The organism is Microbacterium azadirachtae, from assembly GCF_000956545.1.
GTDB lineage: Bacteria > Actinomycetota > Actinomycetes > Actinomycetales > Microbacteriaceae > Microbacterium > Microbacterium azadirachtae.
Map to the genome: position 1 here is coordinate 1 of NZ_JYIT01000085.1, position 224,947 is coordinate 224,947.

The window sequence follows — 224,947 nt, forward strand, 5'->3', positions numbered from 1 at the left end:
GCCCACGCCGGTGACGGCGACGGATGCGAGGTCGACACCGGGTCCGACTCGCTGTACGTGACGCCGCTGGTGCGTCGCCTCGCCGCCGAGAAGGGCGTCGACCTCGCATCCGTCGCCGGCACCGGCGTGGGCGGCCGCATCCGCAAGGAGGACGTGCTGAACGCTGCCGCCGCTCCGGCTGCGACCGCTGCGCCCGCCGCCGTTGCGGCTGCGCCGAAGGAGCGCGTGATCTCGCCGCTGCGCGGGACCACGCAGCCGATGTCGCGTCTGCGCAAGGTTCTGGCCGAGCGGGCCGTCGCCTCGATGCAGCAGACCGCGCAGCTGACCACGGTCGTCGAGGTCGATGTCACGAAGCTCGCCGCCTACCGCGATGAGGTCAAGGGCTCGTTCCAGCAGAAGACCGGCGACAAGCTGTCCTTCCTGCCGTTCTTCGCCCTGGCCGCTGCCGATGCGTGCGAGCACGGCACCGACGGCGATGGTCTCGTCCTCGGCGGCCACGATCTCCTGCAGGGTGCCCGCAACGGGCGAGGGGATCTCGGTGTCGACCTTGTCGGTGGAGATCTCGAGCAGCGGCTCGTCGACGGCCACGTCATCGCCGACCTGCTTCAGCCAGCGGGTGACCGTGCCCTCCGTCACGCTCTCGCCCAGCTCGGGCAGGCGCACGTCGGTCGCGTCGGACGAGGCGGAGGCGGGCGCGGGGGCTGCGGCCTCGGCGGCGGGCGCCTCGGCAGCGGGAGCCTCCGCGGCCGGAGCAGCGGCGGGCTCAGCGGCCTCGGCGGCCGGAGCGGCAGGCGCGGACGTGCCGGAGCCGTCGCCGATGCGTGCGAGGATCGCGCCGATCTCGACCGTGTCGTCCTCGGCGACGAGGATCTCCTCGATCACGCCGCTGACGGGGGACGGGATCTCGGTGTCGACCTTGTCGGTCGAGATCTCGAGCAGTCCCTCGTCGGCCTGAACGGTGTCGCCGACCTGCTTGAGCCAACGGGTCACCGTGCCCTCGGTGACGCTCTCTCCGAGGGCGGGAAGGACCACGGGTGTGCTCATGACGGAGTCTCCTTAAGGAAGTACGTGATGGTGATCAGCTTAGTGGGCAACACGGGGTTCAGCCCAGCCTTGATTTCCACGATGTGCAAGAAAGTTTTCACAATGCGTGAAGTGGTTTGCCCGCAAGAGCGAGGAAGGCCTCGCCCAGCGCCTCGCTCTGCGTCGGGTGCGCGTGGATCAACGGGGCGATGTCCTCGGGGTGGGCCTCCCAGCTCACGGCGAGCTGGCCCTCGGTGATGAGCTCTCCGACGCGGTCGCCGAGAAGATGAACACCGAGCACCGGGCCGTCCTTGAGGCGGACGACCTTCACGAGTCCACCCGTGCCGATGATCTCGCTCTTGCCGTTGCCGGCGAGGTTGTACTCGTAGGAGACGACGCTGTCGGCGCCGTGCTCCGCGACGGCCGCGGCCTCGGTGACGCCGACCGAGGCGACCTCCGGGCTGCAGTACGTGACGCGGGGGACCTGCGCATCCGGGATCACCGCCGGAGCGAGACCCGCGATGCGCTCGGCCGCGGCGATGCCCTGCAGGAAGCCGCGATGGGCGAGCTGGAGCCCCGGGACGATGTCGCCCACGGCCCAGACGTGCGCGACGTTCGTGCGCAGCTCGGGATCCGTCAGCACGAATCCGCGCTCCATCTGCACTCCGGCCTCCTCGAATCCGAGGCCGGCCGTGGCGGGGCCGCGGCCGACGGCCACGAGCAGGTAATCGGCCTCGTACGAGGTGCCGTTCTCCAGCGTGACGGTGACGGCATCGGCGGTCTGGGTCGCACTCGCGAACCGCACCCCGAGCGAATACGCGATGCCGCGGCGGCGGAACGCGCGCTCGAGGCCCTTGCTGAGAGCGATGTCCTCGTTCGGTGCGAGATGGTCGAGCGCCTCGACGATCGTGACCTCGGCGCCGAACGAGCGCCAGACGCTCGCGAACTCCACGCCGATCACGCCGCCGCCGAGGATCACCACGCGCTGCGGCACCTCCTCGAGCGCCAGAGCCTGCTCGCTCGTGAGGATCCGCCCGCCGATCTCGAGCCCGGGAAGGCTGCGGCTGTACGAGCCGGTCGCCAGGACCACGTCGGCGCCGGCGTAGACGTCCTCGCCGACGGCCACCGTGCGGTCGGCGAGGAGCGTGCCCTCGCCGTGGACGACCGTGATGCCGCGGGCCTTGATGAGCCCCTCGAGGCCCTTGTACTTCTTCGCGACGATCCCCTCGCGATAGGCGCGGACGCCGGCGGGGTCGATGCCGTCGAACGAAGCGCCCACGCCGTACTTCGCGGCGTCGCGCACGTTCTCCGCGATCTCGGCGGAGTGCAGCAGCGCCTTGGTGGGGATGCAGCCGCGGTGCAGGCAGGTCCCGCCCACCTTGTCCTTCTCGATCAGGACGACGGACTTCCCGAGCTCGGCGGAGCGCAGCGCCGCGGCGTAGCCGCCGCTGCCGCCGCCCAGGATCACGACGTCGGCGCTGTGCGCGGTCATGCGCGGCCTCCCTTCGCGCGGGTCTCGGCGAAGGCGATCAGAGTGCGGACGATCGCACCCGTCGCGCCCTTGTCGGTGAAGCCATAGGGGGCGCCCTTGTGCTCGGACGAGCCGGCGATGTCCAGATGCGCCCACGGGATCCGCGGGGCGTCGTCCTCGTCCGACACGCGCCCGACCATCCGCCGCAGGAACAGGCCGGCGAAGAGCGAGCCGCCGGCCGGGTCGCCGATCTTCGCGTTCACCATGTCGGCGATCGGCGACTTCAGCTCCTCCTCCATGTGCTCGGGCAGCGGCATCGGCCACGCGGCCTCGCCGGTCGCGGCGGCCGCGGCCAGCACCTCCTGGACGGTGTCGTCGTCGCCGAACACACCCGTGTGGCGCATGCCGAGCGCGACGATGATGGCGCCGGTGAGCGTCGCGACGTCGAGGATCACGTCCGGGTGCTCCCGGCTGGCCGCGACGAGTCCGTCCGCGAGGACGAGGCGGCCCTCCGCATCGGTGTTGAGCACCTCCACGGTCTGCCCGTCGGCGAAGCGCAGCACGTCGCCCGGCCGGATCGCCGTGCCGGACGGCATGTTGTCCGCGATGCACAGCCAGGCCGTGACGCGGATCGGCAGGCCGAGCGCGGCGACGGCCTTGGTCGCGGCGAGGATGCTCGCGGCGCCCGCCATGTCGGTCTTCATGCCGACCATGCTGGCCGGCGGCTTGAGCGAGAGACCGCCGGTGTCGAACGTGATGCCCTTGCCGACGAGGGCGATGTGCCCGGTCGCGTCGGCGGGGGAGTAGTCCAGGCGCACCAGACGCGGCGGTCGGGCGGAGCCCTGACCGACTCCGAGGATGCCTCCGAACCCCCCGGCGGCGAGCGCCTGCTCGTCCAGCACCTCGACGGAGACGTCCAGGCCGGCCACCGCATCGCCGGCGCGCGCGGCGAGGTCGGCGGGTCCCAGCCATTCGGCGGGCGTGGTGACCAGGTCGCGGGTGAGCGCCACGGCCTCGGCGAGGGCCGTGGCGTGCGCGACGTCCTCTGCGGAGAGCTCGGCGTGCAGGACGACGGCGCTCGCGCGCTTCTGCTTCTCGCCCGAGCGGTAGTCGTCGAAGCGGTAGCCGCCGAGCAGCGCGCCCTCCGCAGCCGCGCTCGCGAATCCGGCGACGGCGTCGGCGAGGAGGACGGACACCCGGTCGAACCCGGTCAGCGTGCGCAGCGCGGCTCCCGCGGCCTCGCGGACGCTGCTCGCATCGGGAGCGGCGCCGGCGCTCACCACGGCGACCGGGACGCCGGCGATCTCGGGAGCCGGGATGCGCGCATATGCGCCCGCCTTTCCCGTGAAGCCCACCGCGGTCAGCGCCGCGTGCGTGGAGGAGAACGGGGACAGGTCTTCCGGGGTGTCCGTGAGACCGGCGACGACGAGCACGACCGCATCTGCGTTCGTGTCCGCCGGAGCGCCTGTGAAGAGCTCGAGCGCAGGTGACGTCATGATCTCCATCCTAGATTCGGACGGCGCACGGCGGAGCGGACGCGGCGCGCGCGTGTTCGCTCTCAGCGCTCTGCGGATCCTCGGCGCGGAGCGGCTCGTAGCATGGAGTCATGCCCATCTCCGGAGAGATCCACGAACGCGTCGCCCGTGCCGGCGGCGTGCCGTCCGGCCTGCCTCTGGTCATCCTGCTGACCGGGTTCACCGACGCCGGATCCGCGGTGTCGGGGCTCATCGACCATCTCGGCGAGACCACCGCGCCCGAGCCGGTGCTCGTCTTCGACAACGACGTGCTGCTGGACTACCGTGCGCGGCGGCCGGTGCTGACGTTCGACCAGGACCACATCGCGGATCTCAAGCCCGCGCGGCTGGAGCTCTCGCTCGCGCACGACGCGCTGGCCCGCCCGTTCCTGCTGCTGGCGGGCTACGAACCCGACTTCGCCTGGAACGCCTTCGCGGACGTCGTGCTCGACTTCGCGGCGGAGTTCGAGGTGTCGACCGTGACCTGGGTGCACTCGATCGCGATGCCGGTGCCGCACACGCGCCCGATCGGCGTGACCGTCAGCGGCAACCGCGCGGAGCTCATCGCGGCGCACTCGGTATGGCGTCCGCGGACCCAGGTCCCGGGCACGGTCGGGCACCTCCTGGAGTACCGCTTCGTGCGGGCGGAGCGGAGCGTCGCGAGTTTCGTGCTGCTGATTCCGCACTACCTCGCCGACACGGAGTACCCCGATGCGGTGCTGACCGCCGCAGAGAAGGTCATGGCGGCGACGGGCCTTGTACTGCTGACCGACGACCTGCGAGACCGGCGCGCGTCGTACCTCGAGCGCGTGGACGACCAGGTGCGCGACAACGAGGAGCTCGGCCAGATGGTGAGCACGCTCGAGCATCGCTACGACGCGTACATGGCGGGCCTCGACGTCGAGGACGACGGGCCGGCGGAGTTCGACGAGCGCTCGCTGCCCAGTGCCGATGAGCTCGCTGCGGAGCTGGAGCGGTTCCTGGCGTCGCGTCCCAGCGGCGACGAGGACAAGAACGGCCGCATCTGACCTTCTGCGGGAAGGTTCCCACGAGGAACCGGCGAGGATCGGCGCGGATCTGCGGATCCGGCCTCGTCGGCGGCAGAGTGTGCGATACTTATCTGACGACCCGTTGTCAAGACCCTCTGCACCGTTGAGGACTTGACAAGGGTCTTACTAGTGCCCGAAACGGCACAGGCCGATCAAGCCGACAGGCTGAAGGAACACAGGGCGCCCGCGCAGCGCCCCGTTGAGAGGCGAGACGTGACGACTGCCACGAAGAAGAACACCCGCACGAAGACCGAGGCCACCGAGCCCGAGGAGGTCGCGGCGAACGCCGACGGCACCGCGGAGCAGGCCGCCCCGACGAAGGCGGCGGCGAAGAAGCCGGCTGCGAAGAAGTCGACCAGGGCGAAGAAGGACGCCGTCGAGGAGACCGCGTCCGAGGACGCGCCCGCCGAGGTCGCCGACGACAGCGACGAGGAGGAGGGCGCCAAGCCCGCCTTCGCCGAGCCGCTGCCCACCGGAGCCATCCGCATCAGTTCGACGGACGAGGACGATGTCCCCGTCTACTCGACCCAGATCACCGGCGCCACCGCCGACCCGGTCAAGGACTACCTCAAGCAGATCGGAAAGGTCGCGCTGCTGAACGCGGCCGAAGAGGTCGAGCTCGCGATGCGGATCGAGGCCGGTCTGTTCGCCGAGGAGAAGCTGTCGGCGATGTCCGCGGCGGAGAAGACCAGCCAGCTCGGGCTCGACCTGCAGTGGGTCGCCCGTGACGGCCAGCGTGCGAAGAGCCACCTGCTGGGCGCGAACCTGCGCCTCGTGGTCTCGCTCGCCAAGCGCTACACGGGCCGCGGCATGCAGTTCCTGGATCTGATCCAGGAGGGCAACCTCGGTCTCATCCGTGCGGTGGAGAAGTTCGACTACACCAAGGGCTTCAAGTTCTCGACCTATGCGACGTGGTGGATCCGTCAGGCGATCACCCGCGCGATGGCCGACCAGGCCCGCACGATCCGCATCCCGGTGCACATGGTCGAGGTCATCAACAAGCTCGCCCGCGTGCAGCGTCAGATGCTGCAGGACCTGGGCCGCGAGCCCACGCCGGAAGAGCTGAGCCGCGAGCTCGACATGACGCCGGAGAAGGTCATCGAGGTGCAGAAGTACGGGCGTGAGCCCATCTCGCTGCACACGCCTCTGGGTGAGGACGGAGACAGCGAGTTCGGAGACCTCATCGAGGACACCGAGGCCGTGGTCCCGGCCGACGCGGTCGGCTTCACGATGCTGCAGCGTCAGCTCGAGCAGCTGCTCGACTCGCTGTCGGAGCGCGAGGCGGGCGTCATCCGCATGCGCTTCGGCCTCGGTGACGGGCAGCCCAAGACGCTCGACCAGATCGGCGACACGTTCGGCGTGACCCGCGAGCGGATCCGGCAGATCGAGTCCAAGACGATGGCGAAGCTGCGCCACCCGAGCCGTTCGCAGTCGCTGCGGGACTACCTCGAGTGAGCGCGGAGGCGAAGCCGAACGACGGCAAGAACCTCGACATCTCCGTCGAGGGCACACGCTGGCTGCGGATCCCGATCCGGACGAAGGTCGTCATGCCGGGCGACGTGCTCGCCGACGTCGTGAGCGAGTACGCCGCGGGTGAGGTGAAGGAGGGCGACCTTCTCTTCATCACCGAGAAGATCGTCGGCATCACGCAGGGGCGCTCGTTCCTGCTCGAGGAGATCCATCCGCGCCGGCTCGCGCACTTCCTGTCGAAGTACGTGACGCGCACGCCCTACGGCATCGGGCTCGGCATGCCCGAGACCATGGAGATGGCGCTGCGCGAGTGCGGCACCCCGCGCATCCTGCTGGCCGCAGCGGTGTCCGCCGTGACCAAGGCCTTCGGCCGTCGCGGCGACTTCTACCGGATCGCCGGCGAGAAGGCGCGCGCGATCGACGGGCCGACCGAAGGCACCATGCCGCCCTACGACCGGTCGGTGGTGCTCGGGCCCGCGCGTCCGCGCGAGGTCGCCCACGAGATGCAGGCGCTGCTCGGCGGCGTCTGCGACGTGGCCGTGGTGGACATCAACGACCTCGGCGGCAACATCCTCGGATCCACGCTCGACAAAGCCGAGGAGAAGCGGCTCGTCGCGATCCTCAAGGACAATCCGCTCGGCCAGGGCACGGAGTCCACGCCCATGGGCATCATCCGCCCGGCCTGACCGTGTGAACACGAAGAAGCCCGCCCCGTCACGACGACGGGGCGGGCTTCTTCCTGCGCCCGGCGCTCAGAACTTGATCGCGGCCTGGTAGCGCGGCTTGTGCCCGGTGCGGATGCCCGACACGCTCGGCTTGTTCTCGTAGACGCCGGCGCCCCAGTTGCCCTCCACGAGCACCGGTCCGTCGGGACCCACCACGATGTCCCAGCCGACGTACTGGACCTGCGGCACGACGCGGGCCACCTGGTCGACGAACGCCTTGACCTCGTCGATCAGCGGGAGCTGGAAGTCGGCGATGCGGAAGCCCGAGTCGGGGTGCAGCTCGTGGACGTGTCCGTGCGAGTCGTAGCCGGCGCTCACCGCGTGGCCGTCGTCGTCGAGCATCGTGTAGAAGCCGCCGAACGACATCTGGTCGCTGACCTCGCCGCGCCCGAACTTCTGCGCCATCGCGAGGATGTGCGTCTTCTCCCCGTCGAAGAACGCGGTCACGCGCGTGGTGTTGACCGTGCCGGGGCAGACGGCGGCGAGGTCCGGGTGCTGCCGGATGACCTCCTCGACGAGGAGGCGTCCCTTCCCGAGGAGCTCGGCGTGGAACGCCTCCCAGTCCGTGATGTCGGCGGCGTGGTAGCGGAACACGCCCGATCCGGCCTGGCCCATCGGGGTCTTCACGATCACCGTGCCCTGACGCTGGACGAAGTCGCGCAGCTCGTCGGCGTTGCCGGGCTTCACGACCATCCACTCACGGCGCAGGAACTCGCTGAACTTCTCGTCGAACTCGATCTTGTCGTGGAACAGGTGCCGGAAGTCGGGGTGCGCATAGCGCTCCGAGATCTGGTTCGACACCGGGTGCGTCATGTACGTCGCACGCTCCGCGCGGTTCAGGATCGCGAAGTCGTAGTCGATGTAGTCCTGGAAGCCGACGTTGTGCCGGCCGGCCGACCAGAGCATGTCCACCACGACGGCCGGGACGGCCTTTCCGTGCTGCGCCGAGGCCTTCTTCGCGCGCTCGATCACCGAGCCGACGTTGATGCGACGGGCGCGCTCGGCGAGATAGCCGAGACGGGACTTGAGGCCGAGGCCGTTCGAGGGCATGCGTACTCCGGGTCGAGGGTCGTGGAACCGGTCCATTCTAGGCGGCGATGCTCCGAGCCTCCCGGGACGGCCGGTCCCGAAGGGGGTTCGCGCGTCGCGCCGGTAGGGTGAGACGGTGACCGCCCCGCCTCCTGCCTCCCCCTCGCGGAGCGCGATGCTCCGGGCTTTCGTCTCGCGCTCGGCCCTCGCGTCCGGGGCGGTCCGTGCCGTCGCCGCCGGGGGAGCGGGCATCGCCGACCTCCGCCGCGACGCCTGGGGGCACGGCCTGATCGAGGCCGCCCGTGTCGCGACCGCCGCGGGTGCGCGCGCCGTGCGGGTGGACGGCGAACCCGAGGTGGCGCTGCTCGCCGCCGAGGGCATCACGGCGACGTGCGACGAGGCCGCGGACCTGGATCCGCGGCTCCTCTACGGTCTCCCCGATGTGGAGGGCGCGCTCACGGGTGCTCCCGCGATGCGGGTCGTGGGCCGGGTGCTGTCCACGAAGGACATCGCCGCCGGGGCCGGCGTGTCCTACGGCTACATCCATCGGGCGCCGGTCGACTCACGACTCGCCCTGGTCACGGGCGGCTACGCCCAGGGCGTCGTCCGAGCGCTCGGGAGCAGCGCGTCGGTCGAGATCGACGGCGTCGTGCACCCGATCGTCGGCCGGATCGCGATGGACGTGTGCGTGGTCGACATCGGCGATGCCGACGTGGAGCCGTCCGCCGAGGTCACCTACTTCGGGGGCACAGGGCCGCTCGCCGCGGGGCTCGCGCACTGGTCGCAGGTCACGGGAATGACTGCGGGCGAGCTCGTCGCGGTCGTGGGACAGCGGACGGAGCGCACATGGGTGGCGTGACGGGACCGGTGCTGCGGGCCGATGCCACGGTGCTGCGGGCGAACATCGCGGCGGTGACCGCGCGGGTCGCGCCGGCTGAGCTGATGATCGTCGTGAAGGACGACGGCTACGGCCTCGGCGCCGCCTGGGCTGCGCGGGTCGCTGTCGATGCGGGCGTGCGCTGGATCGGCAGCTACGACATCCCGACCGCGATCCAGCTGCGCGCCGAGATCGGCGACGGTCCTCGTCTGTTCGCCTGGGTGACGTCGACCGACGACGAGATCGCCGCCGCGCTGCACGCCCATGTCGACCTCGGCGTCGGCAGCCTCGACTACCTCGAGCGCGTGATCGTGCAGGCGGACGCCAGCGGATTCCGCGCCCGGATCCACCTCAAGATCGACACCGGGCTGCACCGCAACGGCCTGTCGGCCGCGGAGTGGGACGAGGGCGTGCGCATCGCGCTCGATGCCCAGCACCGCGGCATGATCGACCTGGTCGGCGCCTGGAGCCATCTCGCCGAGGCCAGCGACGCGGAGGACGACGCTGCGCAGGCGCGCTTCCTCGCCGCCGTCGCGCGTGCAGAGGAGCTCGGCGCGGTGCTCCCGCACCAGCACCTGACCGCCTCGGCCGCTACCTGGGAGCGCCCCGAGCTGCGCGGAACGCTCGTACGCGTGGGAGCCTTCTGCTTCGGCGTGCGCTCTGCGGGCGGTCCGGATCTGCCGGGGATCGCCCCGGCAGCCGAGCTGCTCGCGCCGGTGACGCGCATCGAGGGCGACGTCGCGGTGATCGCCGTCGGATCGTTCGACGGACTGCCCAGCACCCTCGCCGGGCGAATCAGGGTCGGCACGCCGGCCGGCCCCCGGCCACTGCGCGACATCGGCATCGACGAGATGCGGCTCGAGGCCTGGGACAGTGCAGCACCGGGGGACGAGGTGCTGCTTTTCGGGCGCGGCCGCTGCGGCGAGGAGACGCCCACGACCCTCGCCGAGGCGATCGGCACGGTCGGCGAGGAGATCCTCTGCCGGCTGACGCCCCACGTGCACCGCGAGTACCGCTGACGCGACTGGTCCAGACGACGAAAGCGCCCGATGCCGCAGGGCATCGGGCGCTCCAGTCTGTGTGCGGTCGGCGGCCGGCAGGCTGCTGACGGTCCGGCTCGGACGGCTCAGCGCCGTCGTCCGGATCTTGGGGGCTACTCGCTGAGACGCGACGTCTCGTCGTGCCAGCTCGTGGCCACCGGTCGCAGCTTCTCCTCGTACTTGCGTGCGTGATGCGCGCAGTACAGGAGCTCCGAGCCATTCACCTCGACGGCGACGTATGCCTGCGCGCCGCAGGCGTCGCATCTGTCCATCGCCGTGAGGCGGGGGATGACCGTACCGGCGTCTCTTTCCGTGGTCGCGTTCATCTCGGTGCCTCCTTGGTGTTTCGGGTCCGCTTGAGGTGTGCTCAATACAACCACGCAGAGCTGGGAGTCATGCCCGAGAGACGGCGTGTTTCGCTCAGCGCGTACGCAGAGGGTCGCAAGCCCGTCACGACAAGGAGTGTCGCCGGATCCGTGTCGGGTCCTCTCGATACGATGGGGGATTGTGACAGCCGAGTACTCCGCCCATCACCTCCAGGTCCTCGAGGGTCTCGAAGCCGTCCGCAAGCGGCCCGGGATGTACATCGGCTCGAACGGCTCTCCGGGCCTCATGCACTGCCTGTGGGAGATCATCGACAACGCGGTCGACGAGGCCGTGGCCGGCAACGGCACGCGCATCGATGTCCTGCTCCACGAGGACGGCAGCGTCGAGGTGCGCGACCGCGGTCGAGGTGTCCCGGTCGACGTCGAGCCCCGCACGGGACTCACCGGCGTGGAGGTCGTCTACACCAAGCTGCACGCCGGCGGGAAGTTCGGCGGCGGCTCCTACGCCGCCTCCGGCGGTCTGCACGGCGTCGGCGCTTCCGTCGTCAACGCCCTCTCGGAGCGCCTCGACGTCGAGGTCGACCGCAACGGCAAGACCTATGCGATGTCGTTCCACCGCGGCGAGCCCGGCACGTTCGCCGACGACGGCGCGCCGCGGGCGGACGCCCCCTTCACGCCGTTCGAGGACCGCAGCGAGCTGCGCGTGATCGGGAAGGTCGCGAAGGGCGTCACGGGAACCCGCGTGCGCTACTGGGCCGACCGTCAGATCTTCACCAAGGACGCCGCGTTCCAGCTCCCCGAGCTCGAGACGCGGGCGCGGCAGACCGCCTTCCTGGTGCCGGGGCTGGAGATCGTCGTGCGCGACGAGCGCGGCGCGGCGGGAACCGCCGAGGACGGCGCCGCGCCGGCGGCGAACGAGACCAGCTACCACTACGAGGGCGGGATCAGCGAGTTCGTCGAGTACCTCGCCACCGATGCGCCGGTCACCGACACCTGGCGGCTGCAGGGATCGGGCGGATTCACCGAGACGGTGCCGGTGCTGCAGGCCGACGGGTCGATGAAGGCCACCGAGGTGCACCGCGAGTGCGCGGTCGACATCGCGCTGCGGTGGGGCACCGGGTACGAGACGGCACTGCGCTCCTTCGTGAACATCATCTCGACCCCCAAGGGCGGCACGCACCAGCAGGGATTCGAGCAGGAGCTCCTGAAGACCCTCCGCGCGCAGGTCGAGCAGAACGCCCGCCGTCTCAAGGTCGGCAATGACAAGCTCGAGAAGGACGACGTGCTGGCCGGCCTGACCGCCGTGCTCACCGTGACGGTGCCCGAGCCGCAGTTCGAGGGGCAGACCAAGGAGGTGCTCGGCACGCCCGCGGTGCGCACGATCGTCGCCCAGGTGGTGCGCAAGGCGCTCGGCGAACGGTTCTCGTCGACCAAGCGCGACGACAAGAACCAGGCGTCGATGCTTCTGGACAAGATCGTCGCCGAGATGAAGGCCCGCGTCTCGGCGCGCGCCCACAAGGAGACCCAGCGCCGCAAGAACGCGCTGGAGTCCTCGTCCCTCCCGGCCAAGCTCGTCGACTGCCGCTCCACGGACGTCGCGCAGACCGAGCTGTTCATCGTGGAGGGCGACTCCGCGCTCGGCACCGCCAAGCACGCCCGCACCAGCGAGTACCAGGCGCTTCTGCCGATCCGGGGCAAGATCCTCAACGTGCAGAAGGCGTCCGTCAGCGACATGCTGTCGAACGTCGAATGCGCCTCGATCATCCAGGTGATCGGCGCCGGATCCGGCCGCTCGTTCGACCTCTCGACGGCGCGCTACGGCAAGATCATCCTGATGAGCGACGCCGACGTCGACGGCGCGCACATCCGCACGCTGCTGCTCACCCTGTTCTACCGCTACATGCGGCCGCTCATCGAGGACGGACGGGTCTTCGCCGCCGTGCCGCCCCTGCATCGCGTGATCGTGATGAACCCCGGATCCAAGCCCAACGAGACGATCTACACCTACAGCGAGGGCGAGCTGCACGCGCTGCTGGCCAAGCTGCGCAAGCAGAACAAGCGCTGGCACGAGCCGATCCAGCGGTACAAGGGTCTCGGTGAGATGGATGCGGAGCAGCTGGCGTCGACCACGATGGACCGCTCGGGTCGTCTCCTGCGCCGTGTGCGCATGGAGGACGTGGAGGCCGCAGGGCGCGTCTTCGAGCTGCTGATGGGCAATGAGGTCGCGCCGCGTCGCGAGTTCATCATCGACTCCTCGGACCGGCTGGCCCGCGAGGCCATCGACGCCTGATGAGCCCGGTGTCGGAGGGCTTCGCGCTGCGGGCCGCGATGCCCGAGGACGTCGATCTCGTCGCCGCGCTCAAGGAGCGAGTGCTGCGCCGCGACCTGGAACCGCTGGTCGGGTGGGATCCCGACCGCTCCCGCGCCCGCGTCGTCGAGCACTTCTCGACCGCGCACACGCGCATGATCCTCGTCGACGACGCGGTCGCCGGCACGATCACGCTGCGTCCGGAACGGGAGGCGGTGTGGCTGGAGATGTTCTACCTCGACGCCGCGTACCAGGGACGGGGGATCGGCACCGCGGTGCTCCGCGCTGTGCTGGCCGAGACGCGCGAGCGCGAGCTGCGGCTGCAGGTGCTCGTCGGATCCGCCGCGCGGCGGCTCTACGAACGTCACGGCTTCGCCTGCGAGCACGAGGACGGCGTCGACGTCTGGATGCGTCGCGCTCCGGGCGGGTCGGGCGCGGCGGCGACGCCGGCTTGACAGACTGAGACGATGGTCGCCGTCGTCTCCGCCCCCACGAACCTCGGTCTCCGCCCGCCCGTGCCGGGCGGCGTGCCGGGAGCCGCCAAGGCACCCGAAGCGCTCCGCGAGGCGGGACTGCACCGTCTGCTGCACGCGCGTGGCGCGGTCGACGGCGGTGTCGTGCTGCCGGGCCGATACGTGGACGACGACGGACGCCGAGCGGCCGGAACGGTGCGCAATCAGGCGGCCATCATCGACCATGCCCGTCGCCTCGCGCATCGTCTGTTCGAGATCCGGGAATCGGGGCAGGCGCCGCTGGTGCTCGGCGGCGACTGCAGCCTTCTGATCGGCGCCGGACTCGCGACTCGCGTGAGCGGCGGCGGGGGCCTCGTGCACATCGACGGTCATACGGACTTCCGCCACCCGGGCAACAGCGACGGCGTCGGGAGCGTGGCGGGGGAGGACCTCGCCGCCGCGGTGGGTGCGCACTCGCCTGCGCTCAGCGACATCGACGGGCTCTCCCCGTATTTCGCTCCGGCGCGCACCGCGCACATCGGCTGCCGCTACGGCGACCCGCACGAGGAGGAGCTGCGCCGGACCATCGCGCTCGTCGCGCCCGCCGACGAGGTCATCCTGCACGGCGGCGTGCGGGCGGCGTCCCGCGTCCGCGCGGTGGACGGCCTCGAGAGCGGCTACTGGATCCAGGTCGACGTGGACGTGCTGGATCCGTCGCACATGCCGGCCGTGGACAGCCCCGACCCGGGTGGGCTCTCGCCGGGGGAGCTCATCGGCCTGCTCGCCGCGCTCGCACCGCACGCCTGGGGTGCGTCGGTGACGGTGTTCGATCCGGACCTGGACCCGGATGGCGTGCACGCGCGCACGGTCGCGGGGATCGTCGCGGAAGGGCTCGCGGATCTCGGGGCGGAGATCGGAGACGACGCCCCGATCAGCGCACCCGGCGCGCGCTGATGGCCGCGTCGTAGACGGCGAGCAGCCGGTCCCGGTGCGTGCTCTGGGCGACCTGCGGCCGATGCGCGATCGCTGCGGCGCTCATCCGGGCGACGTGTTCCGGTGCTCCCGCCAGCGCGGTCAGAGCGGCGGACAGTCCTTCGGCATCCGGGCTCGCGGCGACGAGGTATCCGTCCGGAGGCAGCGCCTCGGCGAGGTCCGGATCGGCGAGGATCACCGGCAGACCCGCGGCGACGGCCTCCAGCAGCACCATGGGCTGGTTGTCGAAGTCCCACGAGGAGGAGACGAGCACGTGCGCGTCCTGCATCGCGGACAGCACCTCGTGCTGGGGGACCGAGCCGCGGACGTCCACGCGGCCCTTTCCGATCGCGGCCGCACGCCGTGCGACGGCGGCGCGCGAGATCCCGTCGCCGAGCATGACGGCCGTCGAACCCGGGGTGCGGGCCATCGCATCGAGGAACACCTCGGGGCGCTTCTCGGGGGACAGCCGACCGCACCACAGCACCCGCAGCGGCTCCCCGGCGGAGAGGTGTCGCGGAGGCGGCTGTCCGATCGCCGCGAGCACGGAACTCTCGAGTCCGTTCGACAGCACGGTCAGCGGCGTCCGCACGCCCTGGGCGCGGAGCTTGCCCGCGAAGTGCTCAGACGGCACGATGACGTGATCGGCCTGCTGCGCCTGGCCGACCATGAGCCGCCACATGCGTTGCGCCGTGCGAGTGCGCGCGTAGTGCGCCGTCGGGTCGATGCGGGCGTCGGCAGCCCCGAGACCACGCCGGTGCATCGCGGCGAGCACCGCCGTGGTCACGGCCGGAAGCGGGAGCACCGAGCGCGTGTACACGTCGATGCGCCCGTGCATGGTCTGGACGAGGGGGATGCCCCGTGCGCGGGCGGCGCGGTATGCCGCGAGCGCCGCGAACATCTCGGTGTGCACATGCACGACGTCGAAGCCGACGAGCTCCTGCTCGAGCACCGCGGTCGCGGCGCGCAGCGTCCACGTGAACGGATACCCGTCGGGGGCGAAGCGCCGGGCCGTCGGCAGCCGCACGGTCGCCGCATCCGGCGACGGGGCGGCGAGGGGAGCGAACACCGTGACGTGGTGCCCGGCCCGCACGAGCTCTTCGCGATGCGCCTTGATGGCCGTCTGCACCCCGCCGAGCGTCGGCAGGTAGTAATCGGTGACCATCGCGATGCGCACGCTCCCACTGTAGGGCGGGGTCAGCGCGGGTCGTCGCGGGAGCCGCGCACGGGCGTGCCCTAGCATCGGGACATGCCCTCGACCGACGCTCCCGTGCTCGTGACGGGGGCGAGCGGCTTCCTCGGCGGACACGTCGTGCGTGAGCTGCGGGCCCACGGGATCCCGGTCCTGGCCTCGGGGCGGAACGTCACCGCGCTCGCGCGGATCTCCGCTGCGGAGGATCGACTCGTCCTGCCGCTCGCGGAGCTCCCCGCCGTGCGTCGCGACGTCGATGCGGTGGTGCACTGCGCGGCCCTCTCCTCGCCCTGGGGGCGCCGGCGCGACTTCGAGGAGGCCAACGTCGCGGGCACGGCCGCGGCGCTCGCCTTCGCGGAGCGCAACGGGGCGCGGCGGTTCGTCTTCGTCTCGTCGCCGAGTGTGTACGCCGCGGGACGGGACCGCACGGGGATCCGCGAGGACGAGGTCGACGTCGGCAACCGGCTGAACGAGTACATCCGCTCGAAGATCGCCGCCGAGGCCCTCTTGCAGGAGGCGCTGCGCGCGGGCCGGATCCGCGAGCTCGTCATCCTGCGGCCTCGGGGGCTCATCGGCGCCGGCGATCCGAGCCTCGTGCCGCGGCTCGTCGCGGTGCACCGCCGGATCGGCGTGCCGCTCTTCGACGGCGGACGCAACCTCGTCGACGTCACCGCCGTCGAGAACGCGGCGAGCGCGCTGCGCCTCGCACTCCGCAGCGGTGACCCGCGCGGCGGCGTCTACAACATCAGCAACGGCGATCCGCGTCCGTTCCGGGTGCTGCTCGAGGAGCTGCTCGTGCGGCTGGGGGAGACGCCGCGGTACCGGCACGTCTCCCGCCGGGCGGCGTGGGCGATGGCCGCGGCGATGGAGGCGGTGTGCGGGGTGCTCCCCGGTCGTCCGGAACCTCCGCTGACCCGCTACACGTTGTCCACCATCGCCTTCTCCCAGACGCTCGACATCTCGCGCGCCAGGGCGGAGCTCGGCTACCGGCCCGTGGTGTCGATCGATGAGGCGCTCGACCGTGCGGTGGACGCCCTGTCCCCGGAGGTGCGATGACCGGCCGACTGCGGCACTTCGTCTGCGGCAGCACCGCGCATGACCTGGGTGCGCTCTTCCGCGGAGGCGAGCGGGGGGTGCGCGCGTTCCCCGCGGGTGTCTTCCTCTACGAGCCCGGCGACGGCCGCCGGATCCTGTTCGACACCGGGTACGCACCCGAGCCGTGGGACGCCGGGTGGCGCGGTCGGGTGTACCGGCGGATCCTGCCTCCGACGGTGGATCCCCAGGAGGCGGTGGACGTGCAGCTCGCCGCGCACGGCGTCGCGCCGGAGAGCATCACGCATCTCGTGCTGTCCCACCTCCACCCCGATCACATCGGCGGCGTGGGACGGTTCCCCGGCGCGCGGCTGATCCTGACCTCCGGGATGCTCGCGTCCTACCGACGTGCGCGGCTTCGTGACGCGATCCTGGTCGGCCTGCTCCCTCCGGACTTCCCGGGGCGGGATCCGCTCGTCCTCGCACCGGACCGGTTCTCGGCCGTGCCCGTCGCGGGTGAGACCGTGCGCGTCGCGGATCCGTTCGGCGATGGCCTGCTGCGGCTCGTGGATCTGCCCGGTCATGCGAACGGGCATCTCGGAGCGCTGATCGAGGACAGGGTGCTGATCGCCGGCGACGCCGCATGGGGCTCGGATCTGCTCGCCGCGGCGCCGCGCATGCGCGCGCTGCCACGGCGGCTGCAGAACGACCCCGAGGCGTACGGGAAGACCGCGCGCATGCTCGTGGCGCTGTCGCGTGCGGGCATCCGCGTCGTCTGCAGTCATGACCCCCTGACCGACCGGGAGCTGCTCGGCTGATGTCCCGCCTGCGCATCCTGGGCGAGTTCGCCTCCACACGCTGGCTGCGTCCGCTGCGGAGCCGCGCCGCCGTCGAACGGCGTCAGCGTCGGCTGCTGCGCCGTCATCTCGACTTCCTGCGGCGGCGGTCCCCGTACTTCCGCGATCTGATCCCGCGGGGTGCGGACGATCTCGGATCACTACCCCTGATGGACAAGGCGATCATGATGGCCCGCTTCGACGAGCTCAACACGGTCGGCGTGCGCCGCGACGAGGCCCTGAACCTGGCCCTGGCGAGCGAGCGGTCCCGCGACTTCAGCGCTGATATCGACGGATGCTCCGTGGGTCTCTCGAGCGGGACGAGCGGCCATCGCGGGCTCTTCCTGGTCAGCGCCGCGGAGCGGGACGCCTGGGCCGGATACATGCTGGCGCGGACGCTCCCGCGCGGGCGGATCCTCGGGCATCGCATCGCGCTGTTCCTTCGCGCCGGGAACACGCTGTACGGATCGGTGGCGTCCCGCGCGGTGTCGTTCTCCTACTTCGACGTGTTCGCCGACCGTGCCGCGAATCTCCAGCGGCTGGCGCGGTTCGCACCGACGATCCTGGTCGCTCCGCCGTCGGTGCTCCTCGCGATCGCCCGGGAGGTCGAGCGGGGCGCCGTGTCCGTGCGGCCGGAGAAGGTGTACGCGGTCGCGGAGGTGCTGGAGATCGCGGACGGACGCCGGATCGCCGCGGCCCTCGGACAGCGCATGATCCACCAGCTGTACCAGTGCACCGAGGGCTTCCTCGCGCACACCTGCGAGCACGGCACGCTGCATCTCAACGAGGACGGGATCGTGATCGAGCGGGAGCCGCTCGGCGACGGTCGTTTCGTGCCGATCGTGACGGATCTGCGCCGCCGAGCGCAGCCCATCGTGCGCTACCGGTTGGGCGACGTGCTGCGCGCCCGCGTCGATGCCTGCCCCTGCGGGAGCGCTCTGGCCGCGCTGGAGCGGATCGAGGGTCGGGAGGGCGACACGCTTCTGCTGCCGGGACGCGACGGCGGCACCGTGGACGTGTTCGCCGACCTGGTGTCGCGGACGATGCTCTACGCCGACGGCGTGTCGGAGTACCGCGTCGTGCAGGTGGACCGCGCCAGGCTCGAGGTGCAGCTGCGGGTGGCGGACGACGCGCGAGAGGACGCGGTGCGCGCCGACGTCGCCGCGGAACTGGCATCATTGGCCGACCGCCTCGGTGCGGTGCGACCGGAGCTTGGGTTCGCACCCTATGCGCCGGACGACGGCCGCAAGCTGCGCCGGGTAGAACGGCGCTGGAGGGGGGACGGGAATGCGGAACTGTGAGATCGCAGGCTGGGGCACGACGCTGCCCGAGCGCGTCGTGCGCTTCGGGGACGCCGTCCGCTATCGCGTCGAGGATGACGTCTCGCATCTGGACATGCTCGCCGGCGCCGCACGGCGAGCCCTGGACCACGCGGGTCTCTCGGTCGACGACGTGGATCTGGTGCTCGGCGCATCGGCGGCGGGCATCCAGCCGATCCCGTGCACCGCGGCGCTGGTGTGGGAGCGGCTGACGCGGGCGGGGCACGCGGCCGCGTTCGATGTGAACTCCACCTGCACGAGCTTCGTGACCGCGCTCGACGTCGCCTCGCGCTACCTGGACGACGGCGAGTACGGCACGGTGCTGATCGTCGCGGGAGACGTGGGGAGCCGCTTCCTCAACCCGGGGCAGCGGGAGAGCTACGAGCTCTTCAGCGACGCCGCGGCCGCGGTGGTGCTGCGGCGCCCGGCGGCCGGCGGAGGCGGCGTGGTCTCGAGCCTGCAGCAGACCTGGCCCGCGCACGCGCACGACACGGAGATCCGCGGCGGGCTCTCGCATTCCCCGGCGCAGCGGTACGCGGAGGCGGATCCGGCCGACTACCTGTTCGACATGGACGGGCGTCGCGCGCTGCTGGCGATGATGCGCGTCCTCCCGGAGTTCTTCAGCCGTTTCCTGGCGCGCGCCCGGCTCTCGCACGACGACATCGCGCTGTGGATCCCGCATCAGGCCTCCGCGGCGCTCGGCCCGATGCTGGACCGGATCGGTGTGCCGGCGGACCGTCGTGTGGACGAGGTCGCGGCGTTCGGCAACATGGTCTCCGCGTCGGTGCCGTTCATGCTCGTCCGGTCCCTCGAGTCGGGCCGGATCCGCCGCGGAGACACCGTCGTGCTCTGCGGAACCGCCGCGGGTCTCACCGCGAACGCGCTGGCCCTGCGGATCTAGCCCCGGCGCACCTGCCGTCGAGCGTCAGATCAGCGCGTCGTCCCACCGGGTGCGGATCGCGTCGAGCGTGTCGTCGAGCGTCAGGCCGGTGGTGTCGAGGCGGAGTCCCGGTGCGCGGAAGCGGTCCTGATCGTCGCGCAGATGACTCCACTGATCCGCGACGTGCTTCTCGCGCGCCGCATCGCGGCCGTCGATCGTGTCCGGGGACGCCGTCAGAAGCACGAAGCGCAGCGGCAGAGCGATCCCCCGGCGGTACTCGTCGAGCAGTTCGGGCCACAGCACCACATCCGAGATCGACACGTCGAAGTCGGACTCGGCGAAGTTGCGGGCCAGTGCCACGATGTTGCGCCGACGCAGGTCCAGCTGGCGCTCCGCCTCCTCAGCGGGCTCCTGCCCGGGCGCGACCAGTCCGGAGAGGATCAGGGACTCGCCGATCTGATCGGTGTCGAGGTGTGCTCCTCGGGTGGCTCGCGCCGCGAGCTGCCGGGCCACGGTCGTCTTGCCGACGCCGGGCAGACCCGACACGAGCACCACCGAGCCGGTCATGCGCCCAGGGCGCTGCCGATCGAGCCGATCACACCGTCGATCGGCTGACCCGACGCGTCGCGCTTGGCCCCCGTCTCGGGCAGCACCCGCGCGGAGCCGTCGGGGCCGACCGCGAGCGCCGGCTCTGAGCCGACCCAGGCGAGGGTCAGGCGGTCCTCGCCCTTCAGGAACGCATGCGCCCGCACTCCGCCGGTCGCCCGGCCCTTGCCGGGGAACTCCGCGAAGCGGGACGCCTTGGCGCGGCCGGGGTCGGTGCCGGCGATCATGCCCGTGGCGCCGGAGACCGTCACCACGATGGCGTCCTCGTCGCCGGCGGCCAGCACCGAGAAGGCGATGACCTCGGCCTTGGCGCCGAGCTTGATGCCCGCCATGCCTCCCGCCGGTGCGCCCTGCGGCCGCACGCCCGAGGCGGGGAAGTGCAGCAGCTGCGCGTCGCTCGTGACGAACACGAGCTCCGTGTCGTCCGGGGCAGTGCCCGCGCCGACGACCGCGTCGCCCGGCTTCATGCCGATGATCTCGAGCTCGGGCTTCACCGCGAGCGAGGACGGCACGACCCGCTTCACGACGCCCGCGCGCGTGCCGAGCGCCAGCGGGGTGTCGTCGTCGAAGCGGACGAGCGCGAGGATCCGCTCGCTCTTGTCGAGCAGCCCGATGTAGTCGCGCAGCGGCACGCCCGCGGCGAGATGCACCGAGGCGGGCGGCACGGACGGCAGATCCATCGCGGTGAACCGCAGCACCCGTCCCGCGGTGGTGACCGCACCGATCTCGGTGCGCGTGGTGGTCGACAGCGTCGTGAGGATCGCGTCGTGCTTGCTGCGTCGCGTGGCGGGGGAGAGCTCCTGGCCGGGCTCGAGGTCCACGCGCACCGCGCGACCGGTGGTCGAGAGCACGACCGTCGTCGGAGCGTCGGCGATCTGCGTGTCCACCGGGCCCTTGGCGGCGCGCGTCTTGGGCGGCGCCGCGTTGAGCAGCATGGTGCGCCGCGGCGTGCCGTACGCCTCGGCCGCGGCGTCGAGCTCGGTCGCGACCTGTGCGCGCAGCAGCGCGTCGCTCGCGAGCAGCTCCTGCAGCGCCGCGATCTCGGCGAGCAGCTGGTCGCGCTCGGTCTCGAGCTCGATGCGGGAGAACTTGGTGAGGCGGCGCAGCCGCAGCTCGAGGATGTACTCCGCCTGCCGCTCGCTGAGGTCGAAGACGCTCTGCAGCCGGGTGCGGGCCTGCTCGGAGTCGTCCGAGGAGCGGATGACCTGGATGACCTCGTCGATGTCGAGGATCGCGATGAGCAGTCCCTCGATCAGGTGCAGGCGCTCCTCGCGGCGGGCGAGACGGAAACGGCTGCGGCGCGTGACCACCTCGAGGCGGTGCCGGACGTAGACGCTCAGCAGCTCCTTGAGCCCGAGGGTGCGCGGCTGGCCGTCGACGAGGGCGACGTTGTTGATGCTGAAGGAGTCCTCGAGCGGGGTGAGCCGGTACAGCTGCTCCAGCACCGCGTTCGGGTCGAAGCCGTTCTTGACGCCGATCTGGATCCGCAGGCCGTGGTTGCGGTCGGTGAGGTCGTTGACGTCGCTGATGCCCTGCAGCTTCTTCGCCTGCACGGCGTCGCGGATCTTCTCAATCACGCGCTCCGGTCCGACCATGTACGGCAGCTCGGTGACGACGATGCCGGTGCGACGGGGGCCGAGCGGCTCGACCGACGCCTTGCCGCGCACCTTGAACGCACCGCGGCCGTTCGCGTACGCATCGCGCACGCCGTCCAGGCCCATCACGATCCCGCCGGAGGGGAAGTCCGGTCCCGGCACGAACTCCATGAGCTCTTCGGTGGTGGCCTCGGGGTGCTCGAGCAGATGCACCGCCGCGGCCACGACCTCGATGAGGTTGTGCGGCGCCATGTTGGTGGCCATGCCGACCGCGATGCCGCTTGCGCCGTTGACGAGGAGGTTGGGGAACGCGGCGGGCAGCACGGAGGGCTGCTGGAACTGGCCGTCGTAGTTCGGCACGAAGTCGACGACGTCCTCGTCGAGGCTCTCGGTGAGCGCGAGGGCCGCGGGAGCGAGGCGCGCCTCGGTGTACCGCGAGGCGGCCGGGCCGTCGTCCAGGGATCCGAAGTTCCCGTGCCCGTCGACGAGCGGCAGACGCAGCGAGAACGGCTGGGCGAGACGCACGAGCGCGTCGTAGATCGCGGAGTCGCCGTGCGGGTGCAGCTTGCCCATCACGTCGCCGACGACGCGCGCGCTCTTGACGTGGCCTCGGTCGGGGCGCAGGCCCATCTCGGCCATCTGGAACAGGATGCGCCGCTGCACGGGCTTGAGCCCGTCGCGGGCGTCGGGGAGCGCGCGGGAGTAGATGACGGAGTACGCGTACTCCAGGAACGAGCCCTGCATCTCGCTCGACAGATCGATGTCCTGGATGCGCTCTTCGATCGGCTCGGGCGGCGTGGTGCGGGGCATGGGCTTCCTGCGGTCTTCGGGAGGCGGCGGAGCGTTTCTCGACGCCGGTCCGGGCCGGGCTCTGTGCGAGACTGACTCGGATGACCCTCATGCTACCGGCGATCCCGCCGTCCACCCGGAGCATCACCGGGGTGGCGCGCGACCTTTTCGGTGCGCTCGACGGCGTCGGGGACTCGCTGCCGAGGGCTCGATCGGTCGTCCTGGTCGTGATGGACGGGCTCGGCGCGATCCCGCTGCGGGCGCACGCCGGGCACGCTCGACGGCTCACGGGCGCCATGTCGAAGAAGGACGTGCTCTCGAGCGTGTTCCCCTCCACGACGGCCGCCGCGCTGACGAGCCTGCTCACGGGCGTCGATCCCGGCCGGCACGGACTCGTCGGCTACGAGGTCCGGGATCCGCAGACCGGCGTCATCGTCAACCAGCTCGCCGGCTGGGAGAAGGCCAAGGTCGACCCGCTCGCCTGGCAGCGCACGCCGACCGTGTTCGAGACCGCGACGGAGGGCGGCCGTCCGGCGTTCGCCGTCGGACTCGCCGAGTACGCGCGGAGCGGATTCTCCGCGGCGACGCTCCGCGGCGCACAGTTCCGCTCCGCGACGTCCGCGGCGGAGCGGGTCGCCCTCGCTCTGAGCCTCGCCGAGGAGCACGAGGGTGCCCTGGTCTACTGCTATCTGCCCGAGGCGGACAAGGCGGGGCACAAGCACGGCATGGCATCCGGCGCGTGGGTCGCGGCGCTCGAAGAGCTCGACGCGGCGATCCCCGCTGCGGTGCCCGACGGCGTAGGCGTGCTCGTGACCGCCGATCACGGCATGGTCGACGTGCCGCGGAGCCGGCACCTCGTGATCGACGAGCGAAGCCCGCTTCAAGAGGGCGTCGTCGCGATCGCGGGGGAGCCCCGCATGCTCCATGTCTATCTCGACGACCCGGCGCGGGCGGTCGAGGCGGCCGCGCGCTGGGCGGCGGGGGTCGAGGGCGCGGCGGACGTGCTGACCCGCACCCAGGCGGTGGACGGCGGCCTGTTCGGCGCGGTTCCCACGGTGGAGGCGCAGAGTCGCGTCGGCGACCTCGTCGTTCCGGCGCGCGGACTGTGGGCGCTGTACGACGGAGCCGCGGCCGACCAGCGCGCGCAGGGCATGATCGGCCAGCATGGCTCGCTGAGCCCCGAGGAGCTCCGGGTGCCGTTGATCCGCTTCGGCGCGTTCGCCCGCTGACGGGGCGGGTCAGTCCTCGCTGCGCGCTCCGAACACGATCTCGTCCCAGGACGGCATTCCCCGCCGACGGCGGCGCGAGCCCGAGTCGCTGTCCATCGACGCGGGTGCGGCCTCCTCGGGCTCGGGCTCCGGTTCGTACCCGGGCTCGAGCGCGTCGAACAAGGCGAGCGGGCGGGAGTCGTCCGTCTCCTCCTCGACCGTGGGGCGAGCCTCGCGCTGTCCGCGACGGCGGCGCAGGGCCTCCAGCAGATCCGCCGTGTCGGAGGGGGTGGCCGGGGCGAAGGTCGCGCTCCGGGTGGCCGCCTCCTGCGCGTTCGAGGAGGACTGCGGGTGGCGGGCCGACCGCGGCTCGGGCGCCTCCGAGGCGGCGGGCTGCTCCGCGACGTCGGCAGGCTCTGCGGGCGACGGCACGAGGCGCGGTCCGAATGCGCCCGAGTCGAAGCGCGTCTCGTCCTTGTAGGGCGACGGGCGCTCCGTGTCCAGGGCGCGCAGTCGCGGGATCAGGCCCTCGGGCAGAGAGCCCTGCCGGGAGAGCTGCGTGGCGTCGGCGTTGAGCGGCGCGAGCGCGCTGCGGCGCGGGTCGAAGCTCCAGCGCGCGTCGTGGTCGACGTCGTTCGCCGAGAACTCGAGCTTGACGATCCAGCCGCTGTCGTCCTTCCAGCTCGCCCAGCGCTCGTCGGTCGCGGCGAGCTCGGCGAGCTTCGCCCGGATCGCCACGCCGAAAGTGGGCTGGGCGTCGGGCTCGACCTCGCTGCCGATCAGCACCGGGACCGCGAGGGCCTGGCCCACGATGTGCTCGCGCTCGGCGAGCACCGGGCTCTCGAATCGCTGCACGACGTCGAGGTCGACGCCGAGCACCTCGGCGACCTCGGCGGCCGACATCCCCGCGCGGATGTGCGCCTGGATCTCTCGAGGGCTCGCGGCGAGGGGAGCGGGCTTCTCCTCACGGCCGGCCTTGGCCCGGCGCAGTTCGGTGCGCAGCACCTCGTCGATGGGCAGCGCGAATCGCTCTCCCGACTCGGTGGCGAGGACGAGGACGTCGTCCTCTGCGCCGACGATCGTGACGTGTTCCATGGCTTCAGCCCCTCAGGATGAGTGTCGATTCATGGTGTCACGGCAGGGCGCCGCTGCAGGGAATATCGTGGGCGCGCCGTGAGTTCGGATGGGGTGGACCGAGTGGCATTTGCGATTTGAACGCGCGTCATGCAAACTATGGGCCGCCGAACACCCCCGGCTCCCGCCACTCGCAGGATGAAAGTGGAGATCCATGGCAACCGATTACGACGCCCCGCGCAAGAGCGAAGACGAGAGCGAGTCCATCGAGGCTCTCAAGGAGCGCGTCCCCGACAAGCTGTCGGGATCGATCGATGTCGAGGACTCGGACAACCCCGGTGGGTTCGACCTCCCCGGTGCAGACCTCTCCGACGTCGAGCTCGACGTCGTCGTGCTGCCCCCTCAGGAGGACGAGTTCACCTGTGTCAGCTGCTTCCTCGTGAAGCACCGTTCGCAGCTCGACCACGAGGACGCTGCAGGCCCCATCTGCAAGGAGTGCGCGGCCTGACATCTCGACGCTGCTCGCGCCCGGACCTGATCGGTTCCGGGCGCGTTCTGCGTTTCCGGGCCGCGTGCGTCGCCCGGGACGGCGGCGTCCGGTCAGGCAGACGTCGTGGCGGCAGCCCTGGCCGCGTCGATCGCCGCTGCGAGCCGGTCGGGAGTGCGCGTGGAGATCGTCCAGCTCGGCGCCGGATCCGCCGGGTCGATGTTCGGGACGACCACCACCCCGTCGATCCCTCCGCGGATGAGGTGCCAGCCGCGCGCCGGGAGCGCGGGGCCGCGCGCCTGGCGCGCCTCCTCGCCGGTGCGGATCTCGGGCTCGCCCAGCCAGGACGCGTCGATCCAGGCGCGACCGGCGCGGAGCAGCCGGCCGTCCACCTCGACGCGGGGGGAGCCGAGAATCATGAGCGCGATGATGGCGATCGTCGCGACGACGCCGATCACGAGCGCGACGGCGGATCCCGCCGGCACGAACACGAGGGCGAGCATCGGACCGCCGAGCGCCGCCGCCAGGAACAGCCACAGGCTCGGCGCGAGACGCTCGCGATAGCGGACGGCGACCGTTGCGGGGCGGGCTTCGCCCGGAGCGTTCTGCATTAGCCTCTTTCCGTGACCGAATCCGTGGACGTTCCCATTATCGCGCCCGAGCCTCCCGTCTACGCCCACCCCGGAGACGCCGGCGCCGACCTCGTGTCGACGGAGGCCGTGCGCCTCGAGCCCGGTCAGCGCGCTCTCGTCGGAACCGGCGTGAGCATCGCTCTGCCCGACGGGTTCGCCGCGTTCGTGGTGCCCCGCAGCGGGCTCGCGGCCAAGCACGGCATCACCGTGGTCAACGCGCCGGGCACGGTCGACGCCGGATACCGTGGCGAGATCAAGGTGAGTCTCCTGAACACGGACAGCGACGCGGCGTACGATGTCGCGGTCGGTGATCGCATCGCCCAGCTGATCGTCATGCCCGTCACGCGAGCCCGGTTCATCCCGGTCTCCACCCTCGACGAGTCTGCGCGCGGTGCGGGAGGGTTCGGATCCACCGGCTATCAGACGCAGAGCGCCGGCACCGTCGGCGCGGAGGAGAACGCATGACTGACGACAGCACGTCCCGCATCGAGCCCGTCGACGACGCCGCACCGGTGCCCGTCCGTGACCGCGCGGTGGACGGCCCGTTCGACGAGAGCGAGGCGAACCCGGTCCGCCCGTACATCGACCTCGGCGCGATCAAGATCCTGCCGCGCGAGGGCCTGAACCTGCGCCTCGAGGTGGAGGAGCAGACGCAGCGCATCGTCGCCGTCGGTCTGGACTACGCCGACTCCACGCTGCAGGTGCAGCCGTTCGCCGCGCCGCGCTCGAGCGGGCTGTGGGATGAGACCCGCGCCCAGATCCAGGAGCAGATCTCGCAGCAGGGCGGCACGGTCACCGAGCGCGAGGGTGCCCTGGGGGCCGAGCTGCTCGCGGAGATCCCTGCCGTCGCCGGCGACACCGCGGTCACCCGCCTGGCGCGCTTCGTGGGAGTCGACGGGCCGCGCTGGTTCCTGCGCGGGGTGATCGGCGGCGCGGCGACGTCGGACGACACGGCCGCCGCGGCCGTGGAAGACCTGTTCCGCTCGATCGTGGTCGTGCGCGGGGGCGCCCCGATGCCGCCGCGAGACCTGATCCCGCTGCGGATGCCCGCGGCCCCCGGCACCGCGTGAGCACCTCCGGGGAGCCGGAGCAGTCGTCCGAGCCGGCGTCGGAGCAGTACGCGCCGCCGCCTCCCGTCGACGCGGTGCAGAGCCTGGGGGCGGCGCTCGGCGGCGCGGCCCAGCGCCTCGGCATCGACCCGAACTCGGGAGCGAGCACCGGCCGCGTCGTGTGGAGTGCGATGGGCGGCTGGCGCGGAGTGCTGGAGTCGGTGCTGCCCAGCGCGGCGTTCCTCGTCATCTACACCCTGCGCCCGGATCCGCTCTGGCTCTCCCTCGTCGTCTCGGTCGGCCTGGCCGCCGTCTTCTCCGTGATCCGGCTGCTGCAGCGTTCGCCCGCCGCCTCCGCGATCGGCGGGCTCGTCGCCGTAGCCGTCGCCGCCGGGCTCGCCCTGTGGACCGGTCGCGGCCAGGACAACTTCGTCCCTGGGTTCTTCACGAACGCCGCATACGGCGCGGTGCTGCTGATCTCGGCGCTCGTCGGCTGGGCCCTCATCGGGCTCGCGGCCGGCTTCCTGATGGGCGACGTGCGCGGCTGGCGGCAGGACGTCCGCAAGCGTCGCGCCTTCTTCTGGCTCACGGTCGCGTGGGCGGCGCTCTTCTTCGCCCGCCTCGCGGTGCAGCTTCCTCTCTACTTCGCCGGCAACGTGCAGGCTCTGGGCACTCTGAAGCTCGTGATGGGGCTGCCGTTGTTCGCCCCCATGGTGGCGCTCACCTGGCTCGTGGTGAGGGCGCTCTATCCGCCGGAGGCGAAGGCCGACACGGTTGCCGAGAAGGCCGATCCGACCTCCTGAGACGTGTTAGATTTATCTCGACGTCAAGATAAATCGACACCTTTCGCTCACACGCACCGAAGCGCACACTGGTAAGGCCCGCCTTGCTAGCCGCGCGGGGGAGCGGGCGAGCAAGATGGAGTCGCCTGTCGCTTCCATCCGAACAGAAGGAGACGGATCCGTGTCCACGGTGAACAGCTTCGGTGCCAAGAGCACCCTGACGGTCGGCAGCACCGACTACGAGATCTTCCGGATCGACACGGTCCCGGGCTTCGAGAAGCTCCCGTTCAGCCTCAAGGTCCTCCTCGAGAACCTGCTTCGCACCGAAGACGGCGCGAACGTCACGAAGGCCCAGATCGAGGCGCTCGGCTCCTGGGATCCGGCCGCCCAGCCGGACACCGAGATCCAGTTCACGCCGGCCCGCGTGGTCATGCAGGACTTCACCGGCGTGCCCTGCATCGTCGACCTCGCCACCATGCGCGAGGCCGTCACGGCTCTCGGCGGCGACCCGAACAAGATCAACCCGCTCTCTCCGGCCGAGATGGTCATCGACCACTCCGTCATCGCCGACCTGTTCGGCCGTCCGGACGCGATCGAGCGCAACGTCGAGATCGAGTACGAGCGCAACGGCGAGCGCTACCAGTTCCTCCGCTGGGGCCAGACCGCGTTCGACGACTTCAAGGTCGTGCCGCCGGGCACCGGCATCGTCCACCAGGTGAACATCGAGCACCTCGCCAAGGTCATCTACGACCGCACGGTGAACGGCGTGCTCCGCGCATACCCCGACACCTGCGTCGGCACCGACTCGCACACCACCATGGTCAACGGCCTCGGCGTGCTGGGCTGGGGCGTCGGCGGCATCGAGGCCGAGGCCGCGATGCTCGGCCAGCCGGTCTCGATGCTCATCCCGCGCGTCGTCGGCTTCAAGCTCACCGGCGAGATCCCGGCGGGCGTCACCGCGACCGATGTCGTGCTGACGATCACCGACATGCTGCGCCAGCACGGCGTGGTCGGCAAGTTCGTCGAGTTCTACGGCGCCGGCGTCGCCTCGGTGCCGCTCGCCAACCGCGCCACGATCGGCAACATGTCGCCGGAGTTCGGCTCGACCGCGGCGATCTTCCCGATCGACGACGTCACGCTCGACTACCTGCGTCTCACCGGTCGCGACGAGCAGGCCGTCGCCCTCGTGGAGGCGTACGCGAAGGAGCAGTCGCTCTGGCACGATGCCGCGAACGAGCCCAGCTTCAGCGAGTACCTCGAGCTCGACCTCTCGACCGTGGTGCCGTCCATCGCGGGCCCGAAGCGCCCGCAGGACCGCATCCTGCTCTCGGAGTCGAAGGCGCAGTTCGAGAAGGACATCCTGAACTACGCGACCGGCCCCATCGACGTCGCGGACGCCGGATCCTTCCCGGCCTCCGACCCGGGCTCCGTGCCGGGCGAGGAGGTCGAGACCAACGAGATCCCGACGCTCTCCTCCGGCTCGCCGAAGGTCGCCTCCAAGCCGGTCAAGGTCACCACCCCGGACGGGCAGAAGTACATCCTCGACAACGGTGCGGTCACGCTCGCGGCCATCACGTCGTGCACCAACACGTCGAACCCGTCGGTCATGATCGCCGCCGGCCTGCTCGCGCGCAACGCCCTGGCCAAGGGCCTGAAGCAGAAGCCGTGGGTCAAGACCACGCTGGGCCCCGGATCCAAGGTCGTCACCGACTACTACGAGAAGTCGGGTCTCGACAAGGATCTGGAGGGCCTGGGCTTCTACACCGTCGGCTACGGCTGCACGATCTGCATCGGCAACTCCGGTCCGCTGATCGACGAGGTCTCGGCCGCGATCAACGAGAACGACCTCGCCGTCACCGCGGTGCTGTCGGGCAACCGCAACTTCGAGGGCCGGATCAGCCCCGACGTCAAGATGAACTACCTCGCCAGCCCGCCGCTGGTGGTGGCCTACGCCCTCGCCGGATCGATGAACTTCGACTTCGACACCCAGGCGCTCGGCACCGACGGCGAGGGCAACGAGGTGTTCCTGAAGGACGTCTGGCCCGACCCCGCCGAGGTGCAGCAGATCATCGACTCGTCGATCTCGCGCGACCAGTTCATCAAGCAGTACGCGACGGTCTTCGACGGCGACGAGCGCTGGACCAGCCTGCCCACCCCGACCGGACCGGTCTTCGAGTGGGACGCCGACTCGACCTACGTGCGCAAGGCGCCGTACTTCGACGGCATGGAGCGCACCCCGGCGCCCGTCACCGACATCGCCGGCGCCCGCGTGCTGGCGACCCTCGGCGACTCGGTCACCACCGACCACATCTCGCCGGCCGGCAACATCAAGGCGGGCACCCCCGCCGCGCAGTACCTCACGGAGCACGGCGTCGCGCAGAAGGACTTCAACTCCTACGGCTCGCGTCGTGGCAACCACGAGGTCATGATCCGCGGCACGTTCGCCAACATCCGTCTGAAGAACGCACTGGTCAAGGCCGTCAACGACGGCCAGCAGATCGAGGGCGGCTACACCCGCGACTTCACCCAGCCGGGCGGTCCGCAGGCGTACATCTTCGACGCCTCGCAGAACTACCAGGCGCAGGGCACTCCGCTGGTGATCTTCGGAGGCAAGGAGTACGGATCCGGTTCCTCCCGTGACTGGGCGGCGAAGGGCACCAACCTCCTCGGCGTGAAGGCTGTGATCACCGAGAGCTTCGAGCGCATCCACCGCTCGAACCTCATCGGCATGGGCGTCGTCCCGCTGCAGTTCCCCGCGGGCGAGTCCTGGGAGTCGCTGGGCCTGGACGGCACCGAGATCGTCTCGATCGCGGGCCTCGAGGAGCTCAACGAGGGCACCACGCCGAAGACGGTCCGCGTGACCGCCGCTCCGAGCGAGTTCTCGCCCGAGGGCAAGCAGACGGTCGAGTTCGACGCGGTCGTCCGCATCGACACCCCCGGAGAGGCCGACTACTACCGCAACGGCGGCATCCTGCAGTACGTGCTGCGCTCGCTGGTCTGATCCGCGAGCACGACGACGGGGCCGGTTCCTTCGGGAATCGGCCCCGTTCTCGTCCCTCGCTGCGTCTCCGGTGCGACGTCTGCAGGACGGTGCGACGGATGCAGGGCCCGAATCGGGATTCGCACCTGCAGACGTTGCGCGATGCTGCAGGCGTCGCGGCCCGTCGTACCGCGGGGATCAGCCGGCCGCCGGCCCCACGTAGCGGGACGACGGGCGCAGGATCTTGCCGTCCTGCACCTGCTCGCAGGCGTGTGCGCCCCACCCGATGAGGCGGGCGGACGCGAAGGTGGGCGTGAACAGCTCCCGGGGGATCCCGCATGCCTCCATCACGACCGCCGCATAGAGCTCGACGTTCGTGCGCAGCGATCGACCGGGCTTGAGCTCGTCGAGCACCCGGAGCACGGTCTGCTCGACGGTCACGGCGAGGTCGACGCGATCCGAGGCGAGCCCGTCCGAGCGCAGTCGCTGCGCGACGCCCCGGAGCAGCCGTGACCGCGGGTCCTCCGTGCGGTACACGGCGTGGCCGAACCCCATGATGCGGCCGCCGTGGTGCACCCTGTCGCGCACCCAGGCCTCGGCGCGATCGGGGGAGCCGATCTCGTCGAGCATGTCGAGGGTGCGCGCCGGCGCGCCGCCGTGCAGAGGTCCGGCGAGCGCCCCGAGCGCTCCGCCGACGCACGAGGCGAGATCGGCTCCGGTGGAGGCGATCACTCTCGCGGTGAACGTGGAGGCGTTGAATCCATGGTCGATCGCGGCCGTCAGGTAGGTGCCGAGAGCGGTGACCAGACGTGCGTCGGGCGTGCTGCCGAGGAGCATCCGCAGATAGTCGCCGATGGGATCGAGCACGGGATCGGGGGCGAGCGGATCCAGGCCCCGTCCCAGGCGGTGCAGTGCCGCGATGAGCGCCGGCGCCACGGCCGCGAGGCGGACCGCGTCGTCGACGCGCTCCGACTCGTCCTCGTCGTAGAGCGGGCGCCGCCCGTCGGCCGCGGAGACGAGAGCGAGCGCCGTGCGCAGCTGTGCCATGGCATCCAGGCCCGAGCGCGCGATCGACGGAAGTGTCTCCGACACGGGCGCGGGGATTCGGCGGGCCGCGGCCGTGCGCGTGCGCCACCGGCCTGCGCCCGAGTCGTCGGCGGGCAGGGCGCCGAGCGCGACCAGATGCCAGGCGTCCTCGAAGCGCGCGTCGGCGGCGAGCTCCACGCCGGAGACGCCACGGTAGTGGAAGAAGCCCTCGGCGCCGCGCACATCGCCGATGCGCGTCTCCGCGACGACGACGTTGGTGAGGCCTCGGGGGACGTCGATGAGCTGCGTGTCGTTGCGATCGATGGTGATGGCCATGTCGGCTCCTCTCTGGCGAGTCGCGGGTGGCGGCTCACTGCTCTGCGGGCCGCGTTGCGGCCCTGTGCTCACGATCCGACATGGATCCGGATATCGTCAATGTTGATCGGATCAACGAGGAGGACCGCCGTGGATCAGCTCACCGCCGCACAGGCCGCCGCCCGCCTCGGCGTGCGGACCGAGACGCTGTACGCGTATGTGTCCCGCGGGCTGATCTCCCGCGAGCGCGCGGCGCACGGCTCGCTCTTCGATCCCCTGGAGGTCGAGCGCTTCGCCCGCACCCGCCGGAGGACGACCTCGCCGTCGCACGGGGGCGCGCGAGCCGCGGGCGCGGACGGGAGTCCCCTCGCCGTGATCGATACGGACATCGCGCTGATCGAGGACGGCGAGCTGTGGATCCGGGGCGTGCCCATCGACGAGCTGATCGCCCCACCGGGGGAGGCGCCGCGATTCGACGGCGTGGTGCGCTGGCTGTTCGAACGCACCGCGCTCCCGCTGCCCGATCCGCGACCTCTCCGCTCGGCCGACCGCGACGCCGCTCGTGCGGTCGTCGCCGCACTGCCGCCGGAGTCGCCGGCGTTCAGTCGGCTGCTCGCGATCGTGGCGGCCCTCGCCGCGGGCGATCCGGAGCGATACGACCTGCGACCGGAGACGGTGGCGCGCGTCGCCCGGCGGCTCGTGGCGGGGCTCGTCGACGCCCTGCCGTCGGCGGCCCCCTCGGACGCCGTCGAGCGCGACGACGCGGGAGGAAGCACTCCGCTGGCCGCGCGACTCTGGCCGCGTCTGAGCGCCCTGCCGGCGACCGCCGAGCGCGTGCGAGTGCTGGATGCGGCACTCGTGCTGCTCGTGGACCACGACATGGCCGTCTCCACGCTCGCTGCACGTGCGGCCGCCTCGGCGCGCGCCCATCCCTACGCGGTGGTGACCGCCGGATTCGGAGCCCTCGACTCCGCCCTGCACGGTGCTGCCAGCGCGTCCGTGCACGCCCTCCTGAGCGCCGTGCGGGCGGGCGCCGACGTCACGGCGGCGATCGCGACGGCCACGCGGCTCGGCGGTGCGGGCGTCCCCGGCTTCGGACAGCCGCTCTACCCCGGCGGCGATCCCCGTGGCAGGCTCCTGCTCCGGGCTCTGCGGGAGACCGGGGATCCGCGCGCCGAATCGGCGTGGGAGGTCGCCGAGGAGGTCATCGACGTCGTGCGCACCCGCACCGGGCTGCTCCCGACCGTGGATCTGGCGCTCGCGACGATCGCGCTCGCATGGGACATGCCGCCCGACGCGGGGGAGATCGTGTTCGCGGTCGCTCGATCGGCGGGATGGTGCGTGCATGCGCAGGACGAGTACGGCCGAGCCCCTCTGCGTCTGCGGCCGATCGGCCACTACGTCGGCCCGGATGCGGCGGATCTCCAGCAGCCCGGCAACATAGCTCGGTAGGCTGGATCGGTGCGGCGGACCCTGGTCCGGTGCATCCGATTCGCTTCAGGAGGCAGATACGGTGGCGATCCTTCCCGGCATCTCCGGTCCCCGTGACCTCGACCGGCTGACCCCCGACCAGCTCACGGAGCTCGCGGCCGAGATCCGTTCCTTCCTGATCGAGAACGTCGCGCGCACCGGCGGGCACCTGGGTCCGAACCTGGGCGTCGTCGAGCTGACCATCGCGCTGCACCGCGTGTTCTCCTCGCCCGAGGACCCGATCATCTTCGACACGGGTCACCAGTCCTACGTGCATAAGCTGCTGACGGGTCGGCAGGACTTCTCCGCCCTGCGCTCGCGCGGCGGACTCGCTGGATACCCGCAGCGCTCGGAGAGCGCCCACGACGTGGTCGAGTCCTCCCACGCCTCCAGCTCGCTCAGCTGGGCGGACGGCATCTCCCGGGCGTTCACGGCGACCGGCCGGGCGGACCGCCACGTGGTCGCCGTCGTCGGTGACGGTGCGCTCACGGGCGGCATGACCTGGGAGGCGCTCAACAACATCTCCGACGACAACGAGCGCAACCTCGTGATCGTCGTGAACGACAACGGCCGCTCGTACGCGCCGACGATCGGCGGGATGGCGCGCTACATGAACCGCGTGCGCACCGCAGGGGTCTACCGCGATCTCCATCAGAAGTCGGATCGGTTCTTCCGCGCCTTCGGACCACTCGGGCGCGCGTTCTACCGCGGCGTGCGCGGCGGCACGCACGGCTTCCTCTCCCGCTTCTCGAACAACGAGGAGCTCTACTCGAACCTCGACATCAAGTACCTGGGGCCCGTCGACGGGCACGACATCCAGGCGCTCACCGAGACGCTGCAGCTCGCGAAGGACTTCGGCGCGCCGGTCATCGTGCACGTCATCACCGAGAAGGGCCGCGGCTATCAGCCGGCGCTCGACGACGAGGCCGACCAGTTCCACGCCGTCAACAAGATCGATCCGAAGACCGGCGCGCCGCTCGCCGCATCCGGGACGGGCTGGACCGACGTCTTCGCCGAGGCGCTGGTGGACGTCGGCGGGCGCACGCCGAACGTCATCGCGATGACTGCGGCGATGCTGCGCCCCACGGGGCTGGCCCCGTTCGCGGAGCGCTTCCCCGACCGCGTCTACGATGTCGGCATCGCCGAGCAGCACGCCGTCACGGCGGCGGCGGGACTCGCGTACGGCGGCCTGCATCCGGTCGTGGCCCTCTATGCGACCTTCATGGGGCGAGCGTTCGACCAGGTGCTCATGGATGTCGGCCTGCATCGCGCGGGCGTCACGTTCATCCTGGATCGCGCCGGCGTCACCGGCCCCGACGGGCCCAGCCACCACGGCCTGTGGGACCTGTCGATGCTGCAGATCGTCCCGGGCATCAGGATCGCGGCACCGCGGGACGGCGCGCGTCTGCGCGAGGAGCTCGAGGAGGCCGTCGCGGTCGACGATGCGCCGACCGTCATCCGATTCCCCAAGGGGGCGGTGACGCCGGAGATCCCCGCCCTGGAGCGCCTGCACGACGGGGTGGACGTGCTGTCCCGCGGCGAGGGCGAGGACGTGCTGCTCGTCGGCATCGGGCCGTTCGCGACGCTCGCGCTGGACGTGGCGGAGCGACTCAAAGCCCAGGGCATCGGCGCGACCGTGATCGACCCGCGCTGGGCGATCCCGGTGCAGCCGTCCGTGGTGGAGCTGGCGGCCCGGCACCGCCTGGTGATCACGCTCGAGGACGGGATCCGCGTCGGCGGCGTCGGCACGCGCGTGCGTCAGGTGCTGCGCGAGGCGGGCATCGACACGGCGGTCGACGAGCTGGGCCTTCCCGATGCGTACATCGATCACGCGAGCCGCGAGCAGATCCTCGAGGACGCCGGACTCACCGCGGGCAAGATCGCGCAGGACGTGGTCGCGCAGGTGCTCGGAACCCGTGTGCCCATCGCGCGGCCCACGGGAGAGGTGCCCCTGCACACCGGCACAGTCGAGATCGTCGCCGGCCGCACCGTTGACACCGAGGCCGAAGAGCCCAGGCGGCTCTGAGGCGGCTGCCGTCAGGCGCTCTCCGGGCTCACCGAACGGCAGACGTGGTTCGCCGCCGGCGGCGGAACCAGGGCCGCGTCGTGATTCCCTGGTCGGCGCGCAGCGCGATGGACGCGGTTCTCGCCCATGCGAGCGGGATGGCCGCGCTGCCGGAGAGGAAGCCGGTGACGAGGAACGCGCTCATCAGGCTGGGCTGGTCCCGGAACAGGAGATGCGAGACGGCGAGCGAGACGGCGCCCGAGAAGACGACGCCGAATGCGCACCAGACGAGCACGTGAGTGCGGAAAGTCCGGACCCGGACCATGACTTGCCCGAGCAGAAGCGCGGGGAGGATGCCGAGCACCGTGGCGATGAGGCTGATGGGGACGGCGTAGACGCCGACGAAGAGCACGAGCCCGATCGATCCGGAGAGCGCAGAGAGGAAGACCTCGATCGACGGCCCGTCGTGGAACATCCCCATGACGAGGCTCGCCAGCCCCGAGAGGATCAGGAAGAGGGCGAGGTGCAGGGCGACGGCCCGTGCCGCACCGGCGGCGAACTCGCCGGAGTCGAACGCCATGGGCTTCGTGGCCGTGCGCGGCGGAGCCGCCTCGTCGATGCTCATGGCCGCACGTCCGCGATCTGGTCGAGGAGGTCGCGGGTGACGCCGCGCACGCCCGGGACGCGCAGGAACGGGAGAGCGACGGCGAAGAGCCGCAGGCCCGTGTCCAGGAGGCGAGCGGTCTTCGCCTGGTCGGGGGACTCGTCATAGGTCCATCGCAGGATGAGCGCCAGGTACATGGGGAAGATGGCCGCGGGGAGGCGCTCCGCGATGTCGTCGGGGACGCGATGCGAGGCGCCCTCGACGACCTCCTTCAGGAGCCCGATCGTCATGTCGCGGGCGGGTGACGACTCCACGGACAGCGGGTTGATGGGGGAGTCGGGGGAGACCATCGCGCTGAGGAATCCGGGGGCGACGGCGCGGTAGGCGCTCACGGTCTCCAGGCCCGTCTCGAAGAACACGCGCAGGCGGTCCACGAGGCCCGTCGTGCCGGCGAGGCGCGGCCGTGCCGCGTCGCCGTGATCGCGCTGCTGCTGGTCGTACAGATCCTGGACCAGGTGCTCCTTGGAAGGGAAGTAGTAGTACGCGTTGCCGACCGAGACCCCGGCCTCCTTGGCGATGAGGCGGATGGTCGTGTCGGGGTAGCCGCGTTCGACGAAGGATGCCATCGCCGCGTCCCGGATCCGTGCCCGCGTCGCCTCCGCCTTGGGCGTCAGCGGCTTCTGGGGATTGTCCTTCTCAGAACTGAACATGTTCAAAGACTAGCGCCGGATGGCGGACACGTCCAACGGTGGGAACCGTGTACCGGGGCGGGAGCTCAGCCGAGGTCGGCGAGCGTCTCGGCGACGAGGGCGGCGACGGAGTCCTGCGCCCGCGCGCGGTCGTCGTCGACCAGCCCGATCCGGGTGCGGCGGTCGAGCACGTCATCGGCGGTGAGCGCGCCCTCCGCGCGCACCGCGAACTCGACCTCGGCCCGCGTGACGTCGATCCCCGGGGCGATGGGCGTGGCGGGCTCGAGACAGCGCGCTCGTGCGAGGACGCGTCCGGCTTCGGCGCCGTAGCGCCAGTCCAGGGCGCGGGCGGGCGCCGTCGGTGCGGCGATCGCGCCGACGAGAGGCAGCGAGGCGGTGCGGCAGGGGCCCGCCGAGAGGTCCGCCAGCCCGATGGCGCGATCGACCGCGTCCTGCGCCATGCGGCGGTAGGTGGTGAGCTTCCCGCCGAGCACGTTGACGAAACCGCCCTCCGAGACGGCGACGAGATGCCGCCGCGAGATGTCCGCGGTGGTCTCCGCTCCCGTGTCGACCAGTGGGCGGAGTCCGGCATAGGCGCCGCGTACCTGATCCCGCCGGATCGGCGCCCGTAGACCGCGGTTGAGCGTGTCGAGCAGGAAGCGGATCTCGGACTCGGTCGGCGCGGCGACGGCGGGCACCGGTCCCGGTGCGTCCTCGTCGGTAAGTCCGACGACGACGCGCCCGAGCTGCTGCGGGAGGGCGAACACGAAGCGGCTGATCGAGCCGGGATGCGGCAGCGTGAGCGCGGCCGTCGGGTCGCCGAGATCGGCGGCGTCGAGCACGATGTGGGTGCCGCGGCTCGGTCGCATCCGGATCGTGTCATCGAGCTCGCCGGCCCAGACGCCCGTGGCGTTCACGACCGCGCGTGCGCGGAGATCGAAGGTCTCCCCGGAGAGCGCATCCTCGACCCGTGCGCCGCGACCATGCAGCGAGAGCGCCCGCGTGCGGGTGAGGATCCGTGCGCCCCGCGCCGCCGCGGTGCGCGCGACCGCCACGACCAGCCGCGCGTCGTCGACGAGCTGACCGTCCGCCGCCAGCACGGCTCCGCGGAGCCGCGCCGGATCCAGCGCCGGCACCAGGCGCCGTGCGGTCCGGGCGCTGACCGGGTGCGGTGCCGGCAGGATCGAGCGTGCGGTGCCCGCCCGGAGCCGCAGGAGGTCGCCGAGCGCGAAGCCGACGGCGCCCGTGGCGCGCTGGCGGGCTGTCACGGCGGGGGAGAAGGGAAGCAGCTGAGCCAGGGGGCGGATCAGGTGAGGGGCGATCCGGGTCATGAGCAGATGCCGCTCGGTCGCGCTCTCGCGAGCCGTCGCGACGTCACCGGTCGCGAGATAGCGCAGGCCGCCGTGCACGAGCTTCGAACTGAACCGGCTCGTGCCGAAGGCGAGATCCTCGGCCTCGATGAGCACCACGCTCAGCCCGCGGGACGCGGCGTCGAGGGCCACGCCCACGCCGGTGATGCCCCCGCCGACCACGAGCAGATCGGCGGTCTGCTCGGCGGCGAGCGCGAGCTCGCGGCGGCGGCGCACGGCGTCGAGCATCGCAGACCCGGTCACGGCCGGAGCAGCCCTTCCAGCGCGGCCCGCAGTTCCCGCTCCCAGGAGGCCTCGTCGATGAGCTCGCTCACGGTGCTGTGCGAGAGCAGCGCCGACTGGGTGATGAGCAGCATCATCACGGCCATGGCCTGCGGGTCGTCGCGGCGCACGGAGCCGTCGTCCTGTGCGGCGTCGATCGCCGCGGCGAGCCAGGCGAGGATCGCGCGCTGGCTGGATCCCACGCGTTCGAGCGTGTAGCGGGTGAACGCCTCCGGCTCCTCCGCCAGCAGATGCCGGTAGACGGAGTCTGCGCGGAACCGCGCCGCGAAGCGGAAGACGTCGTCGACGATCGCGGTGCGCGTCGTCGCCGGCTCGTCGAATCCGGCGAGGATGCCGATCACGCGTCGCAGCAGGGCCGCGCGCACCACGTCGTCGGCGTCGGACCAGTTCCGGTAGATCGTGGGGCGGCTGACCCCGGCCCGGCGGGCGAGCTCGGCGATCGTCACGCCGCGCACGCCGCGCATCGCGATGAGTGCGTCGGCGGCATCCAGGATCCTGGTCTGCGTCGCGTCCCAGCTCGGCAGCGACGCGGCGAGAGTTGCTTGACGTTTTGTCATGATCTGTCACACTGTAACGCATGACCCCCGAGAACGGCACGGCGCCGAACGACAGGAACGTCGAGGTCGCGTCCGCTCCGGCCGCGCCCATGCGCTGGGACGGGTGGGGCGATCCCGCCCGGGCGGAGAGCCTGCCGTTCGCGGTGCGATCGCTGCTGCCGCTCGTGGTGGGCCGCGTGCGCCGCCCACCCGCGGGGCCTGTGCTCGAAGACGTGCACGTGGAGGCCACCGCGCTGACGCCGGACGACATCGCCGCCTTCACAGCTCTGCTCGGGGCGCAGCATGTGCGCACGGACGCAGAGAGCCGCATCCGGCATGCGGGCGGCAGATCCACGCCCGACCTTCTCCGACGCAGGCAGACCGCGCAGTCGGCGCCGGATGCGGTGCTGCAGCCGGCCGGGCACGACGAGGTGGCCGCGTGCCTGCGGATCGCGACCGAGCGCGGCCTCGCCGTCATCCCGTTCGGCGGCGGCACCAGCGTCGTCGGAGCGCTCGAGCCGGAGCGCGGCGCGCACCGGGGCGTCGTCAGCCTCGACCTCGGACGGATGAGCGGGCTTCTGCAGTACGACGCGGTGAGCGCGGAGGCGGTGCTCGCCGCCGGCACCTCTGGTCCTGAGGCCGAGCGGCTGCTGGCGGGGCACGGCATGGAGCTCGGGCACTACCCCCAGAGCTTCCGTTACGCGACGATCGGCGGCTTCGCCGCAGCGCGTTCCTCGGGCCAGAACTCGGCCGGATACGGGCGTTTCGACGCGATGGTCACGGGGATCAGGGTCGCGACGCCGACGGGAGACCTGGAGCTCGGCCGTGCGCCGGGGAGCGCCGCCGGCCCCGATCTGATCCGCCTGTTCCTGGGGTCGGAGGGGATCTTCGGCGTGATCACCGAGGTGCGCGTGCGGGTGCATCCCGTGCCCGCCGAACGGCTCATGGAGTCGTGGAGCTTCCCCGACTTCGCCACGGGCGCGGCGGCCCTGCGCGCGGTCGCCCAGCACGGCGGAGGGCCCACGGTGATCCGCCTCTCGGACGAGACCGAGACCGGCGTGAGCCTCGCGCAGGTGGGGAGGATCGGCCGGGCGCTCGCGAAGGGCGCGAGCGCGGTGACCGTGTTCGAGGGCGATGATGTCGCAGGCCGTCGTGCACGCACCGCGGAGCTCCTGCAGGGAGCCGGAGGCACGTCGCTCGGCGAAGGCGCCGCCGAGGATTGGCTGCGCACACGCTTCGACGGTCCCTATCTGCGCGACGCGCTGCTGGATGCCGGCGTCTTCTGCGAGACGCTGGAGACGGCGACGACGTGGTCACGGCTGCCGGCGCTGCGCGAGGCCGTGACCGCGGCGATCAAGGACGGCTTCTCGGAGGTCGGCCGCAAGGCGTTCGTGATGTGCCATGTCTCCCACGTCTATCCGACCGGCGCCTCGCTGTACTTCACCGTGCTGGCACCGCTCGGGAGCGATCCCCTCACCGCCTGGGCGGGTGTCAAGCACCGGGTCGGCGACGCCATCATGGCGGCAGGCGGGACGATCAGCCATCACCACGCGGTGGGCCGCGATCACGCCCCGTGGCTCTCCGAGGAGATCGGAGAGACTGGGATCCGGATCCTCGCCGCCGTCAAGCGCGAGCTCGACCCCCACGGCGTGATGAACCCCGGGGCGGTGCTCGGGCCGGCGACGCCCGCTCCCGTGAGCACGAAGGCATAGGCGAGTGCCGAAGATCGCGCTCGTCGCCAATCCACGCTCCGGGAAGGGGCGCGGCGCCGCCGCTGCCGACGCGGCCGTCGCCGCGCTGCGTGCCGCGGGCGCCGATGTCCAGCGGCACGCAGGGGCATCCGCCGCCGAGACGCGGGCCCTCGTCGCCGCCGTGCTGGCCGAGCAGCCGGACGTGCTCGTCGTCGTCGGAGGCGATGGGACCGTGTCGGGGATCCTGCCGGAGCTCGCCGGTGCGAGCGTGCCGCTCGCCGTGGTGCCGGCGGGGACCGGCAACGACCTGGCCCGAGCCTTGGCGCTGCCCCTGCAGGATGCGGCCGCGGCGGCAGGGATCGCCCTGCACGGAATCCCGCGTCGCATCGATGTGGGAGAGGTGGTGACCGCGGAGCGCACGGTACCGTTCCTCACCGTCGCCGCGCTCGGCTTCGATGCGAAGGTCAGCGACCGCACCAACCGGCTTCGGTGGCCACGCGGCGCCGCGCGCTACTACCTCGCGATCCTCATCGAGCTGGCCCGGCTGAGGCCCGTGCGGTTCCGGCTCGGGTGCGACGGCGAGGCGATGCACGATGCGCCGGGCACGCTCATCGCGGTCGGGAACACGACGAGCTACGGCGGCGGGATGCCGATCAGCCCTGCGGCCCGCCCGGACGACGGCCTGCTCGACGTGGTGCATGTGGCGCCGCTGCACCGCAGCACGCTGGTGCGCCTGTTCCCGCTGCTGCTCACCGGCCGGCACCTGCAGCGCAGGGAGGTCGCGCATCGCCGCGTGCGGGAGATCTCGGTCGAGGCCGACGATCTCGTGGTGTACGCGGACGGCGAGCGCATCGTCGAGGGCGCGTGCGCCATCCGCGTGCGTCCCGGCGCGCTGACGATGATGGTTCCGGAAGGGGAATGAGGCGATGACGGGCTTCGACGAGGATGTCGTGGTGGTCGGATCCGGGTTCGGCGGTTCCGTCGCCGCCCTGCGGCTGGCGGAGAAGGGCTACCGCGTGCGGGTCTACGAGGCGGGGCGGCGGTTCGCCGACGAGGACTTCGCAGCCACGAACTGGAACGTGCGCCGCTACCTGTGGGCCCCCGCGCTCGGATGCTTCGGGGTGCAGCGCATCCACCGCCTGCCGCACGTCATGATCCTCGCCGGCGCGGGCGTCGGCGGCGGCTCCCTGAACTACGCGAACACGCTCTACCAGCCGGGCGCGGCGTTCTTCGACGACCCGCAGTGGGCGCACATCGCCCCGTGGCAGGAGGAGCTCTCCCCGCACTACGCCACTGCCAAGCGCATGCTCGGCGTCGTGGAGCACTATCCGCACACCGGGCCGGTGGAGCGGATCATGGCGGGAGCGGCCGAAGACCTCGGCGTCGCGAAGACGTTCCGCCGCGCCCCGGTGGGCGTGTACTTCGGCACCCCGGGCGAGACCGTGCCGGATCCGTTCTTCGGCGGGGAAGGACCCGCGCGCACCGGCTGCACGCTCTGCGGCAACTGCATGGTCGGGTGCCGCGTGGGGGCCAAGAACACGCTCGTGAAGAACTATCTCGCCCTCGCCGAGCTCCGCGGCGTCGTCATCGAGGCGCTGCGCACGGTCGTGGAGGTGCGGGAGCTCGCCGAAGGCGGGTTCGCCGTCACGACCCGCCGCAGCGGAGCCTGGGGGCGGGGCCGCAGGCGTACCGTCACCGCAGAGCACGTCGTGCTCGCTGCGGGCACCTGGGGCACGCAGCAGCTGCTGCATCGCATGAAGGCGTCGGGCGCGCTGCCGCGGATCCCGGATGCGCTGGGCCGCCTCACCCGCACCAACTCCGAGGCGCTCGACGGCGCGGTCGCCACGTCCGTCCCGGAGAGTGCCGGCTTCGCCCACGGCGTGGCGATCACCACGTCGTTCCACGTGGACGAGCGCACCCACGTCGAGAACGTCCGCTACGGGCCCGGGTCCAACCTGATGGGTGCACTCGCCACGGTGCTGGTTCCGGGAGGGGCGCCCCTTCACCGGCGCCTGGCGGCTCTGGGGACGGCGATCGTGCGCCACCCGATCCGCCAGCTCCGCCTCGGCTCGCTGCGCCGGTGGAGCGAGCGCGGGATCATCGCGCTCGTCATGCAGAACGCCGACAACTCGCTGACGCTCTCGCTGCGTCGTCGATTCGGACGCGATGTCCTCACGAGCGCCCAGGGGCACGGCGCCCCGAACCCGAGCCATCTGCCCGAGGCGCACCGGGCGGCCGCCGCGATCGCGGCGCGGATGACCGCCGAGACCGGCGTGCCCGCCGCGGCGCGCGGATCCTGGCCCGAGGTCTTCGGGATCCCCTTGACCGCGCACTTCCTGGGCGGTGCGGTGCTCTCCGACGCGCCCGCGCACGGTGTCGTCGACCCGTACCACCGGGTGTGGGGGCATCCCGGGCTCTCGGTCGTCGACGGTGCCGCCGTGCCCGCGAACCCGGGCGTCAACCCGTCCCTCACGATCACGGCCCTCGCCGAGCGTGCGGTGTCCTATTGGCCGCGCCGCGGAGAGCCGGATCCGCGCCCGCCGCAGTCCTGACACGACGAGGGCCGCCTCCCTCCGGAGACGGCCCTCGTCTGCGACGCGAACGATCAGCTCTGGGCGATGCCCCGGATCGTCGGCGTGTGGAACGTGCCGCCGAAGACGCGCTCCGACGCGCCCTCGCGGTCCAGGTACGGCGAAGCACCGCCGTCGATGAACGGCCAGCCCGCACCGAGGATGAGGCAGAGGTCGATGTCCTCGACCTCGGGCACCACGCCCTCGTCGAGCATGAGCCGGATCTCCTGTGCGAGGCCGTCCTGCACGCGACGCAGGATCTCGGCCGCCGGAGTCGGGGTCGATCCTGCCGCCTGCTTGACGAGCTTCTCCGCGGCCTTCGTGAACCCGGTCACGCGACCGCCCTTGTCCTTCTCGACCACCTCGGGCAGATCGGCCAGGGCGTGGAAGTTCTCGTTGGCGTAGAACCGGTCCGGGAACGCGTGCACCATCGTGTCCTGCACGTGCGCGGCGACCTTCCAGCCGACCAGGTCGATGAGCTGGAACGGTCCCATGGGCAGACCGAGCGGAGCGAACGCCTTCTCGACGTCGGCTACCGGGGTGCCCTCGTAGACGGCCCGCGCGGCCTCGCCCATGACCTTGGCGAGGAGGCGGTTCACAACGAAGCCGGGGGCGTCCGCGGTCAGCACGGCGTTCTTGCCCAGGCCCTTCGCGACCACGAACGCGGTCGACAGGGCCGCCTCGGTCGTCGTCGGCGTCTTCACGATCTCGATGAGCGGCATGACGGCCACGGGGTTGAAGAAGTGGAAGCCGACCAGCCGCTCCGGGTGGGCGAGCTTCGCACCGATCTCCTCGACGGAGAGCGACGACGTGTTGGTCGCGAGGATCGCGTCCTCGGCGACGATCTTCTCGATCTCGCCGAACACGGCCTGCTTGACGCCGACCTCCTCGAACACGGCCTCGATCACGAAGTCGCAGTCCGCGTACAGGCTCTTGTCGGTCGTGCCGGTCACGAGGCCGCGCAGCTTGTTCGCGCTGTCCGCGTCCAGGCGACCCTTCGCCTCGAGCTTGCCGATCTCGTCGTGGATGTAGGCGACGCCCTTGTCGACGCGCGCCTGGTCGAGGTCGGTGATCAGCACGGGCACCTGCAGCTTGCGCACGAACAGCAGCGCGAACTGGCTGGCCATCAGGCCGGCGCCGATGATCCCGACCTTGGTGACCTTCTTGGCGAGGGCCTTGTCGGGCGCGCCGACGGGGCGCTTCGCACGCTTCTGCACGAGGTCGAACGCGTACATCGAGGCGGCGAACTGGTCGCCGGTGACGAGGTCTGCGAGGGCCTCGTCCTCGCGGGCGAAGCCTTCCTCCCTGGTTCCGCTCCTGGCCTTGTCGAGCAGGTCGAGGGCGACGTAGGGCGAACGGGGGACGGTGCCGATCTTGGACTCGAGCATGCCGCGGGCCATCTTGATCGCGATCGGCCACTTGGTGAGCCGCTCGATCTTGCCCGGCTCGTTCCTGCGCTCGACCTTCTTGCCGCCGAGGACCGCGTCGGCCCAGCGGAGCGAGTCCTCGAGGAAGTTCGCGGCGGGGAAGATCGCGTCCATCATGCCGAGCTCGAAGGCCTGCTGCGGCTTGAGCATGCGGTTCTGCTTCAGCGGGTTCGAGACGACGACCTCGAGCGCGTTCTCGATGCCGATGAGGTTCGGCAGCAGGTACGCGCCGCCCCAGCCCGGGATGATCCCGAGGAAGACCTCGGGAAGGGCGAGTGCCGCCGCGGAGGCGTCGACCGTGCGGTAGGTCGAGTTCAGGGCGATCTCGACGCCGCCGCCCAGGGCGAGCCCGTTGACGAAGGCGAACGACGGGACGCCCAGCGTGCTGAGCGAGCCCAGCACCTTGTGACCGAGCTGCGCGATGAGGCGGGCATTGTCGCGGGATCCGACCCGGCTGATGTCGGAGAGGTCGGCGCCCGCGGCGAGGATGTACTGCTTGCCGGTGATGCCGACGGCGTCGATCTCGCCGGCGCCGACGCGCGCCTTCAGCGCCGCGAGCGTCTCGCCGAGCTCCGTGAGGGTGGCCGGGCCGAGCGTGTTCGGGCGGGTGTGGTCGCGTCCGTTGTCGAGCGTGATGAGGGCGAGCACCTTGCCGGAGGGCAGACGCACGTCGCGCACGGGGGAGTGCGTGACGACCTCGCCCTCGGTGAGGGCCATGATGGGCGTGAAGTCGATGGCGTCGTAGTTCGTCATTCCTGCGCTCACTTCCGCTTCTTGCCGTCGAAGTAGGGGTTCTCCCAGATGACCGACCCGCCCTGGCCGAGACCCACGCACATCGCGGTGAGGCCGTAGCGGACGTCGGGACGCTCGGCGAACTGCGCGGCGAGCTGGATCATGAGTCGCACGCCGCTCGCGGCGAGCGGGTGGCCGAGGGCGATCGCGCCGCCCCAGGCGTTGACGCGCGGGTCGTCGTCCGCGATGCCGAAGTGGTCGAGCAGGGAGATGACCTGGATCGCGAACGCCTCGTTCAGCTCGAACAGGCCGATGTCGTCGATCGTGAGGCCGGCCTTCTTCAGCGCCTTCTCGGTGGACGGGATCGGGCCGATCCCCATGATCTCCGGCTGAACGCCGGCGAACGCGAACGACACCATGCGCATCTTCGGGGCGAGCCCGAACTCCTTGACGGCGCCCGATCCGGCGAGCAGCGACATGGTCGCGCCGTCGGTCAGGGGCGACGAGGTGCCGGCGGTGACGCGACCGTGCGGACGGAACGGCGTCTTGAGGTTCGCCAGATCCTCCATCGTGGTCTGCGGGCGGCGCCCCTCGTCCTCGGTCGCGAGGCCCCAGGCGCCGTCGGCGTCCTTGATCGCGACGGGCACGAGGTCGGGCTGGATCTTGCCCGCGTCATAGGCGGCCTGGACCTTGTGCTGGCTCAGCATGCCGAACCGGTCGGAGCGCTCCTTGGTCAGGTGCGGGAAGCGGTCGAAGATGCGCTCCGCGGTGACACCCATGTTGAGGGCGCCCGGGTCGACCATCTTCTCGGCGACGAACCGCGGGTTCGGGTCGGCGTTGCCGCCGATGGGGTGGTGCCCCATGTGCTCCACGCCGCCCGCGAGGGCGAGGTCGTACATGCCCACGCCGATCGATGCGCCCATCGTGGTGACGCTGGTCATGGCGCCGGCGCACATGCGCTCGACGGCGAGGCCGGGCACGGTCTGCGGGAGGCCGGCGAGGATCGCGACGGAGCGCCCGAGGGTCAGACCCTGGTCACCCGTCTGCGAGGTCGCGGCGATCGCGACGTCGTCGATCCGATCCAGGGGGACGTCGCCGTTGCGCTCCATCAGACCGATCGTGGCCTTGACGGCCAGGTCGTCCGCGCGGGTGTTCCAGTACATGCCCTTCTCGCCGGCGCGCCCGAAGGGGGTGCGCACTCCATCGACGAAGAAGACGTCCGAGATCTCGGCCACTCTGCCTCCACACATCCAGTTCGAAGACCGAGCGGCTGCCGGGCCTCCAGATTTCAGGGTTGACCTCAGCCTAGGAGCGGGGGTGGATACGCGGACGAATCGGTTGGGCTGAACCTACGAAGAGGATCCGGGCGCCTCGTCCGGCGTTTGAGCAGCTTCGACAAAAGCATCCGCGATCCGCTGTGCGGTTTCCTCAATCTGCCACCGTCGTGCGTCGCGTGCGGCGAGGGCCTCTCCGATCGTGCCGGCGTCGACCGGCACCGGCGGCTCCCACGCGATGCGGCGCAGCGTGTCGGGCGTGAGCAGGTTCTCGGTCGGCATGCCGAGCTCCTCGGCGTGCGCCTCCACGGCCGCGCGCGCGGCCTTCAGTCGCGCATCGGCCTCGGGGTTGCGGTCGGCCCACGCGCGCGGCGGCGGCGGCGCGTCGCTCGGCACGCGCTCGCGGGGCAGATCCGTCCGCTCCCGCCCGCGCTCGATCGCGGCCCACCATCGATCGATCTGGCTGCGGCTGGCGCGTCCGGTGAAGGCGGAGACCGCGGCGAGCGCGCCCTTGCTCTGCGGGTTCGCCTGCACGGCGGCGATGAGCGCACGATCCGGCACGAGCCGCCCGGGCGAGACGTCGGACTCGCGGGCGAGCTCCTCGCGCGCCTCCCAGAGCTCGCGGGCCACGGCGAGGTTCTTGGCGCCGCGCACCTGGTGCAGTCCGCTCAGGCGACGCCACGGCTCCTCCCTGGGCGGCTTGGGGCGGCGCACGCGGGCGGCTTCGAACTCCTCGTCCGCGAACCCGGTCTTGCCCGCGGCGTCGAGCTCGGCGGCGATGAAGTCGCGCACGTCGATGAGGTGCAGCACATCGAGCTCGGCGTACTCGAGCCACGCGTTCGGCAGGGGGCGCGTGGACCAGTCCGCCGCCGAGTGCTCCTTCGCGAGCACGATGCCGAGGGCGCGCTCCACGACGGCGGCCAGTCCGACGCGCTCGTAGCCGAGCAGACGCGCGGCGAGCTCGGTGTCGAACACGCGCGCGGGCTCGAGGCCCAGCTCGTGCAGCGAGGGCAGATCCTGGCTCGCGGCGTGGAAGACCCACTCCTCGGCGCCGATCGCCTCCTGCAGGGGAGCGAACGACGTGATCGCGATGGGGTCGAACAGGAACGCTCCCGCGTCGCGGCGGAACACCTGCACGAGGTAGGCGCGCTGCGAGTAGCGGAAGCCGGAGGCGCGTTCCACGTCGACGGCGACGGGTCCCTGTCCTGCGGCGAGCGCGTGTGCGGCGGACGCGAAGGCCTCATCGCTGTCGATGACGACGTAGTCAGTCACGGATGGTTCTCCTGGCGCCGAACACGGCGATGTCCTCTGAGCCTGGCGGCAGTCCCGCCAGCATTCCGACCAGTTCCGCCCACGCCTCGGCGTGCGGCGCGAGCCGGCCCGTCGGCGACCACGACGCACGGAGTTCGATCTGTGCGCCGTCGCCCTCCGCGGCCAGCCCGCCGAACCCCTTGGACAGGGTCTTCGTCGAGGTGCCGGACGCGGAGTGGTGCGTCGCGCCGCGGGAGGCCAGCGCGTCGATCAGCCAGGACCACGCTACATCGGCGAGCAGCGGATCCGTGCCGATCTCCGGCTCGAGGGGCGCTTGGGCGAACGCGACGATGCGCCACGGCCCGCCCCACGCGTCCGGCGCGGCGGGGTCGTGCAGCAGCACGAACCGGCCCGTGCCGTAGAGCGAGTCGCCGTTCTCGTCGGGGCGCACGTCGGCGGCGAACGCCAGGGCGTCGGGGGCGAGCCCCGAAGGCGCGGGGATCTCGCGCACGACGATGTCGGTGCGGAATCGCAGCGCCCGCAGCTGCTCGGCGGCGTGCGCGAAGGCGCCGTCAGGTCCGGGATGAGCGCTCACGCGGACAGACTAGAGTCAGGAGGCGATGAAGAGTCTCAGGCACGCCGCGACGGTCGGCGCGATCGCACTCGCGGGGGCCGCGGCTCTCGGCGCCGCGATCGGAGGAGCCCTCGTGCTACGGATCGCGCGCGAGGTGATCACCCCAGCGCCACGCAAGAACGACACCGAGGTCCTGGCGGTCGACACCGGGGCGCAGACGATCGAACTCGGACGCACACCCGACACGGAGCTCCCGGGGAGTTACGGCCTCTACGTGGACGGGACGCCGGGCTACGTCAAGCTCGGTGCGGTCCTGCACGCCGACGGCGGCACCGTGCGCCGCAAGCTCTTGACGCAGATCGAGCCCGGCGCCGAGATCGGCCGCCATGCGGCGTTCAGCGGCTACTACTACCTGGCTCCGAGCGAGCTGCACCTGCCGTACGAGTCCGTGCTGATCGGCACACCGGCGGGCCCCTGTCCGGCGTGGCTGTTCCCTGCGGCGTCGACCACCTGGGTGATCCAGGTGCACGGCCGCGGCGCGACGCGCTCGGAGTGCCTGCGGGCCGTCCCGGTCCTGCACGCCGCGGGTCTGCCCGTGCTCGTCACGTCGTACCGGAACGACGGCGAGGGCCCGCGCACGCGGCCGGGCTCGTACGGCCTCGGTGCGACGGAGTGGCGGGACGTGGACACCGCGATCGCGTATGCGCTGCGTCACGGAGCGGAGCGGATCCTCCTCATGGGCTGGTCGATGGGCGGCGCGATCGCGCTGCAGACCCTCGTGTCCTCCGACCACGGCGGCGCGGTCGTGGGCATGATCCTGGACTCGCCGGTGGTGGACTGGCGCACCGTGCTGCGGTACCAGGCGCGGGAGATGGGGCTGTGGGATCCGCTCCCGCAGCTCGCGATGGACGCTCTGGAGCAGCCCTGGTCGGCACGGCTCAGCGGCGCGGACCAGGCGATCGCCTTCGACGCGCTGGACATGGTCGCCCGCTCGGCCGAGCTGGACGTGCCGATCCTGCTGCTGCACAGCGACGACGACGGCTTCGTGCCGTCCGATGCTTCGCACGCTCTCGCGGCGGCGCGCCCCGATCTGGTGACGATGCCCGTGTTCACGGGCGCCCGTCACACCAAGCTCTGGAACTACGACCAGACCCGCTGGACACACGCGATCAGCGACTGGCTCGGAGAGCACGGATTCGCCGACTGAGCCCGGCGGTCCCGCGACGACGCGCTCAGGCGGCGAGGCGGGCGCGCACCTGACGCTTGGCGCGCATCAGCATTCCGGTCATCCCGGAGATGCGCAGCGGAGACACGACCCGGGTGAGTCCGATCGACTGCGGGAAGTCGTCCGGGATCGCCAGCACCTCGTCCGGGCTCAGCCCGGCGATGCCCTGCGCGAGGATGCTCGCGAACCCACGGGTCGTCGGCGCCTCCGCCGGCGCAGTGGCGTGCATCGTCACCGCGTCGTCGGCCACCTCGAGATAGATGTACACGGGCGACTGGCATTCGGCCACGCGCTCCGTCATCTCGGGATGCGCTGCGACCTCGTCCGAGACCGGCGGGAGCTCGTTCGAGAACTCCAGCAGCAGCTGCAGCCGATCCGGCTCGGGAAGCTCCAGGAACTCGTCCCTGATCTGCGCCAGCCGGTCGGGGAGGGCGTGCGGATCGGGCAGGGGAGAGGCGGGGAGATCGGTCATCCCCGCCATTCTCCCACGCTCAGATCGAACCGGGCTCCTCGCCGGTGACGATCGGCACGCGCACCGCGCTGCCCCACTCGGTCCACGATCCGTCGTAGTTGCGCACGTTCTCGAAGCCGAGGAGGTGCTTCAGCACGAACCAGGTGTGCGCGGAGCGTTCTCCGATGCGGCAATAGGCGACGACCTCGTCCCCGGGGGCGAGGCCCGCGCCGTCCAGGTAGATCGCCTCGAGCTCCGCGCGCGGCTTGAACCCGCCGTCCTCTGCGACGGCCTTCGCCCAGGGCACGTTCTGCGCCGTCGGGATGTGTCCGGCGCGCAGCGCGCCCTCCTCGGGGTACGCCGGGGCCGAGGTGCGCGAGCCGTTGTACTCCTCCGGCGAGCGCACGTCGATCAGCGGGTTGCCGAGGTGGGCCAGCACGTCGTCCTTGTACGCGCGCAGCACCGTGTCGTCGCGCTCGACGACCGGATACTCGGTCGCCGCGCGGTTCGGGAGGTCGGTCGTGATCTCGCGCCCCTCGGAGATCCAGCGGTCGCGGCCGCCGTCGAGCAGGCGGACGTCCTCGTGGCCGAAGAGCGAGAACACCCAGAGCGCGTACGCGGCCCACCAGTTGTTCTTGTCTCCGTAGATGACCACGGTGTCGTCCCGCGCGATGCCCTTGCGGCTCAGCAGCTCGGCGAAGCCGGCGCCGTCCACGTAGTCGCGCACGACCGGGTCGTTGAGCTCGGTGTGCCAGTCCACCTTCACCGCGCCCGGGATGTGGCCCGTCTCGTACAGCAGCACGTCCTCGTCGGACTCCACCACGACGAGGCCCTCCTCGCCGAGGTGCGCGGCGAGCCAGTCGGTGGTGACCAGACGGCCGGGCTCCGCGTAGTCGGCGAACGAAGCGGATGAGGTGTCGAACTCGACGGTCACAGGGGGCTCCCTCGGTGATGGTGTTGCAGGGCGATGTGCTCGTGAACGGTCCCGCCGCAGGCGATGACGCGCGGTGAAACCGGGGACGACGACGGCGTAGGGTTGATCCGTCACTTCGACACTAGAACCCCGTGCGCCCCTGCGCATCCGCAGGGTAAGACTTCGACACAGGATCCGTATGACCGATCAGGCCGCCTCCGCCGGCGTCGTCCATCTCATCGACCGCCAGCCGCAGATGACCGGCACCGAACTGCTGGGGGGTCTCGTCCCGCCGCCGCAGTTCGACGGCGCGACCTTCGAGAGCTATCGCTCCGATCCTGTCTACCCCTCGCAGGAGGAGGCGAAGCAGCAGCTCGTCGCCTTCTCGACCGGTGCACAGCCGGTCAAGCGCGGAGGGCTCTTCCGCCGCGCGCCCAAGGTCCCCGAGACCAAGCCCGGCGTCTATCTCGACGGCGGGTTCGGCGTGGGCAAGACCCACCTGCTCGCGTCGATCTATCACGCCATGCCGGCCCGCCGGAAGTACTTCGGATCCTTCATCGAGTACACCGCGCTCGTCGGAGCACTCGGCTACCGCAACACGGTCGACCTGCTGCGCGGATCGGACCTGCTGTGCATCGACGAGTTCGAGCTCGACGACCCGGGCGACACGATGGTGATGACGCGCCTGCTCGGGGAGCTGGTCGGCTCGGGCACCCGCCTCGCCGCCACCTCGAACACGCCGCCGAACGCCCTGGGCGAGGGCCGGTTCGCCGCGCAGGACTTCCTGCGCGAGATCCACGCGATGGCCGACAGCTTCGAGACGATCCGGATCGACGGGGTCGACTTCCGGCAGCGCGCCCTCGACGGCCACGCGGTCTCGCTCACGCCGGAGCAGTACAGCGCGGAGCTGGCCGCGCTGAGCGCCAGTCACCGGGTGTCGGACGACGCGTTCGACGAGATCGTCAAGCACCTCGCGCAGGTGCACCCCTCTCGGTACATCCGCCTCATCGACGGCCTCGCCGCGCTGGGCATCCGCGACGTGCGCCAGCTCACCGACCAGTCCGAGGCGCTGCGCTTCGTCGCCTTCGTGGATCGCGCCTACGACGCGCAGATCCCGATCCTCGCGACCGGACGCCCGCTGGACGAGGTGTTCAGCGAGGAGATGCTCGGCGGCGGCTACCGCAAGAAGTACCTGCGCGCGATCTCCCGTCTGAACGCGCTCTCGCACGCGGAGCGACCCGAGGCCGGCTGAGCCGCCGTCCGGGACCGCGCACTCTGCGAAACACGTTGTTCACACGGGAGCGCGTCCTGTAACACCGCCGCAACATCCACCGCGACCGCACGAAACACAGCGTCGACACACTGAAACGCACAACGCGATCAGGTGGAGGCGTAAGGCATGGAAGCGACAGGGAACATCTCCTGGGGAGTCACGGCGACGGCGCTCGTGCTGCTCATGACGCCGGGAGTGGCGTTCTTCTACGGCGGCCTGGTGAAGGCCAAGAGCGTCATCAGCATGATGATGATGAGCTTCGGCGCGATCGGGCTCGTCGCCGTGCTGTGGATCCTGTACGGCTCGTCCATGGCGAGCGTCTCGTCTCCCACCCAGTTCGCGGGCGACCCGTTCGCCGACTTCGGGCTCGCGTCGCTCGCCAGCGGCAAGGGCTCCAACGTCGCGCTGCTGACCGTGGGCTACGGCGCGACCTTCGCCATCATCACCGTGGCGCTCATCTCCGGCGCCATCGCCGACCGCGCCAAGTTCGGTCCGTGGCTCATCTTCGTGGGCGTCTTCGCCACCGTCGGGTACTTCCCGATCGCCGCGTGGGTGTGGGGCGGCGGCTGGATCATGCACCTGGGCGGGATGCTCTTCGGGGAGAAGAGCGGCATCGAGTTCATCGATTACGCGGGCGGCACCGCGGTGCACATCAACGCGGGCGCCGCCGCCTTCGCCCTCGCCCTCGTGCTCGGCAAGCGGATCGGATTCCAGAAGGGCATCCAGAAGCCGCACAACGTGCCGCTGACGCTTCTGGGCGCCGCGCTGCTGTGGTTCGGCTGGTTCGGCTTCAACGCCGGGGCGCAGTGGACCACCAAGGGGATGGACGGCGTCGGCCTCATCACGATCAACACCTTCGGCGCGGCCGCGGCCGGCATCCTCGGCTGGATCCTGATCGAGCGGATCCGCGGCGGCAAGGCGACCTCCATCGGCGCCGCCAGCGGCGCGGTCGCGGGCCTCGTGGCGATCACCCCCGCGTGCGCCAACCTGACGCCGGGCTGGGCGCTGCTGCTGGGCGCCATCACCGGAGCGGTGTGCGCGCTGGCCGTCGAGCTCAAGTTCCACCTCGGCTTCGACGACTCGCTCGACGTCGTCGGCCTGCACCTCGTCGGCGGCTTCATCGGCACGATCTACCTGGGCTTCTTCGCCACCGGGCAGGGCCTGTTCACGGGCGGCGACCTCCGTCTGCTCGTCGTCCAGGTGCTGGCATCGGGCGGGGTGCTCGTCTACTCCTTCGTCGTGGCGCTGATCATCGGCCTCGTCATCGACAAGACCATCGGCTTCCGTGTCACCAGCGAGGACGAGATCGCCGGCGTCGACCTCGTGGTGCACGGCGAGGAGGGCTACGCGCTCACCTCGTGAGACCCGCGGGGATGCGGGAACGCGCGGATAGGGTGTCGTTGTGACCACCAATGGCAACGGCATCCTGTCCGCGCTCGTCGCCGCAGGCGCGGCGATCCTCACGTCGTTCGCCCGTGGTTCCGGCAAGACCGAGGCGGCGCGTCGGCCCGCGACGGGGAACCGCCCGGCCGCGGGCACGGCCACTCTCGAGCCGGGCCACGGCGGCATCGCCGAGACGGTCGAACTCGATCCGAGATCGGTGCGCGGACTCCGCGTCCGCTACGCACCGCAGCGGGACGGCGCTCCGGACGCGGGCGAGATCGTGTGGACGTGGGTGCCCTACGCGGAGCGCGACGGGCGCGGCAAGGACCGTCCCGTGCTCGTGATCGCGACCCAGTCCGCGGATCGCGTGTACGCGGTGAAGCTCACCAGCAAGTCGCACGACGGCGACCGCGACTTCCTCTCCCTCGGATCCGGTCCCTGGGACGGCCAGGGGAGGGAGAGCTGGGTCGACGTGGACCAGCTCTACAGCGTGCACGTCTCGGGCGTGCGCCGTGAGGCGGCGGCCCTCGACCGCGACCGCTTCGAGAGGGTCGCCGGTGTTCTCGAACGACGGTTCGGATGGACCGCCGGCTGAGGCCGGCCGCGCGGTGCTGAGGACGGTCGCGGTCGAACTCAGGACGAGGTGCGCGTCTCCGGCGTCGTCCGGGCGAAGGCGGGCCCGGCGAGGAACCACACCGCCACGACGACGGCGAGGGTGATCATCTGCGCCCAGAGCGGATTCGTCCCTGCCGCTTCCAGCGTCGACGGCAGCGGATCCCGTCGGACGACGAGCGCGAGGACCGCGAGGATCGCGGCCGCGATCGCGGCCGCCAGCACGACGCGCAGCCACTCGACCCACAGGGCGCGCACGTAGGCGGCGCTGCCCTTGGCAGGCTTCGGAGGGCGCGCGACCCCGGCGAATCGGCGGGCGAAGGTCGCGTCCGCCCAGCGGATCAGCGGATGGCCGAAGGCGATCGTGAAGCCGAGGTAGGAGGCCGCCAGTGCGTGGGAGGGCGTGGGAGCCGATCCGCGGGCGAGGTCGATCACCACGAAGGCGAGCAGTGCGAGGTCGATCACGGGGAGGGACCACAGCAGCACCGTGCTGAGGGTGCGGCGGCGCAGCAGATAGCGGGCGGCCAGCGCCAGGACGAGCGCGATCCAGAAGCCCGCCTCGGCCCCGAGGATTCCTGCGATGATCATGCGTCGTCCTCTCCTCGGCGCGGGGCCAGATCCTTCAGCCAGCGCTGCACCGCGCCGCGGGCCCTGTCTCGCGAGTTGAGCCCCGGGGCGACGAGCAGCTGCAGCGTGAGCCCGTCCACGAACGCGTGCAGCCGCATCGCCTCCTCGTCGAGGTCGAGATCGGCGCGGACCATCCCGAGCCGGCGCAGATCCGTCAGCACGGTGACGATGAGCTCACGCACGGCCGTGACGCTCTCGTCGGCGACGGCCTGCAGCGACGCGTCGGTGCGGGACCGATCCAGGAACTCGAGATACGCGGCGAACTCCGCATGGGTGCGGTCGGTGACCGGGAGGAGCTCGACGAGCATCGCCGCCACGCGTTCGCGCAGGTCGGGGATCTCGGCCGCAGCGCGGATCCGCATCGCCACCGTCTCCACGAGGGCGGTCATCGCGAAGTTCATCAGCTCGGCCTGCGAGGGGAAGAAGTGCCGCACCGATCCGGCGGCGAGCCCGGCTTCGGCCGCGACGGCACGGACGGAGACGCCGGGGAGCCCGTCGCGAAGGATGATCCGCCACGTCGCCTCGGCGAGCACTCGGCGGCGTTCCGCCGCATCGATCCGATTGACCATGAGTCCAAACTAGCACGGGCGTGCTAGTTTGGCGCAGCCCGCCCGACGCGCTCCGGCGTCGCTTCGGCCCGTAGGCTGAGCGCGTGGCGAAGAGCATCCTCATCACGTCCGTCGAAGGCCATTCCGGCAAGTCTCTGATCGCGCTGGGCGTGATCGATGCGCTGAGCCGGGCGACCGCTCGCATCGGGGTGTTCCGCCCCGTCACCCGTTCCCGCGACCGCGACGACGTCCTGGAGATGCTGCTCTCGCGCACGCGGATCGGGCTGCCCGCCCAGGACTGCATCGGCGTCGGCTACGACGAGCTGCACGCGGATCCGGACGCGGCGCTCGGGAGGATCGTGGAGCGCTTCCACGCGGTGGAGGCGCAGTGCGACGCCGTGGTGATCCTCGGCAGCGACTACACCGACGTCGCGGGACCCGCGGAGCTCGGGGTCAACGCCCGCATCGCGGCGAACCTGGGTGCGCCGGTGCTGCTCGTCCTCGGCGGACGCGACACCGCGGGGCACGGCGAGCGGCTCGGGGCGACGGCGGCGCGCACTCCTGTGCAGCTCGGGCAGCTGGCCCGCCTCGGCGTCGCCGAGCTCGCGCAGGAGCGGGCCGTGCTCTCCGCGATCATCGTGAACCGGGCGGAGCCGGGGCAGGCCGACGACATCCGAGCGGAGGTCTCCGCGGTGCTCCGAGAGCGCCGGGACGAGTCCGCCGGAGAGGTGCCGGTCTGGGTCGTCCCGGAGGATCCACCCCTGGTCGCGCCGTCCGTGCGCGGCGTACTGCAGGCGCTCGGAGGCCGTCTCGCCCGGGGCGACGAGGAACTCCTGGACCGCGAGGTGCTGGACGTGGTGATCGCCGGCATGTCGATGGTGAACGTGCTTCCGCGCCTCATCGAGTCGGCGGTGGTCGTGATCCCCGCGGATCGCGAGGAGGTGCTGCTGGCGACGCTGCTCGCGCAGGCGGCGGGCACGTTCCCCTCGATCGCGGCGATCGTGCTGAACGGGCCCTTCGCGCTGCCGGAGCCGATCGAGCGGCTGCTGGACGGCCTCGGCCCGCGGGTGCCGATCATCGCGACCGACCACGGGACCTACGACACGACCGTGCGGATCATGAACGCGCCCGGGCGCCTGTCGGTCGACGCGCCGCATCGGGTCGGGCGCGCCCTGGCGCTGTTCGAGCAGCACGTCGACGTGCCTGCGCTCATCGCGCTGCTGGGCGTCGCCCGTTCCGACGTCGTGACCCCGCTCATGTTCCAGTACGAGCTGTTCGACCGCGCGCGCACCCAGCGCCGCACGATCGTGCTGCCGGAGGGAGGCGACGACCGTGTGCTCCGTGCCGCGGGCGCCGTGCTGAGCGGCGGCATCGCCGACCTCGTGATCCTCGGCGACGAGACGGCCGTGCGGGCGAGGGCGCGGGAGCTGGGCGTCGACCTCGACGCGGCGCGCGTGGTGTCGCCGACGGATCCCGAGCTCGTGCCGCGCTTCGCGGCCGAGTACGCGCGTCTCCGCGCGCACAAGGGCGTGACGCTCGCGCAGGCCGCCGACACGGTCACGGACGTGTCGTACTTCGGGACGCTGATGGTGCACCTCGGCCTCGCGGACGGCATGGTGTCGGGTGCCGCGCATACCACGGCGCACACGATCCGTCCCGCGTTCGAGATCATCAAGACGCGTCCCGGCGTCTCGGTGGTGTCGTCGGTGTTCCTCATGGCGCTCGCCGACCGCGTGCTCGTCTACGGGGATTGCGCCGTGATCCCGGATCCGACGAGCGAGCAGCTCGCCGACATCGCGATCTCCTCCGCGGCGACCGCGAAGGCGTTCGGCATCGATCCGCGCGTGGCGATGCTGTCGTACTCGACCGGCGACTCCGGCTCCGGCGCCGAGGTCGAGAAGGTGCGCGCGGCGACGGCGCTGGTGCGCACGCGCGCCCCGGAGCTGCCGGTGGAGGGGCCGATCCAGTACGACGCCGCCGCGGACGCCGCCGTGGCCCGGGCGAAGCTGCCGGGATCGTCCGTGGCGGGGCGGGCGACGGTGTTCGTCTTCCCGGATCTGAACACAGGCAACAACACGTACAAGGCCGTGCAGCGCTCCGCGGGCGCGGTCGCCATGGGACCGGTCCTGCAGGGGCTGAACAAGCCGATCAACGACCTCTCCCGCGGCGCGCTCGTCGAGGACATCGTCAACACGATCGCGATCACGGCGATCCAGGCCCAGGGGGATCGCGCATGAGCGTGGTGCTGGTGATCAACAGCGGATCCTCGTCGTTCAAGTACCAGCTGGTCGACTCCGGATCCGGCTCCGCGCTCGCATCCGGTCTCGTCGAGCGGATCGGGCAGGATCAGGGCCGTGCGGTGCATGTCGACGCGACGGGTGCCGAGACCGAGCGCACGCTGCCGATCCCGGACCACACCGCCGGATTCCAGGTGATGCTGGAAGCGTTCGCCGAGCACGGCCCCTCCCTGGAGGACGCGGCGCCGGTGGCGGTCGGGCACCGCGTGGTGCACGGAGGGGCGCGGTTCTTCGAGCCCACCGTGATCACCCCGCGAGTGGAGGCCGACATCGAGGAGCTCGCGGCCCTCGCCCCGCTGCACAACCCGGGCGCCCTGCAGGGCATCCGAGCCGCGGAGCGCGCGTTCCCGGACGTGCCCCAGGTGGCCGTGTTCGACACCGCCTTCCACCAGACGCTCCCTCCCGCCGCGTACACCTACGCGATCGACCGCGATCTCGCCGAGACGTATCGGATCCGGAGGTACGGCTTCCACGGCACCTCGCACAAGTACGTCTCGACGGCCGCGGCCGCGTTCGTAGGGGGTGACCGCGAAGACCTGCGTCAGCTCGTCTTCCACCTCGGCAACGGCGCGTCCGTCACGGCCGTGCGCGGCGGGCGGTCCGTCGAGACGTCGATGGGCATGACGCCGCTCGAAGGGCTCGTCATGGGGACGCGTTCGGGCGACATCGATCCTGCGGTCCTGTTCACGCTGGCCCGGCGGGCGTCGCTCACCGTCGCGGACCTGGACGAGCTGCTGAACACCCGCAGTGGTCTGAAGGGGCTGGCCGGCGTCTCGGACATGCGTGACGTGCTCGCGCGCGCCGAGGCGGGGGACGAGGCCGCGTCGCTCGCGTTCGAGGTCTACATCCATCGGCTGCGCAGCTACGCCGGCGCCTACATCGCCCAGCTCGGAGGTGTGGACGTGATCTCCTTCACGGCCGGCGTGGGGGAGAACAACGCGCTCGTGCGCCGGGAGGCCATGGCGACGCTGGGTTTCGCCGGCGTCGAGATCGATCCGCTGCGCAACGAGTCCGCCGGCCGGGGGATCCGGGTGATCTCCACCGACGAGTCGCGCGTGACGGTGCTGGTGGTGCCGACGAACGAGGAGCTGGAGATCGCGCGGCAGGCGGCGCAGATCCTGCCCTGACGGCGTGCGGCTCGGCGCTCAGGCGAACAGGGCGTCGAGGCCGTCCATGCGCACCCGGGGGCTCGGGGGCGCGGCCGCTGTGGCGAGGGGAGCCTGGACGCGCGTGTCGACGACGTCGAGGCACGCGAGCGCTGCGCTGGTCAGGAAGCGGCTCGGCTTGGCCTGGACGTGGCGGGCCGTGAACGCGGTCGGGTGCGTGGGCAGGATGTCGGGGGCGTAGACGCTCAGGGTGTCACGCGCCCGGGTGAGACCGACGTAGAAGAGGCGCCGCTCCTCTTCCAGCCCCGCCCGCGAGGTGAGCGCCATGTCGGAGGGGATGGCGCCGTCGGTGGCCCGCAGCAGGTGCACGGCCGACCACTCCAGGCCCTTGGCCGAGTGGATCGTGGAGAGCGTCACCCAGTCCTCATCGAGGTGCGGCTGCCCGGCCCAGTCGCCGGAGGCCGCGACCGGGTCGATCGCCTGCTCGCCGACGAACGACCGCAGATCGCTCCGGCGGCCCGCGGCCTCGGCCACGGCGGTGACGTCGCTCGCCCGCCGCTGCCAGTCGGGATAGTGCTGCTCGAGGAGCGTCGACACGGCGTCGTGGCACGCCTCGACGAGCTCGGAGACCGGGGAGTCGCCATCGACCACGCCGAGCAGCGACAGCGTCGTGGCGAGGCCCACCCGCGCGGTCGCCGGAGCTGCGGCGATCGCCTCGGGGCCGCCGGCGATGCCCTGATCGGCGAGCACCCCGGCGAGGCGCCGGGCGCTGACTTTCCCCAGCCCCCGGTGGCGCGTGAGCAGGCGGTACCACGCGATCTCGTCGTGGGGATTGAGCACGACGCGGAACGCCGCGAGCAGATCGCGGACGTGGGCGGTCTCGAGGTAGCCGATCCCCCCGAACTTCTTGAACGGGACGTCGCGCACGGTGAGCTCGATCTCGAGCAGCGCGCTGTGGGATCCGGTCCGCATCAGCACCGCCTGCTCCCGCAGCGGAACGCCGTCGGCATGGGCGGCGAGGATGCGATCGGCGACGGCACGCGCCTCATCGTCCGCGTTCTCGCACCGTACGAGCTCGGGACGCACCGCCGGGGCCGCGCGGTCCGCGAACAGCCGGATCGGGAACTCCTCCGGGCGGGTCGCGTTGGCGAGGTCGAGGATCGGCTGCGTCGAGCGGAAGTTGCGCTCGAGCCGGATCAGGTCGGCATGGGGGAGACGGTCGAGCACCTCCTGCAGCTGCCCCGCGCCGGCACCGCGGAACCCGTAGATGGCCTGCGCATCGTCGCCGACGACGGTGAGGCCCCGCCCGTCGGGGCAGAGCTCCTGGACGATGTCCGCCTGCACGCGGTTGACGTCCTGGTACTCGTCCACGAGCACCCAGTCCCAGCGCGCCCTGAGGCGCGCGCCCACGTCGGGATCCCGCACCAGCGAACGCCACGCGACCAGCAGATCGTCGAGGTCGAGCAGGCCGCGCGACCGCTTGCGCTGCGCGTAGGCGCGCAGAAGCGCCATGATCGGGTCGACGTGGCCGAGCGCCCACGGGAACTGCTCGGAGATCACCTCGCGTCCGGGGCGCTCCAGGCTCACCGCGCGGGATGCGATGTCGGCGATCGCCCTGCTCGTCGGCATCCGCCGGTCCGTGCCGTCCAGCCCGTGCTCGCTGCGCAGCAGGTCGATCAGGTCGACGATGTCGTCCGGCGCGAGCACGGTCACGTCGGCCAGCCCCAGATGCTGCGAGTACTCCGCGACCACCCGGTGGGCGACGGAGTGGAACGTCCCTCCGGCGATCCGCTGGGCGAGCGCGGTGTCGCCGACCATCGCGGCAGCGCGAGACGTCATCGCCGCGGCGGCCCGGCGGGTGAACGTCAGCAGCAGGATCCGTTCCGGCGGCACGCCGGCGTCGATGAGCCGGGCCACCCGGCTGGTGAGCACGCGCGTCTTCCCGGTCCCCGCGCCCGTCGCGACGACGAGCGGTCCGTCGCCGTGCTCGACGGCGCGGCGCTGCGCCTCGTCCAGGTCCTCGACCAGCTCTGCGGTGTCCATGCGGGCGACGGTATCCGTGCCCGCCGACATCGTCCTCGGCGACGCGGGTGCGCCACGCCCGGCGGACGGCCTGGTCGGAGGGACCGCCCCGAATCGGGTATGCTCTTTACCTGTGCCTCAGGGCACGCAAAACCCGCAAGGGCGATTGGCGCAGTTGGTAGCGCGCTTCCTTCACACGGAAGAGGTCGTCGGTTCGAGTCCGGCATCGCCCACCATTCCTCCCTCCTCCGCACGACGTGTCGTGATGTAACCTCGCAGTTGCAGAACGGCGTTCGACGCCCTTCCCGATGCGCAGGAGGCGACCGTGGCGAGCACGACCGGCAGGAACGCATCCGTCGTCGACGAAGGCGCGTTCCGCGTCACGCGCAGCATCGACATCGCCGCTCCCGTGCCGAAGGTCTGGCGCGCGGTCACGGATCCGGAGCTCCTGTCGCGGTGGTTCGGGCGCACAGTCCTGCTCGGCGACGGCGCGGGGGCGCACGGCACGATGAGCTTCGAGGGATACGGGGCGATACCGATCCGCGTCGAGGCGATCGATCCGGAGCGCTCGGTGACCTATCGCTGGAACAACGACGATGCGCTCGGCATGCTGCCGGCGCAGGTCGACGAGGCCTCCTCGACCGTCTTCACCTTCACTCTCGCGGCGCAGGGCGAGGGGACGCGGCTCACCGTGGTCGAATCGGGCTTCGAGCGCACGTCCGATCCGATCGCGAACCTCGAGAGTCATCGTCGGGGCTGGGACTTCGAGCTCGACAAGCTCGTGGCGCTGATCGAGGGGGAGCGATGACGCAGGCCCTGGTCCCGGTCTTCGCGGCGCTCGGTGACGAGACGCGGTGGAGCATCCTCGTCGCCCTCGGAGAGGGGGCCGCTTCGGCGTCCGCCCTGGCCGCGCGCTTCCCGGTCTCGCGGCAGGCGATCGCGAAGCACCTGTCGGTGCTGGCCGAGGTCGGGCTGGTCGAATCGGTGCGCGTCGGACGGGAGGTGCGCTACCGCGTCGTCGGCTCCGAGCTCAGCGCGACGGCGCGACGGCTCGACGCGATCGGGCGCGAGTGGGAGGGTCGCCTGGCCCGGATCAAGGAGATCGCCGAAGGGCTCTGATCCGACTCCGCCTTTTTGCAACTCAAGGGTTGCTTCTTCGGTGACGTAAGTGCAATCCTAAGGTTGCATATACGGACAGGGAGAGCGCATCATGCTGCTGCAGAACAAGGTCGCGGTCATCTACGGCGGGGGCGGATCGATCGGATCGGCCGCCGCCAGGGTCTTCGCACGGGAAGGCGCCCGGCTGTTCCTCGCGGGGCGCACGATGTCCCGGCTGGAGGAGGCGGCGGCCGCCGCGCGAGCCGAGGGGGCCGAGGTCTCGACCGCGGTGGTCGACGCCTCGGATCCCGCCGCGGTCGAACGGCACGCGGATCAGGTCGCCGAGGCCGCCGGCCGCATCGACATCACGCTGAACGCGGTCGGGTTCGATCACGTGCAGGGGCTGTCGATCGCGGAGACCTCGGTCGACGACTACCTGCATCCGATCGACGGCTACCTGAGGACGAACTTCCTCACGGCGAAGGCCGCCGCGCGCCACATGGTCGCGCAGCGCGCCGGCGTGATCTTGACGATCTCGACCCCCGGAGCCCGGCTGACCGGACGCGGCCTGATCGGCAACGCGGCCCAGTCCGCCGGGCTCGAGGGCTTCTCGCGGGCTCTCGCCGGCGAACTCGGCCCGGACGGCATCCGGGTCGTCTGCGTGCGCCCGCACGCGATCTCCGACGCCCTCGCGACCTCCTACGCGAACGCGATGTTCGGCCGCATCGCCGACGCCTCCGGCATCGGGATGGACGAGTGGATCCAGGGCCTCACGGGTGCCACCGCGCTCGGCAGGCTGCCGATGCTCGCGGAGGTGGGGGAGTACCTCGCCTTCGCCGCGTCCGACCGGGCCTCATCGATGACCGGGGCGATCGCCAACCTCACGGCGGGCGCCCTGGTCGACTGAGCCGGGCGAGCGGGACTGCCAGGACTCAGGCAGCCTTGCGCTGCCACACGCCGAACCGGTTGCCCGCGGGATCGGCCAGGTGGGCGAACAGGATGACGCCGTTGTCCACCAGGGGTAGGACGGTCTCGGCGCCGCGGGCGAGCGCGGCGTCGATGCTCGCCCGGATGTCGGAGACCTCGACGTAGAAGATCGCCCAGGTGCCCGATCCGATCCCGCTGGTGTCCCAGAGTCCGCCGTCGGTCTCGTTCACCATGCCGTAGCCGGACGGCCCCGCGGCACCGAACCGCCAGCCGAAGAGTCCGCCGTAGAAGGCCTTCGCCGTCTCGGGGTCGGGCGTGCCGATCTCGAAGTAGTTCACCGTGTTCTCGGGTGCATCCATCATGCCGATCCTCTCGATCCGCGGCGCCGGCCGTTCGCGGCGCCTGCAGCTCAAGGCTGGAACCTGCCACAGTGGCAGAGTCAAACCCGGGTTTCGAACACGGAGGTTCGGAGCGGTGATCAGGCGATCGGGATGTTGACCTCGGTCACCCACTGCTCCGGATCGCTCACTCGCCCGGGGCCGACGACGTACACGGTGAAGACCGGCCCGACCTGCGTGCGGCCGTGCTGGGCGATCCACTCGCCGAGCGCCTGCGTCGCCCGCCCGATCGTCTCGAACTCGCCGCGGTGCGTCGTCCAGGCGACCCGGCGGGCAGGGAGGTCGACGATCTCGAACCCGCGTCGCGGGGTGAAAGGACCGTGGTATTCGCGCCAGATGGCCATCTCCACATCGTCGTCGCGGTACTCGGCGTCGAAGTACGTCGCACCGGTCAGGTCTCCGAAGAGGCTCGGATCCACCTCCGCGGGCGATGCGAGAAGGTCGCGCAGGTCGGACCACAGCTCGCCCTCCGCCGGATAGCAGGCCACCGTCCGCTGCAGGGCGAGCACGCGGGCGGGAGCGAAGGTCCGCTCGGCGACGACCGGCAGCGCAGCGTCGATCCCGGCGATCAGGGAGCGGGCGAGTCGCCGCTGCGCGGCGAGCTGTTCTGCGGCCTCGTCGAGTCCCGCGACGTGTGCCTCCAGGCGGTCGTGAAGCGTCGCAGGCGACTCCTGGAACAGCGGCAGCAGCTCCGCGATCAGGGGGATCCCGCAGCCCGCATCGCGGAGCGATCGGATCCGGCCTGCGAGACGCAGCTGCTCCGGCGCGTATCGGCGGTAGCCGGTGTACGGGTCCACGTCGGCCGGTGCGAGAAGCCCGCGCTCGTCGTAGTGACGCAGCATCCGCACGCTGATCCGCGCGTAGCGCGAGAAGTCTCCGATGCTCAGCAGAGCATCGCCGTGATGGGTCATGCCCGGCATTCTGCCACTCGGCCACTCGGCCGCCCGGTCCTCCGCGTGGTTCGCAGCCCGATGCACGCCGACATGGGGCGAGGTCTATGCTGACCGCCATGGAAGCAGACGCGGACGCCGCCGACGCGATCCGCGCTCTGATCGCGCGGACCTATGCCGCGATGTCGACGCCGGGCAGCGACTTCGCGGAGATCTTCGGTCACCCCGACATGACGGTCGCCGGGTCGGGTGCGGGGGAGCTCATGGACGGTCCCGAGCGGGTCATCGCCGTCGCCGGGGCGATCGCCGCGCAGGGGCGCGTCTGGGTGCCCGAGCGGGTGCGCGTGTGGCGCCGGGGGGATGTGGCCTGGGCGCAGATCCTCGGCGGCGTCGACCTCACGGAGAGCGGCGGGGTGGTCCGCGTGCCGTACACGACGACCCGGGTGTTCTCGCTCGGGGCCGACGGGTGGCGGTGGGTGTATTGGGGCGGTGCCGAGCCGCAGGAAAGCCCCCGGGTATGAGCGTGGACACGCCCGAGAACGGGCCTCGGTTTGGCGCACGCCGGATCCTCGGCTAATGTATTTCAAGTGCCCGGGACACCGGGGAAAACACAAAACGCGGATGTAGCGCAGTTGGTAGCGCACAACCTTGCCAAGGTTGGGGTCGCGAGTTCGAGTCTCGTCATCCGCTCCAGTGCAGGAGCCCCTTCGGGGGCTTCGGCATGTGGGTTCGAATCCACATGGTGGCGTGGCCGAGAGGCTAGGCACCGGCCTGCAAAGCCGTTTACACGGGTTCGAATCCCGTCGCCACCTCGCTCTTCTCAATTGAATAGCCTGAACAGGCGCGATTGGCGCAGCGGTAGCGCGCTTCCCTGACACGGAAGAGGTCACTGGTTCGATCCCAGTATCGCGCACAGCAGAAACCCCCGGTCCTCCGGGGGTTTCGTCGTTTCCGGGCGGGTCGTGCAACACCCGTTCGGAGGTGCGTGCAATAGTGCAACTCGTCCGCTGTGTGACTGGAACCGCAGTATGAACAGGGAAAAGTCCGCGGCCTCAGCCGTAACAACACAGGATTTCGCGAGCTCCACACCTTCGCCGTCGATCGCGTACGGCCCCGGGCAGGAAACCGCCGAGTGCGTCTTCGTCACACCAGAGATGGCAGTCGCGTGGCTCGCGGTCAACATCGACCGAACCCGCAACATGCGGAAGAGCCGCATCAACGGGTACGTGCGAGACATCCAGAGCGCCCGCTGGGTCGTCACAGGCGAAGCGATCAAGTTCGACACCAGCGGGCGCCTGATCGACGGTCAGAACCGATGCCAGGCGATTGCTGCGGCTGGCCAGGGCGCATGGGTGCTAGTGGTGCGGGGAATCAGCGAGGACGCGCTAGTGGTGTTGGACTCGGGTGCCGCTCGCAACACGGGCGACATGCTCGTCATCACCGGGCTGGCTGACCGGGCCGATGCGAAGGACGTGGGTGCAATCGCGCGGCTTCACACTGCCTGGACGCATGGAGACGTCAAGCAGGCCGCCTCGCACATCGGAGGAAGCACAGGCAGCTGACCAAAGGGGAGATGGCGGACGCAGTGCTCGCGATCCCCAACATCGAGTTCGCGGCTCGGCATGCACGCGGCATGTACCGGTACCTCCGGTTGCCCGTCAGCGCGCTCGGGGTGGCGTTCCTCGAGTTCTCCAAGATCGATGTGGAGACACGACCGAGTTCTTCAACCGGATTCGTGACGGCATCCAGAACGGCCTTGGAGACCCCTTCCTGACGCTCTCGAGGCGAGTCAGCAATGACCTGCAGGCCGGCTCCTCTCGACGCATCCTGCCGGGACAGGCGTTGTTCTACCTGTTTCGCACCTGGAACGCGTTCCGGGACTGCGAATCGCTCGTCAAGCTACAGATCGGGTCCCCGCAGGCCGGATTCACGCCCATCCCGACTCCTTGCTGAGGATGTGGGCTTCTCGGGCTCGTCGCGTGAGTTATAGGCAGGCGGAAATGAATCATGTGTACGCACTGACCAAACCCTGTGAGTATGCTGAGCGCCACGACCTGATCGGCTGGAGGACCAATGACCAATGACAGTGCTGATGTTCCTGCCGCATGGCACCCAGACCCGACCGGACAGCACGAACTTAGGTACTGGGACGGGTCAGCATGGACGGACCACGTTTCGGACCAGGGGAATCAGAGCCTCGCACCCATGACTGCGCAGTCGGCAACCGAGCCGACCGACTCACCAAACGGTGATCTAGCGTCTTCCGAGATCGCACCCAAAAAGCGCAGAAAATGGCCCCTCATTACGCTCGCGTCGGTGTTGGGCGTGATCCTTCTGGTGGCCATCGTCGGCGCGATCAACGGCGGCATGAAGAAGGCTGTGGCGGGCGCAACCGCGACACCTCCCGCGGCGGCCGCTCCGCCGACCACGACGCCGACACCAGCCGCGCCGAAGGTGACTACGCCTCCTCCCGCTCCAGCACCGAAGGTGGCGCATCAGGAGTTCTCCGGTTCTGGCGACATGGTTGAGGCAGTCAACATCACGGCTCCCGCAGTGGTCACGTTCCGTTGCGACGCATGTGGAAGTAACACCGTGCTGAAGTCCAACGGCGCGGAATCGCTGATCGTGAACGAGATCGGTGCCTACAGCGGTCAGCACCTCATCAATGTGCGCGACAACTCGCTGACTACGGAGTTCACGATCAACGCAGACGCGGATTGGTCCCTTGTGATCGATGATCTCAGCATCATCCCGCCGACTCATGGCCCGGCATCCGGTCACGGAGATTCCGTGCTCGTGATGAGCGACAAGTTCACGACCGCTGCAGTCACGAACGTTGGTGAGTCGAACTTCCTCGTCATGGCGTACGGCCGCGGGAACGTCTCGCCGCTCATCGTGAATGAGATTGGTTCCTACAGCGGAACAGTCAAGATCGCGGGCCCCGCGTACATCACTGTCAATTCCTCTGGCGACTGGTCGATAACGCCCCAGTAGTCGCGCGCGATTGACCCGTCGCCTCGCAAGTCGAGGCGGCAGGTCGTCACCCCGGGAAGCGTGCGATGCCGGCAGCGAGGTCCACGACCGGATGCCGCATTCCTCACCCCGGAAGCAATGGACGCATGGCTCGAACCGGTGAAGCTCGACCGCGTCGGCCGCGAGGACAGGATCGCCCTGCTCGACGGATCCTCCGTAGCGGTCGCGTCGACCATCGAGCAGTACGTCGTCGACCGGAAGGTGAACAACTCTCGCACCGTGGAACGCGCCGCGCCAACCGTTATCGCTCCAGTTCGCTAGCGCGGCCGGGTGTCGAGCAGAGTTGCGTTGGCAAAGATGACGATCTCGTCGAGTTCCGCGACCTTGAGGTGAAATTGGTAGGTTCCTGGAGAAGGGATCTCCAGTTCACGAAGGGGGACCGGAGCTGGAACGCACTGCGGCCAAGAGTCGGAGGCTTGCCAGCCCAGATGCCCACCGAATTCGACCGGGTCGAAGCCGGTTGGGCCGACAATCCTGACGCCAACTTCAATGTCGCGATCATTGATCAAGTCGTCTTGGTCGAGTTCAATCATCACAGCCAGATCGACGCCGAGAGTTGCGGGGTATTCCGCGCGTGCCAGGAGGTTGACGCCGCCGGAAAGCATGCTCATCGTTCCTTCTCGTACGTTGACTGCGTCCGCCAGTGTTGCGACTGAAATTCTCATCGGTTGGCTACTTCCCGTACGCCAATGGGAGACCACTCCATGCGGGTGTTCGTAGTTCCCACGTGGTTCGCCGACGCCAATTCGGGCGCGCCGTAAGGAACTCCGGCGGGCATCGCCGTTAGCTTCAGGTACGTGCCGCCTCCGTGCTCGATTGGCACCGCATACAGGTCGTGTTCATCAGTAACCTGGCGTCTGCTGGCGCGTCGCGGCTGGCGCCGACGCAGTGGCGGCACCGAGGGATCAGCGGGTTCCGCTTCCAGCCGTGCCAAGTACCCGGTGGCCCTCAGATACCTGGCAAGGGTCGAAAGCCGGACATTCCCGTCACCGTGGAGGATCTGAGAGACGCGCCCCTCGGAGACATCGAGAGCATCGGCCAACTGTCGCTGGGTGAGTCCACTCTGCTCGAAGGCCTTCCACATTAGCGTCGAGGCCTTGACCATGATCTCCGCGGCCGCCAGCTCGCGGGCGCCCTCCGGCGTCTGAGCTTCAAGCGCCGCTGTCGACAGCTGTCGTTCCAGGTTCCCGGTCATGCTCAACATCCTCCATCCTTATCGCGCAACTTGCGTCCAGATCCTCTTTCCGGGTCTTCTGTCCGTCTTTGGCGAAACAGTGGCCAAGTCGTATGTACTCGTCGAAGTCGTCGGGGAGGTCCCAGCGGTATCCACCGTTCCAGGTGGCTACCTTCTGGCCATGCTTCGGACTCCAGCCGCCTTCTCCATCGGTGTCATAGAACGTGGCGCGTATCGATTCAACCTTCAGTTCCCAGATCCCATCGTCCAGACGGTTGTAGGCATTCGGGGGGAGCTCGCCCTCGCAAGCTAGCTGCTTCACGTGTGCCAACAGGCGAGTCCTCAATTTCGGTTGATACTCGTCCGGGAGCGATTCGGCGCCTGGGTCCGCCCACATCCCCGACTCGAGCTCGTCGAGCAGGTCGGAAGCCGGGGCGGTTATCTTGTCCGCCGCGACGGCACAACTCACTTCGAAATAGGTACCTTCGGCCACTACCCTACGCTGAAGTTTAGGTAAAGGTAAACCCTGATCCGGCTCCTCGGCCGCCGCCGTAGTTTCAGTGCGATCAACCTCAGTCACTCGTAACCCCTCTCTTCACAGACATGGGTAGCGATCTTGTGCACGGCGGTCGCAGATGGCGTCAAGGTGGCCGCAGGCGATGTTGGGGCGCATCCTGCGAAGAGGAGTGTGCGGTTCATGGCGCGAGCATAGCGCCCGGTCTATCCATGAAGCGCCCTCTCGATCCCGCGGCCGATCTGCTTACCCACCGTCAACGGATCCCGATCGAACATCTGAATACTCACGGGTGCCTCGACCCGAGCGGTCGCCGAGCCGGCGGCGCTGGGGTCGTCGATGGTCACGTGGACTTGCGGTGTAGAGGCGACATACACGCGTTCCGAGTAGGTGTTGTGCTGCAGCGAACCGGAGTGCATCGCGGCCCGCCACGTGTCGAACTGCCGCGGGCGGCGCGCTGCTCTCACGTCCTCGGCGGTCAGCATGTGCTCTCCGTTCGGCGCTATGATCGGGATCGAATCGCAAGTACTGGTGTCGGGACCGGTGATGAGGCCACCGGTCGCGTATGTCCCCATCCGGCCGTTGCCGGAGACCGCATCGCTCAGGTCGGGGAGGATGGCCCGGTATTCGATCGTGCCGTGCAGAGTCCCGTAGCGGCGATGAAGTCGTCGATCGTTCCGACTGCTGGGCCCGTGTTCGCGAGGACGGTCATCCTCTTCGACGGGGGAAGGGCGAACACCTTGTCGGCGTGGATCTGCACCTGGTCTGCGCTGAATCCAGCCGCGGTCGCAGAGCCGATGAAGTTCTGCCTCTGATGGGCGAGGGTCGCGGCGTACTTGTCGCTGGCGTCCTTCGCGGACACCGTGGCGGAGTCCACCTCGAACCGCTTTTGCGGGGCGGTCTGGGCAGCCCCCGCGACGTCGGCGCGTGTGGGCGGCGTCCTGCGAGCCCGCCACGATGTTCTATCAATCAGAGCGACCTCGATCAGCTGGCGCCCCAGGTTGAAGCGGTTACCCGCAGAGCAGAAGTAGAGGTCCCGTAGCCATGCCAAGGCACAACTACGGGGCTTCTGCCAAGGGTCGCGACGGTGTCGAAGAATGCCCCGCTCGCTAACGCTCGGGGACAACCGATCGAAAGCTTGGGGTCGAATCAGCCGAGTGCTGCTGCTCCACGGCATTTCCAGGGGCCGCTCCGGTGCGCGACACCAAGAGACGCGACGAACCTCTTGATCCCATCCATCCCGGGCTACTCGTTGTCGATCTATTCGATCACGACCGGATCGCCCGGAAGCGGCAGCATTGAGGCGATCGTGTCGGCGACCTGCTCCAACAGGTCGCAGCTCACGAACTCCATCGACGGGCCTGCGGCCGCGAGCAGGAGAGCACGGGCTGTATCCATGGCGAAGTCGGCATTGTGAGCATGTCGTTCTGTCACCGGCCAAGACAGAGCGTCGGCGTCCTCGAGGAGGTTGAGGACCGCGAGCGTCGCATCGTCGAGGCGCTCCTCTTCACCTTGCTGGGTGATTTCGCGTAGAGCCGCCCTGACGACATTTCCGGCTTCCTCCAAGACTGGAATGCGAGTGAACTCATGCGGGTCCGGGTCGCCGAGGCGAGAACGCAGATCGGGCGACGCTTCAAGAACGGCGTCGACGCGCTGCTCGATCCGAAACATCTCCTCGAGATCTGCGGGATCGAGGTCGCGGTGGGTGTAGGCGAAAGCGTTCTTGAGCTCGGCTTCGCTGATGCGGACCGGCTGCTCGGGTGTCATGTTCATGTGGTTACTCCAGAGGGTGAGAATGGGGAGGCTGCGCAGAACCGGGCACCTCCGGAGATCCGATAGGTTCTCCACCTACCTACATGCGCGGTGCGCACACGTCTTGCGTCGCGAAGCCCTCGAGAGACGTGCAGCGCCGAGGACGAATCCGGAGCAAACAGAGATCTCGTGGGCGAACCCACAGGTCTCTGTTTGCTCCGGTCGGGGAGGCTGCCACTGCGTCTTCTCCACGGGGAGCGTGTTGAACGCCTTCACTAGAGGTACGGCGACGTCGATACGGCCGAACGGCTCGCGTGTCTTCCGTCTGGTCTTCGCCGGCATGGCCTCTCCTCATCTCGGGCGAGCGCCGGCGCCGGTTTCCTTCCCTACCCCTAAGCCGTGCCGTCCGAGCAATGCGTGGGGTGGACGCGAGGGCGTCGTGCCAGGCCCTGCCCACGGTCGTCTCCCGTTCGGCCGGGTGCTTCTCGATGGCGTCGGGAGCGCCGAGGTCACGAGCCGGGAGGACAACAGCTCCTCCAGATCCTTCGCGTGTTCTGCGGCCGTGATGCCCTCACGGCATCGATGAGCGCCGCCACGTGGACATCTTCGGCGTCGCAGTGATAACGCGAGAGAACTGCGGATCACACGGGTGCTATGGGGTGAGCCTGCACTTGTTCGTTTCCAGTATCGCGCACAGCAGAAACCCCCGGTCCTCCGGGGGTTTCGTCGTTTCCGGAACGTGCCGTCCGCCCCGCCGGCGCCGGCGGGGCGTGCATAACCTGGAGGCATGCGGAAGAGCCTTCTCGCGGTATCGGCCGTGCTCGCCTCGGTGGGGATCGCGTTCCTTGTCTGGGGCCAGCTGGTGTCGCAGCGCGCGAGCACGCGCGGCCTGGAGGAAGGGCGCCCTGGCGCACGCCGGACCGTCCTGGTCCTCGGGTACGGAAATCGCTCCTCGCGCGCCAACGCGGTGAACCGCTTCCGAGTGCGTGCGGGGCTGCGCACGCTGCGCTCACAGCACGACGTGGTGATCTTCTCGGGCGGCGCGGTGCGCGGCCCCGAGCCGGAGGCGCAGATCCTCGCCCGCTATGCGGCCGAGCGGGGCTACGCCGGACCTCTGCTCCTCGAAACGGAGAGCCGTTCGACCGAGGAGAACATCCGGAACACGATTCCTCTCCTCGAGGACGCCGACGAGATCGCGATCGTCTCCAACGCGCTGCATGCCGAGCGGGCCCGCGCGCTGCTGCGCGCACGCCGCGCAGACCTGGGCCGTCGGCTCATCCGGGCCGACGACGACCGCTTCGGGGAGATCCCCGTCATCAAGGCTGTCGCGGCGGCCCTCGCCCTCCTCGAGCGGCGGCGAAGCGGTACCGCAGGAGGCGCGAGGAGACGGGACCCGCAGCCGCGCTAGGTTGGACGCTGCACGGATCCGAGGGGACGGGGGAGCGGCATGACGAACGCGGGAGAAAGGTACCGGCACGGGCTGAGCCCGATGCGCGGCCGGGCCAGGCACGAGAAGCACCGCGCGGCGACGCCCCTCGAGGCCCTGTACGACCTCGTGTTCGCCGCATCGTTCGGGGTGGCGGGAGCGCAGCTCGCCTCCGGCATCGCGGCCGGACACGGCGGAGCCGCGGTCGGAGCGTTCGCCTTCGCGATGGCCGCGGTCGTCTGGGCGTGGATCAACTTCTCCTGGTTCGCGTCCGCGTTCGACACGGACGACTGGCTGTTCCGGCTCTTCACGATGGTGCAGATGGCCGGCGTGATCGTGCTCGCGATCGGTCTGCCGCAGATGTTCGAGTCGGTCGAGTCGCACGGCGTCTTCGACAACCGTGTGATGGTGTCGGGATACATCGTGATGCGCGTCGGGCTGCTGGCCCAATGGCTCCGCGCCGCCCGCGACCCCGCGTTCCGACGGCACGCGCTCACGTACGTCGTCTTCATCGCGATCGCTCAGCTCGGCTGGGTCGTCGTGGCCTGGGCGCCGCTGCCGTTCGGCACGGCGATCATCGCGGCAGGGCTGTGCTGGCTCGTCGAGCTGGGCGGGCCTGTCGTCGCGGAGCGCAAGGGCGAAGGGGAGGAGCGCGGCACTCCCTGGCACCCCCATCACATCGCCGAGCGCTACTCGCTGCTGGCGATCATCGCCCTCGGCGAGACGGTGATCGGCACGCTCGCGGCCGCACAGGAGATCGCCGAGACCAAGGGGTGGACGGTCGACACGATCGTGGTCATCGGCGCGGGCATCGCGATGACTTTCGCACTCTGGTGGATCTACACCATGCTCCCGTCCGGTGCGGTCCTGGCTGCGCACCGCGACCGCGCCTTCGTCTGGGGGTACGGGCACGCCCTGGTCTTCGCCAGCATCGCCGCGGTCGGTGCGGGACTGCACCTGATCGGCTACGCCTACGGCGAGCATGCCCTCTCCACCGTCACGGTCATCCTGGCGATCGCCGTCCCGGTCATGGTGTTCGTACTGTCGCTCGCGCTGCTGCACCTGTACCTCGTGCGCCGGCGCACTCGGGGCCTGCCCCTGCACCTGCTCGCGGGCGTGCTGCCGGCCGTGGGCATCGTCCTGGCCGCGGCCGGATGGCCGCTGTGGGCGAGCCTGCTGGTCGTGCTGGCCGGCCCGGTGCTGCTGGTCGTGGTGTACGAGGCCGGCGGATGGAGGCACCTCGACGAGGCTCTCGGCGGCTCGCTGGTCGGGTCGCGGGACCGGGCGGCGTAGGATTCTCCTATGGACTTCGCCCGGCAGACGCACGCGACCGTCGTCGCCGTCACCGGCACGCGAACTCTCAGGGCCTGAGCGGGCAGGGCGCCGACGCGTCCGAAGCTGAGCCGAGACCATCGCCAAACTGGAGAACTTCCTTTGTCTGAGAATCCTGTGTCCGCCCCCGAACTGCCGTCCTACCCGTGCGACGGTTTCGCCCTGTACGGCGCGAACGGCCCGTACAGCGACCGCTCCGTCGTCGCGATGCTCGTCAACGGGCAGCAGAAGGATCTCGCCGCCCTCGTGAATGAGGACGACGACGTCCAGCCCATCACCATCGACAGCCCCGAGGGCCTCGCCATCCTGCGGCACTCCACGGCGCACGTGCTCGCGCAGGCCGTGCAGCGGATCAAGCCGCAGGCGAACCTCGGCATCGGCCCGCCCATCACGGACGGCTTCTACTACGACTTCGGCGTGGACACCCCGTTCACCCCGGAGGACGTCAAGGCGATCTCGAAGGAGATGCAGCGGATCCAGCGCGAGGGCCAGCGCTTCGTGCGCCGCGTGGTCACCGACGACGAGGCGCGGGCGGAGCTCGCGGACGAGCCGTTCAAGCTCGAGCTCATCGGGTTGAAGGGCCCCGGCGCCGACAAGACCGAGGGCGCCTCGGTCGAGGTCGGCGAGGGCGAGCTCACGATCTACGACAACGTCGCCAAGGACGGGGAGGTCGTCTGGAAGGACCTCTGCCGCGGCCCGCACCTGCCGAACACCCGCATGATCGGCAACGGCTGGGACCTCACCCGCATCGCGGCGGCCTACTGGCGCGGATCCGAGAAGAACCCGCAGCTGCAGCGCATCTACGGCACGGCCTGGCCGAGCAAGGACGAGCTGCGCGCCTACCAGCAGCGTCTGGAGGAGGCCGCGAAGCGCGACCACCGGCGCCTCGGCAAGGAGCTGGACCTGTTCTCGTTCCCCGACGAGATCGGCTCCGGACTCTCGGTGTGGCACCCGCGCGGCGGCATCATCCGCGGGGAGATGGAGCAGCATGCGCGCCGTCGGCACATCGCCGGCGGGTACAACTACGTGTACACGCCGCACATCTCCAAGGAGGATCTGTTCCTCACGTCCAACCACCTCGTCACCTACCGCGACGGCATGTTCCCGCCGATCCGCATGGACGAGGAGCGCGACGAGGACGGGCACATCACCAAGCAGGGCCAGGACTACTACCTGAAGCCCATGAACTGCCCGATGCACATCCTGATCTACAAGGAGCGTGCGCGCAGCTACCGGGACCTGCCCCTCCGGCTGGCCGAGAACGGCACGGTCTACCGCAACGAGCTCTCCGGCGCCCTGCACGGACTGACCCGCGTGCGCGGCTTCACCCAGGACGACTCGCACCTGTTCGTCACGCCCGACCAGCTGGAGTCGGAGGTCACGAACGTCCTCGAGTTCATCCTGTCGATGCTCCGCGACTTCGGTCTCAGCGACTTCGAGCTCGAGCTCTCGATGCGCGACGACGAGAAGGACAAGTGGATCGGATCCGACGAGTTCTGGGAGTACTCGACGAACGCGCTGCGCAACGTCGCCCTGGCGTCCGGGCTCAAGCTGACCGAGGTCCCCGGTGAGGCGGCCTTCTACGGCCCGAAGATCGACCTCAAGACGACCGACGCGATCGGCCGCGTGTGGCAGCTCTCCACGGTTCAGGTCGACCCGAACCTGCCGGAGCGCTTCGACCTGGAGTTCACGGACAAGGACGGGCAGAAGAAGCGCCCGATCATGATCCACCGCGCCCTGTTCGGCTCGATCGAGCGCTTCTTCGCGATCCTGCTCGAGCACTACGCGGGCGACTTCCCGCTCTGGCTCTCGCCGGTCCAGGTCATGGGGATCCCCGTGGCCGAGGAGTTCGCCGAGTATCTGGACGACGCCGTCGCGGCGTTCCGCGAGGCCGGCATCCGTGCCGACGTCGACCACTCCGACGAGCGCATGCAGAAGAAGATCCGCAACCACACCACCGGCAAGGTGCCGCTGATCCTGATCGCGGGGGAGCAGGACCGGGCCGCGGGCACGGTCTCGTTCCGGTTCCGCGACGGAACGCAGGAGAACGGCGTGCCCCTCGCCGAGGCCGTGGAGCGCGTGCGTCGCGCGGTCGAGAGCCACGCCCTGATCCAGACGGCGGGCGATCTGGCATGACCGACGCCGGGGACGCCGCAGGCGAGGCGCGCCTGGAGGACGCCGCGCATCTGGCCGGCGTCCCCGACGAGTTCCAGCGCCTCTGGGTGCCGCACCGGATGACCTACATCCAGGCGGGCCCGGAGCCGCTGCGCGAGGAGTGCCCGTTCTGCGAGGCGCCCAAGCACCCCGACGAGGAGCGGCTGATCGTGGCGCGCGGTCGCACGGCGTACGTGCTGCTGAACCTGTTCCCGTACAACTCCGGCCATCTGCTCGTGTGCCCGTACCGCCACATCGCGACGTACGACGAGGCGACGGCGGAGGAGGTCGCCGAGATCGGGGCCCTGACGCAGACGGCCATGCGGGTGCTGAAGGCCACGTCGCGCTGCGACGGCTTCAACATCGGGATGAACCAGGGCGCCGTCGCCGGCGCGGGCGTCGATGCGCACCTGCACCAGCACGTGGTTCCGCGCTGGAACAGCGATGCCAACTTCTTCCCGATCATCGCGAAGACGAAGGCTCTGCCGCAGTTGCTCGGCGACGTGCGCAACACCGTCGCCGCGGCCTGGCCCGCCTGATCCTTGCCACGAGCGGTGCACGCGCCTGAGCGGCCCGTGCACCGCGGGGCTCAGCGCACCTGGCGAGCGGTGAACTGCAGCGGCGGGTTCGCGTAGAACTCCTGCGCCGGGATGAGCTGCAGTTCGCGCGCGCCGGAATCGAGCGTGAGGCGCAGCAGCTCGTACACGCTGGACACGGTGCGCTCGAGCGCGACCTTGGCGTCGCCGGTCTCGACGTAGTGCGCCGTGAACAGCGCCGCAGTGACGTCGCCGGATCCGTTCGCCTTCATGGGCAGGTGCGGCGTGGCCACGAGCCACGCGCCCTTGTCGTCGACGGCGAGCATCTCGATCGTGCCCTCCTCCCGATCCGGACGCTCGACGCTCGTGACGAGCACGGTGTTCGGGCCCATGGCGCGCGCGGCGTCGACGGAGGCCAGGGTCGACTCCAGCGTGTCGGGCTCGGTGCCGGTGAGGAAGCCCAGCTCGAACTGGTTGGGGGTGATGATGTCGGCGACCGGGACGACGCGGTCGCGCAGCAGCACGGGGATCGCGGGCGCCACGAAGCAGCCGGACTTCGCGTTGCCCATGACCGGGTCGCACGCGTACACGGCGTTCGGGTTGGCGGCCTTCACACGCGCCACGGCGTCGATGATGACGTCGCCGATGCCCTCTCCGCCCTGGTAGCCGCTGAGCACGGCGTCGATCTCGCCGAGCACGCCGCGCTCCTCGATGCCGGTGACGACCTCGCGCACGTCCTCCGGTGCGATCAGCGGCCCGCGCCACGCCCCGTAGCCCGTGTGGTTGGAGAAGTTCACGGTGTAGACGGGGAGCACCTCGACGCCGATGCGCTGGAGGGGGAAGACCGCCGCGGAGTTGCCGACATGGCCGTACGCGACGGCGGACTGGATCGAGAGCACGGTGAGCATTCCTCGATCCTCTCACCTGCCGCGAGCGGATCCGGCCACTGTCTCCCGAGTGTGAGTCTCCGTTGCAGACAGCGTATGCTCTGTCCTATGACAGAACTTGCACCCGAGCCCACCACCGGCACCGGTCGCGTCAAGCGCGGCCTCGCAGAGATGCTCAAGGGCGGCGTCATCATGGACGTCGTCACCCCGGCGCAGGCGAAGATCGCCGAGGACGCCGGCGCCGTCGCGGTCATGGCCCTGGAGCGGGTGCCCGCAGACATCCGCGCGCAGGGCGGCGTGTCGCGCATGAGCGACCCGGACATGATCGACGGCATCATCTCGGCGGTGTCGATCCCGGTCATGGCGAAGGCGCGCATCGGGCATTTCGTGGAGGCCCAGGTGCTGCAGGAGCTCGGCGTCGACTACATCGACGAGTCCGAGGTGCTCTCGCCGGCCGACTACGTGAACCACATCGACAAGTGGGGCTTCACCGTTCCCTTCGTCTGCGGCGCCACCAACCTCGGCGAGGCGCTGCGTCGCATCACCGAGGGCGCGGCCATGATCCGCTCCAAGGGCGAGGCGGGCACCGGCGACGTCTCCGAGGCGATGAAGCACATCCGCACCATCCGCGGCGAGATCGCCCGCCTGACGTCGCTGTCGAAGGACGAGCTGTACGTCGCGGCGAAGGAGCTGCAGGCGCCGTACGAGCTCGTCGCCGAGGTGGCGGAGAAGGGCGCGCTGCCGGTCGTGATGTTCGTGGCCGGGGGAGTGGCGACGCCCGCCGACGCGGCGATGATGATGCAGCTCGGCGCAGACGGCGTGTTCGTCGGATCCGGGATCTTCAAGTCCGGTGACCCGGCCGCCCGCGCCGCGGCGATCGTGAAGGCGACCGCCGCCTACGACGACCCCGCGGTGATCGCGCAGGTCTCGCGCGGCCTCGGCGAGGCCATGGTCGGCATCAACGTCTCCGACCTGCCCGCACCGCACCGTCTCGCGGAGCGCGGCTGGTGACATCGCCTGTGCGGATCGGAGTGCTCGCGCTGCAGGGCGATGTGCGCGAGCACGCGGCGATCCTCACCGCGCTCGGGGCGGAGGCGGTCCTCGTCCGCCGCCCCGAGCAGCTGGCCGACCTGGACGGGCTCGTCATCCCGGGCGGCGAGTCGAGCGTGATCGACAAGCTCTCCCGGATCTTCGGGCTGCGCGAGCCTCTGCGCGCGCTGATCGCCGACGGGCTTCCGGTCTACGGCACCTGCGCCGGGCTGATCCTGCTCGCGGACGAGATCCAGGGTGCGATCGACGGCCAGCTGACCTTCGGCGGCCTCGACGTCACCGTCGCGCGCAACGCGTTCGGCGGGCAGGTCGAGTCGTTCGAGACGACGCTCGCCGTGCAGGGCATCGACGGCGAGGTCGCGGCGACCTTCATCCGCGCACCTCTGATCACCCGCGTGGGCCCACGGGCGAAGGCGATCGCCTCGCTCCCCGACGGCGGCGTCGTGGCGGTGGAGCAGGGCGGTCTGCTCGGCACGAGCTTCCATCCGGAGATGAACGGCGAGACGCGTCTGCACGCCCGGCTGCTGCAGCTCGTCGAGGCACGCCGGTCCGCCGTCGCCGCCTGACCGGCACCGCCGACGCACAACGCAGGAGTTCCGGTCGGAATGCCGTTCCCTGGCGGTTCCGACGACGGGAGACTCCTGCGTTGTGTCCTGGGCAGAGGGCCCGGCAACGACGGGGATGGCTGATTCGTTAGAATGGACGATGCCCTGGCGGGATGAACCCCGGGGCGGATACGAGCGGGAGACATATGTCCGGGCATTCCAAGTGGGCCACGACCAAGCACAAGAAGGCCGTCATCGACGCGCGCCGTGCCAAGTCCTGGGCCAAGCTCATCAAGAACATCGAGGTCGCCGCGAAGCTCGGCGGACCTGACCAGGCGGGCAACCCGACGCTGTTCGACGCCGTGCTCAAGGCGAAGAAGACCTCGGTCCCGAAGGACAACATCGACCGCGCCATCAAGCGCGGCGCCGGCATCGGGGGCGAGTCGGTCGAGTACAGCTCGATCATGTATGAGGGCTATGGCGCCAACGGCGTGGCCCTGATGATCGAGTGCCTGACCGACAACAAGAACCGCGCGGCCGCCGAGGTCCGCACCGCGCTCAGCCGCAACGGCGGGACGCTCGCGGATCCGGGCAGCGTCGCCTACAACTTCACGCGCAAGGGTGTCATCGTCGTCGACGGCGAGAACACCACCGAGGACGACGTCATGATGGCGGCGCTCGAGGCCGGGGCCGAGGAGATCGAGCCGCACGCGCAGGGCTACGAGGTCATCACCGACGCCTCGGATCTGGTCGCGGTGCGCACCGCGCTGCAGGAGGCCGGGATCGAGTACGAGTCGGCCGACGTCGAGTTCGTGCCGAACCTCAAGGTCGAGATCGACGCCGAGGCCGCACGCAAGATCTTCCGTCTCATCGACGCGCTCGAGGACAGCGACGACGTGCAGAACGTCTACGCGAACTTCGACCTCACCGCCGAGGTGCAGGCCGAGCTCGAGAACGACGAGTAAGACCCGCAGGACCACCGCCGATGGCCGCGCCGGAGATCGTCTCGTACGACCCGTCGTGGCCATCGGTCGCTCAGCGGTGGATGCAGCGGATCGCGTCCGACCTGGCAGCGTCAGGCGTCCACGCCCTGGCCGTGGAGCACATCGGATCGACCGCGGTGCCCGGGCTCGCTGCGAAGCCGTACGTCGACATCCAGGTGCTCGTGCCGCGGCTCCCGGACGAGGAGGCGACGACCGCGGCGCTCGCCCCCGCGGGGTTCTCGCGCGCCCGCGGGTCTCGCGCCGACTCGCCGGGCGTGGACTTCGACATCCCGCGCCCGGGATCGGATCCGCAGCACCACGAGAAGCTCCTCTACGTCCAGGAGACGGAGTCCGAGCCGTCCGTGCGCGGCATCATCCTCCACGTACGCCGCGCGGGCTCCTCCTTCGCCGACTTCGTGCTGTCCTTCCGCGACTGGCTGCGCGCGGACCCGGCGGCCGCGGGGGAGTACGAGCGCCTGAAGCGTGCCCTCGCCGAGCAGCACGCGGGCGCGGCCGATTACGACGACTACACCCGCGCCAAGAGTGACTTCATGGATCGGGCCCAGTACGCGATGGGCTGGCCGCGCGCCTGAGCATCCCGGATCCGATCCGCGCATAGCCTGGAGTCATGACGGGAGTGCGACGCGTTCTGGGCATCGATCCCGGCCTCACCCGCTGCGGCGTCGGGGTCGTCGACGTCGATCCGATGCGCCGCGGCACCCTCGTGCACGTCGGCGTGATCCGCACCCCTGTGGACGCGCCGATCGGCGAGCGGCTCGCGGCGGTCGCGGCGGGGATCCGCGCCGTCATCGCCGAGCACGCCCCCGATGCCGTCGCCGTCGAGCGGGTGTTCGCCCAGCAGAACAGCCACACCGTCATGGGCACCGCGCAGGCGAGCGGCGTCGCGCTGCTCGTGGCCGCGGAGCACGGCCTGCCCGCCGCGACCCACACGCCGAGCGAGGTGAAGGCCGCCGTCACCGGATACGGCTCCGCCGACAAGAAGCAGGTGCAGGCGATGATCGCCCGCATCCTGCGTCTGGACGCGCCGCCTCAGCCCGCGGACGCCGCCGACGCGCTCGCGATCGCGCTGTGCCATGCCTGGCGAGGCCCGGGGCTCGGCGCGGCGGGCGCGGACGCCGGGCCGCAGACGCCCGCGCAGCGGGCATGGGCGGACGCGGAGCGTGTCGCTCGAACATACCTACGAGCACGTGCGTAGACTGCTGACATGATCTCCTCCCTGCGCGGCACCGTGCTGTCCACGACCACGGACTCCGTCGTCATCGAGGTCGGGGGAGTCGGCTTCTCCGTCGCGGTCCCCGGTGACGTCGCGCACACGGCGCGAGTCGGCCAGGAGCTGCGCCTGCACACCACGCTCATCGTGCGGGAGGACGCGCTGTCGCTCTACGGCTTCGCGGATGCGGCGGAGCTCGAGGTCTTCGGACACCTCCTGTCGGTGACGGGCGTCGGGCCCAAGTCCGCACTGGGAGTGCTCTCGCACCTGTCCGTGGACCAGATCGCCGCGGCCGTGGCGGCCGACGACGACGCGCCGTTCCGCCGGGTCTCCGGGATCGGTCCGAAGACCGCCAAGCTCATCGTCGTGCAGCTCACCGGCAAGCTGCAGCCGCCGGTGGCTGCGCCCTCGGCGGCCTCGATCCCCGATGAGATCAGTACCCAGCTCATCGCCGCGCTGATCGGCCTGGGGTGGTCCGAGCGGGTTGCGGCCGAGGCGGCGGAGCGCAGCACGGCCGATGCCAGCGCGACCGAGCGCGGATCCGTCGCGCTGCTCCTGCGGCGCACGCTGGCCGCCCTCGGCCCTGCCCAGGGCGGAGGCGCCCGTGGCTGAGTTCCGCGACTCGGGCGAGGTCGTCGACGCGGCCGAGCTCGCGATCGAGGGCGCGCTGCGCCCGTCGAGCCTGGACGAGTTCGTGGGACAGCACAAGGTCCGCGGGCAGATGAAGCTGCTGCTGGACGCCGCCAGGATCCAGGATCGGCCCGCCGACCACATCCTGCTCTCCGGCCCGCCCGGACTGGGCAAGACCACCCTGGCGATGATCGTGGCGCACGAGAGCGGACGCCCCCTGCGCATGTCGAGCGGCCCCGCGATCCAGCACGCCGGCGATCTCGCCGCGCTGCTCAGCAGCCTCACGCCCGGCGAGGTGCTGTTCATCGACGAGATCCACCGGATGGCGCGCTCCGCGGAGGAGATGCTCTATCTCGCGATGGAGGACTTCCGGATCGACATCATGGTCGGCAAGGGCGCGGGGGCGACGAGCATCCCGCTCGAGCTCGCGCCGTTCACCCTGGTCGGCGCCACGACGCGTTCGGGGCTGCTGCCCAACCCGCTCCGCGACAGGTTCGGGTTCACCGCGCACCTCGAGTACTACGACCCGGGCGAGCTCGAACGCGTCGTGGAACGCTCGGCGATCGTGCTCGGCGTCGACATCCCTCCGATCGCGCGCGCGGAGATCGCGCGGCGCTCCCGGGGCACCCCGCGCATCGCCAACCGCCTGCTGCGGCGCGTGCGCGACTACGCGCTCGTGCACGGAGCGGGCGCATCGGCCGCCGTCGAGGACGTGCGCGCCGCGCTGGAGCTCTACGACGTCGACCGCATCGGGCTGGACCGCCTGGACCGGGCCGTGCTCGACGCGGTCGTGCGGCGGTTCCGCGGAGGGCCGGTGGGGCTCAGCACGCTCGCCGTCTCCGTCGGCGAGGAGGCCGACACGATCGAGAGCGTCGTGGAGCCGTACCTGGTGCGGATCGGATTCCTCGGCCGTTCGCCGCGCGGCCGGATCGCGATGCCGGAGGCGTATGCGCACCTGGGCATCGCGCACCCCGAGGGGGCCGCGTTGTTCGATGACCTATAATCGCTGGAGACTTTCACCGTCCCCCTCTTTCCGCACGCCGCTGGTGGCGTGAACGCCCGAAAGGCTCTCTTCTCGCATGAATATCGCGACCTTCTTCTCGCAGTACGGCCTGTTCTTCGTCCTGGCCATCCTGCTCGTCTTCATGGTTCTCTCGACCCGCCGTCGCAACAAGCGGATGAAGGAGGAGCAGGAGAAGAAGGCCAAGGAGACCGTCCCCGGCGCGAAGGTGCTGCTGCAGGGCGGACTGTACGGAACGATCGTCGAGTTCGACGCCGACAACCTGGATCGCCCCGCGAAGGTGGAGATCGCCCCGGGCGTGGTCATCGAGGTGCACTCGCAGGCGATCCTGCGCATCGTCGACGAGGAGCAGAGCGCTCCGGTCGATGAGACCGCGCACACCCCGCTGGACGAGCAGACGCCACTGGACGAGCGCGCCAAGGACATCACGATCGAGTCGGCCGAGGAGACCCGCGCGCGCCTGGAGCGCGACGCCGACGACAAGAACTGACGAGCGCTCCGCGCTCGACGCACTCCCGACCCCTCAGAAAGCGAAGAACCTTCGTGGCATCGTCTTCTCCCGTCAAGCACGCCTGGCGGGTCCTGCTCGGCCTGCTCATCGCCATCGGCGTGCTGTTCGGACTGAACGCCCTCGGCGTGTACGGCTTCGGCAAGAGCTCCTGGACGCCTCAGCTCGCCCTCGACCTGCAGGGCGGCACGCAGATCATCCTCAGCGCGCAGACGGCCGACGGCAAGGACCCGAACGCCGAGCAGCTCACGCAGGCCTCGCAGATCATCCGTCAGCGCGTGGACGCCTCGGGCGTCGGCGAGTCCGACATCACCACCGAGGGCGGCCGGAACATCGTCGTGCAGATCGCCGGCAAGGCGGACGAGGCGACGCGCAACCGCATCCAGGCGAGCGCGAAGATGGAGCTGCGCTCGGTGCTGGCAGCGACGAGCCCCGCGACGTCCTTCGTGGGCGACGACGGCAAGTCCACGCCGTACCCGACTCCGGCGCCCGGCCTCGCCTCGACACCCTCGCCGTCGCCCACCGACGGCAGTGACATGTCGTGGGTGACGCCGAAGCTGCAGGCGGAGTTCCTCTCCTACGACTGCAAGACCAAGCGCGACGCCGCGAAGCAGCCCGCCGACCAGCCGCTCATCGCCTGCGACACCAGCGGTCAGGCGAAGTACCTGCTCGGCCCGGTCGAGCTCGACGGGACCTCGATCAAGGACGCCGCCGCCGGTCTCAACCAGCAGAACGGCCAGTGGGAGGTCAACCTCACCTTCGACGGCAAGGGCACCGATGCATTCGGCAAGGTGAGCCAGCGTCTCTACGCGTTCACGCAGCAGAACCAGACGCCGCGCAACCAGTTCGCGTTCGTGCTGGACGGATCGGTCATCTCGGCGCCGTCCATGAACGGCGTCATCCTCGACGGCCGCCCTTCGATCAGCGGTTCGTTCACCCAGGAGACGGCGAAGAGCCTCGCCGACCAGCTCAAGTTCGGTGCCCTGCCGCTGAGCTTCACGGTCCAGAGCTCGGACACGATCTCGGCGACCCTCGGATCTCAGCAGCTGCAGATCGGTCTGCTCGCAGGCCTCATCGGCCTCGGGCTGGTGGCGATCTACTCGCTCCTCAGCTACCGGGCGCTGGGTTTCGTGATCATCGCGTCGATCGCCGTCATGGCGGTCATCACCTATGCACTGATCTGCATCCTCGGCTGGCGCATGGGCTTCCGCCTGTCGCTGGCCGGCGTCGCGGGCCTGATCGTGTCGATCGGATTCACCGCGGACTCGTTCATCGTGTACTTCGAACGCATCCGAGACGAGCTGCGCGACGGCAAGTCGATCACCGGCGCCGTCGAGGACGGCTGGAGCCGCGCCAAGCGCACGATCTACATCTCGAAGTCGATCAACATCCTGGCTGCGGTCGTGCTGTACATCCTCGCCGACGCGACGGTGAAGGGCTTCGCGTTCACGCTCGGTCTCACGACGATCATCGACGTGCTGATCTTCGTGGTGTTCACGCACCCCGTCATGCAGATCCTGGCGCGCACGCGGTTCTTCGGGAACGGACACCCACTGTCGGGCATGGATCCGGAGGCTCTCGGCGCCGTCTACCGCGGACGCAGCGAATACCGGGAGGTGGTCACCTCGTCCCAAGGCAAGGCCGCGCGCGCCAGCCGCTCCCGCGGTGAGGCGGAGCGCCGTCAGACCATCGCCGAACGAAAGCGGGCGGAGGCACTCGCCGAAGCATCCAAGGGCGCGAGCCGGAACGGGGAGAACGACTGATGCGCTCCATGAACGAGTTCGGCAACGACCTCTACTCCGGCAAGACCTCCTTCCCGTTCGTCGGAAAGCGGCGGATCTGGTTCATCATCGCGATCCTGCTCGTCGTGGGCTCGGCACTTGTGCCGCTGTTCCGCCCGGTGCAGTTCTCGATCGAGTTCACCGGCGGTTCGCAGTTCACGGTCGAGGCGCCCGCGAACCGCGACCAGGGCCTCGCGACGACGGCGGTGCGCTCGGTGCTGCCGAACGTCACCACCAAGGTGACGACGGTCAACAACCGCGACATCCGCGTGCAGACGGCTCAGCTCAAGAGCGAGCAGCAGTCGCACGACGTCGCCGCGGCGCTGGCGAAGGCCTACGGCGTCGCCGAGGACAAGGTGAACACCTCATTCATCGGCCCGAGCTGGGGAGAGGGCGTGACCCGGCAGTCGCTCTGGGGCCTCGCGATCTTCCTCGCTCTGACGTTCCTCATCCTGGCGATCTACTTCCGCACCTGGAAGATGTCGGCGGCCTCGATCCTGGGCCTCCTGGACGTGCTGGTCATCACCATCGGCGTGTACGCGCTGGCGGGCTTCGAGATCTCGCCCGCGGCCGTGATCGGCTTCCTGACGATCCTCGCCTACTCGCTGTACGACACCACGGTCGTGTTCGACAAGATCCGCGAGAACACCACGGAGGAGGGGGCCAAGTCGTCCCGCACCTTCGGGGAGTCGGTCAACCTCGCCGTGAACCAGACGCTGATCCGATCGATCAACACCGCGGTCATCGCCGCGCTCCCGGTCGGCGCAATCCTGTTCATCGGTGCGTTCTGGCTCGGCGCGCAGACGCTGACGGACATCTCGCTGTCGATCTTCGTCGGCATCATCGTCGCCGCCTACTCGACCCTGTTCGTGGCCGCGCCGCTGTACTCGCTGTTCCGCGAGAACGAGCCGGCGATCCGCGAGCACGACAAGCGGGTCCTGGCGGCGCGCGACCGCGCGACCCTCAGCGCCGTCGAGGTCTGATGTCGCGGACGATCGGCGGACCCCGGGTCTCCGACGTGCGACGGAGCCTGCCCTCCTGGGCACTTGTAGGATGATCTGCCTGGAGGTCGGATGAGCGAGGTCGGGACGACGCCGGGAGCGCCGGCGCAGGGTTCGAGTCTGCGACGGCTCGTGCCCCGCATCTTCTCGCGCGCGCCGCGGATCAACGATCTCGACAACCTCATCCGCACGGTGCGGCAGAACCATCCGCGCGGCGATCTCGCGATCATCGAGCGCGCCTATGCCGTCGCCGCGGAGAAGCACCAGGGGCAGAAGCGCCAGAGCGGCGAGCCGTACATCACGCACCCGCTGGCGGTGGCGCAGATCCTGGCCGACCTCGGTCTCGGTCCCCGCGCCATCGCGGCGGCCCTGCTGCACGACACGGTCGAGGACACGGGATACGCGCTCACCGAGCTGACCGCGACGTTCGGCGACGAGGTCGCGATGCTCGTCGACGGCGTCACCAAGCTCGACAAGGTCAAGTACGGCGACAGCGCGCAGGCCGAGACCGTCCGCAAGATGATCGTGGCGATGTCGAAGGACATCCGCGTGCTGATCATCAAGCTCGCCGACCGCCTGCACAACGCGCGCACCTGGGGCTTCGTCCCGCCGGAGAAGGCGGCCAAGAAGGCGACCGAGACGCTGGAGATCTACGCTCCGCTCGCGCATCGCCTCGGAATCCAGGCGATCAAGTCGGAGCTCGAGGACCTCTCGTTCGCCGTGCTGCACCCGAAGATCTACGCGGAGATCGACAGTCTCATCAAGCAGCGCACTCCTCAGCGCGAGAAGTACATCCGCGAGGTCGTCGACGCGGTCGAGAGCGACCTGCGCGACCTGCGCGTGCGCGGCAAGGTCGCCGGTCGCCCCAAGCAGCTCTACTCCGTCTACCAGAAGATGGTGGTCCGGGGTCGTGAGTTCGACGACATCTACGACCTCATCGGGATCCGGGTGCTGGTCAGCACGGTGCGTGACTGCTACGCGGTCCTCGGCGCGATCCACGCGCGCTGGACGCCGCTGCCCGGCCGGTTCAAGGACTACATCGCGACCCCGAAGTTCAACCTCTACCAGTCGCTGCACACGACGGTGATCGGCCCCGGCGGGCGCACGGTGGAGATCCAGATCCGCACGCACGAGATGCACCAGCAGGCCGAGTTCGGCGTCGCGGCGCACTGGATGTACAAGGAGCGGATGAACGGCGGGGGTAAGGGCTCCACCGCCGATGCCGACATGACGTGGCTGGCGCACATCTCGGACTGGCAGGCGGAGACCGCCGACCCCAGCGAGTTCCTGGACTCACTGCGCTTCGAGATCGGTGCGAAGGAGGTCTACGTCTTCACGCCCAAGGGCCGTGTGATCGGGCTGCCGTCCGGCGCGACGCCGGTCGACTTCGCGTACGCGGTGCACACCGAGATCGGCCACCGCACGATGGGCGCGAAGGTCAACGGGCGCCTCGTGCCCCTGGAGACCGCGCTCAACAGCGGCGACGTGGTCGAGGTCTTCACCTCGAAGAACCCCGACGCCGGTCCCAGCCAGGACTGGCTGACCTTCGTCAAGAGCACCCGCGCGCGGAACAAGATCCGCGGCTGGTTCACGAAGGAGCGCCGCGAAGAGGCGATCGAGCAGGGCAAGGAGGCGATCGCCCGCGCGATGCGCCGGCAGAACCTGCCGCTGCAGCGCCTGATGAGCCAGGAGTCGTTCACCGAGGTCGCCCATCAGCTGCGCTACGAGGACGTCTCCGCGCTGTACGCGGCCGTGGGCGAAGGACACGTCTCCACCCAGTCGGTGCTGGAGAAGGTCACCGCGCTCGTCTCGACGGCCGAGGACACCTCCACCGGGGCGATCGACGTGCCGCCCCACGGGCGCAGCCGGATCCCGCGCGAGGGAGACTCGGGTGTGCTGGTCCGCGGCGCGGCCGACATCCTGGTCAAGCTCGCGAAGTGCTGCACGCCGGTTCCGGGGGACGACATCGTCGGCTTCGTGACGCGGGGGAGCGGCGTCTCCGTGCACCGCTCCGACTGCGTCAACGTGAAGGCTCTCGCGGTCGAGAAGGACCGCATGGTCGACGTCGAGTGGGCGCCCACCACCCGCAGCGTGTTCCTGGTGCAGATCCAGGTCGAGGCGCTGGACCGGTCAGGGCTGCTGTCCGATGTGACGCGGGTGCTCAGCGAGCACCACGTCAACATCCTCTCCGCGACGGTGCAGACCACGAACGACCGTCTGGCGTTGAGCCGCTTCGTCTTCGAGATGGGCGACACCGTGCATCTCGATCGGGTGCTGAACGCCGTGCGACGGATCGACGCCGTCTACGACGTGTACCGGGTCACCTCGTCCTGAGAGCGGAGCCTGGCGCCTCGGGCCGTCGCCGCGGCGTCAGGCGGCACCGGCTCCGCGCGCCGCGAGGAAGCGCACGGCACGGTGATGGCCGGGGCCGTGGTGCAGCGCGGACAAGCGGATCGCGGCGCGGTGCGCGAGCTGGGGATCGACCTGCACGAGCAGACGCGCCCACTCGTGCCTCCTCGGGTGGGTGACCGGCCAGCGCAGCAGGTCGATGACGGTGCGCTCGGGCGTCGTCACCGTCACACCGCCCACGACCTGGAGGTCGACGGGATCCGGCACAGGATCGTGGACGATCAGACGCCGAGTAGCGGGCACACGAAGGCGCCGACCGGTCGCGCTCTGCACTTCGTGCACCTCGGGCGGGGCATCCCCGGCGCCGTGGATCCAGGCGGCGCTCATCCCGGCGAAGGCCGCTCCTCTGATCCCGGCGGTCAGGGGCAGGAGGGAGGCGGCGCGGAGGGCGGCGGTCTCCACCAGGTCTGCCGGAGCATACGACTCGCCGAGATCCACGACGTCGCCGTCGAGGCGCGCGGCCGAGAGCTCCGACACCGAGAGCCGATCGCCGGGCACATGCAGGAAGAAACCGCGCATCGCTCCAGTGTGCGGCACACGACACAGGGCGGGGATCCGAAGATCCCCGCCCTGTGGACAACTCCCGCGTGCGGGGCGTCGCAGCCGGCTCAGCCGCCGAGGGCGTCGAGCCAGGCGCGACGGGCCTCGAGAGCCTCCGTCGCCTCCTTCAGAGCCTTCGCGTTGCCCGACTTCTCCGCGGCGTCGCGCTCGGCCTCGAGCTTGGCGATCGCCTGCTGGAGCTGCTCGCTCATCGCGCCGGCGCGGGCCTTGGTCTCGGGGTTGTTGCGCTTCCAGTCCACGTCCTCGCGGGCCTTCAGCTCCTGCTCGATGACGCGCAGCCGGTCATCCAGCGCGCGCTCCTTCTCGCGGGGGAAGATGCGTCCGACCTCGTCCCACTGCCGCTGGATCCGGGTCAGCAGCGCGCGGGCCTTGGCGAGGTTGGGCTCGTCGGCGACGGCCTTCGCCTCCTCGAGCAGCGCGGTGCGCGCCTCGATGCGTGGCGCCGACTCGGCCTCGGTCGCGGCAGCCTGCTCCGCGCGGGCCGAGTAGAGGGCGTCTCCGGCCGCCTTGAACCGCGCCCACAGCGCGTCATCGGCCTTGCGTCCGGCGCGCCCTGCAGCCTTCCACTCGTCGAGGAGTCCGCGGTAGGCGGGGATGCCGTCCACGCCCTTCGGTGCGAGGGCTTCGGCGCGCTCGACCAGGCGGGACTTGCGGTCTCGCGCCGCCTTGTGCGTCTCGTCGAGCTCGGCGTAGAACGCGCGGCGCTGGCGATCGACCGTGGCACGCGCGTCGCGGAAGCGCTTCCAGAGCTGGTTCGCCACGCCCTTCGGCAGCCGGGGGCCGTTCTGCTGGTGGCTCTGCCACGCGTCGAACAGCGCGCCCATCTCCTCGGTGACCGTCTTCCACTGCACGGAGGAGAGGTCCTGCGCGGCGATGGCCTCCGAACGCTCGACGAGCGCGGTGCGCTCGGCGATCGCGGCGTCGACGGCGGCCTTCGCCTCCTGCGCCTCCGCGGCCGAGGCCTCGGCGAGGGATCCGGCGAGCGCGTCGAGGCGCGCACGGAGACCGGCGAGGTCGCCGACGGCTGCGGCGTCGGTCACCTCGGTGACGAGGTGCTGGGCCTGCTTGGCGAGATCGCCGGCGCCGGAGCCTCCGGCCTGCACCCGCTGCTCGAGCGTGTTGACCTTGAACGCCAGGTCCTCATACTTGCGGGCGAAGTAGGCGAGCGCCTCCGCCGGAGTGCCGTCGGGGTACTGCCCGACCTCGCGCCAGGTCTCGCCCTCGCGGACGGAGACGGTGCCGTCGTCGGTCACGCGGCCCCACTCCGCGGCGGCGGCGGTGTCCACCACGACAGGGGCGGCCGGTGCGGCCGGTGCGGCCGGCCGGATCGCCGATGCCGGCGGACGCGGCATGGCCGGCGGGCGCGGCGTCGCAGGAGGACGCGGCGCCGGCACAGCGGGCGCGGCGGCGGCCGTGCGCTCAGCGGGCTCCTCGGCGGGAACCTCGGCATTCTCGGCGGGAGCCTCGGATTCGGCGGCGGGCGCCTCGGCCGCAGTGGCTGCGGCGTGCGTCTCGGGCGCGTCGTCTGTCGCCGGCGCCGCGTTCTGCTCGGACGGCTGCTCGGTCGCGGGGTCTTCGGGGGTGTGCTCTTCGATGGACACGGTGAACTCCTTGCGCGGCGGGCCGCGGGAGGCGGAAAGGACAGCCTCAGCCTAGTACGCCGCGTGCTGCCGCGAGAGGGGAGCGGCTCAGCCGGCGGGCGTGTCCGTGGGGGACGGCGCCGGAGACGTGGCGGGCGTCACGGCAGGGCTGACCGAGGGTGACGGCGTGGGTACGGGGGCGGTCGCCTCGGCGTGGACGACCTGGCTCACGATCGCCCCCACGACGATGAGCGCGCCCACGACGACGGCGATCGTGTTGTCGCGCACCCGGCGGCGGACGGCTGCGGCGTGCAGGCCCTGGCGCGCCGCGTGCAGGCGGGCACGCTCCTGCTGGACGCGCGCCTGCTGCGCACGGGCGTTCGTCGGACGGCGAGCGGCCATGGATCCTCCCGGGATGTCGAGGAGAGAGCCTACCGCGCGCGGTGGGGCGTCGAGCACAGCCGGAGCGGAGCGAGTCGAAGTGCCGCGTGCTGAGCGAGCGGAGCAAGTCGAAGTGTCCGACGGCGCGGATAGCCTTGTGGTCATGACTCCTGGAGCCCCGCTGATGAGCGGCCAGACGCCGCTCGCGGTGCGGATGCGCCCGATCTCGCTCGACGAGGTCGCGGGGCAGCAGCATCTGCTGCGACCGGGCTCGCCGATCGTGACGCTGGCGGACGCGTCCGCGAAGACGGCGTCGAGCGTGTCGATGATCCTGTGGGGGCCGCCGGGAACCGGCAAGACCACCCTGGCCCAGGCCATCGCCCGCTCGTCCGGGCGTCGCTTCGTCGAGCTCTCCGCCATCACCGCCGGCGTGAAAGACGTCCGCGAGGTCATGCAGGAGGCCCTGAACCAGCGAGACCTGTACGGTCAGTCCACGATCCTCTTCCTCGACGAGATCCACCGCTTCACGAAGGCGCAGCAGGACGCGCTGCTGCCGGGCGTGGAGAACGGCTGGGTGATCCTCATCGCCGCGACGACGGAGAACCCGTCGTTCTCGGTGATCTCTCCGCTGCTCTCCCGATCGCTCCTGCTCACGCTGCAGCCGCTCACGGACGACGACATCGGGCTCCTGATCGACCGTGCGGTCGCGGATCCGCGGGGCCTGAACGGCGCGGTCGATCTCGACGAGAGCGCCCGCGCGGCTCTCATCCGCCTGGCGTCCGGCGACGCCCGCCGCGCACTCACCGGGCTGGAGGCGGCGGCGGCCGTCGCCACCGCGCCCGATCGCCTCACCGAGGACGAGACGGCGACGGTCACCGACGACGACGTGGCACAGGCCGTGGACCGCGCCCTGCTGCGCTACGACCGTCAGGGCGACGAGCACTACGACGTGATCAGCGCGTTCATCAAGTCGATCCGCGGATCGGATGTCGACGCGGCCGTGCACTACCTGGCGCGCATGATCGAGGCGGGGGAGGATCCGCGGTTCATCGCTCGGCGCCTGGTGATCTCCGCCTCGGAGGACATCGGTCTCGCCGACCCGCAAGCGCTCGTGATCGCGACCGCCGCGGCCGATGCGGTCGCGTTCATCGGCATGCCCGAGGGGCGGATCCCGCTCGCGGAGGCCACCGTCTACCTCGCGACGACGGCGAAGTCGAACGCGGCCTACCTCGCGATCGATGCGGCGATCGCCGACATCCGCGCCGGGGGTTTCGGCCGTGTGCCCGTGCACCTGCGCGATGCCCATTACCCCGGCGCCAAGCGGCTCGGCCATGGCAAGGGCTACCGCTACCCGCATGACAACGACGCGGGGATCGTGCCGCAGCAGTATCTCCCCGACGAGCTGCGCGGACGTCGCTACTATCAGCCCAAGGCGCTCGGCGCAGAGCGAGAGGTGCAGGCTCGTCTGGAGAGGATCAGGCGCATCCTGGGGGAGGGGTAGACGACATGGCCCGTGCCGTTCCGCGGATTCCGCCGGATCGCGACCTGTCCATCGACTTCGTCCGCGCCATCTGCCTGCCGGTCGTCGTGCTGCTGCATGCTCTCCAGATGGGCATCGCCGGCGATCCGCTCCGGGCCTTCAACGCCCTCGCGGAGTGGAAGCCGCTGACGGCGATCACCTGGGTCGGGATGATCATGCCCACGTTCTTCATCGCGGGAGGGTTCGCCGGGATCACCACCTGGCGTCGCGTGCACGGCGCCGGCGGGTCGGCGGCGGAGTACATCCGCGGGCGCATGCTGAGGCTCGCGCGTCCCGTGCTGCTGGCGATGCTGGCCGTGCTCCTGACCCTCGGCGTGCTCGCGCTGTGCGGGGCGGATCCCGGGTTCCTCCGCTCCTTCGCCTTCCGTCTCGCCGAGCCGCTGTGGTTCATCGCGGTGTACGCGATCTGCACCTCCTTCGTGCCGCTCATGGCCGCGCTGCACCGCCGTGCGGCATGGGCCACCTACTTCGCGCTGGCCGGAGGAGCCGTCGCCGTCGATCTCGCCGACCGGTACCTGCACGTGCCGATCGGTGCGCTGAACTGGCTCTTCGTCTGGCTGTTCGTGCAGCAGCTCGGCTTCGGCGTGCGGGATCAGTGGTACTCGCGGCGTCCTCGGTGGCTGCTCCTGCTCCTGGCGCTCGTCGCATACGGCCTGATGGCCGTCGCAGTCTTCGGGATGGGCTACGACCCCGACATGATCGCGAACCTCAATCCGCCGACCGTGCTGCTGCTCCTGCTCGGCCTGGCGCAGGTGTATCTCTTCACGCTGCTGCAGCCGACGATCCGCGCGGCGATGCGGATGCGGCCCGTGCTGGTGACGATCGGCGCGCTGGGCACGTTCGGCATGGTCGTCTATCTCTGGCACACCGTGGCGATGGCCGTCGTCGTCGGCGTGCAGCTGGCGCTCGGCCTGCCTTTCCCTCCCGTGCTCACGCCCACCTGGTGGATCACCCGCGTCCCGTGGGTGCTCGCGATCGTCGTCGTGATCGCGCTGCTCTGCCTCGTCGTCCCTCGCCTCGAACGCGTCTGGCCGCCGGAGCGCAGACGATCGATGCCGCTGGCGGGAGCCGTGACCTGCGCCGCCGTGCTCGTCGTGAGCGTCGGGTGGGTGCTGACCCAGGGGTACCTCTCATGGGGCACCGGGGTCGCGATCGCCCTGCTCGCCGCGGCGATCGCGTGGCTGACGGCGGGCGGTCCCGGATCCTCGTCCGAGCCTCAGCCCGGCGCGGCGGGCGGCCCGGCGGAGGTGCGCGCCGGCGCCCCGCGTCCCGGACCGGGCGCTCAGGCCTGATCTGATAGCATGGATCGGCTCGAAACAGAGTTTTCGGGCATCTCTCCACTCCTGCACCACCCTCTCGTCCGCCCCGGCGTGCGTTCGTGAGGGGCGGAATCGAGACGATACGTCCGCGAGCCGTGACGGACACGGCCGCGTATCGAAAGGAACACTTCGTGGTCACGAAGTCCCAGGACCGCCGCAAGGTGCGTCTGTCGCGCGCCCTCGGCGTCGCGCTCACCCCGAAGGCCGCCCGCTACCTCGAGAAGCGTCCCTACGCTCCGGGCGAGCACGGCCGCACCAAGCGCAAGGCCGACAGCGACTACGCCGTCCGTCTGCGCGAGAAGCAGCGTCTCCGCGAGCAGTACGGCATCCGCGAGAAGCAGCTGGTCATCCAGTTCAACGAGGCCCGTCGCAAGGACGGTCTGACCGGTGAGAACCTCGTCGAGCAGCTCGAGATGCGTCTGGACGCGCTCGTGCTCCGTGCCGGCTTCGCGCGTACCACCGCGCAGGCCCGCCAGCTCGTCGTGCACCGTCACATCCTCGTCGACGGCCAGCTCGTCGACCGCCCGTCGTTCCGCGTGAAGCCGGGTCAGCTCATCCACGTCAAGGCCAAGAGCGAGGGCCTCGAGCCCTTCCAGGTGGCGGCTGCCGGCGGTCACGCCGAGGTCCTGCCCCCCGTTCCGGGCTACCTCGAGGTCGAGCTCGACAAGCTGGAGGCCCGTCTGGTCCGTCGCCCGAAGCGCGCCGAGGTCCCCGTGACCTGTGACGTGCAGCTGGTCGTCGAGTACTACGCCGCGCGCTGATCGAGTCCCGCTGAGTTCAGCGAACTCTGCGAACACGCCGAGGAGGCGTCGGGGGCATCCCCGGCGCCTCCTCGGCGTTTGCGCATACGATGGAGACCGTTGTGACGAGCGGCCCGACCCGGAGGTGGTGACATGAAGAGCCTGCTGTGGTTCCTCATCGGTGTGATCGGCGGCTTCGTCGCCGCGCACTTCCTGAACAAGGACCCGCGCGGCCACGATGTGCTGGCCGCCGTCGACGACCGGATCAACGAGATCACGGGGATCTTCGCCGACGCGTTCCGCGCGCAGGAGGCCCGTCTCACCCAGGACAGCACCGCGGACTGACGCGGGACCCTCCCTCTCCCGAATTCGCGCTCCGGCGCGCCCTGACAGCAAGGACCCCCCGACGAGCATGAAGACCGCGGAGATCGCGCAGCGCTACCTGAGCTACTTCGAGAAGAACGATCACCTGATCGTCCCCTCGTCGTCCCTCGTGAGCGACGACCCCTCCCTGCTGTTCACCGTGGCCGGCATGGTGCCGATGATCCCGTACCTCACCGGACTGGTCCCGGCGCCGCACCCCCGCATCGCCGACCTGCAGAAGTGCATCCGCACCAACGACATCGAGGAGGTCGGTCGTACCGCCCGGCACGGCACCTTCTTCCAGATGCTCGGCAACTGGTCGTTCGGCGACTACTTCAAGGAGGGCGCGATCCGCTACGCCTGGGAGCTGCTGACCGGCTCCGAGAGCGACGGCGGGCTCGGCTTCGACGAGAAGGACCTCTGGGTCACCGTCTTCGAGACCGACGACGAGGCGGAGGCCATCTGGCGCGATGTCATCGGCCTGAAGCCCGAGCGCATCCAGCGCCTGGGGCGCGCGGACAACTACTGGAACACCGGCCAGCCCGGTCCCGGCGGTCCGGACAGTGAGATCTTCTTCGACCGCGGTCCGGCCTACGGCAAGGACGGCGGCCCCGCGGTCGACGACACCCGGTTCCTGGAGATCTGGAACCTCGTGTTCATGCAGGACTTCATCGACAACATCCAGGGCAAGACCGAGTTCGACATCGTCGGCGAGCTGCCGATGAAGAACATCGACACCGGCATGGGCCTCGAGCGCGTCGCGTTCCTGAAGCAGGGCGTCGAGAACATGTACGAGACGGATCAGGTCCGTCCTGTGCTGGATCGTGCGGTGGAGCTCTCCGGCCGTGCCTACGGCGCAGAGCACGCCGACGACGTGCGCTTCCGCGTCGTGGCCGACCATGTGCGCTCCTCGCTCATGCTGCTGTCGGACGGCGTGCGTCCCTCGAACGAGGGCCGCGGCTACATCCTGCGCCGCCTGATGCGCCGCACCGTGCGCTCGATGCGTCTGCTGGGGGTCGACGAGCCCGTGTTCGGCGAGCTCTTCGCCGCCTCCAAGGACGCGATGAAGTCGGCGTACCCGATCCTCGAGCAGGACTGGGCGCAGCTCTCCGCCGCGGCGAACGCGGAGGAGGAGACCTTCCGCCGCACACTCGACGCCGGATCCACGATCCTCGACCTGGCTCTGGCCGACACCAAGAAGTCCGGATCCGCGACGCTGAACGGTTCCGAGGCGTTCCTGCTGCACGACACCTACGGCTTCCCGATCGACCTCACCCTCGAGATCGCCGAGGAGGCCGGACTGAGCGTCGACCGCGCGGCGTTCGACTCCCTGATGCAGGAGCAGCGCGCGCGGGCAAAGGCCGACGCGCGCAGCCGCAAGCGCCAGATCGCGGACGTGTCGGTGTACGGCGACCTGCGCGCGAGGGGCGAGACCGCCTTCCTCGGTTACGACGAGCTGGAGACGGGGACCACGGTGCTGGGCATCCTCGTCGACGGGGCATCGGTCGCGAGCGCCGCCGAGGGCCAGGTGGCCGAGATCGTGCTGGCCGAGACCACGCTCTACGCCGAGTCCGGCGGCCAGGTCGCCGACAAGGGCGTCATCACCGGCCCCGGCTACTCCCTCGAGGTGCTCGACGTGCAGCGCCCGGTCCCGGGCCTGATCAGTCACACGGTCGAGGTCACCAGCGGTGTGGTGTCGGTCGACGCGCCCGCGACGACGACCGTCGACGCCGCCAATCGGCGTGCGGCCCGTCAGGCGCACTCCGCCACCCACCTTGTGCACGCCGCGCTGCGCGACACCCTGGGCAAGACCGCCACGCAGGCCGGATCGCTGAACCGTGCGGGCTATCTCCGGTTCGACTTCTCGTGGGGCCAGGCGCTCTCCGCCGAGACCAAGACGGAGATCGAGGAGATCGCCAACCGCGCCGTGCAGGAGGGGCTCGAGGTCACGACGCGCATCATGTCGCTGGACGACGCGAAGGCCGCCGGGGCGATGGCGCTGTTCGGCGAGAAGTACGGCTCCACGGTGCGCATGGTCGACATCGGCGGTCCCTGGTCGCGCGAGCTGTGCGCCGGCACGCACGTCTCGTCGAGTGCCGAGATCGGCCTCATCAACCTCGTCGGCGAATCCTCGGTGGGCGCGTCGAACCGTCGCGTCGAGGCCCTGGTCGGTCAGGACGCGTTCCGCGAGTTCGCCGCCGAGCGCGCGCTCGTCTCGCAGCTCACCTCGGCGCTGAAGACGCCGCGCGAGCAGCTGACCGAGCGCGTCGCGGACATGGCCGCGCAGCTCAAGGCGGCCGAGAAGCGCATCGCGCAGTTCGAGGCCGCGGAGCGCGCGGGCCGTGTGCCGGCGATCGCGCAGACCGCGACCTCGCTGGGCTCGGTCCAGTTCGTCGCGCACGACCTCGGCACTGTGTCCGGAGCGGACGACGTGCGCGAGATCGCGACCGGTGTGCGCGACACCTTCGGGTCCACGGCCGCGGTCGTGGCGATCTCTGGCGTCGCGAACGGACGGCCCATGGTCGTCGTCGCCGTCAACGACGCCGCTCGCGCCACGGGCGTCAAGGCCGGCGCCCTCGCCAAGATCGCCGCCGGTGTGCTCGGCGGCGGAGGAGGGGGCCGTGACGACGTCGCGCAGGGCGGCGGATCCGATGCGGCCGCACTGCCGTCGGCCTTCGCCGCGATCGAGCAGGAGCTGCGACGCGCGTGACCGGTTTCCGACGTGGTGTGCGGCTCGGGATCGACGTCGGACGGGCCCGGATCGGGGTCGCCCGCTGCGATCCCGACGGCCTGCTCGCGGTGCCTGTGGAGACCGTCTCCCGCGACGACTCCTCTGCGGCGCGGATCACGCAGCTGGTCGCCGAGTACGAGCCGATCGAGCTCGTGGTGGGCCTGCCGATCAACCTCCGCGGCGAGGACACCGCCTCGACCACGGACGCCCGCGACTTCGCGGTCGCGCTCGGACGCGCGAGCGGGTGCCCGGTGCGCCTGATCGACGAGCGGCTGAGCACCGTCACCGCCCACCAGGCGCTGCGCGCCTCCGGGCGCACGCAGCGCACCTCCCGCGGCGTCGTGGATCAGGCGGCCGCCGTCGTGCTGCTGCAGCACGCCATCGACACGGAGAAGGGGACGGGCAGGCCCGCCGGCGTGACCCTGAGTCTGGACGAGGAGAACCGCTGACATGTCCGACCGATCGGAATCGGCCGCCACGCCCGAGCGGGAGCCGGAGCTGCACGACCTGTTCGGCGCCTTGCCGGATCCTCAGGTGCAGACTCCCCGCCCGGTGGAACAGCCCGCCGCCCCCGGATCGCGTCGCGCCGCGCGCGCGGCAGCCGCGGCGGGCACCGCCGCGCCGGTGCAGGCCGAGGAATCCACGGCGTCCGTCGAGGGGGACGGGCATCACGGCGTCCATGCGACCCTTGAGGCGCTGTTCCATCATGAGGCGGAGCCGGCCGCGGTGCCGAAGCGGAAGCGCCGTCGAGGCTGCCTGATCGCGCTCCTCATCGTGTTCGTGCTCGTGGGCGGCGTCGCTGCGGGCGGCCTGTGGGTGTGGAACACCTACGGCGACAAGATCAGCGACACCCTGGGCTGGGGGCCGTCCAAGGACTACGAGGCGGGCCAGGCGACGGGCAACGCGCTCGTCACGATCAACAAGGGCGACGGCGGGCAGCAGGTGTCCGAGGCGCTCTACCGTGCCGGCGTCACCAAGACCTCCGACGTGTTCTACACCATGATGGTGAAGGAGAACATCGTCAACACGTTCTACCCGGGCGTCTACAAGCTGAAGCAGAAGATGACGGCGGCCGATGCGCTCAAGGCGCTGAACGACCCGAAGAACAAGATGCAGAACTCGGCCGTGATCCCCGAGGGGTACACGGTGGCCGAGACCATCGAACGGATCTCGAAGAGCGTGGACGTGCCGCTGGCAGACCTCCAGGCCGCGGTCCAGACGCCCGCCGACTACGGCGTGAACGCCCCCTCGCTCGAGGGCTGGCTGTTCCCGGCGCTCTACGAGTTCGGTCCCGGGGCCACGGCGAAGGACATCGTCTCGACCATGGTCAAGCGCACCAGGGACTCGCTCGCGGCGGCGTCCGTGCCGGCAGCCGACGAGCAGCGCGTCCTCACGATCGCCTCGATCATCCAGCGTGAGGCGCGCGCCGAGGCCGACTTCTACAAGGTCTCGCGAGTGATCCAGAACCGTGTGGCCCAGGGCATGAAGCTCCAGATGGACTCGACCGCGCAGTACGGCTACGGCGAGCTGCACAGCGGCTCCGCGAGTACGTCGGACGCCGCCCAGAACGACGACAACCCGTGGAACACGTACGTCATCGACGGCCTCCCGAAGACGCCGATCTCGAACCCCGGCGACAAGGCGATCGACGCGGCGATGCACCCGGCGGACGGGCCCTGGCTGTACTTCGTGACCGTGAACCTGGACACGGGCGAGACCGTGTTCTCCACCACGTACGCGGAGCACGAGGCCGCCGTCAAGCAGTGGCAGGACTGGTGCAAGGCGAACCCGGATTCGGGCTGCTGACGTGAGCGGATCCTCGCGGCTGGCGGTGTGGGGCGACCCGATCGACCACAGCCGGTCGCCCGATCTGCACGGCGCCGCATACCGGGTGCTCGGGCTCGACTGGGAGTACGGTCGGCGCCGTGTCGACGTCGCGGGCTTCGATGACGCGCTCGACGGCCTCGATTCCGCGTGGCGCGGACTGTCCCTGACGATGCCGCTCAAGGAGCGCGCCTTCGCCCGCTCGGAGGAGCTCGACGACGACGCACGACTCACCGGAGCGGTGAACACGCTGCTGCTCGGCGAGCGGATCCGCGGCTTCAACACGGACGTCCGCGGGCTGACCGAGGCGCTCCAGGCCGGGGGGCTCGGCGCGAGCCGCACGGCCAGGGTCCTCGGCGGCGGTGCGACCGCGCGCTCGGCCCTGGTCTCGCTGCTGCGCCTGGGCGTCACCGACGTCGAGCTCCGCACACGCCGGATCGCACAGGCGCAGGAGCTCGCCGGCTTCGGCGAGCGGCTCGGACTGCACGTGCAGGCGCACGCCCTGGACGAGGGGGTCGCCGCCGCGGTGGATCTGACCGTGTCGACGCTGCCCGGTGATGCGCTCCTGGACGAGACGACCGTCGCCGCGCTCGTGCCGGCGGGCGGCGCGCTGTTCTCCGCGGCGTACGCGCCGTGGCCGACGCCGCTCGCGCAGGCCTGGACGGACGCCCCGGTGCTGACCGGGCTCGAGATGCTGCTGCACCAGGCGGTCGCCCAGATCCGGATCTTCCTGCACGGGACGCCCGATGTGCCGCTGCGGGACGAACCCGCCGTGCTCGATGCCATGCGGGCGGCGCTGGGCTGACGCGCTGCGGGAGTCATCCGGGCGGGCGGGCGCCGAACGCATGGGAGACTAGGGGAATGCTCCGCGTGCTCACGGCCGGCGAATCGCACGGCCCCGAACTCATTGCCGTCATGGAGGGCCTGCCCGCAGGCGTGCCCCTGTCCCGCGAGGCGATCCAGTCCGATCTGCAGCGCCGCAAGCTCGGCTATGGACGTGGATCCCGGATGAAGTTCGAGCAGGACGAGCTCACGATCTCCGGGGGCGTCCGTCACGGATTCTCCCTGGGCAGCCCCATCGCGATGAGGATCGGCAACACCGAGTGGCCGAAGTGGGTCGAGGTGATGAGCGCGGACCCGGTCGAGCTGACCGAGAAGTCGCGCGGTCGCAGCGCCGCGCTGACCCGCCCGCGCCCGGGCCACGCCGACCTCGTCGGAATGCAGAAGTACGGGTTCGACGAGGCGCGCCCGATCCTCGAGCGCGCGAGTGCCCGCGAGACGGCGGCCAGGGTGGCCCTCGGCGCCGTGGCGCGCGCCTTCCTCGGCGAGCTGGGCATCCGGCTGGTCAGCCACACGCTCTCGATCGGCCCGATCCAGGTCCCGGAGGGGACGGCGCTGCCGACCCCGGACGACGTGGACGCGCTGGACGCGGATCCGCTGCGCTGCTTCGACCCGGCCACCTCCGCGCGCATGGTCGCCGAAGTCGACGCCGCCCGCAAGGACGGCGACACGCTCGGCGGCATCGTCGAGGTTCTCGCCTACGGCCTGCCGCCGGGGCTCGGCTCGCACGTGCACTGGGACCGCCGGCTCGACGCACGCCTCGCGTACGCGCTCATGGGCATCCAGGCGATCAAGGGCGTCGAGGTCGGCGACGGCTTCGAGACGACCCGCCGACGGGGATCCGCGGCGCACGATGAGCTCTTCGCGACCGGCGACGGCATCGCGCGCGGCTCCGACCGCGCAGGAGGCGCCGAGGGCGGCATGTCGACCGGCACCGTGCTGCGCGTACGCGCCGGCATGAAGCCGATCGCGACGGTCCCGCACGCCCTGCGCACCGTCGACGTGTCGTCGGGGGAGCAGGCCACCGCCCACCACCAGCGCTCCGACGTGTGCGCCGTGCCCGCGGCGGGTGTCGTGGCCGAGGCCATGGTCGCGATCGAGCTGGCGAACTCGGTGCTGGAGAAGTTCGGCGGCGACAACGTCGCCGAGACCCGGCGCAACCTCGAGGCGTACGTCGCCGCGATCCCGGAGGAGCTGCGCACCACGCCTGCCTCCGAGGCGGCGCTGATCCTGCACGATGAGCTCGGCTGAATCCGCGGCGCCCGAGACCCTGGTGCTCGTGGGCCCGATGGGCGCGGGCAAGACCAGCATCGGTCGCCGGGTCGCCCGCTCCACGGGACTGCGCTTCGTCGACACCGACAAGGCGATCGCGAGGGAGCACGGGCCGATCGCGGCGATCTTCGCCGAGCACGGCGAGGCGCGGTTCCGTGAGTGGGAGCGGCAGTCGGTCGCCGAGGCGGTCGCCGGCGGCGGCGTGATCTCGCTCGGCGGGGGGGCCGTGCTGGACGAGGCGACGCGGCAGCTGCTGCGCACGGTCCCCGTCGTGATGCTGATCGTCTCGGCGGAGGCCGTCACGGAGCGGATCGCCGGCACGGACCGCCCGCTGCTGCACGGCGAGGAGGATCCGCTGCAGCGCTGGAAGCGCATCTTCGCCGAGCGGCGGGCGCTGTACGAAGAGGTCGCGGACGCGCGCTTCGACACCTCGCGGGTGCCGATGTCACGGGTCGCGGACCAGGTGGTGGAATGGATGAGAGGACGAGCATGAGCGCCGAGCAGAACGAGGCGGCGACGGCGGAGGACGCCGTCACGACGATCGCGGTCACGGGAAGCACCCCGTACGACATCACGATCGGTCGCGGCATCCTCGATCGGGTGTCGGCGGCGCTCGCCCCCTCGGTGCGCAAGGTCCTTGTCGTGCACCCGCCGACGCTCGCCGACCGCGCGGCCGAGCTGCGCGACCGCCTCCTCGGGGACACCGCCCACGGTCCGCGCGAGGTGCTGCTGGCCGAGATCCCGGACGCCGAGCAGGGCAAGCGCATCGAGGTCGCCCAGTTCCTCTGGCAGATCATGGGCCAGGCCGACTTCACCCGCACGGATGCGGTCGTGGGCTACGGCGGCGGGGCCGTCACGGATCTCGCCGGCTTCGTCGCGGCGACGTGGCTGCGCGGCGTCCAGGTGGTGCAGGTGCCCACCACGGTGCTCGGCCTCGTCGACGCGGCCGTCGGCGGCAAGACCGGCATCAACACCAACGAGGGCAAGAACCTCGTCGGCGCGTTCTGGGCCCCGCAGGCCGTGATCGGAGATCTCGACGAGCTCTCCAGCCTGAGCCCCAATGAGGCGACCGCGGGCTTCGCCGAGGTGGTCAAGGCCGGCTTCATCTGGGCGCCGGAGATCCTCGACATCGTCGAAGCCGATCCGGCCCGCGCCGTGGATCCGCTCACTCCGGAGTTCCGTCGCGCCGTCGAGCTCGCGATCGGCATGAAGGCGACCGTGGTGTCCGACGACTTCCGCGAGGCCGGACAGCGCGAGATCCTCAACTACGGGCACACCCTGGGGCACGCCATCGAGCACGCGGAGCGGTACCGCTGGCGGCACGGCGCGGCGATCTCGGTGGGCATGCTGTTCGCGGCCGAGCTCTCGCGCCTGGCGGGCCGCCTGTCCGACGACGACGCCAATCGGCACCGCGCGGTGCTGGAGTCGCTGGGTCTGCCGACGTCGTACCGAGGCGGCGCCTGGCCGACGCTCCTGTCCACGATGCAGCGCGACAAGAAGAGCCGCGGCGGCATGCTGCGCTTCATCGTGCTCGACGGCATCGCCAAGCCCACGGTCCTGCAGGCGCCCGACGAGTCGCTGCTGTTCGCCGCCTATCAGGAGGTCGCCGAATGACCTTCACGGTGCGCCGCGTGCAGGCCGGTGAGTGGGGGCGGGTGCGCGATCTGCGCCTGCGCTCCCTGCGGGATCCGGTGGCGGCGCTGGCCTTCCTCGACACGTTCGAGAGCGCCTCGGCGCAGCCGGACGCGTTCTGGCGGCATCGCGCGGCCCAGGCGGCACAGGGCGGCCCGAACGGGCAGTTCGTCGCGGTCGCGGAGGACGGCGAGTGGTTCGGCTCCGCGACCGTGATCGGGGACCGGGATGCGGCCGCATCCGCGCTCGTCGTCGGCGTGTACGTGGCCGAGGGGCACCGGGGTGCCGGCGCGGTCGAGGCGCTGCTCGACGAGTGCGCGGCCTGGGCGACCGAGGGCGGCTTCACCGAGCTGATCCTGGAGGTGCACGTCGACAACCACCGCGCCCAGGCGGCGTACGAGCGCTGCGGGTTCACCCGGACGGGCGAGATCACCGAGCTCGAGAACGGGCAGGAGTACGTCATGATGCGCCCGCTCGTCCCCGTCGCGCGCTGATACCGTGAGCACGTGACCACGCCACGCCGACTCCTGCTCGTCAACGGGCCCAACCTGAACCTCCTCGGCACGCGCGAGCCGGGGATCTACGGATCCGCGACGCTCGCCGACGTCGAGCGGATCACGGCCGAGGCGGCCGCCGCCTACGGGTTCGAGGTCCGTGCGGTGCAGAGCAACCACGAGGGCGTGCTGCTGGACGCGATCCACGACGCACGAGCGGACTGCGCGGGAATCGTGATCAACGCCGGCGCCTACACGCACACGTCCGTCGCGCTGCGCGACGCCCTCACCGGTGTCGCACTGCCGTTCGCCGAGGTGCACATCTCGGACGTGTACGCGCGCGAGGAGTTCCGGCACCACTCGTACCTCACCGACGTGGCCGCCGTGCACGTCGTCGGGGAGGGCGTGCAGGGCTACGCCACGGCGACGCGCCGCCTGATCCGAGTGATCACGGGCCAGGCCGACGGCTGAGCCGAGCCCGACCCGTCGCTCCCACCGGTCGTCCGGCGGGCATCGCGTAGGATGGGACGTCGGTCGATCGACCGCGCAGACTTCAGGAACGGACTTCTCAGACCCATGGCATCCACTGCAGACATCAAGAACGGCGTCGTCCTCTCCATCGACGGCCAGCTCTGGAACGTCATCGAGTTCCAGCACGTCAAGCCCGGCAAGGGCGGCGCGTTCGTCCGCACCAAGCTGAAGAACGTCGTCAGCGGCAAGGTCGTCGACCGCACGTACAACGCGGGCGCCAAGGTCGACATCGAGAACGTCGACCGCCGCGACTTCACCTACCTGTACACCGACGGCGACAACTTCGTCTTCATGGACCAGGAGGACTACGACCAGATCAACGTCCCCGCGGCCACCGTCGGCGACGCGAAGAACTTCATGCTGGAGAACCAGTCCGTCCAGATCGCGCTGAACAACGGCAACCCGCTCTACATCGAGCTCCCGGCGTCCGTCGTGCTCGAGGTCACCTACACCGAGCCCGGCCTGCAGGGCGACCGCTCGTCGGCCGGCACCAAGCCCGCCACGCTCGAGACCGGCTACGAGATCCAGGTTCCGCTGTTCCTGGAGACCGGCACCAAGGTCAAGGTCGACACGCGCACCGGCGGCTACCTCGGCCGCATCAACGACTGACGCGTGGGCGCCCGGACCAAGGCGCGCAAGCGCGCCCTCGACATCCTCTTCTCCGCCGACGTGCGCGGTGACGACCTCGCGGTGACGCTCGCCGCCGAGGCCAAGCGCGCCGCCGCGGAGCCCGCGCGCGAGGCGTCCTGGCTGTACGGGCGCGAGATCGTGGACGGGATCATCGACCACCGCGACGAGATCGACGAGCAGATCACCACGCACAGCCGTGACTGGAAGCTCGACCGGATGCCCGCCGTCGACCGGGCGCTGCTGCGCATCGGCGTGTGGGAGATCCTGCACAACGACGAGGTGCCCACCGCGGTCGCGATCGACGAGGCCGTCGAGCTGGCGAAGGAGTTCTCGACCGACGAGTCCGGAGCTTTCGTGCACGGCGTGCTGGCCCGGGTCGCGCGCTCGGCCTGACCCGTTCGGCTCTCCGAGGGGCGCCCCCGCCCGAGCATGGCTCGGCCAGGGGCGCCCCTCGTCGTCGGGCGGCGGGTGTCCGCGGCTCGGGGGAGGATGGATGATCATGACCGCATCCGAAGCCGACGACTGGCGCGTCCTGCTGCCGCCCGCCCGTGCGGCCGGCACCCCGCTCGCCCTCGGGCTGGAGCTGCGGCGTCGTGACCGCGCCGACGCGCGGCACTGGGGCGCGCGGCCGCTGCGCACCGCGACCGCCCGCGATCTCGTGAAGGATCCGGGCGAGCTGTTCCTCGCCGCGCGGCCGCTGCGCCGCAACGACACCGGTGACTCCTGGGTGCAGTCCGACGCCGACTGGGACGCCGTGCGGCGACCAGGCACCCGCTTCCGAGAGGCGCACTCGCGGTGGTTCGCCGATCTGCTGAGCATCTCCCGTGACTCGTTGCTGTCCGGGACAGCGGGGGATTGGCTGCTGCTGGATCCGGTGGCGTCCCCGCTGCTCTGGCCGCACCTCGCCTCGGCGACGGAGGCGGGCATCGCCGTCGTCGCCACCGAACGGGGCACGCGGCTCCGGTGGTCCGACCGGGTGCGGGTGATCGTCGGGCTCGCCGGAACACGGGGCGGCGGCCTGAGCGTCACGGCCTCCGTGACGGAGGACGGCGAGGCGCTCGACGGTGCCACCGTCACGCCGATCGGATCGGGCGGCGTGTACGCGCGCCGCGTCATCGGCGCGGACATCGAGCTCGTGCTCGCGCCGGCGCCGCTGTCGGACGGCGTCCGCGCGCTGCTGTCCTCACCCGAGGGGCTCTCGGTGGCGCCGGTGGACAGGGCCGTGTTCTTCCGGGAGGCCTATCCCGTGCTGCGGCGGGCGGCGGACATCCGCGCCGGCTCCGGAGTGTCGCTGCCCGAGCCGCCGCGGCCCGTGGCGACCCTCGTGATCGACTTCCGGCCCGCCGATGTCGTGGCCTATGAGCTGTGCTGGGACTATCCCGGCTACCGTCGGTTTCCGCTCGACGAGCAGGCGACCGGATCCGCGATCCGAGACGCGGACGCGGAGGCCGAGCGCCGGCCGTCCGTCATCGCCGCCTGGGCGGAAGTCACCGGACTGCCCTTCACGCTCGGTGGCACCCTCCGCGACGCCGACGCGGCCGAGTTCGTCGCGGTCCTCGCCCCCGCTCTCGAGGAGCACGGAATCGTGGTGGAGCGCACCGGAGCGCCCCGGGCCTATCCCGAGCTCACCGGCGATCCGGCGATCACGGTCAACGTCGTGGAGAGCACGGACCCGGACTGGTTCGACCTCGGCATCGTCGTGCGGATCGACGGGCGCAACATCCCGTTCGAGCCGCTGTTCCGCGCGCTCGCGCTGCGCCAGGGCAAGCTCAAGCTCGTCGACAACACGTGGTTCTCGCTGCGTCATCCGGCGTTCGACCGCCTCAGGGAGCTCCTCGATGAGGCCGCGGAGCTGGCGGAGTGGGAGGCCGGTCCGCGGATTGCACGCACCCAGCTCGCCCTCTGGGAGGACTTCGAGGACCTCGCCGACGAGACCGTCACCGCGCAGGCCTGGCGTGCCGCTGTGGAGGATCTCCGGGCGGATCCGGGCGACGACCGCATCGCCGTGCCGGCCGGCATCATCGCGGAGCTCCGGCCCTATCAGCGGGAGGGATTCACCCGGCTGGCGCGTCTGTGGCGGCATCGCCTCGGCGGCGTCCTCGCCGACGACATGGGCCTGGGCAAGACCCTGCAGCTGCTCGCACTGATCGCGCACGCGCGGGAGACGGCGCCGGCGACCGGCGACTCCGACCACGGCGACGTCCCGTGGCTTGTCGTGGCGCCGACCTCCGTCCTGGACGTGTGGCGGCGCGAGGCGGAGCGGTTCGCCCCCGGCATGAAGGTGGCGGTGGTCGACCGCACCCGCGATGCGCACGGCGTGGCCCTGGCCGCGCACGTCGAGGGCGCCGACCTCGTCATCACGTCCTACACGCTGCTCCGCCTGGACGCGGAGGAGTTCGCCCGCCTGCCCTGGGCGGGCGTGGTGCTCGACGAGGCGCAGCACGTGAAGAACCCCGCCACGAAGCAGCACCAGGCCGTGGCCGCACTCGACGCCCGTGCCGTGTACGCGGCGACGGGGACGCCCCTGGAGAACGGCCTGGACGAGCTCTGGGCCATCCTGAGCCTCACTGCACCGGGACTGTTCGCCTCGGCGCGGAAGTTCCGCGAGGACTTCATCCAGCCGATCGAGCAGGGCAAGGTGCCGGAGAACGCGGAGGGCGCGCCCTTCCGGCGGTCGCGCATCGAGCTGCTCCGCCGCAGGATCCGCCCTTACCTGATCCGCCGCACCAAGGACCTCGTCGCGCCCGATCTGCCCGAGCGGCAGGAGCAGGTGCTCAGCGTCGAGCTCGCGCCCGCCCATCGTCATCGCTACGACACCGTGCTGCAGCGCGAGCGGCAGAAGATCCTCGGCCTGCTGCCCGACCTCGACCGGCAGCGCTTCATCGTCTTCCGCTCGCTCACGATGCTGCGGATGCTGAGCCTCGCGCCCGGTCTCATCGACGAGGACGACGCGGGCATCGCCTCGCGCAAGCTCGAGGAGCTCGCCGAACGTCTGCTCGAGCTGCGTGCCGAGGGCCATCGGGCGCTCGTGTTCAGCCAGTTCACCTCGTTCCTCACGCTCGCGGCCGACCGGCTCCGCCGCGCCGGGCTGCGGGTCTCGTACCTCGACGGCTCGACGCGCGACAGGGACCGCGTGGTGCAGGAGTTCCGCGAGGGGGATCAGGATGCGTTCCTGCTGAGCCTCAAAGCCGGCGGGACCGGGCTCACGCTCACCGAGGCCGACTACGTCTTCCTGCTCGACCCCTGGTGGAATCCGGCCGCGGAGGCGCAGGCCGCCGACCGCGCGCACCGCATCGGCCAGGAGAATCCGGTGTTCGTCTACCGCATGATCGCAGTCGGCACGATCGAGGAGAAGGTGCTCGCCCTGCAGCAGCGCAAGGCGCGGCTGTTCTCCGCGGTCCTCGACGACGAGGACCTCTTCGCGCAGACCCTCACGGCCGACGACATCCGGGAGCTGCTGAGCTGAGCGCGGCGGCACGGGGCCGGATCCTGATTATGCACGGGCCGTCTCCAGGCCGGGCGAGCGTCGCCCCGGTAGGATCGACAGGTCCACACAGGAGGAGAAGCATGCGGATCACGGGACTCGGACACGCCGGAATGTTCATCGAGACGACCGGCGGGAACATCATCTGCGACCCCGTGCTCGGCCCGTCCTTCTTCGGATCCTGGTTCCCGTTCCCCGACAACCGCGGGCTCGACTGGGAGCGCTTCGGCCGCGAGGCGGACTTCCTCTACGTCTCGCACCGGCACCGCGACCACTTCGATCCGCGCCTGCTCGACCGCTACATCCGCAAGGACATCGAGGTGCTCCTGCCGGAGTATCCGACCGACGACCTCGAGCAGGACCTCCGCGCCCTCGGCTACGACAACATCACCTACGCACCCGCCGGCGAGGTCATCGAGCGCGGCGAGCTGAAGATCATGATCACGCCGCTGCGCGCGCCCAGCGACGGTCCGATCGGCGACTCGTCGCTCAGCGTCGACGACGGCACCGGATCCGTCCTGAACCAGAACGACTCGCACCCGCTCGACCTCGAGAAGCTCCTCACGTTCGGCCGTCCGGACGCGTACTTCACGCAGGTCTCCGGCGCGATCTGGTGGCCGATGGTCTACGACCTCCCGCTGGATGCCAAGCAGAACTTCGCGCGCCTCAAGCGCGAAGCGCAGAACAAGCGCGCGATGTACTACATCGAGAAGGTCGACGCGCCGCACGTGTTCCCGATGGCCGGCCCGCCGATGTTCCTCCGCGACGACCTGTTCGACTTCAACGGCACCGGTCGCAACGGCGAGTCGATCTTCACGGACCAGAAGCAGTTCCTCGCGCACATGGACGAACTGGCCCCGCAGTACGACGGGCACCTGTTCGTGCCGGGCACGGTCGTGACCCTCGAGAACCGGGCGCTCGCCTCCGTCGAGCAGACGCTCTACTCCGAGGAGGAGCTGCGGCACATCTTCGACGAGAAGTGGGACTACCTCGAGGAGCAGCGGGCGAGCCGTCAGGAGGAGCTCCGCGACGAGGAGTCCCGCCGCGCCCCGATCCTGCCCCCGGACGAGATGCTCGCGGCGATCAAGGCGTGGTGGGAGCCGCTGCTGAAGAAGTCGCGCACGATCCGGCTCGGCGTCGGCGGCAATGTGCGCTTCCGCATCGGCGAGCTCGACATGGTGGTCGACTTCCCCAAGGCGAAGGTGCGCGAGTACGCGGGGGAGGAGTGCATCTACTGGTACACGATCCCGGCCGACCTCGTCTCCACGAACATCGCCGACCATGAGATCGACTGGTCGAACTCGATCTTCCTGTCGATGCAGTTCTCGGTGGGGCGCAGCGGCAAGTTCAACGAGTTCCTCACGACCTTCCTGAAGTGCCTCTCGGTCGATCGCATCGAGTACGTCGAGAACTGGTACCAGGAGCAGACCGATCAGACCGAGGACGCCGAGATCGGCGACTGGGTCGTGCAGCGCCGCTGCCCGCACCTGCGCGCCGACCTGACCCGCACCGGGTCCGTGGACGAGGACGGCGTGCTCACCTGCAGCATGCACGACTGGAAGTGGGACCTGAAGACCGGCCGCTGTCTGTCGACGAGCGGGCACCCGATCCGCGCCTCGCGGATCATCGAGACGGGTCGCGCCGCGCGCGAGGCCCTGCAGTCCGCGGGCTGACCTCCGCCCAAGGGCATGGCCGCCGTCGTCGGCGGGTGAGCGGCTCCGGTAGACTGGAGCCGCAGATCAGAAGCAACCTTTAACACCGTCCCGTGAGGCGGAGAAGGGAGCCGGTGGATGAGCGCACGCATCGTGCTGCAGGAAGCCGACATCAGGCGCGCCTTGACGCGCATCGCCCATGAGATCCTCGAGTCCAATCGAGGCGCCGAGGACCTCGTCCTCCTGGGCATCCCGACCCGCGGGGTCCCGCTCGCCGAGCGCCTCGCACTGCTCATCACCGAGATCGCGCAGACCGCGGTGCCCGTCGGGGCTCTCGACGTCACGCTGTTCCGCGACGATCTCGCCAAGCACCCGACGCGGTCGCCGCATCGCACCGACATCCCGGCGGGCGGCATCGACGGCAAGACGGTCGTCCTCGTCGACGACGTGCTGTTCTCCGGCCGCAGCATCCGCTCCGCCCTCGACGCGCTGCAGTCCATCGGCCGGCCGTCCGTGGTGCGCCTCGCGATCCTGGTCGACCGCGGGCACCGCGAGCTGCCGATCCGCCCCGACTTCGTGGGCAAGAACATCCCGTCCTCCCGCGCCGAGCGCGTGAACGTGCGCCTGCGCGAGGACGACGGCGAGGAGTTCGTCTCGATCGAGGGGGGCGAGGAATGAGACACCTGCTCGACACCCGCACGCTCTCCCGCGCGGACGCGCTGCGGATCCTCGACATCGCCGAGGACATGGCGGACACCCAGTCCCGTGAGGTCAAGAAGCTCCCGACCCTGCGCGGCAAGACCGTCGTGAACCTGTTCTTCGAGGACTCCACCCGCACGCGCATCTCTTTCGAGGCAGCCGCGAAGCGGCTCTCCGCCGACGTGATCAACTTCGCGGCGAAGGGCTCGAGCGTCTCCAAGGGCGAGAGCCTGAAGGACACGGCGCAGACCCTGGAGGCGATCGGCGCCGACGCCGTCGTCGTGCGCCATCCGGCGTCGGGGGCCCCGCGCACGCTGGCCACGAGCGGATGGATCTCCGCGGGCGTCGTGAACGCCGGCGACGGCACGCACGAGCACCCCACCCAGGCCCTGCTCGACGCCTACACGATCCGCAAGCGCCGGTTCGGCGCCGACAGCCGCGGACGCGACCTCGCCGGGGTGCGCGTCGTCATCGTCGGCGACGTGCTGCACTCCCGCGTGGCGCGCTCGAACGTGTGGCTGCTCTCGGCGCTCGGCGCCGCCGTCACCCTGGTCACGCCGCCGACGCTCATCCCGCAGGACGTCACGGCCTGGCCCGCCCGGGTGCTGTACGACCTCGATGCGGCGCTGGCGGAGGAGCCGGACGCGGTGATGATGCTGCGCATCCAGCTCGAGCGCATGCACGCGGCGTTCTTCCCCTCCGAGCGCGAGTACGCGCGTCGCTGGGGCCTCGACGCCGCGCGGCTGCGCCGCCTTCCCGACGATACGATCGTCATGCACCCCGGTCCGATGAACCGGGGACTGGAGATCTCCTCCGACGCCGCCGACTCCGCGCGCTCGACCGTGCTCGAGCAGGTCGCGAACGGCGTCTCGGTGCGGATGGCTGCGCTCTACCTGCTGCTGGCCGGAGCCCCTTCCGCGGGCTCGGGGACCGAGGACGACGAGATGAATCGAGGAGAACGATGACCGAGAGCCTGCTGTTCCGGGGCGCGAGCGTTCTCGGAGCCGAGTCCGCCGACATCCTGGTGAAGGACGGCGTGATCGCCGAGCTCGGCTCCGGCCTCTCGGCGGCCGGTGCGCGCGTGATCGACGCCGACGGACTGGTCGCCCTGCCGGGGCTCGTCGACCTGCACACGCACCTCCGCGAGCCGGGCTATGAGGCCAGCGAGACCGTGCTCTCGGGCACCCGCGCCGCCGCCGCCGGCGGCTTCACGGCCGTCTTCGCGATGCCGAACACCTCTCCGGTCGCCGACTCGGCCGGCGTGGTGGAGCAGGAGCTCGCGCTCGGAGAGGCGGCGGGCTACGCCACCGTGCAGCCCATCGGCGCCGTGACCGTCGGGCAGAAGGGCGAGCGCCTCGCCGAGCTCGGCGCGATGGCGTCCTCTCGCGCTCAGGTGCGCGTGTTCAGCGACGACGGCTTCTGCGTCTGGGATCCGCTGATCATGCGCCGCGCGCTCGAGTACGTGAAGGCGTTCGACGGCGTCATCGCGCAGCACGCGCAGGATCCGCGGCTGACCGAGGGGGCCCAGCTCAACGAGGGCGCCGTGTCGGCCGAGCTCGGTCTCGCCGGCTGGCCCGCGGTGGCCGAGGAGTCGATCATCGCGCGCGACATCCTGCTCGCCGAGCACGTCGGATCCCGCCTGCACGTCTGCCATCTGTCCACCGCCGGATCCGTCGATCTGATCCGCTGGGCGAAGAAGCGGGGCGTGGCCGTGACCGCCGAGGTCACCCCGCATCACCTCCTGCTGACCGACGAGCTCGCTCGCGGCTACGACGCGCGGTTCAAGGTCAACCCGCCGCTGCGGACGCAGGAGGACGTCCTCGCCGTGCGTGAAGGACTCGCCGACGGCACGATCGACATCGTCGCGACCGACCACGCCCCGCACCCGAGCGAAGCCAAGGCGTGCGAGTGGCAGGCGGCCGCGAACGGCATGGTCGGGCTGGAGTCCGCCCTGCGCGTGGTGCACCAGGCCATGGTCCAGACCGGGCTGCTGGGCTGGGAGGACGTCGCACGCGTCATGAGCGCCGCGCCCGCGCGGATCGGCTCGCTGACCGGCCATGGCACGCCGATCGCCGCCGGGCAGCCGGCCGAGTTCACGCTCTACGACGCCGCCGCCCAGGGCGTCTTCGCCGAGGCGGATCTGCACGGCCAGAGCACGAACTCGCCGTATCTCGGACGGGATCTGCCCGGCAAGGTCCTCTGGACCGTGCATCGCGGCTACCTGACGCTCGAGGACGGCGTGCTCGCGACCCTCGGAGCGCACTCGTGAGCCAGCAGATCGCCGGCGCCGTGGTGCTCGGCGTCGCGGTGCTGCTCATCCTCGCCGGCGTCTGGGCCTGGCGCGCGCGGCTGCGACGCGACTCCGGGCTCACGGCTCCGCTCGGCGTCCCCGAGCACGCCGAGGTGCGCGCACGCTACGAGACGCTGTACGTCGCGACGACGAAGCACGATCACTCGCTCGAGCGCCTCGCCGTCCGTCCGCTCGTGTACCGGGCGCGGGGCGAGCTCACGATCACCGATCGCGGCGCGGCCCTCAGCCTCGACGGCTCGCCGACCGTGTTCCTCGCCTCCTCGCGTCTGCTCGGCGTCGATCGGGCCACGGTCACGATCGACCGCGCCGTCGAGCCGGGCGGTCTCATCCGCCTCGTCTGGCGCACCGACGACGGAACGCTCGTCGACAGCTACCTCCGCATCACCGGCGACCTGGGCAGCACCGATGCCGCAGGCGCCGCGCTCACCGACCTCCAGCGCCTGTGCGCTGCCTCCGAGACAGGAGAAACCGCATGACCACCCCCATCGCATCGTCCGGGCACGCCGCGGACGCCGCCGTGCTCGTCCTCGAGGACGGCACCCGCCACGTCGGGCGCGCGTACGGCGCCCGCGGCACCACCCTGGGCGAGGTCGTCTTCGCCACGGGCATGTCCGGCTACCAGGAGACCCTGACGGACCCCTCCTACGCAGGACAGATCGTGCTGCAGACCGCGCCGCACATCGGCAACACGGGCATGAACGACGAGGACCCCGAGTCCCGCCGCATCTGGGTCGCCGGCTACATCGTTCGAGACCCCTCGCGGGTCGTGTCGAACTGGCGGGCGAACAGCTCGCTGGACGACACCCTGGTCCGCGACGGCATCGTCGGCATCAGCGGCATCGACACCCGCGCCGTCACCCGGCACATCCGCTCGGCGGGATCCATGCGCGGCGGCATCTTCTCCGGCGCGGACGCGGCCCTGGATGCGGACGAGCAGCTGCGCCGCGTCACGGAGGCGCCCGAGATGGCCGGGCAGAACCTGTCCGCGCAGGTGTCCGTCTCCGTCGCCGAGGTCACCCCGGCAACGGGGGAGCGCATCGGCAACCTCGCCGTGCTCGACCTCGGCGTCAAGCAGTCCACGCTCGACAACCTCGCCGCGCGCGGGTTCGACGTCCACGTGCTGCCGCAGTCGTCCACCTTCGCCGACATCGCCGCGATCGAGCCCGTGGCCGTGTTCTATTCGAACGGGCCCGGAGATCCGTCCGCATCCGACGCGCAGGTCGCGGTGCTCCGCGAGGTCCTCGATGCGGGTCTGCCGTACTTCGGGATCTGCTTCGGCAACCAGCTGTTCGGCCGCGCCCTCGGCCTCGGCACCTACAAGCTCACGTTCGGCCACCGCGGCATCAACCAGCCGGTGCTCGACAAGGCCACGGGGCGCGTCGAGATCACGGCGCACAACCACGGCTTCGCCGTCGAGGCGCCCATCGAGGGCTCCTTCGACAGCCCGCACGGCTACGGCAAGGTCGAGGTCAGCCACGTCGGCCTCAACGACCAGGTGGTCGAGGGGCTTCGCGCCCTCGACATCCCGGCCTTCTCGGTGCAGTACCACCCCGAGGCCGCCGCCGGCCCGCACGACGCCAACTACCTCTTCGACCGTTTCCGCGACGTCGTCGTCGCCCACCTCGCAAAGAAGGACAGCAAGTAATGCCCAAGCGCGACGACATCCACTCCGTCCTCGTCATCGGATCCGGCCCGATCGTGATCGGTCAGGCCTGCGAGTTCGACTACTCCGGCACCCAGGCGTGCCGCGTGCTGCGCGAGGAGGGCGTCCGCGTCATCCTCGTGAACTCGAACCCCGCCACGATCATGACCGACCCCGACTTCGCGGACGCCACCTACATCGAGCCGATCACTCCCGAGGTCATCGAGACGATCATCGCCAAGGAGAAGCCGGACGCGATCCTGCCGACCCTGGGCGGCCAGACCGCTCTCAACGCCGCGATGGCCCTGCACGAGCGGGGGATCCTGGAGAAGTACGGCGTCGAGCTGATCGGCGCGAAGGTCGACGCGATCCAGAAGGGCGAAGACCGCCAGATCTTCAAGCAGCTCGTCCTCGACGCGGGGGCCGACGTCGCCGCCTCCGTCATCTGCCACACGATGGACGAGCTGCTCGCCGGCGCCGAGAAGCTCGGCTACCCGCTGGTCGTCCGCCCCTCGTTCACGATGGGCGGACTCGGATCCGGCTTCGCGTTCGACGAGGCGGACCTGCGCCGCATCGGCGGAGCAGGCCTGCACGACTCGCCGACCACCGAGGTGCTCCTGGAGGAGTCGATCCTCGGCTGGAAGGAGTACGAGCTCGAGCTCATGCGCGACACGGCGGACAACACCGTCGTGGTCTGCTCGATCGAGAACGTCGACCCGGTCGGCGTGCACACCGGCGACTCCATCACGGTCGCCCCGGCGCTCACGCTCACCGACCGCGAGTACCAGAACCTCCGCGACATCGGCATCGACATCATCCGCGCCGTGGGCGTGGACACGGGCGGCTGCAACATCCAGTTCGCGGTCAACCCGGAGAACGGGCGCGTCATCGTCATCGAGATGAACCCGCGGGTGTCGCGCTCCTCGGCCCTGGCGTCGAAGGCGACGGGCTTCCCGATCGCCAAGCTCGCCGCCAAGCTCGCCCTCGGATACCGCCTCGACGAGATCCCGAACGACATCACCGGCGTCACCCCGGCCAGTTTCGAGCCGACGCTGGACTACGTGGTCGTGAAGGCCCCGCGGTTCGCGTTCGAGAAGTTCCCCGCCGCCGACGCCACGCTCACCACGACCATGAAGTCGGTGGGCGAGGCCATGGCGATCGGCCGCAACTACACGACCGCGCTGCAGAAGGCTCTGCGCTCGCTCGAGAAGCGCGGATCCTCGTTCCACTGGGGCGACGAGCCCCGCTCGGTCGAGGAGCTCCTCGAGATCTCGAAGACGCCGACGGACGGCCGCATCGTCGTCCTGCAGCAGGCGCTGCGCAAGGGCGCCACCGTCGAGCAGGCCTTCGAGGCGACCGCGATCGACCCGTGGTTCATCGACCAGATCGTGCTCATCAACGAGGTCGCGGAGCAGATCCGCACCGCGACCGAGCTCGACGCCGACGTCCTGCGCCTCGGCAAGGACCACGGCTTCTCGGACGTGCAGTTCGCGCAGCTGCGCGGGCTCACCGAGGCCGAGGTCCGCGGTGTGCGGCACGGGCTCGGCGTCCGCCCGGTGTACAAGACGGTGGACACCTGCGCCGGCGAGTTCCCGGCGCTCACGCCGTACCACTACTCCAGCTACGACAGCGAGACGGAGGTCACGCCCTCCGACCGCACCAAGGTCGTCATCATCGGATCCGGCCCGAACCGCATCGGTCAGGGCGTCGAGTTCGACTACTCGTGCGTGCACGCGTCGTTCGCGCTCTCCGACGCCGGGTTCGAGACCGTCATGGTCAACTGCAACCCGGAGACCGTGTCGACCGACTACGACACGTCGGACCGGCTGTACTTCGAGCCCCTCACGCTCGAGGACGTGCTCGAGGTGCTGCACGCCGAGGCGCAGTCCGGCCAGATCCTCGGCGTGGTCTGCCAGCTGGGCGGCCAGACGCCGCTGGGCCTGGCGAAGGGCATCGAGGCCGCGGGCTACACCGTGCTCGGCACCAGCCCCGAGGCGATCGACCTCGCCGAGGAGCGCGAGCTGTTCTCGCGACTGCTCGACGACGCCGGTCTGGTCGCACCCCGCAACGGCACCGCGATCGACGTCGAGGGCGCTGTCGCGGTGGCGGAGGAGATCGGCTACCCGGTGCTCGTGCGCCCGAGCTTCGTGCTCGGCGGCCGCGGCATGGAGATCGTGTACGACACCCCGGCGCTGCGCGACTACTTCGTGCGAACGGCAGGGGAGGTCGTGATCGAGGAGGGCAAGCCCCTGCTCGTGGACCGCTTCCTCGACGACGCGATCGAGATCGACGTCGACGCGCTGTACGACGGCGTCGAGCTGTACATCGGCGGCGTCATGGAGCACCTCGAGGAGGCCGGCATCCACTCCGGCGACTCGAGCTGCACCCTGCCGCCGGTCTCGCTCGGCCGCACCGACATCGACCGGGTGCGCGAGGCGACCCTCGCGATCGCCGAGGGCGTGGGCGTGCGGGGCCTGCTGAACGTGCAGTTCGCGATCAGCGCGGGCGTGCTCTACGTCATCGAGGCGAACCCGCGCGCGAGCCGCACGGTGCCGTTCGTGTCCAAGGCGCTCGGGATCCCCCTCGCCAAGGCCGCGAGCCGCATCCTGTCCGGCTCCACGATCGCGCAGCTCAAGGACGAGGGGCTCCTCCCCGCGAACGACGGCTCGCGCGTGCCGCTGGGCTCCCCGGTCTCGGTGAAGGAGGCGGTCCTGCCGTTCAAGCGGTTCCGCACCGCCGACGGCCGCATCGTCGACTCGGTGCTCGGCCCGGAGATGCGCTCGACCGGTGAGGTGATGGGGATCGACAGGGACTTCCCGACCGCGTTCGCCAAGAGCCAGGCCGCGGCCTACGGCGGCACGCCTACGTCCGGCACGGTGTTCATCTCGGTCGCCGATGCGGACAAGCGCGCCGTGATCCTGCCCGCGCACCGTCTGCACCAGCTCGGGTTCACCATCGTCGCCACCGCGGGCACGGCCGAGATCCTGTCCCGCAACGGCATCGCGGTGACCGTGGTGGAGAAGTACAGCGAGACCCAGGGCTCGGGGGAGACGAACATCGTCGACCTCATCGACCAGGGCGCGATCGACATCATCGTGAACACGCCCTCGGGCGGTGCCGCGCGTGCGGACGGCTACGAGATCCGCGCCGCGGCGGTCGCGGCCGACAAGGCGCTGTTCACGACGATCGCCACCCTCGGTGCCGCGGTGAGCGGCATGGACGCGGCCGACAAGGGCTTCGACGTGCGGAGCCTCCAGGAGTACGCCCTCGACCGGCTGGCCCGGGCGTGAACTTCGGCTTCGGCTCCCGGCTGCGCGGGACGCTCGACGCACACGGTCCGCTGTGCGTCGGGATCGATCCGCATGCGGCGCTCCTGGATTCCTGGGGGCTGCCGCAGAGCGCCGAAGGCGTGCGCGCCTTCGGCCTCGCGGTGGTCGACGCCGCGGCAGGCAGGGTCGCGGCGGTCAAGCCCCAGGTGGCCTTCTTCGAGAGATTCGGCTCTGCCGGGTTCGCCGCGCTGGAGGACGTCCTCGCGGCGGCCCGCTCCGCCGAGCTGCTGACGATCGCGGACGCCAAGCGCGGAGACATCGGCACCACGATGGCCGGGTACGCTCAGGCCTGGCTGGAGCCGGGGTCGCCGCTGGAGGCGGACGCGCTGACCATCAGCCCCTATCTCGGGGGCGGATCCCTGGCCGAGGCGATCACGCAGGCGCTGCCGGCCGGCAAGGGCGTGTTCGTCCTGGCCGCGACCAGCAACCCCGATGGAGCCTCGGTGCAGCAGGCGCGCACCGGCACGCCGGGGGAGACCGTGGCCCTGCGCGTCACGCGCGACGTCACCGCCCTCGACCCGTCGAGCACGGCGCTCCGCGCCCTGGACCCGTCGGTCGCGCCCCTCGGATCGGTGGGGCTGGTCGTCGGTGCGACGATCGATCGCTCCGCGTTCGCGCTCGACGACGACACCCTGCGCACGATGCCCCTGCTCGCCCCGGGATTCGGTGCGCAGGGGGCGACGCCTGAGGATCTGCGCGCGAGATTCGGTACGCTGGCAGGTAACGTCCTGGCTTCCGAAAGCCGGAGCATCCTGTCCGCAGGTCCGGACCGGATCGCAGCGACGATCGAAGAGCGCGCCGCGCGATACCAGGAGGTCATGGGTGGCTGAACCGGCAGGGCGCGTGGTGCCCGAGGTCGATCGCGTCGCCGCCGCTCGTCGAGCGGTCGAGCGCCGCCGGGCACGGGCATCGCTGAAACGGGATCTCACCATGCGCGTGATCGCGCCGCAGGACGTGCTGGCCGCCGCGGCGGCGGATCCGCATTCCACCGCCGGATCCCTGCGCGTGCCGGACTTCCTGACCGCGCTGCCCGCGATCGGCGCGGGCAAGCGGGACCGGATCCTGGCCGACCTGCAGATCTCCCCGGTCAAGCGGCTCGGCGGCCTCGGCACCCGACAGCAGCAGGCGCTGCGGGCCTGGGTGGACACGCGCTTCCCGCTGCCTTCGCCGCGGGAGGGGCGCAGCCGCCTGCTCGTGCTGGCCGGGCCGACCGCCGTGGGCAAGGGCACCGTCGCCGCCCACATCCGCGAGAACCATCCCGAGATCCACCTCTCCGTCTCTGCGACCACGCGCGCGCCGCGCCCCGGAGAGCAGGACGGGGTCCACTACTTCTTCGTCGACGACGCCGAGTTCGACCGCATGATCGCCGAGGGCGAACTGCTCGAGTACGCGACGGTGCACAACAAGTTCCGCTACGGCACGCCGCGCAAGCCGATCGAGGCGGCGCTGGCCGAGGGCAAGACGGTGCTGCTCGAGATCGACCTGCAGGGCGCACGCCAGGTGCGGGCCGCGGACCCGTCCGCGAATCTCGTCTTCCTGCTGCCCCCGTCCTGGGACGAGCTCGTGCAGCGTCTCGTCGGCCGCGGCACCGAGGACGCCGAGGAGCGGGCACGCCGGCTGCGCACTGCGAAGGTCGAACTGGCCTCGCAGAGCGAGTTCGATCACCGGGTCGTGAACGAGGACGTCGCCACGGCCGCCCGCGAGGTCGTAGAATTGACGGCAGACTCCGCGCGCTGACAGTCCTTGGGCTCGTCGAAGGACCAGCGCGCCCGCATTCTTCTCCGCGACGCACCGTCGCCAGACACAGGAGGTCCACCATGGCCGGAAACAACCAGGGCATCATCGACCCGCCCATCGACAACCTTCTCGAGCGCGTCGAGTCGAAGTACGAGCTCGTGATCTACGCGGCCAAGCGCGCGCGCCAGATCAACGACTACTACTCCGACCTGCACGAGGGCAACCTGTTCGACAACGTGGGTCCGCTGGTCGACTCCTCGGTCGAGGACAAGCCCCTGACCATCGCGCTGCACGAGATCAACGAGGACAAGCTCCGCATCCGCCACGCGGAGTGAGCTGACTCCGTCGGTTTCAGACAGGGAGCCGCCGTCATCCGGTCCGAGGATGTCGGCGGCTCCGTCCATACTGGGATCGGGCGGTCCAGTCCGCACCCGGACACGATCCCGCCCCGCCACCCGCCCCGCACACCTAGGGAGCACCGATGAGCGCGCTGCGTCTGTTCACCTCCGAGTCCGTCACCGAAGGACACCCGGACAAGATCTGCGACCAGATCTCCGATTCGATCCTCGACGGGCTGCTCACGGTGGACACCGGTGCGCGGGTCGCGGTCGAGACGCTGGTGACGACCGGCCTCGTGCACGTCGCCGGGGAGATCCGCACCTCGGGCTACGTCGACATCCCCACCATCGTCCGCGAAGTGGTGAACGGGATCGGCTACACCTCCAGCGACACGGGATTCGACGGCTCGTCCTGCGGCGTGAGCGTCTCGGTGGGGGAGCAGTCCGCCGACATCGCGAGCGGCGTCGACCAGGCGCAGGAGCACCGCGAGGGCGGATCCCGCGACCCGCGCGACCTGCTCGGCGCCGGCGACCAGGGCATCATGTTCGGTTTCGCGACGACCGAGACGCCTCAGCTCATGCCGATGGCTGCCTGGACCGCGCACCGGCTCGCGGAGAGGCTCACCCAGGTGCGTCGCGACGGCACGCTCCCGTTCCTGCGTCCCGACGGCAAGACGCAGGTCACCCTGGGGTACGACGGCTTCACGCCGAAGACCGTCGATGCGATCGTGCTGTCCACGCAGCACAACCCCGACATCTCCCAGGAGGAGCTGCGTGCGCTCGTGCGCGAGCACGTCATCGCCCCGGTGCTGGAGACGACGGGGCTCGACCTCGACGGCGTCAAGGACTACATCAACCCCGCGGGACCGTTCGTGACGGGCGGCCCGAAGGGCGACGCCGGCCTCACCGGCCGGAAGATCATCATCGACACCTACGGCGGCGCGGCGCGCCACGGCGGCGGTGCCTTCAGCGGCAAGGATCCCTCGAAGGTCGACCGCTCGGGCGCGTACGCGATGCGGTGGGTGGCCAAGAACGCGGTCGCCGCGGGACTCGCGGAGCGTCTCGAGGTGCAGGTCGCCTACGCGATCGGCGTCGCGCAGCCCGTGGGCCTGTACGTGGAGACGTTCGGCACGGGCGCCGTCGACGACGAGACCATCACCCGGGCCATCCGCGAGGTGTTCGACCTGCGGCCGCAGGCGATCATCGAGGAGCTCGATCTGCTGCGCCCGATCTACGCGGCCACCGCCGCCTACGGGCACTTCGGACGCGAGCTGCCGGAGTTCACCTGGGAGCAGACGACCCGCGCGGAGGACCTGCGCCGGGCCGCCGGCCTCTGAACCCGCTCGCGGAACGGCAGGACCCGCTCGTGCCCCGGCCGATCGCTCGCGTGCTGCTCGACTCGCCGGTCCCGCAGCTGGATCGACTCTTCGACTACGCGATCCCCGAGGAGCTGACCGGCGACGCCCTTCCCGGCGTGCGCGTCCGCGTGCCGCTGCGTTCGGCGGGGCGCGTCGTGGACGCCTTCGTCGTCGAGATCGCGGTCGAGGAGGACGACGCCCGCACCCTTGCGGAGCTCGACGCCGTCGTCTCCCGCGCACAGGTGCTTCCGGAACGCCTGCACGCCCTCGCCCGACGGGTGGCCGATCGGGCCGCGGGCGGCGCGTCCGACGTGCTGCGGCTGATCGTCCCCAAGCGCCAGGTGAGGGTCGAGAAGGCCTGGCTCGCGGCAGGCGCGGAGAACCCCGAGGGCGCGCGGTCTCGGGCGGAGGACGGGGCGCAGCCCGCGTCGGCCGCGGAGGATTCCACAGCTGCGTCTCAGGTCGCGGCGACGCTCGCCCAGTACGCGGGCCTGACGGAGGTGATCGCCGAGAAGGGGCGCGCAGCCGTCGAGGCCGTCCCGCGACTCGCCCCCGACGACCTTCCGGAGTGGACCCGGCTGCTTGCCGCCGCGGCGGCGCACACGCTCGAGGCAGGGGAGTCCTCGATCCTCGTCGTGCCGGACTACCGGGATCTCGACCTGCTGATCTCCGCCCTGCAGGCGCTGGCTCCGGACGCGCCGATCGCCCGCCTGGACTCCCGCCAGAGCGGTCCCGACCGCTACCGCGCCTATCTGCGCACCCTCGAGGATGCCCCGTGCATCGTGATCGGCAACCGCTCCGCCGCCTACGCCCCGGTGCGGGCGGGACTCGTCGCGCTGTGGGACGACGGCGACAGCCTCCTCGCGGAGCCGCTCGCGCCGGGCGTGCACGCCCGCGATGTCGCCCTCCTCCGTCAGGAGCAGGAGGGTTCCGCCCTCCTCTTCGCCGGCCACACCCGGACGACCGACGTCGAAAGGCTCGTGGAGAGCGGCTGGTGCGGGGCGATCGCCGCGGAGCGCCGGCTGCTCCCGCGCGTCGTGCTCGATTCGACCGAGGATCTCGATCGGCGCGGACAGCGGCTCCCCTCCCGCGCATTCCTCACGGCACGGGAGGCCGCGGCCACCGGTCCGGTGCTGCTGCAGGTGGCGCGGCCGGGATTCTCCCCGACGCTCGTGTGCGCGTCGTGCCGCGCACCCGCCCGGTGCCGGTCCTGCGGCGGACCGCTCGGTGCCGCCCATCGCGGTGCGACTCCCGTCTGCGCCTGGTGCGGGCGGGGGGCCCGAGCGTGGTCGTGCAGCGCCTGCGGGAGTGAGAAGGTGCGCTTGGCGGCCTCGGGCAGCGAGCGGACGGCGGAGGAGCTGGGCCGTGCGTTCCCGGGCATCCGGGTGATCGTCGCGGACGGCGCGCACCCGGTGGAGCGGGTGGATGCGAAGCCCGCGCTCGTGGTCGCCACGCGCGGGGCCGAGCCCCTGGCGATCGGGGGCTACCGCGCCGTGGTGCTGCTCGACGGATCCCGGATGCTGCAGGCGCCGGAGCTGCGGATCGGCGAGTCGTGCCTGCGCTGGTGGTCCAACGCCGCGGCGCTGGCCGCGCCGGGCGCGCCCGTGCACCTCGTCGGCGTCGACGGCGCCGTCGCCCGCGCCCTGGCCACCTGGTCGCACGCCTCCTATGCGCGCAGCGAGCTCGCCGAGCGCGCGCCGCTGCGGATGCCGCCGACGGTGCGCGTGGCGCAGCTGGAGGGCACCGGAGCGGGTGTCCGACGCGCCCTCGATGACCTGGCCGCGCTGCACCTGCCGCCGGATGCCGTGCTCGGCCCCGTGCCGATCGACGGCGACCCCGATGAGCGCGAGCGCGCGCTCGTGCGCTTCCCGTACGCCGAGGGCACCCGCGTCGCCTCGACCCTTCGCGCCGCGGTGGTCGCCGAGGCCATGGGCCGCCGGCGGGGCCGCGGCCGCACGGTACGGACTACGCTCTCGGTGAGGCTCGACGTCATCGAACCCGACCTCTGACCGGCCGCTCGTCACGAGCGTCCGCCGCCCCCTTCCGAAGGACCTTTCATGCGCCTCGTCTTCGCCGGCACGCCGGCGGCCGCCGTGCCCACCCTCCGCCTCCTCGCCGCCCAGCACGAGATCGTGGCGGTGGTGACTCGCCCGGACGCTCCGCTCGGGCGCAAGCGGATCCTGACCCCGTCGCCCGTCGCGCAGGAGGCGGAAGCCCTGGGGATCCCGACCATCAAGGCCGCGCGCCTGGACGATGAGGCGACGGCGCGCATCGCGGCGCTCCGTCCGGAGCTCGGCGTCATCGTGGCCTACGGCGGCCTCGTTCGCGAGCCGCTGCTCAGCACGCCCGTGCACGGCTGGATCAACCTGCACTTCTCGCTGCTCCCGGCCTGGCGCGGCGCCGCGCCGGTGCAGCGCGCACTCATCGCAGGCGACGCGGAGCTGGGCGCGACCGTGTTCCAGCTCGTGCCGGAACTCGATGCGGGCGACGTGCACGCGGAGCGGGTCTTCTCCGTGCCCGACGATGCGACCGCCGACGCCGTGCTCGCGTCCCTCGCGGTCGACGGAGCCGGCCTCACGGCGGAGGCGGTGGCCGCGATCGCCGACGGCAGCGCCCGTCCGAGGCCTCAGCGCGGAGAGGTCACGCACGCCGCGAAGCTCGGGCTCGCGGACGGGCTGCTCTCGTGGCACGAGCCGGCCGAGGCCGTGTTCGCCCGCTACCGGGGCGTCACCAGCGAGCCCGGTGCGCACACGACCATCGACGGCGCGCCGCTGAAAGTGCGCGAACTGGCGCGGACGCAGGACGCGGATCCACTCCCGCCCGGCGAGCTCCGCGGGGTGAAGGGCGGCGTGCTCGTCGGCACCGGGAGCGCCCCTCTGCTGCTCGTGCAGGTGCAGCCGGCGGGCAAGGCGGCCATGGCCGCCGCCGACTGGTTCCGCGGGCTGCGCGTCCCCGACGGCGAGACGGTGCGGCTGGGCGAGGACGCCGGGCGGGGTGAGGCGTGATGGGCGGTCAGGACCAGAGGAACCGCGACGACCGTCGGGCGCCGCAGGGCAGGACCGAGCGGGGCACCGGACGCGGGACGACCTCACGCCGCGGCGCCGGTCCGCAGGCGCGGAGCCGGACGGTGCAACCGGCGCGGCGGGTCGCCTACGACGTGATCCGCGCCGTGAGCGCCTCCGATGCGTACGCGAACCTCCTGCTGCCCGGCGCGATCCGCGACGCGGGCCTGTCCGGTCCGGATGCGGCCCTCGCGACGGAGCTCGCCTACGGCACGCTGCGCCAGCTCGGCACCTACGACGCGATCATCGCGCGGGCGGCGGGACGCGATGTCGCGAGCATCGACCCGCCGGTGCTCGACGCGCTGCGCCTGGGAGTGCATCAGCTGCTCGGCACGCGCGTCGCGCCGCACGCCGCGGTGAACGAGACGGTGAACCTCGTGGCGGGGCACGCCGGGCGCGGCGCCTCGGGCTTCGCGAACGCCGTGCTCCGCACCGTGGCGGCCCGCACCCACGAGGAATGGCTCGACGCCGTGACGGAGGCGGCGCGGTCCGACGACGAGCGCCTCGGTCTGCGCTTCGCGCACCCCGTGTGGATCATCCGCGCACTCCGGCGCGCGCTGGCGGCGGAGGGGCGGGAGGACGAGCTCGAAGCGCTCCTCGCGTCCGACAACGCAGCCCCGGAGGTCACCCTCGTGGCGCTGCCCGGGCTCGCCGAGCCCCGGGAACCTCGTCGTCCTTACGCCCCGACCGCCTTCGGCTCCGAGGGCGGCGACCCCGGCGCGGTCGTCGCGGCGGCGAAGGGACGCGTGCGCGTGCAGGACGAGGGATCCCAGCTCGTGGCTCTCGCCCTCGTCGGCGCCCGGCCGATCGCACCGGGGGAGCGCTGGCTCGACCTGTGCGCAGGGCCGGGCGGCAAGACGGCACTGCTTGCGGCCGAGGCGTTGCGCGGTGGCGCGACGCTCGACGCGAACGAGGTCGTCCCGGCCCGTGCGGGGCTGGTCCGCAAAGCGGTCGCCCCCGTGCCTCTCCCGGTCGACGTCGCCGAGGAGGACGGTCGCGAGCTCGCCGCGGAGCGTCCTGGGGCCTACGACCGGATCCTCCTCGACGCGCCGTGCACGGGCCTGGGGGCGCTACGGCGCCGGCCCGAGGCGCGCTGGCGGAAGACCTCGGCCGACGTGCCGGAGCTGGCGGCGCTCCAGGAGGAGCTGCTCGCCGCAGCTCTCGGCGCGCTGAAGCCGGGCGGCGTGCTGGCATACGTGACATGCTCGCCCCATCTCGCCGAGACGGCCGCCGTCGTGCAGACCGTGCTCCGTGATCGCGACGACGTGCGGGAGCTGGATGCCCGCGAGGTGCTGCGCGCGGTGTCCCGGAACGAGATCGACCTGCCCGCGCCGACGAGCGGATCCGGGCACGCGCAGCTGTGGCCGCATCGGCACGGCACCGACGCGATGTTCCTGTCGCTCCTGCGCAAGGACGGGTGATCGAGGCGGCACCGACCGCGCCGCGCGCGTACGCGGCACGGCCGCACCGACCGGGATAATGGGCGCATGCCCGCACCTCTCGCCGACCTCCCCGCCGCTCCCCGCATCAACCCGTCGATCCTCGCCGCCGACTTCGTGAACATGCAGGCCGAGCTCGCGCGGATCGCGACGGCCGACTTCGCGCACGTCGATGTGATGGACAACCACTTCGTCCCCAACCTCACGTTCGGGCCGCAGATGGTGGAGCGCATCCAGGCCACGAGCCCGATCCCGCTCGACGTGCACCTCATGATCACGGATCCCGAGCGCTGGGCGCCCGGCTATGCGGAGCTCGGTGCGGCGAGCGTCACCTTCCACCTGGAGGCGACCACGGATCCGGTCGGTCTCGCGCGCACGCTCCGCGGCATCGGCGCGCGCGCAGGGGTCGCCATCAAGCCGGGCACGGCGGGGGAGCCGCTCTACGACATCCTCGACGAGTTCGACCAGATCCTGGTCATGACCGTCGAGCCGGGCTTCGGCGGCCAGGGCTTCATGCCGGAGACCATGCCGAAGCTGCGGGCTCTGGCGGACGAGGCCAAGCGGCGCGGCTCGGATGTGTGGCTGCAGGTGGACGGGGGCATCTCGGACGCCACGATCGGGCAGGCCGCCGCGGCCGGAGCCGACACGTTCGTCGCCGGATCCGCCGTCTACGGCGCCCATGACATCGAAGCGGCCGTCACGCGGCTCCGGGGGCTCGCGCGAGCCGGTAGCCTGGGAGGGTGAAGACCTTCGACGAACTGTTCGCCGAGCTGAGCCGCAAAGCGGCCGAGCGCCCGGAGGGATCCGGGACGGTGCGCGAGCTCGACGCAGGCGTGCACACGATCGGCAAGAAGATCGTGGAGGAGGCGGCCGAGGTCTGGATGGCCGCCGAGTACGAGAGCGACGAGGCCGCGGCCGAGGAGATCTCCCAGCTGCTGTACCACCTGCAGGTGCTCATGCTGGCCAAGGGCCTGACGCTGGAGAACGTCTACCGACATCTGTGAAGCCGTCCCCCGACCGCTTCGAACGAAAGACCTTCCATGCTGCGCATTGCCGTCCCGAACAAGGGATCGCTGTCCGAGACCGCCGCCGAGATGCTCGCCGAAGCCGGATACGCCGGCCGCCGCGACACCAAGACCCTGCACGTGATCGACGCCGAGAACGACGTCGAGTTCTTCTTCCTCCGCCCGCGCGACATCGCCACGTACGTGGCCTCCGGCGCCCTCGACGTGGGCATCACCGGCCGTGATCTGCTGCGCGACGTGCGGCGCCCCGCGGCCCGCGAGATCGAGCAGCTGGGATTCGCCCGCTCGACGTTCCGCTTCGCCGCCCCTCCCGGACGCTTCCACGCGCTCGAGGATCTGAACGGCGTGCGCGTCGCGTCGGCCTATCCCGGGCTCGTCGACGACTACCTGCGCGAGCACGGGGTCGAGGCGGAGCTGGTGCCGCTCGACGGCGCCGTGGAGTCCGCGGTGCGCCTCGGCGTCGCCGACGCCATCGCTGACGTGGTGGAGACCGGGACGACGCTCCGCCAGGCGGGCCTGGAGATCTTCGGACCGGTGATCATCGAGTCCGAGGCCGTGCTGATCAGCCGCCCCGGCGACGCCGACGGCACGGAGACGCTGCTGCGGCGCCTGCGCGGCGTCATGGTGGCGCACCGCTTCGTGCTGCTGGACTACGACCTGCCCGCCGACCTCGTGGAGGAGGCGGCGGCGATCGCGCCCGGACGAGAGTCGCCGACCGTGTCCCCGCTGCGCGACCCGGCATGGGTCGCCGTGCGCGTGATGATCCCGCGCCGCGGCATGAACCAGGTGATGGACCAGCTCTACGCGCTCGGCGCCCGGGCGATCCTGGTCACCGCGATCCACGCCGCGAGGCTCTGATGTCGCTCACCGCCCGCGTCATCCCGTGCCTCGACGTCGCCGCCGGCCGCGTCGTCAAGGGCGTCAACTTCGAGAACCTCCGCGACATGGGCGACCCCGTCGAGCTGGCCCGCCACTATGCCGCACAGGGCGCCGACGAGATCACGTTCCTCGACGTCACCGCGACCGTCGACGAGCGGGCCACCACCTACGACGTCGTCCGACGCACCGCGGAGGAGGTCTTCGTGCCGCTCACGGTCGGCGGCGGCGTCCGCTCGGTCGATGACGTGGCGCGGCTGCAGGCCGTCGGCGCGGACAAGGTGGGCGTGAACTCGGCCGCGATCGCTCGGCCGGAGCTGATCGGCGAGATCGCCGACCGGTTCGGCGCCCAGGTGCTGGTGCTCTCGCTCGACGTCAAGCGCAGCGCGCGCACGGCCTCCGGCTTCGTGGTCACCACGCACGGAGGCCGCACCGAGACCGACCTCGACGCGCTGGAGTGGGCGCGGGAAGCCATCGAGCGGGGCGCGGGCGAGCTGCTCGTGAACTCGATCGACGCAGACGGCACCAAGGACGGCTTCGACCTCGAGCTCACCGGGCTGATGCGGGAGGTCTCGAGCGTGCCCGTGATCGCCTCGGGCGGCGCCGGCAAGGCGGAGGACTTCGCCCCCGCCATCGCCGCGGGTGCGGACGCGGTCCTCGCGGCGAGCGTGTTCCACTCCGGCCAGCTCACGGTGGGCGACGTCAAGGCCGCGCTGCGCGAAGCGGGGGTGCCGGTCCGATGAGCGAAGACCGACTCGAGGCCGACCTGGGCCTCGTCACCTACAACGACCAGGGCCTCGTGCCCGTGATCGTGCAGCAGTGGGACACCCTCGAGGTGCTCATGATGGCCTGGGCCGACGAGGAGGCCCTGCGCCGCACACTGACCACCGGACGCGCCACCTACTGGTCCCGGTCGCGCCGGGAGTACTGGCGCAAGGGCGACACCTCGGGTCACGTCCAGCACGTGCGCGGGGCACGCCTCGACTGCGACGGCGACACGGTGCTGCTCCTGGTCGATCAGATCGGGGTGGCGTGCCACACGGGCACCCGCACCTGCTTCGACGGACGGGATCTGGATCCCGTCGTCTCGTCCGACGCCGAGCCGGGGCAGTGATGCTCGCCCGCCGCGCGAAGTCGACGAGCCTGCTGCTGATCCTGCTCGCGGGCGGTCTCGGGGTCCTGTCGTCGACGCAGACCTGGCTCGTCGTGGACCGGGCCGACGGGGGAGAGGCTCTCGAGGTGGCGGGCAACGCCGCCGTCCCGGTGCTCGCGCCGCTGAGCCTCACCGCCCTCGCCGTGGTCGCCGCCCTCGCGCTCGTGGGCCCCGTGCTGCGCCGCGTGTTCGCCGCGATCGCGGTCATGGTCGGCGGGCTGCTGCTGGTGCTGACCCTGCGGATCCTGTGGCAGCATCCGCTCGACGCGGTCGCTCCCGCGCTCACGAAGGCCACCGGTCTCGCCGGCGACACCGCCCTGACGGCACTCGTCCACGGCATCGCGACGACCGTGTGGCCCTGGCTCGCGCTCGTCGCGTGGATTCTCCTGCTGCTCGGTGGCGCGCTGGCTCTCGTCACCGCAGGCCGCTGGCGCAGCGGCGGACGCCGCTACCGCACGGCGCCGACGCCGCATGAGGGCCCCGTGGACGCCGTGGAGAGCTGGGACGAGCTCAGCCGCGGCACCGACCCCACACGCTGACGAGCCGTGCCGACGGATGCCGGGCGGCGTCCGCTGTGCCGAGCGCGATCCCGATAGACTTTGACCAGAACACCCGACGCTCGGAGGAGAACATGAGCAACCCCATCGCAGATCCCGGCCACGGACACTCGCCTGCGGCTTGGACCGCCGTGGTGATCATGCTGCTCGGCTTCAGCGTGGGCACCACCGCCTTCTTCCTCGACATCCCGGTCGTGGTCTGGGTGGGCGTCGCACTGATCCTCATCGGCGCGATCGCGGGCTGGGTGCTCTCCAAGGCCGGCTACGGCGCGAAGGGCCCGAAGTACCAGCCGAAGGCGCACTAATGGTGCTCGCCGACCTCACGGCCGGCGCAGTCGAGGACGCCGCCCGTCGCGAGCGGGAGCGTCCGCTCGCGATCGTGGAGCGCGCCGCCCTCGATCGCGCCCCCGCCCTGGACGTGCGCGCCGCGCTGGCCCCCGCGGACCGGGTGAAGATCATCGCCGAGGTGAAGCGGGCGAGCCCGTCTCGCGGCGCTCTCGCCGAGATCCCGGATCCGGCCCTGCAGGCGTCCCTGTACCAGCAGGGCGGTGCATCCGCGATCAGCGTGCTCACCGAGGAGCGCCGCTTCGGCGGCAGCCTCGCCGACCTCGAAGCGGTCACGGCCGCCGTGGACATCCCGGTGCTCCGCAAGGACTTCATCGCCACGCCGTATCAGGTGTTCGAAGCGCGCGCCGCCGGAGCCTCCCTGGCTCTACTGATCGTCGCCGGGCTGGAGCGCGCGAACCTCGAGCGCCTGTACGCCCTCATCCTCGAGCTCGGGATGACGCCGCTCGTCGAGACGCACTCGGCGGAGGAGCTCGAGGTCGCCATCGATCTGGGCGCGCACCTCATCGGCGTGAACGCACGGGATCTGAAGACGCTCGAGCTCGACCGCGACCTGTTCGGCAGCCTCGTCGACCGGATCCCGTCGACGTCCGTCAAGATCGCCGAGTCCGCCGTGCTGACGCCCGCCGACGTCGTGCACTATCGGGCCGCCGGCGCCGATGCGGTGCTGATCGGCGAGGCCCTCGTCACCGGCGACCCCGTCGCCACCCTGCAGTCCTTCCTGGAGGCCGGATCATGACCCAGAGTCTGCGCGAACAGCCGGGGCCGTTCTTCGGCGACTTCGGCGGGCGGTTCATGCCCGAATCGCTCATCGCTGCGATCGACGAGCTCACCGTCGCCTACCACGAGGCGATCGCGGACCCGGCGTTCCAGGCCGAGCTCGCCGCCCTGCTGCACTCCTACGCGGGGCGTCCGTCGCCCATCACGGAGGTGCCGCGCTTCGCCGAGCACGCGGGCGGCGCACGGATCTTCCTCAAGCGCGAGGACCTCAACCACACCGGTTCGCATAAGATCAACAACGTGCTGGGTCAGGCGCTGCTCACCAAGCGGCTGGGCAAGACCCGTGTGATCGCCGAGACCGGCGCCGGTCAGCACGGCGTCGCCACGGCCACGGCCGCCGCCCTGTTCGGGCTGGACTGCACCATCTACATGGGCGAGGTCGACACCGAGCGCCAGGCGCTCAACGTCGCGCGGATGCGCCTGCTCGGCGCAGAGGTCGTGCCGGTCACCACCGGGTCGCGCACCCTCAAGGACGCGATCAACGACGCCTACCGCGACTGGGTGGCGACCGTCGAGACGACGAACTACATCTTCGGCACGGCAGCGGGTCCGCACCCGTTCCCGGCGATGGTGCGCGACTTCCAGAAGATCATCGGCGAGGAGGCCCGGCGTCAGCTGCTCGACGAGGCCGGACGCCTGCCGGACGCCGTGCTCGCGTGCGTGGGCGGCGGTTCCAACGCGATCGGCATGTTCGACGCCTTCCTCGACGACGCCGACGTGCGCCTCTACGGCGTGGAGGCGGCCGGCGACGGCGTCGACACGCCCAAGCACGCGGCCTCGATCGAACGCGGCCGCCCGGGTGTGCTGCACGGGGCGCGCACGTACGTGCTGCAGGACGAGGACGGCCAGACCATCGAGTCGCACTCGATCTCGGCCGGGCTCGACTACCCCGGCGTGGGTCCGGAGCACTCCTGGCTCGCCGCGATCGGTCGCGCCGAGTACATCCCGGCGACCGACGACGAGGCGATGCAGGCGCTGCGACTCCTGAGCCGCACCGAGGGCATCATCCCGGCGATCGAGTCGGCGCACGCCCTCGCCGGCGCCATCCGCATCGGGAAGGAGCTCGGCCCGGACGCGATCCTCGCCGTGTGCCTCTCCGGCCGCGGCGACAAGGACATGGACACGGCCGCGCGCTACTTCGGACTGTACGACGCCGCGGCCGCCGAGAACGGAGCCCCGGCATGAGCCGCGTCGAAGAGGCGATCCAGCGCGCGCACGAGGCCGGGCGCGGCGCCTTCATCGGCTACCTGCCGGTGGGGTATCCGGATCTGCAGACGAGCATCGATGCGGCGATCGCCCTGGCCCGCAACGGCGTCGACATCATCGAGCTGGGCCCGCCCTACAGCGACCCGGTGATGGACGGCGCGATCATCCAGGAGGCGACGCAGGCGGCTCTCGCCGGCGGCTTCCGGATGCGCGACCTGTTCACGGCCGTCGCGGCGATCACGGCAGCGGTGGACGCTCCCGTCGTGGTCATGACCTACTGGAACCCCGTGCTGCAGTACGGGGTCGACCGCTACGCCGACGACCTGCTCGCCGCGGGCGGCGCCGGGCTCATCACCCCCGACATCACGCCCGAGGCCGCGCCCGAGTGGATCGCGGCGAGCGAGCGCACCGGGCTCGACCGGATCTTCCTCGCGGCGCCGACCTCCACGGACGAACGGCTCGACCTGGTCGCGTCCCGCTCCACCGGCTTCGTGTACACGGTCTCGACGATGGGCATCACAGGGGAGCGCGCCGAGCTCGACCAGGCCGCGCGCACCCTCGTGAGCCGTCTGCGCGAGCACGGCGCCACTCGGGCGTGCGTCGGCATCGGCATCTCCACGGCCGACCAGATCGCCGGGGTGCTGGAGTACGCCGACGGTGCGATCGTGGGCACCGCCCTCGTCCGCGCCCTCCGTGACGGGGGAGTGGAGCGGTTGGCGGCGGTCACCCGCGAGCTCGCCACGGGCACGCCGCGCGCACGGTGATCGCGCTCTGACGCCGTAGACTCGTGACCATGCCCTTCGCGCTCCAGAACGCCCTGATCGGCGTGCACGCCAGCATCCCGAGCCCGCCGGTCAGCTACTTCACGCTGAACATCTTCGGCCTCACGCTGCAGATCCACTTCTACGCCCTGTGCATCATCGCCGGCATCATCGTGGCGACGCTGATGACCAACCACCGCCTCACGAAGCGCGGTGCGGAGCGCTGGGTCGTCGTCGACATCTGCATCATCGCGGTGCCTCTGGCGATCATCGGAGCGCGCATCTTCCACGTGCTCACGCACCCCGGCTTCTACTTCGGCCCGGGCAAGAACACCTGGAACCCCTTCGAGCCCGGCTCCGTGTGGGCCATCTGGGAGGGCGGCATCGCCATCTTCGGCGCCCTCATCGGCGGCGCCATCGGCGCCTGGCTCGGCTGCCGCTGGACCGGCGTGCGCTTCTCGGCGTTCGCGGACGCGCTGGCGCCCGGCCTCATCCTGGCGCAGGCCTTCGGACGCTTCGGCAACTGGTTCAACCACGAGCTGTTCGGGCTTCCCACGGACCTGCCCTGGGGTCTCGAGATCGAGTCCACCAACTCCGCCTTCCCGCCGGGGCTCGCCGAGGGCACCCTGTTCCACCCCACCTTCCTCTACGAGGTGATCTGGAACACGCTCGGCTGCCTGTTCCTGCTCTGGATCGGCAACAAGCTGCGCCTGCAGTGGGGCAAGCTGTTCGCCGTGTACCTCATCTGGTACGGCGCCGGCCGCGTGGTCTGGGAGTCGATCCGCATCGATCCGAGCGAGATCTACTTCGGGCTGCGCACCAACGTCTGGGCCGCGCTGTTCGGCGTCGTGCTCGGCATCGTGATCCTCTTCGTGCAGACCCGTCGCCACCCCGGCCTCGAGCCCTCGCCGTACCAGCCCGGTCGGGCCCCCCGCGACGCTGGGGTAGAATCGCAAAACCCCGATGATTTCGTCGACCTGAGCGAGCCTCAGACCGACGACGATCGCGCGGAGGCGGACGCCACGAGCGCCGCTTCCCGCCCCTGAGAACGGCGCCGACAGGAGCCTCGCTGCGGTGGACGCACGTCCGCCGGGAAACACGCACTGAACGAGCGGGCCGATGACGTCCCCGGGTTCATCCGAATTCTGAGGACGGTGACTGGTGTACTTCCAGCCTCCCTACGGCGCTTCCGGCGCTTACCCCCCGAAGCAGGGGATGTACAACCCCGCATTCGAGAAGGACGCCTGCGGCCTGGCCATGGTCGCGACGCTCCGCGGAGAGCCGGGTCATGACATCATCGCGCTCGCGCTCGAGGCGCTGCGCAACCTGGAGCACCGCGGGGCGATCGGATCCGACGCGGGCACGGGTGACGGGGCCGGGATCCTGACCCAGATGCCGGACGCGTTCCTGCGCGCCGTCGTCACGTTCGAGCTGCCCCCGGTGGGGGAGTACGCTGCGGGCCTCGCGTTCCTGCCGCTCGACTCCCGCTCCCGGCGCGAGCAGAAGGCCGGCATCGAGCGCATCGCGGCCGAAGAGGGCCTCACCGTCCTCGGCTGGCGCGAGGTACCCACGGCGAACCAGCACCTCGGCAAGCTCGCCGACGAGGCGCGCCCGGCGTTCGAGCAGCTCTTCGTCTCGCGTCCCGCGACCGCATCGGCGGACGCCCTGACCGGCATCGCTCTGGATCGCGTCGCGTACCGCCTGCGCAAGCGCGCCGGTCACGAGCTCGATGCGTACTTCGTGTCGCTCTCCGCCCGCACCCTCGGCTACAAGGGCATGGTCACCACGCTCCAGCTGGAGCCGTTCTACCCCGACCTGCAGGACGAGCGCTTCGCCTCCGAGCTGGCCGTGGTGCACTCGCGCTACTCGACGAACACGTTCCCGTCCTGGCCGCTCGCGCAGCCGCTGCGCATGCTCGCGCACAACGGCGAGATCAACACGGTCGGCGGCAACCGCAACTGGATGCGCGCCCGGCAGTCGCAGCTCGAGTCCGAGCTGCTCGGCGACATCCGCCCGCTGCTTCCGATCTGCACGGACGGCGCGAGCGACTCGGCGTCCTTCGACGAGGTGCTCGAGCTGCTCACCCTCACCGGCCGCAGCCTCCCGCACGCCGTCATGATGATGGTGCCCGCCGCCTGGGAGCGTCAGACGGACCTGGATCCGAAGCTGCGCGCGTTCTACGAGTACCACGCGAACCAGATGGAGCCGTGGGACGGGCCCGCCGCCCTGATCTTCACCGACGGCACGGTCGTCGGCGCCACGCTCGACCGCAACGGGCTGCGCCCCGGCCGCTGGACGGAGACGACCGACGGCCTCGTCGTCATCGGCAGCGAGACCGGCGTCCTCGAGTTCGAGCCCGAGCGCATCAAGCGCCGGGGTCGCCTGCAGCCGGGAACCATGTTCGTCGTCGACACCGCGCAGCGCCGCATCGTCGAGGACGAGGAGGTCAAGCGCGACCTGGCCGAGCTGCACCCGTGGCAGGAGTGGCTGGACGAGGGCCGCGTGCGCCTCGCGGACCTTCCTGAGCGCGAGCACATCGTGCACCCGGTCGCGTCGATCACGCGTCGCCAGCGCACCTTCGGCTACACCGAGGAGGAGGTCCGGATCCTCCTCACCCCGATGGGGCAGACCGGCGCCGAGCCGCTCGGCGCGATGGGCAGCGATGCGCCGATCGCCGTGCTCTCCCAGCGCCCCCGTCTGCTCTTCGACTACTTCGTGCAGCAGTTCGCGCAGGTCACCAACCCGCCGCTGGACGCGATCCGCGAGGAAGTCGTCACCAACCTGTCGCTGGGCCTGGGCCCGGAGCGCAACCTGCTCGACTGGGGTCCCGACCACGCCCGCACGATCGTGCTGGACTTCCCGGTCATCGACAACGACGAGCTGGCCAAGATCCGCCACATCGACAAGGCGCGTCCGGAGCGCTCCAGCGCGACCATCCGGGGCCTGTACCACTTCGACGCCGGACCCGACTCGCTGGCCCGCCGTCTCGAGGAGATGTGCGCCGAGGTCGACGAGGCGATCGAGGACGGCGCGGAGCTGATCATCCTCAGCGACCGCGACTCCAACAAGGATCTCGCTCCGATCCCGTCGCTGCTCATGCTGTCGGCGGTGCATCACCACCTGATCCGCCGTGAGGACCGCATGAAGGTCGGTCTCGTCGTCGAGGCGGGCGATGTCCGCGAGGTGCACCACGTCGCGACACTCATCGGCTACGGCGCCTCCGCCGTCAACCCCTACCTCGCGATGGAGACGGTGGAGCACCTGGTGCGCACCGGCTACATCACCGGCATCACTCCGGAGAAGGCGGTCCGCAACCTGATCTACGCGCTCGGCAAGGGCGTGCTCAAGATCATGTCGAAGATGGGCATCTCGACCGTCGGCTCTTACGCCGGCGCACAGGTGTTCGAGGCCGTGGGCCTCAGCCAGGAGCTCGTCGACGCGTACTTCACCGGCACCGAGACCAAGCTCGGCGGCATCGGCATCGAGGACCTGTTCGCCGAGAACCAGGCCCGGCACGACTTCGCCTACCCGGAGGACGCGGCGGCGCGTGCGCACGAGCGTCTCTGGACGGGCGGCGAGTACCAGTGGCGCCGCGACGGCTCGCCGCACCTGTTCAACCCCGATACCGTGTTCCGCCTGCAGCACTCGACGCGCACGCGGCGCTACGACGTCTTCCGCGAGTACACGAAGCTCGTGGACGATCAGGCCAAGGAGCTGAAGACCCTGCGCGGGCTGTTCGAGCTGCGCACGGGGGAGCGTCCTCCGGTGCCGATCGACGAAGTCGAGCCGGTCTCGTCGATCGTCAAGCGCTTCTCCACGGGCGCGATGAGCTACGGCTCCATCTCCCAGGAGGCGCACGAGACGCTCGCCATCGCGATGAACCGCCTCGGCGCGAAGTCGAACACCGGCGAGGGCGGAGAGGATCCGGAGCGCCTGGTCGACCCGGAGCGCCGCAGCGCGATCAAGCAGGTCGCGTCCGGCCGTTTCGGCGTCACGAGCCAGTACCTCACCGAGGCCGACGACATCCAGATCAAGCTCGCCCAGGGCGCGAAGCCCGGCGAAGGAGGTCAGCTGCCTCCGCAGAAGGTCTACCCGTGGATCGCGCGCACCCGGCACGCGACGCCCGGCGTCGGCCTGATCTCGCCGCCGCCGCATCACGACATCTACTCGATCGAGGACCTCAAGCAGCTCATCTTCGATCTGAAGCGAGCCAACCCGAACGCGCGGATCCACACCAAGCTGGTGAGCCAGTCGGGGATCGGGGCGGTCGCCGCGGGCGTGGCCAAGGCCCTCAGCGACGTCGTGCTGGTCTCCGGTCACGACGGCGGCACGGGCGCGAGCCCGCTGAACTCGCTCAAGCACGCCGGCACCCCCTGGGAGCTCGGCCTCGCCGAGACCCAGCAGACGCTCATGCTCAACGGCATGCGCGATCGCGTGGTGGTGCAGGTGGACGGCCAGCTCAAGACCGGCCGCGACGTGATCATCGGCGCGCTCCTGGGCGCCGAGGAGTTCGGGTTCGCGACCGCGCCCCTCGTGGTCAGCGGCTGCATCATGATGCGCGTCTGCCACCTCGACACCTGCCCGGTGGGCGTTGCGACGCAGAACCCCGTCCTGCGCGAGCGCTTCACGGGCAAGCCCGAGTTCGTCGTGAACTTCATGGAGTTCATCGCCGAGGAGGTGCGCGAGCACCTCGCCGCGCTCGGCTTCCGCAGCCTCGACGAGATCATCGGCCGGGCGGACCTGCTCCGCACGGACGCGGCGATCCGGCATTGGAAGGCCGACGGCCTCGACCTGGCGCCGGTCCTGGAGGGCCCCGCGTTCCCGGCCCACGAGCCGCGTCGCAGCGCACGCACCCAGGATCACGAGCTCGAGAAGCACTTCGACGCACCGCTGCTCGAGCAGGCGCGCGAGGCGATCGCGCACGGCACGCCGATCTCGTTCGAGCTGCCGATCCGCAACACCGAGCGCGCCGTGGGCACCATGCTCGGCCACGAGGTGACGGTGCAGCACGGCGGAGAAGGTCTCCCTTCCGGCACCATCCGCATCGCCCTGCACGGCACGGCGGGACAGTCGCTCGGCGCCTTCCTCCCGAGCGGGATCTCGATCTCGCTCGAGGGAGACGCCAACGACTACGTCGGCAAGGGCCTCTCGGGCGGCGAGATCGCGATCCGCCCGCACCACGACGCGACCTTCGCGCCGCATCGCAACGTGATCGCGGGCAACGTGATCGGCTACGGCGCGACGAGCGGCACCATCCACATCTCCGGCGTCGTCGGGGAGCGGTTCCTGGTGCGCAACTCGGGGGCGACGGCGGTCGCCGAGGGCGTGGGCGACCACGCGCTCGAGTACATGACCGGCGGCGTCGCGGTGATCCTCGGCAGCACCGGCCGCAACCTCGGTGCCGGCATGTCGGGCGGCATCGCATATGTCCGCGACCTGCACACCGAGCGCGTGAACCCTCTCTCGCTGAACACCGGCGAGCTGGAGCTGCTCCCGCTCGACGAGGTGGACGCGCAGGAGCTCCGCGAGCTGCTCGTGCAGCACGTGGAGCGCACCGGATCCCCGCTCGCCGCGGAGATCCTGGAGGACGACGACTTCGCGGCCTCCTTCACGAAGATCCTGCCCAGGGACTACGCGGCCGTGCTGCGCACCAGGGCGGAGGCCGAGGCCGAGGGGATCGACCCCGACGGCTCCATCGTCTGGACCCGCATCCTGGAGGTGACCGGTGGCTGATCCCAAGGGCTTCCTGAACGTCACGGAGCGCGAGCTCCCCGCACGCCGGCCCGTTCCGGTCCGCATCATGGACTGGAAGGAGGTGTACGAGCCGGGTGACTCGGCCGTGCTCCGCCGCCAGGCCAGCCGGTGCATGGACTGCGGCGTGCCCTTCTGTCATCAGGGCTGCCCGCTGGGCAACCTGATCCCGGAGTGGAACGACCTCACCTGGCGCGGCGAGGGCCGCGCCGCCATCGAGCGGCTGCATGCGACGAACAACTTCCCGGAGTTCACCGGGCGGCTGTGCCCGGCGCCCTGCGAGAGCGCCTGCGTGCTCGGGATCAACCAGCCCGCCGTCACGATCAAGCAGATCGAGGTCTCGATCATCGACCAGGCGTTCGCGTCGGGCTGGGTCGAGGCGCAGCCGCCGGAGCGGCTGACCGGCAAGACCGTCGCCGTCGTCGGATCCGGCCCCGCGGGGCTCGCTGCCGCACAGCAGCTGACCCGTGCGGGCCACACGGTCGCCGTGTTCGAGCGCGACGACCGGATCGGCGGCCTGCTCCGCTATGGCATCCCCGACTTCAAGATGGAGAAGTCGCACCTCGACGCGCGCCTGCGCCAGATGTCGGAGGAGGGTACCCGCTTCCGCGCCGGCGTGAACATCGGCGTCGACATCACATGGGACGACCTGCGAGCGCGGTACGACGCCGTGGTCATCGCGACGGGGGCCACGCTGCCCCGCGAGCTCGCGATCCCCGGGCGCGACCTCGACGGCGTGCACTTCGCGATGGAGTACCTCGTGGAGTCCAACAAGGCCGTCGCGGGCGATCCGGTGCCGAACCAGATCTCGGCAGAGGGCAAGCACGTGATCGTGATCGGCGGCGGTGACACCGGCGCGGACTGCATCGGCACCGCGCACCGTCAGGGCGCGCTCAGTGTCACGAACCTCGCGATCGGCCGTCAGCCGTCCGTGCACCGGCCGGACCACCAGCCGTGGCCGATGATGCCGACCGTGTTCGAGATCTCCTCGGCGCACGAGGAGGGCGGCGCGCGCGAGTACCTCGCGTCCACCGTCGAGTTCCTCGGCAACGAGGCCGGCGAGGTGCGCGCTCTGCGCGTGGCCGAGACGGAGTTCGTGGACGGCCGCCGCGTCCCGCGCAGCGGTACGGAGCGCGAGATCCCCGCCGACCTGGTGCTCATCGCGATGGGCTTCACCGGCCCCGAGCACGACACGTTCGGCGAGGAGGCGCCTCAGCGCACCGACCGCGGCGCCTTCCGGCGTGACGAGGACTACGCCTCCACCATCCCGGGCGTGTTCGTGGCCGGCGACGCGGGCCGCGGGCAGTCGCTCATCGTGTGGGCCATCGCCGAGGGGCGCGCGGCGGCCGCCGCCGTCGACCGTCATCTGATGGGGGAGACCGTGCTGCCGGCGCCGGTGCGCCCGACCGATGTCGCGATCGGGGTCCAGCCCGCGTAGGCTGGCCCAGGCAGCGTGGCCCTTCATCCATCCCCCTGACACCTTTCGGAGAACGCATTGAGACGTGCCAAAATCGTGGCCACTCTTGGCCCAGCAACCTCGACGTATGAGACGGTGCGGGCCCTCATCGATGCAGGCGTCGACGTCGCCCGGCTGAACCTGAGCCACGGTGACTATTCCGTGCACGAGAACAACTACGCGAACGTGCGGCGTGCGGCGGAGGACTCCGGCCGGGCGGTCGCCGTGCTCGTCGACCTGCAGGGCCCGAAGATCCGTCTCGGCAAGTTCGAGGCCGGCCCCTACGAGCTGGCGGTGGGTGACATCTTCAAGATCACCACCGAGGACATCATCGGCAACAAGGACATCTGCGGCACGACCTTCAAGGGTCTCCCGCAGGACGTCAAGGCGGGCGACTTCCTGCTCATCGACGACGGCAAGGTCCGCGTCGAGGTCGTCGACACCGACGGCACGGTCGTCACCACCAGGGTCGTCGTGGCCGGGGCGGTGTCGAACAACAAGGGCATCAACCTGCCGGGCGTCGCCGTCAGTGTCCCTGCGCTGAGCGAGAAGGACGAGGACGACCTCCGCTGGGGTCTGCGCACCGGCGCCGACCTCATCGCCCTGTCGTTCGTGCGTGACGCCGCCGACGTATCCCGCGTGCACGAGATCATGGCCGAAGAGGGCGTGAAGGTCCCGGTCATCGCTAAGATCGAGAAGCCGCAGGCCGTCGCCAACCTCGAGGAGATCGTCGACGCGTTCGACGGGATCATGGTCGCCCGCGGCGACCTCGGCGTGGAGCTCCCGCTGGAGGCCGTGCCGATCGTGCAGAAGCAGGCCGTCGAGCTCGCCCGTCGCATGGCCAAGCCGGTCATCGTCGCGACGCAGATGCTCGAGTCGATGATCTCCAGCCCGGTGCCCACGCGCGCCGAGACGTCCGACGTGGCCAACGCCGTGCTCGACGGCGCCGATGCGGTCATGCTCTCCGGCGAGACGAGCGTGGGGGAGTACCCCGTGATCGTCGTGGAGACCATGGCGCGCATCATCGAGTCCACCGAGGACCACGGACTCGAGCGCATCCAGCCGCTCACCACGAAGCCGCGCACGCAGGGCGGCGCGATCACGCTCGCCGCGCTCGAGGTCGCCGAGTTCGTCGAGGCCAAGTTCCTCTGCGTGTTCACGCAGTCGGGCGACTCGGCACGACGCCTCTCGCGGCTGCGCTCGCGCATCCCGATGCTGGCGTACACCCCGGACCCGGGCATCCGTCGCCGCCTTGCGGTCACCTGGGGCGTGCGCACGAGCCTCGTGAACTTCGTCCCGCACACGGACATGATGTTCCACCAGGTCGACGAGCACCTTCTGGGCTCTGGCCTCGCCGAGGTCGGCGACAAGGTCGTCGTGATCTCCGGATCCCCTCCCGGCATCGTCGGCTCCACCAACGACCTGCGCATCCACCGGGTCGGCGACACCGTGCACGGTGCCGCTCCGGCCTACCAGTCGACGAACTGAGCGCACGTGCGAACGCCGGTCCCCGCAACGGGGGCCGGCGTTCGTCGTCTCCGCGAGTGCGCTACAGTCGATCCGGGCCGGCGTGGCGGAATGGCAGACGCGGAGCACTCAAAATGCTTTGTCCGAAAGGGCATGTGGGTTCGAGTCCCACCGCCGGCACCAGGAGCGGTGCGGGGCGGCCGCAGGGCCGTTCCGCACCCGGGCACCAGCGTTCGCATGATCCGAATCCCCGGTCGGATAGGATGGATCCGTGACTGAAGAGCAGCAGCCTGAGCAGCCCGCCTCGTCCGCTCCGCGACGCGTCGTCGTCGCCGAGGACGAGTCGCTGATCCGCCTCGACATCGTCGAGATCCTCCGTGACAACGGCTTCGATGTCGTCGGCGAGGCCGGCGACGGAGAGACGGCGGTGCAGCTGGCCACCGAGCTGCGGCCGGACCTCGTCATCATGGACGTGAAGATGCCCCAGCTCGACGGCATCAGCGCGGCGGAGAAGCTGCACAAGGGCAACATCGCCCCGGTCGTGCTCCTGACGGCCTTCAGCCAGAAGGAGCTCGTCGAGCGCGCGAGCGAGGCCGGCGCGCTCGCCTACGTCGTGAAGCCCTTCACGCCGAACGACCTGCTGCCCGCGATCGAGATCGCCCTGGCCCGCCACGAGCAGATCATCACGCTCGAGGCCGAGGTCGCCGACATGGTCGAGCGCTTCGAGACCCGCAAGCTCGTGGATCGGGCGAAGGGCCTGCTCAACGAGAAGATGGGCCTCAGCGAGCCCGAGGCGTTCCGCTGGATCCAGAAGGCGTCGATGGATCGCCGGCTCACCATGCAGGACGTCGCCAAGGCGATCATCGAGCAGCTCGCTCCCAAGAAGTAGGGCGTGGATCTCGGGGGCGGGATCCGTCTCCGTCCGCTCCTGCCCGGAGACGGCGCGGAGCTCGCGGCGGCGTACACCCGAAACCGCGAGCACCTCGCTCCCTGGGAGCCGCTGCGCTCCGACGCGTTCTTCACCGCGGAGCGGCAAGGGGCGCATGTCGAGGAGAGTCTGCGCAGCGTGACAGAGGGCCGCAGCGCGGCCTTCGTCCTCACGGACGCCCGGGGCCGCATCGTCGGCCGCGTGAATCTCAGCGACATCGTGCGCGGAGCCTTCTGGAGCGCGCACCTGGGCTACTGGATCGACCAGCAGGTTGCCGGTCGCGGAGTCATGCGGCGAGCCGTCCGGAGCGTCTGCACGCAGGCCAGGGACGACCTCGGCCTGCACCGCATCCAGGCGGCGACGCTGGTGCACAACGCCGCCTCGCAGCACGTCCTGAACGCGCTCGGCTTCACCCGGATCGGCCTCGCGCCGCGCTATCTGCGCATCGCGGGGGAGTGGCAGGACCACCTGCTGTTCCAGCGGATCCTGGAGGATCCCGTCGACGCGGACGCCTGAGCGCGTCGATCAGCGTGCGCCGGGCAGGTCCTTGATCATGTTCGTGATCCGGATCGTGGAGCAGCGGCGTCCCTGATCGTCGCTGATCGCGATCTCGTGCACGGTGATGCTGCGGCCGAGGTGCACGGGCGTGCACACCCCGGTGACGAGGCCGCTGGTGGCCGAACGGGTGTGCGTGGCGTTGATGTCGACGCCCACCGCGAGTCGTCCGGGGCCGGCGTGCAGGTTGGCCGCCATCGAGCCGAGCGACTCGCCCAGCACCACATAGGCGCCGCCGTGCATGAGGCCCACGGGCTGGGTGTTCCCCTCGACCGGCATCGTCGCGACGCAGCGGTCCACGGAGAACTCGACCCAGCTGAGGCCCATCTTCTCGGCCAGTGCGCCCATGCCGCGCTCGGCCGCCCAGTCCATGCCGGGGCTGGCCGGTGCGGTGCTCGTGTCGGCCGGGTCGCTCACGCGGGATCCTCCTCGATTCGATGTCCGCCGGTGTCGTTAGGCTGAAGTCGTGACGGACTCCGCAAAGCCTACCCTCATGGTCGTCGACGGCCATTCGCTCGCATACCGGGCGTTCTTCGCCCTCCCGGTGGAGAACTTCACCACCAAGGACAACCAGCACACGAACGCCATCTACGGCTTCCTGTCGATGCTGGTGAACCTCATCAAGGCCGAGCGGCCCACCCACATGGCGATCGCGTTCGACACCTCCCGCCACTCGTTCCGCACCGACGAGTACCCCGAGTACAAGGCCACGCGCTCGGAGACGCCGTCGGAGTTCCGCGGCCAGATCCCGCTGCTGCAGGACTGCCTCGCGGCGATGTCGATCCCGGTGCTCACCAAGGAGGGCATCGAGGCCGACGACATCCTCGCGACACTCGCCGCCCAGGGCTCGGCGCAGGGCTACGACGTGCTCGTCGTCTCGGGTGACCGCGACACGATCCAGCTCGTGAACGACGAGGTCACGCTGCTGTACCCGAACGTCCAGGGCGTGTCGCAGCTCAAGCGGTACGACCCGATCGCGGTGCAGGAGCGCTACGGCGTGCGTCCTGACCAGTACCCCGACATCGCGGCGCTCGTCGGCGAGACCAGCGACAACCTGCCCGGAGTGCCGAAGGTCGGCGAGAAGACGGCGGTGAAGTGGCTCACCCAGTTCGGGTCGCTCGACGAGCTGCTCGATCGCGCGGATGAGATCAAGGGCGTCGTCGGCGGCAACCTGCGCGAGCACCTCGACGACGTGCGGCGCAACCGCAAGCTCAACCGGCTCCTGCAGGACGTGGAGCTCGAGGTCGGCCCCGCCGACCTGGTGACCAAGCCGATCGACGCGCAGGCCGTGCGCGACATCTTCGCGCGGCTCGAGTTCCGCACGTTGCTTCCGCGCGTGTTCGAGGCGGTCGGGGAGGAGGCCCCCGAGGAGGAGTCCACGGCCGTCGATGTCCCGGCCGCGCGCGAGCTCGCCGCGGACGGCGTCGCCGCCTGGCTGGCGGGTGCCACGGCTGAGGTGGCCGTGGAGGTCACGGTCGCGGGCGGTCTGCCGCGCCGCGTCGGCCTCGCCCACGGCGACGATCTGGTCGAGCTCTCCTGGGACCCGGCGGTGCAGTCGGCCCTGGGCGACTGGCTGGAATCGGATGCCCCGAAGGTGTTCCACGACGCGAAGCCGCAGGTCAAGGCGCTACGCACCGCGGGAGTGCGCCTGGGCGGACTCGCGTACGACACGAACCTGGCCGGCTGGCTGCTCCGTCCGAGCTACCCCGACAAGACGCTTGCCGACCTCGTCGACCGCTACCTCGGGGAGAAGCTCCCGGAAGCCGATCCGAGCCAGCTCGTGCCCGAGACCGAGGGTGCCTCGCCCGCGCAGCTCGCCTGGTTCACGGCGCGGGTCGCGGCCTCTCTGCGCGGCGACGTGCCGGAGAGCGTGGACCGGGTGCTCCGCGAGATCGAGCTCCCGACGCTCCTCACGCTCGCCGACATGGAGCTCGCGGGCGTGGCGGTGTCGCACGAGATCCTCTCCGGCTTCTCGCAGGAGCTCGGAGAGCGGGCCGGCGGGATCGCGCACGAGGCGTTCGAGATCATCGGACGCGAGGTCAACCTGGGCTCGCCGAAGCAGCTGCAGGAAGTGCTGTTCGAGCAGCTCGAGCTGCCGAAGACCCGCAAGACGAAGACCGGATACTCGACCGACGCGGCGGTGCTGGCCGACCTGCAGGAGAGCAATCCGCATCCGTTCCTCGATCTGCTCCTGCAGCACCGCGAGGCGACCAAGCTCCGCCAGATCATCGAGTCGCTCGACACCGCGATCCGCGCCGACCACCGCGTCCACACGACCTACGTGCAGACCGGCAGCCAGACAGGCCGGTTGTCCAGCACCGACCCGAACCTGCAGAACATCCCGGTGCGCACCGAGGAGTCACGGCGGATCCGGAGCGCGTTCCAGGTGGGCGAGGGCTACGAGACGCTGCTCACGGCCGACTACTCCCAGATCGAGATGCGGATCATGGCGCACCTGTCCGGCGACGAGGGGCTGATCGAGGCGTTCAACTCCGGGGAGGACCTGCACCGCTTCGTCGGCGCGCGCGTGTTCGGGGTGGATCCGCAGGACGTCACCGCGGCGATGCGCACGAAGGTCAAGGCGATGTCGTACGGCCTGGTCTACGGACTCAGCGCGTTCGGCCTGTCCAAGCAGCTGAGGATCGAGCAGTCCGAGGCCAAGCAGCTGATGATGGAGTACTTCGCGCGGTTCGGCGCCGTGCGCGACTACCTGCGCGCATCCGTCCTCGCCGCGAAGGAGGTCGGCTACACCGAGACGATCTTCGGGCGCCGTCGCCCGTTCCCCGACCTGGTCAGCCCGAACCGCGTGCTCCGTGAGAACGCCGAGCGTGCGGCTCTGAACGCGCCGATCCAGGGCAGCGCGGCGGACATCATGAAGATCGCGCTGTTCCGGATCCATGCCGACCTGCTCGAGCAGGGCCTCGCGTCGCGCGTGCTGCTGCAGATCCACGATGAGCTCGTAGTGGAGGTCGCTCCGGGGGAGTGGGACGCGACCGAGCGCATCGTGCGCGAGCGCATGGGCGGTGCGGCGGACCTGTCCGTTCCTCTTGACGTGCAGGTCGGCCGAGGCTCCGACTGGAACGAAGCCGCGCACTGAGCTGAGGCGATCACCGACTCCGTGGGACGACGCGCGCTCCGCGCACGCGTCGTTCCATGGAGAGGATCCTGTTCCGTGGATAGGCTCAGAGGATGACCGCAGAGCAGCCCACGACGCGCACGCCCTCCGCCATCGACCAGATCGCCGAAGGCTGGGTCGACACCCTCACCGACCTCTCTCCGATCCTCGGCACCTACATCGGCCGCAACGAGGTGAACGGCCGTCTCGACGACTTCAGCCCGGCAGGACACGAGCACGCGATCGCCGAGACCCGCCGCGTCCTCGCCGAGCTCGACGCGCAGGAGCCCGTCGACGAGATCGACCGCGTCACCAAGACCGACCTCTCTGCCGAGCTTCGGCTCTCGATCGAGCAGCACGACGCGCAATGGCACCTGCGGGATCTGAACGTGATCGCCTCCGCTGCGCAGGACGTGCGCCAGGCGTTCGACCTCATGCCGACGGCCACCGCGGATGACTGGGCCGTGATCGCGGAGCGTCTCGGTGCAGTCCCGGCCGCTCTGGAGGGATACGCCGCCACGCTGCGCGAAGGGATCGCGCGCGGCGTCGTCCCGGCACGGCGCCAGGTCGTCGAGGTGGCGACGCAGATCGGACGGTACACCGCCGACGATGGCTTCTTCGCCGCGTTCGTCGCAGAGGCCGCCATGGAGGAGGGACAGCTTCCGGCGAGCCTGGCTCGCGAGCTCGCGGACCGGTCCGCGGCGGCGCGCGTCGCGTACGACGAGCTGCGCACCTTCCTCAGCGCAGAGCTCGCGCCCGCGGCGGGCGAGCAGGACGCGGTCGGGCGAGAGCTCTACGCACTCGCCTCGCGTCGGTTCCTCGGGGCGACGATCGACCTCGACGAGACCTACGAGTGGGGACGCGAGGAGCTCGCCCGCATGGTCGCCGAGCAGACGGCCATCGCCCACGAGATCCTCCCCGGCGCCACGGTCGAGGAGGCGGTCGCCCACCTGGAGGCCGATCCCTCGCGCAAGCTCGTCGGCACCGATGCGCTGCAGCGCTGGATGCAGGAGACGAGCGACCGCGCGATCGCCGAGCTCGGCGCGACCCACTTCGACATCCCCGAGAAGATCCGCGAGCTCGAGTGCATGATCGCTCCGACGCAGGAGGGCGGCATCTACTACACCGGCCCCACGGACGACTTCTCCCGTCCGGGTCGCATGTGGTGGTCGGTGCCCGAGGGCGTGACCGAGTTCGACACCTGGCGCGAGCTCACGACCGTGTACCACGAGGGCGTTCCGGGACATCACCTGCAGATCGCGCAGGCCACGTACAACCGCGCCGAGCTCAACACCTGGCGCAGGGTGCTCGCCGGCACCTCCGGGCACGCGGAGGGCTGGGCGCTGTACGCCGAGCGCCTGATGGAGCAGCTCGGCTACCTGGACGACCCGGCCGACCGCCTCGGCATGCTCGACGGTCAGCGGATGCGGGCGCTGCGCGTCGTCCTCGACATCGGCGTGCACCTCGGAAAGCCGCGTCTCGACGGCGACGGCGTCTGGGATCACGACTACGCGCTCGACATGATGCGCCGCAACGTGAACATGTCCGACGAGTTCCGTCAGTTCGAGGTGAACCGCTACCTCGGCTGGCCCGGACAGGCGCCGTCCTACAAGGTCGGGCAGCGCATCTGGGAGCAGGTGCGCGACGCCGTGAAGGCGCGCGAGGGGGCGGCCTTCGACATCAAGGCGTTCCACAAGCGCGCTCTCGACATGGGCGGCGTCGGTCTCGACACGCTGCGGAGCGTGTTCCAGGTCGGCTGAGCACGCTCGCTCCGGCCAGGAGGGGTCGCGGGAATGTCCGCGACCCCTCCTCAGTTCATTCAAGTGAATAGAAAGAGGTTCGGGAATGGACATCGAGTTCGGGCTGGACACGTTCGGCGACATCACGGTCGATGCAGAGGGCAATGCTCTCAGCGCGGCGCAGACCATCCGCAACATCGTGGAGCAGGCCGCCCTCGCGGATCGCGTCGGAGTGGACTTCTTCGGCGTGGGGGAGCACCACCGGAAGGACTTCGCGGTCTCCAGCCCCGAGATGGTGCTGGCCGCGATCGCCTCCCGCACCGAGCGGCTGCGCCTGGGCACGGCTGTCACGGTGCTGAGCTCAGACGATCCGGTGCGCGTCTACGAGCGCTTCGCCACGCTCGACGCGCTCTCGGGCGGCCGCGCAGAAGTGGTGCTCGGACGCGGATCGTTCACCGAGTCGTTCCCGCTGTTCGGCTTCGACCTGCGTGACTACGACCGCCTCTTCGAGGAGAAGCTCGAGCTGTTCGTGGAACTCCTCAAGGAGCAGCCGGTGAGCTGGCAGGGGACGGTGCGCCCGCCGCTCGAGAACGCGGACGTCTTCCCGAAGACGGAGAAGGGCATGCGCACCTGGGTCGGCGTCGGCGGCTCGCCCGAGTCGGTCGTGCGGGTGGCGCGCCACGGCCTCGGCCTGATGCTCGCGATCATCGGCGGTCCGGCGGCGCGCTTCCGTCCGTTCGTGGATCTGTACCACCGCTCGGTCGACGCATTCGGCAACCCCGCGCTTCCGGTCGCGGTGCATTCGCCCGGTCACATCGCCGACACCGACGAGGAGGCGTGGTCCACCGCGTATCCGGGCTTCGAGACGATGCGCAACACGATCGGGGCGGAGCGAGGCTGGGGCACGGGCTACAGCCGCGCGCAGTTCCAGAACGAGGTGGGCCCCGAGGGTGCCGTCTACGCGGGATCGCCGGAGCGGGTCGCCGCCAAGATCGCGGACACCGTGCGCACCCTGGGTCTGGGCCGTTTCGACCTCAAGTACGCCACCGGCACCACCTCGCACGAGGCGCTGATGCGCAGCATCGAGCTCTACGGCACCGAGGTCATCCCGCGGGTGCGTCGCCTTCTCGCCGACGACTGAACGCCCGTGGCGCGCGCCGGCTCCGCGGTCCCGGCCGTCGTAGGCTGGGAGGATGACCGAGGTCCGCTTCGTCGCCATCGGCGACTCCTTCAGTGAGGGCGTCGGCGACGAGCTGCCCGACGGCACCGTACGCGGGTGGGCCGATCTCGCTGCGCTCGGCTGGGCCGACGCGCTGGGAGAGCCCATCTCCTACGCCAACCTGGCGATCCGGGGACGCCTCGCATGGCCCGTCGTCGAGGAGCAGCTCGAGCCGGCGCTCGCGTTGAGCCCCACTCACCTGTCCTTCAACGCCGGCGGCAACGACATGCTGCGTCCCAGGGCGGACATCGAGCACATCGCCGACGCCTTCACGCGCGTGCTCCGCCGCTGCGATGAGGCGGGTGTCACGCTCATCGTGCTGTCCGGCGCGAACCCATCCGCGCAGCTGCCGCTGACGTCGCTGATCCAGCGGCGCGGCGACGAGCTGTCCGCCGCCATGCTGCGGCGCATCCAGGACAGGCCGGACGTGGTGCAGGCGCTGAACTGGCCGGATCGTGAGCTCAGCAGGCCGGAGTACTGGGCCGAGGACCGCCTGCACATGAACGCGAACGGTCACCACCGCGTCGCGGCCCGGGTGCTCGACGCCGTCGGCGCGGGGGCGCCCGGGGAGTGGTGGCACGCCCACGACGCGCCCGAGTCCGAGCCGCTGAGCACGGCGGCGTACTACCGCAGGCACGTCGGTCCCTGGATCAAGCGGCGCGTCACCCGACGCTCCTCCGGGGACGGGCGCCGCCCCAAGTTCGCGGACTGGACCGAGGTCCGCCCCTCCGAGGGCTGAGCGGCCGGCCCCGCTTTTCTCCGTGCCCGACGCGGGCGAGGAAGGCCTGGAACTCCTACGCCCGCGTCCGGGCAGTCGGTGCCGGCCCGGTGCTGCTGCGGATCGTGAGGGTGGTCGCGAGCTCGATCCGTCGAGAAGCCGGGCGACCGCCGTCCCCCATGGCCAGGATCGTCTGCACGGCGACCTCGCCCATGCCTTCGAGATGCTGGTGGACGGTGGTCAGGGGCGGGGTGGTCCACGCGGACTGGGGCGTGTCGTCGAAGCCCGTGACACTCAGATCCTCGGGCACGCGGATACCCATGGCGTGCGCAGTGGCGAGGACCCCCACCGCGATCTCGTCGTCGCCCGCCATGATCGCGGTGGGCGGCTGCCCCAGCGCGAGAAGCTCGCGTGCATGCTCCGAACCGGACGTCGTATCGAAGCGACCCGTCCTCGTGAGGAGAGGGTCCACCGGAATGCCGGCGGCGTCGAGCGCGGCTCGGTACCCGTAGAGCCGTTCGCGCGCCGCGTCGGAAGCTGCGGGACCACCGACCCACGCGATGCGCCGATGTCCGAGGGTGAGGAGGTGCTCCGTGGCGTTGCGCGCGCCTGCCCAGTTGCTTGATCCGATGCTGACCAGGTTGCGGCTGTGGGTGTCCACCGGGTCGACGATGACGAACGGCATGCCCACCTCGCTCGCCGCCGCGATCAGGCCGTCCGGCTCGGACAGCGTGAGTCCGACGATCCCCACCACCCCCGCCGCCCGCTGATCGGCGATCCAATTGCGCGCGACGGCGCGCCTCCGACGCGACGAGCCTTCGGGGGCCAGGCGCGTCAGCAGGTCGAGATGCCCTGCGGTCGCCGCCGCCAGCGCCCCTTGGAGCACACCGAGGATGTACGGCGATCCGGGGATGTCGAAGACCGCCGCGATCGCGCGGCGTGAAGCGGACGGCGATGGGCTCGTCGTCGGGCGGTAGTCGAGTGCGGCAACCGTCGCCAGGACGCGCTCGCGAGTCTCCGGCGAGATCCCGTCGCGGCCGTTGAGCGCTTTCGAGACCGTTGCCTTGGAAACGCCCAAGGCCTCCGCGACGTCCGCCAGCGTTGCACGGTGTGGCAGGGAATCAGTCACGAGAGCCTCCTCAACGAAAAAGTTTCGTGCATCATATCGCGAGTGTCAGTGGAACAGAGACGACACTCTTGACACCATTCGTTGGCAGCCACTACATTTCCAACGAAACGAGATCGAAACAATTTCGTTTTCGAGTGGCGGTGTTGCCACTCTCGTCCAAGGGAGGTCGAAATGTCGGTGGAGGTAATGCCGGCCATGCTGCTCATCGACGACCAAGTCGCCGTCGACCGGACGCTGCGCCATGTCTGGAGTGAGTGCATCGGCGCGGGACGCGCCAACGAAGCCCTTCGCGCGGATTGGCAGGCACATTTCCGCGAGGCTGTCGCGACGCTCGGCGCGCGGCACGTCCGCTTCCACGGGCTCTTCCACGACGACATGTTCGTGTACCGGACGTCCGATGGCGGCGGGTTCGGCCCCAGTGTGCCGCGGGAAGTCCCCGTGTACACCTTCGCCTATGTCGACAAGGTGTTCGACGCGATCCTGGACACGGGAGCACGGCCGTTCGTCGAACTCGGTTTCATGCCGCGCGAACTGGCGACCCGCACGGAGACCGTGTTCTGGTGGAACGCCCATTGCAGCCCTCCGAAGGACATGAGCGCCTGGTTGGGCCTGGTGACGGCCACGGTCGAGCATTGGATCGATCGCTACGGCCGTGACGAAGTACGCACCTGGCCGTTCGAGGTCTGGAATGAGCCGAACCTCGTTCCGCACTTCTGGACCGGCACCAGGACCGAGTACTTCGAGCTCTACGCCGCAACCGCCACCGCAGTGAAGAGGATCGACGCCGGGATCAGGGTCGGCGGTCCGTCCTCGTCGGTGTTCGTGCCGGACGCCCGCTACGACGGGGAGTACCACGACCAGTCCGTGGAGTACACGACGGCAGAGGCAACCGATCCGGCCGCCTTGCCGTGGAAGCCCGTGTGGATCCACGAGTTCCTGGCCTATTGCGCCGAACGCGACGTTCCCATCGACTTCCTGTCGACACACCTCTATCCGACCGATTACGCCTTCGACACCAACGGCGTCGGGCGTGCGATCAGCCGCGACCGCGATGCGACCCGGAACGACCTCGCCACGATGCGCGCGATCATCGCAGACTCGCCCTACCCGAACGCCGAACTGCACATCACGGAGTGGTCCACCTCGCCCTCGAGCCGCGACCACATGCACGACACCGTCTTCGCCGCGACGTACATCGTCCGGGCGTTCCTGCAGTCGCACGATCTGACCGACTCGATCTCCTACTGGACTTTCACCGACGTCTTCGAAGAAGGCGGGGGTGGCATCGGACCGTTCCACGGCGGCTTCGGGTTCGTGAACGAGAACGGGATCCACAAACCGACCTTCCACGCGATGGCGATGCTCAACCGCCTCGGATCCCGCATCGCGCTGCAGACCGACCACGGCATCATCACCCGCACCGCGGAGCGCGCTGTCGCCGCCGTCTTCTTCAACTATCCCGACTCCATGGGGTCGCGCTCCGTCGGCGGTGCGAACAGCTACGCGCAGACTCTGCATCTGGCACAGGAGGGACCCGCCCGCAGCATCCGGCATCGTATCGACGGGCTCGTGCCAGGGGAGACCTACGCAGTCGAGATCCTGGATCAGGATCACGGCAACGTGGCACAGGCTTGGCACGAACGGGGCGAGCCCCTCAACCTCAGTCGCCGAGACGTCGCCAACCTCGCGGCGATCGCCGACGACCTCGACCGTTCCACGCTCCGCGTCGACGACGACGGAGCGCTGACGATTGACATCACCCTCGCCCCATGGGCTGTCATGTCCCTCGCCCCGGCAGACGCCTGAGCCGGGTCTTCCACGAACGCCCGGTCACGAAAGGACCTCATCATGAGAATCAGCACACGCATCATCGCAATCGGGGCATCCGCCCTCGTTGCGACCCTGGGGCTCGCCTCGTGCAGCGGCGGGGGCAGCGGCGGCAACGGCAGCGGCGGCGGCACGGCCACCGAGGCCAACAAGCCGGCCAAACTCACCGTCGCCGCATGGATGGATTTCCCTCCGGAGCTCATCCAATCCTTCGAGAAGAAGTACGGCATCAAGGTCGTCGTGAACAAGTACCCCGATGGCGCGTCCGCGCAGACGGTGGTGCGCAACGGACTCTCCTCGAACGGCTCAGGACTGTCCGATGTCCACCTGATCGAACTCGACTCGTGGACCGAGACGATGAGCGTGCCCTCGGACTGGGTGACGCTTCCCGCCGTCCCCGACCGCTGGGTCGACTGGAAGGTCACACAGGGCTCGGTCGACGGCAAGATCAAGGGCTACGGGACTGACATCGGCCCGCTCGGCATCGCGTACAACCAGGACATGCTGTCCGCCGCCGGTGTCGCCACCGACGAGGCTTCGTTCAGCACCTTCATCGGTGGCGACGACGCGACGTGGCAGTCGTTCCTCGACGCCGGCCGCCAGTACGTCGCCCACTCCGACAACTACTTCATCGACTCGCTCTCCAGCGCCTTCCAGGCGGCGATCAACCTGCTGCCCGCCGCGTTCGAGGACCCCAAGTCCGGCAAGCCCTACGACATGGCAGACAACGCGGAGATCAAGAAGCTCTTCATGATGTTCGCGGACGCCGCGCAGGATCACATCTCGGCCGGCATCCCGATCGGCAACGCCGACTGGGGAGCCGGATTCCAGAACAAGAAGTGGGCGACCGTCGTCACCCCCGCCTGGATGTCCGGCATCATCGCGAGCAACGCCGACGGCGTCTCGGGGTGGCGCGTCTCGAGCACGTTCCCAGAGGGTGGCGGCAACTGGGGCGGATCGTTCTTCGCGGTACCCGCGACCGGGAAGCACACCGCCTGGGCGGTCAAACTCGCCGACTACCTGACTTCCTCGGACGCCGCCATCCAGTGGTTCCACAAGAACGGCCAGTTCCCGTCGCAGACCGACGCCATCAAGAGCCCGGATATCGCTGACACCAAGAGCGACTTCTTCGGCGGTCAGCAGCTCGGCAAGATCTACGGCGATCTGGCGGCCAAAGCCGGTGACTCCGCAGCGGGTGGATTCCGGGGCAAGAACTTCGCCGGCATCCAGAAACTGGCGACGAACGGCATCAGCCTCGTCGAATCCGGCGCTGCGACCCCCCAGCAGGCCTGGGACAAAGTCGTGAGCGACTTCAACGCACTCGGCTTCGACACGGCGAAGAAGTGATGGGACGGGTCCGGTCTCGGCCTTTCGAGACCGGACCCGCAATCTGCGTGAACCAGTCCGCATGCCTGGGAGGTTGGATCGATGGTCAGTGAATTGCGTGCGCCGCGTCCCGTCAGGCGCTGGGGGTGGGGGCAGCGACTGTCCCGGTGGGACGTCAAGCTGTCGCCCTACCTCTACGTGTCGCCGTTCTTCATCGCGTTCGCCATCTTCGGCGCGTTTCCGCTGCTGTTCAACATCGTCGTCGCTCTCCACCAGTGGGACCGGCGGGCAGGCATGGGCGCCTTCGTCGGACTCGACAACTTCGGCTGGGTGCTGCGACAGCCCTTGTTCTGGCAGTCTCTCGAGAACACGGTCTCGATCTTCCTGTGGGGTGGCATCCCGCAGCTCATCCTCGCGCTCTTCATCGCGACGATCCTCGACCAGAACCTCCGCGCCCGCACCTTCTGGCGCATGAGCGTGCTCATCCCGTTCGTCGTGATGCCTGTCGCGACCTCGATGATCTTCGGCCAGGTCTTCGGGCAGTTCGGCATTCTCGTGCCCAACCTGCACACTCTCGGGCTCTTCACCGACAGTACCTCGCCGTTCTTCCAGAATCGCCTGCTGTCGCATGTGGCCATCGGCTCGATGGTCGTCTTCCGGTGGACGGGTTACAACGCGCTCATCCTCCTCGCCGCGATGCAGGCGGTGCCTCGCGACCTGTACGAAGCGGCGACCGTGGATGGTGCGGGCCGCATCCGCCAGTTCTTCTCGGTCACGCTTCCGGGCATCCGCCCGACGCTGATCTTCGTGATCCTCACGATGACGATCGGCGGGCTCGAAGTCTTCGACGAGGCGCGCCTCTTCGACGGCGGCGGCACCGGCGGCGGTCAGGGCGGTGCCGACAACCAGTGGACCACCGTGGTGCTGTACCTCTACAACCTCGGCTTCGGGGACTGGCAGGACCGACTCGGCCAGGCGGCGGCAGTCGGCTGGATCTTCGCTCTGATCATCCTCTTGATCTCCCTGCTCAACTTCGTCCTCACCCGCGCGATCTCGTCCTCGGGCGGACCGCACGCGGAGCGCCCCGCCCGCGGACGACCTCGCCGCAGCGGTTCTCCTACCGAGACAAGCCCGATGCCACCGCCCGCCGTCGCGGACGACACGAATGAAGGAGCATCACGATGAGCAGCTCATTCATCGAGAACACCGCGGGCCGGTCGGCGGCCCGGTACGCGAAGAGGCGCGCCGCCCGCGGGCGCCCGATCGCCGCGCACGGTGCCTCACGTCGTCCGGGCTGGTTCACCTACGGCGCCCTGACCGTGGTCTTCGTACTGTCGATCTTCCCGCTCTACGCAGCGGCGATGTACGGTTCGTCCACCACCACCGAGATCACCCGGTCCGTCGGAAGCCTTCCCCGATGGCTGCCGACGCTGCGGCTGCTCGCGAACTTCGGGACGATCTTCTCCTCTGATCAGTTCAGCGTCTGGCTCGCGTTCGCGAACTCGCTGCTGGTCGCGCTGACCGTGAGCGTCTCGGTCGTGTTCTTCTCGACACTGGCCGGGTTCAGCTTCTCGAAGCTGCGCTTCCGCGGTCGTCGCGGTCTGTACGTGGCCGTGATCGCGACCATGGTGATCCCCGCGCAGGTCGGTACCATCCCGCTCTTCGTGATGATGAACGACTTCGGATGGATGGATTCCGTAGCGGCGCTCATCGTGCCGGGTCTCGTGGGCGCCTTCGGCGTGTTCTGGATGACTCAGTACCTCGAAGAGGCATTGCCGTACGAGCTCGTCGAGGCTGCGCGCGTGGATGGCGCGTCGATGATCCGCACCTTCTGGTCGATCGCCCTGCCCGCGGCCAGGCCGGCGGCGGCGACACTCGCCCTGTTCACGTTCATCGGCTCCTGGAACAGCTTCTTCTGGCCGTCCGTCGTCCTGCGCTCGCAGCTCACGATGCCGCTGGTCGTCCCGCAACTGAAAGGTGTGTACACCTCGGATACGGGACTGGTGATGGCGGGCGTGTTCCTCGTCGCGAGCCCGCTGCTCATCGTGCTGATCGCCGCGGGCAAGCAGCTCGTCTCCGGGGTCATGGCGGGCGCGGTGAAAGGCTGACGGGGTCGCCCTCGCCGGGACTCAGTGCCCGACGCGGGCGAGGAACTCCGCCGTCGCGGGATGCTGGGGAGCTCCGAAGATCTGCTCCGGCGGACCCTGCTCGACGAGGACACCGTCCTTGAGGAAGACGACGCGGTCGGCGACCTCGCGAGCGAACGACATCTCGTGCGTCGCCATCAGGATGGTCGTCCCGCGGCCCTTGAGCTCCCGGACGAGGTCGAGCACCTCGCCGACCAGCTGCGGATCCAGGGCGCTCGTGATCTCGTCCAGGAGCAGCAGCTCGGGGTCGGTGAGGATGGCACGCACGATCGCGACGCGCTGCTGCTGTCCGCCGGAGAGCCGGTCCGGGTAGGAGCCGGCCTTGTCGCCGAGACCGAGAGCAGTCAGCAGCTCCCGGCCGCGGCGCGCGGCCTCCGCCTTCGACACGCGGTGCACGCGACGGGCCGCGAGCGTGACGTTGTCGAGCACGGTGAGGTGCGGGAAGAGGTTGAAGTGCTGGAACACGACGCCGATCCGTGCCCGGACCGCATCCGCATCCACGCGGGGATCGGTGATGTCCGTCCCGGACAAGAGGATCTGGCCGTCGTCGACCCGTTCGATGAGGTTCATCGTGCGCAACAGGGTCGACTTTCCGGATCCTGAGGCGCCGATCAGCACCACGACCTCGTGCGCGGCCACGGCGAGGTCGACGCCCCGCAGCACGTCGTGGTCGCCGAAGCGTTTGCGGACGCCGAGCGCCTCGATCACGGGGGCGGTCATACGATCCCTCCGGCCTGCTCGCGCTTGTTGAGCCGCGCGGTGACGACGTCGGTGAGGCGGATCATCGGCCAGCTCAGGATCACGAAGAAGAGCCCGGCGACAATGTATGGCGTGAAGTTGAAGGTCTCCGCCACCTGGAGCTGCGCCGCCCGCACGGCGTCGACGGCCCCGAGCACCGAGATGAGCCCGACATCCTTCTGCATCGAGACGAAGTCGTTCATCAAAGCAGGCACGACCTTGCGCACGCCCTGCGGGATCACGACGATCCGCAGAGTCTGTCCGTGCGTGAGACCGAGCGAGCGCGCCGCGACCCGCTGCGACGGATGCACCGCCTCCATGCCTGCGCGGAGCACCTCGGCGACGTACGCGGAGTAGCTGATAACGAGCGCGATCGTGCCCCAGAACATCGCCGGCATCCGCGGGAAGATCATGAGCGCGGGGATCCCGAAGCCCACCAGATACAGCACGATCAGCAGGGGGACGCCGCGGAAGAAGTCGGTGTACGCGGCGGCGAGCAGACGGAGCGGGAAGAACACGGCTCCGCGCAGCGACCGGAGCACGGCGAGAAGCGTGCCGAGCAGGGCCACGCAGACCGCCGCGATCACCAGCACGAGGAGATTGACGAGCAGGCCCTGGAAGATCGGCCCGATGCTGGCGAGAGCCACCTTCGGGTCGAAGAACGTCTCGCGGACGACCTTCCACCCCGGCGTGTTCGCGACGACGGCGACGAGCACCGCCGCGACGATGAGGGTGCTCAGCAGCGCGAGCAGGACGGAGCGCGTCGTGGCGCGACGCCGCAGCGCGCGGCGTGACAGCTCGAGAGGGCTCGGCTGCCACGCCGCGTCGACGAGGGGAGAGGTCACTTCAGGATGGGGACGTTGACGGCCTCGCTGAGCCACTTCTTCTGAAGCTCCGCGATCGTGCCCTTCTTCTTGAGCGCGTCGACGGCCTTGGTGACGGCCGCAGTGAGCGGGGAGTTCTTCGGGAGCACGAATGCGAACTGGTCGCCGCCCTTGTCATCGGCGAACTGCCCCACCACAGTCCCGTTCTCGAACTGTGCGGCGGTGACGTAGAACGCACCGGGCAGATCCGTGATCATCGCATCGATCTGGCCGCCCTTGAGCGCCTGCACGACGTCGTCGACCGAGTTGAAGACGCTGAGGTCACCGGTGCCGAGCTGCGCCTTCGCGACCGTGTAGCTCGTCGTGCCGGTCGCCACGCCGACCTTGGCCTTCTTCAGATCCGCGATGCTCTTCGCCGAGGCGGCGGGCGTGCCCTTCGCGGCGACGACGGCCTGCGTGGTGGTGTAGTACGACGACGAGAAGTCGACGGCCTTCTTGCGGTCCTCGGAGATGGAGAACTGCTGGATGTTGAGATCCCAGTCCTTGGGGCCCGGAGCGATGGCGGCGTCGAAGCCGGTGCGCGTCCACTGGATCTGCTTGTCGGAGAACCCGAGCTCCGCCGCGACCGCGTGGGCGACGGCGCCCTCGAAGCCCTTGCCGTTCGACGGATCGTTGTCGATGAACCACGGCTCGTAGTCGGGGTCGCCCGTCGCGATGGTGAGCTTGCCCGCGGTGACGGTCTGCAGGGCGGCGCCGGTGGCGTCGGCACCGCCGGTCGGCGTGGAGGACGAAGCGGGACCGCTGCAGGCGGCCAGGGTGAGGACGGCGGCGACGGCCGTCGCGACGAGCGCGGTGCGGCGCAGAGCGGGTGCGAGGGACACAGGGACTCCTGGAATGCGGGTGCGGGGGCGGACGGGTGAGACTGCGGGCGCAGGTGCCCCGTTCATACCGTAGAGGATTCGGCGAGACGCCAGTCGGCGAAGTCGAAACCCGGCGAAACGAAGCAGGACACGAGAACCTCGAGATCGTCGAGGGGTCGAGCCGCCTGCCACACGCCGGCGGGGACCAGGGCTTGGGCCGCTTCACCCGGACCGAGCACGATCGTGTCGGTCTCATCCGGCGCCGCCCCCGTGCCACCCCGTCGCAGTTCGAGGCGTCCCGGACCGTGCCACAGCCAGAGCTCGTCGCTCGTGACGACGTGCCAGGCGCTGGACTCGTCCGGCGTCAGAAGGTAGTGGATGCATGTGGCCGCCGGCCGGGTTCCGCCCGCCGTCTCTACGGGGTGCGCGCTGGTCCAGGTGCGCCGGAACCACCCGCCCTCGGGATGCGGTTCGAGTCCGAGCCGGGCTGCGGTGGCGGGAACGGACGTGGTCATGATGCGTCTCCTCGGGGCGACGGCGGCGTCTCGAACGCCGCGGTGGCGTGGCGGACCTCTCCGGCGATCACGGTGGCCGCGGCGCGACCGGCACCGTGCTCGACCAGTTCGACGACCGCGTCCTCGCCGGGCTCGACGTCGAAGAAGGCGAGATCGGCGAGCGCTCCGACAGCGAGGTATCCGGTGCGATCCGGGCCGACGTCGATCCCCATCGCATGAGCACCGCCCAGGGTCGCGGCGTTCAAAAGCCGCGCGTGCAGGTCACGATCGGTGTACCCCTGTGCGCGGGCGATGCGCGCGAGCTCCGCGACGTCGGCGAGCAGGTCCAGCGACGGACTCGAGGAGAGCGAGTCCGTGCCCACCGCGATCGGGTTGCCCTCACGCAGGTAGGCGGCGATCGGCGGCTCCTCCAGGCCGATCACCGCGTTCGAGCGCGGGCAGAGCGCCACGCTCGTGTGCCGCTCGCGCAGGATCGCCCGGTCGCGGGCGCTCATGTACACGCCGTGGGCGATGTGGCAGTCGGGTCCCAGCACGCCGAGCTGGTCGACGAACTCGGTGGCGCTGGTCCCGAAGCCCGCGTCACGGAGCTCCTGGAAGCTCGCGAGGCCTGCCGTGTGCCACGCATGGGCCTGGTCGTGCGCGAACTCGCTTTCGAAGGCGGCTTCGCCGAGATGGATGTGGATCCGTCCGCCGCGCTCCCTGACGATGTCGGGGATCTCCAGCAGCGGCTCGATGTCGAGGGAGTACGGAGCGTGCGGAGACAGCCCGGTGCCCGGGGGAGTGGGAAGCGCGTCCAGGGCGTCCTCGACCTGCCGGCGACCGGTGCGGGCCCAGTCGGCGTTGGTCCAGCTCATCACCTCCCAGTAGGTGATCCCGTGCAGGCGGGCGTCGTGCAGGGCCGAAGCGGCATCGACGTCGGTGACCACGTCGGCGACCGCCGTGGTGCCGGTGCGGATCAGGCGGGCGGCACCGTCCGCCGCATCCGCGGCCCAGTCCCGGCCTCGCTCGTACACGGGGTCGAACGCGCGGGCCCAGTCCTCGAACCCGTGATACCGCCCCTGCCCGACCTCCGCCATCCCGGTGTACTGCAGGTGCGAGTGCGCGTTGACGAGCCCCGGGATCAGCACTCCGGGCCAGTGCACCTCGTGAGGGACGATGCCGCGGTCGGCCAGCGAGCGACGGACCCAGGCCCGTTCGCCCACGTGCAGGATCCGTCCGTTCTGCACGGCCACCGCGCCCTCGGCGATCGGCGGCGCGGTCACGGGGAACACCTGGCCGGCGGAATACAGGGTGACGTCGTTCACGCGCGGCCTCCCGCGCGGTAGCGGGGCGAGCGCCAGTCCTGCTGCGCGCGCTGCTGTGCCTCGCTGCGGGCGTCGACGCGCTCGCCCCGTGCGGCGAGGGCGGCTCGCGCCACGGCCGCATCGGCCTCGGCGGGGAACGGGTGCACTCCGGGCGGGAGAGGGGAGCCGAGCAGTTGCGCAACGGCCGACAGCTGCACCGCGAAGGACAGGTCCATGATCTCGATCGGGTTGCCCTCGGCGGCGGCCAGGTTGACGCAGCCTCCGCGCGCCACGATGAGCGCGCCGTCGCCGATCCGGTCCAGGTGCGGCAGCGGGGCGTCCGCGAGTGAGACCGGGTGCAGGTCCGCGAGGTCGAGATCCACCTCCTCCGGCACGCCGCCGGCCACGGCCACGATGCGGGCGGCACGCAGGGTCTCCGCGTCGATCGTGTGCGGCACGCCGGTCGCCGAGACGACAAGGGCGCCCGGGGCGAGGTCGCGCAGCAGCCCGGTCGCGTAGCCGTCGTGAGCGGCGCGCAGGGCGCGCACCGGATCCGTCTCCGTCACGCCGACCACGGCGCCGAGAGCACGCAGATGCGCCGCGACGCCCTCGCCGACCGGGCCGTAGCCGACCACCACCGCGGGCTGGTCCCTGAGTGCGATCCCCGCCGCGTCGAGGACGTCCGCGATGGCGAACACGCAGGACTGGCCGGTGCCGTAGCGGTTGTCGAAAGCCGTCTTCATGGGCGCGTCGTTGACGGCGATCACGGGGATCCGCAGCGCGCCTTCCGCCGCCATCCGCCGCAGCGGGGTCAGCCCGCTCGTCGTCTCCTCGGCGGCGCCGCGGAGATCCTCCAGGACATCGGCCTCGTGCGCGAGCCGGATCAGGTGCGAACCATCATCCAGCAGCAGGTCGTGGCCCCGGCGGAGGAACGCGAGCGCGGCGTCGCGCTCGGCTGTGCCGGACAGCGCCGGATCGCCATCGACCGGAATGCCCCGAGCGCGCAGGGCTGCAGCCACCTCGACGTCGATCTCGTCCGGGTGGGCGTACACCGAGACCTCGGCGCCGGCGTCGCGCAGGAGAAGAGCGAGCTGCGCCGTCTTCGGCTCCAGAACCATGGCGATGCCGATCCGGACGCCGCGCACCACGCGCGCGTCCCTCAGCGTCGCGGCGATGCCTCGAGACACCGGCATGTGGTCACCCGCGAAGTCGATGCGGTCGTCGGCGCTCGCGCGCGGGGGGAACGGTGCTCCGTCGAGCAGGATCTCGACCTCGGCTCCCGGGACGAACGCGACGGTCCCACCGTCCACGCGGGCGCCGAGGCGCAGGAGAAGGGCCCCGAGTTCGTCGGCGACAGCGCCGCCGCCGACGACGGCGAATCTGCGACCTGCGACAAGGAGGTTGGTGTCACGAGCGAACCGGCGCACGAGACGCTCGGCGGTCAGGAGGGCTTCGGGCACCTGATCAGCGTAGAGGTTTCCGCCGGTCCGCGAACGCCGTGCGACGGCGCCGGATCACGACGCATCGGGTCGCCCGATCAGCCGGTAGGTGAGCTCGGCGAACGGGCCGGCCTGGCGGGCGCCGGTGAGCTCGAGCCGGGTGTGATCGAGGTCTCGGGGGAGGAGCGGCTTGCCCGCCGCCAGGGTCACCGGCGCGAAGGTGACCACGATCTCGTCGAGCAGGCCCGCATCCACGAACTGGCCCACGAGATCGCCGCCGCCGACGATCCACACGTCTCTTCCCGCAGCCGCCGCGACGATGTCGGACCAGTGATCCGCCACCGATCCCTGCACGAATCGGATGTCGGCGCCGGGCACCGTCTCCAGGGATCGCCGCGTGAAGACGAACGTCGGTCGCTCACCGTAGAACTGCTGCCACCGTTCCGGATGGCGCATCAGATCCTCGTGGTCGCGCACCCATTCGTAAGTCGACGACCCTTCGACGAGAACGCCGACCCTCTCCGTGAACGCGGCGATGTCGGCCGTGGCCTGCTCCTGCGGGATGGTGAGGAGCCAGTCGAGCGAGTCATCGGGGTCGGCGAGGAAGCCGTTCAGCGTCGAAGCGGTGAAGAAGATCGCACGTGTCATCCCGGGAGGCTACGCCGGACCGCCGACATCGGCTGCCGTGGCGCGGCGATGTCGATGCAGCTGCCACTCCCGCGCGGTGAGGAACACGATGAACACGTCGAAGAGCGTGAGGGCGAGCATCCACCAGCTGAAGTGGACGATCAACTCGTAGCACTGCAGGGCGATGAAGACGGCGAGGGCCGCGAGCATCCACGGGTACGCCCAGAGCTGCTGCCGCAGCAGCGCCCAGACGAGCACGACTTTGATGACGCCGTGCAGCAGCAGGTACGCCGCCGCGAAGAGCGTCGTCCTGGTGCCCCAGGAGTCCCCGAGGTGCATGGCCCAGTGGAAGACGGGGGAGCGCTCGTGGCCCACGAGGACGAACGAGACCACGTCGCCGAGCCAGTCGCGCAGCGTGGCCGGAGAGAGGAAGAGCAGCGCGAGTCCGCCGATCAGCTCGGCCGCGCCGTCCAGACCCTTGAGCACGATGCTCACGGCGAAGACCCGATCCAGGGTGCGGTGCGACGCGGAGACGTCCGTCATGAATCCGATGCTAGAGAGAGCGCCTCATAGACTGCCCTGAGATGAGTGAGATCGAGATGCGTGCCCTGCCGGCCGGTGCCGTCGCCCTGCACGACGCACGCACCAGACGGCGCTGGACCGTGGACCTGGCGCCGTTCGAGATCGGGGTCTTCGCGGTGACCGAGGAGCAGGTCTCCGAGATGCTCGGCGTCGCGGCGGAGCATCCCGATCGCCCCGCGGTGGAGCTCTCCTGGCAGCGCGCGATCCGCTTCTGCAACGCGGCGTCCGAATGGGAGGGCCTGGATCCCGTCTATCGCTTCGACGGTGCCGAGGTGCACTGGGACGTGACCGCGGACGGCTACCGTCTACCGACCGAGGCGGAGTGGGAGTACGCGTGCCGCGCGGGATCGACGGCTCCGCACTACGGGCCTCTCCCGGAGATCGCCTGGACCGCCGCGGACGGCGTGCGCCACGCCCAGCGCGTGGGGGAGCGGATGCCGAATCTCAACGGGCTCTTCGACACCCTCGGCAACGTGTGGGAGTGGTGCTGGGATCTGCTGGATCCGGCCCGCTACGGCGAGTACCGGGTGTTCCGCGGGGGCGGATTCGCCGACGATGCGTGGAGCGTCCGCGCCTCGGTGCGACGGGGCGGGGATCCGCGCACCGCGCAGGACGACCTCGGGTTCCGCGTCGCGCGCGGCGGCTTCGACAGCGTGGACGCTGCCCAGGGCTGGTCGAAGGCGGCGGACGAAGATCGTGCGCTCCTCGCCGGACCGTTGCCGTCCGGTTGGACGCCGAGACGCTGACCCCGGTCCCCTCACGGTCCCGGGCTCCCTCGGAGACGCGGCGATGCGAGGATGTCGACATGCGCGAGTCGACCGACCCGACTGTCCTCACGACCGAGAGGCTCATCCTCCGGCCGCAGGACCCGGCCGACGCCGTGGTGTTCCGGCAGTTGTGGCTCGAGCGCGACCCGCGGGTGCCCGAGCATCGCCGCATCGATCGCGATGGCCGTCCGACCGAGGCGGATATCCTCCGTCACATCCTCGAAATGCGTGGCGAGGGCCGCACCGACTTGCTGACGGTCGTGCTCCGCGACACCGGAAAGGTGATCGGATACTGCGGACTCGTCTATGACGGCCATGGAGACGCCGCCGAGCCGGAACTGGCGTTCGAACTGCTCCGCGCGGTGCATGGTCGCGGCTATGCGACGGAAGCCGGGCGAGCCGTCATCGCATCGGCGGCGGAGAAGGGCCGTCCGCGGCTGTGGGCGACCGTCTGGGACTGGAATCTCGCGTCGCGCCACGTGCTGGAGAAGCTCGGCTTCGTGGAGACCGGCGAGGTGACGAAGGAGAGCGAGCACGGACGCTCACTGCTGACGGTGCGGGATCCGGCGAGCTGAGCATGGCGACGATCGACGATGTGCGCGATCTCGGGTCCTCGCTCGAGCGCTCCTACGAGGTCTCCGTCCGCGGCCGGCTGAAGTTCCGGGTGGGACAGCTCGTGTATGTGGCCTTCTCGCCCGATGCGCTGATCATGGAGTTCGGCTTCCCCAAGGAGCTGCGCGAGGGACTGATCGGCGGCCAGCCGGAGAAGTTCCAGCTGCCTTCGCCGTCCGACATGCGATTCCACTGGGTGCGAGCGGATCTCGCCGCGCTCGATCCGGGGGAGGCGCGCGAGTTCGTCGTCGACGCGTGGCGCATGGTCGTCCCGCAGAAGCTCTCGCGCGCCTACGACCTCGCCCACCCGGACGGTCCGGCCTGACCGAGCGCCCGGGATGGCAGCGCGCTCGGCTCAGCGCTGGTCGAGTGCGAGCTCGAAGCGGTTCCACTGCAGGCTCAGGCTGCCGCGGAGGTGCGCCTCGTCGTCGGCGCCGTCGCCGTCGTAGGCCAGGAACGTGTATTGCTCCGTGTGCGTGACCGAGGTCGTGAGATCGTCGCCGCGGAACACGAGAGTCACGAGCGACGCCCACCGCAGGACGTCGTCCACGCGCAAGGAAGAGGCGAGAACGATGCGCTCACCGTCCACGATGTCGAGGAACTCCGTCGTCGACCGGATCGTCTCATCCGTCCCGGACGGGGCGAAGATTCCTTCGGCGAGCTCCCGTCCGCCGGGGCGGAAGTCGACGGAGAAGCTGCCCCGCGATCCCGGAATCGACCGCCATCGCTTGCGCAGCGCCGGGTCGCTGTACCCGCGCCAGACCTCCGAAAGCGGTCTCGCGAACACTCGTGCGGCGGAGAACTCACCGGTGATCATGTCGTCGTGAACCGTTGAACGCGGCAGGGCATTCCGACCTCGCTACTCGCGGGGCGCGCGTGCCGCGGCATCGCCGGCGTTCGCGGGCACGGGGGGATCGGCGACAGCGGGCTGCTCGCTTCGGGATCCGGTGCGCTGGGCCGCCGCGCCCGCGACGACGACGATTGCGATCCCCAGGATCTGCAGTGGGCTGGGCATCTGTGCGAGCAGCAGCAACCCGATGATGACGCTGAACGCGGGCTCGACGGAGAGCAGCGTGCCGAACGCCGTGTGCGACATGCGTCGCAGCGCCAGCATCTCCAGACCGAAGGCGATCACGGGCGTGATCAACGCGATCCCCGCGGCGGCCGGCAGCACCCACCAGGTGAACGCGCCGCCGATGACCTGCGGCAGACCGATGGGCAGCGTCGCCACCGCCGCCACCGGAATGGTCAGCGACAGTCCGCTGATACCGGAGAACCGGTCGCCGACATGCTGGGTGAGCACGTTGTAGAGGCCCCAGCATGTGCCCGCGGCCACCGCGAAGCCGACTCCGATCGCGTCGAAGCTCCCGCGCCACGGCTCGGTGAGCAGCACGACGCCGATCAACGCGAGAAGCGGCCACACGAGCGCCCGGCGATGCTTGCTCATCAGACCGGCCACGGTGAGAGGGCCGAGGAAATCGATCGCCACCGTCGTGCCGAGCGGCATGCGCTCGACAGCCGCGAGGAAGAAGGTGGTCATGAACCCGGTGACCACGCCCAGACCCAGCAGGGCGGGGATGTCCTTGCCCTTCAGCGAGCGGATCGAGGGCCGCGCGATCAGCCAGAGGAAGGCTGCTCCGAAGCACATGCGCAGCCATGCGGTGCCGCCCGGGCCGACCTGCTCGATGACCGGGACGGACAGCGCGTTGGAGAGCTGGACGGCGATCATCGCGACGATCGCCATCGACCACGGCGGGATCCGGGAGCCGCGCTCGGACGAGGTGAAGGACTCAGGCACTTTCGGTCTCCGATCCATGGGCGATCCCGACGCCCGGCTCGTAAGCGCAGAGGACGAATCGTGCCTGTGCGTCGTGGGGGTTGTGGTAGGAGTGCTCGACGTCGGCGTAGAACGACACGGTGTCGCCGACGACGAGGTCATAGGTTTCGGCGCCGGCCGACACGGTGATCGAACCCTCCGTCACGTGCAGCAGCTCTCGGGTGCCGCCGGCGTGAGGATCGCTGTCGTGGCGATCGCCCGAGGGCAGCACCCACTCCCACAGCTCGACCACGTTGGGCGGCTCCGTCCCGGCCATGAGCATGCCGTATCCGCCGAGTTCGCCCCGCCACAGCGTCGCGCCTTCTCCTGCACGCGTCACCTTCACCGTCTTCGCAGCCGGTGGCTCGACGAGCGCGGGCAGTCCCATCCCGAGCGCATCGGAGATCCGCAGAAGCGTCTCGAGACTGGGATTGGCGGCCGCCTGCTCAACGTTGATGATCATGCGCCGGCTCACTCCGGACCGTTCGGCCAACTGATCGAGCGTCCATCCGCGTGCGATCCGCTCACGCTTCACGCGGACGCCGATGGCCTGCGCAAGGGGATCTGTCTGTGAATCCATGAGTGCAGCATAGTGCCCTCTTGAGGCATGTCATGGCACCATGTGGATCATGGACGAGAGATTCGAGGAGCACGTCGTCGAGGACGACAGCAGGGGAGTGGTGCGTTCGGCCCGCACCGTCGACGTCGCGGAGATGGCGCGAATCCTCACCCTCGCCTTTCTGGAGGATCCGGTCTGGGGCCCGGCTTTCCCTGCGTCCGGGCGACGGCACTCGGTCGCCGACGTCTTCTGGCGCTTCCTGTGCGGCCAAGCCGTGCGCTTCCCGGATTCGCTGGTCGAGCCGGCGGAGGGAACGGCCCTCAAGGCCGTCTCGGTCTGGTTGCCGCCGGGGGAGGATGAGGTCTCCGACGCCTCGCACGACGCGTACGGCGAGATGGTGCTCGACCTCCTGGGACCGGCCGCAGCGGCCGCACTCGCACGCGCGTCGGAACGGTTCGCGGACGCCCGACCCGCCGAGCCACACGCGTATCTCACGCTTCTCGGCGTGGCGCCGGAATGGCGAGGCCGAGGACGTGGGATGAGCCTGCTCCGCACGGCGCTGTCGCGCTACGACGCGCTCGAGATACCGACGTACCTGGAGTCCTCGAACCCCGTCAGCGACCGGAGATACGAGCTCCTCGGCTATCGGCCGCACTCGAAGGTGCAGCTCGAAACCGGTGCCGTCGTGCAGACCTACTGGAGGGAACCCGGGGCGTTCGCGCCGTCGGCCGAGGCCGAACGGACGTGCGGGGCTCCGTAACGCCCCGAGGACGACCCGTTCTGCCGTGACACGATCACCGTGGCGTCGATGGTCAGGAAGCCGTCGTCCCGCACCGCGACCACGACATCAGTGAGCGAGCGCACTACCGCATCTGCGGACATCAGCAGTTGCTCCAGGTCTTCCGTACCGAGTACGCCGATCGTCAGGCAACCGGCCTGACGAGCGGCGATCAGCCCGGCGCGCGTGTCCTCGACCGCGAGCGCAGGGATCTGTTTCGTTGCCCGACGTTGAGCGCGCCGGAACGGCTCCGGATCCGGTTTACCGTTCGAGACGTCGTCTGCGGTGATGAGCAGGGTAGGCGCGGGGATCCGGCTTGCGCCTATGCGCGCGAGGGCAACCGGCCGCGTGGCAGAGGTAACGATGCTCCAGTTCTCACGGGGGATGCTGCTGAGCAGTCGATCGACGCCGGGCAGCCGTCGAACGTGCTGCCCGGGCGCGGATTCCAGCTGCTCCAGGCGGGCGAAAGCACGTTCGCGCCATTCAGGCGGGAACGCCGCCGCGACGATGTCCCGTGCGGTGCGACCGTGGTAGCCGCGCCGCACGTCGATCACGAGGCCCTCTTCTGCCGCGAGCGTGTTCCATGCGGCCTCGACCGCCTCGATCGAATCCACCAGGGTGCCATCCATGTCAAACAGCACTTCGGAGACGACCCATTGCCGGTGCTCTAGCACCGGCAATGGGTCCGCCTTGTCGCTCTGGATCACGTCAGGCTGGCGCGCTGTGTCAGACCGGGGATGATCATGGTCTTGATGGCGAGTGGATCCGTCTTCGCCTTCATCAGCGCCACCTCGACGTCGTCGAGCCCATAGCGGCCGGTCACGATTTCGCTCACGTCCACACGCCCGCTCGCGACCAAGTCGATCGCGGTGGGCCAGGTGTTGACGTAGCGGAAGGTACCGGTGAGCGTGATCTCGCGGTGTTGAAGCAGGGCGACCGGAATCATGATCTCGTCCGAGCCCATGCCGACGAGAACTGCGATGCCTCCGCGCTTGATCAGGGGGAACGCGGAGCGGATCGCGTGGGCATTGCCTGAGGCGTCGATGTAGATGTCGAACTGCTCGGCGAACGGAGCGAGATCGGCATGTCCCGGGTCTAGCGCGCGGGTGGCGCCGTGTTTCAGCGCGAACTCGCGACGGTGCTCGACCGGATCGCTGATCACCACTTCGACCGCACCGAACGCACGCGCCACCTGCGCATTGAGCACGCCGATGGGTCCGGCGCCCGTGATGTACACACGAGATCCGCCGAAGACGCCGGCACGACGCGCTGCGTGCACAGCTACTGACACCGGCTCGAGAAGCGCGATGGCCTCGTCCGACAACGAATCGGGGACGCGGTGCGCGAAGTCGTCGTCTACGAGCGCGAACTCGCCGAACGAGCCGTCAACCGGCCAGGCACCGTAGAACCTCACGTCACGGCACAGGTGGTAACGACCGCTCTTGCAGAACTCGCACGTGCGGCACGGCGACTGCGGCTCGACTGCGACGCGTTCGCCGACGCGTCCTGGGTCGACCCCCTCGCCGACCGACACGATCTCCCCGGCCGTCTCGTGTCCCAGCAGCACCGGGCCCTGGACGACGATGTCGCCGACGTGACCCTCCTCATAGAAGTGTGTGTCCGAACCGCAGACTCCGACGGCGGTGACCCGAACGAGCACCTCTCCGCGCTTCGGCTGCGGAACCGGCACCTGTGTGAGCTCGATGGTCTTCGGACCTGTCAGCACGCTGGCCATCATGCTCTTGGGGACAGACATGGGTCTCCTTTCGTGGGCTCGCGCCCGTGTTTGTTGTCGGGCTCTCAACCCTTGACCGTTCCCGCGGTGAGCCCGCCCACGATCCACCGCAGTGAGAAGATCGCGAACAGAATGCCAGGGAGCATCGAGATGACCGTCGCGGCCGCCATGGGGCCCCAATCGATCGACTGGTACGAGATGTACTGCTGGATTCCGGTGGTGATGACTTGGGTGTTGCGGCCGCTGAGCACCAGCGGGAGGGTGTAGCTGTTCCAAGCCCAGATGAAGGACAGCATCATGCTCGCCCCGAGGCCTGGAGCGATCAGCCGGAACAGGACGTGCCGGAATGCGGTCCAGCGGTTGCCGCCGTCGACCGCGACGGCCTCTTCCAGCTCGGTCGGCAGATCCTCGATAAAGGACCGAAGCATCCACACGAGCATCGGCAGAGTGACGATCTGATACGCGAGGATGAGGCCGAGATAGTTGTCGGAGAGCCCCGTCTTCTGGAAGATCAAGTACAGCGGGAGGATCACGAGCAACTCTGGCGCGAAGCGCAACGACAGTAGACCGAAGGCGATGTTCTCGCGTCCACGGAAGGAGAACCGGGCCAGCGCGTACGCAGCGGGAAGCCCGATGACCAGGGTGAGCAGCAACGAGCCCACGGTGACGATGATCGAGTTCACGAATGGCTGCAGGAACTCAGGACCGCTGAAGATCCGTACATAGTTGTCGACCGTCGGTGTGAAGGCGAGTCTTGGCGGGTACGCGATGATGTCTGCCGGCTGCTTGAACGACATCATCAGGATCCACACGATCGGTGCGAGAGCGAAGACGGCCCAGACGCTGAGGATCGCGATGCAGACAGTGTGCTTCGTAAGTGACCGGCGTCGGCGGGTCCTCGTCTTGCGGTCGTGACTGGCCAGAGAAGTCATGCGGTCGCCTCCTCGCGGCGTGCCTTGAGAAGCAGCTGGGACATGGCATAGCAAAGGGCCCACAGAACGATGAGCGCCGCCATCGACGCGCCGAAGTTCAGATTGCGGATGCCCTCGAGGTATCCGAGCACGTGCAGGTTGGTGGTCGCGTCGACGGGTCCGCCTTTGGTGGTGGTGTAGATGATGTCGAACATCTTTAGCGAGTCGATCCCTCGGAAGGCGATGATCACGACGAGCACCGGTTTCAGCATCGGGAGCGTGATCTCGAAGAAGTTGCGGATCGGCCCTGCGCCGTCGACCGCTGATGCCTCGCGGAGCTCGGTGGGTACGCTCTTCAGTCCGGCTTGAGCAAGCAGAACCACGAACGGCGTGAAGATCCACACGTCGATGAGGATGACTGAGCCCAGTGCGCTGTCGGGGCCGTTCAACCACAGCAGGTGCTGATGGAGCAGCCAGTCGACGACGCCGTTCTCCGTGAGCATCACTTTCCACATGAGCGCCGCGATGACCGGTGGCAGCAGAAGAGGCAGCACGATCAGCAGCCGGAACGTGTTGCCATAGCGACCCTGGTTCAACAGGATGGCGAGCCCTATGCCGACGACACACTCGATCACGACGACAGTGATCGCATACAGCAGGGTGACTCCGATGGCATGCAGCCCCTCACCCGTCGTGAAGAGTTCCACGAAGTTCTGTCCGCCGTTGAACTGGGGCGCGCCCCGGTTGAGTCGGTAGGAGGTGAAGGACCACCATGCTCCGGTCAGGAACGGGTAGAGGATGGCCAGCAGGACCGCGATGCCCGGGACGAGCAGGGCGTACGGGAGGTACGGCTTGTGTTTCATACGAAGACCTCGTCAGCGTCTCGGGGCGCCGCCCGCGTCGGGCGGCGCCCCATCGGGTTACTTCATTGCGGCGTCGATCTTGGCCGCTGCGTCATCGAGTGCCTGCTTCGCGCTCTGCTTGCCGAGTACGGCCGACTGGATTGCCGTCGCCCACGTGTCGCCGGCTTCGGTCCAGGTCGCCGCCGGCGAGTACATCCAGCTGGCGTGGTCGGAGAGGATCTCTTTCCAGACCTTGTTGTAGTCGCCCCACGCCTCCGTGGCCTTGGCCATCTCGGGGCTGTCGGCGACGCTGATGCGGGTGGGGTTCATGTTTCCGTTCGAGATCGCGGCCGTGAGCTGCTCTTTCGAAGTCGCCCACTGGATGAACTGCCATGCGGCGCCCTTGTGCTTCGACGACGCGTTCATGCCGAGCGACCACAGCCACATGCTCGACGCACGGCCCTTCGGGCCTTCGGGAGGAAGCGCGTAGCCGACCTTGCCTGCGATTGCGCTGCCGGGCTTCTCGAAGTCGGGAGCCATGTGATCGGCATCGATGTAGAAGGCCACATTCCCCGCGAGGAAGTCCTGTTGCGCTTCGTACCAGGTGTAGGTGCTCGCGGCTTTCGGCGCAGACTTCATCAGGTCGGCCCACTTCTCGACCGCTTCGACGCCTTCAGGCGAGTTCACGGTCGCCTTGCCGTCAGTGATGTCCTTCACGCCGTAGGCGCCGGCGAACGTCGAGAAGGGGTTGAGCGTCGGATAGGTCTTGTCGCCTCGCGACACGAAACCGCTGATCGTCTTGCCATCGAACTGCGTGCCGTTCAACTTCTTCGCCGCCGCGATCAGGTCGTCGATCGTCTGGGGCACGCCGATGCCTGCCGCGTCGAGGATGTCCTTGCGATAGAAGAGCGCGTAGCCCTCCTCATTGGCGGGGATGGCCCATTGTCCACCCTCGCCGGCACCCCCGAAGTCGGTCTTGTTCCACCGCTCGGCCTTCGTCAGCGCCGGAAAGAAGTCCTGAAAGTCCCAGTCCGAAGCGGTCTGCTTCTTGTCGTTGATCCAGGGAGTCAGATCCTCGATCCATCCAGCCGCGGCGTACTGGTAGTTCATCGGCTGCGAGGTCATGAACACGTCGTATGACCCCGACTGCGACTGCAGTTCGGTCAGGAGCTTGACCATGTAGTCGTTCTCACTGAGAGTTTCGATGTTGACCGTCACGCCAGTCTTGCTCTCGAAGTCCTTCACGCTCTGCTTCACCGAGTCCGAGAGGGGGTGCTCGCTCATCAGCACGTTGATCGTCTGACCTTTGTAGTTCTGCCAGTCGAACGACTTCACGCTGCCGGAGTCTCCGGAAGGGCCACCGCTGCCGGACGACGCGCAGCCGGCGAGAGCGGCCGCGACCGCCACCGCAGCGGCGCCCGCGGTGAAGGTCCGACGAGCACGTCGGCCTTGAGGGATGGAAACCATTCAGCACTCCTTTGAGCTCGGATGTCCGCCGCCTGAGACGGCGGCTATCGGAGATCGTAGTGAGGCCTTCACGGATGTGATGATAGGGTGCACATATGAGCATCGGCCCCCTGACCGAACAGTTGCGCAGTGCGTATGCCGCGGTTCAGCACCTGCAGCACGGCCGACCCATGCTCGAGCTTGCAGAGGAGCTCCAGGTCTCGCGTTTCACCGTGAGCCGCATGATCGACCGGGCGCGCGCGTCGGGCTTGGTCGAGGTAGTGACCCGGATGCCGGATGCGATAGATCCCGCTCTTTCGTCAACACTCCAGCAGCGGTTCGACCTCGACGCGGCATACGTCGTGGTGCCCGCGGTCGATAGCGAGCAAGGCGCGAGGACGGCGATCGCGCACGTCGCCGCCCGTGTGCTCGCAGAAACGATCGAAGAGGACGACCTCGTCGGCGTGGGACCAGGCCGCACAATCCTGGAGACTCTCGGCATGCTCACCACCCTGCCCAGTTGCGATGCCATTCAGCTGACGGGTGTGGCGTCTAGTGACCCTATGGGCAGCCTGCGGGCACTCATGCGGATGAGCGAAGTCTCCGGAGGGCGACAACACCCTCTCCATGCCCCCTTCGTCAGCACCGACGCGGCTGCATGCACGGCCATCAGCAGCCAGCCGGCAGTAGCCGACGTCCTCAGGCGTATGGGTCGCCTCGATAAGGCCGTGCTGACGGTGGGCGGCTGGCCCGAGAGCTCTCTGCTCGCCCGGCAGCTGGACGCGCTCGGCGAACTGGAGCGGATGCTGGAAGCAGGCATCGTCGCTGAGTTCGGCACCACACTTCTCGACAGCGGCGGGCGCGAAGTGCGCACGCTTGAGGATCGTTTCATCGGCGTCACGACTGAGCAACTCGCGCGGGTTCCGTTGTCGATGGCGCTCGGCGGTGGCCCGGGCAAGGATGTCGCACTTCTTGCCGTGTTGCGCTCAGGGCTCGTGAACGTGGTGATCACAGACGCTGCGCGAGCGCGTTTTGCGCTCGCGCATGACTGAATGCAAGCCGGGGCAGTCCACGGCCTCCCGACTGACGAGTCGTCAATTGCCGGGAGGAGACGCGCTCCCGACGCCGTGGATCCGACCCGTCGCGGGATCGACCCAGTTGCCGGAGCCCGTCACCCGGTGCCAGCGCTTGTGGAAGGCGAGATCGGATCCTTCGGCCTCGACCACAGCCGCTCCGCACAGGTCGCAGATGCGCAGCAAGACCACGTCACCGCTCGTGGTCGAAACCGAGATCATGCCCGACGGGAAATCGACGCCCATGGTGGTCCTCCTCGCTACGCGGCCGACTGGGCCGGTTCGTGATCAGCGTAAGCGACGCAGTCGGGCGCCATTCGGCGCTGAGCCGAACCGGACCCGGGCGAGGCCGGTTCAGCCGACGCGACCGCCGGCCCACTCCTGGATGAGGGTGACGAGGGCGCTGACCTCGCGCGCGCTGAGATGACTCGGCACATCGTGCGCGTCGCCGGGCGCGACGAGGATCTGACTCCCGTTCGCCGGATTCACTCGCACGGCGGCGGGCTCGATCACAGACCGCGGTGTCGTCACGGGAGCTTCACCGAGATCACGCGATCGCAGCCGGCGATCCGTGAGCACGAGTCCGTACGGGCCCGCCAGGGTGCTGGCGCTGAAGCACGCGAGGATCTCCTCGCCCGCGTCGAGGGGCATCTTCTTCGCGAATTTCGCAAAGTGCTTCGCATGCGTCTTGTCATCCGCGTATTTCACCGCGGGGGAGAGGCCGAGCTCCTTCACCCGCCCGCGGATGTCACTCGCCGTCGTGAGGGCGGCGACGAGCGGCGTGTCCGCATTCGTGCCGGCTTCCAACGTCATGGTGATCGCCGCGACCAGCAACTCACGGAACCACTCGACATCCTCTTCGTCGACGAGCGATCCAGCGCCGTTCCAGTCATAGCCGTCGATCCCTTGCGATGCGATCGCGCGGGCCGCATCCGCCGCGTCCGCCACCCCGGCCGCGAAGGGATACTGTCGCGCTTCGCCCTTGCTGAACACCAGATCCACGTCGTCCTTGACGATGAGCCGACGGTCGGTGACGAGAAAGCCCTGCGCCTCGCGCTTGTTCGTGAATCGCGTCGCCACGTCGTAGCCCACCCAGATGACGGGGAGTTCGTCGTCGCCGGCCGGCGAGGCCAGCATCATCTGCTCGATGGCGCGCCACAGCACACTCTGCCCGTCATCCCAGGTCGGGTGCGCATGCCCGGGCACAAAGACGAAGTCCTGGATGTCGGGCTTCTGCGCCGCCAGTTCCGAAGCTCCCGCCGCCAGCTGAGCGAACACGGCGGCCTGCTGCGGAGGAAGCGATGACACATACATATCGATGCTGTCCACGCTGCGAGCGTAGCTTAGATTGAATGTGGGTTCAGTCAGACCGCAGAGACGCGCCACAATCGGTTCGCGCGGAACTCGCGGACTGTGCCCTCACCGTGCGCCGGTGCTTCGACGCCAGCCGCGTGGTGATCACGCGGTGTGCCTGAGCAGCCATGACCCCGCGTTCGAGCTGCACATCCATGTCCCGCGAGAGTCCCGCACCGAATCCACCGTCGTCCATGACGCGTTCACAGCGCGCGCAGGCGGGCCGCCCGGCTCTCATCGATGCCGCCACGCCACCCCGAGAGCGGTGGCGTGATGTCGGATCGCGGGCCGCCCGACCATGCCTCGGCGAACTCGGCGCGAGAGACGAACCGGTCCCATCCGGGGTCGAGCGTGCCTGGTAGGAGCCCGTACTCGGCGAGTCCGATGAGGATGCCGTATCGCTGATATCTGTCCGCTTCCGGCACGATCTTGGCTCGGGCGACCGCCTTCTCCAGTTCACCGACGCGCGTTCCCGACGGTCGGGCCGAGATCACCTCCAGCAGCGCCCGCAGCCGCTCCCTGTCGTCGGTCGTGGGGAGGGGAGGCCCGCCGCGGCAGCGGTCTCGAGGTCGGGTAGATAGCGATGCGGCTGCTCGTTCCAGGCCCAGCCCAGCGCAAGCCGCACCAGCACCTCGGTCATGTCGAGCTCGAAGGCGCCGCCGGGAGACGCCCTGAGTCCGCAATCGGGCAGCCCGTCGTCGCCCGCGGGCGCGGTTGCGAGGTTTCTCGCCCATGCGAACGAGATCACGGTCTGCCGTCCGTGGCGAGCGCTGCCGAGACCCGCGACGAAGGCGCCGAGCACGGCGTCCTCGTCGAGCGCGGATACCGCGGCGACCGAGCGGTCGAGGATCTCGGTCGGCGTGAGTCGCTCAAGGGTGCGCACGGGCCATCCCAACTGCTCGGCCTCGGCGACGTGGACCGGATCCTTGGACGGGTCGGCTCCGGCGACGCCGCCCGTGCGCGTGAAACGGTACCCGTACACCCGCATCAAGGCGTCGAGCTCGGCATCGGCGGGGATTCGTCGTGGCAGGGCCTTCACCTCGTCAGGATATGGGGCCAGCGGCACTCGCCACGGAGACGGCGCCCGCGCTCCGCGGAGCGACCCTAGGGGCGGAAGATGCCGATGGGTTCGCGGACGGCGTAGAACACGATGACCAGGCTCACGACGGCGTCGGCCCACCACCACTTGAGGGTGGTGTTGAGGACGACTCCTGCGAGCACTGCGACGGCGAGCAGCCCATCGAAAAATGTGAAGCGTGCTTCGTGTTCCAGGACCGGGTTGCCGAGAGTTCGCGAGGACAGCCAAGATCAGCACGGTCTGCCGCGAGGGGAGTCGCGTTCGGAGCTCAGGGCACAGTCGATCCATTAGTGATGTGGGCGCGTATTCTCGGGCGGCGTATTCGCGCTGATAGCGCGGGTGTCGCGACCTCGCTGGGCAGCTTGTCCGGTCGGCGATGGTTCATCCGCGACTGTATAGTCATTGAGTGCTGACTATAGCTTCGCGTCTTGATGTCATGAATCGGTTGGGTCGAGCGATGGCCGATCCGACGCGTTCACGGATTCTGATGACGCTGTTGGAGGGTCCGAGCTATCCGGCGGTCTTGGCTCGGTCGTTGGGCCTGTCGCGGTCCAACGTGTCAAACCATCTGACCTGCCTGAGGGACTGCGGGATCGTCGTGGGTGAGCCAGAGGGGCGTCAGACGCGTTATGAGATCTCGGATCCGCATCTTGCAGCCGCACTCAATGCGCTGGTTGATGTGACGTTGGCCGTGGATGAGAACGCCGCGTGCGTCGACGACGCGTGCGTGGTGCCTGGTTGCTGTGGGGCCGGGGCGCGAGCATGAGCGCTTCTTTGACGGATGAGCGTAGGAAGACGCTTCATCGGCGAGTGCGGTTCATCGTTGGGTTCACGATCAGCTACAACGTCATCGAGGCGGTCGTGGCAATGTGGGCCGGTGTCCTTGCCTCCTCGGCAGCGCTGATCGGGTTCGGTCTGGATTCGGTCGTGGAGGTGCTTTCTGCAGCAGCGATCGCGTGGCAGTTCACGCGTAAGGATCCCGAGCGCTGGGAGAAGGTAACCGTCCGGGCGGTCGGGGTGGCGTTCTTTGCGCTGGCCGGGTATGTGACTGTCGATGCGGTGTTGACCTTGATTCGTCAGGAGGGCGCGGAACACAGCCCTCTCGGATTGGGGATCACGGTGTTGAGCTTGATCATCATGCCGCTGCTGGCCTGGTTCGAGGTGCGGACAGGGCGAGAGCTCGAGTCCAAGAGCGTGTTGGCGGATGCGAAGCAGCTGATTCTCTGCATCTATCTGTCGGGGACCGTGTTCATTGGCCTGGCCCTGAACAGTCTCTTCGGATGGTGGTGGGCGGACTCCATTGCAGCCCTGGTGGTCGCCTTCCTCGCGATCCGCGAGGGCATTGAAGCGTGGCGGGGTGACGTGGAGTCGCCCTTCGAGGTCCTCGAAGACCTCGAAGACGACGACTGATAGTCCGTCGTGATGTGAACGTCATCGCTCGGCGGCGCGCAGGATGGCAATCGTTCCCGAGGGATCGGTCAAGCAGGTCAGCGGCAGGATCAGCACCGCGAGACCGAACACGGTCGCGGGGGAGTTCTCCAGCAGCCGCAGCCCGACATTGGTGGACAGGCGCTGCGCCGCGATCCCGGACCCGACCACGGTGGTCACCAGCAGCCCAGTCCCGAGAGCTCGGACAGGGCGTGACGGGCAAGGGTAGGACGGCCGGTCATGAGGCGGTGCCCGTCGACGGCAGCAGTTCGGTGAGCAGCTGCTCGACGTGTGCCTGGATCTCGTCGCGGACGGCGCGGATCCCGTCCAGATCGAGCCCTTCCGGGTCGGTCAACTGCCAGTCCAGGTAGCGCTTGCCCGGATAGAGCGGGCAGGCGTCCCCGCACCCCATCGTCACGACGGCGTCCGCCGCGCGGACGACATCGTCGGTTAGGGGCTTCGGGAACTCGCCGGTGAGGTCGATCCCCGCCTCAGTGAGCACCGTCACGACACCGGGGAGCAGATCAGCGGCGGGCTGGGAACCGGCGGAGCGGACGTGGACGCGGTCACCGGCGAGCTGCCGGGTGATCGCCGCGGCCATCTGAGACCGGCCCGAGTTCTGGACGCAGAGATAGAGGATTTCCGGGACCGTCTTTGCGACCTGCCCGCGGGACTGCGCCAGAGCGACCAGCCGGTCGCGCGCGAACTTCTCCGCCAACGTCGGCAGCAAAGAGGTGACCGTCGCCGTGCGCCCCAGGGCCGTGTAGGACTCGAACACGACCCGCTCGACCGTCTCCTCACCGACCATCCCGGTGAACTGCTGCGCGAGCCGCTCCGCGGCCCGGTGCAGCACCGCATCCGCGGACTGCAACCCGCCCTGCGCGTTCATGCCGCACTCTCCTCGGGGAGCAGCTCGCCGATCAGGGTTTCGACCCGGGCGCGGATCTCGTCCCGGATGCGGCGGACCGTGGCCTCGTCCTGCCCTGCCGGGTCATCCAGCACCCAGTCCTCGTATCGCTTGCCGGGGAAGATCGGGCAGGCATCACCGCAGCCCATCGTGATCACTGCATCCGACTCCCGCACCGCCTCGACGGTGAGGAGCTTCGGGGTGTTCGAGGCGATGTCGATGCCTTCCTCAGCCATCGCGGCGACCGCGACCGGGTTGATCTGATCCTTCGGCGCGGACCCGGCCGAGAGCACCTCGATCCGGTCTCCGGCGAGGTGCTGCAGGTAGCCGGCGGCCATCTGCGACCGGCCCGCGTTGTGCACGCAGACGAACAACACGGTGGGCTTGTCGGCCATGGTCGGGTCCTCTCCTCGGGATCGCTGGGTTACGCCCAGCTTGACGAACCGACTATAGCTCAGTCAATATTGAGCCAATGAACAGTGAGCGAATTTTCTCGGTGGAGGAGCGGGCCCGCAAGCACGCGACTCTCGCGGACCCGGCGCGGCTGCGGATGCTGGACATGCTGACCTATGGGGACCTGTCACCGACCGAGCTGCGCGAAGAGCTCGGCGTGCCATCGAACCTGCTCGCGCATCACCTGAACGTGCTCGAGCGGGAAGGGATCATCACCCGCGAGCGATCCGAAGGCGACAAACGCCGCAGCTATGTGCGGCTCGTGCCCGGCGCACTGATGGGCCTCGGCTCGTTCGCCGCCGCGGGCGCGGACCGGGTGGTGTTCGTCTGCTCGGCGAACTCCGCCCGCTCGCAGCTCGCCGAGGCCCTGTGGAACACGGTCAGCCCGGTGCCGGCCCAGTCGGCCGGCACTCACCCCGCCGAGCGGGTCGCTCCGGGGGCGATCGCGACCGCGGCCCGTCACGGGCTCGACCTCACCGGTGCGGTGCCGCGGCTCGTCGACGACGTCGACATGGACGGGGCGTTCATCATCACGGTCTGCGACCGCGCGCATGAGGAATACCCGGCCGGGACCGTGCACTGGTCGGTGCCTGACCCCGTGCGCGTCGGGACGGATGCGGCGTTCGAGGCGGCGTTCGAGGACCTCCGCCGCCGCGTCGATCAACTCGCCCCGCGCATCCTCGCCCTCGCCTGAACGCGAGGCCGCCCCGGCCGGTCAGTCGGTGCCGTTGCGGGCGGAGCGCCGCTCGATGAGCACTGTGTCCCGCCATCGGCCGGCATGTGGGCCGAGCAGAGAGCGGGAAATGCGTTCCCGGGTGCCGACGACCCGGAACCCGGCCTGCTCGTGAAGGCGCAGGCTCGCGGTGTTCTCCGGGAAGATGCTCGACTGGATCATCCAGTAGCCGGCTTCTTCAGCCGCGGTGACGAACGCTGCCAGCAGCGCCCGCCCGACGCCCTGACCGTGGTGGGCGGGGTCGATGTAGACGGAGTGCTCGATCACTCCTCGGTAGACGTCTCGCGTAGAGATCCGGGAGGCGGCCGCCCAGCCGATGACCGTCCCGTCCTCGTTGGTCGCGACGAGGCGTGGTGCGGGGATCTTGCCGGAGTCGAACTGCTCCCAGGTGGGGGTGCGGGTCTCGAACGTGGCCTCACCGCCGGCGATCCCGGCCGCGAAGATCTCTTCGACCCGCGCCCAGTCACCAGGCGTCATCGGGCGCATCCGTGTCATGAGCAGCAGGACGCTCCGGCGCTGTCACCGGTGGAGCAGACCCCCGTCGCCGGCAGAACCAGGGCGACCTGCGACGCCGCGGTGACGTCGCCGTCGATCCAGGCGGTAACGGAGCGGACCTGCTCGTATCCCGTGGTGAGCAAGAACGTCGGGGCGCGGCCGTAGGACTTCATCCCGACGATGAAGAACCCCTGTTCCGGGTGCGTGAGCTCCCGGAACCCGTGCGGTTCGACCGTCCCGCAGGAGTGCAGGTTCGGGTCGATCAGCGGCGCCAACCGCTTCGGCGCTTCGACGATCTCGTCCAGCTCGAGCCTGACCTCACGGAGCATGTCCAAGTCGGGGCGGAACCCGGTCGCGTTCACGACCAGATCGGCCTCCACCGTCGCCGGTTCACCGCGGCGGGTGCCGACCAGCCGGATCCCGGAGCCCGTAGGCTCGACACGGGAGATCTCGAACGAGTCGACCACCGACACGACCCCGGACGCGACAAGCTGTTCGGTGCGGGTACCGAGCTTCGCCCGATCCGGCAGCTCGTCGTCGGGGGAGGAGGACACCCGGATCGCGGACGGGTTCCGGATCACCCACGACACCCGTGTGCCCGGCTCGTCCCGTGCGAGCTTCCCGAGCGCGATGAGCGTGTTCGCTGCCGAATGCCCGGCACCGACGACGACCGTGTGCGTGCCGGCGAACCGGGCCCGATCGGCCCCGAGAACGTCGGGGAGGGCGTGCAGGACATGGTCGGCGACCTGGTCGAAGCCGAGCGGGACGAGGCCCGAGGAGGCGAGAGGGTTCGGGGTCGTGTAGGTGCCGGACGCGTCGATCACCGCCCGCGCCGTGACCTCAGCGACCTGTCCGTCGGCGTGCTGGACGCGCAGCAGGAACGGGGTCTGGGCACGCCCGGCCGTCCGGGTGCGGTCCATGCCCTCCCGGGTCACCGCGATCACCCGCTGGCTGAACCGGATCCGAGATCCGATCTCCGGCAGGTCAGCGAGCGGCGACAGGTAGTCATCGACGAGCTCCTGCCCGCTCGGGGCGCGCCCCTCCGCCGCGGATAGCGCCCAACCAGAGGCTTCCAACAGGCGGCGCGACGCGGGGTCGATCAGGTGCTTCCAGGGGGAGAAGAAGCGGGTGTGGCCCCCGAGCTGGACCGAGTCCGCGATCCGGCTCCCGGCCTCGAGGATCGTGAAGTCGATGCCCCGCTCCACCAGATTCGCCGCCGCCGCGAGCCCGACCGGGCCCGCGCCGATGATCACGACCGGCAGCGTCGCCAGCCGATCCGACACGACCGTCCGGGGAGTGAGATCCAGCATCGTCCCCATCAGAACCTCCGTATATCGATGAACGTCGATGCAAGTATGAGCGCATCTATCGACACCTGTCAATATCGACTAATATCGATGCATGGTCCAGTTGCTCGAGGTCACCGACGTGTCCGCCGGCGCGCCGTGTTGCGCGCCGCTTGTGAAGGAACCCCTCGGCCAGCAGGACGCAGAGCAGCTCGCCGTGCGGTTGAAGGCTCTCGCAGATCCTGCCCGGCTGCGGCTGCTGTCGATCGTCGCCTCCAGCGCCGACCAGGAAGCGTGCGTCTGCGACCTGATCGACCCGGTCGGACTCTCGCAGCCGACCGTATCCCATCACCTCAAGGTCTTGACCACCGCCGGGTTCCTCACGCGCTCGCAGCGGGGGACATGGGCGTACTACCGGCTGGCGCCGGGAGCCCTTGACGGCGTGACCCGCATACTGGCGACCGCCTAAGGCGGAGACCCGCCGCGGGCATCCCGCCGACGATTCGGGGCATCGCCTCCCGCGCGTTCCCACGTGCCGCTCGCCCGGCGTCCACGGGGAGAGCCGACGGTGGTGCCGGCCTGCCGCGAGGGGAGTCGCGTTCGGAGCTCAGGGCACAGTCGATCCATGAACTGACATAATGTGCATTATCGGGGATATCGCGGAAGGAACGCTGACAGCATCGAGCCACGCCGATAACGCTCTGCTGCCTGCTCTGGGGCCACTCCGAACAATCGTCCCGCTCTGCACGTCTACGAAGACGCTGTGTTGGGGCTGCTTCTCGATCACGGCGCGCGGATCGTTCATCGCGCCATCGGCGATGGATCTGACGGCACGCCCGACGAGGTCCAGTTCTACACATTCGCCGACAAGACGGGGCTGGACGGCTATCTCGCGAACCTCCGCAGAATCGCCCTGGCCGAAGAACGCGAACGCGTCATCGACCGCACCCTGCGCTTCCCCGAGACGTTCGTGGGCCGACGCGATGCGCGTGAGCTGACATAATGTCGCACACCGTTATCGACTCCCTGCTCAACTTACGGCCGCGCGCTGACGCGCCGCCTCGTAGAGCATGAGGGTGGCGGCATTCGATGCGTTGAGCGAGCTGGCGGCACCGACCATCGGCACGCGCACCATCACGTCCGCAGCCTCACGCCAGCCGCGCGCCAGTCCTCCGGTCTCGTTTCCGATCAAGATCAGCGACGGCTGCGTGAAGTCGTGATCCCACACATCCACATCGCCATGCTCATCGGTGGCGACGACCGTGATCGGCGCTCCCGCAGCACGCTGGGTGCGCACCCAGTCCAGTACCGGCCCCGGCGATGCCGCCCGGACCGTCGGCATCGCGAACAGCGATCCCGTCGACGCGCGGACCGACTTCGGGTCGTAGGGATCCGCCGCGTGGCCCGAGACGATCAAGCCGTTGCCCCCCAGCGCGTCCATCGAACGCAGGATGGCGCCGATGTTGCCGGGCTGTGTCGGCCGGTCGAAGACCATGCCGAGGAAGTCCGCCGGAACCGAGATCCGCGACAGGTCGTCGTCCGGCATCGCGACGACCGCGATGAGCTCCGTGGCACCCTCGTCCTTGTCCGCGAGCTCGGCGAGGAGCGCCGCGCTCATCGCGATCGTCTCGCGCGCCTGCCCGACGACCTCCCGGGCCCACGGCGACAGAGAGCGCTCGGCGTCATAGACAGCGGTCAGGATGTTCCAGCCGTGCTCGATCGCCTGGGAGATCGGACGCACCCCCTGCACGACGAAACGATGCTCGCGAGTGCGGTGCGAGCGGTTGCGGGTCAGTGCCTCGAGCAGCTGGAACCGCGAGTTGCGCGTCGTGATCTTCAGATCGGCCATCGTCTTCTCACTCCCCCACGTAGGCCGCGAGGTGCTCGCCCGTCACCGTGGACTTCGCCGCGACGAGATCCGCCGGCGCGCCCTCGTAGACGATCCGGCCGCCGTCGTGCCCTGCCCCGGGACCGACGTCGATGATCCAGTCCGCGTGTGCCATCACCGCCTGGTGATGCTCGATCACGATCACCGACTTCCCCGCATCGACCAGCCGGTCCAGCAGTCCGAGCAGATTCTGCACGTCGGCGAGGTGCAGTCCGGTCGTCGGCTCGTCGAGCACGTACGTGTCGGCGCCCTCGGCCATCTGCGTCGCGAGCTTGATGCGCTGGCGCTCTCCGCCCGAGAGGGTCGACAGCGGCTGGCCGAGCGACAGATAGCCGAGCCCGACATCCTCGAGGCGACTCAGGATCGCCACGGCCGCGGGGATCTTCGCCTCTCCCCCACGGAAGAACTCATGCGCCTCGGCGACCGGCATGTCGAGCACCTCGGTGATGTCCTTCCCCGCGAGCTTGTACTCGAGCACGGCTGCTTGAAAGCGCTTTCCACCGCAGTCCTCGCAGGGACTCTCGACGGTGTCCATGAAGCCGAGCTCGGTGACGATCACGCCGGCTCCCTTGCAGGTCGGGCACGCCCCTTCGGAGTTCGCGCTGAAGAGCGCGGGCTTCACGCCGTTCGCCTTGGCGAAGGCCTTGCGGATCGGCTCGAGCAGCCCGGTGTACGTGGCGGGGTTGCTGCGACGGGATCCCTTGATCGCCGTCTGATCGATCGAGACGACGCCCTCGTGCTTCGCGACCGAGCCGTGGATCAGCGAGCTCTTGCCGGAGCCGGCGACACCGGTCACCACGGTGAGCACGCCCAGCGGAACGTCCACATCCACGTCGCGCAGATTGTTGGTGCTCGCCCCGCGCACCGCGATCGCCCCGGTGCGCTCGCGCACAGCCGGCTTGAGCGCCGCACGGTCGTCCAGATGCCGCCCGGTGAGCGTGCCGCTCGCACGCAGCCCCTCGACCGTACCCTCGAAGCAGATCTCGCCGCCGGCGCTGCCCGCGCCAGGGCCGAGGTCGACCACGTGGTCCGCGATGGCGATCGTCTCCGGCTTGTGCTCGACCACGAGCACCGTGTTGCCCTTGTCTCGCAACTGCTCCAGCAGTCCGTTCATGCGCTGGATGTCATGCGGATGCAGGCCGATCGTCGGCTCGTCGAACACATACGTCACGTCCGTCAGAGACGAGCCGAGGTGGCGGAGCATCTTGATGCGCTGCGCCTCTCCCCCGGACAGCGTGCCGCTCGGTCGCTCGAGCGACAGGTAGCCGAGCCCGAGGGTCACGAACGCGTCGAGGTTGGCACGCAGCGCCTCCAGCAGCGGGCCCGCCCCGGGGAGGTCGAGCCCGCGAACCCAGGCAGCGAGATCGGTCACCTGCATGCGGCACGCGTCGGCGATGCTCACCCCGTCGATCTTCGACGACCGCGCCCCTTCGGTCAGCCGCGTGCCGTCGCACTCCGGACACACGGCGAAGGTCGCGACACGCTCCACGAAGGCTCGGATGTGCGGCTGCAGTGCGTCGATGTCCTTGGAAAGCATCGACTTGGTGATCTTCGGGATGAGGCCCTCGTAGGTGATGTTGATCCCGTTGATCTTGACCTTCGTCACCTCGCCGTAGAGGAAGAGCTGGCGCTGCTTCTCCGTGAAGTCGGCGATCGGCTTGTTCGCGGGGTAGAAGCCCGATTCGGCGAACTGGCGCACCATCCACCCGTCGGCCGTGTATCCCGGCACCATGATGGCGCCGTCGTTCAAGGACTTCGATTCATCGACGATCTGCGTCAGATCCAGGTCCGACACCGCTCCCCTGCCCTCGCAGCGCGGACACATCCCCCCGAGGTAGATCGCGTCCTTCACGATCTTCTTCTCACCGCCAGGGCCCGTCATCACGCCGCTGGCCTTCTGCGTCGGGATGTTGAAGGAGAACGCGGTGGGTCCGCCGATATACGGCGTTCCGAGCTTCGAGAAGAGGATGCGCAGCATCGCGTTCGCGTCGGTCACGGTGCCCACGGTCGAGCGAGGATTCGCTCCCAGGCGCTCCTGGTCCACGAGGATCGCCGTGGTCAGGCCCTCGAGCACATCCACGTCGGGGCGCGGGACCGACGGCATGAACCCTTGCACGAACGCGCTGTACGTCTCGTCGATCATCCGGCGGGACTCGGCGGCGATCGTGTCGAAGACGAGGGAGGTCTTGCCGGATCCGGAAACCCCCGTGAACACCGTCAGCCTGCGTTTCGGCAGCTCGATCGAGACATCCTTGAGGTTGTTCTCCCGGGCGCCCTGCACCCTGATCGTGTCGTGGGTGTCGGCGACGTGGGACGCGGTCATCGGCAGAGCCTCCTGGTCATGCGGGCGGGAAGGGGCGGGACACAGACTAGCGGTGCCCGCCGACGCACCGGCGGGCACCGCGAGGGATTCAGGCGACCTGCTGCAGACGGATCATGTTGCCGGCCGGGTCGCGGAACGCGCAGTCGCGGATCCCGTATGGCTGGTCGATCGGCTCCTGCACGACATCGGCACCACGGGCCTCGATCTCCGCGAACGCGGCGTCCACGTTCTCCGTGGCGAGCACGACGCCGCCGAAGCTCCCCTTGGCCATGAGCTCCAGGATCGTGCGGCGCTCGTCGTCGTTGATGCCGGGGTCCACCGCCGGCGGGGTCAGGACGATGGAGGTGTCGGGCTGGTTGACCGGCCCGACCGTGAGCCACCGCATCTGCTGATAGCCGACGTCCTTGCGGAGCTCCCACCCGAGCACGTCGCGATAGAACCGGAGCGACTCCTCTGCATCGGTGTGCGGGAGGAAGCTGGCGTTGATCGTGATGTCCATGCCGCTCACGCTACGCGGGCGGCTCCGTCGGGGCTTCTCGATTCCTGATCGGTCTGGTCGCCTGCTTCTCGATCCAGGACGGGACCCCCGGCCCGAGTCCCGGATCCGCCCGGTAACGGCTCGGCGAGACGCCGACCAACTCCGAGAACCGCGTGCTGAACGTGCCCAGCGACTGGAAGCCGACGGCGAAGCACGCCTCGGTGACCGACACGTCCCCCCGGCGCAGCAGCGCCATCGCGCGCTCGATCCGCCGCGTCATCAGATAGGAGTATGGAGGCTCGCCGTAGACGAGTTTGAACTGGCGACTCAGATGCCCCGCCGACATGTGCACTCCCGCAGCGAGGGCCTCGACGTCGAGCGGCTGGGCGTAGTCCCGATCGATGCGGTCCCGGACCTTCCGCAGTGCGGCGAGATCGCGCAGGCGATCCTCGTCGGCGGCCGGGCTCATCCCCCGATCCTCGCATGGCGGCGCGGGTTCGCGGATCCCTTCCGTGCTCGGCGGTACAGTAAGGCCATCCCAGATTCTCAGGGATTACTCAGAAAGGGTCCCCCATGTCCGAAGCAGTTGCCGATGCGAAGAGCCTCGTGAAGTCGCTTCGCATCTTCCTCGCCGTGTCCGGCATCATCGCACTCATCGCGGGCATCGTGATGCTGGTGTGGCCGGTCAAGACGGCTTTCGTCCTCACCGGAATCGTCGCCGCCTACCTGATCGTCGCCGGCGTCGTCTACATCGGCCTCGGCATCTTCAGCGCCGCGAAGTCCGGTTGGGCCCGAGTCGGCCACATCGCCCTCGGACTCCTCTACATCGTCGCGGGCGTCATCGCGTTCTCGAACATCCAGGCGGCGACCGTCGCCTTCGCGCTCGTCACCGTGATCTTCATCGGCGTCAGCTGGATCTTCGACGGCGTCGTCTCGCTGAGCCTCATGGGGCAGGACGGGTCCAAGACCTGGACGCTGCTCTACGCGCTGCTCAGCATCGTGGCGGGCATCGCCGTGATCAGCCTGGGGCTCGCGGCTGTGCCGTTCTTCTGGCTGTTCCTCGGCATCTCGCTCGTGGTGCTCGGCGTCATGCAGATCGTGCGCGCGATCACGATCGCGAAGGACGCGAAGGCCGTCGCGGACGCCGCCGGTCTCTGACTCCCCGCACGAGGAAGCGGCCCGGCGCATATGCTCCGGGCCGCTTCCGCGTATTCCGACTACTCCGCGACGAAACCGCTGACGTCGCCGATAAGACGCGTGTGATCGGCGGGGACCGGGTCGATCGCCGCCTGCGCGACCTCCGCAGCGAACTCCGACACGTTGTAGAGACGGCCTGCGGACTCCCGGCGCTGGGAGATCGCGCCCGGGTTCGCACGCTCGAGCAGCGTCGCGGTGATCGTGCCCTCGATCATGTCGCCCGAGACGACGACGAACTCCCCGCCCTGCGCCTCGATCGTCGGGATCAGCTCCCGCAGCGCGTCCTCGCCGGCGCGCTTGGACAGCGCGACCGGCTCGTACTCGGGCATCGTCGGCGTCGTGCGGATGAAGTGCGCCTGGTGGCTGGTGACGAAGACGATGCGGCCGCCTTCGCGCAGCAGCGGAAGCGCCGTCTGCAGGACGTTGACCTGCGCGTCGCGGTTGAGACGGAGCGCGTAGTCCTCGCCCATGTTGGCCTCCATGCCGCCGGAGGCGTTCAGGACCAGGACGTCGAGACCGCCGAACTCGTTCTGCACCGCCGCGAACATCTCGGCCACGGAGGCCGGATCGGTCAGGTCGGCGCCCACCACCAGTGCGCGGCGTCCGAGAGCACGCACCTCGTTCGCGAGCTTCTCCGCGCGCGGCGCCTTGTTGCGGAAGTTGATGACGACATCCGCGCCGGCCTCCGCGAAATAGCGGATCGTGTCGGCGCCGATGCCGCGGGAGGATCCGGTGACGAGGGCGACCTTGCCGGTCAGCGATTCGGCGGGAAGGGTCTGAGACACGAGGACTCCTCGAGAGCATGCGCCGGAGCGCGCGGGTGGGACCAGATCACCCTACCAATCCGCGTGATTCCGCGGTGTGGAGGACGGATGTCGCGCGTCGGCCCCGTGATAGGTTGGCAAAAAGAGGGGGCGGTATGGACACGATCCTGCAGATGTTCCAGGACTGGGCGTGGATCGGCTGGCTGGTCCTGATGGTCCTGTTCTTCGTCATCGAGATCTTCACGCTCGACATGACCTTCCTCATGCTCGGCCTGGGCTCCGCCGTCGGGCTGCTGTCCACCCTCACGGGATGGCCGGTCTGGGTGCAGGTCATCATCGCGGCCCTCGCTGCCGTGCTGCTGATCTTCCTGCTGCGCCCGCCGCTGCTGCGTCGCCTGCACCGCGGCGAGGACCAGACCCGTTCCAACGTCGACGCCCTCATCGGGCTGCGCGGCACCGTCCTGCTCGAGGTGACCTCCCTCACCGGCCAGGTCAAGCTCTCCAACGGCGACACCTGGACCGCGCGCCTCGCCTCCGACTCCCCCGTGCTCGCCCCCCTCTCCCCCGGCGCCCCTGTGCGCGTGGAGAGGATCGAGGGCGCCACCGCTTACGTCCGTTCCGCCCACGACTAGGAGAAACAGGAGCAGCCCTTCATGGACAGCGCGTCCTTCATCCCCACCGCCATCGGGTGGATCCTGGCGATCGCCGTCATCATCTTCGTGCTGGTGACGATCGCGCGATCGGTCAGGATCATCCCGCAGGCCACTGCCGGCGTCGTCGAGCGGCTGGGCAGGTACCACAAGACCCTGATGCCGGGCCTGAACCTGCTCGTGCCGTTCATCGATCGTCTGCGCCCCCTCATCGACATGCGCGAGCAGGTCGTCTCGTTCCCGCCGCAGCCTGTGATCACCGAGGACAACCTCGTGGTGTCGATCGACACGGTCGTCTACTTCCAGGTGACCGACGCCCGCGCCGCGACCTACGAGATCGCCAACTACCTCGGCGCGGTCGAGCAGCTGACGACCACCACACTGCGCAACGTCGTCGGCGGTCTGAACCTCGAGGAGGCGCTGACCAGCCGCGACAACATCAACGGTCAGCTGCGCATCGTGCTTGACGAGGCCACCGGCAAGTGGGGCATCCGGGTCGGGCGCGTCGAGCTGAAGGCCATCGACCCGCCCGTGTCGATCCAGGACTCGATGGAGAAGCAGATGCGTGCCGAGCGCGACCGTCGCGCGGCGATCCTCACCGCGGAGGGCACCAAGCAGTCGCAGATCCTGGAGGCCGAAGGTCAGCGGCAGGCGGACATCCTCCGCGCCGAGGGCGAGAAGCAGGCGGCCGTGCTGCGCGCCGAAGGCGAGGCGGAGGCGATCCAGAACGTCTTCAACGCCATCCACCAAGGCCAGCCCGACGACAAGCTCCTCGCGTACCAGTACCTGCAGATGCTGCCCAAGATCAGCGAGAGCGCGTCGAGCAAACTGTGGATCATCCCCAGCGAGTTCACGGAGGCGCTGAAGAACTTCGGCGGAGCGTTCACGCCGGGGTCGGGCGGATCCACTCCCTTCTCGCCGAAGGCGCCTTCAGCCCCGACGACGCGGGCGGCCGCCTCGGCGGCGGCGGTTCCCCCGGCGTCCGACGGCGCGGCGTGACGCACCCGTACTTCCAGGGCGCTGCGTCGCCTCGAGTCCTCGCTCACCGCGGTCTGGTGGGCGAGGACTCGTCCGTGTTCGACAACTCGGCCCTCGCACTCGCTGCAGCCGATGCCGCAGGGGCGCAGTACGTCGAGACGGACTGCCGCGCCACCGCCGACGGCGACGCGGTCCTGTTCCACGACGAGACGCTGCAGCGGCTGCTCGGCGACCCGCGCCCTGTCGCCGAGGTCGGCACGAGGGAGCTCGCCGCGCTCTTCGCCTCGCACGGCGGCCTCCTCACGCTCGGTGAGGCGCTCGAGGCCTTCCCGGCGCTGCGGTTCAATGTCGACGTCAAGGATCTCTCCGCTGCGGCGGACGTCGGTCGGGCCGTCGCCGCACACGCGCATCGCGTGCTGCTCACGAGCTTCGACGACCGCAATCGGCGGGCCGCCCTCGACGCGGCACGCGCCGCCGGCGCCGAGGTGCTTCCTGCGTCCTCCGGCGGCCGATCGGCGATCGCGCTGCTGAGGCTGGCTTCTGCCCTGCGACTCACCCGTTGGACCCGGCGCATCCTCCGCAACCTCGACGCGGTCCAGATCCCCGAGAGCTTCGGCGCTCTGCGGGTGTTCACCCCCCGGCTCGTCGACGCTGTCCACGACGCCGGCGCGGAGGTGCACGTGTGGACGATCAACGACCCCGAGCGCATGCGTGCGCTCGTCGACGGCGGCGCCGACGGCATCGTCACCGATCGCGCAGACCTCGCCATCGCCACGCTCCGCCCGAGCTGAGACCGAGTCGCGCGGCACAGCGAACCGGGTGTCACTGCGGTGGATCGGCGCGTGGGCCTGGGTATCGACTGTGAAAGCGTTCATGGTTTGCCCCCTTCGCACCTTCCGCACAGCCCAGGCCGCTATACCTGAGGGCGACGAGAGGACCACACAATGGCAGATCGCAGCCTTCGAGGAATCCGACTCGGCGCCCAGAGCCTTCAGAGCGAAGAGGGCGTCGTCTTCATGGAACGCCAGCAGACCGCATACACCTGCGACTCCTGCGGCCACGTGACCACCCTGATGTTCGCGGCCGACGCCGAGCCGCCGGCCACCTGGGAGTGCCGCACCTGCGGTGCAGAGGCACGCCTGCAGGTCGACGGGAAGCCGGTCGAGGTCGAGGACTCCGGCGACAAGGGCGGCCGCACCCACTGGGACATGCTGCTCGAGCGCCGCACCCGTGCCGAGCTCGAGGAGCTCCTGGAGGAGCGCCTCGCCTTCATCCGCGCGCGCCGCGGCGCCGGTGAGGATCCCACCCGCGAGCGGATCGGCGCCTAACCGCGACTCCCCCGCCGGCGACTCCCGATGCCGGCGACCACGACGACGAGCAGCCCGCCCCAGAGGAGGAGCTGCTCGATCCAGGGTCCGATCACTACGCCCGCCGTCGCCCCGGTACGCAGTTCGACGTCTTCGAGCAGCGCACCGGGGCGATCCTCGTCCAGCGACGCCTGCGTCGACCCGTCGGCGCGGATCACCTGGCTGGTGCCGACCGTCGAGATGTTCACCACCGAGCGGCCCGTCTCGACGGCGCGCATGCGCGCGATGCCGAGCTGCTGGAGGTTCTCGACCGTTCCGCGGAAGTCGGCGTTGTTGGTCTGGAAGACCAGGACCTGAGCGCCTCCGTCGATCCCCTGCGCGATGAGCTCGTCGTAGATCACGTCGAAGCAGATCGCGAGGCCGACGGGCGTCTTGCCGACCCGCACGAGTGGCGCATCCGTTCCCGGGGTGTACTCGCGCCCGATGAGCCCGATCAGGTCGGGCACGATCGCGTTGAAGAACGCCCGGTCGGGCACGTACTCGCCGAAGGGGACGGGGTGCCGCTTCGCGTGCGTCTGCACGTCGTCGCGCGCGAGCGGCGCATGATCGCTCTGCGGCCACAGGAACGAGGTGTTGTAGAACAGCTCGCCCTTCTGCGTGGCGGCGTTCGCGAGGATCGGCGCACGCACGCCCGCGGCGACCCGATCGAGGCCGTCTGCGAGTTCCGGGTACTGGAACGGATCGCCGTCGAGTCCGCCTTCGGGCCACACCAGCAGGTCCATCCGCTTGCCGTACAGCGGTTCCGACGCCGCGGTCTGCGCGTCGAGCACGGACAGCGGCTCCCGCTGGTCGAAGTAGCCGGTCGGACCGTTCCCCTGGACGGCGCCGATGCGCATCGTGCCATGCCCGGTCGTCGGGAACGCGGGCAGCGCGGCAAGGAGCAGCACGAGCACGACCGGTGCGACGAGTACCCGGATGCGAGGCCGCATCCCCGCGCGTCCCAGCTCCAGCAGCAGCGCCACCAGCAGCACCATGAGGAAGCCGAGCCCGCTGATGCCGATCCAGCTGCTCACGCGTGCCGCGGGCGTGTCGGCCAGCGTGTAGGCGATGCGCGCCCAGGGGAATCCCCCGTAGGGCCAGTTGCCCACGAAGAGCTCTCGACCGACCCAGAGCGCGGCGACGGTCACCGCGAGCAGTACGGAACGCACATATCCGCGCAGAGGCAGCGACGGGATCCATCGATACGCGAGCATCACCGGGATCAGCGCCACGGCGGTCAGCGCCGCCTCCAGCAGCCCCAGCGCGAGCCACGGGATCGGTCCCAGGTACCGTGCGGTCCAGGAGACCAGGATCAGGAAGAACACGGCACCGTAGACGAAGCCGACGAGCAGCGCCGACCACACCCGACGGCCGATCAGCGACAGCAGCAGGAGCCCGATCGCGGGGAACGCGGCGATCCACAGCGAGACCGCGGGGAAGGCCAGCGTGAGGAGTCCCCCGGCGGCGGCCGCGCAGATCACAGCCGCCCAGAGCGGCACGATCGGGGCGACACGGATCGCGTCGCGGGGCGCAGGCAGGCGTTCGGACATGCGGATGCGGAGCCCGGTCACATCGACGAGTACGCCACGATGCCGCGGCGCACGCCATCGAGCGCCGCTCGCGCGGTCCGGGCGGTGTCGGGATCCGGCGCGACGATGGAGAGCTGATCCAGGAGGTCGATGGTCTGCTTGGCCCACCGCACGAAATCTCCGGCGGCCATGTCCGCGTCCTCCAGGACCGCGTCCAGAGAGCTGCCCCGCGCCCACGCATGCATCGCGCCGGCGAGCCCCGCCGACGGACGGTCGGATCCGGGAAGGCGGTTGTCGTGCTCGAGGTCGTCGAGCTCTGCCCACAGCTCCTGCGTGCGCTCCCAGGCGATGCGGAAGCGCCCGCGCGGCAGATCCCTCGGATCCACGGAGCCGTCGTCACGGCGAGGCTCGTACACCAGTGCGCACGCCATCGCCGCCAGAGACGGGGCGTCGAGCCCGTCCCACAGCCCACGGCGCAGCGACTCTGCGACGAGCAGGTCTCGCTCCCCGTAGATGCGCTGCATCGTGCGGCCCGCATCGGTGAGCGTCAGGGCATCACCGCTCCCCTGCACGTACCCGACCTCGGTCAGCACGTCGAGCACCCGGTCGAACACGCGTGCCACGGTGCCGGTGCGGTTCTCGATCTGCTTGCGGATCCGGTCGGTCTCGCGCTTCAGCTTCCAATACCGCTCCGCCCAGCGCGCGTGCATCTCGCGGTCGGGGCAGCGGTGGCATGCGTGGCGCTGCATCGCGCGGCGCAGACCCTCGATCTGGCGGAGGCGCTTGTCACGCACGGCCCGGGGCGCCTGCTGATCCGCGCGGTTCTTCTTCTCCAGATCGCTCAGCTCCCGGCGGATCCCCGAGTACTCCGCGAAATCCCCTCGATCGCAGGTCATCGACGAGAGATAGCCCGCGAGCGATGTCTCCGCTTCGCGGACGTTCCGCGCCAGGCCGACCACGGCCCGGTCCGCCTGGAACTGTGCGAACGACGATTCCAGCACTTCCCGGGAGCGGTTGCGCCCGAACCGGTCGAGCAGGTTCACAGCCATGTTGTACGTCGGCCGGAAGCTCGAGTTCAGAGGGTAGGTGCGGCGAGAAGCGAGCGCGGCGACGGCCTGCGGGTCCATCCCCTCGGTCCACTGCACGACCGCATGCCCCTCGACGTCGATCCCGCGCCGCCCGGCGCGGCCCGTCAGCTGGGTGTACTCACCGGAGGTGATCGCGACGCGTGCCTCGCCGTTGAACTTCTCCATGCGCTCCAGCACCACCGTGCGCGCCGGCATGTTGATGCCGAGAGCGAGAGTCTCGGTGGCGAAGACGACCTTCAGGAGGCGTTGCTGGAAGAGCTGCTCGACGATCTCCTTGAACGCCGGCAGCAAGCCTGCGTGATGGGCGGCCACGCCGCGCTCGAGGTTGTCGAGCCAGTCCCAGTAGCCCAGCACCGCGAGATCCTCGTCGCGCAGCGTGCGCACACGGTCCTCGACGATCGCCCTGATCTCACGCCGCTCCTCGGCGGTCGTGAGGCGCAGCCCGGACCGGCGCACCTGCGTCACCGCGGCGTCGCAGCCGACGCGGCTGAAGATGAAGAAGATCGCGGGGAGCAGATTCGCACGATCGAGGAGCTCCACGACCTGCGGGCGATCGAGCCGCTCGATCCGGCGCACATTGGCTGAGCGCACCGGGCGCTTGCCCCCGCGCTGCGGTCGCCGCGCCTGGGCGCCGGCGTGCCGGGCGCTGCGATACTGCTGGGCATCCCGGTTGCGCTCGTAGTTCGCCCCGCCGAAGGAGCGGATCCGTAGGAGCTCCTGGTTGACCTGCGCCGTGGCGATCCCGGCGCGATCGTCGAAGAGCGGCAGCAGATCGTCGCGTACGAGCACGTGCTGCTCGAGCGGCACGGGGCGGATCTCCGAGACGATGACCTCGGTGCCGCCGCGCACGGTGTCGAGCCAGTCGCCGAACTCCTCGGCGTTGGAGACCGTGGCGCTCAGCGCCACGAGACGCACGCTCCGCGGCAGGTGGATGATGACCTCTTCCCACACGGCTCCGCGGAAGCGGTCCGCGAGGTAGTGCACCTCGTCCATGATCACGTAGCGGAGGTCGTCGAGAGCGCGCGAGTCCGCGTAGATCATGTTGCGCAGCACCTCGGTGGTCATCACCACGATGCGCGCCGATCCGTTGATGTTGACGTCGCCTGTGAGCAGACCCACCTGGTCGGCGCCGTAGACGTCCACCAGCTCGCGGAACTTCTGGTTCGACAGTGCCTTCATGGGCGTCGTGTAGAACGCCTTGTCCGACGACGTGGACATCGCGAGATGGATCGCGAACTCTCCGACGATCGTCTTGCCCGCTCCCGTCGGAGCCGCGACGAGAACGCTGCTGCCGCGCTCGAGGGCGTGGCAGCCCTCGATCTGGAACGGGTCGAGGCGGAAGCGCTGCATGGCCTCGAAGGCGGTCGTTGCGGGGTGGTCCTGGGCGGCACGTGCGGCGGCGTAGCGGTCCGCCGGTGACGTCATACCGTGGACTCCTCGAGGAACTCCTGCTGGCGCTTGTGCTTGCGACGGTCGAAGAGGAGCGACAGGCACGCGGCGGCGAAGTACAGCACGATCAGGATCCCCGCGAGCATGAGCATGCTGACGACGTCGGCGGCCGGCGTCGCGAGCGCGGCGAACAGGCAGGCGATGAGGATCGCGATCCGCCAGGCCTTCAGGATCGCGCGGCCCGACATGATGCCGGCGAAGTTCAGCGCCACCAGGAAGACCGGGATGATGAACGAGACGCCGATCACGATCATCAGCTTGAAGATGAAGTCGTAGTACTCCTGCGCGCTGTAGAGGTTGTCCGCGCCTTCGGGCGTGAAGCCCGCCATCAGCAGAATGATGTGCGGCATGACCAGCACGCCGACCCAGCAACCTGCGAAGAAGAGCGGCACAGCGGCGCCGACGAATCCGATCGTGTACCGGATCTCCTTCTTCGTGAGGCCGGGCATGATGAATGCCCAGAGCTGCCAGAGCCAAATCGGCGCAGACAGGAAGATTCCGATCGAGAAGGCGAGTCTCATGCGCAGGTCGAAGGGCGCCGTCACCGAGTTGAAGGTGAAGCCGACCAGTGCGTGAGGACGGATCTTCGCCACTTCGTGGATCGGTGCAGTCACGAAGTCGAGGATCGGGTCCGTGATGAAGAAGGCGACGATCATGCCGACGAGCAGCGCCCCGGCGGCGATGACGAGCCGCCGTCGCAACTCGATGAGATGCCCCGCAAGGGGCATGGTGCTGTCGCGACGCGGCTTTCGGCCCTTCGTCGCGGGTGACACGTCGGTCACGCCTGTCAGCGCTGCGTACCGGCGTCGTGCGGCGGGGTGACGGCCGTGGTGTCCGCAGACGTGTTCTGGACCGGCGTGGGCAGCGCGGTCGTGGCCGGAGCCTGCGTCTGCGCGGCAGGAGCGTCGTTCGCGGCGGCAGCCGCGTCCTCGTCCTTCATGGCCTTCATCTCACCCTTGAAGACGCGGGCGGACTGGCCCATGCTCTTCGCGAGAGCGGGAAGCTTGGCCGCGCCGAACAGGAGCAGGATGACGGCGAGGATGATGACGAGGTGCCATCCGTTGAGCCCGGCGAACATGATGATCTCCCTTGATGGTTCGGGTGTTCCGCACAGTCTACCGTGACTGCGGGGTGGTTTGTTCGGAGTACAGCGCAAGACCTGCGTTCGCCCACTCGCGCGCGGCGCAGCGGGCGGCCGACGGCTCGAGGATCTCGACCGCGCCGCCGAAGCGGGCAGCCAGGCGCTTGAGGCTGAGCGGGTCCCCGACGTGCAGTGTCGCCGTCATGGTGCTCCCGTCGACGACCGCCTCGGCGCGCAGGAGATAGTCCCGCAGCAGCGGAGCCAGGCGCTCGGGGAAGCGGATGACCGCCTGATCGCTCTCGCCGTCCCCCGCGAACAGCTCCGGGACGGGCTCGTCGCCGTGCGTGATGGGGATGTCGGTCAGGTGGGGCTCGCTGACGCGGTCGAGGTGGAAGGTCCGCATCGCCCGCCGCAGATGGCACCAGCCCTGCAGATACCACTGCCCGTTGGTGATGAGCACGGTGACCGGATCGACCGTGCGCGTCGTTGGTGCCGCATCGGGCGCACGGTAGGTGAACGCCACCGCGACGTGCTCCTTCAGGGCCGTCGACACGACAGTGCGCACCTCGTCCACCGGTCCCGGGGCGACGATGACGTCGGCAGGGAGCCCGGCGGCGCCGCGCGACAGCTTCGCGATGAGCCCCTGCACCACCGCCGACGAGGCGACACCCGGCACCGCCGAGGCCAGCTGCAGCCCCGCGACGAGCGCGGCCGCCTCCCGAGCCGTGAACTTCGGCACCCGGCGCAGGCCCACATCGTTGGTGATCTCGATGATGCCCTGCTCGTCGAGCAGATCCCAGTTGATGTCGAACAGCTCCTGCGGCGCCTGCCAGTAGCCCTCATCGCCGGGCAGGCCGATCACGGTGAGCTTCTCGACCATCGCCCGCATCTGAGCCTCGGTCATGTCGAACTCCGCCGCGGCCTCCGCGAGGGAGACCTCGCCGCGCTCGAGGAGGTACGGCACGAGGGTCAGATACGCGCGCACGCGATCCGAGCTGAGGAGGGGCCTGCGCTGCTGCGCCATCATTCACCGCCCTTCGCATCGGCGTGCGCCGACGCCGTCGCCTGCAGGCGCGCGATCACCGCGTCGCGCAGCACGGCCGGCTCGACCACTCGCACCTCGGGTCCGTAGGACGCCAGCTCGTCGGCGAGGATGTGCAGGTCCACGTACGGGACGCGGATCCCCTGCACCGCCGGCTCGGCGCGCCGCCCCAACCGCAGCGCCGCCTCGGTTCCGGGGGTGATCTCCAGCAATGCCGAATGCGCGTCGGCCACGGCCTGCAGACTCGCGAGCGCACGCTCCCCCGCGCCCTCGCGGAGCTCGGCGGCGAAGCCCTCGGAGGTCACGGTCACATCACCGACGATCCGAGTGAGCAGGAACATCCTGTCGCCGTCGGCGTCGATGTCGCGCCCGAAGACGTGCCAGCGCGCCTCGTACTCGACCAGGGCGAGAGGTTGCACGCGACGGCGCCGGGGCGCCCCCTCCCCTGGCTTCAGATAGTCGAACGCGACGGCCACGCTCCGCTCGATCGCACCCTGCAGCGGCGCGAAGGCGGCGTCACGCGCGGTGATGCGGGGCGCGAAGCCGATGATCGGCTCGTCCACGTCGATGCCGAGCGCACGGATCTTGCGGACGCCGGCCTGCGCGTCCGCAGACAGCGACTCCTCGCTCCACACGCTGCCTGCGAGACGCAGCACCGCGAGCTCGGCCGGGGTGAACTCGATGTCGACCGGGAGGTCGTATTCCGCCTTCGGAATGCGATAGCGGGCCTCGCGGAGGTCGTTGGGGTCGGCGTGGTCGCCGAGCGTCTCGATCGGGATGCCGAGCGCGCGGAGCTCCTCCTTGTCGCGCTCGAACATCTTGTCGAGGGCGTCCGCCTTGCCTTCGGCACGCTGCCGGTAACCGGAGACCGAGGCGAGGATCTGCTGCTTGGTGAGGCCGATCTCCGTCGCCATCAGCGCCACGACGAGGTTCGTCAGGCGCTCCTCCGCGGGGATCCGTGCCGCCATCTACTGCCCCGAGGAGGCGGACGCGGAGGTGTCCACGCCGAGGATGTCGACGACGATCGCCTGGGTGCCGGCCCCGTCCGACCCGGTGCCCTGGCTCGCGTCAGCAGGCGGGATCACGAGGAGGACCTGGGATCCGACCGTCTGGCCCGCGAGCTCCGCACCGGAGATCGCGACCGCCTGCGTGTCCCAGGTGGACTTGAGCACCTTGCGGGTGTCCCAGTCCACGCTCGTGAGCTGGACGCGCAGGACGTCGTTCTTGGTGACCTTCGGTCCGTCGCCGCGGATGAGCGTCTGCGTGACCTGCTTGGCGGGCTTCTTGGCGTCGGGGATGATGATGCCCGGGCGCCCGTCGGGCGCGCGGACGACCGTGGGCAGCCCCAGGGCGTCGTTGTACACCAGCGAGCCTTCGGCGTGCGGCAGGAAGACCTTCTGCACGTCGACGATGCCGACCGTCGCGGCGTCCGCGAAGGTGCCGGCGGGGAAGCCGACGAGAAGTCGCGACCCCTCGGTCGCGCACTGCACGGCGGAGGCGAACTCCTTTGACTGCGACATGAGGGTGGCGACGTCGGAGGACGCGCCGATCCGCTGCCCCGTGGCTCCGTTGTAGACGACGACGTTCGCGGCGAACGGCTGGCTGGCCGCCGTGATCTGCGTCCCCTTGCCGACGATGAGGTCGTCCACGCTCAGCTTCGGGACCTTGGTCGGGGTGTCGAGCTTCACCTTGGGCTCGGAGCCGAAGTCTCCTTCGACCGTCACGGAGCTCTTCAGCCCCGACGAGGTCGGCTGCGTCGGGCAGGCCTTCCCGGCGAACGAGGGGCCTGCGGAGCAGCCGGCCAGCGCGAGGGCGGCGAGGCCGAGGGTGATCAGAGCAGCGGCAGTCTTACGCACGCGCTCCAGTCTATGCGGACGGATCGCCCGCCTCGGCCCCTTCGGCATCCGCGTCGCGCGATGCGGCGAGGCGCGCGCCGCCGGCGGCCCGCTGCGCCTCCCGGACGCGCTTGCGCAGGTTCTTGTCGGTGATCTCGCGATCCCCGACGGCACCAGGCGTCCACAGCTCCACGTCCTCGTCGCCGTAAGACGCCTTCTTCGCGGCGCGGCGCTTGACGTCGGGCGGGATCGCGCCGGGCGCGAGTCGCCGGGCCGTGATCAGGAAGCCGGTGTGCGCGACCATGCGGTGATCCGGACGCACGGCGAGGCCCTCGACGTGCCAGCCGCGCACCATCGTCTCCGACGCCTCGGGCTCGGTGAACAGCCCCGTCCCGCGCACGTACTCCGCGACGCGCGACAGCTGCGTGGCCGTCGCGACGTAGCAGAGCACGACGCCGCCCGGGGCGAGCGCCTCGGCGACGACGTCGATGCACTCCCACGGCGCCAGCATGTCGAGCACTACGCGGTCGACCGTTCCCGGCTCGAACACGGCGCCGAGCTCCTCCTGCAGATCGCCCACGACGATCCGCCAGGAGTCCGGGAGCTCGCCCAGGAACGTCTCGACGTTCGCGCTGGCGACCTCGGCGAAGTCGTCCCGGCGCTCGAACGAGACCAGCCGACCGGTCGGGCCGATCGCACGCAGGAGCGAGAGCGAGAGCGCTCCGGACCCGACCCCCGCCTCGACGACGGTCGCGCCGGGGAAGATGTCCGCCTGGGTCACGATCTGCGCGGCGTCCTTCGGGTACACGATCGCGGCGCCGCGCGGCATCGACATCACGAAGTCCCGCAGCAGGGGACGCAGGGCCAGGTACTCGTTGCCTGAGCTGTTCTCCACGACGGATCCGTCGGGGAGGCCGATCAGGTCGCGATGCCGCAGCACGCCGTGGTGGGTGTGCAGCTCGCCGTCCTCACGAAGCGTGATCGTGTGCATCCGCCCCTTGGGGCCGGTCAGCTGGACGCGGTCGCCCTCGCGGAACGGCCCGCTCGGCCTCTGCGCGGTCACAGCGCGGCCTCCGCACGGAGCGAGCGGACACGGGCGAACTCGGTGACGAGGTCGTCGACTCCGCGGCCGGCGAGCGTTCCCCAGATCGCGTCGGCCCCGAGGCCGTCCAGCTCGACGATGTGCGGGATGCCGATCGCCACCGCACGGGCGGACAGCGCCGCCTGAAGACCGGTCGGCGAGTCCTCGAGCGCCACCGTGTCGGCGATGTCGACACCGAGGGCCTCCGCCGCCTGCAGGTAAGGATCCGCGAAAGGCTTCGGCCGCTCCACGTCATCGCCTCCGACGATCACATCGAAGGCGTCGAAGCCGATCAGCGACACGATGTCCTCCGCCATCCGGCGCAGCGACATCGTCACGAGCGCGGTGCGGACGCCCTGCGCGCGCAGGTCCTGCAGCAGTTCTCTGGCGCCGGGGCGGAAGGGCACTCCGTCCTGCTGGAGGCGCACACGGACGCGCTCGGTCAGCTCGTCGACGATCTCCTGCGCGCCCATCCGCACGCCCGCGCCCTGGAGGATGATCGCGCTGTCGATCAGACCGCTGCCGACCAGCTGGAGAGCCTGCTCATGAGACCAGGTGCCGCCGAACGACTCGACGAGGTCGGTCTCGGCGTCCATCCAGTACGGTTCGGTGTCGACAAGGGTTCCGTCCATGTCCCAGAGGACCGCGCGAGGATGCTGATTCACTCCCCCATCGTACCGGCGTGCCGCCCCTCATCCTGAGGCAGGACTAGCCTGGACGGAACACGCGGCGCAGGTCGCCGCAGGAAGGAACACCGTGCAGGTACTCGGATCCCGGATCCTCGTCGCCGCCTTCGACGGCTGGAACGACGCTGGCGAGGCCGCGTCGGCCGCCGCAGAGCAGATCGACGACGGCGGATACGACCTCGTGCACGCGGTGGACCCCGAGCTGTACTTCGACTACCAGTGGGCGCGGCCGACGCTGGAGCGCGACCAGGAGGGCAACCGCAGCCTGCGCTGGCCCGCCGCACGCATGCAGCGGCCGAAGGGCGTCGCCGACGACGCCGAGCCCCGGCTTTGGCTGCTCACCGGCACCGAGCCGGCGCGCGCCTGGCAGGCGTTCAGCGCCGAGTTCATCGACTCGGCCCTGAGCGAGGACATCACGGGCTTCGTCACGCTCGGAGCCATGCTCTCGGACGTGCCGCACACGCGGCCGATCTCGATCTTCGCCTCGAGCGAGAACGCCGAGGTGCGCGACGCGCTCGGGATCGAGCGATCCAGCTACGAGGGCCCGATCGGCATCCTCTCCGCGCTCGACCACGCCGCGGAGCAGGCCGGCATCCCCGCACTGTCGCTGTGGGCGAACGTGCCGCACTACGTCCAGACCGGCGGCGCGTCGCCCAAGGCGACGCTGGCGCTGCTGGACCGCCTGCACGAGGTCACGGGCGTCGACGTGCCCCGGGGCACCCTCGCCACCGAGGCGGCCATGTGGGAGGCCACGATCGACGCCGCCGCGGCCGAGGATGAGGAGATGGCCGTCTACATCGCGCAGCTCGAGGCCAAGCGCGACACCTGGGACTCGCCGGACGCGTCGGGCGAGGCCATCGCGCAGGCGTTCGAGCGGTTCTTCCGGCGCAACGGCGAAGGCCCCGGCGACCACAAGCGCTGATTCGCCGCCGTGCGCTCGGCCGTAGCTCCCGTCAGGGCTTGATCACGCCCATCGCGAGCAGCACGATCAGCACGACGCCGAGCAGGATCCGGTAGATCACGAACGGCAGGAAGCTGCGCTGCGAGATCCAGCGCATGAAGAACGCGATGACACCCAGGCCCACGACGAAAGCGATGCCGGTCGCCGCGAGCGTCTCGCCCGCCGAGAACACGCTCGGCTCGCCGATGCTCTTGACCGCCTGATAGACGCCGGAACCGATGACCGCGGGGATCGCGAGCAGGAAGGCGTAGCGGGCCGCGGCCTCGCGCTCATAGCCGAGCAGGAGCCCCGCCGTGATCGTGCCCCCGGAGCGGGAGACGCCGGGGATGAGCGCCAGCGACTGCGCGAGACCGTAGACGACGCCGTGCCCGAGGGTCAGATCCTTGAGCGTGCGCTTGCGCGCACCGATCGCGTCGGCGACGCCGAGGAGCACGCCGAACACGATCAGCATGATCGCGACGAGCCACAGCGAGCGGAACACCGTCTCGATCTGGTCCTTGAACACGAGTCCCAGCACGACGATCGGGATGCTGCCGATGATGATCAGCCAGCCCATCCGCGCATCGGGGTCGTTCCTCGGGATCCGTCCGATCAGCGCCGACCACCAGCGGCTGACGATGCGGACGATGTCGCGCCAGAAGAACACCACGACGGCGGCCTCCGTGCCGATCTGCGTGATCGCGGTGAACGCCGCCCCCGGATCCTGTGCGCTCGGCAGGAACGCGCCGACGATGCGCAGATGCGCGCTCGAGGAGATCGGCAGGAACTCGGTGAGTCCCTGGACGATCCCGAGGAAGATGGCTTCGAGAAGGTGCATGGCTGGCTTTCGCGTGGGGCGCGGGCTCGCGCGGTCAGTCGTGGTGGGCGGGCGGCGCGGTCTCAGTACGTGCGCAGGAGATCGGTCAGCACGCGCTGCCCGAAGACGAGGGAGTCGATCGGAACGCGCTCGTCGACCCCGTGGAACATGCCGGTGAAGTCGAGGTCGGCGGGCAGCCGGAGCGGGGCGAAGCCGTAGCCCGTGATGCCCAGGAACGCGAGCGCCTTGTTGTCGGTGCCCGCGCCGAGCAGATACGGGATCACCGGCACGCCCGGATCGTGACGCCCCAGGGCCGCCACCATCGCGTCGACGAGGTCGCCGGCGAAGGGCGTCTCCATGCCGATGTCCTGCACGACCATCTCCAGCTCGACGTCGTCCCCCACGAGCTCGCGGAGCTGCGCCAGCACCTCGTCCTCCATGCCGGGGATGACCCGCACGTCGATGAGGGCCTCGGCACGCTCCGGGATCACGTTGTGCTTGTAGCCGGCTTGCAGCACGGTCGGGTTCGTCGTGGTGCGCAGCGTGGAGCGGAGGAACGCCTCCGCGGGGCCCGCCGCGGCGGCGAGGGCGTCCGGATCCTCGACGGGCAGCCCGGTGAGCGCGCTCATGCGCTGCAGGAACTCACGGGTCGTGTCGGTCAGCCGGATCGGCCACTGCGTGCGCCCGATCGCGGCGACGGCCTCGGCGAGCTTCGTCACGGCGTTGTCGGGGTGGAAGCGACTGCCGTGCCCGGCACGTCCCGTCGCGATCAGGCGGATCCACAGCAGGGCCTTCTCCCCCACCTGCAGAAGGTACGCGCGCTGGTCGCCCACGGGGATCGAGTAACCCCCGACCTCGCTGATCGCCTCGGTGGCGCCCGCGAACCATTCCGGCCGGTTCTGGACGACGAGGGCGGAGCCCTCGACGCCGCCGTTCTCCTCGTCGGCGAAGAACACCAGGATGAGGTCGCGCTCCGGCTGCTCGCCGGCGCGAAGGATCTCGGCCACGGACGTGAGGATCATCGCATCCATGTTCTTCATGTCCACGGCTCCCCGTCCCCAGAGCATGCCGTCCTGCACGACGCCGGCGAACGGATCCACGCTCCAGTCGCCCGCCATCGCCGGCACCACGTCGAGATGTCCATGCACGACGAGCGCCGGCTTGTCGCGATCGCGACCGGGCACGCGCGCCATCACGTTGGTGCGGCGCGGGATCGGCTCGTAGTACTCGGGCTCGAGCCCAAGCGACTCCAGGTACGCACCGACGTACTCGGCGGCCTCGCGTTCGCCCTTCGCGTCCCCACCGCCGAAGTTGGAGGTGTCGAAGCGGATGAGGTCGGCGGCGATCCGCGCGACCTCGGGAAGTTCGGCATCCGGCTGGGGCATGCGACAAGGCTATCGAACCCGCACGACGCGCCCGACGTGCGGTGCGGTTAGAGGCGACCTCCGGAACGTGATAGTGTCATTCCTCGGTTGGGAACAGCCGAAAACACCAGCGCGGGTGGCGGAATAGGTAGACGCGCTAGCTTGAGGTGCTAGTGCCCGCATAGGGCGTGGGGGTTCAAGTCCCCCCTCGCGCACGGTAGGTCGAAGGCCCCGGATCACACAGGATCCGGGGCCTTCGTCGTGCATCGGCCGCCGTGCTCAGAGCGGCCAGTTGCTCCGACCCCAAGCCATCATCCCGGTGAATCCGGAACCGCCCGCGACGACGTTGACCTTCTCGGTGTCGCCCCACTCCCACGGCCACGGCCCGGGCGCCCACTCGGTCTCCTGGCCGCTGACAACCCCGACGAGCCGCGGGTCGCCGTCGAACCAGCCGAAGTACGGTCCGCCGGAATTGCCCGGCGTCATGTCCGCGCGGGTCTCCAGCTCGCTGCCGCCGTGGGAGTCCGAGTCGATGTCGAACACCGAGCTGCCGAACTGACGCGAGGGACGCTGTCCACCGGCGACGGCTCCCGGGTACCCGAGCAGGGTCCACCGGTTCTGGTTCTGCCACGAGGACGAGAAGCCGTTGTACCCGAAGTAGCCCAGCCAGCTGCCCAGCGGCTGGTAAAGGCGCAGCACGGCCCAGTCGTAGCCGGTGACGTCGCCGTGCACGTCATAGCCGCGAGCGTCCGAGACGTACGACTCGAACCCGCTCCCGTGCAGTGAGGATCCGTCGAAGTACGCGGGCACGAACCGCATCCACCAGCCCTTCTTGCCCCACGGCACCATGTGACCCGCTGTCGCGACGAGACGGTCGCCGATGAGGGCTCCCGTGCCGACCTTGCCGTCGCTGTTGAACACCTTGCCGACCAGGCCCCACGGCCACGTCGCATCCCGGTACACGGCGCGGTCGTCGGGCCCGAAGACCCACAGCGGCTGCGTCGTGCCGCCGTCGAACCGGTGCAGCACACTCGGCCCGTCCGCGGCGATGGCGGGCCGCGGGTAGTACGACGCGGTCACCCAGCCCGGGCGATGGGAGTGAGGCCCGACCCTCGGGTCGATTCCGCGGAGCACCTCGTCCGGCGGGATCCGCTCCGCCGTCCGGCCGATCCGGTGCACGTCGGTCGCCTCGTAGGCGATCTCCCAGCCGTCGTCGTCCCGCTCGACCGACACCTTCGGCCTGGTGCGGGCGGAACCCGGCAGCCAGATCCTCCGTCGCGTGACGGCGTCGCGCGCCTGCGCCGGCATCGCCGACGCGTCTCCGATCAGCGGCGGTCGTTCGACGATCCTCTGCAGTTCGTCCGGCGCCTCCCTGCTTCCTCGGAACTCGAGCGGATCCGGGCTCGCTCCTGCACCGTCCGGACCCTTGCCCCGTGTCGCCATGTCCTTCTCCTCTCCGATCTGCCACCCCCGTCTCTCAGGAGCGGTCGGAGGCGTCGGAGATACACGACACGCCGAAGAGTGTTCGGGATCAGCCCGCGCTGACCCCGAACAGCAGCCCGAGCACGTACGTGATCGCAGCCGCCCCGAAGCCGATCGCCAGCTGACGCAGTCCGCGACGCAGCGGCGGTCCGCCCGAGAGCACTCCGACCGTGGCTCCGGTGGACAGCAGCGCGACGCCGACGAGCACGAGCGCCACCACGACGGCAGGAGTGCCCTGCATGCCGAAGATCCAGGGCAGCACCGGCACGATGGCGCCCGATGCGAACAGGAGGAAGCTCGAGATCGCCGCGGGCCAGGCGTTGCCGATGATCTCGTGCTCGTCGCCGTCCTCGACGGGCACGCGCAGCGGCCCGGTCGCCCGCTGCGCCAGCCCGGCCTTCGCAGCGCTCACCACGCGGCGGGCGCGCTCGAGCGACTCGTCGGCGTCCATGCCGCGGGCGCGGTAGACCAGGGCGAGCTCGTTCTCGTCGAGATCCAGGTCGCTCGCGGTCGCGTCGCCGTGTCCGTTCTCCTCCGTCGCCTCGAGGAGCTCGCGCTGAGAACGCACCGACACGAACTCGCCGGCGCCCATCGAGAGCGCCCCGGCGAGGAGTCCCGCGAAGCCGCTGAAGAGCACGAATCCGCTGCTCGCGCCGGTGGCGCCGATGCCCAGCACGAGGGCGAGATTGCTCACGAGACCGTCGTTCGCGCCGAAGACGGCGGCGCGGAACGACCCGGACAGCTGCCGCCGTCCCCGCGCGGCGAGGCCGCGGACGACCTCGAAGTGCACCTTCTCGTCGGCCCGCATGGCCGGGGTCGCGTACACCTCGGAGTCGTATGGCGAGCGTGCCTCGGCGCTCTGCGCGAGCGCCAGCACGAAGATGGATCCGAAGCGTCCCGCCATCCACCCCAGGATCCGGGTGCGCAAGCCGGGACGCGGCAGCCGGGCCGGCTCGCCGCCGAGCAGCTCGAGCCAGTGCGCCTCGTGACGGCCTTCCGCGGCGGCGAGCTCGAGCAGGATCTGTCGCTCCTCGCCCTCGCGCCGGCCGGCGAGCTGCTGGTAGACGTGGGCCTCTGCGCGTTCGTCGACGAGATAGCGGGCCCAGCGACGGCGGTCGGCCGCGGTGGGTTCTGCGGGCACGGGAGCGGGGGTGTTCATCGACGTCCTTCGGGATCGGGGCCGTTCCACGCTATCCATCGGTCCGGCCGCGACCCGCACGGAGACGGGGATTGACAGCATTTCGGGGATCCGAACCGGCATCCCCCAGGCGCGTCCGACGACGGAACCGAGCGTGCGAGGGAGCGGGCCAGGCGGCTCAGGAGCGGACGCGCCGCCTGAGCAGGTCGATCCGCGACTGCAGCTGCGTGACGGTGGCCTGAGCGACCGCAGGACCGCCGCAGAGTCGTCGCAGTTCGGCGTGCACGGCGCCGTGCGGCTCCCCCGTCTGGCGCGCATACACGCCGACGAGGCTGTTGAGGAGCTGGCGCTGCTCGCGGAGCGTGCGATGCAACGGCTCGGGCAGCGTGGTGGTGGCGGCGGGCGTCTGCGCCTCGCGCGCCTCCCGCAGCCGAGACTGCCGGGACTGGCGCTGCATCAGCAGCTCGTGCACGTGCTCGGGCTCGAGCAGCCCGGGGATCCCGATGAACTCCTCCTCCTCGGGCGTGCCGGGTTCGGCGAGCTGTCCGAACTCCTTGCCGTCGAAGACGACGCGGTCGAAGTGGGCGAGCGAGGAGATCGCCTGGTAGCTGAACTCCTGGGTCAGCGCATCCGAGGCCTCCTCTTCGCGGTTCGCGCTCTCCAGGAGCGAGTCGTCGAGTCCGTCGTCGTCCTTCGACTGCCGGTCGAGGGCGTGGTCGCGCTGCTTCTCCAGCTCGTTGGCGAGCTTCATGAGCACCGGCACGTTCGGCAGGAACACGCTCGCAGCCTCGCCCCGACGGCGCGCGCGCACGAAACGCCCGATCGCCTGCGCGAAGAACAGCGGCGTGGACGACGAGGTGGCGTAGACGCCGACGGCGAGCCGCGGCACGTCGACGCCTTCGGACACCATGCGCACCGCGACCATCCAACGGTCGTCGGACGCGCTGAACTTCTCGATGCGCTCCGAGGCGGTGGCGTCGTCCGAGAGCACGACCGTGGGCCGCTGCCCCGTCAGCGAGTGCAGGATCTTGGCGTAGGCGCGCGCCACCGTCTGATCGGTCGCGAGCACGAGCCCGCCGGCGTCGGGCACGTGGTGACGGATCTCGGTGAGGCGGCGATCGGCGGCCGACAGCACCGCGGGCATCCACTCCCCCTCCGGATCCAGCGCCGTGCGCCAGGCCTGCGACGTCACGTCCTTGGTGTTGTCCTGGCCGAGGTGGGCCTCGAGCTCGTCGCCTGCGCTGGTGCGCCAGCGCATCTTGCCCGCGTACATGTGGAACAGCACCGGGCGGACGACCCCGTCCTGGAGCGCGCGACCGTAACCGTATGCGTAGTCGGTACTCGAGATGCGCGCACCGGACTCGTCGGGCAGATACTCCACGAACGGGATCGGCGCGGTGTCGCTGCGGAACGGCGTTCCGCTGAGGAGCAGGCGTCGCTTCGCCGGTCCGTAGGCGTCGCGGATCGCGTCGCCCCAGCTCAGCGCGTCGCCGCCGTGGTGCACCTCGTCGAGGATCACCAGCGTGCGCGCATCCTCGGTGAGGTGCTTGTGCACCGACGACTTCGCCGCCACCTGCGCGTAGGTCACCACGACGCCGTGATACTGCCGGGACGGCGCGCAATGGCTGTTGCGGAAGCGCGGGTCGAGGCGGATGTGCACGCGTGCCGCCGCATCGGCCCACTGGGTCTTGAGGTGCTCGGTCGGCGCGACCACGATCACGCGGTCGACCTCGTTCGTGCGCAGCAGCTCGACCGCGAGCGTGAGCGCGAAGGTCGTCTTGCCGGCGCCGGGCGTCGCGGCGACCAGGAAGTCGCGGCGATCCGGGATCCGGAAGTATTCCTCGAGCGCCTCGCGCTGCCATGCCCTCAGCCGATCGGCGGTTCCCCAGGGTGCGCGCTGGGGGAAGGACGGGGAGAGCATGGGATTCCACGATAGACGAGCCCGCCGACATCCCTGACCACCCGCCGCCGGGCCGCCCGCTCGGCCGTTCGTCGTCCGGCGCGAGTAGTCTCGGATCCGGCGCCGTGCCGACCGCGCGGCACGCAGAGGAGGATCATGTCCGGTCACGAACCGCGCACCCCGTACGTCCCCAACGACACGCCGCATCCCTGGCACCGCTACGTCGCCCTGGGCGACTCGTTCACCGAGGGCATCGGCGATCCGGAGCCGAGCGCCCCGGGCGGGCACCGAGGCTGGGCCGACCGCGTCGCGGAGGTGCTGAGCGCGCAGAGCGAGGATTTCGCGTACGCGAATCTGGCCGTGCGCGGCAAGCTCATCGCACAGATCGCCGACGAGCAGGTGGCGCCGGCGATCGCGCTGAACCCCGACCTGATCACCCTGTGCGCCGGCGGCAACGACGTGATCCGCCCCGGCACCGACCCGGATGCGATCGCCGTCCAGCTGGACGACATGGTGACCCGCCTGGACCGCACCGGCGCGGCGATCGTGCTGATCACCGGCATCGACACGAACTTCACGCCGGTGTTCCGCCCGTTCCGCGGCAAGGTCGCGATCTACAACGAGAACGTGCGCGCCGTCGCAGAGCGGCACGACTGCATCGTCGCCGACCAGTGGGGACTGAAGACGATCCAGGATCCGCGGTTCTTCGCCGACGACCGGCTGCACATGAACCCGCTCGGACACCAGGAGGTGGCGCGTCTCGTGCTGCGTGCGCTGAACGTGCCGAACGATCTGCAGGCCATGGAGGCGGAGCCGTTCCCGGAGCGCACCTGGCGCGAGGCTCGCAGCGAGGACCTGGTGTGGGCCCGCACGCACCTCGTGCCCTGGGTGCTGAGGCGCCTGCGCCACCAGTCTTCGGGAGACGACGTCGAGGCGAAGCGCCCGGAGCCCAGCCCGGTGCTGCTGCGGCGGGAGGACTGAGGCGCGCGACGGGCGTCAGCGACCGGAGGGCGCGCGGACGTGCTGCAGCGCCCAGAGCGCCACGGCGGCCGTGGACGCGACGTTGAGCGAGTCCACGCCGCCCGCCATCGGGATCGTCACGATCGCCTCGGCCGCGCCGAGGGCCTCGGCACTGAGTCCGGGCCCCTCGGATCCGAAGGCCAGCGCGACGCGGTCGGGTCGTGCGGCGGCGTAGGCCTCGAGCGGCGTCGCGTCCTCGCGCAGCGCGAGCGCAGCGAGCTGGATCCCCTCGCGTCGCAGGAGCGGGGCGAGCTCCCGCCAATCCCCGAAGCGCGTCCAGGGCACCTGGAACACCGTACCCGTGCTGACCTTGACGCTGCGGCGGTAGAGCGGATCCGCGCAGCGGTCGGAGACGAGCACGGCATCCGCGCCGAGCGCCGCGGCGGCGCGGAACGCGGAGCCGACGTTCTGGTGCTCGACGAGGTCTTCGAGCACCAGAACGGTGCGTGCAGAGGACAGCAGCGACGCGAGCTCAGGCAGCGCCGGGCGGTGCATCGCGGCCAGGGCACCGCGATGCACGGGGAACCCCGCCACGGCCTCGACCACGGCGTCCGCACAGACGTACACGGTCACCGGCTCGTCGCCGACGACGCCGCGGATACCGTCCAGCCAGCGCTCCTGGGTCAGCACGGACCGGGGGCGGTGTCCCGCCCGCACCGCGCGCTCGATGACCTTGAGCGACTCCGCGATGTACAGCCCGCCCTCGGCGTCGCGACGGTTGCGCAGCGCCGTGTCGGTCAGGTCGCGGTAGTCGTCGAGTCGGGGGTCGGCGGGGTCGTCGATGCGGATCTCGTGCACGCCTCCACTCTCCCAGGTCGCCCCGGGGTGCCGCGCTCCGGGGCGGGACGCCGGCCCGCGCAGCGCCCGTAGACTCGGTCGGGGAGGTTCCGTGAACAGCATGTCGTCGTTGCGCGCACAGCTCGAGCCCGTCGCCGAACTGCTCGCGGACCGTCGCATCGCCTTCCTCACCGGCGCGGGGCTCTCCACCGACTCCGGCATCCCGGCCTACCGCGGTGCAGGCTCCTCCCCGCGGCGGGCGCCCATGACCGTCCAGACGTTCCTCGGATCCGCGCAGGCGCAGCGGCGGTACTGGCTGGGCGGTCATCTCGGCTGGCGGTCCTTCGGCGCCGCGGAGGCGAATGCCGGCCATCGCGCGATCGCCGGACTCGAGAAGGCCGGGCGATCCGCCGGCGTGATCACCCAGAACGTCGATGGCCTGCACCTCGCTGCAGGCTCCGAGCGCGTGGTCGAGCTGCACGGCACGATGCGCACGGTGCTGTGCCTGCGGTGCGGGCAGACCTTCGCGCGCGACGCCGTGGCCGCGCAGATCGAACGGCGCAACCCCTGGCTGGACGTGCCGGACGAGGTGCTCCTCGGGCCCGACGGCGATGTGCGGCCGGAGAGCACCGACGGATTCGTCCTGCCGATCTGCACCGTCTGCGGGGGTCCGCTCAAGCCCGACGTGGTGTTCTTCGGGGAGTTCATCCCGACGGAGCGCTTCGCCACGGCGGAGGCGCTGCTGCGCTCCGGCGACGCCCTGATCGTCGCCGGATCGTCCCTCGTGGTGAACTCCGGCATCCGGATCATCGAGCGCGCCCGGCGTCGCGGCCTTCCCATCGTCATCGTCAATCTCGAGCCCACACGGGCCGACGCCTGGGCGTCCGCGACCATCGCGGCGTCCACCAGCGTCGTCCTCCCCGCCCTCCAGGAGCTGCTCACGTGACCCTCATCACCCTCATCCGCCACGGCCAGACCGACTGGAATCTGGAGGGAAGGATCCAGGGATCCACCGATATCCCCCTCAACGACACCGGACGTGCGCAGGCGCGCGCCGCCGCAGCGCGGCTCGCCGGCACGAGGTTCGACCACGTGTACACCAGCCCCTTGATGCGGGCACGCGAGACCGCGGAGATCATCGCCGGCGAGCTCGGACTGCCGGCGCCCCTGATCACGGTCGGGATGCGCGAGCACGAGTTCGGCGCCGCCGAGGGACTGCTCTGGGACGCCTATCGGGAGCGCTTCGGTGCGGACCGGGACGCGATCCCCGGGGCGGAGACCGTGCCGCAGCTCACCGAGCGGGCGCTCTCCTCGCTGGAGCGGATCGACCGCGCCGCCCGCCGTCGCTCCGCGCCACGCACCGAGTCGGTGCTGGTGGCGACGCACGGCGGGGTGATCCGCGCCCTCCTCGAGCACGCCTCGGGCGGCACGCTGCCCGCGCCCGGCGAGCGCCTCGGCAACGGCTCGGTGCACCGCTTCGCGATGGACGGCGGCGGCATCCGGCTGCTCGACGCGGTCGCCGTCTGACCCGCGCCGGGCGCGCCGGCGGCCGGCCGCTCACGCCGGGTTCCGCCCGCGTCCGGGCGTAGGATCGAAGGGCCGCCGACCCGAGGAGAGCCGTGAATCCCGCCCCTGCACCGACCTGGCGGATCTGGCTCATCTGGATCGTGGGCGTCGCGGCCTACGTGCTCTCCATCACGAACCGCACGTCGCTGTCCGCTGTGGGCGTGGACGCCGCGCACCTCTTCCACGCCGACGCGTCGACACTCTCGCTCTTCGCGGTGCTGCAGCTCGCGGTCTACGGCCTCATGCAGATCCCCGTCGGGCTGCTGCTGGATCGCTTCGGATCCCGGCCGATCATGGTCGCAGGCATGCTGCTGATGTCGGTGGGCCAGCTGGTCATGGCGCTCGCGCCGAACGTCGGGGTCGCGATCGTGGCGCGCATGATCCTCGGCGCCGGCGACGCCGCGATCTTCCCGGGTGTGCTGCGACTGGTGGCCATCTGGTTCCCGGCGCAGCGCGGTCCGCTCATGGCGCAGCTGACGGGCATCGTCGGGCAGCTGGGACAGCTCGTCGCCCTGATCCCGCTCCCGCTGCTCCTGCATTCCACCACCTGGTCGGTGGCCTTCGGCAGCCTCGCCGGACTCGGCGTGCTGTTCACGGTGCTCGTGTTCGCACTGATCCGCAACCGGCCGCCGGAGCTCACGCAGGACGTGTCGGTGAACACCGACACGGGCGCGATCCGGGTCGTCACCTCGCAGGCCGACCTGCGGGTCTCACTCCGCGAAGCGCTCGCCCATCCCGGCACGCGCCTCGGATTCTGGACGCACTTCACGACGCCGTTCGCCGGCACCGCGTTCATGATGCTCTGGGGTATCCCGTTCCTCACCAGCGGCGAGGGCCTCTCGATCGGGGCCGCCTCGCTGGTGACGACGGTCTACGTGCTGTTCGGGATCCTGTTCGGTCCGGTGCTGGGAACGCTCTCGGCCCGCCATCCGACCAGCCGCTCCCTCATGCTCGTCCTGCCCACGATCGCGGTCCAGGTCATCGCCTGGCTCGCCGTGGTGCTCTGGCCGGGCCCGGCGCCGCTCTGGCTGCTGATCGTCCTCGCGGTCGCGCTCGCGTCGGGAGGACCGGCCTCCATGGTCGCCTTCGACCACGCGCGCACGCACAACCCGCAGCACCGGCTCAGCACCGCGACCGGCGTCGTCAACGGCGGCGGGTTCCTCGCCGCACTCATCGCGATCTTCCTCATCGGGCTCGCGCTGGATCTGCAGGGCGCCGGAACGCCGTCGACGTACTCGCTCGACGCGTTCCGCTGGGCGTTCCTCACCCAGCTGCCGCTGTGGATCCTCGGCACGACGCTCATCGTGCGGGAGCGGCGTCTGACCCGGCGCGTGCTGGGTCTGGACCGCCGCTCCCGCGACGACTGAGCAGAGCGGAGCGCTCAGGCGAGCAGCATCGCGCGACCCGGCTCCTGCAGCACGTCGGCCACCGCCTTGAGGAACTGCGCTCCCTCCGCGCCGTCCACGATCCGGTGATCGAACGACAGGCTCAGCGTCATCACGTCGCGCAGCGCGATCTCGCCCCTGTGCTCCCACGGCATCCTGCGCACCGCGCCGAGGGCGAGGATGCCGGTCTGTCCGGGAGGCAGGATCGGGGTGCCTGCATCGATGCCGAACACGCCGATGTTCGTGAGCGAGAACGTCCCGCCCAGGAGATCGGCGGGAGGCGTCTTGCCGCTGCGCGCCGTGCGGGTCAGCTCCGCGACCGCGGCGGCGAGCTCGCCCAGCGTCAGGCGCTCGGCGTCGCGGATGACCGGCACGATCAGCCCGCGATCCGTGGCGGCGGCGATGCCGAGATCGACGAAGTGCTGCTGCACGATCTCCCCCGCCTCGCCGTCCCAGCGGGCGTTCAGACCCGGGAAATGCGCGAGCGCGAGGCACACGGCCTTCGCGACGACCGTGAGCACCCCGATGCGCGGCGAGTCCGGCGCGGCGGTGGCGCGCAGCGAGGCGATGAGCTCGCTCGTCGCCGTGACGTCGACCGTGTGGAACGTCGTCACGTGCGGCGCGGTGAAGGCGCTCTGCACCATGGCCTCGGCCGTGTGCTTGCGGACGCCTCGGATCGGGATGCGCGTTGTCGCGCGCTCCCCCGCCTCGGTGCGCCGGCGCACCGGCTCGGACGTCTGCACTGCCGTGGCCGGTCCGGGCGCGGCGGCGGTGCCCGCCGCCCGCTGGGTGAGACGCTCCCGATACGCGTCCACATCGCTCCGCGTGATCACCCGGTCGCCCAGTTCGGCGGCGACCAGGGCGAGGTCGACCCCGAGGCCTTTCGCATAGGCGCGCACGGGCGGGGTCGACCTCGGCCGCTCGCCGCGCACCGGCGGCGACGGCTGCACGTCGATCGCATCGTGCGGGGCCGCGACGCGCACGTCGGCGTCCGCCGCGACCACGGTCGTCGTGCCGGCGGCGGCTCGGCGGGCCCTGCGCCGGGGCCGTCCCGAGGACGGCGCGGCCCCGTAGCCGACGAGGTTCGGCCCCGACCCCTCTTCGACGGCGGTGGCGGACGGCACGGGCGTCGTGGGCTCGGCACCCTCGATCTCGAAGCCGACAAGGGGTGCGCCCACGGCGACGACGTCGCCGGCCGCCGCGTGCAGCGAGGCGATCACGCCTGCGTGCGGCGAGGGCAGCTCGACGATCGCCTTGGCGGTCTCGACCTCGGCGAGGGTCTGGTTCAACGTGACGGTGTCGCCCTCGGCGACCAGCCACTGCACGATCTCCGCCTCGGTGAGGCCTTCGCCGAGGTCCGGGAGAAGGAACTCCTGCTTCATCGCTCGGCTCCCTCCAGCAGCTGCTCGTCGTCGCAGACGCGGTCCACCGCGTCCAGGATCCTGTCGAGATCGGGTAGGTGGAACTTCTCCAGCTTCGCCGGCGGATACGGGATGTCGTGGCCGGTCACGCGCAGCGGCGCCGCCTCCAGCCAGGTGAAGCACTTCTCGGTGATGCTCGCGATGACCTCCGCAGCCACGCCGGCCTCGCGGGCGGCCTCGTGCGCGACCACCACTCTGCCGGTGCGGCGCACCGAGGCGCACACGGTGCCGTAGTCGACCGGTGACAGCGAGCGCAGGTCGATGACCTCCAGCGAACGCCCCTCGGACTCGGCCGCCTCGGCGGCGTCGAGCGCGGTGCGCACCATCGCGCCGTAGGTCACGATCGTGACGTCGGTCCCTTCGCGCACGACACGCGCCAGGCCCATGGGCGCGGCATCGGCGAGCGGCGTCTCCAGATCGACCTCGCCCTTGGCGTGGTAGAGCCGCTTGGGCTCGAAGAAGATCACGGGGTCGTCGCTCGCGATCGCCTGCCGAAGGCAGGTGTAGGCGTCCTGCGGATCCGACACGGCCACGACGCGCAGGCCCGCGGTGTGCACGAAGTACGCCTCGGGCGATTCCGAGTGGTGCTCGGCGGCCCCGATGCCCCCTCCCCACGGGATCCGGATCGTGATCGGCATCGGCACGGTGCCCTGGGTGCGGTAGTGGAGCTTCGCCACCTGCGAGACGATCTGATCGAACGCGGGGTAGACGAAACCGTCGAACTGGATCTCGACGACGGGCCGGTAACCGCGCATCGCGAGCCCGACGGCGGTGCCGACGATGCCCGACTCCGCCAGCGGCGTGTCGATGACCCGCTCCGGACCGAACTCGTCGAGGAGACCATCGGTGATGCGGAACACCCCTCCGAGCTTTCCGATGTCCTCACCCAGCAGGACGACCTTGGGATCGTCGGCCAGCGACTGCTTCAGCGCGGCGCCGAGCGCCTTGCCCATCGTCATCTGCACCATGTCACGCCTCCGCGAGGGTCGCGAGATAGCGCTCGAAGTCGGCGCGCTCCTCCGCGAGACCGGTGTGCGGCTCGGCGTAGACACCGTCGAACACCGCGAGCGGCTCGCGCGTCGTCATATTCAGGCACGCGCTGCGCATCTGCATCGCCGCCTCGTCCGCCTCCGCCGCGAAACCCGCCGCGATCTCGTCGGTGAGCACGCCCTCCGCACGCAGCAGCGTCTCGAGGCGCGCCAGCGGATCCTTGCCCCGCCAGTACTCCAGCTCCGCAGGGTCACGGTAGCGGGTCGGGTCGTCGGCGGTGGTGTGCGGACCCATCCGATAGGTGACGAGCTCGAGGAACGCCGGGGATCCGCTGCGCGCCTGATCGAGCGCCCATCGCGTCGCCGCGAACACCGCCAGCACGTCGTTCCCGTCGACGCGCATGCTCGGGATGCCGAATCCCGGCGCGCGACCCGCGATCGGGTGCTGCGACTGCACGGCGACGGGCTCGGAGATCGCCCAGTGGTTGTTCTGGCAGATCAAGACGACCGGGGCACGGTACGACGAGGCGAAGACCATCGCCTCGTTGACATCGCCCTGGCTCGTGGCTCCGTCGCCGAAGTAGGTGACCGCGACCTGGTCGGAGCCGTCGTGGAGGATCCCGAGCGCGTAACCGACCGCGTGCAGCGTCTGCGCGCCGATGATGATCTGCAGCGGGGCCATGTGCATCACGGCAGGGTCGTAGGCAGCGCCCTCCTCGCCGCGCCACATGCGCACGTAGTCGCCGGGCTGGGCGCCGCGCGCGAGCATCACGCCCGTCTCGCGGTAGCTGGGGAAGATGACGTCGTCGGTGCGGAGGGCACGCGCCGAGCCGATCTGCGCGGCCTCCTGGCCCTGGCACGGCGCCCACAGGCCGAGCTGTCCCTGACGCTGCAGCGCGACGCCCTCGCTGTCGAGCCGGCGCAGCACGACCATGTCCCGGAGCAATGAGAGAAGCTTCTCGGAGGTGACGTCGGCGGCGAACGGCGCGAGGCGCGCATCCGCGACGCGATGTCCTCGGGAGTCGACGAGCCCGGCGGGCTCCTCGAGCCCGATGCCGGTGACCGTGATCGGATCAAGGTGGGTAGACATCTTCGTCCTCCTCAGTGGATCCGCCCTCGTGAGGCGGACCCGGTGCGTCTTCGCTTTGGGTTGAGCGTACGTCCGCTTCACACGACGCTCAAGCATTTGCGCGTCACCTGAGCATGTTGCCAAGTACGGCCCTCATGCGGGCTGCTAGCCTTTGGCAACATGGCAACCCTCGACCGCACCGATCTCGACATCCTCGAGATGCTCTCCGCCGACCCGCGCACCACCGTGGTGGCGATGGCCGAGAAGCTGCGTCTGTCCCGGAACACGATCCAGGCGCGGATGGCGCGCCTGGAGCAGACCGGGGTGTTCCTCCCCTACGAGCGCGCCTTCTCCCCCGCAGTGCTCGGGTATCCGCTGCAGGCGTTCATCAGCATCGGCGTGCGTCAGACCGAGCTGCCCCGGATCATCGCCGAGCTGGCACGCGTGCCCGAGGTCGTCCAGGCGCACGGCCTCAGCGGATCCATCGACCTGCTCGCGCTAGTGGCGTGCCGCGATGCACGGCACCTGTTCGACACCGATGCCCGCATCCTGTCGATCGACGGCGTCGAGCGGACCGAGACGTCGCTCGCGATGGGCGAGGTCATCCCGTTCCGCGTCGGGGGCCTCATGGGGCTGGCACGGCGAGAGGCCGGAGGAACCGCCTGATCGCCCCGGCCGCCTCGGCCGGAGTCTCGTAATGGATCAGGTGCCCGACGTGCGCGATCTCGACGAGCTCCGCGTCCGGGAACAGCGTCGCCAGGTGACGCTCCGCCTCGATCGGGGTGATGTCGTCGCGCTGCGCGGCGATGAGAAGCGTCGGGACCGCGATTCGCGGCGCGAACTCGCGGACGTCGTGCGACACGCTGGTGCGGAACGCCTGGCTGAGCACGTCGCGGTCGGAGAACCGTGAGAAGTAGGTGTCGTGCTGGTCGTGCACGAAGCGGCGCAGCTCCGGATCGGCGGTCTTCGCCATCGCGATGCTCATGACCCGCACGATGACCCGATTGCGCAGCAGCTCGGTCCCGAGCGCTTCGGGCAGCCGTGCCCCCAGGGCGTAGTACAGGATCGCCAGCCGGGTGAGCACCGCTTTCGGCCCCTCGAGCGCCGGCGCGCCGATGGGGTTGACGAGGATCAGCCGCGGAGTGGCCAGGCCGGTCGCGACGGCTGCGGAGGCGACGATCGAGCCGAACGAGTGCCCCAGCACGACCGCCCCCGGCGCCACCGCCGCAGCGAACTCCGAGAGCCACTCGGCATAGGCCTCGATGTCGTGCACGCGGCCCGGCAGGGGCGCCGTCTCGCCGAATCCGGGCAGATCCGGCATGATCACGCGGATCCCCGCCGTCGACCCCGTCCCTTCGGCACCGGGCAGATGCGCGACCACGGGCTCGAGCCCGTGGTGCTCGCCCCGGAAGCCGTGCACGGCCAGGACGGTGAGCTCGGCATCCTCGGGCCCGTAGATCCAGTACGCGGTGCGTCCGCCGAGGACCTCGGCCTCGCGGCGCTGCACCGGGATCCGGTCCAGACGGGCGGCGTACGGCGAGGGAACGGGCATGCTCCGAGTCTACGGGGACCGCCTCGGCCGGCCTCGCGCCGCGGCGGATGCCGCGCTGCAGCCACCCGCCGCGCGCCGCCACCGGGATGTCCGCGGCCCGCCCTACGGTGGCGTCATGACCTCGCCTCCGCCGCTGCCGCCCTGGCTGACACGCGTCGGAGTCTTCGACCTCGAGACGACCGGGATCGACGTGACCCGCGACCGGATCGTCACCGCGCACGTGGGCGTCCTCGACCACCACGGAGCCGAGATCGCGGCGCGAACCTGGCTCGCCGACCCCGGGATCCCGATCCCCGCCGGTGCCACCGCGATCCACGGCATCACCTCCGAGCGGGCGTACCGCGACGGCGCCCCCGCCCCGCAGGTGATCGCCGGCGTCGTGGCCGCCCTTCGCTCGCTGCTCGACCAGGGTGTTCCGGTCGTCGCCTACAACGCCGCCTTCGACTTCTCCCTGCTCGCGCACGAAGCGCGGCGCCACCGCATCGCGCCCCTGGAGAACCCGTCGCCGGTGATCGATCCGCTCGTGATCGACAAGGCCTACGACCGCTACCGGCCCGGCAAGCGCACTCTGGAGATCGTCGCCGCGCATTACCGGGTCGATCTCGTGGGCGCTCACGACGCCTCCGCCGACGCCGTCGCCGCGGGGCGCGTCGCGCAGGCCCTCGCCCAGCGCTTCCCCCTGCCGCCGAGCGCCGCCGAGCTGCACACCCGCCAGATCGGCTGGGCACGCGCTCAGGCGGCGAGCCTCACCGACTACTTCGTGCGGATCGGGCGGATCGAGCCCACGGAGCGCCTCGACGGACGCTGGCCGGTGCGCGACGGGGACCCTGCCCGTCAGGGAGCCTCCGCCGGATCCCTCTGACGGCGGATCCGGATCCGGCCGCACCGGCGTATCGTGCCGCTATGGACGTCTCGCCGAACACCGTGATCGGCTGGATCTCGGTCGCCGTCCCCGTGACGGCCGCGCTGTACGTCGTCGTCTACGCCGTGTGGACGCTGATCCGTCGTCGTCCACTCGAGCAGCGCTACCCCGTGCGCGGCGGGGGGATCGGCGGCGCCTTCGACAGCGTGTTCGCACCGTCGTCGCTCGAGGCCGAATCCGAGCGAGATCGCCAGACGCGTCGCACGGCCCCCTCGCCGGCGCCGGGAGAGCCGCCCTGGAACATCGACGGCGACCGGATCCGCATCGATCTCTGACATTCCGGGACGCGCTGGCCGTCGCCCGGATATGACGAAGGCCCCGCCGGAGCGGGGCCTTCGAGGAAGCGATTACTTGCTGGAACCGCCGAAGTTCTTGAAGCGCTGGTTGAACTTCTCGACGCGGCCGGCCGAGTCCATGATGCGCTGCTTGCCCGTGTAGAACGGGTGCGAGGCCGAGGAGATCTCGACGTCGATGACGGGGTACTCCACGCCGTCGAGCTCGATCGTCTTGTCGCTCGTGACCGTCGAACGGGTCAGGAACGTGTCTCCGGAGCCGAGGTCGCGGAACACGACGGCGCGGTACTCGGGGTGGATGTCAGTCTTCATGGGATTCCTTACGTGGTGCCCTGGATTGTGCCAGGGGCGAGGGAAGTCTGTAGTGCGGAATGCACCAAGGATCGATTCTAGCACTGCCCACGGCGCGCGCCGATCCCGGCGGTCCGCTGCCGTGGCGGGGTCAGGATGCGGCGCGGGCCGCGTACCGCCCGTCGGCCCGGTCGAGCGCGATCGGCATCCCGAACGCCTCGCTCAGCGCCTCGGCGGTGAGAGTCTGCTCGACGGGTCCCGCCGCGACGATCGCACCCTCGCGCAGCAGCAGCACGTGCGTGAAGCCGACGGGGATCTCCTCGACGTGATGCGTGACCATGACCATCGCGGGCGTGGTCGGCGACTGCGCGAAACCGCTGAGCAGGCCCAGCAGCTCCTCGCGGGCGCCGAGGTCGAGGCTCGCGCTGGGCTCGTCGAGCAGCAGCAGCTCGGGATCCGTCATCACTGCACGCGCGATCTGCACGCGCTTCTGCTCGCCGTCGCTGAGCGTGCCGAAGTGACGCTCGGCGAGGTGCTCCAGGTGCCACTGCTCCAGCACGCGCATCGCGCGGCGCTCATCGAGCGACTCGTACGACTCGTTCCAGCGCCCGATCACGGAGTACGCGGCCGTCATGACCGTGTTCAGCACGGTCTCGTCGGCGGGGATCCGGCGCGCCATCGCCGAGGAGGCGAAACCGATGCGCGGACGGATCTCGAACACATCGGCACGACCGAGGGTCTCCCCCAGCACGTCGACGCGGCCCTGGGTGGGGTGCATCAGAGTGTCGGCGAGCTGCAGCAGCGTCGTCTTGCCGGCGCCGTTCGGTCCGAGCACGACCCAGCGCTGATCGTCCTCGACGGTCCAGGACAGATGATCGACGATGTTGCGGCCGTCGCGGCGCACCACGACATCCGAGAATTCGAGGACGGCAGACATGCCCTCAGCCTATCGGTCAGGCCGTGAGCTCCTCGTAGAGCGCCCTGGTCGTGTCGGCGATCGCCGCCCAGCTGAAGTCGGCCGCCGCACGCTCACGACCCGCCTCGCCGTAGGCCTTCGCGCGCGCCGGATCGGAGACGACCTCGGTGAGCACCGCCGCCAGATCCGCGACGAAGCGCTCGGGGTCGACGGGGGTCCCCGTGCCGTCCTGGACCTGCTCGATCGGCACCAGACGACCGGTCACCCCATCGACCACGACCTCCGGGATCCCGCCGGTCGCCGTGCCGACCACGGCGGCACCGCACGCCATCGCCTCGAGGTTCACGATCCCGAGCGGCTCGTAGACCGACGGGCAGACGAACGTGGTCGCCGCCGTCAGGATCGCCGAGAGCTCGTGGCGCGGGAGGAACTCCTCGATCCACACCACGCCCGTGCGCGACGCCGTGAGCTCCGCGACCAGGCCGCGCACCTCGTCCATGATCTCCGGGGTGTCCGGCGCGCCGGCGCAGAGCACGAGCTGCACGTCGGCGGGGAGCTTCTCGGCCGCACGGAGGAAGTACGGCAGGCCCTTCTGCCGCGTGATCCGACCGACGAAGACCACCGACGGGCGCGCCGGATCGATCCCGTGCTTCGCGAGCACCGCCGGGTCGTCGACGGGATGCCAGGCGTCGACGTCGATGCCGTTGTAGATCACGCGCACCTTCGCCGGGTCGACCTGCGGATAGGCGCGCAGGATGTCGTTGCGCATCCCCCCGCTGACCGCGATGATCGCCGCGGCGTTCTCGTAGGCGAGCCGCTCGATCCCGCTCGACACGGCGTAGCCGCCGCCGAGCTGCTCCGCCTTCCACGGCCGCAGGGGCTCGAGGCTGTGCGCCGTCAGCACGTGCGGGATGCCGTGCAGCTGCGCGGCGATGTGCCCGGCGAAGTTCGCGTACCAGGTGTGGCTGTGCACCACATCGGCCCCGGCGATGTCCGGCACCATGTCGAGATCCGTGCCCAGGGTCTGCAGCGCCGGGTTCGCCGTGGCGAGTTCGACAGGTGTCCGATAAGCCGTCACGCCCTGTTCATCCCGGTCGGCGCCGAACGCGCGCACCTGCACATCGAGGCCGGAACGCAGGGCTTTCACGAGTTCCGCGACGTGCACGCCGGCCCCTCCGTAGATCTCCGGCGGGTACTCCTTGGTGATGATGTCGACGCGCATGTCCTGAAGGTAGTACATCGCGTCGGCGGGGCTCTATGGTGGACGCATGTCGGCACCAAAGAAGGTTTTCGGGATCATCCTCGCCGGCGGCGAGGGAAAGCGGTTGATGCCTCTGACGGCGGACCGGGCGAAGCCCGCGGTGCCGTTCGGCGGGCAGTACCGATTGATCGATTTCGCGATCTCGAACCTGATCAACTCAGGCCTGAGACAGATCGTGGTGCTCACGCAGTACAAGTCCCACAGTCTCGACCGGCACATCTCGCAGACCTGGCGGATGTCTGCGCTGCTCGATTCCTACGTCACCTCGGTCCCCGCGCAGCAGCGCCTCGGAAAGCGCTGGTTCTCCGGCTCCGCCGACGCGATCCTGCAGAGCATGAACCTGATCCTCGACGAGAAACCGGACATCGTGGTCGTCATCGGCGCCGACCACGTCTACCGGATGGACTTCCGTCAGATGATCGACGCGCACATCGCGTCCGGAGCGCGCGCCACGGTCGCGGGCATCCGCCAGCCGCTCGCCCTCGCGTCGCAGTTCGGGGTCATCGACATCGCGGACGGCGACTCGGGACGCATCAGCCAGTTCCTGGAGAAGCCGTCCGACCCCACAGGTCTGCCGGACTCCCCGCACGAGGTGCTCGCATCGATGGGCAACTACGTCTTCGACGCCGACGCGCTCATCGAAGCCGTCGAGGCCGACGGGGAGCTCGCGGGGTCGAATCACGACATGGGCGGCGACATCGTGCCCTACTTCGTGAACCGGGGCGAGGCCGGCTTCTACGACATGAAGCAGAACGAGGTCCCCGGGTCCTCGCCGCGCGATCGCTCGTACTGGCGCGACGTCGGCACGATCGAGTCCTTCTTCGACGCCCACATGGACCTGATCTCGACGCTGCCGATCTTCAACCTCTACAACATGGAGTGGCCGATCCACTCGCAGGCGGTGAACTCGCCGCCCGCGAAGTTCGTGCGGGACTCCGTCGGCCGGATCGGCAACGCGATCGACTCGATCGTCTCGCTCGGATCGGTGCTCTCCGGCACGCATCTCGAACGCAGCGTGGTGGGTCCGTGGACGCTCGCGGCCGGGGGCTCGACGATCACCGATTCCGTGCTGTTCGACGGTGTGCGCGTCGGGCAGGGGGCACGCGTGCACCGCGCGATCCTGGACAAGAACGTCGTGCTGCTGGACGGGGCGACCGTCGGCGTCGATCGCGAGCGAGATCTCGACCGCGGATTCACCATCACCGAGACCGGCCTCACGGTGGTCGGAAAGGGCGTGCGGATCGAGCGCTGACCGCGGCGCCCGCACGCGACACAGAGCCGGGACGGCATCGTCGTGACGGCTACGCTCGTCGGGTGACCTCTGCGCGCTTCCTCGTCGTCCTCGATGCCGATTCCACGCTCATCCGCGACGAGGTGATCGAACTGCTCGCCGACGAGGCAGGACGGCGCGCGGAGGTGCAGGCGGCGACCGAGGCCGCCATGCGCGGGGAGGTCGATTTCGCGACGAGTCTGCGATCCCGCGTCGCGGCCCTCGCAGGCGTCCCCATCGAGGCCTTCGCGCGGGTGCGCGACCGCATCGAGCCGACGCCCGGCGTGCGGACGCTGATCGACGAGGTGCACGCGCGGGGCGGCGTCGTCGGTGTGGTCTCCGGCGGGTTCCACGAGATCCTCGACCACGTGGCTCCGGCGCTCGGCGTCGACCGGTGGCGCGCCAACCGCCTGGCGGTGCAGGACGGCGCGCTGACCGGCCGGGTCGACGGCGAGATCATCGACGCGGCGGCGAAGGCGGCGACCCTCCAGGAGTGGGCCGCGCAGCTCGGCGTCGCCCCGCACGCGACGATCGCGATCGGCGACGGAGCGAACGATCTGCAGATGATGGCGGCCGCCGGCCTCGGACTCGCCTTCAACGCCAAGCCCGCGGTGCGTGCCGCCGCCTCCCTCGTGATCGAGCGCGTCGATCTCGCCGAGGTCGTTCCGCTGCTTCCCTGACCCCACAAGAACTCAGGGCGACGCTGGCGCGATGTCGGAGACGCCCCGTAGCGTCGGGGCATGGACATCATCCTCGTTCCCGGCCTGTGGCTCGACGCCGCCTCATGGGCGCCCGTGATCGAACCCCTGCGCGCGGCCGGCCACAACCCCCGCCCGCTCACCCTGCCCGGGGTCGGCGAGCCCGCTTCCGGATCCGGAGACGTCCGCCTGACCGACTGGATCGACACCGTGGTGACCGCGATCGACGAGGCGGCGCACGAGGTGGTGCTGGTGGGTCATTCGGGCGGCGGCAACGTCATCTGGGGCGCCGTCGACGCCCGCCCGGATCGCGTGCGCCGGGCCGTGTTCGTCGATACGGTCCCGCCACCGCCCGGCAGCGGGATCAGCGAGTTCCCGGTCGTGGACGGCGTGATCCCCTTCCCGGGCTGGGACTTCTTCGACGCCGAGGACGTGGCGGACCTCGACGAGGCGACCAGGGCGTCGGTCGGGCGCGAGGCCAGAAGCGTGCCGAAGCACGTGCCGACCGATCCCCTCCCCCTCACCGACGAGCGCCGGTTCGACGTGCCCGTCACGCTGCTGATGGGCTCCCTGGAGCAGGAGCAGCTGGAGTCGTTCCTCGCGCAGTGGGACTCCTACGGCGAGGAGTACCGCAGCGTCCGCGATGCGGAGGTCGTGCGGATCGGATCCGGCCACTGGCCGCAGTTCTCCGCACCCGGGCGCCTCGCAGAGCTGCTGATCTCGTCGGTGCGCTGAGGCGGCCCGACGAGATCGCGGGATCAGTGCCCCATGCCGAGGCCGCCGTCGACGGGGATCACCGCACCGGAGATGTAGGCGGCGTCATCGGACGCGAGCCAGGTGACGACGCCCGCGACCTCGTCGGCGGAGGCGAAACGTCCGGCCGGGATGCTCGCCTTGTACTGCTTCTGGGTGTCCTCGGGGAGCTCCGCCGTCATATCGGTCTCGATGAACCCCGGAGCGACGACGTTCGCGGTGATGCCGCGGGCACCCAGCTCACGGGTGAGCGAGCGGGCGAAGCCCACGAGGGCGCTCTTGGACGCCGCGTAGTTGATCTGCCCCGCCGACCCGTACAGGCCGACGACGCTGGAGATGAGGATCACCCGGCCGAAGCGCGCCTTGAGCATCCCCTTGGAGGCGCGCTTGACCACTCGGAACGACCCGCCGAGATTGGTGGAGACCACGCTGTCGAAGTCGTCCTCGGACATCCGCAGCAGCAGCGTGTCCTTGGTGATGCCCGCGTTCGCGACCACGATCTCGACCGGTCCGAGCTTCTGCTCGACCTCGGTGAAGGCCGCGTCCACCGCGGCCCCGTCGGTGACATCGGCCCGGACGGTCAGCGTGCCCTCGGGGCCCTCGCCGCTGCGGGCGGTGACGGCGACCCGGTAGCCTTCGCGCACGAAGCGCTCGGCGATGGCGCGGCCGATGCCGCGGTTTCCGCCGGTGACCAGGACGACGCGATCAGTGCTCATGCAGGGCTCCCAA

222 protein-coding genes, 6 tRNA genes and 4 pseudogenes are annotated in these 224,947 nt (G+C 70.2%); 140 read left to right on the top strand and 92 right to left on the bottom strand.

What is annotated here, in order from left to right; translation table 11 throughout:
* Positions 1-69: 69 nt before the first annotated feature.
* Positions 70-399 (top strand): annotated as a pseudogene (locus RL72_RS19620) (E3 binding domain-containing protein); the annotation flags it as partial.
* Between the two features lie 39 nt (positions 400-438).
* On the opposite strand, the pseudogene RL72_RS16075 reads toward RL72_RS19620, so the two are convergent.
* The 3 genes and pseudogenes from RL72_RS16075 to RL72_RS16085 all read right to left on the bottom strand — a co-directional run.
* Positions 439-1,044: pseudogene (locus RL72_RS16075) on the bottom strand (biotin/lipoyl-containing protein); the annotation flags it as partial.
* Positions 1,045-1,141: 97 nt separating this feature from the next.
* Positions 1,142-2,515: a dihydrolipoyl dehydrogenase gene (lpdA, locus tag RL72_RS16080; protein ID WP_045251900.1), complete on the bottom strand. Its 1,374-nt coding sequence runs from the start codon at positions 2,513-2,515 to the stop codon at positions 1,142-1,144.
* Positions 2,512-3,990 (bottom strand): leucyl aminopeptidase, encoded by a 1,479-nt coding sequence (locus tag RL72_RS16085; protein WP_045252138.1) that lies wholly within the window; start codon positions 3,988-3,990, stop codon positions 2,512-2,514. The genes lpdA and RL72_RS16085 overlap by 4 nt, the downstream gene beginning before the upstream one ends.
* A 110-nt stretch (positions 3,991-4,100) precedes the next feature.
* On the opposite strand from RL72_RS16085, the gene RL72_RS16090 reads away from it, so the two are divergent.
* The 3 genes from RL72_RS16090 (at position 4,101) to RL72_RS16100 (ending at position 7,213) form a co-directional block, all read left to right on the top strand.
* A complete protein-coding gene (locus RL72_RS16090; RefSeq protein ID WP_045251901.1) occupies positions 4,101-5,036 on the top strand; it encodes a proteasome assembly chaperone family protein in 936 nt (311 codons plus the stop codon).
* Between the two features lie 186 nt (positions 5,037-5,222).
* Positions 5,223-6,512 carry an RNA polymerase sigma factor gene (locus tag RL72_RS16095; protein WP_248700515.1) on the top strand — a complete coding sequence of 430 codons (1,290 nt, stop codon included), beginning with the start codon at positions 5,223-5,225 and terminating at the stop codon, positions 6,510-6,512.
* Positions 6,509-7,213, top strand: a complete 705-nt coding sequence (locus RL72_RS16100; RefSeq protein ID WP_045251903.1) for a coenzyme F420-0:L-glutamate ligase — start codon at positions 6,509-6,511, stop codon at positions 7,211-7,213. The genes RL72_RS16095 and RL72_RS16100 overlap by 4 nt, the downstream gene beginning before the upstream one ends.
* 66 nt (positions 7,214-7,279) lie before the next feature.
* Here RL72_RS16100 and RL72_RS16105 read toward each other — a convergent pair whose 3' ends face one another.
* A complete protein-coding gene (locus RL72_RS16105) occupies positions 7,280-8,302 on the bottom strand; it encodes a sugar-transfer associated ATP-grasp domain-containing protein (RefSeq protein ID WP_045251904.1) in 1,023 nt (340 codons plus the stop codon).
* 115 nt (positions 8,303-8,417) lie between these two features.
* Here RL72_RS16105 and RL72_RS16110 point away from each other — a divergent pair, with 115 nt between their 5' ends.
* Both RL72_RS16110 and RL72_RS16115 read left to right on the top strand, forming a co-directional pair.
* Positions 8,418-9,140 carry an alanine racemase gene (locus RL72_RS16110; protein WP_248700503.1) on the top strand — a complete coding sequence of 241 codons (723 nt, stop codon included), beginning with the start codon at positions 8,418-8,420 and terminating at the stop codon, positions 9,138-9,140.
* The gene (locus RL72_RS16115) at positions 9,128-10,177 is read left to right on the top strand and encodes an alanine racemase (protein WP_045251905.1); all 1,050 of its coding nucleotides are present in this window, start codon (positions 9,128-9,130) and stop codon (positions 10,175-10,177) included. Before RL72_RS16110 ends, RL72_RS16115 begins: the two co-directional genes overlap by 13 nt.
* A 134-nt stretch (positions 10,178-10,311) precedes the next feature.
* Here RL72_RS16115 and RL72_RS16120 read toward each other — a convergent pair whose 3' ends face one another.
* Positions 10,312-10,524, bottom strand: coding sequence for a DUF7455 domain-containing protein (locus RL72_RS16120; RefSeq protein WP_045251906.1), 213 nt, complete (start codon positions 10,522-10,524; stop codon positions 10,312-10,314).
* Between the two features lie 181 nt (positions 10,525-10,705).
* Between RL72_RS16120 and RL72_RS16125 the strand changes: the two genes are divergently transcribed.
* Genes RL72_RS16125 through RL72_RS16135 form a run of 3 tightly spaced genes read left to right on the top strand, consistent with a single transcriptional unit; the run spans position 10,706 to position 14,238 of the window.
* A complete protein-coding gene (locus tag RL72_RS16125) occupies positions 10,706-12,814 on the top strand; it encodes a DNA gyrase/topoisomerase IV subunit B (protein ID WP_082072461.1) in 2,109 nt (702 codons plus the stop codon).
* Positions 12,814-13,287 (top strand): GNAT family N-acetyltransferase, encoded by a 474-nt coding sequence (locus tag RL72_RS16130; protein ID WP_045251907.1) that lies wholly within the window; start codon positions 12,814-12,816, stop codon positions 13,285-13,287. The genes RL72_RS16125 and RL72_RS16130 overlap by 1 nt, the downstream gene beginning before the upstream one ends.
* A 12-nt stretch (positions 13,288-13,299) precedes the next feature.
* Positions 13,300-14,238 (top strand): arginase family protein, encoded by a 939-nt coding sequence (locus tag RL72_RS16135; RefSeq protein WP_082072462.1) that lies wholly within the window; start codon positions 13,300-13,302, stop codon positions 14,236-14,238.
* On the opposite strand, the gene RL72_RS16140 is transcribed toward RL72_RS16135, so the two are convergent.
* Positions 14,216-15,433, bottom strand: a complete 1,218-nt coding sequence (locus RL72_RS16140) for a glycosyltransferase (RefSeq protein ID WP_045251908.1) — start codon at positions 15,431-15,433, stop codon at positions 14,216-14,218. The two genes, RL72_RS16135 and RL72_RS16140, sit on opposite strands and share 23 nt — an antisense overlap.
* 72 nt (positions 15,434-15,505) lie before the next feature.
* Between RL72_RS16140 and RL72_RS16145 the strand changes: the two genes are divergently transcribed.
* From RL72_RS16145 to RL72_RS16160, 4 genes are read left to right on the top strand one after another with little or no spacing between them, the layout of a single operon-like run.
* Positions 15,506-16,504, top strand: coding sequence for an NAD-dependent epimerase/dehydratase family protein (locus RL72_RS16145; protein ID WP_045251909.1), 999 nt, complete (start codon positions 15,506-15,508; stop codon positions 16,502-16,504).
* Positions 16,501-17,298 carry an MBL fold metallo-hydrolase gene (locus RL72_RS16150; protein ID WP_045251910.1) on the top strand — a complete coding sequence of 266 codons (798 nt, stop codon included), beginning with the start codon at positions 16,501-16,503 and terminating at the stop codon, positions 17,296-17,298. The genes RL72_RS16145 and RL72_RS16150 overlap by 4 nt, the downstream gene beginning before the upstream one ends.
* Positions 17,298-18,617: a F390 synthetase-related protein gene (locus RL72_RS16155; protein WP_045251911.1), complete on the top strand. Its 1,320-nt coding sequence runs from the start codon at positions 17,298-17,300 to the stop codon at positions 18,615-18,617. The genes RL72_RS16150 and RL72_RS16155 overlap by 1 nt, the downstream gene beginning before the upstream one ends.
* Positions 18,604-19,536 carry a 3-oxoacyl-ACP synthase III family protein gene (locus RL72_RS16160; protein ID WP_045251912.1) on the top strand — a complete coding sequence of 311 codons (933 nt, stop codon included), beginning with the start codon at positions 18,604-18,606 and terminating at the stop codon, positions 19,534-19,536. The genes RL72_RS16155 and RL72_RS16160 overlap by 14 nt, the downstream gene beginning before the upstream one ends.
* Positions 19,537-19,560: 24 nt before the next feature.
* Here the strand turns inward: RL72_RS16160 and RL72_RS16165 are convergent, their stop codons facing one another.
* Entirely contained in the window at positions 19,561-20,082 is a 522-nt protein-coding gene (locus tag RL72_RS16165; RefSeq protein ID WP_045251913.1) for an AAA family ATPase, read from the bottom strand.
* A complete protein-coding gene (locus RL72_RS16170; protein ID WP_045251914.1) occupies positions 20,079-22,526 on the bottom strand; it encodes a DNA gyrase/topoisomerase IV subunit A in 2,448 nt (815 codons plus the stop codon). Before RL72_RS16170 ends, RL72_RS16165 begins: the two co-directional genes overlap by 4 nt.
* Positions 22,527-22,606: 80 nt before the next feature.
* Here RL72_RS16170 and RL72_RS16175 point away from each other — a divergent pair, with 80 nt between their 5' ends.
* Complete coding sequence (locus RL72_RS16175) at positions 22,607-23,734, top strand: alkaline phosphatase family protein (RefSeq protein ID WP_082072463.1); 1,128 nt, start codon at positions 22,607-22,609, stop codon at positions 23,732-23,734.
* Between the two features lie 9 nt (positions 23,735-23,743).
* Here RL72_RS16175 and sepH read toward each other — a convergent pair whose 3' ends face one another.
* Positions 23,744-24,808 carry a septation protein SepH gene (gene sepH / locus RL72_RS16180; protein WP_045251916.1) on the bottom strand — a complete coding sequence of 355 codons (1,065 nt, stop codon included), beginning with the start codon at positions 24,806-24,808 and terminating at the stop codon, positions 23,744-23,746.
* A gap of 193 nt (positions 24,809-25,001) precedes the next feature.
* Between sepH and RL72_RS16185 the strand changes: the two genes are divergently transcribed.
* The gene (locus RL72_RS16185; RefSeq protein ID WP_045251917.1) at positions 25,002-25,295 is read left to right on the top strand and encodes a DUF4193 domain-containing protein; all 294 of its coding nucleotides are present in this window, start codon (positions 25,002-25,004) and stop codon (positions 25,293-25,295) included.
* A 92-nt stretch (positions 25,296-25,387) separates the two neighbouring features.
* On the opposite strand, the gene RL72_RS16190 is transcribed toward RL72_RS16185, so the two are convergent.
* Positions 25,388-25,885 (bottom strand): DUF3093 domain-containing protein, encoded by a 498-nt coding sequence (locus RL72_RS16190; protein ID WP_045251918.1) that lies wholly within the window; start codon positions 25,883-25,885, stop codon positions 25,388-25,390.
* Between the two features lie 12 nt (positions 25,886-25,897).
* Between RL72_RS16190 and dut the strand changes: the two genes are divergently transcribed.
* From dut to acnA, 4 genes are all read left to right on the top strand, one after another.
* Positions 25,898-26,371, top strand: coding sequence for a dUTP diphosphatase (dut, locus tag RL72_RS16195; protein WP_045251919.1), 474 nt, complete (start codon positions 25,898-25,900; stop codon positions 26,369-26,371).
* Positions 26,368-26,976: a DUF3710 domain-containing protein gene (locus tag RL72_RS16200; RefSeq protein ID WP_045251920.1), complete on the top strand. Its 609-nt coding sequence runs from the start codon at positions 26,368-26,370 to the stop codon at positions 26,974-26,976. The genes dut and RL72_RS16200 overlap by 4 nt, the downstream gene beginning before the upstream one ends.
* Positions 26,973-27,758: a DUF3159 domain-containing protein gene (locus RL72_RS16205; RefSeq protein WP_045251921.1), complete on the top strand. Its 786-nt coding sequence runs from the start codon at positions 26,973-26,975 to the stop codon at positions 27,756-27,758. Before RL72_RS16200 ends, RL72_RS16205 begins: the two co-directional genes overlap by 4 nt.
* A 115-nt stretch (positions 27,759-27,873) precedes the next feature.
* Entirely contained in the window at positions 27,874-30,738 is a 2,865-nt protein-coding gene (gene acnA / locus RL72_RS16210; protein ID WP_175491173.1) for an aconitate hydratase AcnA, read from the top strand.
* 177 nt (positions 30,739-30,915) lie between these two features.
* Here acnA and RL72_RS16215 read toward each other — a convergent pair whose 3' ends face one another.
* Positions 30,916-32,079 (bottom strand): citrate synthase, encoded by a 1,164-nt coding sequence (locus RL72_RS16215; RefSeq protein WP_156156825.1) that lies wholly within the window; start codon positions 32,077-32,079, stop codon positions 30,916-30,918.
* Positions 32,080-32,208: 129 nt separating this feature from the next.
* Here RL72_RS16215 and RL72_RS16220 point away from each other — a divergent pair, with 129 nt between their 5' ends.
* Both RL72_RS16220 and dxs read left to right on the top strand, forming a co-directional pair.
* Positions 32,209-33,510, top strand: coding sequence for a citrate/2-methylcitrate synthase (locus RL72_RS16220; RefSeq protein WP_248700504.1), 1,302 nt, complete (start codon positions 32,209-32,211; stop codon positions 33,508-33,510).
* 61 nt (positions 33,511-33,571) lie between these two features.
* Complete coding sequence (gene dxs / locus RL72_RS16225) at positions 33,572-35,554, top strand: 1-deoxy-D-xylulose-5-phosphate synthase (RefSeq protein ID WP_045251924.1); 1,983 nt, start codon at positions 33,572-33,574, stop codon at positions 35,552-35,554.
* Between the two features lie 28 nt (positions 35,555-35,582).
* On the opposite strand, the gene RL72_RS16230 is transcribed toward dxs, so the two are convergent.
* The 4 genes from RL72_RS16230 to RL72_RS16245 all read right to left on the bottom strand — a co-directional run bounded on the left by RL72_RS16230 (position 35,583) and on the right by RL72_RS16245 (position 39,035).
* A complete protein-coding gene (locus RL72_RS16230; RefSeq protein ID WP_045251925.1) occupies positions 35,583-36,158 on the bottom strand; it encodes a hypothetical protein in 576 nt (191 codons plus the stop codon).
* Positions 36,155-36,847 (bottom strand): TetR/AcrR family transcriptional regulator, encoded by a 693-nt coding sequence (locus tag RL72_RS16235; RefSeq protein ID WP_045251926.1) that lies wholly within the window; start codon positions 36,845-36,847, stop codon positions 36,155-36,157. Before RL72_RS16235 ends, RL72_RS16230 begins: the two co-directional genes overlap by 4 nt.
* A 65-nt stretch (positions 36,848-36,912) precedes the next feature.
* The gene (locus tag RL72_RS16240; RefSeq protein WP_045251927.1) at positions 36,913-38,439 is read right to left on the bottom strand and encodes a glycerol-3-phosphate dehydrogenase/oxidase; all 1,527 of its coding nucleotides are present in this window, start codon (positions 38,437-38,439) and stop codon (positions 36,913-36,915) included.
* Positions 38,436-39,035, bottom strand: a complete 600-nt coding sequence (locus RL72_RS16245; protein ID WP_045251928.1) for a TetR/AcrR family transcriptional regulator — start codon at positions 39,033-39,035, stop codon at positions 38,436-38,438. The genes RL72_RS16240 and RL72_RS16245 overlap by 4 nt, the downstream gene beginning before the upstream one ends.
* Before the next feature lie 20 nt (positions 39,036-39,055).
* On the opposite strand from RL72_RS16245, the gene RL72_RS16250 reads away from it, so the two are divergent.
* Genes RL72_RS16250 through RL72_RS16260 form a run of 3 tightly spaced genes read left to right on the top strand, consistent with a single transcriptional unit; the run spans position 39,056 to position 43,257 of the window.
* Positions 39,056-40,726, top strand: a complete 1,671-nt coding sequence (locus RL72_RS16250; protein WP_248700505.1) for an FAD-binding oxidoreductase — start codon at positions 39,056-39,058, stop codon at positions 40,724-40,726.
* Between the two features lie 4 nt (positions 40,727-40,730).
* Positions 40,731-41,627, top strand: coding sequence for a diacylglycerol/lipid kinase family protein (locus RL72_RS16255; RefSeq protein ID WP_045251929.1), 897 nt, complete (start codon positions 40,731-40,733; stop codon positions 41,625-41,627).
* A gap of 4 nt (positions 41,628-41,631) precedes the next feature.
* Entirely contained in the window at positions 41,632-43,257 is a 1,626-nt protein-coding gene (locus tag RL72_RS16260) for a GMC family oxidoreductase (RefSeq protein ID WP_045251930.1), read from the top strand.
* A gap of 53 nt (positions 43,258-43,310) precedes the next feature.
* Here the strand turns inward: RL72_RS16260 and RL72_RS16265 are convergent, their stop codons facing one another.
* The 4 genes from RL72_RS16265 to RL72_RS16280 all read right to left on the bottom strand — a co-directional run bounded on the left by RL72_RS16265 (position 43,311) and on the right by RL72_RS16280 (position 48,554).
* Positions 43,311-45,455, bottom strand: a complete 2,145-nt coding sequence (locus RL72_RS16265; RefSeq protein WP_045251931.1) for a 3-hydroxyacyl-CoA dehydrogenase NAD-binding domain-containing protein — start codon at positions 45,453-45,455, stop codon at positions 43,311-43,313.
* A gap of 8 nt (positions 45,456-45,463) precedes the next feature.
* Entirely contained in the window at positions 45,464-46,669 is a 1,206-nt protein-coding gene (locus RL72_RS16270) for a thiolase family protein (protein WP_045251932.1), read from the bottom strand.
* A gap of 114 nt (positions 46,670-46,783) precedes the next feature.
* Complete coding sequence (locus tag RL72_RS16275) at positions 46,784-47,980, bottom strand: HRDC domain-containing protein (RefSeq protein ID WP_045251933.1); 1,197 nt, start codon at positions 47,978-47,980, stop codon at positions 46,784-46,786.
* Positions 47,973-48,554: a DUF3000 domain-containing protein gene (locus tag RL72_RS16280; protein ID WP_045251934.1), complete on the bottom strand. Its 582-nt coding sequence runs from the start codon at positions 48,552-48,554 to the stop codon at positions 47,973-47,975. The genes RL72_RS16275 and RL72_RS16280 overlap by 8 nt, the downstream gene beginning before the upstream one ends.
* Before the next feature lie 25 nt (positions 48,555-48,579).
* Here RL72_RS16280 and RL72_RS16285 point away from each other — a divergent pair, with 25 nt between their 5' ends.
* Positions 48,580-49,740, top strand: coding sequence for an alpha/beta hydrolase family protein (locus tag RL72_RS16285; protein WP_045251935.1), 1,161 nt, complete (start codon positions 48,580-48,582; stop codon positions 49,738-49,740).
* A gap of 25 nt (positions 49,741-49,765) precedes the next feature.
* Here the strand turns inward: RL72_RS16285 and RL72_RS16290 are convergent, their stop codons facing one another.
* Together RL72_RS16290 and RL72_RS16295 are read right to left on the bottom strand one after the other, a co-directional pair.
* Entirely contained in the window at positions 49,766-50,230 is a 465-nt protein-coding gene (locus tag RL72_RS16290; RefSeq protein WP_045252144.1) for a SufE family protein, read from the bottom strand.
* Positions 50,231-50,249: 19 nt separating this feature from the next.
* Positions 50,250-51,143, bottom strand: coding sequence for a sulfurtransferase (locus tag RL72_RS16295; RefSeq protein WP_045251936.1), 894 nt, complete (start codon positions 51,141-51,143; stop codon positions 50,250-50,252).
* 178 nt (positions 51,144-51,321) lie between these two features.
* Between RL72_RS16295 and zapE the strand changes: the two genes are divergently transcribed.
* From zapE to RL72_RS16310, 3 genes are all read left to right on the top strand, one after another.
* Positions 51,322-52,374 (top strand): cell division protein ZapE, encoded by a 1,053-nt coding sequence (gene zapE / locus RL72_RS16300; protein WP_045251937.1) that lies wholly within the window; start codon positions 51,322-51,324, stop codon positions 52,372-52,374.
* A gap of 147 nt (positions 52,375-52,521) precedes the next feature.
* Entirely contained in the window at positions 52,522-53,757 is a 1,236-nt protein-coding gene (locus tag RL72_RS16305; RefSeq protein ID WP_045251938.1) for an ammonium transporter, read from the top strand.
* Positions 53,758-53,797: 40 nt separating this feature from the next.
* Positions 53,798-54,373, top strand: a complete 576-nt coding sequence (locus RL72_RS16310; RefSeq protein ID WP_045251939.1) for a type II toxin-antitoxin system PemK/MazF family toxin — start codon at positions 53,798-53,800, stop codon at positions 54,371-54,373.
* 38 nt (positions 54,374-54,411) lie between these two features.
* Here the strand turns inward: RL72_RS16310 and RL72_RS16315 are convergent, their stop codons facing one another.
* Both RL72_RS16315 and RL72_RS16320 read right to left on the bottom strand, forming a co-directional pair.
* Complete coding sequence (locus tag RL72_RS16315; RefSeq protein ID WP_045251940.1) at positions 54,412-54,978, bottom strand: hypothetical protein; 567 nt, start codon at positions 54,976-54,978, stop codon at positions 54,412-54,414.
* Positions 54,975-55,586: a TetR/AcrR family transcriptional regulator gene (locus tag RL72_RS16320; RefSeq protein ID WP_045251941.1), complete on the bottom strand. Its 612-nt coding sequence runs from the start codon at positions 55,584-55,586 to the stop codon at positions 54,975-54,977. Before RL72_RS16320 ends, RL72_RS16315 begins: the two co-directional genes overlap by 4 nt.
* A gap of 83 nt (positions 55,587-55,669) precedes the next feature.
* Between RL72_RS16320 and pta the strand changes: the two genes are divergently transcribed.
* On the top strand, positions 55,670-57,802 hold the full coding sequence (pta, locus tag RL72_RS16325) for a phosphate acetyltransferase (RefSeq protein ID WP_045251942.1): 2,133 nt from the start codon (positions 55,670-55,672) through the stop codon (positions 57,800-57,802).
* Positions 57,799-58,989 carry an acetate/propionate family kinase gene (locus tag RL72_RS16330; protein ID WP_045251943.1) on the top strand — a complete coding sequence of 397 codons (1,191 nt, stop codon included), beginning with the start codon at positions 57,799-57,801 and terminating at the stop codon, positions 58,987-58,989. The genes pta and RL72_RS16330 overlap by 4 nt, the downstream gene beginning before the upstream one ends.
* Positions 58,990-59,007: 18 nt before the next feature.
* Here the strand turns inward: RL72_RS16330 and RL72_RS16335 are convergent, their stop codons facing one another.
* A complete protein-coding gene (locus RL72_RS16335) occupies positions 59,008-61,011 on the bottom strand; it encodes an ATP-dependent helicase (protein WP_045251944.1) in 2,004 nt (667 codons plus the stop codon).
* Between the two features lie 139 nt (positions 61,012-61,150).
* Between RL72_RS16335 and RL72_RS16340 the strand changes: the two genes are divergently transcribed.
* The 4 genes from RL72_RS16340 to RL72_RS16355 all read left to right on the top strand — a co-directional run bounded on the left by RL72_RS16340 (position 61,151) and on the right by RL72_RS16355 (position 62,995).
* A tRNA-Val gene (locus RL72_RS16340) sits at positions 61,151-61,226 on the top strand.
* 89 nt (positions 61,227-61,315) lie between these two features.
* Positions 61,316-61,798 carry an SRPBCC domain-containing protein gene (locus RL72_RS16345; RefSeq protein WP_045251945.1) on the top strand — a complete coding sequence of 161 codons (483 nt, stop codon included), beginning with the start codon at positions 61,316-61,318 and terminating at the stop codon, positions 61,796-61,798.
* A complete protein-coding gene (locus tag RL72_RS16350) occupies positions 61,795-62,109 on the top strand; it encodes an ArsR/SmtB family transcription factor (protein WP_045251946.1) in 315 nt (104 codons plus the stop codon). The genes RL72_RS16345 and RL72_RS16350 overlap by 4 nt, the downstream gene beginning before the upstream one ends.
* Before the next feature lie 91 nt (positions 62,110-62,200).
* Positions 62,201-62,995 carry an SDR family NAD(P)-dependent oxidoreductase gene (locus RL72_RS16355; RefSeq protein WP_045251947.1) on the top strand — a complete coding sequence of 265 codons (795 nt, stop codon included), beginning with the start codon at positions 62,201-62,203 and terminating at the stop codon, positions 62,993-62,995.
* Between the two features lie 25 nt (positions 62,996-63,020).
* Here the strand turns inward: RL72_RS16355 and RL72_RS16360 are convergent, their stop codons facing one another.
* Entirely contained in the window at positions 63,021-63,377 is a 357-nt protein-coding gene (locus RL72_RS16360) for a VOC family protein (protein WP_211256074.1), read from the bottom strand.
* 116 nt (positions 63,378-63,493) lie between these two features.
* A complete protein-coding gene (locus RL72_RS16365) occupies positions 63,494-64,324 on the bottom strand; it encodes a MerR family transcriptional regulator (RefSeq protein ID WP_045251949.1) in 831 nt (276 codons plus the stop codon).
* A gap of 98 nt (positions 64,325-64,422) precedes the next feature.
* Here RL72_RS16365 and RL72_RS16370 point away from each other — a divergent pair, with 98 nt between their 5' ends.
* From RL72_RS16370 to RL72_RS16405, 9 genes and pseudogenes are all read left to right on the top strand, one after another.
* Complete coding sequence (locus RL72_RS16370) at positions 64,423-64,824, top strand: nuclear transport factor 2 family protein (protein ID WP_169748249.1); 402 nt, start codon at positions 64,423-64,425, stop codon at positions 64,822-64,824.
* Positions 64,825-64,920: 96 nt separating this feature from the next.
* Positions 64,921-64,996, top strand: a tRNA-Gly gene (locus RL72_RS16375).
* Between the two features lie 48 nt (positions 64,997-65,044).
* Positions 65,045-65,115 (top strand) — tRNA-Cys (locus tag RL72_RS16380).
* Between the two features lie 29 nt (positions 65,116-65,144).
* Positions 65,145-65,216, top strand: a tRNA-Val gene (locus RL72_RS16385).
* 115 nt (positions 65,217-65,331) lie between these two features.
* A complete protein-coding gene (locus RL72_RS16390; RefSeq protein WP_156156826.1) occupies positions 65,332-65,865 on the top strand; it encodes a hypothetical protein in 534 nt (177 codons plus the stop codon).
* An 11-nt stretch (positions 65,866-65,876) separates the two neighbouring features.
* The gene (locus tag RL72_RS16395) at positions 65,877-66,077 is read left to right on the top strand and encodes a hypothetical protein (RefSeq protein ID WP_045251952.1); all 201 of its coding nucleotides are present in this window, start codon (positions 65,877-65,879) and stop codon (positions 66,075-66,077) included.
* A 299-nt stretch (positions 66,078-66,376) separates the two neighbouring features.
* Positions 66,377-66,484, top strand: a pseudogene (locus RL72_RS20520) (DUF2510 domain-containing protein); the annotation flags it as partial.
* Between the two features lie 24 nt (positions 66,485-66,508).
* The gene (locus RL72_RS20155; RefSeq protein WP_169748248.1) at positions 66,509-67,297 is read left to right on the top strand and encodes a hypothetical protein; all 789 of its coding nucleotides are present in this window, start codon (positions 66,509-66,511) and stop codon (positions 67,295-67,297) included.
* 117 nt (positions 67,298-67,414) lie between these two features.
* The gene (locus RL72_RS16405) at positions 67,415-67,597 is read left to right on the top strand and encodes a hypothetical protein (protein WP_045251954.1); all 183 of its coding nucleotides are present in this window, start codon (positions 67,415-67,417) and stop codon (positions 67,595-67,597) included.
* Here the strand turns inward: RL72_RS16405 and RL72_RS16410 are convergent.
* The 6 genes from RL72_RS16410 to RL72_RS16430 form a co-directional block, all read right to left on the bottom strand.
* Entirely contained in the window at positions 67,594-67,947 is a 354-nt protein-coding gene (locus RL72_RS16410; protein WP_045251955.1) for a hypothetical protein, read from the bottom strand. The genes RL72_RS16405 and RL72_RS16410 overlap by 4 nt on opposite strands.
* A 50-nt stretch (positions 67,948-67,997) precedes the next feature.
* Entirely contained in the window at positions 67,998-68,531 is a 534-nt protein-coding gene (locus tag RL72_RS16415; RefSeq protein ID WP_169748250.1) for a helix-turn-helix domain-containing protein, read from the bottom strand.
* On the bottom strand, positions 68,488-69,003 hold the full coding sequence (locus tag RL72_RS19950) for a hypothetical protein (protein WP_169748251.1): 516 nt from the start codon (positions 69,001-69,003) through the stop codon (positions 68,488-68,490). Before RL72_RS19950 ends, RL72_RS16415 begins: the two co-directional genes overlap by 44 nt.
* 227 nt (positions 69,004-69,230) lie before the next feature.
* On the bottom strand, positions 69,231-69,509 hold the full coding sequence (locus tag RL72_RS16420; RefSeq protein ID WP_045251957.1) for a hypothetical protein: 279 nt from the start codon (positions 69,507-69,509) through the stop codon (positions 69,231-69,233).
* Between the two features lie 116 nt (positions 69,510-69,625).
* Entirely contained in the window at positions 69,626-69,901 is a 276-nt protein-coding gene (locus RL72_RS16425; RefSeq protein ID WP_045251958.1) for a hypothetical protein, read from the bottom strand.
* A 383-nt stretch (positions 69,902-70,284) separates the two neighbouring features.
* On the bottom strand, positions 70,285-70,797 hold the full coding sequence (locus tag RL72_RS16430) for a hypothetical protein (RefSeq protein WP_045251959.1): 513 nt from the start codon (positions 70,795-70,797) through the stop codon (positions 70,285-70,287).
* Between the two features lie 766 nt (positions 70,798-71,563).
* On the opposite strand from RL72_RS16430, the gene RL72_RS16435 reads away from it, so the two are divergent.
* The 4 genes from RL72_RS16435 (at position 71,564) to RL72_RS16450 (ending at position 76,227) form a co-directional block, all read left to right on the top strand.
* A complete protein-coding gene (locus RL72_RS16435) occupies positions 71,564-72,184 on the top strand; it encodes a YdcF family protein (RefSeq protein WP_045251960.1) in 621 nt (206 codons plus the stop codon).
* 39 nt (positions 72,185-72,223) lie between these two features.
* Positions 72,224-73,495 (top strand): low temperature requirement protein A, encoded by a 1,272-nt coding sequence (locus RL72_RS16440; protein WP_220387404.1) that lies wholly within the window; start codon positions 72,224-72,226, stop codon positions 73,493-73,495.
* Positions 73,496-73,741: 246 nt separating this feature from the next.
* Entirely contained in the window at positions 73,742-75,670 is a 1,929-nt protein-coding gene (thrS, locus tag RL72_RS16445; RefSeq protein WP_052674486.1) for a threonine--tRNA ligase, read from the top strand.
* Complete coding sequence (locus RL72_RS16450; RefSeq protein ID WP_045251962.1) at positions 75,667-76,227, top strand: HIT family protein; 561 nt, start codon at positions 75,667-75,669, stop codon at positions 76,225-76,227. Before thrS ends, RL72_RS16450 begins: the two co-directional genes overlap by 4 nt.
* 50 nt (positions 76,228-76,277) lie before the next feature.
* Here the strand turns inward: RL72_RS16450 and pdxY are convergent, their stop codons facing one another.
* Positions 76,278-77,132: a pyridoxal kinase PdxY gene (gene pdxY, locus RL72_RS16455; RefSeq protein WP_045251963.1), complete on the bottom strand. Its 855-nt coding sequence runs from the start codon at positions 77,130-77,132 to the stop codon at positions 76,278-76,280.
* 87 nt (positions 77,133-77,219) lie between these two features.
* Here pdxY and pdxS point away from each other — a divergent pair, with 87 nt between their 5' ends.
* The 11 genes from pdxS to RL72_RS16510 all read left to right on the top strand — a co-directional run bounded on the left by pdxS (position 77,220) and on the right by RL72_RS16510 (position 88,195).
* The gene (gene pdxS / locus RL72_RS16460; protein ID WP_045251964.1) at positions 77,220-78,122 is read left to right on the top strand and encodes a pyridoxal 5'-phosphate synthase lyase subunit PdxS; all 903 of its coding nucleotides are present in this window, start codon (positions 77,220-77,222) and stop codon (positions 78,120-78,122) included.
* Positions 78,119-78,727 (top strand): pyridoxal 5'-phosphate synthase glutaminase subunit PdxT, encoded by a 609-nt coding sequence (pdxT, locus tag RL72_RS16465; protein WP_045251965.1) that lies wholly within the window; start codon positions 78,119-78,121, stop codon positions 78,725-78,727. The genes pdxS and pdxT overlap by 4 nt, the downstream gene beginning before the upstream one ends.
* Before the next feature lie 185 nt (positions 78,728-78,912).
* The gene (locus RL72_RS16470; protein WP_045251966.1) at positions 78,913-79,671 is read left to right on the top strand and encodes a YebC/PmpR family DNA-binding transcriptional regulator; all 759 of its coding nucleotides are present in this window, start codon (positions 78,913-78,915) and stop codon (positions 79,669-79,671) included.
* 20 nt (positions 79,672-79,691) lie between these two features.
* Positions 79,692-80,282, top strand: coding sequence for a GrpB family protein (locus tag RL72_RS16475; RefSeq protein ID WP_052674467.1), 591 nt, complete (start codon positions 79,692-79,694; stop codon positions 80,280-80,282).
* A 35-nt stretch (positions 80,283-80,317) separates the two neighbouring features.
* Positions 80,318-80,905, top strand: a complete 588-nt coding sequence (ruvC, locus tag RL72_RS16480; protein WP_045251967.1) for a crossover junction endodeoxyribonuclease RuvC — start codon at positions 80,318-80,320, stop codon at positions 80,903-80,905.
* A gap of 9 nt (positions 80,906-80,914) precedes the next feature.
* Complete coding sequence (ruvA, locus tag RL72_RS16485; RefSeq protein WP_045251968.1) at positions 80,915-81,532, top strand: Holliday junction branch migration protein RuvA; 618 nt, start codon at positions 80,915-80,917, stop codon at positions 81,530-81,532.
* Positions 81,525-82,553 (top strand): Holliday junction branch migration DNA helicase RuvB, encoded by a 1,029-nt coding sequence (gene ruvB / locus RL72_RS16490; RefSeq protein WP_045251969.1) that lies wholly within the window; start codon positions 81,525-81,527, stop codon positions 82,551-82,553. Before ruvA ends, ruvB begins: the two co-directional genes overlap by 8 nt.
* Positions 82,554-82,629: 76 nt before the next feature.
* Positions 82,630-83,061, top strand: a complete 432-nt coding sequence (locus tag RL72_RS16495; protein WP_045251970.1) for a preprotein translocase subunit YajC — start codon at positions 82,630-82,632, stop codon at positions 83,059-83,061.
* Positions 83,062-83,114: 53 nt separating this feature from the next.
* On the top strand, positions 83,115-84,842 hold the full coding sequence (secD, locus tag RL72_RS16500; protein WP_045251971.1) for a protein translocase subunit SecD: 1,728 nt from the start codon (positions 83,115-83,117) through the stop codon (positions 84,840-84,842).
* Complete coding sequence (gene secF, locus RL72_RS16505; RefSeq protein ID WP_045251972.1) at positions 84,842-85,843, top strand: protein translocase subunit SecF; 1,002 nt, start codon at positions 84,842-84,844, stop codon at positions 85,841-85,843. Before secD ends, secF begins: the two co-directional genes overlap by 1 nt.
* Positions 85,844-85,933: 90 nt before the next feature.
* Positions 85,934-88,195: a RelA/SpoT family protein gene (locus tag RL72_RS16510; RefSeq protein WP_045251973.1), complete on the top strand. Its 2,262-nt coding sequence runs from the start codon at positions 85,934-85,936 to the stop codon at positions 88,193-88,195.
* 36 nt (positions 88,196-88,231) lie between these two features.
* On the opposite strand, the gene RL72_RS16515 is transcribed toward RL72_RS16510, so the two are convergent.
* The 3 genes from RL72_RS16515 to RL72_RS16530 all read right to left on the bottom strand — a co-directional run bounded on the left by RL72_RS16515 (position 88,232) and on the right by RL72_RS16530 (position 90,813).
* On the bottom strand, positions 88,232-88,789 hold the full coding sequence (locus tag RL72_RS16515; RefSeq protein WP_052674468.1) for a type IV toxin-antitoxin system AbiEi family antitoxin: 558 nt from the start codon (positions 88,787-88,789) through the stop codon (positions 88,232-88,234).
* An 89-nt stretch (positions 88,790-88,878) separates the two neighbouring features.
* Entirely contained in the window at positions 88,879-90,432 is a 1,554-nt protein-coding gene (locus tag RL72_RS16520; protein ID WP_374700506.1) for a DUF349 domain-containing protein, read from the bottom strand.
* Positions 90,433-90,519: 87 nt separating this feature from the next.
* Positions 90,520-90,813 (bottom strand): hypothetical protein, encoded by a 294-nt coding sequence (locus RL72_RS16530; protein ID WP_045251974.1) that lies wholly within the window; start codon positions 90,811-90,813, stop codon positions 90,520-90,522.
* 142 nt (positions 90,814-90,955) lie between these two features.
* On the opposite strand from RL72_RS16530, the gene RL72_RS16535 reads away from it, so the two are divergent.
* From RL72_RS16535 to RL72_RS16765, 47 genes are all read left to right on the top strand, one after another.
* Positions 90,956-92,293 carry a replication-associated recombination protein A gene (locus tag RL72_RS16535; RefSeq protein ID WP_082072486.1) on the top strand — a complete coding sequence of 446 codons (1,338 nt, stop codon included), beginning with the start codon at positions 90,956-90,958 and terminating at the stop codon, positions 92,291-92,293.
* Between the two features lie 5 nt (positions 92,294-92,298).
* Entirely contained in the window at positions 92,299-93,624 is a 1,326-nt protein-coding gene (locus RL72_RS16540) for an acyltransferase family protein (protein ID WP_052674469.1), read from the top strand.
* Between the two features lie 158 nt (positions 93,625-93,782).
* Positions 93,783-94,412 carry a 30S ribosomal protein S4 gene (rpsD, locus tag RL72_RS16545; RefSeq protein WP_052674487.1) on the top strand — a complete coding sequence of 210 codons (630 nt, stop codon included), beginning with the start codon at positions 93,783-93,785 and terminating at the stop codon, positions 94,410-94,412.
* Positions 94,413-94,544: 132 nt separating this feature from the next.
* Positions 94,545-94,736, top strand: a complete 192-nt coding sequence (locus RL72_RS16550; RefSeq protein ID WP_045251975.1) for a hypothetical protein — start codon at positions 94,545-94,547, stop codon at positions 94,734-94,736.
* A 67-nt stretch (positions 94,737-94,803) separates the two neighbouring features.
* Positions 94,804-97,464 carry an alanine--tRNA ligase gene (gene alaS, locus RL72_RS16555; protein WP_045251976.1) on the top strand — a complete coding sequence of 887 codons (2,661 nt, stop codon included), beginning with the start codon at positions 94,804-94,806 and terminating at the stop codon, positions 97,462-97,464.
* Complete coding sequence (gene ruvX / locus RL72_RS16560; protein ID WP_045251977.1) at positions 97,461-97,934, top strand: Holliday junction resolvase RuvX; 474 nt, start codon at positions 97,461-97,463, stop codon at positions 97,932-97,934. The genes alaS and ruvX overlap by 4 nt, the downstream gene beginning before the upstream one ends.
* A gap of 1 nt (position 97,935) precedes the next feature.
* The gene (gene mltG, locus RL72_RS16565) at positions 97,936-99,291 is read left to right on the top strand and encodes an endolytic transglycosylase MltG (RefSeq protein ID WP_045251978.1); all 1,356 of its coding nucleotides are present in this window, start codon (positions 97,936-97,938) and stop codon (positions 99,289-99,291) included.
* A 1-nt stretch (position 99,292) separates the two neighbouring features.
* A complete protein-coding gene (locus RL72_RS16570) occupies positions 99,293-100,114 on the top strand; it encodes a shikimate dehydrogenase (protein ID WP_156156829.1) in 822 nt (273 codons plus the stop codon).
* Between the two features lie 56 nt (positions 100,115-100,170).
* Positions 100,171-101,400 carry a chorismate synthase gene (gene aroC / locus RL72_RS16575; RefSeq protein ID WP_045251980.1) on the top strand — a complete coding sequence of 410 codons (1,230 nt, stop codon included), beginning with the start codon at positions 100,171-100,173 and terminating at the stop codon, positions 101,398-101,400.
* Positions 101,387-101,914, top strand: a complete 528-nt coding sequence (locus tag RL72_RS16580; protein WP_045251981.1) for a shikimate kinase — start codon at positions 101,387-101,389, stop codon at positions 101,912-101,914. Before aroC ends, RL72_RS16580 begins: the two co-directional genes overlap by 14 nt.
* A complete protein-coding gene (aroB, locus tag RL72_RS16585) occupies positions 101,911-103,035 on the top strand; it encodes a 3-dehydroquinate synthase (RefSeq protein ID WP_045251982.1) in 1,125 nt (374 codons plus the stop codon). The genes RL72_RS16580 and aroB overlap by 4 nt, the downstream gene beginning before the upstream one ends.
* Positions 103,032-103,547 carry a GNAT family N-acetyltransferase gene (locus tag RL72_RS16590; protein ID WP_045251983.1) on the top strand — a complete coding sequence of 172 codons (516 nt, stop codon included), beginning with the start codon at positions 103,032-103,034 and terminating at the stop codon, positions 103,545-103,547. Before aroB ends, RL72_RS16590 begins: the two co-directional genes overlap by 4 nt.
* Positions 103,548-103,559: 12 nt before the next feature.
* The gene (aroQ, locus tag RL72_RS16595) at positions 103,560-104,018 is read left to right on the top strand and encodes a type II 3-dehydroquinate dehydratase (RefSeq protein ID WP_045251984.1); all 459 of its coding nucleotides are present in this window, start codon (positions 103,560-103,562) and stop codon (positions 104,016-104,018) included.
* Between the two features lie 105 nt (positions 104,019-104,123).
* Positions 104,124-104,687 (top strand): elongation factor P, encoded by a 564-nt coding sequence (gene efp, locus RL72_RS16600; protein ID WP_045251985.1) that lies wholly within the window; start codon positions 104,124-104,126, stop codon positions 104,685-104,687.
* 3 nt (positions 104,688-104,690) lie between these two features.
* Entirely contained in the window at positions 104,691-105,101 is a 411-nt protein-coding gene (nusB, locus tag RL72_RS16605; RefSeq protein ID WP_045251986.1) for a transcription antitermination factor NusB, read from the top strand.
* Between the two features lie 106 nt (positions 105,102-105,207).
* Positions 105,208-108,174, top strand: coding sequence for a DEAD/DEAH box helicase (locus tag RL72_RS16610; RefSeq protein WP_248700506.1), 2,967 nt, complete (start codon positions 105,208-105,210; stop codon positions 108,172-108,174).
* 101 nt (positions 108,175-108,275) lie between these two features.
* Complete coding sequence (locus tag RL72_RS16615; RefSeq protein WP_045251988.1) at positions 108,276-109,865, top strand: Rieske 2Fe-2S domain-containing protein; 1,590 nt, start codon at positions 108,276-108,278, stop codon at positions 109,863-109,865.
* Between the two features lie 117 nt (positions 109,866-109,982).
* A complete protein-coding gene (gene pyrR / locus RL72_RS16620; protein WP_045251989.1) occupies positions 109,983-110,522 on the top strand; it encodes a bifunctional pyr operon transcriptional regulator/uracil phosphoribosyltransferase PyrR in 540 nt (179 codons plus the stop codon).
* Positions 110,519-111,508 (top strand): aspartate carbamoyltransferase catalytic subunit, encoded by a 990-nt coding sequence (locus tag RL72_RS16625; protein WP_045251990.1) that lies wholly within the window; start codon positions 110,519-110,521, stop codon positions 111,506-111,508. Before pyrR ends, RL72_RS16625 begins: the two co-directional genes overlap by 4 nt.
* Positions 111,505-112,812, top strand: a complete 1,308-nt coding sequence (locus RL72_RS16630) for a dihydroorotase (protein WP_045251991.1) — start codon at positions 111,505-111,507, stop codon at positions 112,810-112,812. The genes RL72_RS16625 and RL72_RS16630 overlap by 4 nt, the downstream gene beginning before the upstream one ends.
* Complete coding sequence (locus RL72_RS16635) at positions 112,809-113,330, top strand: PH-like domain-containing protein (protein WP_045251992.1); 522 nt, start codon at positions 112,809-112,811, stop codon at positions 113,328-113,330. The genes RL72_RS16630 and RL72_RS16635 overlap by 4 nt, the downstream gene beginning before the upstream one ends.
* Positions 113,327-114,499 carry a glutamine-hydrolyzing carbamoyl-phosphate synthase small subunit gene (carA, locus tag RL72_RS16640; protein ID WP_045251993.1) on the top strand — a complete coding sequence of 391 codons (1,173 nt, stop codon included), beginning with the start codon at positions 113,327-113,329 and terminating at the stop codon, positions 114,497-114,499. The genes RL72_RS16635 and carA overlap by 4 nt, the downstream gene beginning before the upstream one ends.
* Complete coding sequence (gene carB, locus RL72_RS16645; protein ID WP_045251994.1) at positions 114,499-117,786, top strand: carbamoyl-phosphate synthase large subunit; 3,288 nt, start codon at positions 114,499-114,501, stop codon at positions 117,784-117,786. Before carA ends, carB begins: the two co-directional genes overlap by 1 nt.
* Complete coding sequence (gene pyrF, locus RL72_RS16650) at positions 117,783-118,655, top strand: orotidine-5'-phosphate decarboxylase (RefSeq protein WP_045251995.1); 873 nt, start codon at positions 117,783-117,785, stop codon at positions 118,653-118,655. The genes carB and pyrF overlap by 4 nt, the downstream gene beginning before the upstream one ends.
* Entirely contained in the window at positions 118,648-119,562 is a 915-nt protein-coding gene (gene gmk / locus RL72_RS16655; protein WP_045251996.1) for a guanylate kinase, read from the top strand. Before pyrF ends, gmk begins: the two co-directional genes overlap by 8 nt.
* Before the next feature lie 80 nt (positions 119,563-119,642).
* Positions 119,643-119,897 carry a DNA-directed RNA polymerase subunit omega gene (gene rpoZ / locus RL72_RS16660; protein WP_045251997.1) on the top strand — a complete coding sequence of 85 codons (255 nt, stop codon included), beginning with the start codon at positions 119,643-119,645 and terminating at the stop codon, positions 119,895-119,897.
* A gap of 146 nt (positions 119,898-120,043) precedes the next feature.
* The gene (metK, locus tag RL72_RS16665; RefSeq protein ID WP_045251998.1) at positions 120,044-121,237 is read left to right on the top strand and encodes a methionine adenosyltransferase; all 1,194 of its coding nucleotides are present in this window, start codon (positions 120,044-120,046) and stop codon (positions 121,235-121,237) included.
* Between the two features lie 29 nt (positions 121,238-121,266).
* The gene (locus tag RL72_RS16670; protein ID WP_045251999.1) at positions 121,267-123,267 is read left to right on the top strand and encodes a primosomal protein N' family DNA-binding protein; all 2,001 of its coding nucleotides are present in this window, start codon (positions 121,267-121,269) and stop codon (positions 123,265-123,267) included.
* A 48-nt stretch (positions 123,268-123,315) separates the two neighbouring features.
* Positions 123,316-124,263: a methionyl-tRNA formyltransferase gene (gene fmt / locus RL72_RS16675; RefSeq protein WP_045252000.1), complete on the top strand. Its 948-nt coding sequence runs from the start codon at positions 123,316-123,318 to the stop codon at positions 124,261-124,263.
* Positions 124,263-125,741, top strand: coding sequence for an RsmB/NOP family class I SAM-dependent RNA methyltransferase (locus RL72_RS16680; RefSeq protein WP_082072468.1), 1,479 nt, complete (start codon positions 124,263-124,265; stop codon positions 125,739-125,741). The genes fmt and RL72_RS16680 overlap by 1 nt, the downstream gene beginning before the upstream one ends.
* A gap of 66 nt (positions 125,742-125,807) precedes the next feature.
* On the top strand, positions 125,808-126,503 hold the full coding sequence (gene rpe, locus RL72_RS16685) for a ribulose-phosphate 3-epimerase (protein ID WP_045252001.1): 696 nt from the start codon (positions 125,808-125,810) through the stop codon (positions 126,501-126,503).
* The gene (locus tag RL72_RS16690; RefSeq protein WP_045252002.1) at positions 126,500-126,763 is read left to right on the top strand and encodes a phosphoribosyl-ATP diphosphatase; all 264 of its coding nucleotides are present in this window, start codon (positions 126,500-126,502) and stop codon (positions 126,761-126,763) included. The genes rpe and RL72_RS16690 overlap by 4 nt, the downstream gene beginning before the upstream one ends.
* A 36-nt stretch (positions 126,764-126,799) precedes the next feature.
* The gene (gene hisG / locus RL72_RS16695) at positions 126,800-127,642 is read left to right on the top strand and encodes an ATP phosphoribosyltransferase (RefSeq protein WP_045252003.1); all 843 of its coding nucleotides are present in this window, start codon (positions 126,800-126,802) and stop codon (positions 127,640-127,642) included.
* Positions 127,642-128,403, top strand: a complete 762-nt coding sequence (gene hisF, locus RL72_RS16700; RefSeq protein WP_045252004.1) for an imidazole glycerol phosphate synthase subunit HisF — start codon at positions 127,642-127,644, stop codon at positions 128,401-128,403. Before hisG ends, hisF begins: the two co-directional genes overlap by 1 nt.
* Positions 128,400-128,774 carry a phosphoribosyl-AMP cyclohydrolase gene (gene hisI, locus RL72_RS16705; protein ID WP_045252005.1) on the top strand — a complete coding sequence of 125 codons (375 nt, stop codon included), beginning with the start codon at positions 128,400-128,402 and terminating at the stop codon, positions 128,772-128,774. The genes hisF and hisI overlap by 4 nt, the downstream gene beginning before the upstream one ends.
* Positions 128,774-129,352 carry a Trp biosynthesis-associated membrane protein gene (locus RL72_RS16710; protein ID WP_045252154.1) on the top strand — a complete coding sequence of 193 codons (579 nt, stop codon included), beginning with the start codon at positions 128,774-128,776 and terminating at the stop codon, positions 129,350-129,352. Before hisI ends, RL72_RS16710 begins: the two co-directional genes overlap by 1 nt.
* 92 nt (positions 129,353-129,444) lie before the next feature.
* On the top strand, positions 129,445-129,675 hold the full coding sequence (locus tag RL72_RS16715; RefSeq protein WP_045252006.1) for a DUF6704 family protein: 231 nt from the start codon (positions 129,445-129,447) through the stop codon (positions 129,673-129,675).
* A 2-nt stretch (positions 129,676-129,677) separates the two neighbouring features.
* Positions 129,678-130,454 (top strand): indole-3-glycerol phosphate synthase TrpC, encoded by a 777-nt coding sequence (gene trpC / locus RL72_RS16720; RefSeq protein ID WP_045252155.1) that lies wholly within the window; start codon positions 129,678-129,680, stop codon positions 130,452-130,454.
* Entirely contained in the window at positions 130,451-131,680 is a 1,230-nt protein-coding gene (gene trpB / locus RL72_RS16725; protein WP_045252007.1) for a tryptophan synthase subunit beta, read from the top strand. The genes trpC and trpB overlap by 4 nt, the downstream gene beginning before the upstream one ends.
* On the top strand, positions 131,677-132,465 hold the full coding sequence (gene trpA, locus RL72_RS16730) for a tryptophan synthase subunit alpha (protein WP_045252008.1): 789 nt from the start codon (positions 131,677-131,679) through the stop codon (positions 132,463-132,465). The genes trpB and trpA overlap by 4 nt, the downstream gene beginning before the upstream one ends.
* 29 nt (positions 132,466-132,494) lie before the next feature.
* Positions 132,495-133,508 (top strand): prolipoprotein diacylglyceryl transferase, encoded by a 1,014-nt coding sequence (gene lgt, locus RL72_RS16735; RefSeq protein WP_045252009.1) that lies wholly within the window; start codon positions 132,495-132,497, stop codon positions 133,506-133,508.
* A gap of 169 nt (positions 133,509-133,677) precedes the next feature.
* Positions 133,678-138,195: a glutamate synthase large subunit gene (gene gltB / locus RL72_RS16740; protein WP_082072470.1), complete on the top strand. Its 4,518-nt coding sequence runs from the start codon at positions 133,678-133,680 to the stop codon at positions 138,193-138,195.
* Entirely contained in the window at positions 138,188-139,651 is a 1,464-nt protein-coding gene (locus tag RL72_RS16745) for a glutamate synthase subunit beta (RefSeq protein ID WP_045252011.1), read from the top strand. Before gltB ends, RL72_RS16745 begins: the two co-directional genes overlap by 8 nt.
* A 57-nt stretch (positions 139,652-139,708) precedes the next feature.
* The gene (gene pyk / locus RL72_RS16750; protein WP_045252012.1) at positions 139,709-141,157 is read left to right on the top strand and encodes a pyruvate kinase; all 1,449 of its coding nucleotides are present in this window, start codon (positions 139,709-139,711) and stop codon (positions 141,155-141,157) included.
* A gap of 76 nt (positions 141,158-141,233) precedes the next feature.
* Positions 141,234-141,319, top strand: a tRNA-Leu gene (locus RL72_RS16755).
* Positions 141,320-141,407: 88 nt separating this feature from the next.
* Positions 141,408-142,025, top strand: coding sequence for an ANTAR domain-containing response regulator (locus tag RL72_RS16760; RefSeq protein ID WP_045252013.1), 618 nt, complete (start codon positions 141,408-141,410; stop codon positions 142,023-142,025).
* A 3-nt stretch (positions 142,026-142,028) separates the two neighbouring features.
* The gene (locus tag RL72_RS16765) at positions 142,029-142,580 is read left to right on the top strand and encodes a GNAT family N-acetyltransferase (RefSeq protein WP_045252014.1); all 552 of its coding nucleotides are present in this window, start codon (positions 142,029-142,031) and stop codon (positions 142,578-142,580) included.
* A gap of 9 nt (positions 142,581-142,589) precedes the next feature.
* Here RL72_RS16765 and RL72_RS16770 read toward each other — a convergent pair whose 3' ends face one another.
* Positions 142,590-142,991 (bottom strand): hotdog fold thioesterase, encoded by a 402-nt coding sequence (locus RL72_RS16770; protein ID WP_045252156.1) that lies wholly within the window; start codon positions 142,989-142,991, stop codon positions 142,590-142,592.
* 94 nt (positions 142,992-143,085) lie between these two features.
* On the opposite strand from RL72_RS16770, the gene polA reads away from it, so the two are divergent.
* The 4 genes from polA to RL72_RS16790 all read left to right on the top strand — a co-directional run bounded on the left by polA (position 143,086) and on the right by RL72_RS16790 (position 149,431).
* Complete coding sequence (gene polA, locus RL72_RS16775; protein ID WP_045252015.1) at positions 143,086-145,716, top strand: DNA polymerase I; 2,631 nt, start codon at positions 143,086-143,088, stop codon at positions 145,714-145,716.
* Positions 145,717-145,808: 92 nt separating this feature from the next.
* Complete coding sequence (locus RL72_RS16780; RefSeq protein ID WP_045252016.1) at positions 145,809-147,494, top strand: DUF885 domain-containing protein; 1,686 nt, start codon at positions 145,809-145,811, stop codon at positions 147,492-147,494.
* 85 nt (positions 147,495-147,579) lie between these two features.
* Complete coding sequence (locus tag RL72_RS16785) at positions 147,580-148,614, top strand: LLM class flavin-dependent oxidoreductase (protein WP_045252017.1); 1,035 nt, start codon at positions 147,580-147,582, stop codon at positions 148,612-148,614.
* A 52-nt stretch (positions 148,615-148,666) separates the two neighbouring features.
* Positions 148,667-149,431: an SGNH/GDSL hydrolase family protein gene (locus RL72_RS16790; protein WP_045252018.1), complete on the top strand. Its 765-nt coding sequence runs from the start codon at positions 148,667-148,669 to the stop codon at positions 149,429-149,431.
* Positions 149,432-149,486: 55 nt separating this feature from the next.
* Here the strand turns inward: RL72_RS16790 and RL72_RS16795 are convergent, their stop codons facing one another.
* Positions 149,487-150,539: a LacI family DNA-binding transcriptional regulator gene (locus RL72_RS16795; protein ID WP_082072472.1), complete on the bottom strand. Its 1,053-nt coding sequence runs from the start codon at positions 150,537-150,539 to the stop codon at positions 149,487-149,489.
* A 171-nt stretch (positions 150,540-150,710) separates the two neighbouring features.
* Here RL72_RS16795 and RL72_RS16800 point away from each other — a divergent pair, with 171 nt between their 5' ends.
* The 4 genes from RL72_RS16800 (at position 150,711) to RL72_RS16815 (ending at position 155,800) form a co-directional block, all read left to right on the top strand.
* Entirely contained in the window at positions 150,711-152,345 is a 1,635-nt protein-coding gene (locus RL72_RS16800) for a GH39 family glycosyl hydrolase (protein ID WP_052674470.1), read from the top strand.
* A gap of 42 nt (positions 152,346-152,387) precedes the next feature.
* A complete protein-coding gene (locus RL72_RS16805; RefSeq protein WP_045252020.1) occupies positions 152,388-153,713 on the top strand; it encodes an ABC transporter substrate-binding protein in 1,326 nt (441 codons plus the stop codon).
* 81 nt (positions 153,714-153,794) lie between these two features.
* On the top strand, positions 153,795-154,877 hold the full coding sequence (locus RL72_RS16810) for a carbohydrate ABC transporter permease (protein WP_082072473.1): 1,083 nt from the start codon (positions 153,795-153,797) through the stop codon (positions 154,875-154,877).
* Positions 154,874-155,800: a carbohydrate ABC transporter permease gene (locus RL72_RS16815; protein ID WP_045252021.1), complete on the top strand. Its 927-nt coding sequence runs from the start codon at positions 154,874-154,876 to the stop codon at positions 155,798-155,800. The genes RL72_RS16810 and RL72_RS16815 overlap by 4 nt, the downstream gene beginning before the upstream one ends.
* A 21-nt stretch (positions 155,801-155,821) precedes the next feature.
* On the opposite strand, the gene RL72_RS16820 is transcribed toward RL72_RS16815, so the two are convergent.
* The 8 genes from RL72_RS16820 to RL72_RS16855 form a co-directional block, all read right to left on the bottom strand.
* On the bottom strand, positions 155,822-156,559 hold the full coding sequence (locus RL72_RS16820) for an amino acid ABC transporter ATP-binding protein (protein WP_045252022.1): 738 nt from the start codon (positions 156,557-156,559) through the stop codon (positions 155,822-155,824).
* Positions 156,556-157,422, bottom strand: a complete 867-nt coding sequence (locus RL72_RS16825) for an amino acid ABC transporter permease (RefSeq protein WP_045252023.1) — start codon at positions 157,420-157,422, stop codon at positions 156,556-156,558. Before RL72_RS16825 ends, RL72_RS16820 begins: the two co-directional genes overlap by 4 nt.
* Positions 157,419-158,282 carry an ABC transporter substrate-binding protein gene (locus tag RL72_RS16830; protein ID WP_248700507.1) on the bottom strand — a complete coding sequence of 288 codons (864 nt, stop codon included), beginning with the start codon at positions 158,280-158,282 and terminating at the stop codon, positions 157,419-157,421. Before RL72_RS16830 ends, RL72_RS16825 begins: the two co-directional genes overlap by 4 nt.
* 62 nt (positions 158,283-158,344) lie before the next feature.
* Positions 158,345-158,776 (bottom strand): cupin domain-containing protein, encoded by a 432-nt coding sequence (locus RL72_RS16835; protein ID WP_045252024.1) that lies wholly within the window; start codon positions 158,774-158,776, stop codon positions 158,345-158,347.
* Positions 158,773-160,080 carry an amidohydrolase family protein gene (locus tag RL72_RS16840; protein WP_045252025.1) on the bottom strand — a complete coding sequence of 436 codons (1,308 nt, stop codon included), beginning with the start codon at positions 160,078-160,080 and terminating at the stop codon, positions 158,773-158,775. The genes RL72_RS16835 and RL72_RS16840 overlap by 4 nt, the downstream gene beginning before the upstream one ends.
* Positions 160,077-161,519 (bottom strand): adenosylhomocysteinase, encoded by a 1,443-nt coding sequence (locus tag RL72_RS16845; RefSeq protein WP_052674471.1) that lies wholly within the window; start codon positions 161,517-161,519, stop codon positions 160,077-160,079. The genes RL72_RS16840 and RL72_RS16845 overlap by 4 nt, the downstream gene beginning before the upstream one ends.
* 54 nt (positions 161,520-161,573) lie before the next feature.
* Entirely contained in the window at positions 161,574-162,146 is a 573-nt protein-coding gene (locus RL72_RS16850; protein ID WP_045252026.1) for a dihydrofolate reductase family protein, read from the bottom strand.
* Positions 162,147-162,155: 9 nt separating this feature from the next.
* Positions 162,156-162,668 carry a DUF2127 domain-containing protein gene (locus tag RL72_RS16855; protein WP_052674472.1) on the bottom strand — a complete coding sequence of 171 codons (513 nt, stop codon included), beginning with the start codon at positions 162,666-162,668 and terminating at the stop codon, positions 162,156-162,158.
* A gap of 41 nt (positions 162,669-162,709) precedes the next feature.
* Here RL72_RS16855 and RL72_RS20290 point away from each other — a divergent pair, with 41 nt between their 5' ends.
* From RL72_RS20290 to RL72_RS16870, 3 genes are read left to right on the top strand one after another with little or no spacing between them, the layout of a single operon-like run.
* Entirely contained in the window at positions 162,710-163,453 is a 744-nt protein-coding gene (locus RL72_RS20290; RefSeq protein WP_045252027.1) for a formylglycine-generating enzyme family protein, read from the top strand.
* A 59-nt stretch (positions 163,454-163,512) separates the two neighbouring features.
* The gene (locus tag RL72_RS20295) at positions 163,513-164,049 is read left to right on the top strand and encodes a GNAT family N-acetyltransferase (protein WP_045252028.1); all 537 of its coding nucleotides are present in this window, start codon (positions 163,513-163,515) and stop codon (positions 164,047-164,049) included.
* Positions 164,050-164,051: 2 nt separating this feature from the next.
* Positions 164,052-164,411 carry an MmcQ/YjbR family DNA-binding protein gene (locus RL72_RS16870; RefSeq protein ID WP_045252029.1) on the top strand — a complete coding sequence of 120 codons (360 nt, stop codon included), beginning with the start codon at positions 164,052-164,054 and terminating at the stop codon, positions 164,409-164,411.
* A gap of 30 nt (positions 164,412-164,441) precedes the next feature.
* Here RL72_RS16870 and RL72_RS16875 read toward each other — a convergent pair whose 3' ends face one another.
* The 3 genes from RL72_RS16875 to RL72_RS16885 are packed head-to-tail and all read right to left on the bottom strand — an operon-like array spanning position 164,442 to position 166,437.
* On the bottom strand, positions 164,442-164,903 hold the full coding sequence (locus RL72_RS16875) for an SRPBCC domain-containing protein (protein ID WP_045252030.1): 462 nt from the start codon (positions 164,901-164,903) through the stop codon (positions 164,442-164,444).
* 42 nt (positions 164,904-164,945) lie between these two features.
* A complete protein-coding gene (locus RL72_RS16880) occupies positions 164,946-165,884 on the bottom strand; it encodes an EamA family transporter (RefSeq protein ID WP_248700508.1) in 939 nt (312 codons plus the stop codon).
* Positions 165,877-166,437: a helix-turn-helix domain-containing protein gene (locus RL72_RS16885; RefSeq protein ID WP_346218197.1), complete on the bottom strand. Its 561-nt coding sequence runs from the start codon at positions 166,435-166,437 to the stop codon at positions 165,877-165,879. The genes RL72_RS16880 and RL72_RS16885 overlap by 8 nt, the downstream gene beginning before the upstream one ends.
* A 94-nt stretch (positions 166,438-166,531) precedes the next feature.
* Here RL72_RS16885 and RL72_RS16890 point away from each other — a divergent pair, with 94 nt between their 5' ends.
* Complete coding sequence (locus tag RL72_RS16890) at positions 166,532-167,221, top strand: GNAT family N-acetyltransferase (RefSeq protein ID WP_052674473.1); 690 nt, start codon at positions 166,532-166,534, stop codon at positions 167,219-167,221.
* Here the strand turns inward: RL72_RS16890 and RL72_RS16895 are convergent.
* The 5 genes from RL72_RS16895 to RL72_RS16915 form a co-directional block, all read right to left on the bottom strand.
* The gene (locus RL72_RS16895; protein WP_052674474.1) at positions 167,155-167,946 is read right to left on the bottom strand and encodes an HAD-IA family hydrolase; all 792 of its coding nucleotides are present in this window, start codon (positions 167,944-167,946) and stop codon (positions 167,155-167,157) included. The two genes, RL72_RS16890 and RL72_RS16895, sit on opposite strands and share 67 nt — an antisense overlap.
* Entirely contained in the window at positions 167,943-168,974 is a 1,032-nt protein-coding gene (locus RL72_RS16900; RefSeq protein ID WP_248700509.1) for an NAD(P)-dependent alcohol dehydrogenase, read from the bottom strand. Before RL72_RS16900 ends, RL72_RS16895 begins: the two co-directional genes overlap by 4 nt.
* A gap of 65 nt (positions 168,975-169,039) precedes the next feature.
* Positions 169,040-169,906, bottom strand: coding sequence for a carbohydrate ABC transporter permease (locus tag RL72_RS16905; protein WP_052674475.1), 867 nt, complete (start codon positions 169,904-169,906; stop codon positions 169,040-169,042).
* Positions 169,903-170,748, bottom strand: a complete 846-nt coding sequence (locus tag RL72_RS16910; protein ID WP_045252033.1) for a carbohydrate ABC transporter permease — start codon at positions 170,746-170,748, stop codon at positions 169,903-169,905. Before RL72_RS16910 ends, RL72_RS16905 begins: the two co-directional genes overlap by 4 nt.
* A gap of 57 nt (positions 170,749-170,805) precedes the next feature.
* Positions 170,806-172,194, bottom strand: coding sequence for an ABC transporter substrate-binding protein (locus tag RL72_RS16915; RefSeq protein WP_082072475.1), 1,389 nt, complete (start codon positions 172,192-172,194; stop codon positions 170,806-170,808).
* 95 nt (positions 172,195-172,289) lie between these two features.
* Here RL72_RS16915 and RL72_RS16920 point away from each other — a divergent pair, with 95 nt between their 5' ends.
* Positions 172,290-173,225: a sugar-binding transcriptional regulator gene (locus RL72_RS16920; protein ID WP_045252035.1), complete on the top strand. Its 936-nt coding sequence runs from the start codon at positions 172,290-172,292 to the stop codon at positions 173,223-173,225.
* 42 nt (positions 173,226-173,267) lie between these two features.
* Here the strand turns inward: RL72_RS16920 and RL72_RS16925 are convergent, their stop codons facing one another.
* The 5 genes from RL72_RS16925 to RL72_RS20615 all read right to left on the bottom strand — a co-directional run bounded on the left by RL72_RS16925 (position 173,268) and on the right by RL72_RS20615 (position 175,901).
* Complete coding sequence (locus tag RL72_RS16925) at positions 173,268-173,492, bottom strand: histidine ammonia-lyase (RefSeq protein WP_248700510.1); 225 nt, start codon at positions 173,490-173,492, stop codon at positions 173,268-173,270.
* Positions 173,493-173,600: 108 nt separating this feature from the next.
* The gene (locus tag RL72_RS16930) at positions 173,601-174,632 is read right to left on the bottom strand and encodes a hypothetical protein (protein WP_156156831.1); all 1,032 of its coding nucleotides are present in this window, start codon (positions 174,630-174,632) and stop codon (positions 173,601-173,603) included.
* A 170-nt stretch (positions 174,633-174,802) separates the two neighbouring features.
* On the bottom strand, positions 174,803-175,093 hold the full coding sequence (locus RL72_RS20300; RefSeq protein ID WP_211256075.1) for a hypothetical protein: 291 nt from the start codon (positions 175,091-175,093) through the stop codon (positions 174,803-174,805).
* The gene (locus RL72_RS20305; RefSeq protein WP_211256076.1) at positions 175,090-175,638 is read right to left on the bottom strand and encodes a hypothetical protein; all 549 of its coding nucleotides are present in this window, start codon (positions 175,636-175,638) and stop codon (positions 175,090-175,092) included. Before RL72_RS20305 ends, RL72_RS20300 begins: the two co-directional genes overlap by 4 nt.
* A 65-nt stretch (positions 175,639-175,703) precedes the next feature.
* On the bottom strand, positions 175,704-175,901 hold the full coding sequence (locus RL72_RS20615) for a cation efflux transmembrane domain-containing protein (protein WP_338101515.1): 198 nt from the start codon (positions 175,899-175,901) through the stop codon (positions 175,704-175,706).
* Positions 175,902-176,083: 182 nt separating this feature from the next.
* Here RL72_RS20615 and cmtR point away from each other — a divergent pair, with 182 nt between their 5' ends.
* On the top strand, positions 176,084-176,443 hold the full coding sequence (gene cmtR, locus RL72_RS19635) for a Cd(II)/Pb(II)-sensing metalloregulatory transcriptional regulator CmtR (RefSeq protein ID WP_082072476.1): 360 nt from the start codon (positions 176,084-176,086) through the stop codon (positions 176,441-176,443).
* Positions 176,440-177,087, top strand: a complete 648-nt coding sequence (locus tag RL72_RS16940) for a cation diffusion facilitator family transporter (RefSeq protein ID WP_045252166.1) — start codon at positions 176,440-176,442, stop codon at positions 177,085-177,087. Before cmtR ends, RL72_RS16940 begins: the two co-directional genes overlap by 4 nt.
* A gap of 78 nt (positions 177,088-177,165) precedes the next feature.
* On the opposite strand, the pseudogene RL72_RS19955 reads toward RL72_RS16940, so the two are convergent.
* From RL72_RS19955 to RL72_RS16950, 3 genes and pseudogenes are all read right to left on the bottom strand, one after another.
* A pseudogene (locus RL72_RS19955) lies at positions 177,166-177,347 on the bottom strand (aquaporin family protein); the annotation flags it as partial.
* On the bottom strand, positions 177,344-177,994 hold the full coding sequence (locus RL72_RS16945; RefSeq protein WP_045252037.1) for an arsenate reductase ArsC: 651 nt from the start codon (positions 177,992-177,994) through the stop codon (positions 177,344-177,346). The gene RL72_RS16945 and the pseudogene RL72_RS19955, both read right to left, overlap by 4 nt.
* Positions 177,991-178,407, bottom strand: a complete 417-nt coding sequence (locus RL72_RS16950; RefSeq protein ID WP_045252038.1) for an arsenate reductase ArsC — start codon at positions 178,405-178,407, stop codon at positions 177,991-177,993. The genes RL72_RS16945 and RL72_RS16950 overlap by 4 nt, the downstream gene beginning before the upstream one ends.
* Positions 178,408-178,484: 77 nt before the next feature.
* Here RL72_RS16950 and RL72_RS16955 point away from each other — a divergent pair, with 77 nt between their 5' ends.
* Positions 178,485-179,159, top strand: a complete 675-nt coding sequence (locus tag RL72_RS16955) for an arsenate reductase/protein-tyrosine-phosphatase family protein (RefSeq protein WP_045252039.1) — start codon at positions 178,485-178,487, stop codon at positions 179,157-179,159.
* Positions 179,160-179,180: 21 nt separating this feature from the next.
* On the opposite strand, the gene RL72_RS16960 is transcribed toward RL72_RS16955, so the two are convergent.
* Both RL72_RS16960 and RL72_RS16965 read right to left on the bottom strand, forming a co-directional pair.
* Entirely contained in the window at positions 179,181-179,675 is a 495-nt protein-coding gene (locus RL72_RS16960) for a GNAT family N-acetyltransferase (protein WP_248700511.1), read from the bottom strand.
* 14 nt (positions 179,676-179,689) lie between these two features.
* Positions 179,690-181,012 (bottom strand): NAD(P)-binding domain-containing protein, encoded by a 1,323-nt coding sequence (locus RL72_RS16965; RefSeq protein ID WP_045252041.1) that lies wholly within the window; start codon positions 181,010-181,012, stop codon positions 179,690-179,692.
* Between the two features lie 82 nt (positions 181,013-181,094).
* On the opposite strand from RL72_RS16965, the gene RL72_RS16970 reads away from it, so the two are divergent.
* Together RL72_RS16970 and RL72_RS16975 are read left to right on the top strand one after the other, a co-directional pair.
* Complete coding sequence (locus RL72_RS16970) at positions 181,095-181,448, top strand: ArsR/SmtB family transcription factor (RefSeq protein ID WP_045252042.1); 354 nt, start codon at positions 181,095-181,097, stop codon at positions 181,446-181,448.
* 297 nt (positions 181,449-181,745) lie between these two features.
* Positions 181,746-181,982: a hypothetical protein gene (locus RL72_RS16975; protein ID WP_211256077.1), complete on the top strand. Its 237-nt coding sequence runs from the start codon at positions 181,746-181,748 to the stop codon at positions 181,980-181,982.
* 27 nt (positions 181,983-182,009) lie between these two features.
* On the opposite strand, the gene RL72_RS16980 is transcribed toward RL72_RS16975, so the two are convergent.
* From RL72_RS16980 to RL72_RS16995, 4 genes are all read right to left on the bottom strand, one after another.
* Entirely contained in the window at positions 182,010-182,828 is an 819-nt protein-coding gene (locus tag RL72_RS16980) for a TrmH family RNA methyltransferase (RefSeq protein ID WP_045252044.1), read from the bottom strand.
* 7 nt (positions 182,829-182,835) lie between these two features.
* The gene (locus tag RL72_RS16985; protein WP_045252045.1) at positions 182,836-185,190 is read right to left on the bottom strand and encodes an ATP-binding cassette domain-containing protein; all 2,355 of its coding nucleotides are present in this window, start codon (positions 185,188-185,190) and stop codon (positions 182,836-182,838) included.
* 88 nt (positions 185,191-185,278) lie between these two features.
* A complete protein-coding gene (locus RL72_RS16990; RefSeq protein ID WP_045252167.1) occupies positions 185,279-185,689 on the bottom strand; it encodes a VOC family protein in 411 nt (136 codons plus the stop codon).
* 10 nt (positions 185,690-185,699) lie between these two features.
* Entirely contained in the window at positions 185,700-186,137 is a 438-nt protein-coding gene (locus RL72_RS16995; RefSeq protein ID WP_045252046.1) for a helix-turn-helix transcriptional regulator, read from the bottom strand.
* A 104-nt stretch (positions 186,138-186,241) separates the two neighbouring features.
* On the opposite strand from RL72_RS16995, the gene RL72_RS17000 reads away from it, so the two are divergent.
* Entirely contained in the window at positions 186,242-186,826 is a 585-nt protein-coding gene (locus tag RL72_RS17000) for an HdeD family acid-resistance protein (RefSeq protein WP_045252047.1), read from the top strand.
* 59 nt (positions 186,827-186,885) lie between these two features.
* Here the strand turns inward: RL72_RS17000 and RL72_RS17005 are convergent, their stop codons facing one another.
* The gene (locus RL72_RS17005) at positions 186,886-187,650 is read right to left on the bottom strand and encodes an SDR family oxidoreductase (protein WP_045252048.1); all 765 of its coding nucleotides are present in this window, start codon (positions 187,648-187,650) and stop codon (positions 186,886-186,888) included.
* Positions 187,651-187,784: 134 nt separating this feature from the next.
* On the opposite strand from RL72_RS17005, the gene RL72_RS17010 reads away from it, so the two are divergent.
* The 4 genes from RL72_RS17010 to RL72_RS17025 all read left to right on the top strand — a co-directional run bounded on the left by RL72_RS17010 (position 187,785) and on the right by RL72_RS17025 (position 190,585).
* The gene (locus tag RL72_RS17010; protein ID WP_045252049.1) at positions 187,785-188,261 is read left to right on the top strand and encodes an NfeD family protein; all 477 of its coding nucleotides are present in this window, start codon (positions 187,785-187,787) and stop codon (positions 188,259-188,261) included.
* Between the two features lie 21 nt (positions 188,262-188,282).
* Positions 188,283-189,278, top strand: coding sequence for an SPFH domain-containing protein (locus tag RL72_RS17015; RefSeq protein ID WP_045252050.1), 996 nt, complete (start codon positions 188,283-188,285; stop codon positions 189,276-189,278).
* 56 nt (positions 189,279-189,334) lie between these two features.
* Positions 189,335-190,048 (top strand): glycerophosphodiester phosphodiesterase family protein, encoded by a 714-nt coding sequence (locus RL72_RS17020; protein ID WP_346218198.1) that lies wholly within the window; start codon positions 189,335-189,337, stop codon positions 190,046-190,048.
* 153 nt (positions 190,049-190,201) lie between these two features.
* Positions 190,202-190,585, top strand: coding sequence for an RNA polymerase-binding protein RbpA (locus RL72_RS17025; protein WP_045252052.1), 384 nt, complete (start codon positions 190,202-190,204; stop codon positions 190,583-190,585).
* On the opposite strand, the gene lnt is transcribed toward RL72_RS17025, so the two are convergent.
* Genes lnt through RL72_RS17070 form a run of 9 tightly spaced genes read right to left on the bottom strand, consistent with a single transcriptional unit; the run spans position 190,582 to position 200,373 of the window.
* Positions 190,582-192,153: an apolipoprotein N-acyltransferase gene (gene lnt / locus RL72_RS17030; RefSeq protein WP_045252168.1), complete on the bottom strand. Its 1,572-nt coding sequence runs from the start codon at positions 192,151-192,153 to the stop codon at positions 190,582-190,584. The two genes, RL72_RS17025 and lnt, sit on opposite strands and share 4 nt — an antisense overlap.
* Before the next feature lie 17 nt (positions 192,154-192,170).
* On the bottom strand, positions 192,171-194,645 hold the full coding sequence (locus RL72_RS17035) for a DEAD/DEAH box helicase (protein WP_045252053.1): 2,475 nt from the start codon (positions 194,643-194,645) through the stop codon (positions 192,171-192,173).
* The gene (gene tatC, locus RL72_RS17040) at positions 194,642-195,397 is read right to left on the bottom strand and encodes a twin-arginine translocase subunit TatC (RefSeq protein ID WP_045252054.1); all 756 of its coding nucleotides are present in this window, start codon (positions 195,395-195,397) and stop codon (positions 194,642-194,644) included. The genes RL72_RS17035 and tatC overlap by 4 nt, the downstream gene beginning before the upstream one ends.
* A 59-nt stretch (positions 195,398-195,456) precedes the next feature.
* Positions 195,457-195,747, bottom strand: a complete 291-nt coding sequence (tatA, locus tag RL72_RS20310) for a Sec-independent protein translocase subunit TatA (protein WP_045252055.1) — start codon at positions 195,745-195,747, stop codon at positions 195,457-195,459.
* Between the two features lie 37 nt (positions 195,748-195,784).
* Positions 195,785-196,777, bottom strand: coding sequence for a helix-turn-helix transcriptional regulator (locus tag RL72_RS17050; RefSeq protein ID WP_309599095.1), 993 nt, complete (start codon positions 196,775-196,777; stop codon positions 195,785-195,787).
* Complete coding sequence (locus RL72_RS17055; RefSeq protein ID WP_045252057.1) at positions 196,774-197,760, bottom strand: helix-turn-helix transcriptional regulator; 987 nt, start codon at positions 197,758-197,760, stop codon at positions 196,774-196,776. Before RL72_RS17055 ends, RL72_RS17050 begins: the two co-directional genes overlap by 4 nt.
* On the bottom strand, positions 197,761-198,648 hold the full coding sequence (locus RL72_RS17060) for an FKBP-type peptidyl-prolyl cis-trans isomerase (RefSeq protein ID WP_045252058.1): 888 nt from the start codon (positions 198,646-198,648) through the stop codon (positions 197,761-197,763).
* A gap of 10 nt (positions 198,649-198,658) precedes the next feature.
* Complete coding sequence (locus tag RL72_RS17065) at positions 198,659-199,690, bottom strand: tRNA (adenine-N1)-methyltransferase (protein WP_045252059.1); 1,032 nt, start codon at positions 199,688-199,690, stop codon at positions 198,659-198,661.
* Entirely contained in the window at positions 199,687-200,373 is a 687-nt protein-coding gene (locus tag RL72_RS17070; RefSeq protein ID WP_258955285.1) for an HAD family hydrolase, read from the bottom strand. Before RL72_RS17070 ends, RL72_RS17065 begins: the two co-directional genes overlap by 4 nt.
* A 91-nt stretch (positions 200,374-200,464) precedes the next feature.
* On the opposite strand from RL72_RS17070, the gene RL72_RS17075 reads away from it, so the two are divergent.
* Positions 200,465-201,316: a PAC2 family protein gene (locus RL72_RS17075; protein ID WP_045252060.1), complete on the top strand. Its 852-nt coding sequence runs from the start codon at positions 200,465-200,467 to the stop codon at positions 201,314-201,316.
* 31 nt (positions 201,317-201,347) lie between these two features.
* Here RL72_RS17075 and RL72_RS17080 read toward each other — a convergent pair whose 3' ends face one another.
* Together RL72_RS17080 and RL72_RS17085 are read right to left on the bottom strand one after the other, a co-directional pair.
* Positions 201,348-202,172 (bottom strand): undecaprenyl-diphosphate phosphatase, encoded by an 825-nt coding sequence (locus RL72_RS17080; RefSeq protein WP_045252061.1) that lies wholly within the window; start codon positions 202,170-202,172, stop codon positions 201,348-201,350.
* 62 nt (positions 202,173-202,234) lie between these two features.
* Entirely contained in the window at positions 202,235-203,536 is a 1,302-nt protein-coding gene (locus tag RL72_RS17085) for a M20/M25/M40 family metallo-hydrolase (RefSeq protein WP_045252062.1), read from the bottom strand.
* Positions 203,537-203,645: 109 nt separating this feature from the next.
* Here RL72_RS17085 and RL72_RS17090 point away from each other — a divergent pair.
* Positions 203,646-203,730, top strand: a tRNA-Leu gene (locus RL72_RS17090).
* A gap of 64 nt (positions 203,731-203,794) precedes the next feature.
* On the opposite strand, the gene RL72_RS17095 is transcribed toward RL72_RS17090, so the two are convergent.
* The 3 genes from RL72_RS17095 to RL72_RS17105 form a co-directional block, all read right to left on the bottom strand.
* The gene (locus tag RL72_RS17095) at positions 203,795-204,958 is read right to left on the bottom strand and encodes a trypsin-like serine peptidase (RefSeq protein ID WP_052674476.1); all 1,164 of its coding nucleotides are present in this window, start codon (positions 204,956-204,958) and stop codon (positions 203,795-203,797) included.
* Between the two features lie 88 nt (positions 204,959-205,046).
* Entirely contained in the window at positions 205,047-206,156 is a 1,110-nt protein-coding gene (locus tag RL72_RS17100) for a VIT1/CCC1 transporter family protein (RefSeq protein WP_082072477.1), read from the bottom strand.
* 157 nt (positions 206,157-206,313) lie between these two features.
* Positions 206,314-208,056 (bottom strand): DEAD/DEAH box helicase, encoded by a 1,743-nt coding sequence (locus RL72_RS17105; protein ID WP_045252063.1) that lies wholly within the window; start codon positions 208,054-208,056, stop codon positions 206,314-206,316.
* A gap of 135 nt (positions 208,057-208,191) precedes the next feature.
* On the opposite strand from RL72_RS17105, the gene RL72_RS17110 reads away from it, so the two are divergent.
* Positions 208,192-209,016, top strand: coding sequence for an SGNH/GDSL hydrolase family protein (locus RL72_RS17110; protein WP_045252064.1), 825 nt, complete (start codon positions 208,192-208,194; stop codon positions 209,014-209,016).
* 15 nt (positions 209,017-209,031) lie between these two features.
* Here the strand turns inward: RL72_RS17110 and RL72_RS17115 are convergent, their stop codons facing one another.
* Complete coding sequence (locus RL72_RS17115; protein WP_045252065.1) at positions 209,032-209,853, bottom strand: TrmH family RNA methyltransferase; 822 nt, start codon at positions 209,851-209,853, stop codon at positions 209,032-209,034.
* Between the two features lie 100 nt (positions 209,854-209,953).
* On the opposite strand from RL72_RS17115, the gene RL72_RS17120 reads away from it, so the two are divergent.
* The 3 genes from RL72_RS17120 (at position 209,954) to RL72_RS17130 (ending at position 212,765) form a co-directional block, all read left to right on the top strand.
* Positions 209,954-210,778, top strand: coding sequence for a Sir2 family NAD-dependent protein deacetylase (locus RL72_RS17120; protein ID WP_045252172.1), 825 nt, complete (start codon positions 209,954-209,956; stop codon positions 210,776-210,778).
* Entirely contained in the window at positions 210,775-211,359 is a 585-nt protein-coding gene (locus tag RL72_RS17125; RefSeq protein WP_045252066.1) for a histidine phosphatase family protein, read from the top strand. Before RL72_RS17120 ends, RL72_RS17125 begins: the two co-directional genes overlap by 4 nt.
* Before the next feature lie 92 nt (positions 211,360-211,451).
* The gene (locus RL72_RS17130; RefSeq protein WP_045252067.1) at positions 211,452-212,765 is read left to right on the top strand and encodes an MFS transporter; all 1,314 of its coding nucleotides are present in this window, start codon (positions 211,452-211,454) and stop codon (positions 212,763-212,765) included.
* A 14-nt stretch (positions 212,766-212,779) separates the two neighbouring features.
* Here RL72_RS17130 and RL72_RS17135 read toward each other — a convergent pair whose 3' ends face one another.
* The 3 genes from RL72_RS17135 to RL72_RS17145 are packed head-to-tail and all read right to left on the bottom strand — an operon-like array spanning position 212,780 to position 216,283.
* A complete protein-coding gene (locus tag RL72_RS17135) occupies positions 212,780-214,165 on the bottom strand; it encodes a dihydrolipoamide acetyltransferase family protein (RefSeq protein WP_045252068.1) in 1,386 nt (461 codons plus the stop codon).
* Positions 214,162-215,172, bottom strand: a complete 1,011-nt coding sequence (locus tag RL72_RS17140; RefSeq protein WP_211256078.1) for an alpha-ketoacid dehydrogenase subunit beta — start codon at positions 215,170-215,172, stop codon at positions 214,162-214,164. Before RL72_RS17140 ends, RL72_RS17135 begins: the two co-directional genes overlap by 4 nt.
* 1 nt (position 215,173) lies before the next feature.
* The gene (locus tag RL72_RS17145) at positions 215,174-216,283 is read right to left on the bottom strand and encodes a thiamine pyrophosphate-dependent enzyme (RefSeq protein ID WP_045252069.1); all 1,110 of its coding nucleotides are present in this window, start codon (positions 216,281-216,283) and stop codon (positions 215,174-215,176) included.
* 159 nt (positions 216,284-216,442) lie between these two features.
* Here RL72_RS17145 and RL72_RS17150 point away from each other — a divergent pair, with 159 nt between their 5' ends.
* Complete coding sequence (locus RL72_RS17150; protein ID WP_045252070.1) at positions 216,443-216,928, top strand: Lrp/AsnC family transcriptional regulator; 486 nt, start codon at positions 216,443-216,445, stop codon at positions 216,926-216,928.
* Here RL72_RS17150 and RL72_RS17155 read toward each other — a convergent pair.
* A complete protein-coding gene (locus RL72_RS17155; RefSeq protein ID WP_045252071.1) occupies positions 216,888-217,814 on the bottom strand; it encodes an alpha/beta fold hydrolase in 927 nt (308 codons plus the stop codon). The two genes, RL72_RS17150 and RL72_RS17155, sit on opposite strands and share 41 nt — an antisense overlap.
* A 115-nt stretch (positions 217,815-217,929) precedes the next feature.
* On the opposite strand from RL72_RS17155, the gene RL72_RS17160 reads away from it, so the two are divergent.
* Together RL72_RS17160 and RL72_RS17165 are read left to right on the top strand one after the other, a co-directional pair.
* Positions 217,930-218,676: an exonuclease domain-containing protein gene (locus RL72_RS17160; RefSeq protein WP_045252174.1), complete on the top strand. Its 747-nt coding sequence runs from the start codon at positions 217,930-217,932 to the stop codon at positions 218,674-218,676.
* 41 nt (positions 218,677-218,717) lie between these two features.
* On the top strand, positions 218,718-219,011 hold the full coding sequence (locus RL72_RS17165) for a hypothetical protein (RefSeq protein ID WP_045252072.1): 294 nt from the start codon (positions 218,718-218,720) through the stop codon (positions 219,009-219,011).
* 72 nt (positions 219,012-219,083) lie between these two features.
* Here the strand turns inward: RL72_RS17165 and RL72_RS17170 are convergent, their stop codons facing one another.
* From RL72_RS17170 to glgA, 3 genes are all read right to left on the bottom strand, one after another.
* The gene (locus RL72_RS17170) at positions 219,084-219,341 is read right to left on the bottom strand and encodes a type B 50S ribosomal protein L31 (protein WP_045252073.1); all 258 of its coding nucleotides are present in this window, start codon (positions 219,339-219,341) and stop codon (positions 219,084-219,086) included.
* A gap of 130 nt (positions 219,342-219,471) precedes the next feature.
* Positions 219,472-220,257: an ABC transporter ATP-binding protein gene (locus tag RL72_RS17175; protein ID WP_045252074.1), complete on the bottom strand. Its 786-nt coding sequence runs from the start codon at positions 220,255-220,257 to the stop codon at positions 219,472-219,474.
* 16 nt (positions 220,258-220,273) lie between these two features.
* Complete coding sequence (gene glgA, locus RL72_RS17180) at positions 220,274-221,458, bottom strand: glycogen synthase (RefSeq protein WP_045252175.1); 1,185 nt, start codon at positions 221,456-221,458, stop codon at positions 220,274-220,276.
* A gap of 46 nt (positions 221,459-221,504) precedes the next feature.
* Here glgA and RL72_RS17185 point away from each other — a divergent pair, with 46 nt between their 5' ends.
* From RL72_RS17185 to RL72_RS17195, 3 genes are all read left to right on the top strand, one after another.
* On the top strand, positions 221,505-222,749 hold the full coding sequence (locus RL72_RS17185; RefSeq protein WP_045252075.1) for a glucose-1-phosphate adenylyltransferase: 1,245 nt from the start codon (positions 221,505-221,507) through the stop codon (positions 222,747-222,749).
* Between the two features lie 62 nt (positions 222,750-222,811).
* Entirely contained in the window at positions 222,812-223,447 is a 636-nt protein-coding gene (gene serB, locus RL72_RS17190) for a phosphoserine phosphatase SerB (RefSeq protein ID WP_045252076.1), read from the top strand.
* A gap of 60 nt (positions 223,448-223,507) precedes the next feature.
* The gene (locus tag RL72_RS17195) at positions 223,508-224,200 is read left to right on the top strand and encodes an alpha/beta fold hydrolase (RefSeq protein WP_045252077.1); all 693 of its coding nucleotides are present in this window, start codon (positions 223,508-223,510) and stop codon (positions 224,198-224,200) included.
* 23 nt (positions 224,201-224,223) lie between these two features.
* Here RL72_RS17195 and RL72_RS17200 read toward each other — a convergent pair whose 3' ends face one another.
* Positions 224,224-224,934: a beta-ketoacyl-ACP reductase gene (locus RL72_RS17200; protein WP_045252078.1), complete on the bottom strand. Its 711-nt coding sequence runs from the start codon at positions 224,932-224,934 to the stop codon at positions 224,224-224,226.
* Positions 224,935-224,947: the final 13 nt, after the last annotated feature.

Excerpts from the sequence above, each read along its gene's own strand:
- lpdA (WP_045251900.1), bottom strand. The coding sequence starts at position 2,515 with ATGACCGCGCACAGCGCCGACGTCGTGATCCTGGGCGGCGGCAGCGGC.
- RL72_RS16085 (WP_045252138.1), bottom strand. The coding sequence starts at position 3,990 with ATGACGTCACCTGCGCTCGAGCTCTTCACAGGCGCTCCGGCGGACACG.
- RL72_RS16090 (WP_045251901.1), top strand. The coding sequence starts at position 4,101 with ATGCCCATCTCCGGAGAGATCCACGAACGCGTCGCCCGTGCCGGCGGC.
- RL72_RS16105 (WP_045251904.1), bottom strand. The coding sequence starts at position 8,302 with ATGCCCTCGAACGGCCTCGGCCTCAAGTCCCGTCTCGGCTATCTCGCC.
- RL72_RS16115 (WP_045251905.1), top strand. The coding sequence starts at position 9,128 with ATGGGTGGCGTGACGGGACCGGTGCTGCGGGCCGATGCCACGGTGCTG.
- RL72_RS16120 (WP_045251906.1), bottom strand. The coding sequence starts at position 10,524 with ATGAACGCGACCACGGAAAGAGACGCCGGTACGGTCATCCCCCGCCTC.
- RL72_RS16130 (WP_045251907.1), top strand. The coding sequence starts at position 12,814 with ATGAGCCCGGTGTCGGAGGGCTTCGCGCTGCGGGCCGCGATGCCCGAG.
- RL72_RS16135 (WP_082072462.1), top strand. The coding sequence starts at position 13,300 with ATGGTCGCCGTCGTCTCCGCCCCCACGAACCTCGGTCTCCGCCCGCCC.
- RL72_RS16145 (WP_045251909.1), top strand. The coding sequence starts at position 15,506 with ATGCCCTCGACCGACGCTCCCGTGCTCGTGACGGGGGCGAGCGGCTTC.
- RL72_RS16150 (WP_045251910.1), top strand. The coding sequence starts at position 16,501 with ATGACCGGCCGACTGCGGCACTTCGTCTGCGGCAGCACCGCGCATGAC.
- RL72_RS16155 (WP_045251911.1), top strand. The coding sequence starts at position 17,298 with ATGTCCCGCCTGCGCATCCTGGGCGAGTTCGCCTCCACACGCTGGCTG.
- RL72_RS16160 (WP_045251912.1), top strand. The coding sequence starts at position 18,604 with ATGCGGAACTGTGAGATCGCAGGCTGGGGCACGACGCTGCCCGAGCGC.
- RL72_RS16165 (WP_045251913.1), bottom strand. The coding sequence starts at position 20,082 with ATGACCGGCTCGGTGGTGCTCGTGTCGGGTCTGCCCGGCGTCGGCAAG.
- RL72_RS16170 (WP_045251914.1), bottom strand. The coding sequence starts at position 22,526 with ATGCCCCGCACCACGCCGCCCGAGCCGATCGAAGAGCGCATCCAGGAC.
- RL72_RS16175 (WP_082072463.1), top strand. The coding sequence starts at position 22,607 with ATGACCCTCATGCTACCGGCGATCCCGCCGTCCACCCGGAGCATCACC.
- sepH (WP_045251916.1), bottom strand. The coding sequence starts at position 24,808 with ATGGAACACGTCACGATCGTCGGCGCAGAGGACGACGTCCTCGTCCTC.
- RL72_RS16185 (WP_045251917.1), top strand. The coding sequence starts at position 25,002 with ATGGCAACCGATTACGACGCCCCGCGCAAGAGCGAAGACGAGAGCGAG.
- RL72_RS16190 (WP_045251918.1), bottom strand. The coding sequence starts at position 25,885 with ATGCAGAACGCTCCGGGCGAAGCCCGCCCCGCAACGGTCGCCGTCCGC.
- RL72_RS16200 (WP_045251920.1), top strand. The coding sequence starts at position 26,368 with ATGACTGACGACAGCACGTCCCGCATCGAGCCCGTCGACGACGCCGCA.
- acnA (WP_175491173.1), top strand. The coding sequence starts at position 27,874 with ATGGAGTCGCCTGTCGCTTCCATCCGAACAGAAGGAGACGGATCCGTG.
- RL72_RS16215 (WP_156156825.1), bottom strand. The coding sequence starts at position 32,079 with ATGGCCATCACCATCGATCGCAACGACACGCAGCTCATCGACGTCCCC.
- RL72_RS16230 (WP_045251925.1), bottom strand. The coding sequence starts at position 36,158 with ATGAGCATCGACGAGGCGGCTCCGCCGCGCACGGCCACGAAGCCCATG.
- RL72_RS16235 (WP_045251926.1), bottom strand. The coding sequence starts at position 36,847 with ATGTTCAGTTCTGAGAAGGACAATCCCCAGAAGCCGCTGACGCCCAAG.
- RL72_RS16245 (WP_045251928.1), bottom strand. The coding sequence starts at position 39,035 with ATGACAAAACGTCAAGCAACTCTCGCCGCGTCGCTGCCGAGCTGGGAC.
- RL72_RS16250 (WP_248700505.1), top strand. The coding sequence starts at position 39,056 with ATGACCCCCGAGAACGGCACGGCGCCGAACGACAGGAACGTCGAGGTC.
- RL72_RS16260 (WP_045251930.1), top strand. The coding sequence starts at position 41,632 with ATGACGGGCTTCGACGAGGATGTCGTGGTGGTCGGATCCGGGTTCGGC.
- RL72_RS16265 (WP_045251931.1), bottom strand. The coding sequence starts at position 45,455 with ATGACGAACTACGACGCCATCGACTTCACGCCCATCATGGCCCTCACC.
- RL72_RS16285 (WP_045251935.1), top strand. The coding sequence starts at position 48,580 with ATGAAGAGTCTCAGGCACGCCGCGACGGTCGGCGCGATCGCACTCGCG.
- RL72_RS16290 (WP_045252144.1), bottom strand. The coding sequence starts at position 50,230 with ATGACCGATCTCCCCGCCTCTCCCCTGCCCGATCCGCACGCCCTCCCC.
- zapE (WP_045251937.1), top strand. The coding sequence starts at position 51,322 with ATGACCGATCAGGCCGCCTCCGCCGGCGTCGTCCATCTCATCGACCGC.
- RL72_RS16305 (WP_045251938.1), top strand. The coding sequence starts at position 52,522 with ATGGAAGCGACAGGGAACATCTCCTGGGGAGTCACGGCGACGGCGCTC.
- RL72_RS16315 (WP_045251940.1), bottom strand. The coding sequence starts at position 54,978 with ATGATCATCGCAGGAATCCTCGGGGCCGAGGCGGGCTTCTGGATCGCG.
- RL72_RS16320 (WP_045251941.1), bottom strand. The coding sequence starts at position 55,586 with ATGGTCAATCGGATCGATGCGGCGGAACGCCGCCGAGTGCTCGCCGAG.
- RL72_RS16330 (WP_045251943.1), top strand. The coding sequence starts at position 57,799 with ATGAGCGTGGTGCTGGTGATCAACAGCGGATCCTCGTCGTTCAAGTAC.
- RL72_RS16335 (WP_045251944.1), bottom strand. The coding sequence starts at position 61,011 with ATGGACACCGCAGAGCTGGTCGAGGACCTGGACGAGGCGCAGCGCCGC.
- RL72_RS16350 (WP_045251946.1), top strand. The coding sequence starts at position 61,795 with ATGACGCAGGCCCTGGTCCCGGTCTTCGCGGCGCTCGGTGACGAGACG.
- RL72_RS16355 (WP_045251947.1), top strand. The coding sequence starts at position 62,201 with ATGCTGCTGCAGAACAAGGTCGCGGTCATCTACGGCGGGGGCGGATCG.
- RL72_RS16360 (WP_211256074.1), bottom strand. The coding sequence starts at position 63,377 with ATGATGGATGCACCCGAGAACACGGTGAACTACTTCGAGATCGGCACG.
- RL72_RS16365 (WP_045251949.1), bottom strand. The coding sequence starts at position 64,324 with ATGACCCATCACGGCGATGCTCTGCTGAGCATCGGAGACTTCTCGCGC.
- RL72_RS16370 (WP_169748249.1), top strand. The coding sequence starts at position 64,423 with ATGGAAGCAGACGCGGACGCCGCCGACGCGATCCGCGCTCTGATCGCG.
- RL72_RS16390 (WP_156156826.1), top strand. The coding sequence starts at position 65,332 with ATGAACAGGGAAAAGTCCGCGGCCTCAGCCGTAACAACACAGGATTTC.
- RL72_RS16395 (WP_045251952.1), top strand. The coding sequence starts at position 65,877 with ATGGCGGACGCAGTGCTCGCGATCCCCAACATCGAGTTCGCGGCTCGG.
- RL72_RS20155 (WP_169748248.1), top strand. The coding sequence starts at position 66,509 with ATGACTGCGCAGTCGGCAACCGAGCCGACCGACTCACCAAACGGTGAT.
- RL72_RS16405 (WP_045251954.1), top strand. The coding sequence starts at position 67,415 with ATGGACGCATGGCTCGAACCGGTGAAGCTCGACCGCGTCGGCCGCGAG.
- RL72_RS16410 (WP_045251955.1), bottom strand. The coding sequence starts at position 67,947 with ATGAGCATGCTTTCCGGCGGCGTCAACCTCCTGGCACGCGCGGAATAC.
- RL72_RS16415 (WP_169748250.1), bottom strand. The coding sequence starts at position 68,531 with ATGACCGGGAACCTGGAACGACAGCTGTCGACAGCGGCGCTTGAAGCT.
- RL72_RS16420 (WP_045251957.1), bottom strand. The coding sequence starts at position 69,509 with ATGCTGACCGCCGAGGACGTGAGAGCAGCGCGCCGCCCGCGGCAGTTC.
- RL72_RS16430 (WP_045251959.1), bottom strand. The coding sequence starts at position 70,797 with ATGAACATGACACCCGAGCAGCCGGTCCGCATCAGCGAAGCCGAGCTC.
- RL72_RS16435 (WP_045251960.1), top strand. The coding sequence starts at position 71,564 with ATGCGGAAGAGCCTTCTCGCGGTATCGGCCGTGCTCGCCTCGGTGGGG.
- RL72_RS16440 (WP_220387404.1), top strand. The coding sequence starts at position 72,224 with ATGACGAACGCGGGAGAAAGGTACCGGCACGGGCTGAGCCCGATGCGC.
- thrS (WP_052674486.1), top strand. The coding sequence starts at position 73,742 with ATGCTCGTCAACGGGCAGCAGAAGGATCTCGCCGCCCTCGTGAATGAG.
- RL72_RS16450 (WP_045251962.1), top strand. The coding sequence starts at position 75,667 with ATGACCGACGCCGGGGACGCCGCAGGCGAGGCGCGCCTGGAGGACGCC.
- pdxY (WP_045251963.1), bottom strand. The coding sequence starts at position 77,132 with ATGCTCACCGTGCTCTCGATCCAGTCCGCCGTCGCGTACGGCCATGTC.
- pdxS (WP_045251964.1), top strand. The coding sequence starts at position 77,220 with ATGACAGAACTTGCACCCGAGCCCACCACCGGCACCGGTCGCGTCAAG.
- RL72_RS16470 (WP_045251966.1), top strand. The coding sequence starts at position 78,913 with ATGTCCGGGCATTCCAAGTGGGCCACGACCAAGCACAAGAAGGCCGTC.
- RL72_RS16475 (WP_052674467.1), top strand. The coding sequence starts at position 79,692 with ATGGCCGCGCCGGAGATCGTCTCGTACGACCCGTCGTGGCCATCGGTC.
- ruvC (WP_045251967.1), top strand. The coding sequence starts at position 80,318 with ATGACGGGAGTGCGACGCGTTCTGGGCATCGATCCCGGCCTCACCCGC.
- ruvA (WP_045251968.1), top strand. The coding sequence starts at position 80,915 with ATGATCTCCTCCCTGCGCGGCACCGTGCTGTCCACGACCACGGACTCC.
- RL72_RS16495 (WP_045251970.1), top strand. The coding sequence starts at position 82,630 with ATGAATATCGCGACCTTCTTCTCGCAGTACGGCCTGTTCTTCGTCCTG.
- secF (WP_045251972.1), top strand. The coding sequence starts at position 84,842 with ATGCGCTCCATGAACGAGTTCGGCAACGACCTCTACTCCGGCAAGACC.
- RL72_RS16510 (WP_045251973.1), top strand. The coding sequence starts at position 85,934 with ATGAGCGAGGTCGGGACGACGCCGGGAGCGCCGGCGCAGGGTTCGAGT.
- RL72_RS16515 (WP_052674468.1), bottom strand. The coding sequence starts at position 88,789 with ATGCGCGGTTTCTTCCTGCATGTGCCCGGCGATCGGCTCTCGGTGTCG.
- RL72_RS16530 (WP_045251974.1), bottom strand. The coding sequence starts at position 90,813 with ATGGCCGCTCGCCGTCCGACGAACGCCCGTGCGCAGCAGGCGCGCGTC.
- RL72_RS16535 (WP_082072486.1), top strand. The coding sequence starts at position 90,956 with ATGACTCCTGGAGCCCCGCTGATGAGCGGCCAGACGCCGCTCGCGGTG.
- RL72_RS16540 (WP_052674469.1), top strand. The coding sequence starts at position 92,299 with ATGGCCCGTGCCGTTCCGCGGATTCCGCCGGATCGCGACCTGTCCATC.
- RL72_RS16550 (WP_045251975.1), top strand. The coding sequence starts at position 94,545 with ATGAAGAGCCTGCTGTGGTTCCTCATCGGTGTGATCGGCGGCTTCGTC.
- alaS (WP_045251976.1), top strand. The coding sequence starts at position 94,804 with ATGAAGACCGCGGAGATCGCGCAGCGCTACCTGAGCTACTTCGAGAAG.
- mltG (WP_045251978.1), top strand. The coding sequence starts at position 97,936 with ATGTCCGACCGATCGGAATCGGCCGCCACGCCCGAGCGGGAGCCGGAG.
- aroC (WP_045251980.1), top strand. The coding sequence starts at position 100,171 with ATGCTCCGCGTGCTCACGGCCGGCGAATCGCACGGCCCCGAACTCATT.
- RL72_RS16580 (WP_045251981.1), top strand. The coding sequence starts at position 101,387 with ATGAGCTCGGCTGAATCCGCGGCGCCCGAGACCCTGGTGCTCGTGGGC.
- aroB (WP_045251982.1), top strand. The coding sequence starts at position 101,911 with ATGAGCGCCGAGCAGAACGAGGCGGCGACGGCGGAGGACGCCGTCACG.
- RL72_RS16590 (WP_045251983.1), top strand. The coding sequence starts at position 103,032 with ATGACCTTCACGGTGCGCCGCGTGCAGGCCGGTGAGTGGGGGCGGGTG.
- efp (WP_045251985.1), top strand. The coding sequence starts at position 104,124 with ATGGCATCCACTGCAGACATCAAGAACGGCGTCGTCCTCTCCATCGAC.
- RL72_RS16610 (WP_248700506.1), top strand. The coding sequence starts at position 105,208 with ATGACCGCATCCGAAGCCGACGACTGGCGCGTCCTGCTGCCGCCCGCC.
- RL72_RS16615 (WP_045251988.1), top strand. The coding sequence starts at position 108,276 with ATGCGGATCACGGGACTCGGACACGCCGGAATGTTCATCGAGACGACC.
- pyrR (WP_045251989.1), top strand. The coding sequence starts at position 109,983 with ATGAGCGCACGCATCGTGCTGCAGGAAGCCGACATCAGGCGCGCCTTG.
- RL72_RS16625 (WP_045251990.1), top strand. The coding sequence starts at position 110,519 with ATGAGACACCTGCTCGACACCCGCACGCTCTCCCGCGCGGACGCGCTG.
- RL72_RS16630 (WP_045251991.1), top strand. The coding sequence starts at position 111,505 with ATGACCGAGAGCCTGCTGTTCCGGGGCGCGAGCGTTCTCGGAGCCGAG.
- carA (WP_045251993.1), top strand. The coding sequence starts at position 113,327 with ATGACCACCCCCATCGCATCGTCCGGGCACGCCGCGGACGCCGCCGTG.
- carB (WP_045251994.1), top strand. The coding sequence starts at position 114,499 with ATGCCCAAGCGCGACGACATCCACTCCGTCCTCGTCATCGGATCCGGC.
- rpoZ (WP_045251997.1), top strand. The coding sequence starts at position 119,643 with ATGGCCGGAAACAACCAGGGCATCATCGACCCGCCCATCGACAACCTT.
- metK (WP_045251998.1), top strand. The coding sequence starts at position 120,044 with ATGAGCGCGCTGCGTCTGTTCACCTCCGAGTCCGTCACCGAAGGACAC.
- fmt (WP_045252000.1), top strand. The coding sequence starts at position 123,316 with ATGCGCCTCGTCTTCGCCGGCACGCCGGCGGCCGCCGTGCCCACCCTC.
- RL72_RS16680 (WP_082072468.1), top strand. The coding sequence starts at position 124,263 with ATGGGCGGTCAGGACCAGAGGAACCGCGACGACCGTCGGGCGCCGCAG.
- rpe (WP_045252001.1), top strand. The coding sequence starts at position 125,808 with ATGCCCGCACCTCTCGCCGACCTCCCCGCCGCTCCCCGCATCAACCCG.
- hisG (WP_045252003.1), top strand. The coding sequence starts at position 126,800 with ATGCTGCGCATTGCCGTCCCGAACAAGGGATCGCTGTCCGAGACCGCC.
- hisF (WP_045252004.1), top strand. The coding sequence starts at position 127,642 with ATGTCGCTCACCGCCCGCGTCATCCCGTGCCTCGACGTCGCCGCCGGC.
- hisI (WP_045252005.1), top strand. The coding sequence starts at position 128,400 with ATGAGCGAAGACCGACTCGAGGCCGACCTGGGCCTCGTCACCTACAAC.
- RL72_RS16710 (WP_045252154.1), top strand. The coding sequence starts at position 128,774 with ATGCTCGCCCGCCGCGCGAAGTCGACGAGCCTGCTGCTGATCCTGCTC.
- RL72_RS16715 (WP_045252006.1), top strand. The coding sequence starts at position 129,445 with ATGAGCAACCCCATCGCAGATCCCGGCCACGGACACTCGCCTGCGGCT.
- trpB (WP_045252007.1), top strand. The coding sequence starts at position 130,451 with ATGACCCAGAGTCTGCGCGAACAGCCGGGGCCGTTCTTCGGCGACTTC.
- trpA (WP_045252008.1), top strand. The coding sequence starts at position 131,677 with ATGAGCCGCGTCGAAGAGGCGATCCAGCGCGCGCACGAGGCCGGGCGC.
- lgt (WP_045252009.1), top strand. The coding sequence starts at position 132,495 with ATGCCCTTCGCGCTCCAGAACGCCCTGATCGGCGTGCACGCCAGCATC.
- gltB (WP_082072470.1), top strand. The coding sequence starts at position 133,678 with ATGTACAACCCCGCATTCGAGAAGGACGCCTGCGGCCTGGCCATGGTC.
- RL72_RS16770 (WP_045252156.1), bottom strand. The coding sequence starts at position 142,991 with ATGGACTGGGCGGCCGAGCGCGGCATGGGCGCACTGGCCGAGAAGATG.
- RL72_RS16780 (WP_045252016.1), top strand. The coding sequence starts at position 145,809 with ATGACCGCAGAGCAGCCCACGACGCGCACGCCCTCCGCCATCGACCAG.
- RL72_RS16785 (WP_045252017.1), top strand. The coding sequence starts at position 147,580 with ATGGACATCGAGTTCGGGCTGGACACGTTCGGCGACATCACGGTCGAT.
- RL72_RS16790 (WP_045252018.1), top strand. The coding sequence starts at position 148,667 with ATGACCGAGGTCCGCTTCGTCGCCATCGGCGACTCCTTCAGTGAGGGC.
- RL72_RS16800 (WP_052674470.1), top strand. The coding sequence starts at position 150,711 with ATGTCGGTGGAGGTAATGCCGGCCATGCTGCTCATCGACGACCAAGTC.
- RL72_RS16805 (WP_045252020.1), top strand. The coding sequence starts at position 152,388 with ATGAGAATCAGCACACGCATCATCGCAATCGGGGCATCCGCCCTCGTT.
- RL72_RS16810 (WP_082072473.1), top strand. The coding sequence starts at position 153,795 with ATGGTCAGTGAATTGCGTGCGCCGCGTCCCGTCAGGCGCTGGGGGTGG.
- RL72_RS16815 (WP_045252021.1), top strand. The coding sequence starts at position 154,874 with ATGAGCAGCTCATTCATCGAGAACACCGCGGGCCGGTCGGCGGCCCGG.
- RL72_RS16820 (WP_045252022.1), bottom strand. The coding sequence starts at position 156,559 with ATGACCGCCCCCGTGATCGAGGCGCTCGGCGTCCGCAAACGCTTCGGC.
- RL72_RS16835 (WP_045252024.1), bottom strand. The coding sequence starts at position 158,776 with ATGACCACGTCCGTTCCCGCCACCGCAGCCCGGCTCGGACTCGAACCG.
- RL72_RS16850 (WP_045252026.1), bottom strand. The coding sequence starts at position 162,146 with ATGACACGTGCGATCTTCTTCACCGCTTCGACGCTGAACGGCTTCCTC.
- RL72_RS16855 (WP_052674472.1), bottom strand. The coding sequence starts at position 162,668 with ATGACGGACGTCTCCGCGTCGCACCGCACCCTGGATCGGGTCTTCGCC.
- RL72_RS20290 (WP_045252027.1), top strand. The coding sequence starts at position 162,710 with ATGAGTGAGATCGAGATGCGTGCCCTGCCGGCCGGTGCCGTCGCCCTG.
- RL72_RS20295 (WP_045252028.1), top strand. The coding sequence starts at position 163,513 with ATGCGCGAGTCGACCGACCCGACTGTCCTCACGACCGAGAGGCTCATC.
- RL72_RS16870 (WP_045252029.1), top strand. The coding sequence starts at position 164,052 with ATGGCGACGATCGACGATGTGCGCGATCTCGGGTCCTCGCTCGAGCGC.
- RL72_RS16875 (WP_045252030.1), bottom strand. The coding sequence starts at position 164,903 with ATGATCACCGGTGAGTTCTCCGCCGCACGAGTGTTCGCGAGACCGCTT.
- RL72_RS16890 (WP_052674473.1), top strand. The coding sequence starts at position 166,532 with ATGGACGAGAGATTCGAGGAGCACGTCGTCGAGGACGACAGCAGGGGA.
- RL72_RS16900 (WP_248700509.1), bottom strand. The coding sequence starts at position 168,974 with ATGGCCAGCGTGCTGACAGGTCCGAAGACCATCGAGCTCACACAGGTG.
- RL72_RS16905 (WP_052674475.1), bottom strand. The coding sequence starts at position 169,906 with ATGACTTCTCTGGCCAGTCACGACCGCAAGACGAGGACCCGCCGACGC.
- RL72_RS16910 (WP_045252033.1), bottom strand. The coding sequence starts at position 170,748 with ATGAAACACAAGCCGTACCTCCCGTACGCCCTGCTCGTCCCGGGCATC.
- RL72_RS16915 (WP_082072475.1), bottom strand. The coding sequence starts at position 172,194 with ATGGTTTCCATCCCTCAAGGCCGACGTGCTCGTCGGACCTTCACCGCG.
- RL72_RS16920 (WP_045252035.1), top strand. The coding sequence starts at position 172,290 with ATGAGCATCGGCCCCCTGACCGAACAGTTGCGCAGTGCGTATGCCGCG.
- RL72_RS16925 (WP_248700510.1), bottom strand. The coding sequence starts at position 173,492 with ATGGGCGTCGATTTCCCGTCGGGCATGATCTCGGTTTCGACCACGAGC.
- RL72_RS16940 (WP_045252166.1), top strand. The coding sequence starts at position 176,440 with ATGAGCGCTTCTTTGACGGATGAGCGTAGGAAGACGCTTCATCGGCGA.
- RL72_RS16945 (WP_045252037.1), bottom strand. The coding sequence starts at position 177,994 with ATGAACGCGCAGGGCGGGTTGCAGTCCGCGGATGCGGTGCTGCACCGG.
- RL72_RS16950 (WP_045252038.1), bottom strand. The coding sequence starts at position 178,407 with ATGGCCGACAAGCCCACCGTGTTGTTCGTCTGCGTGCACAACGCGGGC.
- RL72_RS16955 (WP_045252039.1), top strand. The coding sequence starts at position 178,485 with ATGAACAGTGAGCGAATTTTCTCGGTGGAGGAGCGGGCCCGCAAGCAC.
- RL72_RS16960 (WP_248700511.1), bottom strand. The coding sequence starts at position 179,675 with ATGACGCCTGGTGACTGGGCGCGGGTCGAAGAGATCTTCGCGGCCGGG.
- RL72_RS16965 (WP_045252041.1), bottom strand. The coding sequence starts at position 181,012 with ATGGGGACGATGCTGGATCTCACTCCCCGGACGGTCGTGTCGGATCGG.
- RL72_RS16970 (WP_045252042.1), top strand. The coding sequence starts at position 181,095 with ATGGTCCAGTTGCTCGAGGTCACCGACGTGTCCGCCGGCGCGCCGTGT.
- RL72_RS16980 (WP_045252044.1), bottom strand. The coding sequence starts at position 182,828 with ATGGCCGATCTGAAGATCACGACGCGCAACTCGCGGTTCCAGCTGCTC.
- RL72_RS16985 (WP_045252045.1), bottom strand. The coding sequence starts at position 185,190 with ATGACCGCGTCCCACGTCGCCGACACCCACGACACGATCAGGGTGCAG.
- RL72_RS16990 (WP_045252167.1), bottom strand. The coding sequence starts at position 185,689 with ATGGACATCACGATCAACGCCAGCTTCCTCCCGCACACCGATGCAGAG.
- RL72_RS16995 (WP_045252046.1), bottom strand. The coding sequence starts at position 186,137 with ATGAGCCCGGCCGCCGACGAGGATCGCCTGCGCGATCTCGCCGCACTG.
- RL72_RS17000 (WP_045252047.1), top strand. The coding sequence starts at position 186,242 with ATGTCCGAAGCAGTTGCCGATGCGAAGAGCCTCGTGAAGTCGCTTCGC.
- RL72_RS17010 (WP_045252049.1), top strand. The coding sequence starts at position 187,785 with ATGGACACGATCCTGCAGATGTTCCAGGACTGGGCGTGGATCGGCTGG.
- RL72_RS17015 (WP_045252050.1), top strand. The coding sequence starts at position 188,283 with ATGGACAGCGCGTCCTTCATCCCCACCGCCATCGGGTGGATCCTGGCG.
- RL72_RS17025 (WP_045252052.1), top strand. The coding sequence starts at position 190,202 with ATGGCAGATCGCAGCCTTCGAGGAATCCGACTCGGCGCCCAGAGCCTT.
- lnt (WP_045252168.1), bottom strand. The coding sequence starts at position 192,153 with ATGTCCGAACGCCTGCCTGCGCCCCGCGACGCGATCCGTGTCGCCCCG.
- RL72_RS17035 (WP_045252053.1), bottom strand. The coding sequence starts at position 194,645 with ATGACGTCACCGGCGGACCGCTACGCCGCCGCACGTGCCGCCCAGGAC.
- tatC (WP_045252054.1), bottom strand. The coding sequence starts at position 195,397 with ATGCCCCTTGCGGGGCATCTCATCGAGTTGCGACGGCGGCTCGTCATC.
- tatA (WP_045252055.1), bottom strand. The coding sequence starts at position 195,747 with ATGTTCGCCGGGCTCAACGGATGGCACCTCGTCATCATCCTCGCCGTC.
- RL72_RS17050 (WP_309599095.1), bottom strand. The coding sequence starts at position 196,777 with ATGATGGCGCAGCAGCGCAGGCCCCTCCTCAGCTCGGATCGCGTGCGC.
- RL72_RS17055 (WP_045252057.1), bottom strand. The coding sequence starts at position 197,760 with ATGGCGGCACGGATCCCCGCGGAGGAGCGCCTGACGAACCTCGTCGTG.
- RL72_RS17080 (WP_045252061.1), bottom strand. The coding sequence starts at position 202,172 with ATGCACCTTCTCGAAGCCATCTTCCTCGGGATCGTCCAGGGACTCACC.
- RL72_RS17085 (WP_045252062.1), bottom strand. The coding sequence starts at position 203,536 with ATGCCCCAGCCGGATGCCGAACTTCCCGAGGTCGCGCGGATCGCCGCC.
- RL72_RS17095 (WP_052674476.1), bottom strand. The coding sequence starts at position 204,958 with ATGGCGACACGGGGCAAGGGTCCGGACGGTGCAGGAGCGAGCCCGGAT.
- RL72_RS17100 (WP_082072477.1), bottom strand. The coding sequence starts at position 206,156 with ATGAACACCCCCGCTCCCGTGCCCGCAGAACCCACCGCGGCCGACCGC.
- RL72_RS17105 (WP_045252063.1), bottom strand. The coding sequence starts at position 208,056 with ATGCTCTCCCCGTCCTTCCCCCAGCGCGCACCCTGGGGAACCGCCGAT.
- RL72_RS17110 (WP_045252064.1), top strand. The coding sequence starts at position 208,192 with ATGTCCGGTCACGAACCGCGCACCCCGTACGTCCCCAACGACACGCCG.
- RL72_RS17120 (WP_045252172.1), top strand. The coding sequence starts at position 209,954 with ATGTCGTCGTTGCGCGCACAGCTCGAGCCCGTCGCCGAACTGCTCGCG.
- RL72_RS17135 (WP_045252068.1), bottom strand. The coding sequence starts at position 214,165 with ATGAAGCAGGAGTTCCTTCTCCCGGACCTCGGCGAAGGCCTCACCGAG.
- RL72_RS17140 (WP_211256078.1), bottom strand. The coding sequence starts at position 215,172 with ATGGTGCAGATGACGATGGGCAAGGCGCTCGGCGCCGCGCTGAAGCAG.
- RL72_RS17145 (WP_045252069.1), bottom strand. The coding sequence starts at position 216,283 with ATGTCTACCCACCTTGATCCGATCACGGTCACCGGCATCGGGCTCGAG.
- RL72_RS17150 (WP_045252070.1), top strand. The coding sequence starts at position 216,443 with ATGGCAACCCTCGACCGCACCGATCTCGACATCCTCGAGATGCTCTCC.
- RL72_RS17155 (WP_045252071.1), bottom strand. The coding sequence starts at position 217,814 with ATGCCCGTTCCCTCGCCGTACGCCGCCCGTCTGGACCGGATCCCGGTG.
- RL72_RS17160 (WP_045252174.1), top strand. The coding sequence starts at position 217,930 with ATGACCTCGCCTCCGCCGCTGCCGCCCTGGCTGACACGCGTCGGAGTC.
- RL72_RS17165 (WP_045252072.1), top strand. The coding sequence starts at position 218,718 with ATGGACGTCTCGCCGAACACCGTGATCGGCTGGATCTCGGTCGCCGTC.
- RL72_RS17170 (WP_045252073.1), bottom strand. The coding sequence starts at position 219,341 with ATGAAGACTGACATCCACCCCGAGTACCGCGCCGTCGTGTTCCGCGAC.
- RL72_RS17175 (WP_045252074.1), bottom strand. The coding sequence starts at position 220,257 with ATGTCTGCCGTCCTCGAATTCTCGGATGTCGTGGTGCGCCGCGACGGC.
- glgA (WP_045252175.1), bottom strand. The coding sequence starts at position 221,458 with ATGCGCGTCGACATCATCACCAAGGAGTACCCGCCGGAGATCTACGGA.
- RL72_RS17185 (WP_045252075.1), top strand. The coding sequence starts at position 221,505 with ATGTCGGCACCAAAGAAGGTTTTCGGGATCATCCTCGCCGGCGGCGAG.
- RL72_RS17195 (WP_045252077.1), top strand. The coding sequence starts at position 223,508 with ATGGACATCATCCTCGTTCCCGGCCTGTGGCTCGACGCCGCCTCATGG.
- RL72_RS17200 (WP_045252078.1), bottom strand. The coding sequence starts at position 224,934 with ATGAGCACTGATCGCGTCGTCCTGGTCACCGGCGGAAACCGCGGCATC.